The following is a 223818-nucleotide window of genomic DNA, read 5'->3' on the forward strand; positions in this document are numbered from 1 at the left end:
CCCACCACATGCTGCACAGTCATTGCCGGCTCCTCGTCCACGGCCGGGGCCCTCGGACCACTCCACCGGTGTGTGGAGTCGGCTGCCCCGCGCTCGCTCCTCGATCCTGCTCCGCAATCTCCCGTCCAGGCCACGGCTCATCTGCCATCATGCGTATTTTTTGGGCCACGGCGGCGTCGGTGTTCCCTTGCGTTCCGGCCACACGATCAGGGGATTGATCAGGTATTTTGTCCCGGGGAGAGCTCTGGTGCAGGACATAGGAGTTCCCTGGCTCTCCCGGCGACGTTTGTGTCGGACGTAATATTGCGGCCATGAACAAGCATCGGGTGATGGTCCTGGCGGTCGACGGCGTGCTGCCCATGGATCTGGGGATCCCCACGCAGATCTTCAACGCCCGTCCGACCACTCCCTACGAGCTCACCGTGTGCGGCGACACCGAGGAGACCGTGACCACGAGCGCCGGGTTCACCCTCGGGCTGACCGCGGGTCTGGAGGCGCTCGCCGAAGCGGACACGATCATCGTCCCGGGCTTCGAGGACTTCCGGCGCCCTCCGCGCCCACGGGTGAGGGCCGCTCTCAAGCTCGCAGGCCGCGCCGGGATCCGTATCGCTTCCATCTGCACCGGCGCCTTCGCCGTCGCCTCGGCCGGACTGCTCGACGGCCGCACCGTCACCACCCACTGGGCCAAGGCGGATGACCTCGAAGAGCTCTACCCCCGGCTGCGCGTCGACCGCAACGTCCTCTACATCGACAACGACACCATCCTGACCTCCGCCGGCTTCACAGCCGGCATCGACCTGTGTCTGCACCTGGTCCGCAAAGACCTCGGCGCAGCCGTCGCGAACGACATCGCCAGGGACATCGTCGCCGCCCCGCACCGCGACGGCGGGCAGGCCCAATACATCAACAGGACCCTCCCCACCCCCCAGGCCACCACGCTCGCCGACACCCGTGCATGGGCCCTGCTCCGCCTCGAAGAAGACCTCACCATCCCCCACCTCGCCGACCATGCCGGCGTCTCCCCACGCACCCTGACCCGCCTGTGGCGCCAGGAAACCGGCGTCAGCCCCCACCAATGGCTCCTGACCGCCCGCATCAACCGCGCGCGAGAACTCCTGGAGGCCACCGACCTCCAGGTGGAGCAGATCGCCGTCCGGTGCGGACTCGGCAGCGGCGCCAACATGCGCGCCCGCTTCCGTGACACCGTCGGCAATACCCCCACGGCCTATCGCCGCACCTTCCGGCACCAGGCCGCTTGACGGCGAAGGCCGGAGGACTGCGCGGTCACGAAGTCCGGCGACCCAGGCGCGTCCGCCTCGGCAGTGTCCAGGGCAGGAAGATCGCCTCACGGTGGGGCGTCGAGAAGGCTCGTGGCCCGTACGGGTCGTACGGGTCGAACGGGCATGATCGTGCACCTCGGCCCTGTGCGGCAGTCCGGGCAAGGTCGGCGGCGACCCACACCGGACGCTGGTCCACCACCGATGGCCGCAGCGCGTCTTCTGCACGTCCGCGCTGGTCGGCGCCCGCTGCGACCCGAGTTCGCGGAAGTTCTACGACCGCAAGCCCGCCGGAGGGAAAGAAGCACCTCCAGGTCGAACTCGCCCCGCCCGTCGGCGCGTCAACGTCCAGCCAGCCCTGAAACGTGACAGAGGGCGCTAGGAAGTGGCGCCCCCGCGGCTGCGACCGCGTGACAACAGCATCAGGAAGCGAAGGTGCGGCGATAGCCCGACGGGCTGGTCCTGGTCATCGCGGTGAAGTGGATGCGCAATGACTCCGCGGAGCCGAAACCGCATCGGTGGGCGATGTCGTCGATGCCGAGTCGAGTGGTCTCGAGGAGTTCGCGCGCGCGGGCTACGCGTCGCGTGGCCACCCAGTTCATGACGCTGGTTCCGGTCACGGCCCGGAATCTGCGGCGCAGGGTTCGTGTGCTCATGTGGCTGTGCCGGCTGACCGACTCCAGGGTGAGCGGTTCGTCGAGGTGTTCCAGGATCCAGGTGATCACGTCGGTGATCTCGGAATCGCCGACGGGCGGGATGTGCTCGATGAACTGGGCCTGTCCTCCTTCGCGGTGGGGCGGGCTGACCAGGAAGCGGGCCATCCTGTTCGCGGCGGCTTGACCATGGTCGAGCCGCAGGAGATGCAGGCACAGGTCGGTTCCGGCGAGGACACCCGCGGAGGTGAAGACGCCGCTGTCCTCGACGTAGAGCTCCGCTTCGCGGACCGTGACGGACGGATGGCGCTCTCGCAGCAGGCCGGCCCAGCGCCAGTGGGTGGTGGCGCTGCGGCCGTCCAGGATCCCGGCCGCCGCCAGAGCGAAGGCGCCCGTGCAGATCGACACCATCCGGCTGCCCCGGTCGTACGCGTCACGCAGCCCTTGGACCAGCTCGGCGTCCGGAGACCCGGTGGGATCCTGTACCCCGGCGACGATCACGGTGTCCGCCGTGTCCAGCCGGTCGAGCGGCTCGACCTCGCGGGGCACCAGCGGGTTTTCCGCGGGAACCGCACTCACCAAGGTCAGCTCATACGGGGCGCCGCCGGGCCAGCAGGCGGTCACCCAGTCCGGCTGGCGGCCGAACACCTGCTGGGGAACGGCTACGTCCAACAGGACGTAGCCCGGCTGCACCACCACGGCGACCTTGGCCGGATCTTTGGGATTACTGTCCATCTGGCCATCGTACGGTGGCCTCGGTCTTCCTAGGCTGGTCGCACCGAGCTGATCGCGATGAGTTGAGGAGATGCGCAATATGTACGTAGTCGTCGAGACGTGGACACCCAAGCCCGCGTTCTTCGCCGCCGGCGAGAAGGCGCTGAACGACCTGTTCACAGGGATTCAGGAAGCCATGAAGCAGCTCGCGGACATCGGATTCGTGACGCTCGGCTGGGGCAGGCTGGAACCGGCCGCGCAGCCCTCGTCCTATGAGTGGTTCGCGGTCTGGCAGGCCCCTTCGAGGGAGGTGGCCGATGTGTTCCTGGCCGGTGTCGAGAGCTCCGGCTGGTACGACTACTTCGAGCAGACCAACCTCGTGGGCGAGCTGCGGCCGGCCGAGACGGTCATCGCCGAGCACCTGGCTCTGGCGGCCGAGGCCAAGTGAGCGTGCTCGAGAATCTGCCGGAGGAGATCGGAGGGTGGCCGCGTACTGCGGCAACGGAGGCCGCTGTCGCCTTGACCGCCGAGCACTCCCCGGACTGGCTGCTCAACCACAGTGTCCGCAGCTACTTCTACGCTCGCAGCATCGCCACCGCCAGGAACCTCGTCGCCGGGGAGGACTACGACGACGAGACACTCTTCCTCGCCACGGTGCTGCACGACATCGGTCTGACCGACGAGGGGCAGGGCCCGAACCGGTTCGAGGTGGACGGTGCGTTCCGGGCCGCTCGCTTCGCCCGGGAGCACGGGCTGTCCGATGTCGCCGCCGACCAGATCTGGGATGCGGTGGCGCTGCACACCTCGGCGGGGATCGCGCCCCACAAGCATGTGCTCGGTGCTCTCGCGCATTTCGGTATCGGCGCCGACATGTTTGCGTTCGGTATCGAGGAGGTGGACCGGGCGGTACTGGACGCCGCGCACGAGGCGTTTCCGTATTTGGACCTGCGGAACAACATCCATGCGCAGGTGGTCCATCAGATCGACGAGAAGCCGTCGAAATGGGCGCCGGTGTCGTTCGTCGACACCGTGTACCGCAAGCACCGGCCGGACAATCCGTTCCCCGGGCTGGACCAGCTGCTCGCTGCCCCGGTGCGTCCGGAGTAACGGCGTCTCGTAGCGGCTGCGGCCGGGCACTGTGACCGTCTGCCGCCGGTAGCACGACGAAGAAGACGCGGTAGCGGGGGACTTCACCTGTTCATGTGATGGAGCGTCACGCGGCCGCCGTGATCGGCTGAGCCCCGCCACCCAAGCCCCCCACGGACGGCACCGCCGCCGGCACGCCCCGGAAGGACTCTGATGCCCCTCTCCCTCAACGACGCCCAGACCTTCATCGAACAATCCCGCGCCCACGCGGACGGCCTCGGCGTCCCGATGAACATCGCCGTCGTGGACGGCGGCGGCCACCTCCTCGCCTTCGCCCGCATGGACGGCGCCATCCTCGGCTCGATCGATATCGCCCTCACCAAGGCCAAGACCTCGATCCTGTTCAACGCGCCCAGCGAAAACCTCTGGGAGTACTGCAAGCCCGGCGGCCCCGCGCCCGCCACCGAGTACACCAACGGTGGCCTCATCCCCTACGCCGGCGGTATCCCTCTGCACGACGAGACCGGAACCCTCATCGGCGCGATCGGCGTCTCGGGAGGCCTGCCCGCCCAGGACGGCGAGGTCGCCCGCGCGGGCGCGGCCGCCGTCGGGTGACCTTGGAATCCGCCCTTCCCTCTCCCCAGCCGATCGCCCTCACGGAGGTCCGCCATGAAGAAGATCCTCATCACTGGCACCGGCACAGGTCTCGGCCGCGGCACCGCCATCGGCCTGGCCCAGGCCGGCCACCAGGTCATCGCCACCACCGAGCTCTGGTCCCAGGTCACCGAACTGCGCCGGCATGTCGAAACGCTCGGCCTCCAGGACCGCGTCACCGTCGACAAACTCGACGTCCTCGACGACGCCGACATCGCCGCGGCCACCACCTGGGACTTCGACACCCTCGTCAACAACGCCGGCATCGGCGAGTGCGGGCCGATGGCCGAAATCCCCGTCGACCTGGTACGCCGCACCTTCGAGACCAATGTCTTCGGCAACCTGAACCTCATCCAGGGGGCCGTCCGGAAGTTCGTCGACACCGGCACCGCGGGCCGCATCGTCATCGTCAGTTCCATGGGCGGCTTCCTCAGCGCCTACGGCCTGGGCCCCTACTGCGCCAGCAAGCACGCCCTGGAGGCCATCGCCATCAGCCTGCGCGCCGAACTCGCGCCCACCGGCATCACGGTCCAGACCATCAACCCCGGTGCCTACGACACCGGCTTCAACGACCGCATTGCCGACACCACTTACCGCTGGCACGACGACGCCGTCCATTTCACTCGCGAAGCCGATATCCGCGCCAACTTCGCCGAGATCCTGAAAGACCAGCACGACCCCCAGGACATGATCGACAAGATGGTCGAGGTCATCGGCGCCACCGACGGCAAATACCGCAACGTGTGGCCGCCCGCCACCGAAGACCTCATCAAGCAGATCCAGGAAAACGCCTGGACACTCCCCGTCAACCGGGACTGAGGGGGAGGTGGTTCGGGCGGCCGCGTGGACGGGGGAGCCGCAGCGGTTCCCGCGTCCGGCGTCACGGGTGACGGGCAACGACGTCCCTCGCTTGCGTCCCGGCTGCCACTGGACTGCAGCCGTCCCAGGCAGGGCGCCGAGTGCGCCCGCGGGGAACAACTGGTCGACGGGCGCTGCTTGGTGTGCGCGAATATCGCCCCGCACGCAGGGTCGTGGATACCAGAAGTCTCACCCTGGGGCTGTGGTGGTCAAGGCCAGGTCAAGCAGGGTCTGGGCGGCCCGTTGGGCGTCCGTGAAGGCTTCCGCGTTGTCGCAGGAGGCCGCGAGCGCGTTGGCGCCCTCGTAGAGCACGGCCAGTTGCCTGCCCAGGGCCTCCGGGTCGGGTGCTCCGGCCTCTGCGGCGGTGGCCACGAGGCGGTCGCGGAAGGCGCGCTTGTGCCGCTGTGCGAGGTGGGCGATCTCGGGCAGTTCCCCGGCGCTGTCGACGACGGCGTTGTGGAACGGACAGCCGCGGATGACTGCCGCCGGGCCCCCGTCGATCGGGGCGAAGATCGCCAGGAGTCGCTGAACGGGCGTCAGATCGGTGCGCTCCAGCTCCGTTTCGGCGACGAGTGGCGTCTCCCCTTCGAATCGGCGCAGATACTCCTCCACCAGCGCGTTCTTGGTCGGGAAGTGCACATAGAAGGTCCGCGGCGAGACGTGCGCGGCCTCGATGAGCGCCGCCACGCCGGTGGCGTGGATACCGCGTGCGTAGAAGAGCTCTCCCGCAGCCTTCAGGATGCGTTCCCGCGCGCCGCGTCCGCCGCCGCGGGCGGCCCCAGCGGTCGTTGTCTCAGTCTCCATGCCGGCAAGTATAGCGACCGCTTTACATCCGTCGGGGGAGGGAGTAACTTCAGCGTCATCGAAGTAAAGCGATCGTTATACATCGGTCGTCGAACATCGATGGCGCCCAGTGGCCGACCAGCGGTTTCTGTGCGCCGGAGCATCCACCGCGGCTCCTGTGAGGGCCGAGCTGAAGGGAGAGTCCGATGGCAGAGAGCTACGCACAGGTGCCCCTCAAGACCGTGTCCGCCGGCAACGGCATCGAGTACGCGTACCGAGTGATCGGCGACGGCAGCGAGGGCGCGGTGCCGCTGGTGCTGCTCATGCCCTTCCGGGGCAACCTCGACTACTGGGATCCCGCCCTGGCCCAGGGCCGGCGCGTCATCGCCTTCGACAACACCGGCGTCGGCGGCTCCAGCGGCACCACACCCAGCACCGTCGGGCAGATGGCGCTGGACGCCATCGCCTTTCTCGATGCCCTGGACCTGGCGCGGGCCGACATTCTCGGCTTCTCCCTCGGCTCCTTCGTCGCCCAGGAGATCGCACTGATCCGGCCCTCCCTGGTACGCCGTCTCGTGCTCGCCTCGGGAGCACCCCAGGGCGCGCCCGGCATGCACGGGTGGGCGAAGTGGGTCATCGACTCGGTGGGCGAGCCGGAGGTCATCCCGTCACTCGTGCTCGACGTCTTCTACACCCGCTCGACCGCGAGCCGCTCCACCGGCGAGAAGGCCATGCAACGCATGTTCACCCGGGCCGAGTTCGACGCACCCACCACGTGGCAGACGCGCCAGGCGCAGTACGACGCGGTCACCGCCTGGGGCATCCCCAACGTCGGGCTCCTGGAGCGGGTGACCGCGATCCAGGCACCCGTGTTCGTCGCGGGCGGCGACAGCGACCCGATGATCCTGCCCCGCTACTCCCACCTGCTCGCCGGGCTCATCCCCGACGCGGAGATCAAGATCTACCCGGACGCGGCACACGGCTTCCTCTTCCAGCATCACGAGGAGTTCGCGGGTGACGTCAGGGAGTTCCTCGACCGCGCGTGAACAGCCCGCCCGACCACGCAACCAACCACCAGACCACATGCAGTGTTCGACAGGAGACACCATGTCCACCCACAGCGACACCAGCATCAACTCCGGCCTCGGCTATGACGTGTTCGTCGCGGACCCGCTGCCCATGGCCGGCCCCGGACCGCTCCCGAACGGAGAACCCCGCACCTTCCAGCCCATCGCCGTCACCCTGATCCACGGCACACAGGACGCCGTACTCGTCGACCCCCCGCTCACCCTCGACCAGGCGCAGGCGGTCGGTGACTGGGTCGAGGCGAGCGGGAAACGGCTGACGCACATCGCCGTCACCCATGGGCACGGTGACCACTGGTTCACCGCCGGGGTGCTGGCCGAGCGCTTCGGTGCCCAGGTGGTCGCCACCGCGGGCGCCATCGCCCAGATGCACAACAACGTGTACGCCCGGGAGGTCCTCTGGGACGTCCTGTGGCCGGGGCAGATCCCCCCGTCGCCCGTCACGGCCGTCGAGGCGCCCGGCAACCGCCTCACCCTCGAAGGCCACGACGTCGACCTCGTGGAGGTGGGGCACGCGGACAGCGACGACAGTGCGGTGGTGCATGTGCCGGACCTGGACCTCGTGGTGGCCGGCGACGCCCTCTACAACGGCGTCCACGTCTACCTCGCCGAGTCCGCCGACGGCGACTTCGGCCCCTGGCGCAAGGCCATCGACACCGTCGCGGCACTGGCACCACGCCACATCGTGGCGAGCCACCAGAACAACAACCTCGACGATGACGCCACGCGCCTCCTCACCGAGACCCGCCGCTACCTCGACGACGCCGAGGCCGCACTGGCCGCGTACGACACACCGGAGGCGTTCTTCCAGACGATGCTCGACCGCTATCCGGACCGTCTCGGCCCGACCGTTCTCTGGGTCAGCGCCCGCGCCCTCTACCTCGCAGGCGAAGGCGGCGACCCGGTGCAGAACCTCGTCGCGGCCTGGCGCCAGTAAACCGGCCGCACCCCCCTCGCTGGCAGCAGGCCCAGACCATCCACGCCAAAGGCTCCCTGGGCGGGCTGCTGTGGCCCCTGCGGGGCCAGGAGGGGATCTTCGCCAAAGCCGAATGACCGTCGACGTACGGCGTCAGCGTCTGGTCTACGAGGGCTTCACGAGCCCGGAACTGCGCGGGGTGTTCACCCCCCGACCGCGTCGCGATCGAGAAGCGGGACGGCGAAGTCGTAGCCGAACGCACCGCTCCCCGCGATACGCGACGTGGAACTACCTCACGGCCCCTGCCTGCTCACCCGCCCGGGCATCGCGCTGGGCGAAGTAGAGCCCTGGCAGGAGAACGGTGCGCCGCGCACTTCATCGAACAGCACATCACGGCATCGGGACTGGTCTTCCCCACTCACCGGTACATCGTGCCCGCCCAGGAAGACGGACGGGCTCTCAAGGAACCGGTCCTGATCTCCATCGACCTCACAGACATCTCCGTCACCTGACAACAAGCAAGGAGCAATGAACATGCGCGTTTCGAACGTAAGACGGACGCTTCTTTCGGCGGCCATCGCCGGGTTGGTGGCTCTGTCCCTCACCATGCAGCCGGCGGCCGCCGCCACCTTCCCCGCCTCCCATCCGCGCATCCTCGTCGAGTACGACCGCGCGTCGGGGCAGCAGCCGGAGAACGTGGTCGTGACCCCCGACGGCAAGCTGAACGTCGTCCTGGCCCAATCCGCACAGGTGGAGGAGGTGACACCGGGCGGCCACCGGCGACTGCTGGCCTCCCTCCCGCAGCCCGCCGACGGGGGAGTCAACACCCCGGCGCTCGGCTTCAGTCTCGCCACCGGACTGGTACGCACCGACGACGGCACCCTGTACGTCGGATACGCGGCCGGCGACGACTCCCTCACCGGCATCTGGCGCATCCGGCCCGGCGGCCAGCCCCAGCGCATCATCCCGCTCAGTACGGCGAGCTTCCCCAACGGCATGGCACTGGACGAGCGCACCGGCCGGCTCTACATCGCCGACTCCACCCGCGGAATCATCTGGCGCGCCCCCATCACCGGCGGAACCGCCACCGCGTGGGCCTCCGGCGCGGACTACGAGCCGAGCGGCCTGCTCGGCGTCAACGGCCTCAAGCTGCGCAACGGCGCGGTGTGGGTGTCGAACCTCGACCAGGGGCGGCTGCTTCGCGTGCCGGTCAAGCCGGACGGCAGCGCGGGTGCGGCGCAGGCCAAGGCGTCGGGGCTCACGTCGCTCGACGACTTCGAGTTCATCGGCCGCACCAACGACGTCGTAGGCACGCTCAACGCCGCCAACGAGGTCGCGCTGATCCACCCCGAGAACGGCAGCCACTCGACCATCCTCACCGGCGAAGACGGCCTGCAGGGGCCGACCTCGCTCGCCCTGCGCGGCAACAAGCTCTACGTCCTCAGCGCCGCCTTCGTCATCGAGGGCGGAAAGCCCAACATCCTCACCGCCAACTTCCACCGCCCACACCACCACTAGACGACATACGGTGATCTCATGCCCATGATCGACGTTTACGCAGCCAAGGGGATCGTCAAGGACCGCAAGGAGCTGGCTCAGGCGATCATGCGTTGGGAGAAGGTCCCGTCCATCCCGTTCTTCACGGACAACACGGCCGCGTTCGTCCACGAATTGGACGCGGACGCCTTCTCCACGGCCGGCGGCAGCAACGACCATGTGCGTGTCGTCGTCACGACGAACGCCGGCGCACTCGACAGGGAGCAGCAGCTCGGCCTGGTCAAGGAGATCTCGGAACTGGTGGCATCGGCAGCAGGGGATGCTTCCCTCGCCGAGCGCACGTGGGTCTCCCTCACCGAAGCGGTTCCCGGTGGCTGGGGCATCGGCGGGCACGCGTACACCAACGAAGAGATCGTCCAGGAAGTGCGTCGGCTACTCGGCAAGAGCTGACCTCTCGACATCCCACCGCGCTATGTCGGTCGGCCATGAACCTGAGGCCGACCGGCATAGCAGGCGGGATCCGGCGTGATTGACCACCTCGCGGCCGCCGGCCGGGACAACGAGCCTGGGGCATGACCTGGTAGGCGAGAGCTGGACTGGTTGCCGTGCGATCGACCGTGCGGTCGGATCGCCGGTCCGGGGGAAAGGGAATGTGCCAGGCCTGGGGTTAGGGCGCGCGCTGACAGCGCCGGACCGGAACGGCAGTGGCCTGTCGGCGACTCCCGCTGGAGAAAGTCCGGTTCGCCGCCTGGGTCGCTGGTGTGTGGATACGGCCGCGGCACGACTGCCTGCGGCTGGAGATTTTGCTCCGCCCCGGAGGGGGAGGAGGACGCCGTCATCGCAGTCAGCGGCCGTCGGCTGTCCGGGCGTAAGCGAATGACCATAACAGTTGCGTAGATAGACTCACTAGTCAATGCTGGGCGCCATGGTTTTTCCCCCCGAGGTGAGGAGGAGCCCAATGCGCTTAGCGCCGACCGGCGAACAGCTCGAACTGGGCCGTACCGCACAGCGGTTGCTGACCGCCCACGCGCGCAACAACGTTCTTCCTCCGCCATGGGATGCGATCCCTCAGACCCTTAGCCGTGAGTTGCAGGCCTCATTCGCCGAACTCGGACTGCTCGGGCGGAGAGGTTGCGGACTTGTGTGTCGTAGCCGAGCAGGTGGGGTCGGCCCTACCTGCCCTTCCCTTCACCGCCACACGGCGGTCGTCGCAGTGCTGGTCGAGCACCCCGAAAGTCCCGGGATCCGGTCCGCGTTGACCGGGGTCGTGGACGGTTCCGCCATCGCCGTACCTGCCTGGGAGACTTTCCCCGCCGACATGGTGCCCGGCCGCCGCGCTGGCTCGCTGAGCCTGACCGGCATGACGGTGGACGACGTGCTGGCGGCGGTACCGTTCAGCCTCGACGCCGACCTGCTCCTCGCCTTCGCCGACGATGCCGGCGCCCGGCGGCGGCCGGTGCTCGTGGAACTGGCCGAACCGACCACCGAGCGAACCCCTTTGGACTCACTCGACGTCACCGAGCCGATGGCGAGCCTGCGACTGACCGGCGCGAGGGCCCTGCCGCTCGGTCCGCTCGGCGCGCACACGATCGCCCGCATGCTCACCGTGCTGGCGGCCGAACTCATCGGTACCGGGCGACGCTCCCTGGAGGGCGGCGTGGAGTACGCCGGACAGCGCAGGCAGTTCGGCAGGCCGATCGGATCGTTCCAGGCCGTCAAGCACGTACTCGCGGACCGGTCCGTACAGCTCGACGCCGCCCGGATGCTCGTCCAGGCGGCCGCCCACGCCCTCGACACCGAGGACACGGACGCCGACGTGGCGGCACGTACGGCGCTCGCGGCGGCGGCCGACGCTGTAGAGGCGGTGACGGCCGACGACCTGCAGACCCATGGCGGCATCGGCTTCACCTGGGAGCACTGGTCTCACGTACTGCTCAGACGCGCCCGTGCCCGGCGGTCACTGCTCGGCTCGCCGCCCACCGACTCGACGTACTCGCCGACCGTCTTCTCGGATCGGCCCACCAGTCCTGCACTACTGATTGAGGAGGCCGCCAGACCATGGAGTGGACGGGCGCTCGCTACAAGGACAAACCAACGGTCGAGGTGCCGATCTGGATCGAGGCCCCACCGGAACGGGTATGGGAGTTGGTCTCCGACATCGAGTTGATGCCTAGCTTGAGCACGGAGTTGCAGTCGGTGGAGTGGCTGGACGCTGGAGTACGACCCGCGCCGGGGGCCCGCTTCGTGGGGCGGAGCAGCCATGAAGCGTTCGGGGAATGGGCCACCACCTCCCACGTGGTGGAGTACGAGCCGCCCAGGGTGTTCGCCTGGGCGGTCGAGGACCCCGAACAACCCTCGGCGGTCTGGCGATTCACCCTCGAACCCAAGGACGGCGGGACGCTGTTGCGGCAGTGGATGCAGCTGGGACCGGGCCGCTCCGGTCTCTCCGTCGCCATCGACCGCATGCCGGAGAAGGAACAGAAGATCGTCTTCGTGCGGATGCGGGAGTTCGAGGTCAACATCGGCGACACCCTCACGGCGATCAAGAAGCTTGCGGAGCAGCCCGGAAAGGCGAGTGTGTGATGCGTACGTCGACCACGATCGAGGCATCCGGGGGCAATTGGCCCGAGACGGTGGACTTCGTCGTCGAGGCGGAGAAGCTGGGCATGGACATCTGCTGGGTGGCGGAGGCCTGGGGCTCCGAGGCGCCGTCGCCGCTCGGCTATCTCGCCGCCCGGACGGACCGCATGCTCCTCGGCTCCGGGATCATCCAGCTCGCCACCCGCACGCCGATGGCCATCGCCCGAGCGGCCATCACCCTGTCGCAGATCTCCGAGGGGCGCTTCCTGCTGGGCCTCGGCCCGTCCGGCCCGCAGGTGGTCGAAGGACTGCACGGCGTTCCCTTCGACCGGCCGTTGTCGCGTATGCGGGAGACCGTCGAGATCGTGCGGCAGGCCGTATCGGGGGAGAAGGTCTCCTACACCGGGCGGGAGTTCCAGATCCCGCTGCCCGATGGGGGTGCCAAGCCCATGCGCCTGTCCATGCGTGCCGAGCACGACATCCCGATCTACCTGGCTACCCTCTCGCCGAAGATGCTGCGACTGACCGGCGAGGTCGCCGACGGATGGCTGGGCACCAGTTTCGTGCCCGAGGGCGCCAAGGAGGCGTACTTCGACCACCTGGACGCGGGCCTCACCGCCTCCGGCCGCTCACGCGCGGACTTCGACATCTGCCAGGGCGCCGAGGTGGCCTTCGCCGAGGACGAGGACGCACTTGGGGCGATGGTGGCCGGCCGGAAGAAGGAACTGGCCTTCAGCCTGGGAGGCATGGGCTCGGCGAGCACCAACTTCTACAACAACGCGTACAGCCGCCAGGGTTGGGCCGAGGTCGCGGGCGAGGTGCGAGAACGCTGGCAGGCCGGCGACCGGGACGGTGCGGCCGAACTGGTCACCGACGAGATGGTCCTCGGCACCACGCTCATCGGTACCGAGGACATGGTGCGGGACCGGCTCCGGGTGTGGCGGAACGCCGGCGTCGACATCGTTCGCCTCTATCCGGCCGGCGAGACCCTGGAGGCCCGGCTCACCACCCTGGGCAGGGCTCTCGACCTGGTCCGTGCCATGGAGCGTGAGCCGGCCCGGTGAGCAGGCGAACTGCTCGCGTCGGGCAACTTCGGCTGGCCGTACCGCACCGGGCGGCCTGTCCCATGCGCGCACCACTCGGGCAGCAATCACGCGACGCACTGATTCACAGATCCGAAATGTGAGTCCTATGTTGAGACCTATATGCTCGGGGCCATGAGGCGGACCTCTTTCGCGAACTGGCCGTGCTCAGTCGCGCGCACCATGGACATGCTCGGGGACTGGTGGACGCCGCTGGTCCTGCGGGAAGCCGTCTACGGGATCAAGCGATTCGACATGTTCCAGCAGGAGCTCGGCATCGCTCGCAACACCTTGGCCGACCGTCTCCGCCGCCTGGTCGATGAGGGCCTGATGGAGAAGCAGGCCTACCAGCAGGAGCCTGTGCGCTACGACTACGTGCTCACCGAGAAGGGCCGCGACTTCTTCGGTGTGCTGGCTGCGATGAACGCCTGGGGCAATCGCTGGCTCAGCGACGAGCAGGGACCGCCGGTGGTCTTCCACCACGACCGCTGCGGTCACCAGGGTGACGCCGAGGTCGTCTGTGCCTCGTGCAAGGAACCGATGACCGCCGAAGACACCCACCCGCGACTCGGCCCTGGCTATCCCCAGCACCTTGCCGAACGCCCGGACATTCGAAGCCGCTTCACCGCCTGAGAGACCCAGGCCCTCAATGACACGAGGCGGCCAGTCACCATGACGGCTGGGCCGGTCGAGCATCGGTATGGAGTTCGCTCCGCCGGCTCGTTGCCGGTGTGGTCAGGGCCGGCTGCGACGATTGGTGTATGGCTGGTTTCGGAAGCCCGGATGTTGTCGACGTCAGCTATGACAATCCGGATCAGCCCCGGCTGGGGCTGGAGGTCTTGTCCTTTGCGACGCTGCGTGAGCGGCTGGTGCCGGCGATCGCGGCGGCGCCCAGCCGTCCGGACTTCCATCAGCTGACCCTGGTCACCCGTGGCAGGGGCACCGCGTTGATCGACTTCGTCGAGTACCCATGCGCTCCCGGGACTCTGCTGCATCTGCGTCCTGGCCAGGTGCAGCCACTCCTGCCGCCTTCTCGCTGTCTGCGGTGGAGTACCGGGCTGGCGGTCGCCCGTTCGATCGGCTCCGGGCTCACCAACAGAGCCGTCGCCGACGACCTGGGTCTGTCGCCCAACACGATCGGCACCCACGTCCGGTCGGTCTTCGCCGAGCTGGGCATTCACTCGCGCGTACAGCTGGCGAACGCACTCCATTCGCAGGCAGTCCGGTCCGCAGGCTGAATGGCTGCTGAAGATCCTCTTCAGCGGTTGGCGCGACCGGTCGGGCAAGGTAGAGGGCATGCGTGTGCTGGTGATGGACGACGACGCCCGTCTCGTGGAGCTGCTCCAACAGGGCTTGCGAGCAGAGGGTTTCGCGGTGGACGCCGCGAGCGAGGGCCTGGACGGTCTTGCCAGGGCAGCGGCCGACAACTACGACGTGATCATTCTCGACGTCATGATGCCCGGCCTGAACGGCTACAAGGTGTGCGCCCACCTGCGGTCGATCGGCGACAACACCCCCATCCTGATGCTGACGGCGAAGGACGGTGAGTACGACGAAGCGGAAGGACTGGAAACCGGGGCCGACGACTACCTGACGAAACCCTTCTCCTTCGTCGTCCTCACGGCACGGCTGAACGCCCTGATTCGCCGCGCGCGCCCCGAGCGGCAGATCGTCCAGCACTTCGGGGACCTGGAGATCGACGCAGGGGCCCGCCGCTGCCGCCGCGCAGGCACGGACATCGCCCTCACACCTCGGGAGTTCGACGTCCTGGCGCTGCTCGCGGCAACCCCTGACATCGCCATCAGCAAGGCCGCCATCCTGGACCAGGTGTGGGACCACGCGTACGAGGGCGGCCCGAACATCGTGGAGGTCTACGTCAGTGCTCTTCGACGGAAAATCGACCGGCCCTTCGGCCGGGCCAGTGTCGAAACCGTGCCCGGCGGGGCCTACCGGCTCCGCTCCGACGGAGCCTGACCGCGGACGCCGCCGGCGCCTGTGGCCGCAGACCGTGCGCGGCCGTGCCACCGCCGCCGTCGCGCTTGTCGCCAGTTTCGCGCTCGTTGCCTGCTCGGTGGTCCTGCTCTACGCCGTCCACGCCAACCTGGTCCACTCCGCCCAGAACACTGCCCGCGACCAGGTCGAAAAGGCGGCCAACCAACTCGGTTCGGGGGTGCCTCCGGCCGACGTACAGGCCGCCGTACCGGACGTCGTCCTGGACACCGAGCCTTCCGCCGGCTCATCGTCCACCACAACGGCGGACCAGGGTGCCAGTGCCAGTGTGGGCACGCCTGAGGGGACGATCCTGGTGCAGGCGTACCCCAACCTGGCTCCCGCGCGTACCGCTGTCGTCACGCTGACCTGGGCTCTGGTCCCGTCCACCGCCCTGCTGGTCCTGCTGGTCGCCTACCTGGCGTGGTACGCCATGGGCCGGGCACTGCGACCGGTGGAGAACATCCGTGCCGAGTTCGCCGACATCACCGCCCACAGTCTTCAGCAGCGCGTCCCCGTCCCCGATTCCAACGACGAAGTCGCATCGCTGGCGCAGACGATGAACGGCACTCTCGATCAACTCCAGCGTGCCGTCGGCCGCTTGCGGACCTTCACCTCGGACGCCTCGCACGAACTGCGCGGCCCCCTCACCACCCTGAAGGCCCGTCTGGAGCTGGCCCTGGCCCGTCCCGACCGGGCCGAATGGACCGCGGTCGGCAACGAAGCCCTGCGCGACACCACTCGTCTGGAAGAGATCGTCACCGATCTGCTGCTCCTGGCCCGACTGGACGCCCGCCAGCCCCTGAAACTCCAACCCCTGCGCGTCACCGACCTCTTGCACAGGACCCTCGCCGAGCGCTACCCCCGTCAGCCTGTCGTCCTCGTCACGGACTCTGCCTCCGACTCCGACGAGGCGATCCTGGGCAGCCCCACGGCACTCGCCCGCCTCTTCACGAACCTCATCGACAACGCGCTGCGCCACGCACACAGCAGCGTGACCGTGGAAGTGCGCCACACCGGGCGCGAGTTGGCCGTCGAGGTCAGTGACGACGGTCCCGGCATCCCCGAACCCGACCGCGAGAGGGTCTTCGACCGCTTCACACGGCTGGACAACGCCCGTACCCGCAGCGAAGGCGGCACGGGCCTGGGCCTCGCCATCGCCCGTGACATCGCGACCGCCCACGGGGGCACGCTCACCGCCGAACCACCTCGGACCACCGACGGGGGTGCCCGTCTGCTCCTGATCATCGCCAGACAAGACCAACCGCACAGCACGTCGCGGCCGCGCGACTGAAGATGTGACCGCGCGTCTCCGACACCCCGGACCAGGACCCAGGCACGCGCCAGGCAGAGGTGGATCCGATGGACGGGACAGCTCCAATGATCCGGGAGAAACGTCCCAGGGTCCGGCTTCGAGGCTTCCTCGGACTGGGCGGTGGCCTCCCGGGCAGCACGTCCCGCCCTTCGCCCGTGCGGCCCGGCTCTGGCCCCGGAGCCGGCCGGCCCGAGGCTCCGGGCTCCGAGGGTGCGCGAACGGGGCGGCTCAGAGTCGTATCTGAGGTGGGTGTGTGCCTCCCACCACGGTCAGGTCCTCGAAGCGGATCTCCTCGCCGCAGGCGGCGCAGTCCGCCCGGGTGTGCAGGACGGCGCCGCACCGGTGCTGGAACTCCGCTGTGGCGAGACCCTCCCGGCAGTACGTGTCGCCCCACTCCTTGAGGGCGGCGAGCACGGGCAGCAGGGCCCAGCCCGCCTCCGTGAGGACGTATTCGTCGCGCGGCGGGTGCTCGCTGTAGCGCCGCCGCTCCACGACGCCGGCCGTCTCCAGCCGACGCAGCCGTGTGGACAGCAGCGTCCGGGAGAGCCCGACGGCGTCGGCGATCTCGGAGAAGCGCCGGTTGCCGTACACCAGCTCGCGCACGATCGGCAGCGAATGGCGTTCCCCGACGACGGCCATCGCGTCGGTCACAGAACAGACACGAGGTGTCGGTGCAGATTCAGTACTCACTGTGCTAGGTTAGCCCCAGTAGTGAGTACATATTTTGTACTCACTCCGTAGTGGCAGCCAAGCCCCGCTTATGAACGACAAGAGGCGAACGTCATGAGCAACGAAGCCAACAAGCAGGTCGTCCTCGCGGTCATGGACGACACCACTGGCCGCAAGAACCAGGTGCACCGAGTGCTGGCGCAGGGGGACTTCGTCGTGACCCATGCCACGACCACCTTCCCCGAAGGCGGCCAGGCCGCAGCCTTCGATCTCTGGAAGATCGAGGACGGGCAGATCACCGGCCACTGGGGCGACCAGGAGTCGATCGTGGAACAGACGGCCAACGGTCACACCCAGGTCGACGGCGTCGCCGTCGTCGACGCGACGGCCGATACGGACGCCACGCGCAGGGCGGCGGAAGAGACGGTGCGCACGATTCTGGTCGCCAACGACTTCTCCGACGTGGAGCGCTACCTGGCGGGCGAGTCCTACATCCAGCACAATCCCCGCTTCGCCGACGGCGTCAGCGGACTGGCGGCCGCTCTCGGTGAGTTGGCGAAGGCCGGCCAGTCCCTCACGTACTCCGACGTGCTGGACGTCGTCGCCGAGGGGGACTTCGCCTACATCCGTTCGGTGGGTGTCTTCGCGGGCGTCGACTACGTGTTCCACGACCTGTTCCGGGTGGCGGACGGGCGGGCCGCCGAGCACTGGGACGTCATGGTCCCCAGGTGAGTCCCCAGGTGAGAAGGGACGGTCGAACCGTCCGTCGCCACCAACGTGTCACCAGGCAACCATCACACGGAAAAGGGCGTGGTCGAGATGGTCTCCCAGACCGATTTGGCGTACGAAGTCTTCATCTCCGATCCGATCCCCACCAGCGTCACGGACCCCATTCCCAACGGGGAGCTGTTCTCCTGGTCGCCGATGTCGACCACGCTGATCTATGGCGAGAGGAACGCAGTGCTGGTCGATCCCCCGCTGACGATCGGCCAGGCCCAGCGGGTGGGTGACTGGGTCGAACGGTCGGGCAAGAACCTCGAACACATTTTCATCACCCATGGCCACGGTGACCATTGGTTTGCCTCCGGCCCTCTGGTCGAGCGCTTCCCCGGCGCCGTGGTACTCGCCGGTGAGGACAGCATCCGTCTCATGCGGCAGCAGAGCTCGGCAGAATTCAGAAAGGCCCAGTGGGACAGCCTGTTCCCCGGCCAGATCCCGCCGACTCCCGTGCTCGCACAGCCCGTACCACCGCAAGGATTTCTCCTGGAGGGCAACGTTCTGCGCTCCGTCGAAGTCGGGCACAGTGATACCGACGGCACCACCGTGCTGCACGTCCCCTCGATCGGACTCGTCGTCGCCGGCGATGTGGTCTACAACGGCGTGCACGTGTACCTCTCCGAATCTGCGGATGGCGGGCGTGCACAGTGGCTTCAGGCGCTCGACGCGGTCGAGCGGCTCGCGCCGCGCCACATCGTCTGCGGACACAAGAACAAGGCACTTCCTGACAGTCCGGACACCATCGAGGAAACGCGGCAGTACATCCGTGACGCGGACCGGCTCCTGAAGGAGACAACGAGCCGGATCGAATTTTTCGATGCCCTGTGCTCCCTCCATCCCGAACGCCTCAACCAGGCGGTCGTGTGGCTCACGGCCACCGCGCTCATGGATGCGCAGAGCTGAGCCTGCGACCAGCTGCTCAGGACGACGTCGACGCCAGGCAACCGGCCTGAGGCGTCAGGTGCTGAAGGGGATCTTCAGGACGTTCAGCGGATCTTCAGCGGGCAGGGACGAGAGTTGCCGCGTACTCGATCCCGGGGGAACCGGGGCCGGACACGTGCCGGTAGCCCTGTCTCCCCTCCACCTGCGCAAGGAGTTGATCACATGAAGATGCGTATGAACAGCATCTCGCGTCGTCGGGGTGCCATGATGGCCGGCGCACTGGCCGTACTGCTCGCCTCGGGCGGGGTTGCCGCTGCGGCTTCGACCGGCGGCAGCACCGCCAAGGACCACGGCAGCACGGTCTCCGAGGCACCTGGCAACCCGCAGCCGAAGGACGTCAAGCCGGGCACCGCCGAGAAGCTGTCAGACCTCCCGGTCGTCGAGGACGGCCCCGTCACGGACGAGAAGCCGTCCGTCGTCGAGGTGCCCGGCGCGGAGCCGGAGGGCTGGGAGCTCGGCGAGGCCACGCCGGTGGAGGACGCCCCCGTCGCCGTCGGCGGCGAGGGCAACACCACGCTGCGCTAGCCGCAAAGCGACAGGGCAGACGTGGGGTTGCCGGGCTGCCGCGTCGCAACCACGAAACGCCCGGCCGGACGTCTCCGGCCGGGCGTTTTGCATGGCATCCGCGCGGCATCCGCATGGCATGCAGCCGACTCCGCCCGGCATCTTGCCTTTCGCTCCTGAGGGGATCGCAGGGAAGTCGGATTTTGACCATAGAGAGTCGTCTGCGTATCCGGCAACGACATGCCTCTGAACATAGCTTTGACGGTATCGGCCCGACCGCTACAGAGAGCCGGGTGACGGATTTCGGAAAGGACTAAGCGTGATGAGTTCTGTGGAGCGCGTTCGGCTGACCTACGCCTTCGACGCCTACTGCGGCTGGTGCTACGGCTTCGGACCCGCCTTGCACGAGTTCGCCACCGCCAACGCGGACCGGATCGAACTACGAGTGCTGTCCGGCGGTCTGTTCACCGGCGCACGCGCACTTCCCGTGTCGGCCTACCCGCACATCGCCGGCGCCAACGAGCGCATCACCCAACTGACCGGTGTCACGTTCGGCGACGGTTACCGGGCCGCGCTGGCGGACGGAAACGCGGTGATGGACTCCGCCGATGCCGCCACCGGTCTGGTCGCGCTGCGCAGTCAGCCAGGCGTGAACGCCCTGGACGCGGCGGCCGCGATGCAGCGTGCCTGGTACCGGGACGGGCACAGCCTGTCCGCTGCCGGGGTGTACCGGGAGCTGGCGGCCGAACTGAGCCTGGACGCCGAGGCGGTGGCGGCCGCCTTCGCTTCGCCCGCCGCCCGTGCCGAGGCGGAGGCCGACTTCCTCGAGGTACGGCGTCTGGGCGTCGATGCCTACCCGACGCTGCTGCTGCACACCGACCACGGCACCGATCGCCTGGGCGGCCCGGTCGCTTCGGCAGCCGCGCTCACCCACGCCCTGGATCAGCACATGGCCGCCACTGCGGCCGCCTGAAACCACCCCTCACACAACCATCGAAGGGCAGTGCACCCATGTCCAGCCTGACGTATTCCGTTCACACGGCCGGCGACACCGGCCTGAACAAGTCGTCCGTCCTGATCACGGGCGAGCGCGAAGCACTCCTGGTCGACGGCCAGTTCACGCTCGCCGAACAGCACCGGGTCCTGGCGGACGTCATCGACAGCGGCAAGGAGCTGACCACCGTCGTGGTCACCACCGCCGACCCCGACTACTACTTCGGCCTGGAAGTGATCCGCCAAGCGTTCCCCGACGTCAGGATCGTCGCCACCGCCACCACTGTTGAGCGGATCAGGAGCAGTTGGCAGGGCAAGCTCAAGACCTGGGCACACCTGGGAAAGAACATGCCCACCGAGGTGATCGTCCCGGAGGTGCTGGAAGGAGACCGCGTCAGCATCGAGGGTCACGACTTCGAGCTGCGCGGCGGCCACCCCGACCTGGTCTGGCGCACCGAGTACCTGTGGCAGCCCGAGGACCGCGCGGTAGTGGGCGGGGTCCTGCTCTTCGCCGGCCTGCATGTGTGGACCGCCGACACCCCTACGCCGCGTGAGCGGCACGCCTGGGCCGAGACGCTCGCCGAGATGGAGCGGCTCGCCCCGCGGTTCGTGGTCGCCGGCCACCGTTCCGCCGACTCCGCCACCAGCGCTTCGGCGATCGGTTTCACCCGCACCTACCTCGCCGAGTTCGAGGAGGAGTTGGCCAAGCACGGCGACGACTCCGAGGCTCTGAAGTCCGCGATGCTCCGGCGTTACCCGGACCTGGGCCTGGCGGTGGCTCTGGATCTGGGCACCAAGGTCGCCACCGGCGAGCTGAGCTGGGGCTGACCCGTACTCACGACGGGCGCGTGCGTTGGGTGGTGGGCCACCGTGACCACCACCCGGCGCACGCGCCCGTCGTGGAGTTCGTCGTGGCCGACGGCGTCTTCTCTGCCGCGGCTGGCGCCGCCCGCCGTTGATGGCGGTCTCCCCACCCGGCCGGGACCTGCCGTAGCCGGATCATCGGCTCGCGGTCGTGGCGGTGATCGTTGGCGCGGCCCTGGCGTGGGCGTCGCCGTCATCCGGGGCGTCACTCCGGCGGACACCTCAGTCCGGCCGTCACCCACGGCCTGTGGCTGACCGGCGTCTTCTCCGGCCGCCGAGTTCCGGTGTGCATCGCCCCAGCCCGCTGGTTGCGCAGTCGGCCATGGCCGGGCTGGCCTCGCGCGGGGACCGGCGGCGGATCGCCTACGCCGCGGCCTGGCCCGACCTCGTCTGGGCGGACGCTGCGTTGTGTTGTTCAGCGCCGAGGCCGTGTCCTGCGCGGCGGTCTTCGGCGTCACCCTGCTGCTGTGATGCGAACCGGCCCGTCGGCGGGCGGCACCTGTGTGGGTCTCTGCCTCGTGGCGCCGCCCGCGGGAGCGGCGCTCACGGCCCAGGTCGCCCGGTGTCGGGCGCTTCGCTCCCTCCGTCCTGCGAAGAGCGGCCGCGGACGGCCGCGCGGAAGGCGATCGGCGACTGGCCGGTGCGCTGGTGGAAGAACTTGCTGAAGTTGGTCGCGCTGGTGAAGCCCAGTTGCGCCGCGACGCGGGCGGCCGATTGATTGCCGTGCGCCAGGAGGCGCTTGGCTTCCAGGACGACCCGCCGGTCGATGAACTCCTTCGCCCCCACTCCGGCCCCGGCCAGAGTGGCCCTGGAGAGGGTGCGGGGTGAGTAGCCCAGAGTTCGGGCGTAGTCCTCCAGGCGGCGGGTGCGGGTGAAGTCGCGTTCGACCGCGTCACGGAAGTGGAGGAATGTCTCCCCTCGATCCGGTGCCGGGCTGCCGACGGGCGCGGTGCGCTGCGAAAGGCGCAGCACGAGGACCGCCAGCAGATGGCGCAACACCGCCACGTGCGCCTCCAGGGAGATGCCGCGCAACGCCTGGAACTCCAGTGCCAGATGGTCCACGGCCATCTCCAGCGCCTGACGGTCCCCGGGACCGGGAACCTGGAGCGGGGCGGCGTACGGATCGTCCATCCGCGACGCGGCAACGGTGGCCGGATCCAGGAAGTCGCCCTCGAAGAGGACCAGGGTGCCCTCGGCGTCGTCCAGATCACCCCACTGCTGTACCTGACCGGGCCGGACCCAGAGCCAGGAGCCCGGCTCGACGGCGTAGCCGGTGAAGTCCACCGTGTGCCACAACGAGCCGCTGGAGAGGGTGATCAGGTGGTGGAACGCGGGTCGCTGCGGTGCCTGCAGCCCTTCTTCGCCCATGCGGACAGCGGCCCGTTCCCGCAGGTCGGCCAGGGAGATGACTTCGATACCGGCAGGTGTGCCGACGGCGGGCGCGAAGCCGATGTCCGCGATCTCGCGCGGTCTGCTCTGTCGTTTTCTCACTGTCACCAGTAGCCACCATCACGCAAGGAATCTGGCCGATGCCAGCGTAACCAGAGCAGCCAGCCTGCCCAGTGTCGGATTTTAACCATGTCCAGTCCGCCCCGTACCTGGGTCACCTGCGAGGACGCCAATAAGTTGAATTTAGAAGCTTTCATTTTCAAGCGTAGGAGGTACCTGTGACTTCGCCTGTTGTGTCCATCGCCTATCACTCCGGCTTCGGCCACACCGCCGTCATCGCCGAGGCTGTCCAGCGTGGCGCCAAGGAGGCCGGCGCCGTCGTGCACCTGATCGCCGTCGGTGAGATCACCGACGCCCAGTGGAGGCAGCTGGACGCCTCGGACGCGATCGTTTTCGGTTCCCCCACCTACATGGGAACCGCTGCCACCGCTTTCCACGGTTTCGCGGAGGCCAGCTCCGAGCGTTGGTTCGGGCAGGTCTGGAAGGACAAGCTGGCGGCCGGATTCACCAACTCGGCTTCCAAGGCCGGCGACAAGCAGTCGACCCTCCAGTACTTCGCGACGCTGGCGTCGCAGCACGGTATGCACTGGATCGCGCTCGGCCTGCCGGGTGGCTGGAACTCGTCCCAGGGGAGCGAGAACGATCTCAACAGGCTGGGCTTCTTCCTGGGAGCCGCCGCTCAGTCCAACGCGGATCAGGGGGCCGAGGGAGTGACGGACAGCGACATCGCCACCGCCGAGGCGCTGGGGCGTCGTGTCGCGGATGCCGCCGCCACATGGTTGGCAGGCCGCACCGTACGCGCCGCCTGATCGCGGGCCCTTAGCCTCCGGCACCGGGTTTCTGTACGGCTCGGGCGGGCGGCAGATCCTTGTCCGGGCTGCCGGAAATGCGGGTCGACGGGTCTCCATGGATAGAGACTCCGTCAAGGGGACCTCGGTCTTCTTCCACACTGACCGCTGGTTGCGCGGTGGGTGCACGGACATGGTCCGTCTTTGGTGAGCACTGCTACTCCACGTGTCGATTGAAGGAGTTTCACTGCTACCTCAAGAGTGAGGTCTCGCCCGTGGATCTTAGGGTCGTCGTGGGCTTCGGACCGTGTCGTCCGTGCAGGGAACTTTGTCAGTCGTGCACCGTCTCAAGTTGACGCCGCATCAGGCGAGGGTCGCCCTGCGGGTGAGGTCATGCGCGACCGCCATGGCCGGTGTCAGCCCCGTACGACTGGCACAGTAGCCCGGCCCGGTCGCTGAGTGTGCCGGTCGTTTGCCCCACGATGAACGGCCGCAGCGCACACCGGAATACGGGTAAGGCTGCGGTCGAGACTGCCTCTGGTTTACAGCCGCGATCTTGTTGAGCTCGACTGCCGCTACCGCTGGGACCACGAGAAGCCGCCGCTTGTCCGGGCGCTGGAAGGACGGGCCCCACCGGGGCAGGTACTTGCCCACGCCCTGCTCGGTCGACCACACCCGGTACAGCCTCGCGATCAGGTCCCCCACTCCGGCCCGCGTCCACAGCTGCCCGCCAGCCCCAGGTCACAGGGACGGTGATCCAGTACGGCCTGCTGGATCGCCTGCTGCTCGACCGCGTCAAGCACCTGATGCACGCCGACCCGGCGTCCACGCGGCCGAGCTGCGAGCGCTTGGCGCCCGCATGCCAGCCACTTCGCCCACCAGTCGTCCACGGCCTTGAGCGAGATCTGGAACACCTCAGCGACATCCTCGCGAGCCCGGCCCGCCACCAATGCGGCCACCGCCCGCAGTCGAAGGGCCTCCTGCGCCGGTGGCGACAACTGCCGTGCGTCACCCACCAGTTCATCACGCAGAGATCAACGCCCCAGAACCTGAAACCCCGTCAATCCGTCCTGACCAGCTCATCAGCACTCTCGCGCAGCGGGGGGAACCTCACATCCGCAACCTGAAAGGTTCCAGGCTCCGCAGCAGCGCGCGTCTGGCTAGCGTGACGGCGGGCGGTTCGATGCCAAGCGTCTCCAGCAGGTACTGCTGCGCAGGCATCAGCCGCTCCCACCCGGCCCGCTGTCCGGCGATCCACACACCGGGTCCTCGCCCTGGACGACTAGTAGCGCTTCGTTAGGTTCTGGTGAGGGGGCGGCCGCAGGTGGTGCAGCTGCTGTCCCAGCACCGCAGCAGGTCCTGCAGAGCGTCGAGGAACTTGGTAGAGAGTCAGGCTTTCGTGTGGGCTTTTGGGTTGTAGCGCCGCAGGGTGAGGAAGGCTTGTGTGGCAGTGACGAGGGTGATGTGGTGGTGCCAGCCGCGCCAGGTGCGGCCCTCGAAGTGGTCCAGGCCCAGGCCGTGTTTGAGTTCGCGGTAGTCGTGCTCGATGCGCCGGGCACATCTTGGCGATCCCGTTGCCGTCGGCCAGGTCGTCGAGCCGCCAGTCACAGCGCAGAACCGTCAGGACGATGGCGGCGGTCCACCTGGCCTGACCGACACGGCCATGTGTCGCAACGTCCCCACGACGGCCCCACGGCCACCACACGCATCCGGAACCAGGTTTTCCCCTCCGGCTCTCAGGGCACCGCCGTGCCATGACCGATGACGCAGTGGCAAAAGCGTTCGCGGGTCTCGGGGTCCCGTACTCCGCTGCCGCCGCCATGGCACAACTCCTGCGCGATGACGTGACGGACACACTCTGTCGACTCTATCCGGGGGTGGAACACCTCGACGGGTCGCGCTGGCTGCTCGCGGCGGCGGGCATCCTGCCGCCGGGCATCGGGGCGATCGCGCAAACAATGATTCCCGGCCTCGACGCGAACAGGGCGCAATCGGCGGCTCTGCCCGCCGTCCTCCTGCTGGGGCTGGCCGACGGCTTGGACCAGCGGTCCCGCCTCCGTCCCAGCGGCCCGGGCCTCGCAGCGCCCGATTCCGACCTGAAGGCAGCCCAGGTACGGGCCCGGGAACTGGTGGCCGGGGAACTGCCCGGGCACTGGGGCATGTGTCGGCAATTCGCCGGGCTCCTGCACTCGACGGCGGTCAACCTGGGTGCCTCCGACGACAAGGCGCAGGGCGGCTGGGCGCTGCTCGCCGCCATGGAAGCCTGCCGCGTCCACCCCCTCCCCGAGCCCGGCCGCACCTCGACGACCCCCGGCGGGCAACTGGCCGGCCACGCCTTCCGGCTGGGCCGGGCCCTGCTCTACGGCATGGCACTCGAACTGATCGGCACCGACCCCGACACCTAGAGCGTGTCTCTTTGATCGGCTGGTCAGTTGATCGGATGTGTCCGTCCGGTTAGTGATCACTGATGCGATGTGGGCCCGGATCGAGCCGCTGATGCCGGCCGATCCAGCCCGCGGCCGGCGGTGGGCCGATCACCGCCGAACCCTGGAGGCCATCGCGTGGAAGTACCGCACCTGCTCGCCCTGGCGGGACCTGCCGGACGAACTCGGCTCGTTCCAGACCGCTCACAAAAGGCTGATCAGATGGGCCGTGGACGGCACCTGGGAACGGATCCTCGCCGCGGTCCTGGCAGCGGCCGACGACGCTGACGACGTCGGCTGGACCGTGTCCGTGGACTCGACCGTCTGCCGAGCCCACCAGCACGCCGCCGGAGCCAGGAAAAAGGGGCGTCAGACCGGGCCGAACCCGACGACCACGCGCTCGGACGCTCCCGTGGCGGCCTGAGCACGAAGGTCCACCTCGCCAGCGACAGCCGTGCTCGGCCGCTGGCCCTCCGCGTCACCGCGGGCCAGGCGGGTGACGCACCGGCCTTCGAGACTGTTATGGCAAGCATCCGTGTTCCGCGAAGCGGACCCGGGAGACCGAGAACCCGGCCGGTGGCCGTCCTGGCGGACCGCGCGTATTCATCCCGCGCGATCCGAAGTCACCTCCGCCGACGCGGGATCCGCGCTGTCATCCCCCAGCCGTCCGACCAGGTCGGTCACCGTCTCCGGCGAGGCCGTGTCGGAGGCCGACCGCCCGCCTTCGACGCCGAGGCGTACAAGCAGCGCAACGTGGTCGAACGATGCATCAACCGGCTGAAACAGTGGCGCGGTTTGGCCATGCGCACGGACAAGCTCGCCATCACCTACCAGGCTGCACTCCACCTCGCCGCCATCCTTATCTGGGCCCGGCGATAGCCTCAGCGATCGACCACCCAGCACGCGTCCGCAGGCCAGGATCCCGTGCTGACGATGTGTTTTACGAGCCTGAACGCCTCACCGATGGGGACGGTGTCCTCGTCCGGGTACTCGTCATGCTGGCCGTTGGAGAGGAGGAACCCGTCGCTTGATCCCTCGGCTTCAGGGTCCGCGGCATGTTCGCCGGGATCGCCCTCTTCTTCGAGCAGCATCACCATCGCGCGCTCGGTATTCGTCACGAAGGCCAACGCTCGTCCGGACGAACTCGTCAGCCACGTCTCAAGCTGCCCGCTGTCGATCCTTGTCCGAAGGGCCTCCAGCACGCTCTCGGACGACGCAGGGACACTGCTGTCGTCATCGATCACCCAAGCCTCGATCATGAGGACGACGATCTCACGGACGGATCTGAGAGACAGTGCCTAGTCTTCCCCCCACTACCGTGGCAGGCGCAGCAGAACCCGTGAAGCGCCCCAGCCGATCTGGCAGGCCGACCACACCCAGTTCGACCTGTGAGTGATCGCTCCCAGCGGCAGGCCCGTCCGGCCCTGGCCGGCGGTCGTTGAGGACACCCAGCCCGCGTAATTGCCGGGTACGCGCTCAACCGCGGTGCCCTGTCCGCGCTGAACACCGCGCTCGCGCTGCGCCGGGAGATCTGGCGCAAGCCCGACCCGGCCTGGCACATCTTTCCAGGCAGGCGGCCGTCATCGCGGTCAGGGTGGGTGCGTAGGTGTAGCTCTGGAGGATTCCGGAGGCGATCTCCAGGCGTTCGGTGTGGGCGGCTGGGCGGCTGGGTAGCCGAGTCGGCATGTGACGTCGAAGGAGCAGGCTTCGGGGACAACGACGATGTCCAGCCGGGCCCTCTCGTAGTCATCGAGCGTGGTGACGGTCTCCTTGAAATCGACACCGCAGCTCAATCATGGGCAAGCCGATAGGTATAGCCGACCGCACCACTTCCCAGTACGGCAAAAACAGTACACTCTATAAGTCGCCCGGGGGAAGATGACGCCGGGCGACGGTCGGCGTGGGTCCGGCCCGGAAGGAGACCGGAACAGATGGACGGCGTCGACGTGGCGCGGTACGCGTTGCGCGCGGTGATCGGCGGCACGATGATCGCGCACGGCGTGCGGCACGGTCGCACGCTCGACGGTACGGCGGGATGGTTCGGATCCGTGGGTTTCCGCAGGCCCCGGCTGCAGGCAGCGGCCAGTGCGGTCGTCGAGGTCGGAGCCGGTGCCGCCCTTCTGGCTGGGGCGGCGACCCCACTGGCGGCCTCGGCGATCGTCGGCACGATGGGCGTCGCCGCGCGGTCTGTGCATCTGCCCAACGGGTTCTTCGTAGTGAACGAGGGCTACGAGTTCGTGCTCCACGTGAGCGCGGCGTCCGTGGCACTCGCCGGGCTCGGGCCGGGGCGGTTCAGCGTGGACCGGGCCCTCGGTCTGGACGCGAGGCTCAGCGGCCCGCAACGCGCGGCGCTCGCGGCCGGACTGGGCCTCACCGCGGCGGCGGCGCAGCTCGCGGTCTTCTGGCGGCGCCCGGAACCCGAGGAGGGCTCGGCCGCGGACACAGGGCTCGCCCACTGAGGCAGGGTGAAGTCACACCGGACGACTGACTATCCGTACACTCTTCTGGTCTCGGGGCTGGGGAAGTGTGGCAGGAGGCCAGAGGGAATGACACGGAGAGATGTCAGGGGTGCTCCTCCGCGCTCGCTGCCCGAGGCCGTCGTCGGCCCCGGGCCCCGTGCGCGGCAGTGCAGTGACGGTCGTGTCCTGGACGGAGGATCGCCGTCCCCGGCCCCGCTCGCGGAGGCTGGTCCCGCCGAGACCGTGCGGCGGTGGCTGCGGACCCTGGGGGGCTCCCCGCTGCCACCTGCCGCCGCGCCCGCCCCGGGCTGCCCATTCCTGGACTGGGCGGCCTCAGGGGCCATGGAGCTGACCGGCGAGGAGGACGGCCCGCCCGTCCTGACGCCCGGACCGATGGTGTCCCTCGTGCGGGAGGCGGGGGCCGCACTGGAGCACATCGCCGGCCGGCTGCTCCCCGTCGACCCCGCCCTCGTCCTCGGCGGCCGGGCCGGCGCCATGAACCTCACCCGGCGCGGACGCACCTCCGTGGGTGGCACGACCCGGTTGCTGAGGGCTTCGGACGGATGGTGCGCGGTGAGCCTCAGCCGCCCGGACGACCTCGAACTCGTCCCGGCGATGCTGGGCCGACCCGACGTGACAGACCCCTGGCAGGAACTCACCACGGCCGTGCGCGGTGCCAGGACGAGCGAATTCACCGACCACGTCCGGATGTTCGGCGTGCCCGCCGCCTCCCTGCCGCCCGAGCCGCCCCTCGTGGACGTCCCGTGGCAGGTGTCCACGATCGCCCCGACCACCGGGCGCGTACAGCTGGAAGGTGCCCTAGTCGTGGACCTCTCCTCGCTCTGGGCCGGCCCCCTGTGCGCCCACTTGCTCGGCCTGGCCGGGGCCAGAGTGGTCAAGGTGGAGAGCACCCGGCGCCCCGACGGCGCGCGCGCCGGGAGCCGGCCGTTCTATGACTGGCTGCACTTCGGGCACGAGAGTGTCGCCGTCGACTTCACTGTCCCCGCGGGGCGAGGCGTGCTCGCCGACCTGCTTCGGGCCGCCGATGTGGTGATCGAGGCGTCTCGGCCGCGTGCGCTCGCCCAGCTGGGGCTGGCTCCGGAACGGCTCGACCATCGGGCGGGCAAGGTGTGGGTGAGCATCACCGGGTACGGGCGCGGTCGTCCCGATCGGGTGGCCTTCGGCGACGATGCCGCGGTCGCCGGCGGGCTGGTTGGCCGGTCGGCGGACGGCCGGCCGGTGTTCTGCGCAGACGCGGTCGCCGATCCCCTGACCGGGGTCGTTGCCGCACTGGGCGCGATGGGTGCCCTGGTCCAAGGCGGCGGTCGGCTGATCGACGTCTCCATGCGGAACGTGGCGGCGGCGTTCGCCGCGGCTCCCCCCGCGGATCACGGGCCCCACCCGGTACGGACAGTGGCGGCAGGGACGGTGGTGGACTGCCCGGCGCTCGGCCGGACACAGGCGGTTCTTCCGCCCCGCGCGCCGGTAGCCGAAGGCACCGCGGCCGTGATGGGCGCCGACACGGCCCGGATCCTCAGCCCAAGTACCGAGCTCCGTAGGCGATCCGACCCTCGATGAAGGTGGCGCGCACATGGCTGGCGTCCGGGGCCCGCAACGCCTCCCTCAACGGCCGGTCCAGCAGGACCAGATCGGCCGGTCGCCCCACCGCGACCCGCCGCACCGGGCCTCCCGGATCGTCCAAGGGCGAAAGCATGCCCCGCAGGGCCACCTCCATCGGAACCCGCTCATTGGCCCCGAGCACTCGCCCGGACAGCGTCAGCCGCTCGGACGCGGCCCGCATACAGGCCCAGGGGTCGGGATCGCCGTACGGCGCGTCGCTGCTCACGGCCACGCGAACCCCGGCACGCAGCAGGCCGGCGTAGCGCCACAGGTCAGGACGGTCCTCGGGATCGACGCGCCCCCAGTAGTCGTCGCCGCGCAGGGCGATCAGCGTCGGCTGCGTGACGACCCGGATCTGTCGGGAGGCCAGTTCCTCGGCAGCGCCGGCATCGGAGACGGCGCAGTGCTCCACCCGGTCTCCGTCCAGCCCGCCCGCCAGATCGAGTGCCGCAAGGGTCAGTGCCAGGGCCGTACGGGTCGCGCAGTGCACGGCGACGGGGCGGCCGTCCCTGTGTGCCCACCGCATCCGCCCGGCGAGGTCGTCGACGTCCGGCAGTGCGTGGTCGGCGACCACCAGTTTCAGCGGGCCGACCGCCAGCCGCGGATGGGGCGGCAGTTCGGCGTCCGAGGCCATCACCATGACGTGCTGAGGGAGTTCCTCTCTCCGTACCGCCTCCGGGACGAGGACGCCCGCGCCCTCCTCCGGTGTCGCGTCGGCGACATGGGTGACACCGAGGGCGGCCAGCCGTGCGCCCACCGCTCTCAGCGACGGAGGCCGTCCGCCGAGGGCCTTGCGCAGCCACGGGTCGGCGCGCCACAGCCGCCCGGTCGGCCGGCCCGCCGAGTCACGCTCGATGCCGTGGTGAGCGGCGGCCGGGGCACCGAGCCGCTCCAGACCGGGGGAGTTCACCAGCCACAGCGCTCCGGACCGGTGCTGGACACGCACCGGCAGCACGCGGTTCCAGGCGTCAAGGACGGTCCGGTCCAGATCGCCGTGGACCACGTCGTCGTAACCCACTGCCCGCACCCAGCCGTCCTCACCCGCCACGGCCTGCGCGACTGACGACGCCAGAACGTCCCGGGAGAGGGCAGTCACGTCGAGCGAGGCATCCTGTGCGGCCATGGCCGCGAGGTGAACATGATGGTCGGCAAGACCGGGCAGCAGCGCCCCCCTGTCGCCGCGTACGACGAACTCGTCCGGCCGAGGCCGCAGCTGACGGCCCATCTCGGCGACGACACCGCCCCGGATCCGGCAGTCGACCGGATCCGTGCGCGGGTACGGTTCCACGCCGCGCAGGAGAGCGGGGCGGTGTCGCACCTCACCGCTCATGGCCGTCGTCGATCTCGTCGACCAAGCCCCATCGCCGGGCGGTTGCGGCGTCGATCCGGGCCCCACTCAGCATCATCCACGCCGCCCGCCACCGGCCGATCCGCCGCGGCACGCTCACCGTGCCTCCGGCGCCGGGCACCAGGCCCATCGCGATCTCCGGCAGCTGGAAGAACGCTCCGGGCGACGACACCAGACGTCCCGCGAAGGCGGCCATCTCCGCACCCGCGCCCACCGCGGCGCCCCGCACCCGAACCGTCACCCGGTCCCGCATCCGGTCGATCAGCCGCCAGGGCGCCCGGTCCACCCGCACCAGATACGCCGCCACGAGGTCCGTAGCCGTCCCGAACTCGGCCAGATCGCCGCCGCTGCAGAACACCGGCCCGGCACCGGCCAATTCGACTTGCTCAACGGTGCCGTCGAGCAGGGCGAGTTCCAGGGCCGCGAACAGCTCCTCCCGCATCCGGAAGCTGAACGCGTTCCGCCGGTGCGGGCGATCGAGCAGGACGCACAGCCGATCGTTCTCCCGCCGGACGCGGACAGGAGTCCCGTCCTCCCGAGGAGTCCGAGGCACACCCCGGTCGGCGAGCCAGGACGCGAACTCCGTTCCGCCGAGGAGCATCGAATATGCCGCGGCCTCGGCCGCCAGGCCTTGAAGGGTGCTGAGGCGCGGCGTCTGCCGCAGCAACTGCCCCAGCGCCACGCTCGACCGAGGCCGGCGCGAGACGAGCCGCGCCAGCTCTTCGAACGAAGCCGACGGATCGTTGACGGGGACCAATTCGCGTGCCCCGGCACCGGCACGTGGGGACGCCAGGGTCAGTGTCAGTGCCTGCAGCAGCGGTTGCAGCCGGTCCGGCGGCTGCAGGGTCGCGATACCGATCGTCAGGGGCAAGGAGTCGGCCAACTGGGCAGCTTCGGCCTCGACCCGCCTTGCGTCGGCGTCGTGCCAGTCGTCGAGAACCACGCTCCGCACGGGATTCTCCATCCGGCCGTCGGCGCGGAGCATCAGTCCTGCGTCTCTGAGTACAGGGTTCATCGATCCATCCGGGGGTCTGCGATCGGGTCGAAGATGGGCGGAGTCGGCCATCGGGCGCGACCGGACAGGGAGACTCGGCCCACGGCCGGTAGCGTCTGCGCGAGCCCGTTCATGACAGGCCGCGCCGCATGGCCTCGGCGACGAGTTCGCCGATGAGGACGGCGGTGGCGGCCGGGCCCCGCAACGGGGCCGTCGGGAGAATCGATGTGTCGGCGACCCTCAGGCCGTCGACGCCATGCACCCTTCCATAGGGGTCGACGGCCGCCCGGGGATCGTCGGCGGGGCCCATGGGAACCGTGCCGCACGTGTGATGGGACGTACCGAGATGCCCGAGGACCCATTCGTCGAGCAGACGGTCGTCGTCCAGCACCTCCGCCACCGGTTCCAGGAGTCCGCCGGAGACCTCTCCGAAATCGGTCGTGCCGGCCAACTCGGCGGTGGCGCGCACCGCTTCACGCATGCGCCGCCGGTCCTCCGTGGCCGCCAGATAGCCATAGTCCATGGTCGGAGGCATCGCGGGATCGGCGGAGCGGGTACGCATCCGGCCGCTCAGCCGCGGGGTCTGCACGGAGACGAGAAACGCGAGAGGTGCCTCGGGAACGGACACCCTCCCGCTCGTCAGCCCCGCCACGGGGACGAGGGACTGCAGTATCTCCAGGTCGCCCGGATGGCCCTCGTCCGATGAGGAAAGGTGCAGCGCGCCGCCGAGCCACGAGCCGGAGGGCTCCGGTACGGGCCGCCGCGGCATCCACTCCAGGACGACCTGCGGATGGTCGCCGAACCGGGCTCCGACGGCGGGGGCATCCCTGACGACGCGGACACCGAGGGCCTCCAGGTCGCGGCGCGGCCCGATTCCCGACAGATGCAGCAGGTGAGGGGAGCGAATCGCACCCGCACAGAGCACGATTTCGCCGCCGCGCACGATCCCGCGTCGCCCGTTTCGCTCGACCACCACGCCGGTCGCGCGACCGCGCTCGACGACGACCCTGAGGGCCGTACTGTCCCCTTCCACCAGCAGATTGGGACGTCCGGACGCGCCCAGGAGATAGCTGATGCCGGCGTTGACGCGCACTCCGTCCACGGAGTTGCACGGCACCGGGCCGAACCCCGGCGTGCCCTGGGCGTTTTTGTCCGGTTCCTCGGGAAAACCCAAGCGGTCGGCTGCTGCCCGGAACGCGACCGCGGCCGGATGGCGAAGTCCCGTGCGGCGTACGGGCACTGGCCCCCGGTCGCCGTGCAGAACCGTATCGCCGCCGTGGTCGAGGTCGGTCTCCAGCGCGCGGAGAAGCGGCAGCACACGGTCGTACGACCAGGCCGGGCCGCCCGCCGCCGACCAGCGGTCGAAGTCCTGCCGCCGGGCACGGACGAAGTAGCCGCCGTTGACGGTGGTCGAGCCGCCGAGTCCGTGCCCCCGGACGACCGTGTACGCACGCGTCGGAGTGAGGTGCACGGCGTACGGTCGGACGGCCGGGTGTCCGGACTGCGCACCAGGGACGAGTCGCGCGTCCAGTAACTCGGGTGCGAACGCCGACGGTCGGCATGGTGCTGGTCCCGCCTCCAGCACCAGTACGGTCCGGCAGGGGTCCTCGCTCAGCCGTGCCGCGAGGGCGGCGCCGCTGCCCCCGGCGCCCACCACGACGACGTCCGGGCGGCGCAGCCGGCGGTAGCCGTGCTTCATCCGATTCATGGTCAAGTGATTGAAGACGCGGTGTCCCTGCCGTGCGGCGGCGCGTCCCGGTGGGCGGGACCGATCCCTTTGCGAGGCGGCCCGGTGGCCTACCGTCAGGCGACTTCGTCGAGCCATGGGAGTGGTCCGCAGCGTGCGACCGCGGTGCCGCGGAATGCCTAGGGAGATCCGTATGAACGACCAGTGCTCCACACCGTCCGACGTGGCCGCCATCGAGTCCGGGGACGACCAGGACGCCGCCTCGGCGCCTCTGATCGAGGCCGAGGATCTCCTGGAGGAGATCTCCATCGACGGCATGTGCGGCGTCTACTAGGCGCCGCCGTATGACAGGAATGGACCTCGACCGTGCCTGGGATCTCCATCCGCAGGTATCGGTGCGGCCGGAACCCTTCGGCGCGCTGCTCTACCACTTCGGGACCCGCAGACTGACGTTTCTCAAGGACCGCCGACTGCTCACGGCCGTCCGACAACTCGCCCACACGCGGACGGCCCGTGCCGCCTGCCTGGCCGCAGGCGTCGACGAGGCCGAACTCGTGCGGTACGGCCTGGCCCTGGCCGCACTGGCCGACTCGTCGATGCTCGTCGCAAGGACCCCGCTCGTCGCAAGGACCCCGCTCGCCGGAAGGACCTCATGACCACCGCACCCCAGGCCGCCGGGACCGCCCCCGGCACACCACGGCTGGTCGATCTGTTCGAGCAAGGGCTCGACGCGCCGATCTGCCTCACCTGGGAACTGACCTACGCCTGCAATCTGGCCTGCGCCCACTGCCTGTCCAGCTCCGGACGGCGAGACCCACGCGAACTGAGCACGGACGAGGCCAAGACCGTCATCGACGGACTGGAGGCCATGCAGGTCTTCTACGTCAACATCGGGGGCGGCGAGCCGACCGTGCGCTCCGACTTCTGGGAACTCCTGGACTACGCCACATCGCACCACGTGGGCGTCAAGTTCTCCACCAACGGCATCCGGATCACCCCGGACGCTGCCACGCGCCTGGCCCGCAACGACTACGTGGACGTCCAGATCTCGCTCGACGGCGCGACCGCAGAGGTCAACGACGCGGTGCGTGGGGCGGGTTCGTTCTCCACGGCCCTGCGGGCGCTGGAGAATCTCGCGGCCGCCGGAATGCGGAACTTCAAGATCTCCGTGGTCTGCACCCGGCACAACATTTCGCAGCTGGACGACTTCGAGGCACTGGCCGACCGCTTCGGCGCCCAACTGCGCCTCACCCGGCTGCGCCCCTCCGGACGAGGCGCCGATGTCTGGGACGACCTGCATCCGACGGCCGCGCAGCAACGCGTGCTGTACGACTGGCTGTTGGCCCACGGCGAGAACGTGCTGACCGGGGACTCCTTCTTCCACCTCTCCGCGTACGGTCAAGCGCTGCCCGGCCTCAACCTGTGCGGCGCCGGGCGCGTCGTCTGCCTGATCGACCCGGTCGGTGACGTGTACGCCTGCCCGTTCGCCATCCACGACGAGTTCCTCGCCGGCAATGTCCGCGAACCGGGCGGCTTCTCCGGAGTGTGGCGCGACTCGGAGTTGTTCCGGCGGCTACGGACCCCGCAGCATGGCGGAGCCTGCGCTTCCTGCACCTTCTACGACACCTGCAAGGGCGGATGCATGGCCGCCAAGTTCTTCACCGGGCTGCCGCTGGACGGGCCCGACCCCGAGTGCGTGCAGGGCTATGGGGAGGAACAACTCGCTCGCCGGCCGGGCGGAAGGGAGCACCTTCCGCAGTCGTCCGGGGACCACTCCCGCCGGACCGCCCCGTCCGTGCGCCCGGTCCCCGTCGACCTGGTCTTGACCCGCCGCGCGGACCTGGACCGGCCCCCAGTGACCGACTGCGCCGAGGACCCGCTGGCCGGGCTGCACCTCACACGGACGGGAAAGGACGGGGCGCATGCGTAGGAACCCCTGGTTCGAGACGGTCGCGGAAGCACAGCGGCGGGCCAGGAAGCGGCTGCCGAGCTCGGTCTACGGCGCGCTCGTCGCGGGCTCCGAACGGGGTCGCACACTCCAGAACAACATCTCGGCCTTCGCCGAACTGGGCTTCGCCCCACATGTCGTGGGCCATCACGCCGAGCGCGACCTGTCCACCACCGTCCTGGGCGTGCCCACCGGATTCCCCGTGCTCATCTCGCCGACCGGAGTCCAGGCCGTCGACCCGGACGGAGAGGTGGCCCTGGCCCGGGCCGCGGCGAGCCGGGGCGTCATCATGGGCCTGAGCTCGTTCGCGAGCAGGCCGGTGGAAGAGGTCGCCGACGCCCAGCCCGACCTGTTCTTCCAGCTGTACTGGAGCGGCACGCGCGAGACGATGGTGCAGCGCATGGACCGGGCAAGGGCAGCCGGCGCCAAGGCGCTCATTGTCACCCTCGACTGGTCCTTCTCCCACGGCCGCGACTGGGGGAGCCCCGTCATCCCGGAGCGGCTGGACCTCAGGACCGCGCTCCGGTTCGCCCCCGACGTGCTGCCTCGCCCCGGGTGGCTGTGGAGGTACGCCAGGTCCGGCCGCGTCCCCGACCTCACCGTGCCCAACCTGGGGGCTCCCGGCGGTGAGGCTCCCACCTTCTTCGGCGCCTACGGTGAATGGATGCAAACCAGGCCCCCTACCTGGGACGACATCGCGTGGCTGCGCACGGAGTGGGGCGGACCCTTCCTTCTGAAGGGGGTGACCCGGGTGGACGACGCCAAGCGGGCGGTCGACGCCGGTGTGTCGGCCCTGTTGGTGTCCAACCACGGGGGGAACAACCTGGACACCACCCCGGCCACCATCCGGGTGCTGCCCTCCGTCGTCACAGCGGTCGGCAGCCAGGTCGAGGTCCTCCTGGACGGGGGCATCCGCCGCGGCGGCGACGTGGCGAAGGCGCTGGCCCTCGGCGCCCGGGCCGTCCTGATCGGCCGCGCCTCCCTCTGGGGCCTCGCCGCGAACGGCCAGGCCGGCGTCGAGAACGTACTGGACATCCTGCGTGGCGGACTCGACTCCGCCGTCCTGGGCCTCGGACACTCCTCCGTCCACGAACTGGGGCCCGAGGACCTGGTGATACCCCCGGGCTTCGCGCTGACGCTGGGCGGCGGGGACGTACCGACTCCGCGTCCGGTGCACGCCGACGAACCGTCCCCGGCCGCCCGGCCATGACGGGTCAGGCCTCGCGGCCGGCCCTGGCCGACACCGTCTGGCCGGCCGTCCCGCCCGGTGCACTCGTCCTGGTCCCGGTCGGGTCCACCGAGCAGCACGGCCCGCACCTGCCGCTCGACACCGACACCGTCGTCGCCTGCAGCGTCGCGCGGCGGGTGGCCGACGCGCTTCCCCCGGGGCCGTACGGCAGGCCGCTGGTCGCCCCGCCGCTGACGTACGGCGCCAGCGGCGAACACGCCGACTTCCCGGGGACCATGTCGATCGGGCACGAGGCGCTGCGCGCGGTGGTCGTGGAGCTGGCACGCTCGCTGTCGCTGTGGGCGGGCCGCGTCGTGTTCGTCAACGGCCACGGGGGCAACACGGCCGCTCTCGACACGGCCCTCGGTCTCCTGCGAGCCGAGGACCACGACGCTGCCTGGACCGGCTGCGAGGTGCCGGGCGGCGACGCGCACGCCGGCCGCACGGAGACCTCCGTGCTGCTGCACCTGGACCCCGGGCGGGTACGCCTCGACGCCGCCGTCGCCGGTGACACGCGACCGCTGGCCGTCCTCCTGCCAGATCTGATGGTCCGCGGTGTCCGGGCGGTCTCGCGGACCGGCGTACTCGGAGATCCCGCCGGAGCGTCGGCGGAAGAGGGACGCAGGGCCATGGCCTCGATGGTGTCCACCACGGTTCGCCGGATCACCGCGTGGACCGTCGACGACAGGGGGCGCCTCGCCGATCCGGCTCGCCCGCCCTCGGTATCGCGGTCACCGGAGCCGAACGCCGGACACCCATGACGCCTCCCGTCGGCTTCGTGGTCGAACTCGACCGGCACACCCGGGTGATCGACGGCGGCCGCGCTCTTCTCGGCGGGTTTCCGACCCGGCTGCTGCGACTGACCCCGCGAGCACGGCGGTTGCTCGTCGGCCGCACGCTTCCTGTGCGGGACGCGGCGGGTGCGCTTCTCGCGGACCGGCTGCTCGAGTGCGGCCTGGCCCATCCTGTCGCCGCATCGCTCCCGGCGCCCCCCGACTCCCGGTACACGGTGGTGGTGCCGGTTCGCGACCGCCCGCGCCAACTGGACCGCCTGCTGTGCAGCATCGGCGCGGACCGTCCCGTCATCGTGGTCGATGACGCCTCGCGGGATCCGGCGGCAGTCGCGGCGGTCACCGCCGAGCACGGCGCCCGACTGATCACCCTCGCCGCCAATGTCGGGCCGGCCGGCGCGCGCAACGCCGGGCTCCGTCTTGTCACCACGCCGTACGTGGTCTTCGCCGACTCCGACATCGTGCTCGACCCCGAGACGGTCCCCACCCTGCTCCGGCACTTCGCCGACCCCAGGGTCGCGATGGCCGTACCCCGCATCACCGGTCTGCCCACCGGCGCCACGACGTGGATCGAGCGGTACGAGAACGCCCGGTCTTCACTCGACCTCGGCGCGCATCCGGCCGCGGTGCGTCCCGGCACGCCGGTCTCCTGGGCGTCCTCGGCCTGCGTGGTGGCGCGGGTGGACGCGTTGGGCCAGGGGTTCGACGAGAGCATGCGGGTGGGGGAGGACGTCGACCTGTGCTGGCGGCTGGTCGACGCCGGGCTGCGGGTGCGCTACGAGCCGGCGGTCCGGGCCGCCCACGAACATCGGGTGCGCCCGGGGGACTGGCTCCTGCGCAAGGCCGTGTACGGAACCGGCGCACATCCCCTCGCCCTCCGCCATCCCGAGTTCATCGCACCGGCCGTGTTCGCCCCGTGGAGCATCACTTTCGCCGCCGCGCTGCTCGTCCAACGCCGTTGGTCCGTACCGGTTGCGGGGGCAGTCCTCGGTGTCGTCACCGTGCGCATCGCCCGCAAGCTGGACGGCACCACGCACCCGTACCGGCTCGCGGCGCGACTCACGGCCAATGGAGCCGTCGCCGCCCTGTCCCAGACGTCCGCACTGCTGACCCGTCACTGGTGGCCACTCACCGCCGTCGGCTGTACGGCCTCCCGCCGCGTGCGCAGAGCCGCGGCGGTCGCCGCTTTGGCCGACATTGCACTTGAGTACCGGCGCGATCGTGCTCCGCTCGACCCGCTCAGCTACGGTGCCGCCCGCCGCCTGGACGACCTCGCCTACGGCGCCGGAGTGTGGCTCTCCGCTCTGAAAGGCCGTTCAACCGCCGCGCTGCGGCCACGCGTCGTACGCAGAAGCGGCCCAGTCCCGGTCAGCGGGAAGGGCGCAGCGGGCGCTCGGCCCACGACACGACACTGACGGCATCCCGCCGCCGGCGACGCGCGGCACAGGGGCTGGACCAGTCATCAGGAGGTGTGCGGCGTGACGCATGAAGTGGTCGGCCGTGTCGAGGAACTCGGGTCCGAACTGGCCGCACTCGCCGACGAGAACGAGTCACTCGGCAAGCTCAGCGACAGGACCGTCGGACTGCTCCGTTCCGCGGGAGTCATCCGGCTTCTGCAGCCCAAGGAATTCGGCGGATTCGGCGCCCATCCCCGGGATTTCGCCGAAGCGGTGATGGCGGTCGCACGCCACGACGGGGCCGCGGGCTGGGTGTGCGGCGTCGTCGGGGTGCATCCGTGGGAACTCGCACAGATGGACCCCCGTCTCTCGCACGAGGTCTGGGACGACGATCCGGACACCTGGATCGCCTCGCCCTACATGCCCAACGGCATCGCGGACCCGGTGGAGGGCGGCTACGTCCTCAGCGGACGCTGGCCGTTCTCCTCGGGAAGCGACCACTGCGGCTGGGACTTCCTCGGCGCGCTTCTCGGAGACGGCAAGGGAAAGCCCGCCGGACCCATCACCGTGCTGCACGTCGTCCTGCCCCGCTCGGACTACGAGATCATCGACGGCACCTGGAACGTGGTCGGCCTGTCGGGCACCGGCAGCAAGGACGTCGTGGTCGACAAGGCGTTCATTCCCGAACACCGCGTCATCCGGCAGGAGGCGGTCCAGGACGGAGCGGCCGCGGAGGCCGTCGGGCTCACCGACACCCTGTACAAACTGCCCTTCAGCTCGATGTTCCCGCTCGGGATCACCTCGGCGGTCATCGGCATCTGCGAGGGCGCGCTCGGCCTTCACCTGTCCCAGCAGCGCGACCGGGTCGCCGTGACCGGCGTCCAGGTGCGAGACGACCCGTACGTGCTCTACGCCGCCGGCGAGGCCGCGGCGGAGATCGCCGCCTCCCGGGTGCAACTGATCGACGGCATCAGCCGGTTGTACGACCAGGTCGAGGCCGGCAAACCCATCAGCATCGAGGACCGGGCGAACGTACGGCGGAATCAGGTCCGTTGTGCGTGGCGGGCCGTCTCCGCCCTGGACGAGATCTTCGCGCGGTCCGGCGGGAACGCGATGCGGCGCAGCAACCCGATGCAGCGGTTCTGGCGGGACGCGCACGCAGGGCTGGGGCACATGATCCACGTGCCCGGCTCGGCCTATCACGCGAACGCCCTTGCCCAGATGGGACTGGAACTGCCCGAGGCCATGCGCATCCTGATCTGACGCGGCCCCCAGTGAGGTTGGAGAGGCTGGGAGGCCGTATGAGTGACGGCATGACGCGTCCCCGGACGACGGACGCGATCGACGGGCGTCAATTCCGCGACGTACTGGGCAACTTCCCCACCAGCGTGGTCGCGATCACCACCACGGACGCCGATGCGCAGCCGCGCGGGATGGTCGTCGGCACCTTCACTTCGGTGTCGCTGGACCCGCCCCTGGTGTCCTTCTTGGCGGACCGCGCCTCCACGACCCTGCGGACGATCAGGGCCGCGGGCCGCTTCTGCGCCAACGCGCTCGCGGGCAATCAGGAACGGCTGTCGCGGCAGCTGGCGACGGGTCCGGCCGGGCAACGGTTCGAGGGCGCCAGGTGGCAGGCGTCGGACCTGGGAAATCCCGTGCTGGACGGGATCGTCGCATGGGTCGACTGCACGGTGGAACAGGTCGTCGAGATCGGCGATCACTCGTTGGTCGTCGGGCGGGTTCGGGACCTGCGCGTCGAGTCGATGAAGACCCCGCTGCTGTTCTTCCGGAGCGGATACGGCGACTACCTGTCGAGCACGACCGTGCTCATGGACAGGCTCGTCGGCTGGGACGAGATCGGTCGGTAGACACCGGTGGAGGCCGGTCGGCACACAAGGGAGCCGCAATGAGGAAAGACCTCCATATAGGACTGCAGAGAATTTCGGCGTGGTGTGGCGTCCTGCTCTTCGTGGGATTCCTCGTCGCGTACGGCGTGGGCCATCTCATTCCGCCTATGAGCCCGACGGAGAGCCCCGACGACGTCGTCGCCTTCCTCAAGGACCATCGCACGGGGATCCTCACCTGTGTCGCGCTGATGGTTCTGCTCGTTCCGTTCGAGTACCCGTACGTCGTCGTGACGAGCATGCAGCTGCGCCGGGTCGAGGGCGGCTGGGGACTGCTGTCCATGATCCAGCTCACCACGGGTGTGGTGGCCCCGATCGGGTTCTTCTTCCCGCTCGCGATCCTCGCCGCCGCGGCCTACCGGCCGGAGGCCCACTCCGTCGACGTCCTGACCGCGATGGTCGACACCTTCTGGCTCATGTTCGTGGGCAACGCCTGCATCTTCGTCCTCCAGGTCTGGTCGATCGGATACGCCTCGTTCATCGACCACACCCGGGAGAAACCGCTCTTCCCGCGCTGGTACGGCTGGCTCAGCATCGTGCTGGGAGTGACGCTCATCCCGGGCGCCTTCGTCTTCCTCAACCAGGACGGGCCGCTCGCCTGGAACGGACTTCTCGCGAACATCATCCCCTCGGTCGCGTACGCCGTGTGGAAGATCGCCACGCCGTATGTGCTGCTGAAAGCGATCACGGACGAGGAGAGGGAGCTGGCCGACAAGCCGGCGAACGAACCGGTGACCGTGTAGGACGGTCCAACATGTCTGTGCCCCCGCAGCGATTGCCGCGGGGCCACAGGCATGTATGTGTCCGGCTAGACCGACAGCGCGAACCCGCCCGTCACCCGCAGCGTCTCGCCCGTGACGAAGGACGCCTTCGACGAGACCAGATACAGCAGCGCCTCGACGATGTCCTGCTCCCGGCCCTCCTGGCGCAGGATCTGCTCGCCCAGGACGCGTTCGGACTCGGTGGCGGACAGCTGGGCCCGTACGGCGTCGGTGAAGATCAGGCCCGGTGCGATCGCGTTGACGCGGATGCCGTCGGCGGCGAACTCCCGTGCGAACGACACCGTCAGGCCCCGTACGGCCAGCTTGGACACGCCGTAGATGCTGCGGTTCGCGTAGGCCGCCGACGACGAGATGTTGACGATGGAGGCGCCGGACCGGCCCCGCATGGCCTCCTGGGCGGCGAGCGTGCAGATGACGGTGCCCATGACGTTGACGTCGAGGACCCGTCGCACCTTGGCCAGGCCCAGTTCGGTGAACGGTTTGTTGTAGGCGGCGTGCAGGCCGGCGTTGTTCACCAGGATGTCCAGTCCACCGTGGCGTTCGACGATCCCGCCCACGACCGTGCCGACCTCGTCCTCGTCGGCGACGTCACAGGTGACCCCGGTCGCGCCAAGGCCCTTCGCGGTGAGTTCGGCGGCAGTCTCGGTGGCGGCGGCGCCGTCGATGTCGGCGAGCACGACATGTGCGCCGAGGGCTGACAGGGCCTCCCCGAACGCCTTGCCGAAGCCCCGGCCGCCCCCGGTGATGAGGGCGACCCTTCCCTGGTGTTCTGTCTGTTCCGACATCAGGACCTCGACCTCACTTCGGGCCGAACCGCTGGCCCGCGTCGAGACGCAGGCACTGGCCGTTCAGCATCGGGTTGTCGACGACGGCGAGCGCGAGCTTCGCGTACTCCTCGGGGCGGCCCAGGCGCCGAGGGAACGCGGCGTCCTTGACCAGCGCGGCCCGTACGTCGGCGGGGATCTTCTCGGTGGCGCCCGTCTCGAACAGGCTGGGCGCGATGGCGACGACGCGGATGCCGAGGCAGCCGAGGTCGCGGGCCATGGTGAGGCTCATGCCGGCGATCGCCGCCTTGGCGGCCGAGTAGGCGACCTGGCCCACCTGCCCCTCGAAGGCGGCGATCGACGAGGTGTTGACGATGACGCCGCGCTCGCCGTCCGGCTCCTCGGGCTCGTTGCGGCTCATGTGAGCGGCGGCGAGGCGGCTGATGTTGAAGGTGGCGACGGCGTTGAGGTCGAGCACCCGGCGGAAGGTCTCCAGATCGTGCGGCCCGTCCCTGCCGAGTGTGCGCCGTACGCTGCCGCCGCCCGCCGTGGTGACCGACACGTGCAGGCAGCCGAGGGTGTCCACGGCGGCGGCCAGCGCGCTCTCCGTCGCCTCGAAATCGGTCACGTCGACCGGGTGGAAGCTCCCGCCGAGCGCGGCGGCGATCTCGGCGCCCGCCGACGCCGGACGGTCGAGTACGGCGACCTCGGCGCCGCGGGCGGCGAGCAGTTCGGCGGTGGCCCGGCCCATGCCGGAGGCGCCGCCGAACACCACGGCCTTCTTGCCCTTGATCTCCATGGAACCCCTTCGAACCCTTCGTTCAGGTGGACACGGACGTGGGAGAGGGCCGCAGAAGGGTGCACAGGCGGTCGCGGTGGACGGCGGCGTCGCCGTACAGCACGCTGTCGGCCCTGGCGCGGCGCAGATAGAGGTGGAGGTCGTGTTCCCAGGTGAAGCCGATGCCGCCGTGCAGCTGGAGTGCCCGGCCCGCGACCTCTCCGGCCCCCGCGGCGACGTACGAGGCTGCGGCACAGGCCGCGCGGGCCGCGTCGTCGGCGCCCGCGTCGGCGGCCATCGCCGCGTAGGCGGTGGCGGCACCAGCTCCGTGCACGAGGAGTGCCATGTCGGCGGACGCGTGCTTGACGGCCTGGAAGGTGCCGATCGGTTGCCCGAACTGCACGCGGGTCGTGGTGTGTTCGACCGTCAGCTCCAGCATGCGCCGCATCACCCCGAGCGCGTCGGCGCACCGCAGCACCGACGCCTCGTCGAGCAGCCGTTGGATCTCGGCGGGCCCGCCGGTGAGGCGGCGGTCGTGCGGCACGCGTACGCCGTCCAGGCGGACCTCGTGGAACGCGCGCGTCGGATCGAGGACGCGCTGCCGCCGGACGGTGACCCCGGGGGTGTCGCGGTCGACGAGGAACGATGCCGGTACGTCGTCCTGCCGTGCCGTGACGAGCAGCCAGCGGGCGCCGCCGGCATCCTGCACCGCCGTCTTCACCCCGTCGAGGACGAACGCGTCCGCGTCGGGGCGGGCGGTGACACGGACACCGCCGAGGGACCAGGGGGCCCGCGGTTCGGCGAACGCCCAGGTGGCCCAGGACGATCCGGTGGCCAGGACGGGCAGCACCTCGGACCGTAGCTCCGGCGATCCGGCGTTGGCGACTGCCCGGCCGACGATCGCGGTCGGCGTGAACGGACCCCGCCCGAGAGCGCGCCCCAACTCCTCGGCGACGAGCGCCAGTTCCACGAGGCCCTGGCCGCTGCCGCCGTACTCCTCGGGCAGCCCGAGGCCGGGCCAGCCGAGGTCGGCGGTCAGCCGCCACACCTCGGGGTCCACGTCCTCGTCACGCTCCATCCAGGCCCTTACGTGCTCGATCGGGGCCCGGTCCGACAGCAGGCCGCGCGAGGCCTCGCGCAACATGCCCTGCTCCTCGCTGAGCTCGAAGTCCACCAGAACAAGGTATCCTCTATTGCTGATCTGGTCGAGATGATCGGCGGACAGCGCGGGATCCTGTTGAACTCATGCGTATTTAAGTACTCTGAATTACATGGTTGATGCCGTACTTCTCTCCGCGTGCCGCACCGCGATCGGAACCGCCCGAAGGGGAACCCTGCGGGATACCAGCGCCTTCGATCTCGCCACCCTCGTCGTGCGCGAGGCCGCCCAGCGCAGCGGACTGCCCCTGGACACGATCGACGACGTCGTCCTCGGTGAATCCCTCGCCGGCGGCGGGGACATCGCCCGGTACGCGGCACTCCAGGCAGGGCTGACCCACGTACCCGGTCTGGCGCACAACCGGCACTGCGCCTCCGGACTGGCCGGCGTGGCGACCGCAGCCGGGAGCGTACGGGCCGGAATGGACCGTGTGGTCATCGCGGGCGGAACGCACTCGTCGTCCACGGCGCCGGTCGCCCGGCGGCGGATTCCGGGCAGCGACGACTGGCAGGACCCCTGGATGGCGCCGACCCATGTCCCGACGCCCGAGGCACCCAACAACGACATGGGGATCCTCGTCGGCTGGAACACGGCCAGGCTGGCCGGCCTCACCCGCGAGGAGATGGACGCCTGGGCACTGCGCTCCCACGAGCGGGCCGTACGGGCCATCGACGAAGGCCGGTTCGCCGACGAGATCCTGTCCGTGAAGGTCACCGGCCGGAACGGAGCGACCTCGGTCTTCGACACCGACGAACACCCCCGGCGCGACACCACCCTGGAGAAGCTGGCGGCGCTGAAGGTGCTGCACCCCGAGATCGAGGGGTTCTCCATCACGGCGGGCAACTCCAGCGGGCTGAACGACGGCGCGGCGGCGGTCGTCGTCGCCGGTTCGGACGTCGCTGCCGAGCACGGGCTCACGCCGCTCGCGACGGTACGGTCCTGGGCGAGCGTGGGTGTCGACCCGGTCCGGACGGGGCTGGCGCCGGTCGCCGCGATCCGCAAGGCGCTGGCCCGGGCCGGGCTAGGCGTTGACGACGTCGACCTCTTCGAGGTCAACGAGGCGTTCGCCGCGGTGGCCGTCGCCACGACCCGCGAACTGGGCCTCGACCCGGAGCGGGTCAACCCGTTCGGCAGCGGGTGCAGCCTCGGCCACCCGATCGCGACCACCGGCACCCGCATGGTGGTGACCCTGGCGCACGAGCTGCGCCGCCGGGGCGGCGGGACGGCGGTCGCGGCCATGTGTGCCGGCGGCGGGATGGGCTCGGCCATGGTCCTGACCGTGTGACGGCCGGTATCGGGGCGACGCGCCCGGAGAGCTGAGGAACCGAGGGCCCGGGGCCCGGTCCACTGCTCAGCGAGCCGCCCAGCTGACCGTCTTGGTCTGCAGGTATTCGTCGAGTCCGAACTCGCCCCACTCCCGGCCGAGTCCGCTCTGCTTGTACCCACCGAACGCTGCCCGCGGGTTCACTCCGGCGCTGCCGCCGTTGAGCGTGACACCTCCGGCCCGGATGCGGGAGGCCATGTCGTACGCGGCGACGGTGTCGGCGCTCCAGACGGCGCCGGCGAGGCCGTACGGGCTGTCGTTCGCGATCCGCACCGCCTCTTCGTCGGTGGCGAACGGGACGACGACACCGACCGGTCCGAAGAACTCCGTGCGTGCGATGGTCATCTTGCTGTCGACGCCGGTGAAGAGCGTGGGTTCCACGAAGTAACCCCGGTCCAGGCCGGCCGGGCGTTTGCCGCCGCAGGCCAGACGCGCCCCTTCCTCCTCGCCGACGCGGATCAGTTTCTCGACCTTGTCCCGCTGCGCTTCGCTGATCAGCGGGCCCATGGTGGTGGACGGGTCCGCCGGGTCGCCGACCCTGACCTCGGCGAGGGCCGCGGTGAGCCGGGCGACCAGTTCGTCGTGGACGGACTCGTGCACGAGTGTGCGGGTCAGCAGGGAACAGCCCTGGCCGGCGTGGGTCGTGATGCCCGTCAGTGCCGAGCGGACGGCACCGTCGAGGTCGCCGTCTGCGCGGACGATGGTGGCCGACTTGCCGCCGAGTTCGAGGACGACTTTCTTGAGCGAGGCCGCGGCCTGCGCGTAGACCGTGCGCCCGACCGCGTCCGACCCGGTGAAGCTGACGAGGTCCACCATCGGGTGCGTGGTCAGTTCACGGCCGGCCTCGGCGTCGCCGGTCACGATGTTCAGCACACCCGGAGGCAGTCCGGCGGCGTCGGCGAAGTCCCCTATCAGCAGGGATTCCAGAGGAGTCGCGGGCGCCGGTTTCAGCACGGCGGTGCAACCCGCCGCGAGAGCCGGGATCACCTTCATCATGCTCAGAAAGAACGGGAAGTTGTAGGCGGAGATCAGGGCACACACGCCGAACGCCTCGCGACGCAGCACCCCTTGGGAGATACCGATGCCCGGCGCGATGGTGGGATCCATCGGGCGCTCCCACGCGAACGCGGGCATCACGCGCTCCGCCATGTCGCGCAGATGCGCCACCGGCACCCGGGTCTGCAGGCTCTCGGCCAGCGGACGGACCGAGCCCGCCTCGGCCATGTTGACGGCGACGAGATCCGGGAGCCGATGCTCCATCTCCTCGGCCATGCGCAGCAGCACTGCTGCCCGCTCGCCCGGTTTCATCCGCGGCCAGGGGCCCTCGTCGAAGGCCCGGCGGGCGGCCTCGACGGCCCGGCGCACGTCCGTGAGTGCGGACTGGGGTACCTCCGCGATCGTCTGTTCCGTCGCCGGATTGCGTACGACGAGGCGTGCCTCCGACTCGCCGTCCGTTCGGCGCCCGTCGATGTAGAGCTGCGAAGAGAACGAGTACGCCGTCGTCATGTCCGGTCCTCTCACCGCCCGCGACCCTGCCAAGTTGAGTGTACTCAATTGCAGATGACAGGGAAGAGGTGGATGAGCGGACCCGATGTCAGCCTGACGTCAGACTCTCGTCAGGGTTTCGGGCCCGGGGTGGGCCGCTATTTCGTGTGCTGAATTATTGACTCGACCGGTCGGTACAGTTAACTTCGGCATCATCCGCGGGTTGGGTTCTGGCGCGAACGACGAGGTTCGAAAGAGGTACCGCCTGTGTTCAAGGAATTTGTCGTGTCCGGCGATTCGCACATCATCGAGCCGGTCGATCTCTTCAAGACCCGGCTGCCCGAACGCCTTCGCGAGCGGGCCCTCTGGGAAGAGGAGTTCACGCTCGAAGAGCCGATCGTGCCGGGCGGCCACACAGAGTTCAAGAAACTGCACACCATCGGATTCGACGGCTGGACCATCTCCAAGTACCGCCAGAACGGCGGGGAGACCCCGGACGGCGACCCGGACCACATCATCCGGGACATGGACCTCGACGGCGTCGACGCCTCGGTCATGTTCCCCAATCTCTCGCTGTTCGTCCTCTTCACCGACGACCACGAGCTGTCCATGGCCCACGCACGCGTGTGGAACGACTACCTTGTCGAGCGGTATCTCCCCTACAAGGAGCGGCTGCGCCCGACGGCCGCGATCCCGCTCACGGACGTCCCCGAAGCCGTGGCGGAGATCGAGCGGTGCGCAAGGCTCGGGCTCGGCGCGATACTCCTCCCGGAGATCCCGCCCCTGCCGTACTACGCGCGCGAGTACGACCCGGTCTGGGCGGCCGCCCAGGCGCACGGGATGCCGGTGTTCATCCATGTGGCGACCGGCGGGGTGAAGGTCAGGGAGGAAGTGTCCGAGACGGCGGTGACCGTCCGGGGACTGATGACGGCCATGAACATGGGCAAGGGCAACCTGACCGACGACATGGTTGCGGGCCGGACCATGGGTGCCGCGGTCGGGTCGGCTGTGGCCGGTCCGCAGGGCATCATCGCCAGCCTGGTCGGCGGCGGAGTGTGCGAGCGCTTCCCGGACCTGCACTTCAACCTGATCGAGTACACCGCCGGCTGGCTGGTCTCCTTCATGGGCTACATGGACAAGTCCTGGAAGACGGGTACCGGTCAGGACCCCGACTGGTGGCTCGGCTTCTGGGACGACAACCGTTCGCCGAAGGAGCAGCCCTCCATGGGACGGCTGTTCGCGATCAACGACAAGTGGCCCTACCCGCTCAAGCCCACCGAGTACGTCCGGCGGCAGATCCACGTGCAGTTCGCGGACGACCCGACGGCAGTCAAGGCACGCCACATCACCGGCCTGTCGACGGTCATGTGGGGCAACGACTACCCGCACGCGGAGGGCACCTTCCGCAGCAGTGCCGACTGCATCGCCGAGAACTTCGAGGGTGTGCCCGACGAGGATCGCGCGGCCATCCTGGGCGGCACGCTGGCGGACATCGTGCACTTCGACAAGAGCAGGAAGCTGGCCCCTGTACCTCAGGACGTCTGATCCGGGAACGAGTCGCGGACCGGGCCCGGAGCGACACCGCTGCGGGCCCGGTATCCGTGCGTGCCTCAGTCTCCAGCCGGTACGGAACCGATCAGCGCGAGGCTGGACCGGGCGTAGGCGGACCGGCGCCCACGGCTCACCAGGAAACTCGGGGGCGCGAAGTAGCCGACGTCGCGCGGCAGCGAACCGGTGCGGCGGGCGAGGGCGTCCTTCGCGTCGGCAGTGGTCCCGCACACGGCGATCTCGGTGACCATCTCGTCGGTCACCGCCCTCGCCATCGCGTCCGTGTCACCCGCACGGAACGCCGTACGGATGCGGGCGACGGGCTCCTCCCAGCCGTGGCGGGCGACGTAGGGATCATAGGTTTTGACGGTGAGGTAGAAGGCGATCATCCGTCGGGCGTCGATGACGGCGCGTTCGGGGGCGGTGTCGTCGACCGCCGTGATGATCCAGCCGTGTTCGAGGGAACGGGTGCCGTCTGTGCTGTGCCCGACGGAAGGTCGTACGACTTCGTTCCACCACGCGTCGGTGAACAGGCCGTGGCCGACGACACCGTCGGCGACCCGGCCCGCGGTCCTGGCCATGCGGGTGTTGAACGCCGCGAGCAGGACCGGGATGTCCAGCCGGCCGAGCACCGGGGCGCGGACATCGGCATCGAGCGAGTAGAACTCGCCGGAGTAGCGGACCGGTTCGCCGTTCTCCGCGTGCAGCCAGGCCCGCACGGCTCGGACTACCTCGGCGATCCGGTCCACCGGACGATCGGCGGGCACACTCAGCCAGTCGCGGTTGATCCGGAACGCGGCGCTGCCCAGGCCGAGAAAAACGCGGCCCGGCGCCTGGGCGTGCAACTGGCGCAGGGCAGTGGCATGCGCGTAGGGAGTGCGGGCAAACGCGTAGGCGATGGCGGGGCCCGCCAGGGCGTGTTCGGTATTCGCCACGATGTCGGCCACGGTGAGGTACGCGTCGTGGTCGACGAACTCCCCGGCGCAGAAGGCGCCGACGCCGGCCTGCTCGGCCTCCCGCGCGACGTCCCGGCCGGGCCAGGGCATGCCGAACCGCATGAGAGCCACCTCTGTTGAGTCCGTGAGATTTTTGGATCCGTGAGATTCCTAAAACAGTACACTTATTTAAGAGAGGGTAGGGGAGTGTCAACGCAGTGTCCACTGCCCACGGGGCACCGCGGAACGGTCGATCTGGGCCTTTCCGATCGGGTTCCCGATCTGCGTGTAGGACAGCCCGGTGCGCAGCGCCTGGGTGCGTGTCGAGTCGAGGGACTCCCAGATCGCCCGGACGGTGCCCTGGACGGCGGCGGGCGGTTTCGCGGCGATGATGCGAGCGATCGCATGCGCCCGGTCCCGCAGTTGCTCACTTGGAAGCACCTCGCTGACCAGGCCTATCTGCAAGGCGCGCGCGGCCGACACCCGTTCGTCCAGGCCGAGCAGCGCAATGCGCAGTGCCTCGCCGAGCGGGATTCGCCGGGCGAGGCCGATGGGTTCGAGAGCCGCGGTGAGTCCGTAGCTGACGTGCGGATCGAAGAACGTGGCGTCCTCCGAACAGATCACGATGTCGGCCTCGTTGAGCCAGTAGAACGCGCCGCCCGCGGTCATGCCGTGCACTGCGCAGACCAGCGGCTTCCACACCTGGTTCAGCTTCGGCGAGAGGTATTCCCCGGGATCGGTCTGCGACCAGGCGTTGGGGTGGCGGTCGATCCCTTCCTTCACGTCCATGCCCGTGCAGAACGCCCGCTCGCCCGCCCCGCGCAACACGACGACGTGCACGTCGTCGTCTGTCTTGACGGTCTGCCAGATGGCGGAGAACTCCTCCAGCATCTCCTGGTTGAAGCCGTTCATGACCTCGGGTCGGTTCAGGGTGATCGTGGCGACATGGTCGGTCACCTCGAACAGGACGGTCCTGAGTTTCATCCGGCAACTCCGTTCTCGACGTGATCGAGATAAGTAGTATACTTTTTTCTGAGTTCACGGCACAGTTGCTCGGTAACACGAGAACCGTGGAGGACGCTGCGATGAGGCCACGCGTGGGACAGATGCTCGCCAGTACGGTCGACACGACGGCGGTGATTGTCGTCCGTTGCCCCGAGGGCGAGCTGGAGATCACCTGCGGTGGGGCGGCCATGGCCGAGGGGAACGGCCCGGGGTCCGCCGCCACCGGCCCGGCCCACTCCGAACTGATGGGCGGCTCCCTGCTCGGCAAGCGGTACGCCGACGAGGACCTCGGTCTCGAACTGCTCTGCACGAAGCCCGGGCAGGGCACGCTTGCGGTGAACGGCGTCCCGATGTCGATGAAGAGCCCCAAGCCGCTCCCGGCCTCGGACTGACGGGGCGGGGGCGGCACATGAACGTATCGATGCTGCTGGACATGGCCGCCGAGGGTTTCGGTGACCGGGTCGTCATCGGGCGCACGGACGACGGGCTGACCGCCCGGCGGTTGCGCGAACTGGCCGTCGGCGGGGCGTACGCGGTGCGAGCGGCCGACGCCGACGCGATCGTGTACCTGGCGGTGAACGGTCCGGCCCTCCCGGTCGCCGTGTTCGCGGCGGCCCGCGCCGGAGTCCCCCTGATGCCGGTCAACTACCGCCTGGGGGAGGCGCAGCTCGACGCGCTGTTGGCCAACCACCCGCGCGCACTGGGCATCGCCGACCCGGTGCACGACGAGGCGTTGCGCCGCGCCGGGCTTCCGACCTGGACTCCGGCCGAGTGGCTCGCGCAGGCCGCGGAGAACACCGGTCGCCCCGTCGATGACGATCCGGCGCGCTCCGACTCCCCGGCCGTGCTCATCTACACGAGCGGGACGACCTCCGCGCCCAAGGGTGTGGTCCTGCGCCACCACAACCTGGTGTCGTACGTGCTCGGCACCGTGGAGTTCGCCGGAGCCGGCTCCGAGCAGGCGGCCCTGGTGAGCGTCCCGCCGTACCACATCGCTGCCGTGTCGAACGTGCTGACGAACCTGTACGCAGGGCGTCGGGCCCTGACTCTGGTCCAGTTCACACCCGACGGCTGGCTCGGCCTCGTACGGGAGGAGCGGATCACCAACGCGATGGTGGTGCCGACGATGCTCGCGCGCATCATGGACACGGACGGTCTGGACCGTTCGGTGCCGGCATTGCGCGCGCTCGCCTACGGCGGAGCCCGGATGCCGATACGGGTCATTGAAAGCGCGCTCCGCGAGTGGCCGCATGTGGACTTCGTGAACGCCTACGGGCTCACGGAGACCTCGTCCACGATCACTGTTCTGGGCCCGCGGGAGCACCGGACGGCCGTCGAGAGCGACGACCCCGCCGTGCGGGCCCGGCTCGGCTCGGCCGGGCTGCCGGTGCCGGGTGTCGAACTGGAGATCCGCGACGCGTCCGGCGCGGTCGTCGCCCCCGGCGAGACCGGGCAGATCTGGGTGCGCGGTGAGCAGGTGTCCGGGGAGTACGCGGGACAGGGCTCCGCGGTCGACGAGCGGGGCTTCTTCCACACGCGTGACCGTGGCCACGTCGATGGCGACGGCTACCTCCACATCGAAGGCAGGGCCGACGACACGATCATCCGTGGTGCCGAGAACATCGCGCCCGCGGAGATCGAGGACGTCCTGCTGTGTCACCCGGATGTGCTCGACGCGGTCGTCGTCGGTGTCCCGGACGAGGAATGGGGCCAGCGCATCGAGGCCGTGGTCGTACTCCGCGACGGTGTGGAGACCGACGCCGGGGCCCTGCGCGGACACGTGCGCGGCACGCTGCGCGGATCGAAGACACCGGACCGCATCACCCGCTGGCGGGAACTGCCCCGCACCCCGACCGGCAAGCTCGTGCGCCGGGACATCGTCGAGACGCTGACCGCCGAACGCCGTCGGGCCGCCGGCCGACAAGGATGAGGACATGAGCGTCGCCACCAACAGTGTCGATCCGACTGCGGAGTTGACGGAGCGCACGGCAGCGGCGCTCGGTGACTGGGCGCCGGGGGCGACGGTCGAAGCGGTCGAACCGCTCACCGGTGGCACGTCGAGTCTCACCTACGTGGCCGCGCTGTCGGGCGTCCCGGCCGCGTACGAGCGCGTCGTCCTCAAGGTGGCCCCGCCCGGCCTGGAACCGGTCCGCAACCGGGACGTGCTGCGTCAGGCGCGGCTGATGCAACTGCTGGCGGGGGTCCCCGGGGTACGGGTGCCGAAGGTGCTGTTCTGCGACAAGGGCGCACCCCCGGCTCGTCAACCGTTCGTGGCCATGGAGCTCGTGCCCGGGGACTGCGTGGAACCGGTGCTCGCGCCACGCGGAACACTGCCGGCCGGGCAGGTACGTGCCCGTGCTCTCGACGCGGCCAGGATGCTCGCACATCTGCATCGGGTGGACCCCAAGCGAACTGCCCTGGCCGTGGAGCCCGTTCTCACGCTCGGCGCCGAGGTCGACCGCTGGACCCGGGCGTTCACGACCGTCCCCGAGGATCTGCGCGCCGGCTACCAGGCGGTCGCGGAGCGGCTGCGCGCCACCATGCCCACCGCGATGATGCCCGTGTTCACCCACGGGGACTACCGGCTCGGCAACACGCTGTGCGACGCGAACTCGGTCAACGCGGTCATCGACTGGGAGATCTGGTCGCTCGGCGATCCCCGGGTCGACATCACCTGGCTGACCTTCTTCACCGACGAGGCCAGGCACCCGGCATCTCCTTCGGACGAACCGACCGGGATGCCCGGCAAGGCCGAGCTGATCGACGTCTACCAGGAGGCGCGGGGCGAGCCGCTGCGGGACTTGGCGTGGTTCGAGGCGCTGACCAAGTACAAGGAGTCCGCCGCGACCGCGCTGCTGATCAAGCGCGGCCGGAAGACGGGTCGGCCGACCGACATGCACCAACGCATGCGGCCCGCACTGCCGTTGCTGCTGGACGAGGCGATGGAACTGCTCGGCCGAGGCGTCTGAGCAGGTCGGGGTGAAGTCCGGTGCGGTTCGGCAGCGCCCCATAGGGATAGGGGCGCGGGGAACCGCGCGACCGGCCACGAAGGCGCCGCAGACGGTCGACGGCACATCACCGCACTTCCGGCGGAGCGCTCAGTACAGCCCGCCGTCCACCCGGAGCAGCGCTCCCGTGGTGTAACTCGACGCGTCGCTGGCGAGATAGAGCGCGGTGCTGATGATCTCCTCCGGCCGCCCGGGCCGGCCGATCGCGTTGCGGGCGCTCTGCCGTTTCTCCTCCGGCCAGGCATGGGAGATGTCGGTGAGAAACGGACCTGCGGAGATGGTGTTGACGCGCACCTTCGGGCCGTACTCCAGGGCGAAGACGGCGGTCAGGGCATTGAGCGCGGCCTTGGCGCCGGCGTACGGGCCGAACCGCGGCTGTGGGAACAGCGCTCCCGAGGAGGAGACGTTGATGATCGAGCCGCCGTCCCCCTCGGCCATCCGCCGCCCGATCAGCGAGGCGAGCCGGAACGGGCCCTTGAAGTTGACCCCGATCACCTTGTCGAACAGTTCCTCGCTGGTCTCCGCCGACGAGGGCGCCAGCGGCGACATGCCGGCGTTGTTGACGAGGACGTCGACCTTCCCGAACTCCTCGTACGCGGTGTCGGTGAGCCGGCCGAGGTCGTCCCAGCGGCCGACATGCGTGGCGACCGGCAGAGCACGTCGGCCAAGGTCGCGGACCTCCTTGGCCACTGTCTCGCACGCGTCCGGCTTGCGGCTGGCGATCACCACGTCGGCACCGGCGGTGGCGAAGGCGCGCACCATCTCCCGCCCCAGGCCCCGGCTGCCGCCGGTGACGAGGGCGACCTTGCCGGACAGGTCGAACAGGTCGGCCGGGGCGATGGACTTGGCGTCACGCCCACTCGCCCCAGGTCCTTGCGTCCCACGCCCGCCGCTCATGTGTCCACCCGGCCGGTGATGCTGTCGTCGATGATGTGTGCGTACCGCTTGCGGGCTGCCTCCAGCTTCGGCGGGATGTGCTCGCTGGGGAACAGGCCTTCCGCCGGCCGGTAGTTCTTCAGCAGCTGCTTGGCGATCGTGGTGCGGTGCACCTCGGTCGGTCCGTCGGCGAGGGCGAGGTTCGGCGCGGCCATCCACCACTTCGCCAGCGGCAGTTCGTTGGTGGTGCCGAGCGAGCCGTGTACGTGCAGGGCCCGCTGGATGATGTCGTGCAGCACCTTGGCCGTCTGCACCTTGCACATCGCGATCTGGGTGCGGGCGGCGCCGTGCGGCTGGGTGTCGATGATCCAGGCGGTGTTGAGGACGAGCAGCCGGAATTGCTGCAACTCCACCCAGGAGTCCGCGATGAACTGCTGCACGGCCTGCTTCTCGGCGAGCCGGGTGCCCTGCGTACGGCGGGACAGTGCCCGCTCGCACATCATGTCGAAGGCGCGGGTGCACTTGCCCACCGTACGCATGGCGTGATGCACGCGGCCGCCGCCGAGGCGGGCCTGGGCGACCTTGAAGCCCTCGCCCGGACCGCCGAGCATGGCGTCGAGCGGGACCCGGACCTGGTGGTAGCGGATGTAGGCGTGGATGCCCTCGTCGAGGGAGTCCCGTTCGTCCATGGTGCCGACGTTGCGCTTGATCTCGATGCCGGGTGTCTCGGCCGGGACGATGAACATCGACATCCGGGCGTGCGGTGGCGCGTCCGGATCGGTGACGGCCATGACGATGAGGAAGGCCGCGTACCGGGCGTTGGAGGAGAACCACTTCTCCCCGTCGATCACCCACGAGTCCCCATCGTGCCGGGCCCGGCACACGAACTCCTTGGGGTCGGCGCCCGCCTGCGGCTCGGTCATGGAGAAGGAGGAGACGATGTCGCCGTCGAGCAGGGGCTGGAGATAGCGGGCCTTCTGCTCGTCGGTGCCGAACATGGCCAGGATCTCGGCGTTTCCGGTGTCCGGGGCCGCGGTGCCGAACACCGTCGGTGCCCAGTAGGAACGGCCGAGGATCTCGTTGAGGTACGCGAGCTTCACCTGGCCGTAGCCCGGGCCGCCCAGCTCGGGGCCGAGGTGACAGGCCCACAAGCCCTGTTCCCGGACCTGGTCCTGGAGCGGCCGGAGAATCGCGCGGGCCTTCGTGTTGCGGGTGTCGTACGGGTCCCCGCCGTGCGGAAAGAGCAGATCGAGCGGCTCGACCTCCTCGCGTACGAAGGCAGCCGCCCAGTCGAGCTTGGCCTGGAAATCGGGATCGATCGAGAAATCCAGCATGCCAAAAACAGTATACTTTTTAGCGCTCCCGGTCCATACTCGACGGCAGACTCGGCGTATTGGGTATGCGCAATTGCGATGAGCCGCGGAGGAGTTGGTCTGATGCAGAGGCCGATGGAGGGCGTGCGGGTGCTCGAAGTCGCGCAGTTCACCTTCGTCCCGGCGGCGGGTGCCGTGCTCGCGGACTGGGGTGCCGACGTGATCAAGATCGAGCACGCCGAACGGGGCGACGCCCAGCGCGGGCTGGTTCGGGTGCTCGGCTACGAGGCCGCCAGCAAGGGCTCGTCCTTCTTCCCGATCATGGAGGGGCCCAACCGCGGGAAACGCAGCGTCGGGCTCGCCCTGGAGAAGCCGTCCGCGCGCCGCGTGCTGGAGGAACTGATCCGCACCAGCGACGTGTTCCTCACGAACTTCCTGCCCGGGTCACGGGCGAAGCTGCGGATCGACGTCGAGGACGTCCGGGCGATCAATCCCGACATCATCTACGTCCGGGGCAGCGGCTTCGGAGTCCGCGGGGACGAGGCGGGGAAGGGCGGCTACGACAGCACGGCCTTCTGGGCGCGCGGCGGAAGCGCCTCCGGTGTCACCCCACCCGGCGCGGACCGGATGACCCGGATGCCCGCCGGTGCCTACGGCGACTCGATGGGCGGCATGACGATCGCCGGAGGCATAGCCGCCGCCCTCTACTCCCGTGCCACGACCGGTGAACCCTCCGTCGTGGACGTGTCGTTGGTCGGAGTCGGCGCCTGGGCGACACAGTTCTCGGTCAACCTCGCGCTGATGACCGGCGGCCCGCTCCCGGTGAACACCCCGCCCCGGCACGGCTCGGCAGCCAATCCGCTCATCGGGGCCTACCTCACCTCGGACGGCCGATGGATCGAACTGTCGATGCTCCAACCCGGCCGGTACTGGGCCGAGTTCTGCAAGCTGGCCGGCCGCGAGGAACTCTGCGGTGACGAACGCTTCGACAGCACCGAGAAGTTGATGGCCAACGCTCCGGAGGCCGCCCAGATCGTCGCCGACCTCATCGCGTCCCGTCCCCACGAGGAGTGGGTCGAGATCCTCTTCCGGGGCGAGGGACAGTGGGCGGCCGTGCAGAACGCGTGGGAGGTCGGTCAGGACCCCGCCCTCCGTGCAAACGGGCTCATCGCCCCCGTCGTGGATGCGGACGGGGTCGATCGTGAACTGGTCGCCAACCCGGTCCAGTTCGACGAGAACCCGGTCGGCCTCACCCGGGCACCCCAGTTCGCGGAGCACACCGACGAGGTCCTGCGCTCACTGGGCCTCAGTGAGGACGAGCTCATCGCGCTCAAGATCGACGGTGCGGTGACGTGACGAACCCGCGACGCGGTGACCTGACGAACCCACCACGAGAGGAGCCGTGATGAGTACGACGCTCGAGCCCGACGGTACGCACGACGGGGTGCCCGCCTACCACTTCGACAACCGGCTCGGCGGCCCCGTCCTCAGCCATCAGGAGCGATGGGACGAGATCGCCGGCACTCACTCCGGGTTCCGCAGCACCATCGCCCGCGGCTACTGGGTCGTCACGGACGGACCGGAGGTCCAGAGGGCGCTCCAGGACTGGCGGACGCTCTCCAACAAGTCGGTGACAGCGCTCGAACCCGACCCGAAGTTCCTGTGGATCCCCGAGATGCTGGATCCGCCCACCCACACTGTGTGGCGGCGGCTGCTGGGCCACTACTTCTCCCCGAAGACCGTCGCCGCCCGCGAGCCGGAGGTCCGCCAGGTCGCTGCGGAGATGATCGACGCGCTGAAGCAACGCGACGGAGCCGACGTTCTCGACGAGTTCGCACGCCGCTTCCCGACTCTCATCTTCATGCGGCTGATGGGACTGCCCGAGGAGGACCTGCCCACCTTCCTCGCCTGGACCCACGACCTGCTGCACCTGTCCCACGGCGAAGACCCGGACGGCAGCAGGCAGTTGAGCGCGATGCGGGCCGTCTCGGCCTACTTCGAGGAGCAGATCGCCCTGCGCCGCAAGGCCCCGCGCGACGATCTGCTCTCGCACGCCATGACCTGGACGATCGACGGCGAGCCGATCGGCGACCGGGACATGCACGCCTTCTGTGTCCTGCTGTTCCAGGCCGGCTTCGACACGGTCCCGATCTCGATCGGCTGGGCGCTCTACCACTTCGCCACGCACCCGGAGCAGCGCAGGGAGATCCTCGCCGACCCGTCGCTCATCGCCACCGGCGTGGAGGAGACCCTCCGCGTGTACTCGTTCGTCGTCCCGGCGCGCAAGGCGACCCAGGACGTCGAGATCGGCGGCTGCCCGGTCAAGGCGGGCGAGATGGTCATGCTCCCGCTGGCGGTCACCAACCGCGACCCCGAACGGTACGACAACCCCCTTGAGGTGGACCTGCGTCGCAAGGCCACCAACCACATCGCGTTCGGCTCGGGCCCGCACCGCTGCCTGGGCTCCCACCTCGCCCGCCTCGAACTCAACGTGGCCGTCGAGGAGTGGCACCGGCGGATCCCGGACTACCGGATCGCCCCCGGCCAGGAGCTCTGGCAGCACGGCAACATGTACGGCATCAAGTCGCTCCGCCTGGAGTGGTGAGGGACACCATGACCCCTCCCCTCAGAGCGGCCGATCTCTACCACACCGGGATCGTGGTCCCGGATGTCGACGCGTGGAAGGCCCGGCTCAGCGAGGTCGCCGGCTACCGGTGGACCGGGACCATGTCCGCCGAACTGCCGGTCCGGCTGGCCGACGGCGACCGCGTGCTGCGGCTTCGCTACGCCTACTCGCTGGACGCCCCGCACATCGAACTAGTGCAGGAGATCCCCGGGACACCGTGGACGGCGGCCGAGCGAAGCGAGATGGGGGTCCCCCCGGACGGAGTCCGGGGGAGCATCGCCACGCATCACCTCGGCTACTTCTGCGACGACGTTCCGACGACGTCAAAGCGGCTGGAGGAGTCGGGCTTCGCCCTGGAGGCCTGCGCGCTGGTCGACGGAACTCCGTCGATCTTCGCCTATCACCTGGCCCCCTCCGGAATCCGGATCGAGATCGTGGACCGCGCCCGGATGCCCGACTTCACCGCCTACCTGCGGTCGAAGACGCCGCAGTGACGAAACCGCCCCAGTGACAGCGGAGGACAGGAAGCACGTGGCACCGACCTTCACCGAGGAGCACGAGGCCCTCCGTTCGACGCTGCGCCGTTTCCTGGCGGACAAGGCGCCGAGCGAGGCGGTGCGCCGCTCGACGGAGTCCGAAGAGGGCCACGACCCGGCGCTCTGGCAGCAGATGGCGGGGCAACTCGGCCTGCACGGACTGGCGGTGCCTCAGGAGTACGGCGGATTCGGCGGCGGTCCCGTTGAGTTGGGGATCGTGCTGGAGGAACTGGGGCGGATTCTGCTGCCCTCGCCGTACTTCGCCACCGTGGCCCTCGCCGGGCAGGCCCTCGCCGCGTCCGGCGACCACACGGCCCAGGCGCGCTGGCTGCCCGCGATAGCCGACGGTTCACTGACCGGGACGCTGGCGCTGGCCGAGGAAGGGGGGTCGTGGCGCATCGAGGACGTGGCGACCTCAGCCGTACGCGGTTACGGGGGCTGGAGGGTGTCAGGCACGAAGATGTTCGTCGTCGACGGCCACAGCGCCGATCTGCTCCTCGTCGTGGCACGCGCGGACACGGGCCCCGGGCTGTTCGCCGTGGACGGTGACACGGCCGGAGTGAACCGCACCCGCCTGGAGACGCTCGACCCGACCCGCCGGCTGGCGCGGATCGACCTCGACGACGCCACGGCACTGCGGGTCGGCCCGGAGGGGGACGCCACGGCGTATCTGCGTACGGTGAGCGACCTCGCGGTCGTGGCCCTGGCAGCCGAGCAGGTCGGTGGAGCGCAGATGTGTCTGGACACGGCGGTGGAGTACGCGAAGGTCCGGGTGCAGTTCGGCCGTCCCATCGGCTCGTTCCAGGCGGTCAAGCACAAGTGCGCCGACATGCTGCTGAAGGTCGAGGCCGCCCGGTCTGCTGCCTACCACGCGATGTCCGTGGCGGGCGGGGGATCGGGTGAGCTGCCGGTGTCCGCGGCGCTCGCCGCGGCGTACTGCGCGGAAGCCTTCACCCATGCGGCCAAGGAGAACATCCAGATCCACGGCGGCATCGGCTACACGTGGGAGCACGACGCGCACCTGTATCTCAAGCGCGCGAAGTCGTCCGAGCAGCTCTTCGGCAGTCCGGCGACGCACCGGGGGCGGCTGGCCGACCTGGTCGGAATCTCTGTGGCCACGGCGACGAAGGGCTGATCACGTGGGAATTCGCGACCGCCTGTCCCGGCTGCTGGCCGAAGCCCCCGCCGATGCCGAGGCGATCGAGTACCAGGGGGACTGGTGGACCTGGGGGAGGATCCAGGAGACCGCGCGGGGTGTCGTCGAGGCGCTCGACGCGGCGGACCTGCGAGCCGGCGCTCGCGTCGGTCTGGTCCTGGAGAACCGGCCCGAGCATGTCGCCGTGGTCGCCGCGGTGATCGCCTCCGGGCGTTGCCTGGTGATGCTGAGCCCGTTGCAGCCCGCCGCGCGGCTCGCGGCCGACATCGCTCGCTGCGAGTTGCCCGTCGTCGTCTCGGGCGCCGAGGCACTGGCCCGAGAGGGCGTCCTGAGCGCGGTGACCGGCAACGGCGCGGCCAAGGAACTGGGCAAGGACGGCACGCTCCTGCCCGCGGGCGGTTCGGCACCCGCCGGGGCACCGGCCAACCCCGGCGTCGCCGTGGAGATGCTGACCTCCGGTACCACCGGCCCGCCGAAGCGCGTACATCTGCGTATCGGCCAGCTCGATCAGGCGCTCGTGTCCGGTGGGCAGACGCCGAAGTCCGAGAGGCTGTTGTCGCCGTCGGCGTCGCTGGTGGCCACACCGCTCGTGCACATCGGTGGACTGTGGCGGGCGCTCGCGTGTCTCGCCACCGGACGGCGCATGCTGCTCATGCCCAGGTTCGCTGTCGGGCCGTGGGTGAGTGCCGTGGCTCGGCACCGTCTGCGGGCGGCGAGCCTGGTGCCGGCGGCCATACGCGCCGTGCTCGACGCGGAAGTGCCGAAGGAGCGGCTCGCCGGCCTCCAGGTCGTCACCTCCGGTACGGCGCCCTGCCCGCCCGAACTCGCCGACGCGTTCTTCCGTACGTACGGCATCCCCGTCCTCATGACCTACGGGGCCACCGAATTCGCCGGAGCGGTGGTCGGCTGGACGCTGCCGTTGCACCAGCAGTGGTGGCAGCGGAAGGCGGGCAGTGCCGGACGCGCCTTCGCGGGGGTCGAGCTGCGGGTGACCGGTGAGGACGAAGGCGAGCTTCCCGCGGGCAGAACCGGCCGGCTGGAGGTCCGTACCGAGCAGAGCACCCGGGGCGGCCGGGCATGGGTGCGCACCAGCGATCTCGCCCGGATCGACGCCGACCGGTTCGTCTGGATCGAGGGACGCGCCGACGACGCCATCATCCGCGGCGGCTTCAAGGTGCAGCCGGAGACGGTCCGACGCGCCCTGGAGACGCACCCCGCCGTGCGCGAGGCGGCCGTGGCCGGGCTGCCTGACCCGAGACTCGGCGAGGTGCCGGTCGCGGCGGTCGAGGTGGAGCCCGGCCTGCCCGCCCCGGACCCCGCCGAACTCGACGCCCTCTGCCGTGCCCGGCTCACCCCCTACGAGGTGCCTGCGCACATCGTCGTCCTCGACGTCCTGCCCCGGACCCCGTCGAGCAAGGTCAGCCGTGTGGAGCTCCTGGACCTCGTCCGCGTCCGGCTCGACCGGCAACCGCGTCCCAAGGAGGAACAGCGATGACGGACACGCACGAGAAGACCGCCGAGCACTTCGGCGTGCTGACCGACGAGGCTGTCGAGCGCTCCCGCCGCCGTCTGGGCATCCCCCAGCCCCAGCGCAATCCTCCGCACAACCACGAGGTGACCTGGGACGGCGTACGCCACTTCGCGTACGGCTACGGCGACGACAACCCCCTGTACTGCGACCCGGACCATGCCGCCGGAACCCGCTGGGGCTCGCTCGTCGCACCCCCCACCTTCCTGTACACGATGGGGGAGGACGCCGCCCCGAAGCCGGACCCGCGGACCAAGGCCCTGCTGAAGGGCGACCCCTTCGCCGGGCTCGGCTCCTACCAGGCGGTGATGGAGTTCGAGTGGTGGCGCCCGCTCCAACTCCGGGACCGGTGCCGGGTGTTGCAGACCCAGGTCGGCGTCCACCTCAAGCGCAGCAGCTTCGGCGGGCGCACGGCCCACGTCGTACGCGACTACCTCTACGCCAACGGGCGAGGCGAGATGCACGCCCTGAGGCGGGGCACATGGATCAACGCCGAGCGGCACACGTCGAAGAAGCGGGCCAAGGAACACCTGGCCCAGGAGCCCTACACCGCTGACCAACTCGCCGAGATCGACGCCGCCTACGCGGCCGAGACCCGGCGCGGCGCCGAACCTCGCTACTGGGAGGACGTCGAGATCGGCGACGAGCTCCAACCCCGGGTGAAGGGGCCGCTGACCACCACCGACGTGGTCGTCTGGCACCTGGGCTGGGGCATGCAGCTCACCCCGCCCGGCGCGTTCGGGATCGCCGCACGCGTCCGGCGCAAAGCCCCGGGACTGTACCCGCCGAACCCCCTGAACATCCCGGACACCGTGCAGCGCCTGCACTGGGAACCCGAGCGGGCGAAGGAACTCGGCCTGCCGAACCCCTACGACTACGGCGGGATGCGCGAGACCTGGCTGTGCCATCTCCTCACCGACTGGATCGGCGACGACGGCTGGCTGTGGAAACTGCGCTGCGAGCACCGCAGGTTCAACTACCTCGGCGACACCACCTGGGTGCGCGGCACGGTCGTCGACAAACGGCGGACGCACGGGCGGGCCGAGGTGCGGGTCGAGGTGCGCTGCGAGAACCAGCGGGGTGAGATCACCACCCCCGGTACGGCCGTCGTCCTGCTGCCCACCCGGGACCGCGCCGTCGAACTCCCGTCGCCGCCCGCCGAGGACCTGGACGGCATGGTCGCCCATGAACTGGAACGGTTCGCGGTGACCGGGGACTGAGCGTCGGTCAAGCGAGTGCTCGGCCAACTGACTGGAACATTCGAGGAGGTTACGTGTCGGACGAGGTGCTCGTGGAGCGCCGTGGCGCGGTCCAGGTCATCACGATCAACCGCCCGGCGGTGAAGAACGCGCTGGACGCCGGGGTGGCCGCCGGAGTGGCGGCAGCGGTGGACGAGCTCGACGAATCGGACGAGTTGCGGGCGGGCGTGCTCACAGGGGCGGGCGGCACGTTCTCGGCGGGGATGGACCTCAAGGCCTGGCTGCGGGGCGAGTCACCCGCGATCGAGGGCCGCGGGCTGTGCGGGATCACCTTGACGCCACCGCACAAGCCGCTGATCGCCGCGGTCGAGGGCTGGGCCCTGGCCGGCGGATTCGAACTGCTGCTGGCCTGCGACCTGGTGGTCGCGGCCCGTACGGCTCGGCTCGGCGTGCCGGAGGTGAAACGGTCGCTGGTCGCCCGGGCCGGAGCGGCGCTGCACCTGCCGCGGCGGATCCCGTACGCCGTCGCGCTGGAGCTGCTGCTGACCGGTGAGCCGATCAGCGCGGCACGGGCGGCCGAGGTCGGCCTGGTCAACCGGCTCACGGACGAGGGCGGCGCACTCGACGGCGCGCTGGAACTCGCCGGGACGATCGCGGCGAACGGTCCCCTCGCCGTCGCGGCGACCAAGGAGATCGCGAGCTCCGCCGCGGACTGGACACTCGAGGAGGGATGGGCGAGGCAGTTCGAGATCGCCGCTCCGGTGTTCCGCTCGCAGGACGCCAGGGAAGGGGCAGCCGCGTTCGCCGAGAAGCGGGCACCGGTCTGGAAGGGCCGCTGACCACGCCGCACGTGACCAGGCATCCGCAATGAGGGCGCGAGGAGGACGACCAATGACGACGGGACCTCTCGTCGGCTGCCGGGTGGTGGAGCTCGGCGGCATAGGACCCGGGCCGTTCGCCGGGATGCTCCTGGCCGACCTCGGTGCGGAGGTCGTCCGGGTGGACCGGCCCGAGCGGGCGGCCGAACCGGACGCAGGCGGACCTGCGGACGTGCTCAACCGAGGCAAACGATCGGTCGCACTCGACCTGAAACGTTCGGCCGGATCCGCCGCCCTCCTCCGGCTCGTCGAGCGCGCAGACGTGTTGATCGAGGGTTTCCGTCCCGGCGTCACCGAACGGCTGGGCGTCGGACCGCACGAGTGCCTGGCCCGCAACCCGCGCCTGGTCTACGGCCGGATGACCGGCTGGGGCCAGGAAGGACCACTGGCTGCGGCGGCCGGCCACGACATCACCTACATCGCGCTGACAGGGGCTCTGGGCGCCATCGGCGAGGCGGACGGCCCGCCGCGGATTCCGCTCAATCTCGTCGGCGACTTCGGGGGCGGCGGCTGCTATCTCGTCATCGGTGTGCTGGCCGCGCTGCACGCCGCCGCGAACACCGGGTGCGGCCAGGTCGTCGACGCGGCCATCGTCGACGGCACGACCCACCTCCTCGCCAGCACCTTCGGCAAACTCGGGCGCGGCGAGTGGACCGACGAGCGGGGGATCAACCGGTTCGACGGAGGGTGGCCCTTCTACGCCGTGTACGAAACCAAGGACGGCCGTCATATGGCCGTCGGCGCGCTGGAGTCCAAGTTCTACCGCCGCCTGGTCGAGCTGCTCGATCTGGGCGTGGACCCGGACCGGCAGCACGACCGGTCGGGCTGGCCGCGGCTGCGGCAACTGCTGGAGAAGCGGTTCGCGGAACGGACCCGGGACGAGTGGGCGGCACTGTTCGAGGGGACCGACGCCTGTGTCGCCCCCGTCCTGAGCCTCACCGAAGCTGCCGCCCACCCACACCTCGCCGCGCGCGGCACCCTGACCGCGCCGGGCGGCGTCGTCCAGCCGGCCGCGGCACCGCGGTTCTCGGCGACCCCGGCGACCCCACGTGGCACCGCACCCACGGTCGGCGCGGACACCCGTGCCGTGTTCCAGGACTGGCAGGTCGACGGCATCGACGGACTGCTCGACAGCGGCGCCGCCCTGCAGTCCAGCGACAGCCCCGTCCTTCCCGTCCGCCCCGCCTGAGCGAAAGGATCTCTTCATGCCGGACGCCGTCATCGTCGACGCCGTACGAACCCCGATCGGCAAGCGCAACGGCTCACTTGCGTCGGTGCACGCGGCGGACCTGTCGGCCCGGGTACTGGACGCCCTCGTCGAGCGCACCGGCGTGGACCCCGGCACCGTGGACGACGTGGTCTGGGGCTGCGTGACCCAGATCGGCGACCAGTCCAGCAACGTGGGGCGCTTCGCGGTCCTCGCCGCCGGCTGGCCCGAACATGTCCCCGCCGTCACGGTCAACCGGGCCTGCGGATCCAGCCAGCAGGCGGTCGACCAAGCAGCGCACGCCGTCATGGCGGGGCAGTACGACCTGGTGGTGGCCGGCGGTGTGGAGACCATGAGCAGGGTGCCGCTCGGCTCGCACCGGACAACGGGACAGCCGTACGGACCCGCCGTCCTCGCCCGCTACGACGGATTCGAGTTCAGCCAGGGCACCGGCGCCGAACTGATCGCCGAACGCTGGGGGCTGAGCCGCCGAAGGCTCGACGAGTTCGCCTCCGAGTCGCATGCGAAGGCCGCCGCGGCGATCGACGCGGGCGTCTTCGACGACCACATCGTGCCGATCGAGGTCGACGGCACCAAGTTCACCGTGGACGAGGGGCTGCGGCGCGGAACGACGCCCGACGGACTGGCAGGCCTCAAGCCGTCGTTCAAGGACGACGGCGTGATCCACGCCGGGAACGCCTCCCAGATATCCGACGGAGCGGCAGCACTGCTCATCACCACCCCGGCGCGCGCCCGCGAACTCGGCCTCACCCCGATCGCCCGCTACCACACCGGAGCGGTGAGCGGCGCGGACCCGATCACGATGCTGCTGGGCCCGATCCCCGCGACCGAGAAGGTGCTGCGTCGAGCCGGGCTGTCCATCGACGACATCGGCGCCTACGAGGTCAACGAGGCGTTCGCACCTGTCCCGTTGGCCTGGCTGGCCGAGACCGGCGCCGACCCCGAGCGGCTCAACCCGCTGGGCGGGGCGATCGCCGTCGGCCACCCGCTGGGCGGCTCCGGCGCCATCCTGATGACGCGGCTGCTGGCCCGGATGCGGCAGCAGGGTCTGCGCTACGGCCTGCAGACGATGTGCGAGGGCGGCGGCACGGCGAACGCCACGATCGTGGAGCTGCTGCGGTGACCTCCGCCGAGGAGGCCGGTCCGGTCCGCCCCCTGCCCCAACCCACCCTCGCCAGCGCCGAGTTCTGGCGCTCCGGGGCCGACGGTGTGCTCAGGATCTCCCGCTGCGCCGACTGCCGGGGACACTTCCACCCGCCGCTGCCGGTGTGCCCGTTCTGCCGCAGTCGCGCGGTGGCACCGGATCCCGTCTCGGGGAAGGCGGTGGTGGTCGGATTCAGCGTCAACCACCAGGCCTGGCTCCCGAAGTTCCCGCCGCCGTACGTCGTCGCCGTGGTCGCCCTCGCCGAGGACGACCGGGCCCGGCTGACCACCAACATCGTCGGATGCGAACCGGACCGGGTGCGCGTCGGCATGCGGGTCCGTGTCCGCTTCGAGCACCTCGAAGACGGCACCGACGACGTGTACATCCCGCTGTTCGAACCGGACCCGGAGACCGAGGCCACCGAAGGCCCCGGCCCGCTGCCCGAGCCACGTGAAGTGCGCACAGCCCTGCGGCCCATGGCCTCGTCCCGCAAGTACGAGGACAGGGTCGCGCTGACCGGCGTCGGCCAGTCGCGCGTGGGACGACGGCTGATGGTCGACCCGCTCTCACTGACCGTCGACGCCTGCCTGGCCGCGGTCGCGGACGCCGGACTCGACCTCGACGAGATCGACGGTCTCTCCACCTACCCCGGGCCGAGCCCCGACGGCATGAGCGAAGGCGGCGTCACCGCCCTGACCGAGGCCCTGCAACTGCGCCCCACCTGGGTCAACGGCGCGCGCGAAGTGCCGGGTCAGATCGGCTCGATCACCGCAGGCATGCTCGCCGTCGCCGCGGGCCTGTGCCGGCACGTCCTGTGCTTTCGCACGGTGTGGGAGTCCTCGCATGGCGCGCTGGTCCGCACCGGCCGGTGGCAGGCCGGCTCGGGCCGCGCCACCGGTCTGTTCGAGTTCCGGGCCCCCTTCGGAGCCATGTCGGCCGCGCAGTGGATCGGCTGCAACGCCTCGCACTACATGCACCGCTACGGCGTCGGCCGCGAGGCCCTTGGCGCGATCGCCGTCACCGCGCGGGCGGGCGCGGCCCGCAACCCGGAAGCCCTGCACCGCGACCCGATGACACTCGACGACTACTTCCGCGCGCGGATGATCTCCACCCCGTTCGGGCTCTACGACTGCGACGTGCCGTGCGACGGGGCGGTGGCCGTCGTGGTCTCCGCGATCGAGACGGCGTACGACCGACCGCGTCCGCCCGTCCTCGTCGAGGCAGTCGGCACCGCCGTCCTCGAACGGCTCAGCTGGGACCAGGACACCCTGACCCACCTGCCGCAGTCGCGCGGCCCCTCCGCACACATGTGGACGCGCACCGATCTCACCCCCTCCGACGTCGACGTCGCCCTGCTCTACGACGGGTTCTCCTTCAACGCCCTGTCGTGGATCGAAGGCCTCGGCTTCTGCGGACCGGGCGAGGCGACCGACTTCATCGCCGGCGGCAAGACCATCGCCCACGACGGCGACCTTCCACTGAATCCGCACGGCGGCCAGCTCTCGGCGGGCAGGCTGCACGGCTACGGGTTCGTACGCGAGGCCATGCTGCAACTGCGCGGCGAGGCGCACGGACGCCAGGTCGAGGGCGCCCGGCTGGCGGTGGTCACGGCGGGCGGGGGCGTGCCGTCGGGGGCGATGCTGCTGAAGACCGCCGGCTACCAGGCGACAGGCAGGTCGTAGATGCCGTAGGCCTGCGAGTCCTCCTTGAACTTCAGCTCCGAGACGTCGACGGCGAGTCGCAAGGTCGGCACCCGGCGGAACAGCGTGCTGAACACGACGTGCAGTTCGATGCGGGCCAGCTGCTGTCCCACGCACTGGTGCGGGCCCCAGCCGAACGCGTGGTGATGCGCTGCGGTGCGGGTGAGATCGAGTGTCCCGGGCTCGGGAAACGCCTGTGGGTCCCAGTTGGCCGCCGGCAGCGAGGCGATGACACCCTCGCCCGCTCGGATGGTCTCGCCCTCGATCTCGATGTCCTCCACCACCGCCCGTCGCGCCAGTAGATGCGGGATGGTGAGGTACCGCAGCAGTTCCTCGACGGCACCCGTCACGTACTTCGGATCGGCGGCGTGCTCGCGCAGGCCTGCGAGCTGGTCGGGGTGCTGCAGCAGCAGAGCGGTGCCCAGCGTGATCATGTTGGCGCTGGTGTCGTGCCCGGCGACCAGCAGGATGTGCCCCAATGGGGCGGCCTCCTCCATGGAGAGCACGCCCTCCTTGATGCGCGCACCGAGGTCGGAGAGGACGTCCTCACCGGGGTCGTCCATCTTGGCCTCGATGAGTCCGGAGATGTAGCGGCGCAGATCCGCCGTCGAACGGGCCGCCTCCTCGGCGGTCTTGAACCGTGCGTTGGTGACTCCGGCGTGCTCCTGGAAGAACGCGTGGTCCTCGTACGGCACTCCGAGGAGCGCGCAGATCATCAGCGACGGGAGAGGCAGGGACAGGGCCTCGTTCAGGTCGGTCGGGTTGGGACCGGCCAGCATCCTGTCGATGAGGTCATCGGTGATCTGCTGGATCTCCGGGCGGAGTTTCTCCATACGGTGACGGGTGAACGAGTTCGTCAGCATCCGGCGCCACCGAATGTGTTCGGCGCCGTCGGTGTTGTTGATCGACGGCTGCATCTGCGTCGCGTGCGCCTTCATGGCCTCGGTCGTGTGCGGATATCCGGGCGCACCGATGTCGGCGCTGAGCCGTGGGTCTGTCAGCAACTGACGCTGGGTGGCGTGGGACGTGACGACCCACGGCGTGGTGCCGTCCCAGGTCCTGGCACGTACCAGTGCCTTACCCGTGTCGTGCAGTTCGAGCAGACCCGGCGGAGGCGCGAACGGGCACTGGCCCGACCTGGGAGACGGGAACTCCGGCAACGCCTTGTCGCCGTCCGTTCCGGCCACGATCTCGGTCATGGTTCTCGTCCTCTCGTCGGCTTCCTCGCTCGGCGAAGGAATGTTATGTCGACCGATCGGTACAATCAATCCTTCGGCGTCGGTGAAGGCCAACGAGGTTCCCGTGGCATCCCCAGTCCCCGTTCGGCGACCTGGGTACGCAGGACCTCGTTCGCTCCGCCTGCGATCGTGTACGCGCGTGAGTACAGGTGGGCGTCCTGCCACCAGCCATCGGCCACCGCCATCGGGTCGTCCTCGGTGAGCAGGCCGTCCGTGCCCTGCAGGCGGAGGCCGAAGTCGGCCAGGTCGTGGTTGAGTTCGCTGAAGAAGATCTTGCCCAGGAGGGCGTCGGCAGGCTGCTCCGTGCCGTGCAGCATCCGTGATTGCGCGAGGCCGGTCATTGCGGCGTTCACCTGCACCCGCGCGGCCAGCTCGCCGATCGCCTGCCGGGCGGCGGAGTCGTCCAGCGCGGGCCGACGGTCCACCGGAGTTGCCTCCGCGAGTCGCAGCAGGTCCTCCAGTGCGGCGAACAGCTCGACGCCACGCGCGCCCACACCGGAACGCTCACGGCCAAGGCTGCTCATCGCCACGCGCCAGCCGTCGTTCACCCGGCCGATGACGTTCGCGGCCGGGATCCGAACCTTGTCGAGGAAGACTTCGCTGAAGTCTGTCGTCCCGGTGATCTCACGCAAGGGCCGGACGTCGATCCCGGGGCTGCGCATGTCCAGCACGAAGGCCGTGATGCCCTTGTGCTTCGGGGCGTCGGGGTCGGTGCGCGCGAGCAGGTAACCCATGTCGGCATGCCGGCCGTTGGTCGTCCACACCTTCTGGCCGTCGACGACGAACACCTCGTCGTCGCTGCCGTCGTCGCCCTCGCGGCGCGCCCGCGTGCGCAGCGACGCCAGATCGCTGCCCGCCTCCGGCTCGCTGAACAGCTGGCACCACACGTCCGTGCAGTTGCGGATGCGCGGCAGGAAGCGTGCCCGCTGTTCGTCGGTGCCGAAGTCGAGCAGGGCGCCCGAGGCCAATGAAGCCGCGCCGACCGGCGGCCAGGTTCGGGCGCGGGCGATCTCCTCGGCGACGACGGAGGGTTCGAGGGGGTGGGCGTCGGGTCGTCCGCCGTACTGGGCCGGCCAGTCGATCCCGAGCAGGCCCGCTTCGTACAACTTCGCGGTCCACTCCCTGATCGCCGGCATCAGTGCCGGTTCGGGTGCGCGCACTCCGGAGTGCGCCTTGGCGCCGGGCGAGTGTTCCGCGACGAAGGCCCGCACCTTCCTCCGGAACGCTTCGAGCTCGGGCGTGGGCTCCAGTCGCATCGCTGCCGACTCCTCGGTCCTCGTGCACGCGATCTCGAAATGAGGGTACTCTAACCAGGTCGTGACGCCTATCGCCAGAGCTCAGCACCGGGAAACAGTGACCCGATCTCGGAGGCAGGCGCCCGACCTGCACGTCCCCCGCCCCTGCGGTGAATAGACTGGGGATCCGCAATATCTCCTCAGAGGAGTTGGCCCATGGCGACTGCCGTCGACCGTGAACCTGCCGACGGCGAGACCGGCATCCCGGTCGGCAAGCTGGCCGCACAGACCGCGCAGCGCATCGAGGCGACCGTGATCCGACAGGGCTGGCCCGTCGGTGAGTCGCTGGGCTCCGAGGTGGACCTGCGGGAGCGCCTGGGGGTGAGCCGTGCGGTGCTGCGCGAGGCGGTGCGGCTCGTCGAGCACCACCAGGTCGCCAGGATGCGGCGCGGCCCGAACGGCGGCCTGATCGTCTGCGCCCCCGACGCGGGACCGGCGACCCGGGCCATGGTCATCTACCTGGAGTACGTCGGCACACGCGTCGCGGATCTGCTCCAGGCTCGCCAACTCCTCGAACCGATCGCCGCGGGGCTTGCCGCGGACCGGGTCACGGAGGAGGGGATCGCCACCCTCCGTGCCGTACTCGAGGCGGAACTCGCCCACTGGGACGACCCGTCCGTCCACGCGCAGGACCCGCTGCACCCGGTGCTCGGCCAGTTGTCGGGAAACCCGGTGCTGCACCTGTTCATCGACGTTCTCACCCGCCTCACCGCCCGGTACGCACACACCTCCCGCCGTATCTCCAAGGCGGAGATGCATGCGGCGAAGGAGACCTCGCACCGTGAGCACCGCGCCGTCGTCGACGCCGTGATCGCCGACGACGGCGCACGGGCGCAGTCCGAGCTCACCGCGCATCTGGAGTCGGTGGCTGCTTGGATCGACAAGCACCGGGTGCGCCGCGGGCAGCGGATCGCGGGGAACGTGGTCGAACCCGAACTGGCCGAGGGGCCGCGGGCCAAGCTCGCCGAGGTGGTGGCCGCCCGGATCCACGACGACATCGCCGCGCGGGGCTGGCAGATCGGCATGGTGCTCGGTTCGGAGACGGATCTACTGGCCCGCTACGGCATCAGCAGGGCCGTCCTGCGGGAGGCCGTCCGGCTTCTCGAGTACCACGCTGTCGCCCGGATGCGCCGAGGTCCCGGCGGTGGACTGGTCGTCACCGCGCCGGAGCCACAGGCCAGCATCGAGACGATGGCGCTCTTCCTCGAATACCAGGGAGTCACGGCCGACGACCTGCGGATCGTCCGCAACGCCATCGAACTCGGCATCGTCGCCAGAGTGACCGCCCGACATGCCGAGGGCGACACCGAGGTCGCAGAGCGCCTCGCCAAGGCGGTCCGATGGGCCACCGAGGGTCCGGCGGACGACCCCCGCAAGGCAGACCTGTTCCACACCGAACTGGCGGCCCTGGCCGACAACCCCGTGCTGTCGCTCTTCCTCGCCATCATCACCGAACTGTTCCGCCGGCACGCGTCCGGCCACGACCGCCCCCTGCCGGGTGACACGGCGGCCGGCGAGGTCCGACACGTCCACCAGCGCATCCTCGACGCCATCGTGCAGGGCGACGCAGGGGTCGCCCGTCATCGGATGGGCCGTCACCTGGATGCGCTCATGCCCTGGTGGCACTGATTTAGTGATACTGATTCCTGCGCAGCTTGGGTTAAATCGGCTGCTCGTGGCCTTACTCTGTGCCGAGGGAGAGTAATTACGTATACTGAATAGCGTCGAGCTGGAGGAGATCCGATGCGCCGGACCCTGTTCGAGCAGGACCACGAGGACTTCCGCCTCCTGGTTCGTGACTACCTCGCCCGCGAAGTGCTCCCGGTGTACGAGGACTGGCGGCGCGCCGCACTCGTTCCCCGCGACCTGTTCACCTCGATGGGCAAGCTCGGCATCATCGGCACGGCCATCCCCGAGGAGTACGGCGGAGGCGGTCGGGACGACTACCGCTTCAACGTCGTCATCCAGGAGGAGTGCGCCCGGGCCGGGGTGACACTGGGCGGCCTGCGCACACATCTCGACATCGTCGTCCCGTACTTCACGGGCCTCGCGGACCCCGACCAGCGGGCCCGCTGGTTCCCGGGGCTGGCCTCTGGTGAGTTGTACACCGCGATCGCGATGAGCGAACCGGGTACGGGATCGGATCTCGCGGGTGTCACGACACGTGCGGTCCGCGACGGTGACCACTTCGCGCTCGACGGAGCCAAGACCTTCATCACCGGTGGCCACCACGCCGACCTGGTGATCGTCGTGGCCCGCACTGCCACCGACCCGGGCGACCGGCGTGCCGGACTGTCCTTGCTCGTGGCGGAGAAGGGCATGCCCGGGTTCACCGTCGGACGCAAGCTGGAGAAGATCGGTCTTGCCGTTCAGGACACCGTGGAACTGTCCTTCGCGGACGTCCGCGTTCCCGTCGCCAACCTCCTCGGCGAGGAAGGTGCCGCCTTCTCCCATCTCGGCCGCAACCTCGCCCAGGAACGGCTGGCCATCGCGGTCGGCGCGGTTGCCCAGGCCCGCGCCGCGATCGACCTGACCGTCACCTACGTCCGCGACCGGACGGTGTTCGGCAAACCCGTCTCCCACTTCCAGAACACCAAGTTCGAACTGGCCGCCATGGACACAGAGTTGACAGCCGCGCAAGCCTTGCTGGACGCGGCTGTCACAGCGCATGTCGGGGGCGAACTGAGTCCGGCCGACGCGGCCAGGACCAAGCTGTTCTGTACCGAGACACAGGGCCGCGTGATCGACCGATGCCTCCAACTGCACGGCGGCTACGGCTACATCCTCGAATCGCCGATCGCCCGGTTGTACGCGGACGCCCGGGTGACCCGCATCTACGGCGGCACCAGCGAGGTCATGAAGACCATCATCAGCAAATCCCTGGGACTGTGATTCCGTCCCGTGAGGAGTGGGGTATGAACATCGACGGTTCATCGGCACTGGTCACCGGTGGCGCCTCCGGACTGGGACTGGCCACCGCTCACCGGATCGTCGAGCGCGGCGGCCGGGTCGTCCTGGCCGACATCTCCGAGGAACAGGGCGTCAAGGCGGTCGCCGATCTCGGCCACGCCGCCCGCTTCGTCCACGCCGACGTCACCGACGAGACCGCGGTCACGGCCGCCCTCGACACCGCGGCGGAACTCGGGCCGCTGCGCTTCGTCGTGCACTGCGCGGGACGCGGCGGCGACCGCACCCGGATCATCGACCGCGACCGCAGCCCCGGCGAACTCGACACGTTCGCGGAGGTCGTACGGGTCAACCTGATCGGTACCTACAACGTGCTGCGCCTGGCTGCCGCCCGGCTCTCCGGCAACGAGGTCGTCGACGGCGACCGCGGTGCCGTGGTGCTGACCGCGTCGGTCGCCGCGTTCGACGGCCAGATCGGCCAGACCTCCTACACCGCGGCCAAGGCCGGGGTGCACGGCATCACGCTGGTCGCCGCCCGCGATCTGGCAAGCTGGCAGATCCGCGTGAACACCATCGCCCCGGGCGTGATGGACACCCCCATGCTCGGCCGGCTGCGCGAGGACATCCGCGACGGACTCGCCGCCTCCGTTCCGCACCCCAAGCGACTCGGTGACCCGGACGACTACGCCCGCCTCGCGGTCGAAATGCTGGAGAACCCATACCTCAACGGCCAGACCGTCCGCCTCGACGGGGCCATCCGCATGGCTCCGCGCTGAACAGGGGGAACCGTCACATGACTTCGGTGCTGCGGGACCCCCGCGACGACCAGGACGACCAGGTCGAGTCGGACGAGGAATTCCGGGCCACCCTGCGTGCCTTCCTGACGGACCATCAACCGGGCCGTCGCCCGAAGGACCCCGCCGAGCGGCTGCTGTGGCAGAAGGCCTGGCTGGCCACCCTGTTCGACGCCGGGTACGCCGGCCCGAGCTGGCCGCGCGAGCACGGCGGAATGGACCTGGGCTTCGCCCGCCAGGTGATCTACCAGGAGGAGTACGCGAGAGCCAAGGTACCCGGACCGCTCGGCACCGGGCTCGGCATCGCGGCGCCGACCCTGATCAAGTACGGCACGCCGGAACAGAAGCAACGCTTCCTGCGCCCGATGCTGCGCGGCGACTCCGTATGGGCGCAGGGCTATTCCGAGCCGGAGGCCGGCTCGGACCTGCCCGCGCTGCGGACCACGGCGCGCCGGGAGGGCGGCGGACCCGACGACCCAGGCGCCCACTACGCCGTCAACGGACAGAAGGTGTGGAACAGTTCGGCCGACATCGCCGACATCCTCTTCACCCTCGTCCGCACGGGAACCCCAGACTCACGACATGAGGGAATCAGCTACCTGCTGATCGACGCGCACGCCCCCGGAGTGACTGTGCGCCCCCTGCGGGATCTCACCGGCGACGCACACTTCTGCGAGATCTTCCTCGACGACGTACGGGTGCCGGTGGCCAACAGGATCGGCGCGGAGAACGGCGGCTGGCCGCTGGTGCGGACGAGCCTCGGCCACGAACGGGCGGCCGGCGCGATGAACCAGGCAGCGCTGTACCGACGCGTGCTCGACGAGTTGATCGAGCTGGCGCACGAGCGCGGCGCGACGGCAGACCCACTGGTGCGCGACCGACTCGCCGACTTCGAGATACGGGTGCAGATCATGAGGCTCACCGGGATGCGGACCATCGCCGACATCATGGCGAAGGGGGAGCCCGGTCCGGCCTCATCGACCTCGCGGCTGTTCATCGTGACATTCGAGCAGGAACTGCACGAGTTCGCTCTGGAGATGCTGGGGGCGTACGGGATCCTCGGCCGACGTGATCCGCACGCCGTCCAGCGTGGACGCTGGGTATGGGGCTTCCTGCGCACCAGGGCCTCGTCGATCGGGGCCGGCACCGCCGAGATCCAACGGAACACCATTGCCGAGCAGGTACTGGGCCTGCCTCGTGACCCGGTGCTGCCGGCTGTGGGGAGGATGAAGTGAGAGCCGCGCGCTGTAGTCAGTACGGGCCACCCGGCGGTCTCGCGGTTGTGGAACTCGGCGACCTCGAACCCGGCCCGGGCGAGGTACTGGTCCGCGTGCAGGCCGCCGCGGTCAACTTCCCGGATGTACTGCTGGTGGCGAACCGCTACCAGGTGCCCGCGCCGCTCCCGTTCACACCCGGCAGCGAGTTCGCCGGCTTCGTGGCCGCGCTGGGCCCCGGGGTGTCCGGCCCTCCGGTGGGCACGGCTGTGGCCGGGGCTGTGCTGACGGGTGCCTTCGCCGAACAGGTCGTGGTGCCGGTGGCCGGGCTGCGCCCGATTCCGAGCGGGCTCGACATGGTGCATGCCGCCGCGTTCCACGTGACCTACGCGACCGCCTACCACGCCCTGGTCACCGTTGGGCAGGGCGCGGCGGGGGAGTGGGCGGCGGTGCTCGGTGCCGCGGGTGGGGTCGGCTCCGCGACCGTCGACGTCGCGACCCGGCTCGGGATGCGCGTGGTCGCGGCCGCGTCGAGCCAGGAACGGCTCGCGGTCGCTCGCAAGCTCGGCGCCCAGGCCACCGTCGACTACGTCCACGAGGACCTGAAGGCGCGGATCCGCGAACTGACAGGCGGCGACGGCGCCCACCTCGTGATCGACCCGGTGGGCGGCGACCACTCGGAAGCCGCCCTGCGCGCGCTGCGGCGGGGCGGCCGGTTCGTCACGGTCGGTTACGCCGATGGGAGGATTCCGCGGATCCCACTCAACCTCGTGCTGCTCAAGGACGCGGTGGTCAGAGGCTTCGAGATCCGCATGCTGCGCCAGTACGCCCCGGACGCGGTGAAGGCCGGCGACCGGGCGCTGGCACGGATGGTCAGTGACGGAATGCGCCCGCTCGTCTCGCGTGTCCACCCCCTTGCCGACGTGGCATCCGCCCTGACCGATGTCGCGGAACGCCGCACCACCGGGAAGGTCGTCATCGACATGACCGGCGGGGTGTGAACACCCCTCAGAAGGTGGGTAGTTGAGGGCGCCGCTTGACGTAGCCGGCGGCGTCGACCCGCATCTGCATCCCGGTGACATAGCGGGACTCGTCGGAGACGAGGAACAGAACCGTGTCGGCGATGTCCTCCGGCTCGACGTAGGGGATGCCGAAACCGGTCGTCGCGGGGAAGGAGGGCAACGCGTCCTCGCGGCTCGGATTCTCCAGGTCGGGCCGGAACGACCTGTACATGAGGTCGCTGTTGAGCATGTCGGTGTTGACATTCGTGGGGTGCAGCGCGTTGACCCGGATCCGTCGGGGCGCGAGGACCGTGGCCAAGTCATGCACGAATGCCGCCACTTGGCGCTTCGCGAACGAATAGCCCAGCCCGCCGGGCCCGTTGGCCGGGTTGTCCGTCGTCGACGGGATCAGCCCGGCGATGGACCCCGTCGCGACGATCGAGGCGCCGTCGGGCAGATGGGACAGAGCCGCGTCGACCGCGTGGACCACCCCGTTGAAGTCGACGGTGATCGCGTCGAGGAAGGCCTGCGCGGTCTGCTGCGGCCCCAGCGGGCAGATCCCGGCCTGGGCCACGACGGCGTCGAGGCGCCCCAGTTCGGCGACGCCCTCGGCCACGGTCGCCTTGAGCGCCGCGGGATCGCGTACGTCGGCCCTCCGGGCGACGATGCGCCGACCGAGCTTCTCGACCTGGCGCACGGTCTCGTCCAGGTCGTCCGCGGTGGCCAGCGGGTATCCGTTGGTGGCGATGTCCTCGCAGAGGTCGACGGCGATGATGTCGGCACCCTCCGCGGCGAGCCGTATCGCCTGTGCTCGGCCCTGGCCGCGCGCGGCTCCTGTGATGAAGACGGCCTTGTCCTGCACTCGCCCCATGGGGTCTCCTTCTGTCGCGTAAAAGAGTAGCCTGAATAGGGTGACATGGATCTGGCTCGTCTTCCATGTTCCGCGCATGGCAAGGGTTTTTGTCGTCGCGTTGCCCACTGAGTGGGACATGATCAGTGCACGCAATATGCCGTGCTGCTAGAGAGTCTCCGAGACCGAGGGAGCACAGGATGCCGTTGCAGCCATGGATGAAGTTGCTGTCGACCGACGACCATCTGATCGAGCCCCCGCGACTGTGGTCGGACCGTCTTCCGGCGAGGTTCCGGGACAAGGGCCCGCAGATCCGCGAACAGCCGCGCGGGAAGGGGGAGGCGCCGGCCGAGGTATGGGTGTACGAGGACCGGGTCTACCCCTACATCGGCCTGAACGCCGTCGCGGGAAAGAAGCCGGAGGAGTTCGGCCTCGAACCGACGCGCTATGACGAGATGATCCCGGGCTGTTACGACCCGAAGGCCCGCCTGCGCGACATGGACCTCGACGGAGTGTGGGGCGCCCTGTGTTTCCCCTCCTTCCCGGGGTTCGCGGGCACGGTCTTCCTGGCCGGACAGGACAGTGAGCTCGCCCTGCTGTGTGTCCAGGCCTGGAACGACTTCGTGCTGGACGAGTGGTGCGTCACGGCCCCGGGCCGGCTCATACCCCTCGTCATCCTTCCGCTGTGGGACGTCGAGGCATGTGTCGCCGAGATCCACCGGACCGCGGCCAAGGGCGCCAAGGCGATCTCCTTCCCGGAGAACCCGGCCCCGCGCGGCCTGCCCTCCTTCCACACCGACCACTGGGACCCGGTGTTCTCGGCGGCCGAGGAGACCGGGCTCCCGCTCTGCCTGCACTTCGGCACCTCGGGCAAGCCGCCGAAGACGGCCGAGGAAGCCCCGTTCGCCGTGACGATCGCCCTGTTCGGCTGCAACGCCATGTTCGCCACCGTCGACCTGCTGTTCTCCCCGGTGCTCCACAAGCACCCCAAGCTGAAGATCGGTCTCTCCGAGGGCGGCATCGGCTGGATCCCGTACCTGTTGGAGCGCAGCGACAGCACCTGGGAACGGCACCGCTTCTACCAGAACGTCAACCAGAGCGTGCGGCCCTCGGAGCTGTTCCACAGGCACTTCCACGGCTGCTTCATTGACGACCGCTTCGGCGTCGATGTTCGTCACCACATCGGCATAGACAAGATCACCTGGGAGTGCGACTACCCGCACTCCGATTCCTACTGGCCCAAGAGCCGGGCCTACGCGGCGGAGGTACTCGCCGACGTACCGGACGACGAGGTGCACCAGATCGTGGAACTGAACACCCGCCGCCTCTACAACCTCCCCGCATGAGCAGGCGCCCGGAGTCCGAGCGGTCCGACTGGACCGACCTGGACCTCCTCACCCGCGAGGAGGCCCGTGGCAGGCTGCTGAAGGAGATCGCCGAGACGGATGCACGCCTCGCCGAGCTCGGCGAGTCCGACCGGGCCGAGCGTGAACTCCTTGAGTCCCGGCAGCAAGCCCTGCGCGAGGCCGCCGGGGAACTCACCGACCACCCGAAGGACTGAGGCTGCCATGGGGCGTGTGGAAGGCAAGGTTGCTCTCATCACGGGAGGGGCCCGCGGACAGGGACGCTCCCACGCCGTACGACTGGCGGAGGAGGGGGCGGACGTCGTCGTCACCGACGTCTGCCACGACATCAGCGACGAGCTGCCCTACCCGTTGGCGTCAATGGAAGAGCTGAAGGAGACCGTGGAGCTGGTCAGGGCGACGGGCCGCAGATGCGTCGCCGTGCAGGCCGATGTCCGCTCGATCGCCGAGATGCGGGCCGCCGTCGACGCGGCGCGCGTCGAGTTCGGGCGTCTCGACGTGGTCGTCGCCAACGCCGGCGTCATGAGTTCGGGGGCCGCCTGGGAACTGTCCGAGGAAGTCTGGGACGTCGTCGTCGACGTCAACCTCAAGGGAGCCTGGAACACGGCCCGGGCCGCGATTCCCTGGCTCATCGAGGCAGGGGCGGGCGGCTCGATCGTCATCACCAGCTCGGCCGCCGGTATCCGCGGCCATGTGCCCTACGCCCACTACGTCGCCTCCAAACACGGTGTGGTCGGTCTGATGAAGGCCCTCTCCAACGAACTCGCCCCGCACCGCATACGGGTGAACACCGTCCACCCCACCGGCGTCAGCGACACCGGCATCTCCGTCGGCGTGCCCGTGGAGGAACTGGCGGAGCGGGAGCCGCTGTTCGCCCTCGCGGCGATGAATCCGCTCGCCCCCTGCGTGGAGCCGCGGGACGTGTCCAACGCCGTGCTCTTCCTTGCTTCGGACGAGGCGAGGTACGTCACCGGGCTCCAGTTCACCGTGGACGCGGGTTCGACGAACAAGCCGTAGAGCGGGGAGGGCACATGAGACTGCCGACGGTCGGATTCCTCGGCGCGGGGCAGATCGGCGAACCGATGGTCGAACGGCTGCTCGCCGCCGGTCACCGGGTCAGCCTGTACGCACGCCGAGCGGAAGTGCGTGAGCGGCTGCCGGCCGCGCGGCTCGTGGCGGACCCGGTCGACGTGGCAGCCTCCGATGTCGTCGTCAGCTGCCTCTACGACGACGCGCAGATGCTCGACGTCCTGCCCGAAATCGTCGCGGCAATGGATCCAAGCACGGTGCTGGTCTCGCACACGACCGGCAGACCGGGCACGCTCGACCGCCTGGCCGCGTACGCTCCCGGCGGCGAAGCGGCCGTCGTGGACGCGGCGTTCAGCGGGACGGCCGACGCGGTGCGTGCCGGCCGACTGGTGGTCTACCTGGGAGGCGAGCCCGAGCACGTCGCCAGGGCCCGCCAGGTCGTGCGTGCCTACGCCGATCCCGTGCTCACCACGGGCGGGCGCGGCTCCGCACTGCGAGTGAAACTCCTCAACAACCTGCTGTTCGCCGCGACGGCCCAACTCACGCTCGGTGGAGTGGAAGCGGGCAAGGCTCTTGGCGTCGAGGAGAGCACCCTGCTGGATGCCCTCGCCGTCGGCAGCGGCGGTTCGACGGCCGGCCGCTACATCGCAGCCCGGGGCGGGGCCGAGGCCTTCATCGCGACGGCCACGCCGTTTCTGCGCAAGGACCTGGAGGCCTGTGCGGACCTCCTGGCGGAATCCGGCATGGATCTGTCGGCGTTGCTGAGCGCGGCCCGGAGCGGGCCGATTCAGGTCGGGGGCCCATCACCTTCGGAAACGGAGCTGTTGAATGAAGATCACCATTGACAGGACGGCCTGCTCCGGCCACGCCCGCTGCGCTGCGGTGGCATCGGAGCTCTTCCGCCTGGACGAGGACGGCTATGCGCTGCCCTTCGACGGGGAGACTCCGGAAGGCCTCGAAGAGGCAGCCCGCGAAGGCGAACGGGCCTGTCCGGAACGGGCGATCAGCGTCGAGTGACATGAGTGAGCCCCACGGTCCCGGACCGTGGGGCTCACTCACGTCCGTCCGTCCGCTCAGCCGGCCGGCTGCGGAGGCGGCGTGAAGTTGTGGCCCCAGAACGCGCCGTCGGTGATCTCGTAGACGGGGACGGGCTCGGGGACCTTCAGACCGTTCCAGCCGAACTCGACCGCGTAGTTCTCCGGCGACCAGACATAGAACGACACCATGCGGTCGTTGGTGTGCTTGCCGAGCGAATGCATCATCGGCAGCTCGTACTTGGCAGCCCGGTCCAGGGCGAGCCCGACATCGTCCAGCGTCGCCCCCTCCACCATGATATGCAGCAGGCGGCCCGGACCCGGCATCGGGGTGACACCGAGTGTGTGGTGCCGGGGGTTGCATCCCATGAACCAGGTTGTGCCGCCCGGCGAGCGCATCGTGTTGCGCTCGATGAAGCCAAGGACGTCGACGTAGAAGTCGAACGTGGTCCGCGCGTCCTCGGCGGAGATGATGGCGTGTCCGAAGCCCATGTCGCCGGTGACGAACTTCGAGACCAGCGGGGTGCGCACGGGCACATGGTTCAGGACGGTGCCGTAAAAGAGTTCCACCGGGTTCCCGCCCGGATCGTTGAACTTGGCGAAGCCCGTGACCTTCCGTTCCGCCGCCTCGTCCTCGGTGCCGGCGGTCACCTTGATTCCGGCCTTCTCGACGTCCGCGACCAGAGCGGTGAGCTCCCGCTCGTCGAGCACCTCGAAGCCGAGCGCCGTCATTCCGGGCTGGGCGCCCGGTGAGACCACGACACGAGCCGGGTAGTCGTCCATCCGGAAGTACAGCGACTCGGGATCACCGCCCTCGGCCGGCATCAGCCCGAGGAAATCGGCCCCGAAAGCCTTCCATTTCTCGATGTCGTTGGACTCGAGCCTCAAGTACCCGAGCGAGCGAACTCCCATCCGACTCTCCCCTTCACACTGGTTCAGTTCCGGGCGGCCGAGAGCCCCCGGTTTCGCCATATGCGCGACCGTAGGCAGTTCGGTGTGCCCGCCGCCGGGTCCGTCCCACTGATCGGGAGAGCCGGAACGGGCGGCTTCGGCCGAGTGGGACGGTGCCTGTCATGACAGTCACCTCTCTCACGTACGAGGACACCCTGCGCGAACTGCGCACCGACGAAGGCACCCTGCGCTACCACGAGGCGGGCGATGGACCGCCCCTGCTCCTGCTGCACGGGTCGGGACCGGGTGTGACCGGCTGGCGCAACTACCGGGGCAACCTCCCCGTGCTTGCCCGTCATTTCCGCTGCCTGGCGCTGGAGTTCCCCGGCTTCGGGGTGAGCGACCCGATCGCGGAGAACCCGATGGCGGCGGCCCCGAAGGCCGTGCTGCGCTTTCTCGAGGGCCTCGGGCTCGACCGGGTCGACGTCGTCGGGAACTCCATGGGCGGATTCGTGGCGGTGGGGCTCGCCGTCGCCCACAAGGACCTCTTCCGCAGGGTCGTGACCATCGGTGGCGTGGGCCGCAACATCCTCTCCCCGGCGCCCAGCGAAGGGCTGAACCTGCTGGTCGAGTTCACCGAGAACCCCACTCGGGAGAACCTCGTGCAGTGGCTGCGTTCGATGGTGCACGACCCGGCCCTGCTCACCGAGGAGCTGATCGAGGAGCGCTGGACGAGCGCCACCGATCCCTCGACGCTGGAGGCGTCCCGCCGGATCTACGGCCGGCAGGCGATGGCCGCTGTCCTGGCCGCCCAGGCCCACTCCGACCAGCCCGTCTGGGCCGCACTCCACAAGGTCACCGCACCCACGCTGCTGACCTGGGGCCGGGACGACCGTGTCACGCCGTTGGACAACGCGCTGCTGCCGCTGCGCACCATTCCTCGCGCCGAACTGCATGTGCTGCCCGACTGCGGTCACTGGGCGATGATCGAGCAGAAGGAGGCCTGGGAGAGCGCTGTCCTCGCGTTTCTGACCCGCCCGGAGACTTCCTGAGCACGGGTGGCAGGAGCACCCGACGACATGGGGGACGACAACGTGGCGAGACCCGCGGAGATACGGCAGCCCGCAGCCCCGATATCGAGTCGTCAGGCGGCTCGCCGGGTCCGCATCCTGCTGGCCGCCTCCGAACTCGGCGCGCGCGAGGGGCTGGCGAGGGTGCAGATGCACGACGTGGCAAAGGAGGCGGGTGTCGCGATCGCCACGCTGTACCGCTACTTCCCGTCCAAGCCCTGTCTGTTCCTCGCGGTCCTCGAATGGCACATCGAGCAGTTCCTCGGGGGCCGTGACGGCGGCCGCGATGTCGGCCCGGCGGCCGATGAGATGACGGAGCCCGCGACGGACGTGGCGGCGACGGAGGTGGCGGAGACACTCATCGCGCTGAGCGGGAAACTGCTGGGCAGTCGGCTGCTGGCCTCGGCGGTGGCGCTGTCGTCGTTCAATGAGTACGCGAGCGTCGTCCCGACCCGGATCGACATCGTCGAGAAAGCGCTGGGACAGAGACTCCTGCGCCTGGTCAGGGGCCATGCAGACGCGGAGACCGCGCGCACCAGGGTGCGGCTGCTCGTCTACAGCTGGTGGGGGCTGTTCGTGGCCATGCTGACAGAGGAGATCTCCACCGAGCAGGGTGAGGCGGACATGCGGCTCGCCGCGCGGCTGATCGCGACGGCGTAGCGCACAGCACAGTGCCCGGGACACACCGCGTCCCGGGCACACCTGCTGCCGCGTCAGTCCGTCGAACTGTCCATGTCGACGACCGCCAAATACCCGAACGCGAGACTCGAACCGATCGGAGTGCCCGCACCCGGATACACGCGTCCCGACATCGCGGCCGCGGTGTTCCCGGTCGCGTACAGACCGTCGATCGGCCGGCCGTCGGGCCGCAGCACCCGCGCCCGCTCGTCGATCCTCAGCCCGCCCTTGGTGCCGATGTCGGACGGGACGATGGTCGCCACGTAGAACGGTGGTTCGTCGATGGGGAGGAGCAGCGGGTTCGGCCACTCGGGCACCGGCTTCGCGGGGAAGTTCTGCCGGGGGTCGGCCGGGAAGGGGACCATGTGGTGGAACATCTGGTCCCACGGGGTCTCACCGCGGTGGAACGTCTCGTCGACGCCGGTCCGCGCGTACCCGTTGAACTCGTCGACGGTCCTTCTCAGCGTGTCGAAGGGGACGTCGATCAGACGTGCCAGCTCCTCGATGGTGTCGGCCTTCTTCAACGCCCCCGACGCCAGCCACTGTTCGAGCCCCGGAGTGGCGGGCGGGAAGCCGATGCCGTCCCGATCCAGATGGCGCTTGTCGAACACCCAGTGCGCCGGAATATGGCTCACCCCGCTCGTGGAGTGCAGGCGGACGATCTCGTGCGCGGCCTGGTCGTACGGCCGTGTCTCGTTGACGAAGCGCTCGCCCGCGCCGTTGACCCAGATGCCGCCCCGGGTGCCCGTGTGGAAGACCGGCAGACCGTCCGGGTGGATCAGTCCAGGCACGAACCAGGCCTCGTCGAGCAGGTCGGTGTCCGCGCCCACGGCGATGCCGGCCCGCAGGGCGTCACCGGTGTTGGCCGGGGCACCGTCGGACCACTCTCCGGTGAGCGGTGGCTGGTGCTTCTCGCGCAGCTCACGGTCGCGCTCGAAGCCGCCGGCGGCAAGGATCACACCTCGCTCGGCCCGGATTCGTACCCGCTCCCCGTCATTGACGACCTCGACGCCGACGACCCTGCCGTCCTCGACGATCAGGCTCTCCAGCGCGGTGTTCAGCCGCAGCTCTCCGTTGCCGGTCTCCAGGAACGCCGACAGCGCCCGGCCGATCAGCGCCCGGCCGCCGCTGAGTACAGGGCCCTCGTCGAAGCCGAACCGCTCGGTGGGCAGCGAGTCGCGCAGGAGTGCCCGGTGCTCCTTGAGCTCCACGACCTCGACCGGGGGCGGGAAGACGGTGTGCCCCGTGGGAGACGCTCCCGGGGCCGACGCGTAGTAGTCCGGAACCGGCCCGTGGACGAAGGACTGGAACCAGGGGTTCTGTTCGAGCTCGTCGAGCAGCCGGGGTCCGGCCGCCAGATACGCGTCCTGAAGCGCCTCCCGGGACGGGTCGTCGACGACACTGCGCAGATATACCCGCGCGTCCTCGATGTCGTCCCCGAGGCCGGCCCGGCTCAGCGGAGCAGACCCCGGAAACCACAGACCCGCTCCCGAGTACGCCACAGTGCCGCCGACCCGGTCCGTCTTCTCGACGACGAGCGTGCGCAGACCGCGCGCCGCCGCCACGTACGCCCCGACCAGACCTCCGCCCGACCCTACGACGATCACGTCGTAGGCATCCTCGTTGATGCTCATCCGAACCTCCTCATGAGTGCCGACGTTCTTGGTGGGGGTGAGAAACCGCGCCTGCGGACAGAGGCCGCGGGACGCTCTGCGGAGTCCGTCGCGGTAGGCAGTTCGCCGAGCGACGGTAACGAGACGGCGTGGGCCCGCCGTCGCGTCATCTCGCTCAGCGAGACCCGCCCTGTCCTCGGCCTTCGAGTCCCGGTGAGCGGAACGCGCACGGCTCCGGTCCGGCGCGGCGGCCCAGGCTGAAGGCCGGCACGAGTTGAGGATGGCGATGACAGACGTTTGGGAACCCACGGCCGTCGCGAACGGTGAAACGGCCGTGGCCGAGGCGGCCGCACGGCTCACCCGCGCGGCGCGTGAACACAAGCCCTGTACGCCCGTACGGGACCTGCTCGGCGCGACCGACATCAGCCTCGCGTACGCCGTCCAGCGACGCGTCATCGGCGACCGCATCGCCGCCGGAGCCCGGGTCGTGGGCCGCAAGATCGGGCTGACGTCGGAGTCGGTGCAGCGACAGGTCGGCGTCGACCGGCCCGACTTCGGCTTCCTGCTGGACGACATGGACGTCACCGGACTGCCTGCCGTCCCCAGTGACCGGCTGCTTCAGCCCAGGGTCGAGGCGGAGATCGCGTTCGTCCTCGCCTCCGACCTGGATGAGGACAACCTCGATGTCGAGCGGGTCCGGGCAGCGGTCGGACACGCCGTGGCCGCACTGGAGATCGTGGACAGCCGGGTGGCCGACTGGGACATCGCGATCACGGACACGGTCGCCGACAACGCGTCCAGCGGTCTGTTCGTCCTCGGCCAACAGCAGGTCCCTCTGGGGAAGTTCACGCCCCGGGACGTGACCATGCGGCTGTACGCCGACGGCGAGCTCGCCTCCGAGGGCGATGGTGCGGCCTGCCTGGGCGACCCTCTCGCGGCGCTCCTGTGGCTGGCGCGCACCGCCCGGGAGTTCGGCGACCCCCTGCGCGCGGGACAGGTCGTCCTCGCCGGTGCCCTGGGTCCGCTCGTCCCCACCCCGCCAGGCACCACCGTACGGGCCGAGATGTCGGGCCTGGGCGTAGTGGGAGTGACCTTCTCACCCAAGGACCGAGGATGACGAAGACCAAGGTGGCCGTAATCGGTTCCGGCAACATCGGCACCGACCTGATGATCAAGGTGTTGCGCCTGTCCGACATCCTGGAGATGGTCGCGATGGTCGGCATCGACCCGGACTCGGACGGCCTGGCGCGCGCCGAGCGCCTGAAGGTCCCCACCACCCACGAGGGCGTGGAAGGCCTGATTCGCATGGACGGCTTCGACGACATCGAGATCGTCTTCGACGCCACGTCCGCGAAGGCCCACGTCGAGAATGCCAAGAAGCTCGCTCCGTACGGCAAACGTCTCGTCGACCTCACCCCGGCGGCTCTCGGCCCGTACGTGGTGCCGACGGTGAACCTGGACGAACACCTTGCTGACGCGGACAACGGTGCCGGCAACTTCAACATGGTCACCTGCGGCGGCCAGGCCACCATCCCGATCGTCCACGCGGTCAGCCGGATCACCCCCGTGCCCTATGCCGAGATCGTCGCCTCGATCTCCTCGAAGTCGGCCGGACCCGGCACGCGGGCCAACATCGACGAGTTCACCGAGACCACCTCCGGCGCGATCGAGAAGGTGGGCGGTGCCCGGCACGGCAAGGCGATCATCGTCCTCAACCCGGCCGAACCGCCCCTGATCATGCGGGACACGGTGTACTGCCTGATCGGCGACGCGGACCACGACGCGATCCGGACCTCCGTCGAGGAGATGGTGGCCGCGGTCGCCGAGTACGTGCCCGGCTACCGGCTCAAGCAGCAGGTCCAGTTCACCCCGGTGCCCGTCGGTGAACCGGTCCACACGCTGCTGCGAGGCGGCGACCTCTCGGCCGCGACCACCAAGGTCTCCGTCTTCCTCGAAGTGGAGGGAGCCGCCCACTATCTGCCCGCCTACGCTGGCAACCTCGACATTATGACCTCCGCCGCCCTCCGCGTCGCCGAGCGCATCGCGCTGCGACTGACCACCGAGGTGACCAAGTGACGGCCAACCGCAGGCTCTACGTGCAGGACGTCACCCTCCGGGACGGGATGCACGCGATACGGCACCGGATTTCACCCGTGTTCGTTTCCAAGATCTCCGCGGCGCTCGACCGGGCGGGCGTGGACGCGATCGAGGTCGCCCACGGCGACGGCCTGGCCGGCGGAAGTCTCAACTACGGGCCGGGCAGCAACACCGACTGGGAATGGATCGAGGCGGCCGCGGACGCTATCGAGCACGCGGTCCTCACCACCTTGCTCCTGCCCGGCATCGGCACGATCGCCGAACTCAAGCGGGCACATGCCCTCGGCGTCCGCTCGGTGCGCATCGCCACCCACTGCACCGAAGCGGACGTCTCGGCCCAGCACATCTCCACCGCCCGCGAACTCGGCATGGACGTCTCGGGATTCCTGATGATGGCCCACATGGCCCCTGTGGAGGTCCTGGCCGAGCAGGCCGGGCTGATGGAGTCCTACGGCGCGCACTGTGTGTACGTCACGGACTCCGGCGGCCGGCTGACCATGGACGGCGTACGCGACCGCATCCGCGCGTACCGTGACGTTCTCGATCCGGAGACCCAGATCGGTATCCACGCCCACGAGAACCTCTCCCTCTCGGTGGCGAATTCCGTGGTGGCGGTGGAGGAGGGGGTGACCCGGGTGGATGCCTCCCTCGCCGGACAGGGCGCGGGCGCGGGCAACTGCCCGATCGAGCCGTTCGTCGCCGTGGCCGACCTCCTGGGCTGGAAGCACGGCTGCGATCTGTTCGCCCTTCAGGACGCTGCCGAGGACCTGGTCCGCCCACTCCAGGACCGGCCGGTGCGCGTCGACCGGGAGACCCTCACCCTGGGCTACGCCGGCGCCTACTCCAGCTTCCTGCGCCACGCCGAGGCCGCGGCGAGCCAGTACGGGCTCGACGCCCGCACCATCCTGGCCGAGGTCGGCAGGCGTGGCCTCGTCGGCGGTCAGGAGGACATGATCGTGGACATCGCACTGGACCTCACACACGGCTGACTCCGTCTCCCACGCCGCTCCCCGGAGAACTTCCGGGGAGCGGCGTGTTTTGCTTCGGACGAATAATGGACCGCTCGGCCCAATGAGTGCGTGCACGACTCTTTCTCCGAGGACGGCGGGATTGATAGCGTGACATCGGTGCCGAACTAGAATTGATTTCAGTTTGAGCAGAGAGGCAATGACGATGACGTCTGCCCTTCGCCTGGAACCGCGCTCCGAGATCGACCACCGCGCTCTGCCGCCGTCGATGATGGAGCGCGTCACTCTGATCATGGATCTCTTCGAGCGGCCACAGACGCATCTGACGCTCGAAACGGTCTCCCGCCGGACGCACCTGCCACGGTCGACCGCCCACCGCATTCTCGATCAACTGGTTCGGCTGGAATGGCTGCGGCACACGGTCGCCGGATACCTGCTGGGGCCACGGGCACTCGGCCTCGGCGGACGCGAGATCGGGCACAGTGCGTTGCGCGCCGCAGCCGCGCCACGCCTCCTGGAGCTGGCCGTGCGCACCAAGATGGTCGTCCACCTCGCGGTTCTCGACGGGCCGGAGATCTACTACCTCGACAAGGTGGGCGGCCGGGCGGCGGTGGACATCCCGTCCAGGGTCGGCGGCCGGGCGGTGGCGCATTGCACCGGGCTCGGCAAGGCCATGCTCGCCTGGCTGAGCCCCGAGGAGATCGACGCACGGTACGAGCAGTCGATCGAGCGGCGCACCCCGCAGAGCATCGGCCGGCTCGACCACCTCCACCGGGAGCTCCGCACCGTCCGCCATCGAGGCGGACTGGCGATCGACCGGGGGGAGTGTTTCCCCGACCTCGGGTGCGTCGGCCTCGCGTTGCGCGGGCCGGAAGGGCCGGTGGGGGCGATATCGGTAGTCGGTGACGGCGGCTCTCCGCTGGAATTCGTCGCCCCCTTGGTGGTGAAGGCTGTAAGGGAGGTGTCCGAGGAGCTCTTCGGCCGGCCGCAGCCCTACCGCCGGGACATGCGGGACGCCGTCGGGTGACGGCGGGCGCGTCCCGGCGGGCACCGTGCGGACCTGCCGGACCTGCCGGGTCTGCCCGGGCGGCCGTGCCTCACCGGGCCGTCCAGCCCCCGTCCACGGTGAGTGTGGTCCCCGTGACGAAGCGGGAGGCGTCCGAGGCGAGGAACACCGCGGCGCCGCCCAGTTCCTCGACGTTGCCCACCCTGCCCAGAGGGGTGCTCTGCACGATGCGCTCACCCCAGCGGCTGTCCAGCAGTCCGGAGCTGAGGTCCGTGCGGAAGTAGCCGGGCGCGAGGGCGTTGACGCGGACGCCGCGGTCCGCCCACTCGACGGCGAGCGCTTTGGAGAGCGCCTCGACGCCGCCCTTGCTGGCGGCGTACGCGGCGATCCGCTCGAAGCCCGTACTCGCGTGCACCGACGAGACATTGACGATCGATCCGGAGCCCTGCTGCAGCATGACCTTGCCGGCCTCACGGCAGCAGTAGAAGGTGCCCTGGAGGTTGATGTCGAGCACCCGCTGCCAGTCCTCGTCGGTCACCCATTCGCTGCGGGTGAAGTGCGGGCTGACACCGGCGCAGTTGATCAGCGCGTCCAGCCGACCCGTCCATTCCGTGATGCGCTCGGTCATCGTCAGCACGGCGGCCGAGTCGGCGACCGACCCGGGAAGCACCAGCACTTTGCCGCCGTACTCGGCCAGTTCGGCTTCGAGGCTGTCCAGATCCGCTGCCGTACGGGCCGTCACCGCCAGGTTCGCCCCGGCCTGGGACAGGGCGACGGCGATCGCGCGGCCAAGGCCCTTCCCGGCTCCCGTCACCCAGGCTGTCTTGCCGTCCAGCCGCAGTTCGGTGTTCACGTCGGCCATGGTTCAGCCCTCCGCGGGGATGTCGCGCAGCGTCCGCTTGAGGACCTTGCCCGAGGGTGTACGGGGGAGTTGGTCGACGATGTCGAAGCGGGCGGGGACCTTGAACCTGGCGAGACGTGCCCGGCAGAACTCCCGCAGTTCGTCCGCCCCGGCGCTCGTCCCGGGCCGGAACACCACGAAGGCGCGGGGGACTTCGCCCCAGCGGGGGTGGGTCAGGCCGACGACCGCGGCCTCCACGACGGCGGGGTGCTCGTACAGGACCCGTTCGACTTCCGGGGTGGCGATGTTCTCGCCGCCCGAGACGATCATGTCCTTCTTGCGGTCGTCGACGTACAGGAATCCGTCCTCGTCCACGTGTCCGATGTCGCCGGTGTGGAACCAGCCGTCCCGCAGGGCCGCGGCGGTGGCCTTCTCGTCGCGCCAGTAGCCCGCGAAGACCTTCGGCCCGCGCAGCGTGATCTCACCGAGTTCGCCCGCCGCGGCCTCCTTGCCGGCGTCGTCGACGATCCGGACCCGGGTGTGCGGCACGGGACGTCCGACCGAGCCCAGTTTGGGCAGGGCGTGTTCGCGGTCGAGGAAGGTGTCGCCCGAGACCGTCTCGGTCAGGCCGTAGGCGTCGGCGAACCAGGCGTTCGGGAACGCGGTCATGATGCGCCGGAGTACGGGTTCGGGAGTCTTCTCGCCGCCGCCCACGATGAAGCGCATCGAGGTGGTGTCGTACGACTCCCGGTCCGGCACCTCCAGGACGGCGTTGACCATCACGGGCGCCAGCCAGGCGTTGGTGACCCGGTGCTCCTGGATGGCCCGCAGGACGCCCGGTGCGTCGAACTTGCGCTGGAGGACCACGCCGCCGCCCGCGTACAGCACCGCGAGGGCGGGCATGTCCAGGCCGCCGACGTGGTAGAGCGGCCCTGCCACGAGCGTGGTGTCCGCCGCGGTGAGGCCGAAGTGGACGATCTGGGACACGTTCTTGGCGTGCAGGTTGCCGTACGTGATCCGCACACCCTTGGGCCGTGACGTGGTGCCCGAGGTGTACATCAGCCGTTGGAGGTCGTCCTGCCCGGCCTCCACCGGGACCACCCGGGCGCCCTCGTGCCGGTCGAGCAGTTTCTCGTAGCTGGTCCACCGGTCCGGGGCGGGCTCGCCGTCCACCAGGATCCGGTGTTCGAGGTCGGTGAGCTTGCCGGCGATCCGGTCCGTCGCCCTCAGGAACTCCGGCTCCGTGACGATCGCCTTGGCCTGGGCATGGCCCAGGATGTACGCCCATTCCTCCTCGGACAGGCGGTAGTTCAGCGGCAGGAAGACCGCCCCGATGCGGTTGGTCGCATAGACCAGTTCCAGGAACTCCGGCCGGTTGTAGAGGAGCAGACCGACGACGTCACCGCGTCGGACGCCCAGCTCGGTGAGGCCGGCGGCCAGCTGGTTGACCCGCTCATGGAGTCGGCGCACCGTCAGGCGGCGGTCCTCCTGCGTCACGGCCACCGCATCGGGCCGCTGGGTCAGGTGGTAATCGAGGATGCTCGCGAAATTGTGCACGGCTCTCTCTCGCTCTGTGTCTGCGTGGCGAATGCGGCCTGCCACCGCTCAGCGGAAGGGCAGATTCCGACCGGTCGGTTGCCCGTTCCCATGATTTAGTGTACCTCTTGGTCTATAAAACTTGTGTGCCGAACTGTACGACGACGCGTAGGCATCGACAACCACCCGTGCGCTCGTGAATTCGCGTCGCTTCCGCCGATGAGGAGGCCCCCAGTGCCGCGCATCCGCCTCGACACCGACGGACCCGTTGTCACGGTCCGCCTCGACCACCCGCCGATGAACGCCTTCGACACCGCCCAGCGCGACGAGTTGGCCGCCCATGTGCGGGAACTGGCCGACGCGTCCCACGTACGGGCCGTCGTGCTCTACGGCGGCGAACGGCTTTTCGCCGCCGGGGCGGACGTCAAAGCGCTCGCCGCGATGGGGCCCGAGGAGGTGCGGGGCTGGAACCGGGCGTTGCAGCGGACCTTCGAGGAGGTGGCCCGGCTGCCCGTGCCGGTGGTCGCGGCGATCAGCGGATACGCGCTCGGCGGCGGCCTCGAACTGGCCCTCGCCGCCGACTACCGGGTGGCGGCCGACGACGCGCAGCTCGGCCAGCCGGAGGTGCTGCTCGGGATCATTCCGGGCTCGGGCGGCACCCAGCGGCTGACCCGGCTGATCGGTCCGTCACGGGCCAAGAACCTGCTGATGACCGGCCGCCGGGTGGACGCCGACGAGGCGTTGCGGCTCGGTCTCGTGGACGAGGTCGTTCCCGCGGGCGAGGAGTACGACACCGCCCTGCGCTACGCCCGACGGCTCGCCGCAGGGCCCGCGGCGGCCCTGGAGGCGATCAAGGAGGCCGTGGACCACGGTGCCGACACCGCACTGTCCGCCGGGCTTGCCCTGGAACGGTCCCTGTTCACGGGAGTGTTCGGCACGGCGGACGCCGCCACCGGCATCCAGTCGTTCCTCGAACACGGTCCAGGGCGGGCGCGCTTCGAAGGCCCCGTGCGCGACAACTAGGCGCGCCGCAGCGGTCGTACGACGAGAAGAGGGGTGGAGAAGATGAAGGCGCTGCGCTGGCACGGAGCACGGGACCTGCGGCTGGAGGAGGTGCCGGACCCGGCCGACCCGGGGCCCCACGAGGCCGTGGTGGAGGTGTCCTGGTGCGGAGTGTGCGGTACCGACCTGCACGAGTTCCTCGAAGGACCGCACATGATCAGGGGTGGTCCGCATCCGCTCACCGGCACCGGACCACCCCTCGCCCTCGGGCACGAACTGAGCGGCACCGTGGTCGCGTTGGGCGCCGAAGCACCCGGCATCGCGGTCGGCGACCGGGTGACCGCAGACCCTGTGTGGCGGTGCGGTGTCTGCTTCTGGTGCGTCCGCGGCGAGTACCACATCTGCCCCAAGAGCGGCTCGGTGGGCCTCGCCTCACCCGGTGCCTTCGCCGATCGGGTCACCGTGCCGCTCGCGGGGCTGGCGCGGCTGCCCGACAACGTCAGTGACGAGATGGCGGCGGTGGCCGAACCACTCGCCGTGGGCCTGCATGCCGTCACCCGGGCGGGAGTACAGCCCGGCGACAACGTTCTCGTCGTCGGCGGCGGGCCGATCGGCGTGGCCGTGGTGCTCGCGGCCCGCATCGCAGGCGCGGCCGGACTCTATGTGAGCGAACCCCTGGCAGGACGCCGTGAGTTGCTGCTCGGCATCGGTGTCACCGAGGCCTTCGACCCGCGCGAGACCGACGTACGTCGCGAGGTGTTCCTGAAGACCGGACGCATCGGCCCGGACGTCGTCATCGACGCGACCGGGGTTGCCGCACTCGCCACGCAGGCCGTCGCCACTGTCCGCCGCGGCGGACGGGTCGTGCTCGCCGGTGTCGGGCACGGCAGCGTCGAGTTCGACATGGGACAACTCGTCTTCTACGAGCGCTCCGTGCTCGGCACGCTCGGCTACAACTTCGACATCCCCCGTGTGATCGACCTGATGAGCACCGGACGCCTGGATGCCTCCGCACTGGTCACCGGGCGTTTCCCGCTCACGGAAGGAGCCGGGGTCTTCGAGGACCTGGCCGCCGACCGGGCCAGGCACCTCAAGGTTCTGCTGACTCCGAAGGGAATGTGACATGGATTTCGACCTGCCGGAGGAGACCCGGGACCTGCAGGACATGGTCCGGGAGTTCGCGGCGAAGGAGATCACCCCGTACGCCGCGGAGTGGTCCGAGAGCGAGACGTTCCCGACCAAGATCTTCACCAAGCTGGGCGAACTCGGCCTGATGGGCATGCTCGTGCCCGAGGGGTACGGGGGCGCCGGCTCCGACACCGTCTCCTACGTCGCGGTCATGGAGGAACTCGGCGCGGCCGACCAGTCCGTCGCCTCCTCCTGGAACGCGCACTCCACCATCGCCACGCTGCCGCTCCTGGCGTACGGCACCGAGGCGCAGAAGCAGCGCTGGCTGGTTCCGCTGGCCAGGGGCGAAGCCATCGGGGCGTTCGGCCTGACCGAACCCGGTGCCGGCTCCGACGCGGCCGGCATCACCACCGCGGCCCGCCGGGCCGACGGCGGCTGGCTGATCAACGGCACCAAGATGTTCATCACCAACGCCGGCACCGACATCAGCCAGGGCGTCACCCTGCTGGCCACCACGGGCCGGGACGACGACGGACGCAAGCGGTTCGCCACCTTCTACGTCCCGACCGGCACACCCGGCTACACCTGCGGCGCCAAGCTGAAAAAGCTCGGCTGGCACGCCATGGACACCCGGGAACTGGTCTTCGACGAGTGCTGGGTCCCCGACGACCACCTGATCGGCGATGAGGGCGGTGGGCTGCGCCAGTTCCTGTCCGTGCTCGACAAGGGACGTATCAGCGTTGCCGCACTGGGCCTGTCGCTGGCCAAGGCGGCGCTCGCTCTGGCAGTCAAACACGCCACGGAACGCCACCAGTTCGGCCGCCCGCTGTCGGCGTTCCAGGCGGTCGCCCACAAGATCGCGGACATCGGCACGGAGTTCGAGGCCGCCCGCTGGATGGTCTACCGGGCCGCCTGGCTTGCCGACCAGGGGCGGCCGTACGGCACGCAGGCCGCCATGGCCAAACTGTTCGCCTCCGAGGTCGCCAACCGCGCCGCCTCACAGGCCGTGCAGATCCACGGCGGATACGGCTACGTACGAGAGTCGGAGATCTCACGGTTCTACGCCGACGCCAAGATCCTGGAGATCGGCGAGGGCACGAACGAGATCCAACGCGACGTCATCGCCCGGGCGCTGGTGAAGCAGGCGTGACATGCGAGGAGGCCCGCGGCGCGTGCCGCGGGCCCCGGGGTCAGCCCGCCAGGGAGGCGGGCTGCCACTCGGCCTCGGGATCGAGCGGCAGACCGGGCCGGTCGCGCTTGAACGCCTCGGCCTCCTGCTCCACGTCGGGCAGGGCGGCGCCGGGCGCGCCGAACCCCCGCAACAGGGTGTCGCAGTACTCGCGGGACAGATACGCGGCGTCCCAGCGACCGTCCGGCTTCACCCACTGATAGGTGTGGTTGTGCAGATTCAGGAACTGCAGGGTGGCCAGGCGCGGTTCGAGTGCGCGGAACCTGCCCTGCTCCATCGCCTCCGTGAGCAGGCCCCGAACCAGTTGCTCGAACTCCGCGCGCTGGCCCAGCAGCGTCTGCAGGTAGTCGCCCGTGAGACTGCGGTAGTCGTGCTCGTAGACCCAGATGTGGTCGAGCCTGCGGAAGATGATCGTCAGCAGCGACTCCGACAGCAGGCGCAGTCGGACCAGCGGATCCGCATCAAGGGCCGCGATCTGCCGGGCGCGGGACAGCAGCGGGTCCATCACCCGCGACTGGATCTCGATCAGCAGGTTCTCCTTGGACCCGATGTAGTAGTACAGGGCGCCCTTGGCGAGGCCGACCGCACGGCCCAGGTCGTTGATGGAGGTCGCCGCGTAGCCCTGGCGAGCGAAGAGCGCTGCCGCGGTGTCGATGATCTTCTGGCGTCTGACCTCGAAGTCCGGTCCATGGCCCGGTGGTCGTGGCATTGCGTTTCTCCCCGCCTGATGTGTCGACGTGTCGATGTCGATGCGACAGGTTCCGTGCCCGCATCCGGACGACCTTCGGCACATCCGGGGGGAAGCGGGCTCGGGACCTCGTACTTCTGTGTGTGAACCAGTTTGCTGGACCAAACGGTACATTAAAAGTTGGACTCAGGCGGTGCGGCCTCGGGCCGCCCGCGCGAGCAATGCGAGGACGTGCATGACGACCGAGCTGTCACGGCAGACCATGACCGGTTCCGCGTATGCGGAACAGCTTCTGGAGATGTACCGCCGGATGTGTCGTATCCGGCGCTTCGAGGAGCGGGCGTCCGAGCTGTACAAGGCGACGGAGATCCCCGGTTTCCTGCACCTGTCGATCGGCCAGGAGGCCAGTGCCGTGGGTGCCTGCTGGCCCCTCGGCCCCCGCGACGGAATCACCTCCACCCACCGAGGTCATGGCCATGTTCTGGCCAAGGGCCTGGATTCGGCGTCCATGATGGCCGAGCTGATGGGCAAGGAGGCCGGGACGTGCCACGGCCGAGGCGGTTCGATGCACATCGCCGACCCGGACCTGGGCATCTACGGGGCCAACGGCATCGTCGGTGCCGGGCTGCCGATCGCTGCCGGCGTGGCTACGGCGGCCAAACTGCGCGCCGCGGGCGATGTGGTGGTGGCGTTCTTCGGGGACGGCGCCGTCGCCCAGGGCATGTTCCACGAGGCCGTCAACCTGGCCGCCGTCTGGGACCTGCCCGTTGTCTTCCTGTGCGAGAACAACCACTACTCCGAGTTCTCGCCCGCCTCGGAACAGCACCGCGCCCCACTCTCCGCCCGCGCGGCCGGGTACGGCATCGGTTACGCGCACGTCGACGGCAACGACGTCCTCGCGATGGCGGGGCTGATGAGCGATGTGGTGGAACGATTGCGGGACGGCGGCGGCCCGGTCCTGGTGGAGGCCGAGACCTACCGGTGGCACGGCCACTACGAAGGGGACCCCGAGCGATACCGCAGGCCCGAGGAGGTCGCCGCGGCAAAGGAGCGCGACCCGCTGCTGGTGGCCCGCCGGCACCTTGAGGGGGCAGGAGTTCCAGCGGTGCTGGCCGACGCCATCGACGAGGAGATCGACAAGGAGATCGAGGCGGCGGTGGAGTGGGCCAGGAGTCTGCCCGAGCCGGCCCCGGAGACGCTGCACGACTTCGTCTCGGCGCCGCGTCCCGACATACCCGAGCCGGCCCCCGCCGAGGGCGAGATCTTCCGCACCATGGACGCCGTGCACCTCGCGCTGGAGCACGAACTCACCGCCGATCCCACCGTGTTCCTCGCCGGCATCGATGTCGGTGCCGGCGGCAACGTCTTCGGACTCACCCGAGGCCTCGCGCAGGCCTTCCCGGGCCGGGTCCGCGACACGCCGATCAGCGAGAGCGCCGTCGTCGGTACGGCGGTCGGGGCGGCCATGGCCGGTATGAAGCCGGTGGTCGAGATCATGTACATGGATTTCATCGGCGTCTGTCTCGACATGCTGCTCAACCAGGCCGCCAAGCTGCGTTTCATGACCGGCGGACGGGCCTCCATGCCGCTCGTGGTGCGCACCCAGTTCGGCGCCGGGCGCTCCTCGGGCAGCCAGCACTCGCAGAGCCTGGAGGCGCTGCTCGCCCACATTCCGGGGCTGACCGTGGTGATGCCGTCCAACCCGGCCGACACGTACGGTCTCCTGCGCGCCGCCATCCAGGACCCCAACCCGGTCGTCTTCGTGGAGAACCGGCTGCAGTACGGCCTCAAGGGCCCGCGTCCGCCGGTCGACCACCTGATCCCGCTGGGCAAGGCCAAGGTGATCCGTGAGGGCAGCGACATCACCCTGGTCTCCTGGTCCCGTATGGTCCAGGACTGCCTCGCCGCCGCGGAGTCGATGGCCGCCGAGGGGGTGAGCGTCGAGGTGATCGACCTGCGTACGATCGCCCCGCTGGACCGGCAGACCGTCCTCGCCTCGCTCGCCAAGACCAACCGCCTGGTCATCGCGCACGAGGCCGTACGGGACTTCGGCGTCGGGGCCGAACTGTCCGCGCTCGCCGTGGACGAGGGGTTCTGGCACCTGGACGCTCCGGTGACGCGGGTGGCCCCGCCGTCCGTGCCGGCGCCGTACGCGCCCTCTCTGGAACGGGCCTGGCTACCGTCGCGGGACACGATCGCCGAGACGCTGCGGCGGATCGCGGCGGTCTGAGGGCGAGGACGAAGGAGGGCCTCCACGGGGATCAGATCCCGTAGAGGCCCTCCTTCGTCCTCGCCCTCGTCCGCGCCCACGCCCTCAGACGGTGGCGACCGGTGTCAGCGGGCTGCCCTGCGTTCCCGGCAGGTTCAGCGGGGGAGCCGTCAGCAGGAATCGGCTGCGGTTGTGCTCGCGCAGCCAGGCCGCCAGGTCGTGCAGATACCACAGCTCACCTAGCGGGACGCCGAGCTTGAAGAGGCACAGGTGGTGGATCGGGAGCAGGGTGTGCGGGCCCTGGGCCTGCGTCACTCCCACGCCCTCGACCGCGTAGTTGTCCGACACCAGCGCCGAGATCTGCGATTCGGCGATCCACTCCAGCAGCGCCGGGTCGTCCGCGTCGAGGTAGGCCGCCGTCCGGTGGATCGCCACGGGGTCCGGGTTCTTCTCCCAGGCGAGGATCTGGGTGGCGAAGCCGGTGTGCAGGAGAAGGATGTCGCCCGGCTCCACGACGACGTTGTCCGCCGCCATGATCTCCTTGAGCTGCTTGAGATTCACCGCCTGGTAGCCGGTACCCAGGTGGTGGGCGATGTCGATGAGAACACCCCGCCCCTGGACCCCGTGCGCCGCCATGTGCTCGAGACCGAGGTGGCGTGCGAAGCCGCTGCTCCCGCTGCCGTCCCCCTTGGCGTCCTCCTGCGGTCCCACGATGTCGCTGCCCGGCCGGAAGCCGTTGTAGTAGACCGGCTCGGCGACCCCGTCGCTGTCGGCGTCGAACTCGGCGCCCTGGTGAGCGAGGGCGTCCCACTGCGTCGAGTACTGCAACCAGAGGGTGACCACGTCGTCGGACCACACGTCGATCAGGTCGGGCGAGAAGTGCTCGCTCGCCTTGATGTTGTAGAAGACGTCCTGCTGGTGCTGCAGATCCTCGGTGGGGCGCAGGATCGGCGGGTAGCGCCGCTGGTTCATTGCAGAACCGCCCGGGTAGTCCAGCGGCAGGCTCAGGCTGAAGGTGATCCCGTGCTCGACCTCGCGCACCCCCTGCAGGACCTTCTCGGGTGTCAGCAGGTTGATGCGCCCCAGTTCGTCGTCCTCGCCCCAGTCGCCCCACGTCGAGCCCGGCGGACGCTGCTTCCAACGCTTCGTCACGATAAACGCCTCCTCAGGCGACAGTCCCCGTTGACAGCCTTCGGCATGCTATTTGGATTGTACCGACCGGTCAACAAGCGTGACTGTTTCTGCCCAGCTCTTCATGTGGGCTTGCTTCCAGTAATAGACTGACTGGTCGAAACGTCGACCTTTGGAGAGGCAATGAGCGAATCCACACAGGCGTGGGTCGTGGCGGGTGTGCGCGCCGTGATCGGGGCGCACACACAGGCCCAGGATGCCGGCCGCACCGACGACGTCGTCGCGCTGTACACGCCCGACGCGGTCCTGGAGCTGCCGGGCATGGACCCCGTCCAGGGGCACGACGCCCTCCGCGCGGCATTCAAGGGCTGGGTGCCGACGCAGCCGCAGCTGCACCTGGTGACCAACACGGTTGTCACCTCCGCCGCCGACGACGAGGCGACGGCGTCGAGCGACGTGGTCTTCCTGCAGCGCGGCGAGTCGGGCTGGACGGTCCAGGTCGTCGGGCACTACGACGACGCGCTGCGCAGGGTCGACGGCGCCTGGCTGCTGCGGCACAGGGCGACGACGTATCAGGTCTAGCAACGCATCACCCCTTCGTCCTTGGAGAGAAATGAGCACCACTTCTGCCGACGTCGAGGCGTCGGTCACGGTCGGCGTGCACGCCGCGATCGCCGCCTACGCCCAGGCTCTGGACGCCGGCCGCAACGATGACATCGCCGAATTGTTCGTGCCCGACGGTGTCGCGGAGATAGCCGGTATGGCCACCTTCGAGGGCCATGACGCGATCCGCGAGGGCTATGCGGCCTTCACGCCGACCCAGCCACAACTGCACCTGGTGGCCAACACCGTGGTCACCTCGCACACCGAGGAGGAGGCGACCGCGGTCAGCGACCTGGCGTTCTTCCAGCGTGGCGAGTCGGGCTGGGCCGTACAACTCGTCGGCCGGTACGACGACACGCTGCGCCGGCACGACGGCGCGTGGAAGTTCCGGCGCAGGGTCACGACCTTCCTGCCGTAGCACGCCGTGCGAAGCCGGCGCCCGTGCTGTCCGACGGATCGGGCGGCACGGGCGTTGGGCCTGCTCAGGCCTTGGCGGCCTGCTCCGCCTTGGAGAAGGCGAAGGCCGGGAAGTCGTTCTCGACCGACTCGCTGATCAGCTCCTGGAGCTTCCAGCGTCCGGTCGGGTTCAGCAGTTGCTTGATCGGCTTGCCGGGGATGTTGGCGCCGTAGAAGTAGCTGCTCTTGAGGAAGGACGACTGCCCCTCGCTGTCATTGACCAGGTCGGTCCACTCCTGCTCCGCGGAGTCGGTCACCTCGATGACGTCGTGGCCGTGGTCCCGTGCATGGATGAGCAGGTCCATGACGTAGTCCACCTGATCGCCGGAGTAGCGCGGGTTGTTGCCGAGGGCGCCGTGCGGGCCGCCGGGGAAGAAGAAGTTCGGGAAGCCGGCCGTCGCGATGCCCAGGTAGGTCGACGGCCCCTCCGCCCAGTGCTCAGCGAGCGGGAGGCCCTGTCGGCCGTGCACGCCCAGCCGGTTGAGCGCGCCGGTGCCGAAGTCGTAGCCGGTCGCCCAGATGATGATGTCGAACTCCTGCAGACCCTCGGACGTCTCGATCCCCTCCCCGGTGATGCGGGTGATCGGGGTCTCGTTGATGTCGACGAGGGAGACGGTCGGCTTGTTGTACGCCTCGTAGTATCCGGTCCCGAACGGGGGCCGCCGGCCGCCGTAGCCGTGGCCCTTGGGAATCAGCTTCTCTGCCGTTGCGGGGTCCTCGACGATGCTGCGGATCTTGCCGGCGATGAACTCGCACCACTCCTCGTTGACCGTGGCGTTCGTGGTCATGTCGTAGTAGTGCTCGGACAGCTTGGTGAAGCCGGGGCCGTTCCACTTCTCCTCGTAGAACGCCTGCCGTTGCTCCGGGGTGTCCTCCAGGCCCGACCGCATGGTGATCTGGTGGAGGAAGCCGCTCACCGACGTGTTGAGCGTGTCGCGGATGGACTCGTAGTTGGCCCTGAGGTCCGCCTGCTCCTCGGGCGTGATCGGACGGTTGTTGAGCGGGGTGAGCCAGTCGGCCACCTTCTGGTAGACCGTCAGCCCGGCCACCTCGTCCGCGATGGCGGGCACGATCTGCGCACCGCTGGAGCCGGTGCCGATCTGGGCCACACGCTTGCCGGCGAAGTCCACGGGCGTCTTGGGCCAGAGTCCGGTGTGGTACTGCTCGCCGCGGAAGTCGTCACGTCCCGGGATGTCCGGGATGAAGGGCACGGAGAGGATGCCGGTCGCCGCGACGACGTGACGTGCCCGGTGTTCGGAACCGTCGTCCGTCCGTACGGTCCACGCCCCGCTCTGCTGGTCGAAGACGGCCGAGGTCACCTTCGCGCCGAACACCATGTGACGGCGCAGATCGAAGCGGTCGACCACATGGTTGAAGTAGCGCTCGATCTCCGGCTGGCCCGCGAAGTGCTCCGACCACTCCCACTCCTCCCACAGCTTCTCGGAGAACAGGTAGCCGTAGGTGTAGCTCTCGGAGTCGAAGCGGGCTTCGGGGTAGCGGTTCCAGTACCAGGTGCCCCCGACTCCGCTGCCCGCTTCGAGCAGCTTCGCGGAGAACCCGGATTCCAGTGCCCGGTGGAGCTGGTAGATGCCCGTGACGCCGGCGCCGATGACCAGTACGTCGACTTGGTCCGTCGGGCTCGTCTTCGTGGTTTCGCTCATGTGCTCTCCCGCGTGAGCTCTGATTCATATGTCGACCGGTCGGTCGAATATTGAGTGAGAGTAGAGGAGGGGGCGGGCCCGATCAATGGATGTGAATCTCGTCCGGGTCATTGATTGTACCGACCGTCTGGTCTAACTTTCGCTCAGGGACGCGACGCCGCGCAATGGGAGTCAGGTATGAGTGACAAAGGGGTCCAGGAAACCGCCGATCTGCGGGCCGCGGGCTGGAAGGCCATGCGCGCCGCCCTGCCGGGGGTGTTCCCCGACGGCGACCTCGATCTGCGGGACGGCCGCCTCGGGCAGGACCTCGTCGACATCGGTCTGACCAGCGTCTGGGGCGCGCTGTGGGGCCGTGAGGGACTGGCTCCGCGCGACCGCAGCCTGGTGACGCTGGGCATCCTCATCGCTCTCGGGGCCGAGACCGAGCTGAAGACACATGTCCGTATCGCCATGACGAACGGACTGACCGAGGCCGAGATCGCCGAGGTCATCTACCACTCCAGCGGCTACACCGGTTTTCCGCGGGCCGTGGCCGCCCGCACCGCCGCCCGCGAGGCGCTGGAGGGCTGAGCGGCCCCGAGGACGCCGCCGACCGGGTGCGAGCCGTCGGTACCCACACCACGCACACGAGGAGCACGCATGTCACTGCAGGGAAGGGTCGCGGTCGTCACCGGCGGCGCCCGGGGAATCGGACGCGGGATCGCGACCGTACTCGCGGCCAAGGGGGCCGCGGTGGCGGTCTGGGACCTGAACACCGAGGGCGCGGAGAAGACCGTCGCCGAGATCCACGAGGCGGGCGGCAGGGCCATCGCGGTGGGCGGTGACGCGGCCGACGCCGCCGCCGTGGCCGCTTCGGCAGCCCGCACCCGGGAGGAACTCGGGCAGGTCACGATCCTCGTCAACAACGCCGGAACGACTGCATACCAGCCTTTCACGAGCATCAGCGAGGCGTCCTGGGACCGCATGATCGGGATCAACCTCAAGGGCCCGTTCCTGGTCACCAAGGAACTGGTGCCCGACATGCTCGCCGCGGGATGGGGCCGGATCATCAACATCTCCTCGTCGTCCGCGCAGACCGGCGCGCCCTCCATGGCGCACTACGCGGCCTCCAAGGGCGGTGTCATCGGCCTCACCCGCGCGCTGGCGATCGAGTACATCGACAAGGGGATCACCGTCAACCACGTCCCACCGGGGTTCATCGACACCCCGCTGGTGCGCCAGGGCCCCGTCGACGTGGACGCGGTAGCGGCCACGATGCCGATGAAACGAGCCGGCACCCCGGAGGACGTCGCCTACGCAGTGGCCTATCTGGCCTCCGAAGAGGCGAGCTACGTGACCGGTCAGACGCTCAGCACGAACGGCGGACGCTACCTGGCATGAGCGGTGCGGACGGGGACACCTCCCCGCCCCGCCCTCGAAGGCCGCACCGACGGGCAGGACCGGATTTTCCGGCGCGTGATCGCGCCGCAGCTGCAACGGAGCATGTATGAGGATCGACGACGACACCAGGATCGGCGCCCACGAGGTGACCACATGACGGCCCGCGTCCTGGTCGTGGGCGCTTCCGCGTCCGGGCTGACCACTGTCGAGGCGCTGCGGCGCAACGGCTACCCGGGTGGGATCACGGTGCTCGGCGACGAGTCGCACGCCCCGTACGACCGGCCGCCGCTGTCCAAGCAGGTGCTCTCCGGCGCATGGGCACCGGAGCGGGCCTCGCTGCGGACACCGGACGTGCTGGCGGCGCTGGAGGCCGAATTCGTCCTGGGGGACCCGGCGGTCGGCCTGGACCGGGCGTCACGGACCGTCCGTACGGAGTCCGGGCGTGGGCTCGCGGCGGACGCGATCGTGCTCGCCACGGGCATGCGTCCACGACTGCTGCCCGGACAGCAGGACCTGACCGGCGTCCATGTGCTGCGCACGCTCGGTGACGCGCTGGCACTGCGTGACGCCCTGTCGGCTGCCACGCGGCTGGTGATCGTCGGTGAGGGAGTGCTCGGCTCCGAGATCGCGGCCACCGCGCGGACGCTGGGTCTGGACGTGACCCTGGCCGGGCCTCTGCCGGCGCCGATGGCGATGCAGGTCGGCCCACTGGTGTCGGGAGTGCTGGCGGACCTGCACACCGAGCACGGGGTGAAGCTCCGGCTCGGCAACGGCGTCGTCGGGCTCACCGGCCGGGGCGGCCGGGTCACAGGCGTCCGGCTGGCCACGGACGAGGTGCTGCCGGCCGACGTGGTCGTCGTCGCCATCGGCGCGACCCCGGCGACGGAGTGGCTGGAGGACAGCGGTCTCGCCCTCGGCAACGGCGTGGTGTGCGACTCCCGGTGCCGGGCGGCGGAAGGGATCTACGCGGTCGGTGACGTGGCCCGCTGGCACCACGAGGGACTCGGCCGCCTGATCCGCCTGGAGAACCGGACGAACGCCACGGAGCAGGCCATGGCGGTCGCCGGGACGATCCTCGGGAAGGACCTGGCGTACACGCCGGTGCCGTACTTCTGGACCGACCAGTACGACGCCAAGATCCAGGTGCACGGCTTCCTGCCGGTCGACGCCGAAGTGGACGTCGTCGAGGGCGACTTGACGGCCCGGCGCTTCGTCGCCCGATACCGCAGCGAAGGCCGGGTCACCGGCGTACTCGGCTGGAACATGCCCAAACAGGCCCGGCTGCGCCGTCAGGAGATCGTCGACTCCCTCGGCGTTGCGGCCCCCACCCACTGAACGATCAGGAGAGACCCATGAAGGTTGTCGTCGACGAGGAGAAGTGCGTCGCCGCCGGACAGTGCGTGGCCGCCGCCATGGAGGTGTTCGACCAGCGCGAGGACGACGGCATCGTCGTCGTCCTCGACGAGAACCCGCCACCAGCCCTGGCCGAGGACGTCCGCAACGCGGCGGCGGTGTGCCCCGCACTGGCCATCCGCATCGAGGAATAGACCCTCCTCGCTCGCCCCCCCCCACACCTGGAGGAAAGACCATGGCAGAGGCAGACACCCGACCCGCCGACGACGAGCGTGTCTACGACTACCAGGACGACCGGGACGCCAAGTGCCCCTTCGCGCCGCCACCCGGGCTGCGTGCCCTGAACGACACGGCTCCGGTGTCCCGGAGCCGGATCTGGGACGGCAGCACCCCCTGGCTCGTCACCGGCCACGCCGCACAGCGCGCGATCCTTTCCGACCCCCGGGTCAGCTCCGAGGACAAGCAGCCCGGGTTCCCGCACCCGAACCAGGCCATGGCGGAGAACGTCCACCACCATCCGCTCACCATCTTCAACGCCGACGGAGCCGATCACACGCGGATCCGGCGGACGATGACGCGCCCCTTCACGCGGCCCCGGATGGAGGCGCTGCGACCCGAGATCCAGAAGTTCACCGACGACCTGATCGACAAGATGCTGGCAGGCCCGAAGCCGGTCGACCTGGTGACCGCGCTCTCGCTGCCGCTGCCCTCGCTGATGATCTGCGCGCTGCTCGGCGTGCCCTACGAGGACCACGACTTCTTCCAGGAGCACGCCTCCTTCGCCACCAGGAGCGACAAGACCGCCGAGCAGGACAGGGCGGCCATGGCGGCGCTGGGCGGCTACCTGGCCCGGCTGATCCAGGCCAGGACGGAGAATCCGGCCGACGACGTGATCTCGGACTTCGCCGTCCGGGTCAAGGCCGAGGAGCTGACGCTTCCCGAAGCAACCATGCTGTGCATGATCCTGTTGATCGCCGGTCACGAGACCAGCGCGACCATGATCACTCTGGGTACCGCCCTGCTGCTGGAGAATCCCGAACAGCTGGCCGAACTGCGCGCCATCGACAACACGAAGGACGCCGCGAACGCGGTCGAGGAGCTCCTGCGCTACCTGAGCGTCGCGCAGTTCGGGCAGCGGCGGATAGCCCGTGAGGACTTCGAGTTCGAGGGCGTGAACATCAAGACCGGGGACGGCATAGTCGTCCCGCTGCCCGCCGGCAACTGGGACCCGGAGGCGTTCCCCGAGCCGGAGAAGCTCGACATCACCCGCGAGGCCCGCCACCACCATGCCTTCGGCTGGGGCATTCACCAGTGCATAGGCCAGCAGCTCGCGCGTATCGAGCTCCAGGTCGTCTACGGCACGCTCTACCGGCGCATTCCCACCCTGCGCCTCGCCGTCGACCGCGACGAGCTGTCCTTCCGCCCGAGCGACGCGCTCGCCTTCGGCATCAAAGAGCTGCCGGTGACCTGGTAGCAGACACCGGACACCGGACGGCGACCGTCCCACACACGCAGTACTACAGGAGCCACACATGAGCGATTTCAGGTTCGACGGACGCGTCGCCGTCGTCACCGGCGCAGGCCGCGGCATCGGCAGGGCATACGCCCGCCTTCTCGCCGAACGAGGAGCGAAGGTCGTCGTCAACGACCTGGGCGGGTCGATGGAGGGCGTAGGCGCCGATACCGGCCCCGCGCAGTCGGTCGTCGAAGAGATCGTCGCCGCGGGCGGCGCGGCCGTCGCCGACACCAACGATGTGTCCACGCAAGCCGGCGGTCAGGCGATCGTCGACTCCGCGATCGAGAACTTCGGCGGCATCGACATCCTCGTCAACAACGCCGGGATCATCAGGTGGGCCGGCCTGCCCGAGGTCGACGCCGAGAACCTGGAGCGCCACCTCGCCGTGCACCTGGTCGGTTCGTTCAACACGATGCGGGCCGCCTGGCCGCACTTCGTCGAGCGGCAGTACGGACGGGTCGTGCTGACCACCTCCAGCGGCATGTTCGGACTCGACAACAACCTGTCCTACGCGTCGGCGAAGGCAGGCACGGTCGGCCTGGCCCGCAGCGCGAAGCTGGCCGGCGAACCACACGGCATCAAGGTCAACCTGATCGCACCGGCGGCGATGACCCGCATGGGCGGGGGCGAACAGCCGGACGACGCACCATCGGTCCCCGGCCAGCCGTACATGCCGTCCGACGCGGTTGCGCCGATGGTCGCCTATCTCGCCCACGAGAGCTGCCCGGTCAACGGAGAGATCTACACGGCCGGCGCCGGCCGCTTCGCGCGCCTCTTCATCGCCTCGACCGAGGGCTACGCCCACCAGGACGGCCGGGCCACCGTCGAGGACGTCGCGGCGAACTGGGACACGATCAACGACGAGAAGGACTACTACGTGCCGTCCGACCTGATGGCCTGGTCCGCCTCGTTCCTGAAGCACCAGTTCGCTCAGGGCGCGGGTCCCGCGGCCTTGTAGACGCCCGGAGGATGCGCCGACCACACGTGTTCCGACAGCAGACGCGTGCCGCCGACGGCGTCCGGCGGCGAGCGGACTTCCAGGCTTCGGGTCTTCGGTCCCTGGGGGGCGGGCGGCGGTCGAACGGCCGGTCCGGCGCGCCTGGGACCGGCGGTTCGTCGCAGGTCGGCCTGGGGCCGGCCTGTTTCCGTTGTTTCGTCTCGGGTCGGCACACGGCCCGGTCAGCGCACGAACGACTGCGGTCACACCCTTGGCTGAGGATGGGTCCGAGGGGAAGCGGTCAGAGCCGGTGCCGTCTGGCGCATGCCGAAGCGGGGGATCAGGCGGCCTGGCCGACCTGGACCTCGTCGAGGCGCTTGGTTCTGGGGATGAGGAGGACGAGGAGCGCACCCAAGGCACAGCATCCGACAACCAGCCGGAGCCCGTTCGTGAACTCGGCGTCGAGGTAGAACTGGGTTCCATGCATAGTCGTCCCGTGCTGGGCCATTGCGACGAAGGCCAAGGCGACGAGGCCGACACCGCCGGAAGTGGATCGCGATGTCGGCCTGTGCGGTGCCGGACAATGCGGCGATGAGTGACACCAGTTGGACGGTCCACAACAGCGTGATGACGACGAGGACATTGCGCGTGATGGAGAGGGATCTCTCGTGGGCTTGGGGAGCAGCGGCTCGTGTCTCGGACATCGGTGGCCTTCCATGGGCGAGCGGAGAACCAGAGAGCGGTCTCTGGTTCGAGCGACATGGGGGCGCCGGCGCCATGTCGGCACCTGTCGTATGCGGGGGAGGGGAAGGGCTGTCTCGTAAGTGTGGCCGTGCTCTGACAGAGGCTCCGCTCGGTAGGGTCAGGACTGCAGCCGACCTGAGGGGGACCGTTCCTTGGCGACCTATGACCAGCTGACTGTGTGGGCCGGTCTCGGCCATGTCACGCGGGCCGGACGGGACGTGGTGGCCGCCTGGCGGATCCCGGACTTCATGAAGGTGCAGCTCGTCGAGGTGGGCATTCCGGTGGCTCCGCGTCTCATCGAGCGAGTCGTGATTCAGAGCGAGGCTGATCCGGTCCTGCTCACGTCCCACGGACCGCTCTACCGTCTCACCGAGCAGATGGATCCCTTTGAGCCGGCCGAAAGGTCATCGTTCGGCGTCGAGCCGGAGACCGGGACGGTCTACATGGCTATGCCGGATGGGGAGACATGGTTCGCCAACTCGGGTGTCGACATGTGGCTCAACGTCCTTCACCGTTACGGCAGCTGCATTGCTTTCTCAGAGCTTCTCGGCGAGCCGGACTGCCCTGAGGAGTACCTCTCTGAAGAAGAGGAAGAGCAGGCTCTCGCCGAGTTGAATCGGCTGACCGAGGAGCTGAAGGAGGTCGATCCTGCGGCCTTCAGGGGCTACGAGGGATTTCTCTGGCCGGGGCTCCTGGACCGCTGGCTCTACTGACCTCGGCCCGACAGAGTTATGGCCCGCAAGCTGGAGCGCGAAGTGATGCACCGGGCCGGCGGGGCTTGTGTCGAGGGAGACCCCGCGCGAAACCGTTCCCACTTCGGCTACGTGATTGTGAACTGTCTGTCTGAGGGAACCGTCCGGTGTCAGTGCGGCGACGAGGACTTCGTCCAGTCGTCGACGGAGACGACGTCGGCCTGCTGCGGGAACACCTTCTCCGTCAGGACGCGATGTACCTCGATGTCGGCATCCTGGCAGGCGTCGGACAGGACGGTGAGGCCGTAGTCCAGGTCGGCGGCCTGGCGCAGCGTGGACAGCACCACTCCGCTGGTTGCGATGCCTGTCAGGACGAGGTGTTCGATGCCGACGGTTCGCAGCACCATGTCGAGATCGCTGCCCGCGAAGGAGCTGACGCGCCGCTTCGTGACGACGATGTCGTGCGGGCGGGGCGTGACGGCGTCGTGGATTCGGTTGGCCTCCTCGTCGGCGAGTGATCCGGGACGGCCGGCGAGACCGCCGAACATCTTGTTGCGCGGGTTGACTTCGGGGTAGCCCGGACGGAAACCGACCACGACATGGATCACCGGCATCTCTTTGGCCCGTGCGGCGCCGATGGCTTTCTGCAGCCGGGCCATGAAGGCGGCGTCCGCATAGCGCTGGACGATGATGTTCTGGACGTCCATGACGAGTAGGGCATGCTTCGGCATCCGGTCGCTTCCTCACGCACAGTCAAGTCAACAGCTGATTACTTGGTACCGTACAGGCGCACACTGGGCCTATGTCAACAGTCGATTACATGACCGGATCGGCGCATGCCGGTCCACAGTGAGGCACGTGGGCGGCCCTGGGCCGCAGGAAGCGGGAGTGCGGGGCCGTTGGATACAGGCAGTGAGAGGCGCCCTTCCGGCGATGCCGGTGAAGCCGGAACGACAAGAGATTCGCCCGCCGGCAAGCGCCGACGGGATGCCGCAGCGACGCGCGCGATGCTGCTGGAAGCTGCCCGGAGCCGTTTCGGACGCCTGGGCTACGAGCGCACCACGCTCCGCGACATCGCAGACGACGCGGGAGTCAATGCGGCGCTCATCAAGCGATACTTCGAGTCGAAGGAAGGGCTGTTCAAGGCCGCGCTCGCAGCCGCCCCCCAGTTCCTTGACCAAGCCGGTGGAGCTGTCGGGGACCGTACCGCGCTGCTCCACGCGCTCACCCTCCAGCTGACCGCCGGAAACGGGACCGCGCCCGGCGACCACCCTGCGCTGATGCTGCTGCGCTCCTCGGGAAACGATCAGGTCGACGCCCTGCGCACCAAGGCACTGGACGACCTGGCCCGGCGCATCCTGCATGCTGCGGGCGGTGAACCGCCGGACGAAGGGGATTCTCGGATTCTGGAGGCCCAGCTCGTCGTCGCACTCGGCGTTGGTGTGTCGGTTCTGCGGTCGACGGTTGCCCTCCAGCCGCTGAGCGACGCCACCGCCGACGAACTGGGCCCTCCGCTGCGCCAGATCCTCGATGCGCTCCTTCCGCCCTCAGCACCATGAACGCGCGGCACCGCGTAACCGGACGGCCCGAAGACCTTGAGCGAAGGGCAACCTCACGACCAGTCGTGCGACGGCGACGTCGACCATCACGGCGCGTATCTCAAACTCTCTCAGCGCCTCCGGGCTCGCCAGCACAGGACGCTTCCTGATGCTGCGCCTGTACGTCTTTGCCATAGGCCGGAACCAGGCCACGGAGCGGGGGAAGGGCCTGACGCCGCTTCAGACGGCGAGCGCGACGGTGTCCCCGTCCGTCCAGGTCCCGGCGTTGCCCAGGGACCTGGTGCTGCCGAGGACGCCGGCGGGCGGCACAGCGTCGGCGTTCCAAGGAAGCCTTGGGTGCCGGACCGTCCGGCAACGTACGGAGACTGGCTACTGGTACGCGCGCCGATCGGCTTCGGCAGGAACCCGGAGCCCAGGCGCCTCAGCGGAAGAGTGCGGCCGACGGCTCGAAGCCTGTCGGCTCATCCCCGGGAGGCAGCGGGGTGCCGGGCCAGAGTGCAGGGTGCGTTGAAACGCCCGTGCGCCCGGCGGCGAGCAAAGGATGCTCGCCGCCGGGCCGGGGGCTCGCCGTTCCCCGTCCCCACGGGTTCGGCGAGTGCGGGGCCCATACCGCCATGGTGGCCCCGGTCTCAGGGGGGTGGCCGCCTGTGGGGGCGGCCACCGGGTGGTGCGGGGATCTATCGGCTGGGCACGAGTTCGGGATCGTGCTCGTCGACCGGTGCCGAAGGAAGGGGATGCTTGCGGGCGATCGCCTCTCCCTCGATGTCGATGCTGGGCAGCAGCCGGTCGAGCCAGCGGGGCAGGCGCCAGGCGCGGTCACCGAGGAGGGCGAGCACGGCGGGCACGATGGCCATCCGGACGACGAAGGCGTCGAAGAGGACGGCGGTCGCCAGACCGAAGCCGATCATTTTGATCATGGACTCGCTGGCACCGACGAACCCGGCGAAGACCGCCATCATGATCAGCGCGGCGGCGACGACCACCCGGGCGCTGTTGCGGAACCCGGAGACGATCGCCTGCCCCGGCCGGTCGCCGTGGACGTACGCCTCGCGGATCCGGGAGACCAGGAAGACCTCGTAGTCCATGGCGAGGCCGAACACGATACCCACCAGGAAGATCGGCATCATGCTCATGATCGGGCCGGTCGTCTCGACACCGAGCAGTTCGGCGCCGTGGCCGTTCTGGAACACCGCGACGACCACACCGAGCGAGGCCAGTACGGAGAGCAGGTAGCCCAGGGCGGCCTTGAGCGGCACCAGCAGGGACCGGAAGACCAGCAGCAGGAGCACGATCGCCAGGCCGACGACCACGATCAGGTACGGGATCAGCGCGTCCTGGAACCGCTTCGCCACGTCGATGTTCATCGCGGTGCTGCCGGTGACCTCGTACCTGGCGTCGGCCTGCTTCTCGATGCCGGAGCGTTCGGTACGGATGGTCTTCACCAGGTCGATCGTCCTGGAGTCGGTGGGGCTGGTGGACGGGGTCGCGGAGAGGACCGCGGTGTCACCGGACTGGTTGAACCGCGCCGGGGAGACGGAGACGACTCCGCTGGTGTCGGCGATCCGCCGGCTGACCTCGGAGACGGCCGCCTTGGGGTCGGCCGCGCCCTTGGCGTCGACGACGATGGTCAGCGGGCCGTTGAAGCCGGGGCCGAAGCCGTCGGCGAGGGCGTCGTAGGCACGGCGTTCGGTTGTGGAGGTGGGCTTGGCCTCGTCGCCGGGCATGCCCAGCTGGAGGTCTGCGGCCGGTACCGCGAGTGCGCCCAGGCCCACGACGCCGAGCAGCAGCACGGGCAGCGGGTGCCGGATCACCAGGCGGGCCCAACGGCTGCCGCCGTTCTCCACGTTGCCGGCACTGTCCTTCTTGACGCGGCGGGGCTTCTTGCCCTTGCGGACCCGGCGGGCGAGCACGGCGTTGGGCCAGAAGCCGAGGAGGGCGGGTACCAGGGTCAGGCAGATGAGGACGGCGACGACCACGGCACCGGCCGCGGTGAGGCCCATCTTGGTGAGCATCGGAATGCCCACCACCGACAGTCCGGCCAGCGCGATGACGACGGTCAGACCGGCGAAGACCACCGCGGACCCGGCCGTGCCGACGGCCATTCCCGCGGCCTCCCTCGGGGCCCGGCCCTTTCCGCGTTCCTCGCGGTAGCGGGAGACGACGAACAGCGCGTAGTCGATACCGCAGGCCAGGCCCAGCATGGAGGCGAGGGTCCCGCTGGTCAGGGAGAGTCCGAAGGTGCTGCCCAGGGCGATGATGGCGGTCATGCTGACGGCGACACCGATGACGGCGGTCAGCAGCGGCAGCCCGGCCGCGGCCATGGACCCGAAGGTGATCAGCAGGACCACCGCGGCGACCGCGATGCCGATCGCCTCGGCGGACCCGCCCGCGGCGGGCTGCGTCGCCAGGGCGTCGCCGCCGATCTCGACGGTCAGACCCGCGTCCCGGGCCTGGTCGACGGCGCGCTCAAGGTGTGTCTTGCTGGCATCCGTCAGGTCATCGGCAGCGGTCTTGAAGGACACGGTGACGTAGGCCGTGGAGCCGTCCTTGCTGACCGCCTTCGCCTGGAAGGGGTCCACCGCGCCGGCCACCTGCGGGCCGTCGGCGGCATTGTCGACCAGATCCTCGATCACGGCCTTGTTCTTGACGGCCGTGACCTTCTCCCCGCCGGGCGCGATGAACACGATGCGGGCGCTTGCTCCGTCCGCTGCCGAGCCCGGGAAGCGCTGGTCCAGGAGATCGAACGCCTTCTGGGACTCGATGCCCGGCATGGCGAACCCGTCGTCCGGAGCGGCGGGGGCCTTCGTGGCGGCAAAACCGACGGCGGCCAGAACGGCTACCCACAGGAAGGTGACGAACCATCGCCACCTGAAGGTGATGCGGCCAACTTGATACAGGAAAGTTGCCATGGCGGTGGGGAAGCCTCCACATCGGTGGTGCACGAAAAAAGGAGAGATGAGGCGCTTGCTTCGTCCACGTTCGGCGGGGACCAGGACGGGCTGCCTCGGTGATCTCTACGATCCCGTCCGGCGGGTTTCGCAACGAGGGAGCGCGCTCCCGAATCAGAGGTGTAGCCAGCTCCACCCCTGATCTCCGGCGTCTACTGCGATCGCAGTAGACGCAACTGTCTGCGCCGGGCCAACGACGAGAGATCCCGCAAGTGCGAGCTTCGAGGGGACGCCGGAGCTCGCCGGCACGACCAGCGCAGAACACCGACTCGGCCAAGGCCATCGCTCTCCTGCGGCAGGGCGCGAGCAACTCGGCAGGTGAGAGCGGGACCGAGGTCCGGCGGGTATACAGCGGCACGGTCACCGACGCTTCGGTGAAGCGGGACATGATCGCCACGCTCGACCGGACAGCGCACTCGCCGGGCGTGGTCGCGGCGAGCAGCCCCTACACGGCGACCGGTCAGCAACAGATCAGCAAGGACCGTACGACGGCCTACGCGACGGTGTCCTTCGCCGAGGGCAACAGCGACACACAGACCGAGAAGGCCGGGAAGCTCGCCACCGCACCCGGCTCCGGCGCACTGCCCGTCGCCCTCAACGGCCAGGCCCTCTCCGTCACTTCAGCGTCGACCCCGTCCACCGAGGGCCTCGGCATCATCGCGGCCTTCGTCATCCTGCTGCTGGTCTTCCGGGCGGTCTGAGTGGCGGTGCTGCCGATCATCACGGCCAACGCAGGCGTCGACACCGCTTCGCTGTCGCGCTGCTCGGAATGTTCACGCTGCGCCTCGGCATCCTCAACGGCATGGCCATCGGCGCCGCCATCACCACTCGTGGTCATCGCCTACGAGACCGGCATGGTCCGCCCCGGCCTGTCCTAACAGACCTGAGCTCCACTCACGCTCTGCCCCCTCCGGTGGCCCACTACTGCGCCCGCTGGCACATGGCGGAGCCGTGATCATCCAGGCGGCCGGCGAGTACCTGGCTGGCCCGCTTGTGCTTGACGTCGCTTGTGAGGCGAGGTTGGGCACAAGCGAATGTACGGCTCCTGACTCTCGTATCTCGACGACGCTAGGTAGGGGTGAAGCCTGCCTGAAAGGCGAGGACGACGAGTTGGGCCCGGTCGCGCGCCCCCAGCTTGGTCATGATGCGGTTGGCGTGCGTCTTGGCGGTGTACGGCGACAGATGCAGCTGTTTTGCGATGTCGTCGTTGGACAGCCCGGAGGCGACCAGGCCGAGTACCTCGCGCTCGCGTTCGGTGAGACGGTCCATCCCGGGCGGCGGGCGTAGCACGGGCCCCGGTTTGGCCAGGTAGTGAGCGATGAGAGCTCTGGTGGCTTTCGGCGACAGGAGTTCTTCGCCGCAGGCCACCGTACGGATCCCATTGAGTAGGACGGCCGGCTGCACTCCCTTGCCGAGGAAGCCGCTCGCACCGCCGCGCAGCGCCTCGAAGACGTACTCGTCGACCTCGAAGGTGGTGAGGATCAGCACTTTCACGTCGGTGAGTTCGGCATCGGCTCCGATGGTCCGCGTGGCTTCGAGGCCGTCCATGTCAGGCATCCGGATGTCCATGAGGACGACATCGGGGCGATTGCCGCGGGCCAGAGCGACGGCCTCTCGGCCCGTTCCCGCTTCGCCCACGACCTCCAGGTCCGGTTGAGCCTCGATGAGCATGCGGAATCCGGCTCGGATCAGCGGCTGGTCGTCGGCGACCAGGACACGGATGGTCATGCCGGGTTCCTTTCGGTGGCGGCCGCCGACAGCGCGGGCTGCGGGTGGTCGGGCAGCAGCAGGCGTACGTGGAGCCGGAACGTGCCGTCCGGCTCCGGCCCGGCAGACAGGGCACCGCCCGTCGCCAGGGCGCGTTCGCGCATGCCGGTCAGGCCGTGCCCGGTGCCGACAGCTCCGGCCGGGGCGGCGTGCGTCGGGTTGCGGACGGTGATGTCCAGTGCGTTCGGGCGGTACTCCAGCAGAAGCCGGACGCCGGGTTCGCGCCCGTGTTTCTGGGCGTTGGTGAGTCCTTCCTGGATGATCCGGTACGCGGCCAGATCGGTGGCGGCCGGCAGCGGCCGGGGCTCGCCGGTGACCTGCTGCCGGACGGCGAGACCGGCCGCGGTGAACGACTCGACCAGATGCCCGAGGCGGGACAGGCCGGGGAGGGGCTCGGTCGGCATGGTCTCGTCCTCGGACTGGCGCAGTACGTACAGGAGTTGGCCCAGTTCGTCGAGGACGGCACTGCCCGCCTCGTGGATGTGGCCGAGGGCGATCTCGACCTGGTCCGGCCGCGTGCGTGCCAGATGGCTGGCGGCACCGGCCTGGACGTTGATCAGCGCGATGTGATGGGCGATCACGTCGTGCAACTCGCGGGCGATGCGCAGCCGTTCCTCGGCGACCCGGCGGCGGGCCTCAGCCTCCAGGGTCGCCTCGGCGCGCTCGGCCCGCTCCTCGGCCGCGGCGACGTAACTGCGCCAGGTGCGCACACTGAAGCCGACGGCCGCGGCCATCCCGACGAAGGCGACCACCCCGAAGGTCTCCCCGCTGACGACCGAGCCCTGGTCATGGGCGTTGGCCGCGTAGAGGGCCCCGGCCGTGGCGGCGGTCCCGATGATCGCGGGCCACCGCGCGGCCCGGGCGGTGACCGTGTAGAGCGCGATCATCGCCGTGGTCTGCAGCAGGTGCGCGTTCGTGGGCGTGGCCACGACCGACACCACCGCCCCGATCAGCGCGAGTGCCAGCACGCTCAGCGGCGCACGGCGGCGGGCGAACAGCAGCAGGAACGTCACGCCGGCCGCCACCGCATCGCGGATCGAGGGGCTCCGCCCGGACTCGCCCAGCGTGTCCAGCACCGTGGCGATGCCGGCGATCGCCGCCGCGAGGACCGCGTCGAACCGCCAAGGGTGGGCCTGGATCGCCCGTCGCAGCATCGCAGCGCCCCGCGCGGTCCCGGCGTACGGAGCGGCCGTGCCGCCCGGCGTCGAGAGGCGGTCGGACGGCACAGCCACACCGTACGGATCAGGCATCGCGCCGCTTCAGCAGGGCCGCCGCGCCCGCCACCAGGACGGCGAGGAAGCAGACGAAGACCGCGAGCCCGGCCCAGGGCGCCAGGGCGTCACCGTTGCCGCCCGTCTGGTCGGTGATGAACGCCTGCGCGGCGTTCATCGGCAGATACGGGAAGACTGCGTCGCTGATGCTCCCGGGCAGCAGCCGCAGCACGCTCGGCACCAGGAACAGCACGCCGACCACCGCCGTGATCGACCCGGCGGTGTTGCGCAGCATGCTGCCCACCGCGAGCCCGACCAGCCCGGCACCGGTCAGATAGACGGCCGCGCCGATCACCGCGCGCAGCGCCCCGGGGTCGGCCAGGGACGCGCCGTGCAGACCGCGCGAGGCGAGGATGGCCTGCCCGGCCAGGAACGACACCAGGCTCGCGGCGAACGTGAACGCGAAGCTGCCCGCCGCGAAGACCGTCACCTTCGCCCACAGCACCGGCAGCCGGGCAGGCACCGCCGAGAGCGTGGAGCGGATGGTGCCGGTGGCGTACTCGCCGGTGGCCATGAGCACCCCGACCACCGCTGTGGCCAGCGCGGCCATCGTGACGCCGTAGAGGCTGTTCCACGTGGGGTCCTCCAGCCGGGGACCCTCGCCGTCCGCCTTCACCACCAGGGAGGACACCAGACCGAGGCCCACCGTGACCACCGCCGCGACGGTGAGGGTGTAGAACGTCGACCGCAGCGACCAGAACTTGATCCACTCCATGTGGACGACACGGGGCAGCGTGACGCGCGAACTCGGCGTCGGGGCAAGCGTGGTGGTGCTCATCGGGTTCCTCCCTGGGCGGCGAGCTGAGCCTCGGCCGGGCCGGCGTGGTACTCGACGGAGTCATGGGTGATCTCCATGAACGCCTCCTCCAGCGAGGCCTCCTGGGGTGCGAGATAGTGCAGCGCCAGGCCCGCGCCGGCCGCCCGGTCCCCGATCTCGGCGGCCTCAAGACCCTCCACGTCCAGCACACCGGCCTCGGAGCTGCTCACCGTGACGCCGTCGCCGAGGAGCACCTCCCGCAGCCGTGCCGCCTCGGGCGAGTGCACCCGGACGCTCCGCCTGGACGAGCGGGCGATGAACTCGGCGATCGGACCGGCCGACAGCAGCCTGCCCCGCCCGATCACGATGAGGTCCTCGGCGGTCACCGCCATCTCGCTCATCAGGTGCGAGGAGACCAGGACCGTACGGCCCTGTTCGGCCAGCCCCTTGAGGAGGTTGCGGATCCACAGCACGCCCTCCGGGTCGAGGCCGTTGACCGGCTCGTCCAGGATGACCGTCCTCGGGTCACCGAGCAGCGCCGTGGCGATGCCCAGCCGCTGTCCCATGCCGAGTGAGAAGGCGCCGGCCCGCTTGCCGGCCACGTCCTTGAGGCCGACCAGGTCGATGACCTCCAACACCCGCTCTGTTCCTATGCCGTTGCTCGCGGCCAGCGCCCGCAGATGGTGGTAGGCCGACCGGCCCGGGTGGACGGCCTTGGCCTCAAGGAGTGCGCCGATCTCGTGCAGCGGGGCCGCGTGCCGCACGTGCGGCTTCCCGTTGACCGTGACCGTGCCCGACGTCGGCCGGTCGAGCCCCATGATCATCCGCATGGTCGTCGACTTCCCCGCCCCGTTGGGGCCGAGGAAGCCGGTGACGACTCCCGGCCGTACGGCGAAACTCAGCGAATCGACCGCGAGCTTCTCGCCGTACCTCTTGCTGAGGTTGTTGACCTCGATCATGGTGCTACCTCCGACAACGAAACGTGTGAGGGCTCAACCGTCGCCTTTCGACGGCCCGAGGTCGTCGCACGAACGCGGACACCTGCCGTACCGCGATCGCAGTACGCGGGGGGTTCGGCGGGGCCGGGCTAGCGGTGGGTCGTGGACCGGTCCGCCGGCTCGGGTGCGTCGAGCCGCTCCAGCAGCGAGGCGAGCGCGGTCATAGGCCGGCCGATGCGGCGGCCCTCGGCGAGGGAGGTGCGGAGCCCTTCCACGTCCTGGGCGTGCACCTTGCCGCCGTGATGGAAGCGGTTGAACGCCTGGTAGTCGAGCGGGAGCATGTCCTGCTCCATCTTGAGGTGCACCCTCGCCGTGGCGCGCGGCCCCATGAAGGCGGCCATCAGTCTGCCCGTCAGACCGTTCTTCGGCAGGCCCATGATCTCGCCCTGGGCCCGGCAGGCCAGCCGCCACAGTTCCTTGTCGGCCACCAGGGTGGTGAAGTCGGGCCAGCCCGCGATCGCACCGGCCATGTACACCGGGGAGCCGGCGTCCGAGAAGACCTCGTCGAGCCCCCGGCCGATCAGGACACAGCGCGATGCGCCGGAGCGGTCGTACAGCTCCGCGAACCGCTTCGCGGCCGCCGCGTTGCCCTTTTCGAGGCGGAAACCGGCCTTGTTCGGGGGATGCCGGTAGCAGACGCTCGCCCTGGCCACCTGAGCCGGATCGGTGGGTGCGTGGACGGGCAGATCGGCGGCGGCCTGGTGGGCGAGCATGCCGAGGAACCCGTGCGACAACCGGGTGTCGGGGATGCCGAGGACGTCCAGGTAGTGCTGCCGTACGCCCATGCCGAATGCGCTCATGACGACGTGTGCGTCGGATCCGTGGATGGCGTCGCCGAGTTGGCGCAGCATCGCGATGCTCTCGTTCGTCCGGCTGGTGTGGCCGTCGAGAGTGACGAGGACGAACTGGAAGGCCTGGCCCGCCAGTTCGGCGACGCTCTCCACGACGGTGTAGCTGTCGAAGGTCTTGAGGGAGGCGTCGTCGTAGCAGTAGAGCGGGGGACGGGAGTCGAGCGCGGACTTCCGCCCGGGACGGACCAGGAAGGTGATGTCCGCGCCGGCCAGGGCGAGGTGATAGCCGATGGGCAGGCCCGTCGCACCGGCGCCGACGATGAGTATGGAGGGGTTGTTCACGGTGTTTCTCCCGGTCGCCTCGCGACCATGTTGGAGGGAAGGGGGCCGGTGGCTCAGCCGAGGTCGGCCAGGCGGCGTACGGCTGGGGCGGCGTGTTCCTCGATCCAGCGGGCCGGGTCGGTGATCGACGGGGACACCATCACGGTGTCGACGCCGAGCGCCGCGTACCGCTCCATCTCCCGGGTGAAGGCGTCGAGGTCGCCCTCGCGGAGGGTGGGGCCCGCGTAGACGGCGGTCTTGCGGATCCGGCCGTAGTCCCGGCCGAGGGTGTCGCAGTGGCGGCGCAGTACGTCGAGCTTCTGCGCGACCTCGGTGTGGCCGAAGGTGATGAGGTTGCAGGCGTCCGCGTACTGGGCGACCAGCCGCAGCGTCTTCTTCTCGCCGTTGCCGCCGATCATGATCTCCGGGTGCGGGACGCTCACCGGCGCGGGCACGTTCCGGGTCTCGGCGAGCTGGTAGTGCTTGCCCTCGAAGGGCCCGTTGGCGTCCGGATCCCACATCTGGAGACAGATCCGCAAGGTCTCCTCCAGCCGCTCGAACCGCTCGGCCGTCGACGGGAACGGCACGCCCAGACCGAGGTGTTCACGCTTGTACCAGGCGGCTCCGAGGCCGAGGGTGGCCCGGCCGCAGGAGAGGACGTCGAGCGTCGTGACGATCTTCGCGAGCAGCCCGGGATGACGGTAGGTCACTCCGGTGACCAGCGCGCCGAGCCGCACGGTGGACGTGTGTGCGGCGAGGAAGGAGAGGGTGGCGTAGGCCTCCAGCATCGGGCTTTCGGGGCCGCCGATCTCGTCCATCTGGAAGTAGTGGTCCATCACCGAGATCCAGCCGACCCCGGCCGCCTCGGCGGCGGCCCCGGCCGCCGCCAGTTCCGGCCCCAGGCCGTCGGGTCCCTTCGAGCCGTCGAACCCGACGACGTTCATCCCCAGCCGCATGTCCTTCTCCTCGCTGCAATGCGCGTCAAGTCGTGCTGGTCCATGGCGGGTTGACGGTGATCAGGCTCTTAGGGCCGTGTCGGCCAGGGCCGTGACCCGGTCGGCGGGGACCGGGGTACCGGGCGTTTGCAGGTACCAGCCGTACATCTCCTCCTGGCTCAGCCCCTCGGTGGGCTTGGCGGTGAAGTACGGGTCGACATAGACCGGGGTGCCCGGCTGGCTGCGCCAGCTGTCGGCGAGGGTGCCGATGTCCACGGCGTCGTAGCCGAGGAGGTCCAGCAGCGCGGCCGCCTCCGCCTTGGCGTCCGTGTCGTCACCGGCGATCGGCAGGGCGCTGCGGTCGGCGGCACCGGACGGCCGGGCCAGGCTGAACAGCCGAACGAAGTCGATGTTGTTGAACGCCTTGACCACGTGCGAGTCCGCCAGATGGCGCTGCACCAGCTCGCTGGACGTCAGACCGCCCGTGTCCAGGTCGGCGAGGTGGCCGAAGCGGTCCGGGTAGTAGTTCATCGTGTCGATCACCGTCTTCCCGGCCAGTGCGGCGGCGGGCAGCTGGTCGTAGGCGATCAGCAGGATGGTCGCGACCACCAGGTCACCGGCCTCCGAGGCCTCGGCGGGGGTGGCCGCGCGGGCCCGCGGGCCGAGTTCGGCGACCAGGTCGGTGAGGGTCTCGGGGCCGCGCGAGTTGCTCAGTACGACGTCCAGGCCTGCGGCGACGGCGAGCCGGGCCAGCGCGCTGCCGATGTTTCCGGCGCCGATGAGTCCGAGGGTCTTGGTCATGGGGTGTCTCTCTTTCGCGGGTTTACGGGGTGCAGGTGGGGGCGGTGGTCTCAGCCGCGCAGGCTCACACCGCCGTCGATCGACCAGGCCTGGCCGTTGATCCAGGCCGCGTCGTCGGAGAGGAGGAAGGCGGCGGCTGCTGCCAGGTCGGCGGGCTCGCCCAGCCGGGGGCTGCGGCCGGCGTCCAGTGCGTAGTCCAACTGCTCCTGGTCGAATGCCCGTACGAGTTGCTCGCTGAGCACCAGACCGGGTGCCAGGGCGTTGCAGCGGATGCCCTCCTTGCCCCAGCGGGAGGCGATGTGGCGGGTCAGCGCGTTGATGCCGGCCTTGGAGGCGGCGTACGCGGGGCGGGTGGGCTCGCCGCCCCAGGCCGCGCCGGAGGAGGTGTTGACGATGACGCCGCCGCCCTGGCCGAGCAGGTGCGGGAGGACCGCCCGGCAGGTGAGGGCGTAGCCGAGGAGGTTCACGTCGTGGGTGCGGCGCCAGACGGCCGGGTCCATGTCCAGCAGGTCGGTGTCCCGGCCAAGGGTGTCGGGGGAGAGGTCCGCGCCGACGTTGAAGAGTCCGTCGACCCCGCCGAAGTCCGTGGCCGCGCGGTAGACCAGTTCCTGGATCGACGTCTCGTCGCCCAGGTCGAACCCGATGGCGACCGCCGTACCGCCCGCCTCGGTGATGCCTTTGACGGTGGCCTCAGCCCCCGCGAGGTTGATGTCGCCCACGGCGACCGAGGCCCCCTCCTCCGCGAGCCGCTCGGCCGTGGCCGCGCCGATGCCGGTGGCGCCACCGGCGATGACGATCCTCTTGCCCTTCAATCCCCTCATGTCCTGGCTCCTTCTTCATCTGGTGCAATAGGTCAGTAATGAATTCGCATTCGATACATGAAACTGAGTATCATACTAGCGACTGTAACTCGATGATGCGAGTCGGGGCCGATAGAGAGGTAGGATCGCGGGATGAGCGGAGGACCGCGTACGAGTACGAGAGACATCGCACGGGCTGCCGTGCGGTCGGAGCTGGCACAGGTGGCCTATGACCTGATTCGCCGCGAGGGCTTCGACGGGGTGACCGTCAACGACCTGGCCGCGGCCGCCGGGGTGTCGCGCAGTACGTTCCTGCGGTACTTCGGGACCAAGGAGGACGCCGTCCTCGGTGCTGTCGAGGCCCAGGGCGAACAGCTGGCCGAGGCCCTGCGGGCGCGACCCGCCGCCGAGGACGACTGGACGGCACTGCGGCGCGCGCTGGACACGATCACCGAGCCCTATCGCCTGGACCCGGCCGAGGCCCTGGCCACGACCCGTCTCATCATGGGCACCCCGGCGCTGTGCGCACGGCAGCTGGAGAAGCAGAACAGCTGGCGCTCGCCCCTGGCCCGGGCCCTCGCCGAGCGCACCGACCCGCCACGGCCCGTCACGGTCGCCCTGTCGGTGAAGGCGGCCGCCGCCCTCGGCTGCCTGAACATCGCCCTAGACCACTGGCTCGTGTCCGACGGCGACCTCGACCTCGTGGCGCTGCTGGACGAGGCCTTCGCGGCGCTCTCCCCGCGCTGAGCGCTACTGCGGGGCGGGGCTCTGGGCGACCGCCTTCTGTCCCGCCTCCTCGGTGCCATTCGCGGGCTGCCCCGGCTGCCTTGTGTCGACGCGGGCGAGAACAGCGGCGGCTGTCGCGGCCAGTGCGACGAGTGCGGCGCCGGAGAGCAGGAAAGCGTTCCTGGCCCCGGCGAGCTTGATGGCGGTCGAGGCCACGAAAGGGGAGACCGACAGCGCGCCGGCGATCCCGGCCTCCCACAGGCCCAGCGCCTTGGCCAGGTGATGGTCCGGCACGCGCCGCTGCACGAGGGCGATCAGCGGGATGTCGGTGAGCGCCGAGGCCAGACCGGTGGCGGCCAGGAGGACGGCGGCCACGGTGGTGGAGGTGACCACTCCCAGCGGGGCACGGAAGACGCCGAGCACGGCCCAGGCCAGCACCGCCGCCAGGGCGAGCCTGCGGATGGGGAGTCGGGCCAGCAGCAGCGCCCCGATCACCTCGGCCACTCCGGAGATGCCCAGCAGCAGGCCGTACTGACCGCCCTGGCCCACGACGGCGACCAGACCGACCGTCAGGAAGCCATTGGCCAGGGTGAGCGCGAGCACGAACGTGACGATGACGACCAATACGTCGGGAGCGGCACGTACGGCCTTCAGACCGGCCCCGAGGTCGGACCACAGCCCCGTCCGGGCGACGGTCGACGCCGGGCGTCCCGTACGGATGGCCGCCACCGCGCCCGCCGAGACCACGAACGTCAGCCCGTTGAGCACCAGCACCAGTTCGAGCGAGCCGTGGGCCAGCAAGGGCGCGAGCGCCAACGGGCCGACGAAGAAGGCGGCCCGGAACGCCACTTGCAGCAGCCCGTTGGCCTGCTGGAGGAGGTCGGCCGGGACGATCTGCGTGACGATGGCGTTGCGGGCGGGCGCGAACGGGGCGCCGATCAGGGCGAGCAGCGCGGTCGTCGCCACCAGCAGGGGCAGGTTCAGCAGTCCGAGGGACAGCAGGACCACGGCTCCCGCGACCACGGCGAGGCGGGCCAGATCGCTGGCGATCATCAGCTTCCGGCGGTCGTGGCGGTCGGCGTAGGAGGCGACGACGAAGGTGGCCAGGAACGCCGGCGCGAACGCGGAGACGCTCACCAGCGCCACGGCGGCCGGGTCCTTCGTCAGTGACCAGGCCAGCCAGGCGGTCGAGGCGGTGTACAGGCCGTCGCCGAAGCGGGAGACGCCCTGACCGGCGAACAGGAGCAGGAAGTCGCGGTCCCTCAGCAGTGACATGCCGCCACTGTCGGACCCGCTCCCACCCGCGATCCACTTATTAGGCAGACAGCTAATCGCTGGTGTCAGCCACTGTTGTCGTCGCCGTGCAGGAAGCTCTCCAGGCCGGGACCGAGGCCCGCCAACTGCCCGGGCACGAGCCGGTAGAGGACGTAATAGCCCTCGCGACGGCGCTCCAGCAGCCCGGCGTCCGCCAGCACCCGCAGGTGCTTGGACAGGGCCGCCTCGCTCACCCCGACCAGGGGTGCCAACTCCTGGGTGCTGCGCGGGCGTTCGGCGATCAGCCGTAGGGTGCGCAGCCGGGTGTCGTCGGCGAGTGCCCGCAGGATGCCGACGAGTCGGGCGGGCGGAATCCTCGGGCGGGCCTCCCGGGCGATGGAGGAGAGGGGGAAGACGAGGCCGAGGGGCCAGGGGCCGTCGCAGTTGACGCGTACGTGCGGCCAGGCGTAGGTGCTGGGGGCGAGGACGAGCCTGTCGTCCGGGCCGACGACGACCTCGTGGTCGTGCGGCCGCTCCAGCCAGAAGCGCTCGGTACGGGGATCGCTGCGCACCTCCGGCCACAGGCCCCGGAGCATGCCGTACAGACCGCGCTGCTCGATCTGGTGCCCGGCCTCGCTGACCCCGGCGGCGAGATCGGGCTCGATCCGGGCCCATTCCTCCTCGAACGCCTCCCGCCAGTAGCGCTCCAGCAGGCCGAGGAACCGCTCCATCAGCGCGCGCGGGTCGTCCACGAGCATCGCGGCCAGCGCCTCGTCGCCGCTCTCCCGCAGCGCCAGTTCACGCAGTCGGCCGCGTACCTCCGGGCTGTCCAGCACCCGTGGATCCCGGCCCTCGCCGCCGCCCGGCCAGGGCTTGAGCAACGGGACCGCGAACTCAAGGCGGACCAGGTCCGGATCCGCCGTACGCAGCTCGGCCAGCTCGTCCGCGAAGTCCGGGAGCCCGCCGGTGGGCCGGGGGAAGAGGAACTCGGGGAAGTACGAGCGCACGGCGTACGCGAACACGTCGATCTCCCGCTTCAGCGCGGGGGACAGCCTGCGCATCGCCCGCACCCAGCCGTGCTGGACGGGGTGGTGCCGGGGCTCCACCAGCACATGAAGGCTCAGTACGGCTTCCATCGCCGGCGAGTAGGCGAAGGCCACCCGCTCCGCCCCACTGGCGGGGACCCGGAACACGATCGTCATGACATCTAATCCTGGCCTATGCCCAGAATCTCGGTATCGAGCTCAAGGTTCTTATTTGATACTGAGTGTCAGAGTGGGTATCGTGTTTCACGGATGATGTGAACCGGCAACGAGAGCCCTTCGGGGCTTCTGAAGGGACCGACCGCGATGAGATTCCTCCTCCTGGGCGCCTCCGGCGCCACCGGTGGCCTGTTCATGGACGTGGCCACCGCTGCCGGACACGAAGTGGTCGCCTTCGTCCGCGACCCGGCCAAACTCACGCCCCGCGCGCGGGTGACCACGTTCCCCGGGGACGTCCGCGACGCCGATGCGCTGGCCGACGCCATGTGCGGGGTGGACGCGGTGGTGAGCACCCTCGGGATCGGCAGGGCCAGGAACCCCGCGGACCTGATCACCGACAGCACCCGCGCGCTCGTCCGGGCGGCCGAGGCCAGTGGCGTCAAGCGGGTGGTGATCATGTCGGCGTTCGGCGTCGGCGAGTCCCTGGCCAAGGGCTCCGGGATGCTCCGGCTCATGTACAAGGGCGGCCGGACGACCTTCGCGGACAAGGCCGCCGGCGAGCGGATCCTCACCGACTCCGACCTGGACTGGACGATCGCCTACCCGGGGCTGCTGACCAACAAGTCGGCCTCGGGTGTCCGGGCCGTCGACCTGGCGAAGCTCGACCGCCTGCCCGGCGTGCCCAGGATCTCCCGGGCCGACGTCGCCGCGTTCCTGCTCGGCGCGGCCGTCGAGGGCACCTGGTCCCGACGCACCGCGGTGCTCACCAGGAACGGCTGAGCAATGAACCACTGACGCAGAGGGGGACGAGGTGGAGGGAGAAGCGCGTACGTCCACGCGGGACATCGCGCGGGCCGCCGTAAGGGCCGAGCTGGCCCAGGTGGCCTTCGACCTGTTCCGCCGCGACGGCTTCGACAACGTCACCGTCAACGACCTGGCCGCGGCGGCGGGGGTGTCCAGGAGTACGTTCCTGCGGTACTTCGGCACCAAGGAGGACGCCGTCCTCGGTGCCGTCGACACCCAGGGCACCCAGGTCGCCGACGCCCTGCGCGCCCGCCCCGCCGACGAGGACGACTGGACGGCACTGCGGCGCGCGCTGGACACGGTGACCGACCCCTACCGCCAGGCCCCCGTTACGGCACTCGCCGCGACCCGGCTGGTCACCGGCACTCCGGCCCTGTGTGCACGCCAGAGGGAGAAGCAGAACACCTGGCGGGTCTCCCTGGCCCCGGCCCTCACCGAGCGCAATGGCCCGCCCGGCCCTTCGCGCTCGCCCCTGGCCCTGTCCGTCAAGGCCGGCGCCGCACTGGAGTGCCTGAACACCGCCCTCGACCACTGGACCGCGTCCGAAGGCCACCTGGACCTCGTCGACCTCTTGGACGAGGCCTTCGCCGCACTCGCGATCGGTGGTTGCCCGGACTGTGGCGGAGGTCGCTGCTAACGCGCGTCAGGGCCGCCGTACCATGGTGCAACGTCAAGTCGACCGGCACCATCTGCGAGAGGGCCATGGACCGACCCGCCAAGCGCGCCACCAGTGCAGACGTCGCCCGCGTCGCCGGTGTGTCCCGGACCACCGTGAGTTTCGTCCTCAACGACAAACCCGGCCAGACGATCCCGGAGGAGACCAGGCGCCGCGTCCTGGAAGCGGCCCGGAGTCTCGAGTACCACCCGCACTATTCCGCGCGTGCGCTCGCTGCCGGTCGCAGCCAGATCGTGCTGCTCTCCGTTCCGGACATGCCCATCGGTGCCGGGACCAGCCGGTTCATCGAGGAGCTGGCCGCCGCGCTGGTGGAGCACGGTCTGACGCTGGTCACCCATCTGTCGGGGGCGCACGGGCGGCCGTTGCCGGACGTGTGCGCGATCGTCAACGCCTCGGCGGTGGTCGGGTTCGAGTCGTTCGACCCCGAGACTGTCCGGGCGCTGTACAGCGCGGGCGCCGAGTTCGTGTTCCCGTCCCAGCTGGACGACGCTCACGCGATGCGGTCGATCGGCCGTATGCAGGCGGAGTGCCTGATCGGCCGAGGCCACCGGCGTATCGGCTACGCGATGCCCGACAACCGCGGACTGCGCGCGATGGCCGAGGACCGTCTGGACGGCGTGAGCGCCGCCTGCGCCGAGGCGGGGATCGACCCGCCCGTCGTGGCGAGTACGAACCTGGAGGTCGCCGCCGCGGCCCGGGCGGTGACCGAGTGGACGGCGGGGTCCGTCACCGGGGTGTGCGCCTTCAACGACGACACGGCCATCGCTGTCCTGGCGGGCATGCGCGAACACGGTCTCGCCGCCCCCGCCGATCTTGCCGTCGTCGGGGTCGACGACATTCCCACCGCCCGTCTTGCGGCCCCGCCGCTGACCACCGTCTCGTTCGAGCTGCACGAGCTGAGCCGGCGTCGGGCCGAGGTGATCGTGGCCGGACTCACCGGCCGCGAGCCCAGGTACACCGCCGAGGCGATCAGCCCGAGGCTGGTGGAGCGTTCGTCCACGTGAGACGGCGGGCGTGAGCGTCCACGACCTGCCGTCAGGGCGACAGCCGAACGGCATGAGTGAGTGCCGAGGCCGGTCAGGCTGGCCTCGGCACTCACGGTCCGTGTCGGTCAGAGGTGGCCGTGGAGGGCGACCTCGCCCAGCCAGGCCAGGCTCGGCTTGGGCCTGCGCTCGAAGGTCTCGCGGTCGAAGGCGATGAGGCCGAACGTCGGCTTCCAGTGGCCCCACTCGAAGTTGTCGAGGGCGCTCCAGTGGAGATAGCCGCGTACGTCGATGCCGTCGTCGACGGCCGCGAACAGGTGCCGCAGCGCCTCGGACGTATAGGCGATGCGCTGGTCGTCGTCGGCGGTGGCGATGCCGTTCTCGGTGATCAGGATCGGTATGCCGCCGGTCACCTCCCAGGTGTGGCGGATCGCGATGCCGATCGCGTCGGGGCGGTAGGCGTAGCCGGTGAGGGTGTTGTCCGGGGCCTCCGGGTGCGGGACGAGGCCGTTCTCGTCGACGGGCTGGCTCGTGTACGACTGCACCCCGATGAAGTCGTCGCCGCGGGCCGCCTCCAGATAGAGGTCCTCCTTGATGTACCGCACCTCGCGCAGCTTGGCCTCGTTGCCGGGGGTCGGGGTGAGGGCGTGGTTGGCGACCGTCCAGCCGACCTTGGCGTCCGTCTCGCGCTTCAGGATCGCGCGGGCGGCGTGGTGCGCCTCGGCCAGCCGCAGCCCGACCTCGGGTTCCGGGTCCGGTATGACCGGGTACAGACCGTCCACGACGGTCGGAGTGAGCAGCTTGCGTGCCGCGGCCGACCGCTCCGGGTCGCTCATCCACACCATGACGGCCAGCATGTTCGGCTCGTTGATGGTGCAGACCCACTCGACGCCGCCGAGGATGCCGGTGACGGCCTGGACATAGTTCTCGAAGCGCTCGACGGCCTTCGGGCCCAGCCAGCCTCCGTCCTCGGCGAACCAGCGGGGGCCGGTGAAGTGGTGCAGGGTGACGACCGGGGTGAGGCCGAGCTCGACGGCGGTGTCGATCATGCGCCGGTAGTGGGCGAGCGCGGCGCGGGAGATATGGCCCTCGTCCGGCTCGACGCGAGCCCACTCGATGCCGAACCGGTAGCTGGTGAGCCCTGCTTCGGCGAGCAGCCGCATGTCCTCCGGGTAGCGGTGGTAGCTGTCGGCGGCGTCGCCGCTGCGTTCCATACCGGGGGTGCGCAGTTCGCGCTGCCACCAGTCGCTGTTGACGTTGTTGCCCTCCACCTGGTGCGGCGCGGTCGCCGCGCCCCAGAGGAAGCCGGGTGCGAGTCGGGTCATCGTTTGGGTCCTTCGCGCTGGAGGGGAGGTTGTCAGAAGGAGGCGTCGACGGTGACCGTCGCCTCGCACCGGAGGTCGTCGCTGCTGAACCCGGCGAGCACGGTGACGTCACCGGCCTCGATGCCTCGGTGGCCGTCGGGCAGCGTGTAGTGGAGGCGTTCGACCGGAGCCTCCAGGAGGACCCGGCGGCTTTCGCCTGCGGCCAGGGCGATCCGCTCGAACTGGATCAGCTGCCGGACGGGGCGGACGACGGACGCGGCCTCGTCCCGTGCGTACAGCTGCACCACCGTCTCGCCGTCGGCCTCGCCGGTGTTCGCCACGCGGAGGCGGGCCCGGATGGTTCCGCCGACAACCTCCACCGCAGGCCCCTCCTCTTCGTCGAGGTCGAGTTCGACGGAGAAGGACGTGTAGGACAGGCCGTGGCCGAACGCGTACAGCGGGCCCTGCTGTTCGAGGTCCCCGTAGCCGTGGCGGGTTCCGGTCGGGTGGCCGTAGCCGCTGCCGTGGTGGTGGCCGTGGTAAATGGGCAGCTGCCCGAGATGCCGGGGGAACGTGCTCGGCAGCTTGCCGCTCGGGTTGACCGTCCCGAAGAGCGCCGAGGCGATGGCCGGGCCGGCCTCCTCGCCCAGGAGCGGCGCGAGCAGAACGGCGTTGGACACCCGGGCCACCGGTTCGAGCAGCAGGGGGCGGCCCGAGACGACGACGGTCACCAGCGGCTTTCCGGTCGCGGCGAGGAGCGCGAGAAGTTCCTCCTGGTCTCCGGGCAGGGCCGGCGCGGCGGTCGACTGGCCCTCGCCCGCGGTGTTGGCGCCCACCCAGCCCGTACGTTCGCCGACCGCGGCGACGACCAGATCCGCGTGCTCGACGGCCTGGCGTACCACCGCCGGGTCCAGGGCCTCGCCGGAATCGGTGGCGAACCGGCCGAGGGTCACGAACTCGACCGTCGGGTCGAACCCCCGCAGGGCGTCGAGGACGGTGGGCGCGTCGGGATGGATCTTCCGAGCCTGCTCTTCGAAGACGGGGTCGAGGTCCGCGATCCGGGTCTGGAAGATGTCGGTGAACACGAAGGTCGCCGGATCCACGCCCGCGACCTTGCCCTCCCGGACGGCCCGCATCCCGATCGGCATCTCTCCGGCGGCGACCGAGGTGTACGCGGCGAAGTGGATCCGCAGCTCGTCCGCCGCCGGCCCGACGAGGACGACACGGCGCGCGCCGGGCGTCAGCGGCAGGATCCCGTCGTTCGCGAGCAGCACCAGACCGCGTTCCGCGATCGACCGGCGGATCCCGGCGGCCTCCTCGGGGTCCGGGAGGGCGGGCGTGGACAACGGCGGTCGTACGTCGGTGAGTTGGGCGTCCGCCTGCCGCCGGGCGGAGGTCCGCGCGGGGCCGAGGGCGGGGATCAGTCCGACGCGGGCCTTCGTCGTCAGGACCCTGGCGACGGCCATGTCGACCACGCTCTCGTCGAGACGTCCGCTCTCGACCTCCTCGACGAGCGCCGAGAAGTTCACGTTGCCGGGCAGTTCGACGTCCAGGCCCGCGGTGAGTGCCTGCCGGGCGGCATCGCCCTCCGTACGGGCCGTGCGGTAGGCGAGCCGCAGGAGGTCCACGGCGGAGTAGTCGCTGACGACCAGCCCGTCGAAGCCGAGCTGGCCGCGCAGGAGATCGGTCAGCAGCCAGTGGTTGGCGGCGGCGGGGATGCCGTCGATCTCGTTGTAGGAGTTCATGACGACCTCCAGCCCCGCCTCGGTGATCGCCCGACGGAACGGCTCGGCGTACTCGTCGACCAGCGCCCGTCGGCCCAGCTGGGTGATCGCGGTGTTGAGGCCGGCCTCCGAGGCGCCGTACCCCAGGAAGTGCTTGCCGGTGGCGAGGACACCGTTCTCCTGGTCGGCGCCCTGGACGCCCCGGACGAACGAGACCGAGAAACGGGCCGCCAGTTCGGGGTCCTCGCCGTAGGTCTCGTGCACCCGGCCCCACCGGGGGTCCCGGTTGATGTCCATGACCGGCGAGAAGAGCAGCTGGACGCCGGAGTCGCGCATGTGCGCCGACGTCACCGCCGCGGCCCGTTCGACCAGATCGGGGTCCCAGGTCGCGGCCTGCGCCCAGGCGGTGGGGAACTGTGAGCCCGACACATGGAGGAACCCGCTGATGCCCTCGTTGTGGACCAGGGCCCCGATACCGAACGGCGAGGTCTCCCGGACGGCGTCCTGGATGCTCGCGAGGTCCTTGCGCAGACTGTCGGCGTCGTAGCCGAGGAACCACGCCATCGACAGATGCCCCACACCGTGCGGACGCAGCGCGGAGATCAGGCTCGGGTCAGGGGTGGGCGCCTTCGCGGCACCGTCGACCGACCGGACGAAGATCTCCGCCACACCGAAACCGGTCAGCTGCGCGATCTTCTGTTCGAGCGTCAGCTTGGAGACGAGCCCCGAGACGGCTTCGGGGTCCGAGGACAGGGTGGGCATGGACATGGTGCTCTCCGATATGGGGGGTGACGGTGACAAGGGGGTGAGGGGGACAGGGGAGTGACGGTTGCTTCGGTCGGACTCGCGGGACCCGTTTCCCGGGCAGCGAGGCATCAGGCCCGCAGGACATCAGGGCCACACGGCGAACCCCTCGTGCCGTACGGACCAGGTCCCGTCGTCCGGGAAGCCGGGGCAGTCGGTGTCGGCGCCCTCCCAGCCGGCGGTCATCAGGGACACGGCCGACAGCAGACCGCCGTTGGCGGGGAGGTAGAGGGGCAGGACGCTGCCCATCTGCGGGCAGTGGCCGGTGGGCAGATACCGGTTCTTCGGGCTGTCCATGAGGAGCGCGTCCACCGCCAGGTCGGGACGCCCGACCCGGGTCGCGGTCATCGCCATCACGGGGAAGTCCCAGCCCCAGGCGGAGTCCCACTTCCAGTCGCCGAGGACGTCCAGCAGCGTGGCCTCCATGGTGGCGGTGTCGATCAGCGGGGTGGCCGGTACGACACCCAGGGCGCACAGCAGCGAGGGGTGGTCGTCGCGGCGCAGATAGGGCTCCGTCGCGATCGCCGTGTACCGTCCGCCGTCCTGGTGCGGTGGGGTCAGACCGTCCTGGATCCGCTGCCACCGCTCGTGCCGGGCCAGGCCGAGGCGTTCGCGCCAGCGCTGGGCGATCTCCAACCCCCACCACCAGTAGGCGAGTTCGAAGGTGGGGTCCTCGGTGGTCGCGGCGGTATAGAACTCCTGGGCGGGCACGAGGGGTGCGGGCAGGTGGTATCCGTCGTCCCGGTGCTCGACGAAGGACGCCATGAACAGCGCGGTCTCCTCGACGAGTTCAGTGAACCGGGCGACCAGCCGCTCGCGCTCCGGCACACCGAGCACCCCGTACAGCAGCTCCAACAGGTAGAGCGGGTGCGGTTGTTGCCAGATCAGCAGTGCCCCGATGTCACTGGGGCTCTCCCGGCCGTCCGGGCCGACGTGTTTGGGCCAGCGGGCGCCCTCGTAGCGCTGTCGTCGTGCGGTGTCGCGGGCCGTGTCGAGGACGGACAGGTACCAGTCGAGGCTGCGTTCGAGCAGTTCGGGGCGTCCCCAGGCGGGGAAGTGCGCGGCGTGCCACCAGTGCATCTCCAGATGGAACTTGCCCTGCCAGGAGTTGGTGATCAGCCCGGTCTCCTGCGGCGGCTGGCTGCCCGCGCAGTTCACCGCCGTCAGATACTGGGAGAGGACCACCCGGCGTTCCAGCTCCGCCGCCCGCGGATCGGTACTGCCCGCGAAGTCGACTGCCGCCCCCGAGGTCCAGAAGCCGCGCCACCAGGCCGTCGCCGCCTCCGTGATCGCTTGGAAGCCTGCAGTCCCGAACTCCGCCTCTGGAGTGGGAGAGAAGGAGGCGACGACCTCCAACACGGCGCCATGGGTGGTCAGTTCGAACGCATGAGGATCTTCCGTCGCGGTGAGCGTGCCCTGCGACCAGTCCAGACGGACCGTGTACTCGGTGTCGTCGAGCACTCTGTGGATACGGCAACCCCCTTCGCCCAGGGGCTCGTTCGTGCTGGTGTGCCGGTCGGGGGCCGACCAGTCGGAGGTGTTGAAGAAGCCGTCGCTGGCGTAGGGGAACCGTACGGCGACGCCGGCCAGACCACGGGCGAGCAGCTCGGACTCGATACGGAAGGCGACCCGTGCGTGATGCGGATCGGCGACGGTGGTGACCCGTACCTCCTCTCCCGCGTACTCGAAGACACTGGTGAGCACCCCCGACCACAGATCGAGCCGCTGGCGCGGACTGCCCAGCGCCGCCGGATCGCTCTCCGGCTCCGCGTCCGCGCCGGACCGCAGTACGAGACCGATACGGCCCAGGTCGAGCCGCTGCGGGTTCAGGTGGAGCCAGGTTCCGGCGCGGTACTCCTCGGCGACCTGACCGCCGAACGCGGCCGCCATGTCGAACTTGTCCGGGTACTCCACGGGCCCCCGGGCCGTCGCGTAGCCGGTCATCGCGTCCGCGAGCACGAATCCGTCGGGGTTGGGCATCGAGTGCCAGCCCCAGGAGGACATCGTGGTGGTGTTCACGGCGAGCCGACGTTCCGCGTGGGCGGCGGCCTGGTCGTGGAAGGCCGTGAAGGTCTGCATGCCGGTGATGTCGGCGGTGAAGGCGAAGTCGCCGTTGCCGACGGTCGGCGCGCAGGACGCGTCGGCCTCCGTCAGCTCGACGGCGTGGCGGCGGACCAGGGATTCCCGGTCGATCATGGTCACCTCGGTCGGTCGGTGTCGGTCGGAGAGAGTGGTGCGTCGGCCGGAGAGCGGTGGGTCTCGGTCGGAGAACGGTCGGTGTCGGTCGAGGGCCGGTGTACGTCGGTCAGCGGGCGGTAGGTGAAGCTCCGCACCACCCGCGTACCGACCAGGGGCTCCACGCCGACGACCCGGCCGGTGAAGCCTCCGGCGACCTCCGTCGAGAAGTAGCGCCCGTCGAACCGGGCCAGCCGCGAGAACTCGCCGTTGTCCAGATGGCCGAGCTCGATCAGGTCGGGCGCGCCCGCGTACGGGGAGTCCGGCTCCGGCTCGACGGCGCGGACGCACAGCGTCATCGTGGGATGTCCGGGGCGCGGGACGTCCGCGAGCACATGGTCGAGTCCGCCGATGACCACACGGGCGACGAGTGAGACCCCGAGCTTCTCGATGGAGGCCCAGTGCGCGTCGTCGAGGCGCAGGACCAGGCGTACGTCGCCGCCGCCCACGACGGCGCTCGCCTCCCATGCGGTGTCCTTGGTGCGTACCGCGAGCAGATGGCGGGCCTCGGACGCCGATCGGGCCGCTGTGAGTGCCACACCGCCGCCCTCGGCCAGGGCGGCGAACCGCGCGGGATGGACGCCGGGAGAGATCCAGCGCGGGTGCAGGGCGGGCGCGGTGAAGTCCTCGTGGAAGCCGCTGTCGGACTCCGGCACCTTGTGGTGCCCCTCGTCGAACACCGGCCAGTCGTCCTCCCAGCGGACGGCGGTGAGGAACGTCTCGCGTCCGTTGACGTGGAACCCGGGGGTGGTTCCGCGTGGCCGCACGCCCAGGTGGACCGCCGCCCACTCCCCAGAGGGAAGCTCGACGAGGTCCGCGTGCCCGGTGTTCTGGACCGGGTGGCTCGAACTGCGGTGGGTGAGCACCGGGTTGGCCGGATGGCCCTCGAAGGGACCGTCGATGGACCGCGAGCGTGCCACCGATACGGTGTGTCCCCGCTCGGTGCCGCCCTCGGCGATGAGCAGATACCACCAGGAGCCCCGGCGATAGAGGTGCGGGCCCTCCGGGTGGGCCAGACCGGTGCCGTTCCACAACGCCCTGGGCTCGGACAGTAGTACGCCGGTGGCGGGATCGATCGCCGCCTGGAGGATCGGGGTCTCCGGCTGCCCCGACGCCCAGGTGAGGTGACAGGTGCCGTCGGCGTCCCACGCGAGATCCGGATCGATGCCCACCGCACCGGTCGTGTGCACCGGAGTGCTCCACGGGCCGCCCGGGTCCTCGGCGGACACGATGAGGTGCCCCCTGCGGACGTCCGCGATGTTCGTCGTGATCATCCAGAACCGTCCGCCGTGGTGGCGCAGGGTCGGGGCGAAGATGCCCCCGCTGCCCCGCCCGGAGGCAAGGGTCAGCTGGTCCTCGCGGTCGAGCACGTTTCCGATCTGCTCCCAGTGCAGAAGGTCCCGGCTGTGGAGGACGGGGACGCCCGGGAGGTACTCGAAGGACGAGTTGACGAGGTAGTAGTCCTCGCCCACCCGACAGACGGAGGGGTCGGGGTGGAACCCGGAGATGATGGGGCGGTGGCTCATCGCATCGCTTTCGTCGCATATGTGCCTGGGTCTGTCCGACGGCCTACTCGACGGTGACGACGACCTCGACCGGTTCGCACTCCGGGGCACCGGCGGTGAGACGCATCTCGCCCGTTCCGGTCGGGCGCACGACCGCGAGGACCCGGCCCTCGTACGTCTGCCGCTCCTTGGCGTCGAAGCGCTCCTCGGTCGACGGGACGGCGCTGCCGAACCCGATCAGCGTGCCCGCACCGGAGACTTCGAGGCTCACCGGGCGGTCGGCGGCGGTGTGCACGGTGCCGTCGGCATCGGTCAGGGTGAGGGTGACGTACGCGAGGTCGCCGCCGTCGGCCGTGACGACCGGTCGGTCCGCCTCGGCGCGCAGCCGTACAGGCCCGGTCGCCGAGCGGAGGGTCGTACGGCCGGTCTCGGTGCCGTCCCGGTAGGCGATGGCGAGGAGTTCGCCTGGCTCGTACGCGGTGTCGAACTCGGTGCGGAAACGGTGGTCCTCGCCCACCGGCTGCCGCCCCAACGAGCTTCCGTTGACGAGGAGTTCGACCTCGTCGGCGTCGCTGTAGACCTCGACGGCGATCGGCGCGTTCTCGGCGCCGGGCCAGGTCCAGGAGGCGATCGAGTCGCTCCACGCCCACGGGGTGCCGGCCCAGGTCTTGCCGTGGTGCTCGGGGCGGCGGACCGCGATGTACGGCTCGGTGCGCAGACCGAAGACGGTCTCGCGGTAGTAGGAGGCGGGCCGCCGGTGGCCGGTGATGTCGATGTCACCGGTCTCCGCCAGCAGATGCGGGTACGGCGCGGCGAAGGAGGCTCGCGGGGTGTCGGGGGTGAGGTACTGGGGGCGACCGATGCCGACCTCGCCGAGGTAGTCCCAGCCGGTCCAGGCGAAGTCGCCGATGACCTGGCTGTGCTGCTTGACCAGGCCCCAGATCCCGTCGATCCGGGTGGTGAAGGACTCGGTACCGATGACGATCCGGTTCGGGAACAGGTCCTTGTCGCCTGCGTACCGGGCCTCCATGTAGTTCATGCCGGCGACGTCCAGGATGGCGAAGGACTCCGCGGTGCGCCGGGTCACCAGTTCCGAGGCGCCGATCGCGTTCATGCCCTGTGCCGGGTCGGCCATGAGGGTGTTGATACCGGCGCCCTCGTCGACCTTCGCGGCCGACTGCTTCCGCATCGACGCCAGGTCGGCCATGACGGCGAGCATCCCGTTGATCCCGTTGGTGACGTACCGGGTGCTGTCCAACGAGCGGACCTTCTCGGCGAGTTTGCGGCCCCAGGCGGAGCCGGCCGCCGAGCCGGTCTCGGGGATCTCGTTGCCGATCGAGTACATGATGACGCTGGGGTGGTTGAAGTTCTTCACGACCATCGCCTCGATGTCCCGCTCCCACCACTCGGGGAAGTCCAGGCTGTAGTCGAACTCGTTCTTGCCCGACGTCCACATGTCGAAGGCCTCGTCCACCACGAGCACACCGAGGCGGTCGCAGGCGTCCAACATCCCCTTGCTCATGGGGTTGTGGGACATGCGGATAGCGTTGAACCCGGCGTCCTTGAGGAGTTGGACGCGGCGTTCCTCGGCGCGGGCGTAAGTCGCCGCGCCCAGCACCCCGTTGTCGTGGTGGACACAGGCGCCGCGCAGCTTGACCGTCTCGCCGTTGACGCGCAGGCCGTGACGGGGGTCGAGGCGCAGTGAGCGGATACCGAAGGTGACGGTCTCGGTGTCCACGTCGTCGTCGCCGTCCGTCAGGGTAACGCCGACGGTGTACAGGGCGGGGGAGTCCGGGCTCCACAGGGACGGATCGTCGACGTAGAGACGCTGTCGGCCGACGGCGGGTTCGCCGGGCAGCACGGTGATCCGTGAGAAGTCGTTCGCGACCACTGCTCCGTCGCCGTCGCGGATCTCGGTGCGGACATCGACGGTCCGGATCGCGATCGAGTCGTTCTCGACCCGTGTCGCGACCTCGACCACGGCCCGCTCGCCGTCGATGTCCGGGGTGGTGACGCGGACGCCGTCGGGCGAGATCCGTACGAGACCGCCGACGAGCAGCCAGGTGTCGCGGTAGATGCCCGCGCCGGTGTACCAGCGGGAGTCGCGGTGGGCGCGGGCCTCGACGCGGATCTCGTTGTCCTCGCCGAAGCGCAGGAAACGGTCGGCGTCGATGAGGAACTGCGAGTAGCCGTACGGGCGTTGGCCGGCGTAGTCGCCGTTGATGTGGACGGTCGCGTCGCGGTGGACGCCCTCGAACTCGATGAGGATCCGCTTGCCCCGGTACTCCTCGGGCACGTGGAAGGTCTTGCGGTACTCGAAGGTCCCGCCGGGGAAGTAGGCGCCGGCACCGCCCTCCGCACTGGCGACACGCTCCCGCTCGATCATCGCGTCGTGGGGGACGGTCACCGGCTGGAACGGGATCGAGTGGCCGCCCAGCTCGGCGAAGGGGTTCACCTTCGGCCTGGACTGCCAGTCGTCGTTGAAGGAAACGCGGATCAAGGGAACGTCCTTACTTCGGGAGCACTTTCGTGAGCACATCGGGAGCCGATTCCGCCCGGCGGACTCCGACAGTGCGGAGCCCACCGGGGAACGAGGTCAAGCTGCTTGGCCTACTTCGACTTCGTCGAGCTTCTTGGCCTTCGGGATCAGCAGCACCAGCAGGGTTCCGGCCGCACAGCAGCCGGCGACCAGCCAGAATCCGTTGCTGAAGCCGGAGTCGCTGTAGAACTGCGTCCCCTTCATCACCATGCCGTCCCTGGCCATGACCACGAAGACGAGCTGGGAGATGATCACCTGCGCGACGCCCTGCACCATGGCCTGCGCACCGTTGCCCAGCGCCTGCTCCTGGGGGGACACGGCCGAGATGATCAGGATCGGGACGGAGGAGACGACCATGCCCATCCCGATGCCGCTGATCACGCCCCAGGAGATGATCTGACCCGCTGACGCGTGGAAGTTGGCCCCGATCCCGTACCCGATGGTGGTCAGGACACCGCCGATGCCCAGCAGGAACCGAGGGTCGACCCGGCGGGCCAGCACACCGCTCGCGATGGCCGCCGCGATGATCACGGCGCTGATGGGGGCGGTCACCACGGCGTTGTGTGTCGCCGTCCAGCCGAGGCCCTCGGAGAGGCCGGGGATCTTCGGCATGAGCGCGAGGAGCATCATCACGACGCCCACGGAGTACAGCGCGCCGGCGGCGACTCCGGTGGCGAGCAGGACCGACCAGACCTGGCGTCGGGCCAGCAGTTTCATCGGGAACAGCGGGTTGGAGACCCGGGTCTGGGTGATCCCGAAGGCGAGCAGTGCGACCAGGCCTCCGATGAGGAAGGCGAAGAACTCGCCGCTGGTCCAGCCCCACTCCGAGCCCTCGCCGACCCCGTAGGCGATCGCGGTGAGACCGCCGCCCAGCAGGATCCCGCCCAGCCAGTCCATCCGGACACGTGCCTCGCGGACCGGGCTCTCGGGCAGGAAGGCCAGCAGGATCACCAGGCTCACGGCGGTGGCGACCACCATGAACCACAGCGCCCCACGGAAACCCCAGGTGTCGATGAGCCACCCCGACAGGAACGGGCCTCCGACGCCGACGATGCCGACGCTGCCCGCGAGCAGCGCGCTCGCCGGCCCGACCAGCGGGCGGGGGAACACGTCGCGCGCCGCCGCGTAGGCCACGGCCGCGGCCGCGCCGTAGATGCCCGCGATGCCCCGGCCCAGGAGGAGGATGTCGTAGCTCGTCGCCAGGGCGGCGATGAGGTCACCAACCAGGCCGAGCGCGGTGACGATGACGATCACGCGCTTCTTGCCGTACATACCGGCGGCCTTGACCACGAACGGCAGCATGAACGTTCCGACCAGCGCGCCGGTCAGGGTGAACCAGGCGAGCTCGGTGGTGTGGAAGTGGATCGCGATCTCGGCCTGCGCGTTGCCGCTCACCAGGCCGACGATCGGGTTCAGGGCGACGGTCAGGAACAGGGCGAGCAGTACGAGCACATGGCGTGCGCCGAAGCGGGTCGTCGTTTCTTCCGCGGGGGGTGGGGAGATCGTCTTGTCGAGCATGGCGGCCTTTCCTGCGTGTGGAGCGGAGGGGTGGTTGCGGGTGCTGCGTCGTCGGACATTCGGGGAGGTCCGAATCGGTCGAGCTCCTCGACACGCCACTCGTGATGGCAGCCGAAGCGGACGGGACGCTGAGGCGATCAGAGACTTACGCGCGTTAGTGACGCGCGTTAGCAAGTTAGGTCGGCAACGCGACGGCAACAAGACGCCGGTTCGTAACGTTCGGGTAACGGCGCGTCGGTGGCGGGTGGCAGGCGGACCGGGTTCAGTCCTGCCGATACCTCTGCGGACGGACAACGCCGACGGCGGCTTCGCAGGGGGTACGGGACGACAGGGACCGGCAACTACCGTCGTACGGCAGCGAGTTCGGTGCCGATGCCCTGCTCAGTCCGGACGGGCCGCAGGCCTATCGTCCTCCACGGCCTTGCCCGGCTGGGCTCCGCGACCGGTCAGTGACACGGGCGCGTGATGGCGGCGGTGCGGACCTGCGCGACCGCACTCAGCCGTGGTCCGCCCGCGCAGCCCGCCTAGTCCCGTCGAGCCGTCCCGAAGGGGTCGCTGAGCGGACTTCCATCAGGGACTGTGGCGTGGTGTGTGGCCAGTTGCCAGGCCTTGCGGGTGTGGGCGGGTGGTTCTGTGGTCGGGCCGGTCGCACCGAAGACCCGTACATCGGCGGTTTCGGGTGCGTGGGGCGCCCACCCGGGGTCGCCGGAGCCGGCGAAAGCAGTCCAGGCGGTCATCAACTCCGCGCTGAGCGCGGCGGATTCGGGCCACTGGTCGTACACCGGCGCAAGCAGGCCGTCGGCAGTGTCGTAGGTGCCGAAGACGAGGGCCACTTCGGTGCCGTGGCCCGCACCGACGACCGGCAGGTCCGCCGCGAACAGGTACTGATGGGCGCTGCCGCCGGCCCGGGTATGGGCGTCGGCCATGCGCGAGGCCGGGATCCGGTAGACGTAGTCGCTCAGGAACCGCAGGCGCAGCCGGGCAGCCGTGCCATCGGGCTCGGCCGCCTCGTAGCTGTCCCAGAGGTCTTGCGCGGCGGCCTCTCCGACCGCGGCGGCCATATCGGCCCGCACGGCGTCGGCGACACGCGGTATCCCGTCGAACTGCTCGAACATCAGCATCTCGTCGCGGTTCGCGCCAATCAGCAGCGGCACGTCGGCCGTGAGGCCGGCTTCGGCGGCCTGCAGCGGGGTGCGGGGCAGGACGGTTCCGTCCAGCACCGGTCCCCACGACCGTCCGCCGGGGAGGACACGGGTCCCCATGTCGGAGGAGACGACCACAGACTGGGCGGCCAATATGCGCTCGACCGGGGCCTTCGCGAGTTCTTCGGGCCGCCGAACGCCGACCGCGTCGAACAGGTCCGCGGTCAGGCGTTCCGCTGTGGAAGGCGCGTAGATCCGGGAGATCGGCGGACTCATCATCACTGCGCGCTGAAACAGGCCCCGCGCGGTCGGCATGGCCAGCAGGCAGCCCACCGCACCGGCTCCGGCGGAGTCGCCGAAGATAGTGACGTTGCCCGGGTCGCCGCCGAAGCGGGCGATGTTGTCGCGTATCCAGCCCAGAGCCGCGACCTGGTCCTGCAGCCCCAGATTGGTGGCGTCGGACCACGACTCGTCGCCGGCTCCGGCCAGATGCACGAACCCCAGCGCTCCGACGCGGTAGTTGAAGCTCACGACGACGATGTCACCGCTGTGCATCAGCCGCTCGCCGTCGGTGACCGGTGGTGCGGCGCTGCCCGATTCGAAGGCGCCGCCGTAGATCCAGACCATGACGGGCCGGAGGCCCGCCACGTCCGGCGTCCAGATGTTCACATGCAGACAGTCCTCTGAGCAGACCGTGTCGGGCGGGAGTGAGAGGCCCGGGTTCTGGGGCGGCGGCGGGCCGAAGACCGACGCGTCGCGTGTGCCGGTCCACGGCCGCGGCGGCTGCGGCGGCCGAAAGCGCCGCGGTCCGGTGGGCGGCTGCGCGAACGGGATACCGGCGAACAGCACCCCGCCCTCTTCCAACACCCGCCCTTCCAGCTTCCCTTGAGGTATCTCCACAGAGGCGGTGACCGGCATGACCCACTCCTTGGACCTGCTGACTGAACGGCGAGCGACCGAGCCCGCATGATCGCGCCCCGTCTTCGGTGACCCGCCTGCCGGTGGTGGCTGCCGGGCGAATCGCACTCGGGTCAGGTCGAAGTCGCGCACTTCCGGGTCGACATGGCGCCCGAGGGTTCGGCGCTCGGGGTGACCGCAGCTCATGCTAGCCAGTGACGCGCATTAGTGACACGCGTTAGTCCAGATCCGCGACCGAGGCTTGGCCTTCAGACGCCTGGTGCCGACGTCAGGCCGGTGAGTTCCGCGGAGCGCTCCCACAGCCATTGGGCCAGAGCGGCGTCGGCCGCCTGCGCGTTCTTGGACTCCTCCCGCTCGAAGCGGTTGAAGTAGGCGCCGTCGAGCGCGAGGGCGTCCGGGGTGGTGGCCAGGCGGACCAGCGGCTCGGCGCCCTGTTCGGGAGTGGACATCAGCTTCCTGGCCAGCGGCGTCCGTACGAGTGCCCGCATCACCGCGCTGTCCCGGGCTACGTCACTGGCCACGACGCCCGGGTGGAAGCAGGCCGTCGTCACGGCGGTGTCCTGGGTCCGGCGGGCGAGTTCGCGGGTGAGGACGACTGTGCCGAGCTTGGCCGTGGAGTAGACGGTCCGCCACTTGTAGCTGCCGCGGACGGTGTTCAGGTCGTCCAGGTCCAGGTGTCCCTTGCGGTGGTCCATGCTGGCCGTGTTGATCACCCGGGCTCCGTGCGGGTTCCCGGTCAGCCGCTCCAGCAGCAGGTTCGTCAGCAGGAACGGGGCCAGGACGTTGACCTGGAAGGTCAGCTCGTGCCCCTCGGTGCTCTCCCTGCGGGTGGTGAAGAACCCGCCCGCGTTGTTGGCGAGGACGTCGATCCGGGGGTAGCGGGACAGCAGCTCGGTGGCCAGCCGGCGTACGTCGTCCAGGCTGTCGTAGTTCACCAGGTGGGCCTGGGCGCCGATCTCCCGGGCCACGGCGGCGGTCTTTTCCGGCGACCGGCCGACTACCGCCACCTCGGCTCCCAGTTCGGCGCAGCGCCGGGCGGCAGCGGTGCCGATCCCGGAACTCGCGCCCGTGACCACGACTGTTCGGCCCTTGAGGTCCGTCTCCACACGATCACTCATGACAACGCTCCTGGTGACGATCGACGTTCTGGCATGAACCGCGCACCTCACCGCGAACTACAGATTCACGACTGAGTCGCAATTTCATTGATGAGATTCAGTATCACATGAGGATCTATAGTTCACGATGGCGATGCGGGGCCGGGCGAGCGGTCCATGCCCACGCCACATCACCGCGACTGATCATGAGGACGGCACATGGCAATCCTGGGAACGCTGCTCAAGCACGTGCGCGCCGGCGAAGTGCGCCTCGCATGGAACCTCCCGGCCCTGGCCGGGCCCGAGACCCTCGACCTGCGGAGCGCCGACTTCCGTCACGACGGCACGATCCCCGTGTCCCACATCGGTCGGCGGGCCGGCGGACAGAATCTGTCCCCCTCGCTCGCCTGGACCGGCGTCTCCCCGGACGCCGTGCAGCTCCTGCTGGTCGTTCAGGATGTCGACACCCCCACCCGCAGCCCGTTCGTGCACTGTGTCGCCCTGGTGCCGCCCGAGCTCGGCACGCTTCCTGTCGGAGCGCTCAACGCGGGCAGTACGGTCCCGGGCCTTCGGGTACTGCGCTCCGGAATGGGCCAGGGCTACATGGGACCCAAACCGATCAAGGGTCATGGCCCGCACAGGTACGTCTTCCAGCTCTTCGCGCTACCCGCCGCCATCACCTCGGCCGAGGTCGGAACCGCCCTCGATGCCGCCCGGCCCCGGTCCGTGTTCGCCGCGGCCGGCGGACCCGTTCTCGCACGCGGACGCCTGGACGGTCTGTATGCCCGCTGATCGCTGATCGCTGATCGCTGATCCGGGTCCGACGCAGGTCGGGCTTCCGGCCACTTCGGCTATCGCGATGAAACGGTGCCCTTTGAAGACAAGTCCGTCTCCGTTGTTGCTCGGTGATTCGACGCCAACGAGCTGTTCAGGAGGTCCTGGGCTGGAGGATCTCGTTCACGGACTCTTCGCGCCATCGCTTGAGGAGTTCGTGGAAGGCGACTGCGCCGTGGGGATAGGCGGTCGGGCCGTTGGGCCGGCCGCGTCCTTCCCGGTTGTAGTAGCCGGGGGTGCATTCGGCGTGGAACCACTCGTGGTCGGGGGAACCCTCGGCGAGAGTGGCGATCCAGGCGTCCTCCGTGTCGCGGTGCGGCTCGATGAGGGCGCTCTTGGCTTCGGCCGCCGCGACCAAGGCGGCGGCGTGAACGGCCTGCTCGTCAAGGACATGGGTGAAGTTGACGCTGCTGGCGTTCTGCAGGGATCCCATATGGATCAGGTTCGGGAAACCGTTGCTGGTGAAGCCATGCAGAGTACGCGGACCCCGTTCTGCCCAGGCGTGCAGCAACTGGTAGCCGCCTCGGCCGTGGACGGGCAGTTTGCCGGAGTAGATGCCGGAGGTCCCGACGGAGAACCCTGTGGCGAAGATCAGGCAGTCGAGTTCGTATGAGGTGCCTCCGACCACAACGCCGTGTTCGGCGATGCGCTCGATGCCGTGGGTGTCCGAAGTGTCGACCAGGGTGACGTTGGCGCGATTGAAGGCCGGGTAGTACCTGTCGGAGAACGTGGGGCGCTTGCAGGCATACCGGTACCAGGGTTTGAGCTTGGCGGCCGTGTCCGGGTCGGTGACGATCTCCTCGACGCGGGCACGGAGCTCGTTCATCTTGGCGGCGTCGGAGATCTCGTAGGCGGCTTCGAATGCCGTCCGGTTGCCCTGGTCGCCCTGCCGGCGGAAGCTCGGCAGCAGCTTCTCCAAGAGGCCCGCTGACCTCGTCCACTGGTCCGCCACGAGGTCCTCTTCGGCTGTCTCGCCGGAGACGATACGGAGGTAGTTCTCGCGACGCTCGCGGGCCCAGCCGTCGCGGTCGGCGCCGACATCGTCCGCAGTGGTGCGTCGGTTGGCGCGCACGTCCACGGTGGAGGGGGTGCGCTGGAAGACGTAGACGTGTCCGGCATCCTGGGCCAGCATCGGAACTACCTGGATTCCGGTGGCACCGGTGCCGACGATGCCCACCCGCTTGTCCGCGAGGCCGGTCATGCCGCCGTCCGGGGTGCCGCCGGTGTAGGCGTAGTCCCACCGCGACGTGTGGAACGTATGTCCCGTGAAGTTCTCAATGCCAGGTATCCCGGGGAGCTTCGGTTCCGAAAGGGTCCCGGTGGCGGTGACGACGTACGTCGCTCGGAACACGTCGCCGCGGTCGGTGGCCACGGTCCATGTCTCGGATGCCTCGTCCCAGGTCAGTGAGATGACCGTGGTGGAGAACAGGGCATCCTCATAGAGGCTGAACTTCCGTGCGATCCGTACCGCGTGGCGGCGGATCTCCTCGCCGGGGGAGTACTTCCACTGCGGCACGTATGCGGTTTCGTCGAGCATCGGCATATAGACGTGCGACTCGACGTCGCAGTGGATGCCCGGGTACCGGTTCCAGTACCAAGTGCCCCCGAAGTCACCGCCCTTGTCGATGACTCGGACGCGTTCCACGCCCTCTTGCCGGATGCGCGCACCGGCGAGGATGCCGCCGAATCCACCGCCGATCACGGCGACGTCGACCGTGTCGTGCATTGGCGCCCGTTCGCCTGCCGCTGTGTACGGATCGGCCGCGTAGTAGCTGAACTCGGCGTCGGTGGAGCGGTATTGGCCGGCACCGTCGGGCTGTACGCGCCGCTCGCGTTCGAGGCGGTAACGCTGCCTCAGCGCGATGAGTTCGGCGCGGGTCGGGGCGGGCGGAATCGTCACGTGGGGGGCCTCGATCCTGTGGGCGTGCAGATGCGCGGACCGCCACGCGAGCGAGGCGACCTTCCGTTACGGTAACAACTACCGGACAATGGTGTCCGGTTGGGGTGATGGGGCGCACTGTCCGGCCGAAAGGCGCTCCCTCTGGCGCAGGAACTCCCTGACACCGGCCCCGCACCCGGCCCTCGTCCCTCGACAGGAAGAGCGATCCCCCCATGCGACGACTCGCGATCCGGCCCATTGCCGTACTTGCCACGATCGGCACAGTGGTCCTGACCGGATGCGGTACGGACACAGCCGGCCCCGGCGGCAGCGAGGCTTCACCCGGCACGTCCAGGACCATCACGGCTCAGAAGGTCATGCGGCTGACGACGAGTCACGAAGAGAGCGGGATGACTCTGCTGGAAGGTCCGACCTTCGACAAGGACGGCGGACTGCTCGTCGTCGATGTCACCGCGCCGGCGGGCGCGCCGAAGGTCATACGCGTCGACCTCGAGAAGAAGACCGCGCGGGCGTTCCACACCGATGACCGGGGGGCCTACACGTCCGCGCAGTTCAGCCCGTACGACGGACGGCTCTATCTGACCGAGTACATCCATGGCGAGGTCGTGAGCCTGGCTCCGGACGGCAGCGATCCCCGGACCTTCTTCTCCGGCGATGTCGATGGAGTTCCGATGAACCCCGACGACATCGCTTTCGACGAGGAGGGCAACCTGTACCTCAGTGACTTGCGTGGCCTGTCCGAGGGCAAGGAGCAGGGCCGCGTGGTGCGGATCGACCGTGACGGCGGGAAGGCCACTGTCCTGGCCGAGCATCTGGCCGCGACGAACGGAATCTCATTCGACGCCGACTATCGAGGGCTGTGGATCAGCGAACTCACCCAGAACCGGATCTCCTACCTCCGCCTCGACGGAAGCGGGAAGGTGACGTCTCGGCACACCGCCGTCCGCGTCGACGGCGGCCTCGCCCAGACCGACTCGATCGCGGTGGACGCGGACGGCAACCTCTATCAGGCACTGCACGGCCGGCCCGCGATGATCGTGTACAGCAAGTACGGTGAGCGCTTGGCGACCATCGAGGTGCCCGGCCGCGCCGCGGGCCTCGAATCGGCGACGAACGTGGCGATCAGGCCCGGCACACGGACGGCGTACATGACCGTCAGCGGACCGGCCGGAGGGTACCTGTACACCTTCGACGCGCTGGCGAAGGGCGTCCGGCAGTCCAACGGCGGCTGAAACGCGTTGCCCGTTCACTCGTTGAAGGGGTGCACCGGCCCCACCGTGACGCCGAGCAGCCGCCAGGCCGCCAGTGCCCGCCTCTCCCGCTGCTCGCGCGTGGGGCCGGTGACGGCACCGGAGACCATGGCGACGGCGAGCATGAGGTCGCTCGTCTCCCGCAGCGGGACACCGACACTGTCCGGCAGGTGCCCGTCCAGGGCTCTCTCCACCCGCTCGGACAGGGCCGTCGCGTACGCGAGGTTCCTGGAGCCGCGGCCTGTTCCGTCCACGCACAAAAGGCTGATGAAAGCCGCCGACTCCGTCAGATGCCAGGTCAGCACCCCGAGAACACTCTCGGAGGTCGCGTCCGGGGCTGCTGCTGCCCGCTCGATCTGTCGTACGTTCTCTTCCAGCACCGCACCGGCCACGGCGTCACGGTCGGGAAAGTGCCGGTAGAGGACGCCCTGCCCGACGCCTGCCCGGCGTGCTATCGCGGACAGCGGAGCGTCCAGACCGTGCTCTGCGTAGATCTCCCGGGCAGCGGCGACGAGGGCAGTCCGGTTGCGGGCAGCGGCCTTGGGCCCGTCGTTCGCGGGCCGCCGCTCGTCCGATACGGGGGGCTTCGTCACCCCGGAAGGGTACCGGGAATGTCCCGCTGCGGTCGTTCCGGGAGGGCCGCCGGTCGCGGGTGTCCCCCCCTGTATGCCGCTCACAGCGAAGAACTGTCGGTTTCCGCGCTCGCCACACTGTCCTCTCGCTACTCCTCGGGACCGGCACGGTGTTCATGTGCGTCGACGCCAGGTCAGCGGCCGCGACCCGGCGCTCGTGGAAGAAGCAGGGCGCGTCGTGGTCGAGAGTGGGTACCGGTGGGCGGCAGCTGGATACGCCGCCCTCCAGGAAGTAGGAGGCCTGTCCGGACGAGGACGATGTCGCCTTCCTTGATGCGCAGGTGGTCGCCGAAGGCTTGGGGCCGTGTGTACCGGGCCCTGACATCTTCGGTGCTGCGAGGACTGGGTGATGTCATAACTCTAGTATGGATCGACCGGTCGGTCTAATCTTTGTGAGTGTAGAGCGATTCCGGCCACGGCTACGGCCATGCCGTCTCCGTCACCTTCGGTGAACAGTGCCGACTGACGCGAAGTTGGAGCAAACCACCGGACGAACTTGCCTTTGGCGTGCGTGAAGAACCGAGGAAGAATCGACAGCTTCGTGGCCGAAACGGATGCGCCGATGTCAATACGGAAGAAGATGGAGATGGACCTCGCGGAGGAATTCCGGCTGACCGGAAGTACGGCGGTCGTCACCGGTGGCGGCAGCGGCATCGGGTGGGAGACGGCCGTCGTGTTCGCCGATTCTGGGGCTCATGCCCCCGTCTCCGACCTCGACTACGGGGGCGCGGCGGAGACAGCGGCCGAGATCGTCGATAAGGGCGGACAGGCAGTGGCCCGTCAGGTCGACGTCAGCGATCCCGCGGCCGTGACACAGCTCGTCGCGGACGCGGAGACCGGCCGTCTGGACGTGATGGTGAACAACGAGGGGAGGGGCACACCGTAGTGCCGTCGGCGTCGCGCATCGGTTCGCAAGGAGATCGCACATGTCCGAGGCCCCCTCAAGCATGGTCGACAGGGTCGTGCTGATTCTCGGCGCCTTCGAACGCTCGGGCGGCACACTCTCGCTGGGGCAGATCGCCGCGCGCTGCGGGCTGCCCCGTTCCTCCGTCCATCGGATCCTGCAGCAACTCGTGAGCGCCCGCTGCGTGCGGCGTGCGGACAACAAGTACACACTCGGGCTGCGCATGTTCGAACTCGGCAGTCTGGTGGTGCAGCGTACCGGCCTGTGCGATGTGGCCAGGCCGGTCATGCAGGAGCTGGCCGCGACGACCGGACACGCTGTCCACCTGGCCGTCCTGGACGAGCAGGACGTCGTGTACCTGGAAAAACTGACCGGAGCGCTCGCGCCGTCGCTTCCCTCTCGGATCGGCGGGCGGATGCCCGCGCACTGCACCGCCGTGGGCAAGGTGCTCCTCGCCAACGCGCCCAGGGAGTTCATCGAGCGCTATCTGGCCGACGGGCTGTGCCGCAGGACGGGGGCGAGCATCACCAACCGCCAGGCCCTGACGGAGGCGTTCGCGGGAATTCGCGAGCACGGGTACGCCACCGAGCGGAGCGAGGCCGTCGTCGGTGTTGCCTGCGTGGCGGCTCCCGTCATCGAGTTCGGCGCCGCTACCGCGGCGCTCTCGGTGAGCGGCGTACAGGAATGCATGCGTGAGCGGGAATTGAAGGCGCGTGTGCAGTGGAGCGCTGCCGAGATCTCCCGTCGACTCGTGGCCTCGTTGCACCCACGTGGTGACCGGAAACCTGACGAGCGCCATCGCTTCGGGGACAACAGGATGAGCGAGCGGCGGGCCGGCGTCTGAATGGGCGGCCGGCCGAGCGCGGCGTGCGGCTGCTGGTGGTTGTAGTGATTCACGAACTCCGCGAGTGCGACGCGGCGTTCACGCTCGGTTGTGTAGTCGCAGACGTACGCCCGCTCGCGGGAGAGCGTCCCGTGATGCCTCTCCACCTTCCCGTTCATGCGTGGCGTGTACGGCCTGGCCCGCTTGGGCTTCGTACCGGTCGCGGCGAGCACGTCAGCCCAGGTCGTAGACCGGTAGCACGCGCCGTTGTCGGTGAGGCAGCGGCGGATCGGTGTGATGCCGTGGGCGGCGAAGGAGGCAACGACCCGGTGCCAGAAGGCGACCGCGGTGACGGCCTTCTCATCGTCCAAGGCCTCGGAGTAGGCGAGCCGGGAGTGGTTGTCGAGCGCCGAATGCAGGTACGTGAAACGCCTGTCCATGGCGCTGCCGCCGTGCTTTGGCATATCCAAGTCGACCGCTCACCGCAGGTTTCTGGATGTTGTCCGGGACCCGCTGGATCGACACCGCGCGGCAGGCGACCACGTACCGGACGGGCCGGGTCCTGCCGGCCGGGGGCTCGGCCCACGTGTGCGCGTCGGTCGGCGGTCAGGGCCTCAACGTCGGGATCGTCGACGCGGCGAATCTCGGCTGGAAGCTCGCGGCCGTGGTAGGCGGCTGGGTCGGCGAGGACATCCTCGACACGTACACCGCCGTACGGTATCCGGTCGCGGCGCGCCTGCTGCAGAGCACCCGGGCCCGGATCGCCCTGATGCGACCCGACCCGCGGACGAGGGCTCTGTGGGAGATGTTCTCCGGCCTGATGGACCTCGACGACGCCCACCGGTACGTCGCCGACATGCTCGCCGGCATGGACGTCCGGTACGACCTGGGCGACGACCACCGGCTCGTCGGCACCCTGTGCCCGGACACGAGGTTGACGCCGGCGCGGCCCGACCCGGACGTCGTCACCGCGGTGACCCGGTCGGCGGACCCGCTGCGTGAGGGGCGCCGCCCGCACGGACCGGTGGACGTCGACGCGTTGCTCATCCGGCCCGACGGCTGTGTCGCCCGGGCCTTGCCTACCGGGCAGGACCTCGACGCCACCACGCTGGTGCGTGCGCCGGGCGCATGGTTCGGCCAACCGGTCTGAGCAGCGTATTAACAGTCGTCTCAGGTTCGCTCGGTAGGAAGTAGGCATCCGGATAAGCGAGGTAACCCGTCGTGTCTTGCAAATGGATGCCGCACGGATTCCGCACCACACAAACACCTGAGGAGAAACTGACATGAAGTCCAACGCAAGCCCTCTGAAGCACCTCACGCCGGGACGCCGCGGCTTTCTAGCCGGCACGACAGCACTTGGCATTGGTGCCGGCTTGTCCACGCATGCCATTGCCTCCCGCTCGGCAGCGAACGAGACTACGGATTTTTCACAGCGAGACCAGGACCTGCCCTTCATTGGCACGGAAGAGACCTTTTCCACCCGTGAGTTGATGGTGCTGAACGACAGGCTGTTCCTCGAGGATACCGGTCTTGCCGAGCTCGGCCCGCGCCGCATCGGTGCAATGGATGAGGCAGGGCTCAACGTTCAAATCCTCTCCGCACATACGCCAGGTGTGCAGAATGTCAAAGGTCAGAAGGGCATCGATTTTGCCTATCGTCTCAACAAGTTGCTTGTCGATGGACCGATGGCCACCTATCCGGGGCGGTTCAAGGCATTTGCAACCTTGCCTCTGCAGAATCCGGAGGCCTCGGCAGACGAACTGGAACGCACAGTTCGGGAAGATGGCTTCCTGGGATGTCTGACCAATGGAATCATCGGGACGAAATTCCTCGATCATCCCGACTTTGAGCCCCTGCTGGCGCGCTCCGAAGCCCTTGATGTGCCGATATACATCCATCCGGGCCTGCCGCCTGACGAGGTTTTCCAAATCTACTACAGCAATATGCGGCCGGAATATCAGAAGGAGTTCCAGGACCAGGTTCTCAGCATCTCTGCATATGGATGGCACCAGGAAGTCGTTACTCAGTGCCTCCGCATGATCACGTCAGGGGTATTCGACAGGCATCCCAAGCTCCAGATTATCATCGGCCATATGGGAGAGGGCCTTCCGTTCTTCTACAAGCGCGTCGTGGAGAAGATGGGCGAAGTGACCGAGGAAAGCCTGGACAAGCCGTTCGAGCAGTATTTCCATGACAATTTCTGGTTCACAACCAGCGCATTCCCTCAGACTGAACTGCTCGATCTCCTGCTGAAGTTCATAAGCGTGGATCGAGTGATGTTTGCAACCGACTACCCGTTTGCAGATATGAAAACTCAAACCGACTGGTTCCGGGGAGTCGCTTTGCCACGCGAAGCCAAGGAGAAAATTGCGTTCCGAAATGCGGAAAAACTGTTCGGAATTAAAGTTTGACACGTCCCGACGGGCAGAGTGATGCCCGTGAAGCGACGCGCCGGCGTCGGCAGAAGTGGAGATTGCTTGGCTGTAAGGCGAGAGTGCAGCCAAAGCATGCGATGTGCGGCTGCCGCATCACGCTGTCTTCATACAATGCGCGCTGACCCGCTTTGTGATCAACGGCGCAGTTCGCAAGGGTCTGCTGTGGGGCCCGGGAACAGCAGAGACAAGGTGTGCTCCTGAGGTCGTGCGGCCCGGGACGCGTGGGAGGGGAACACGGACCCGCGCACAGCGGGCCGTTCGGAGTCCCGCCCCCGGATCCGCGTGCACGGACCGGGCTCGAAGACGAGGACTGAGTCTGCGGCGGACATCTGCCACCTTGCCGTGCGGATGGCACCCGTTGCCGGTTCTGCCGGGCCTGTCGGACGGCGAACAGGAAGATCGGCCGCTCGGCCGGTGGTACGGGGCGCACCGGAGCGCGCCCTGCGCCGAGCACCTGACAGCAGAGTCGTTGCGAGGTCGCTGATCATCGGACCGTCCGCGATCACGGACAACTGGCTGAGCCGCCAAGGGACGTGCGGTCGGCGGGCAGCTCGGGCGCTGTTGGTGAAGGCGGGTGGGTCATTCCGAGATGGGATCGGGGCGTGTGCCCGAGGGGTGGGCCGCTCGGAGGTATTTCATGGCCGTGATGGGGGACAGTCCGAAGAGCCGGATGAGATGGAGTGGATCCCGGGTGTGTTTCCATCGTCGAGGATGCGGTCCACGCGCAGGCGGGTGATCTGCAGGCCGAGACGGCGCAGAGTCTTGGTGATGGCCTGTGGGTTGACCTGGGGGTGGGAGTCGTCCGTGGCGGTCCGTACGGTGACCAGGAGGTGGGGGTTGGCGGTGGTAGGTCGTCTCCGGTGACGTTCGGTCAGCCGGCGGGTGAGGAGGAACTCGTGGCGCAGGCCCGCGTCCTCGGGCACCGTGAAGAAGATCGGCATCGGTGAGTTGGGCGCCGTCGGCGGCCCGTCGCCCACGGCCGGTTCGTCGCGCTGGCCGACCATCCCGATGCCGAGACGCCTCAACGAGCGGTACGCCTCGGTGATCCCTTCGACGTACCAGCCGAACCCCTTCAGGTGCGGCTGGTCGACGGAGGCGTATCGCTGAATCCCTTCGAGCACAGAGAGCCTGGGATCGATGGTGTCGAAGACGAAAGCCGTTCTCCGGCATGCGTCGCTTCCTTTAGCTGATCGTTTCGGGCAACGCTGGGTGTGCGTCCTATGGGTGTGCCTCCTATGCGAGGTGGCGGCCGCCGTTGACGCTGAGCGTCTGGCCCGTGACGTATCCGGCTTCGTCCGATGCCAGGTAGGCCACCGCGTAGGCGATTTCCTCCGGCCGGCCCGCGCGCTTCATCGGCATCATCGCGGCGACCTCGTCGGGGTCGAACGCCTGCCTGAGCAGCGGGGTGTCGACGACTCCCGGCGGGATGTTGTTGACGGTGATGCCTTTGGCGGCGAACTCGATGGCGAGCGCCTTGGTGAGCCCGATCACTCCGCCCTTGGACGCGACGTAGTGGGCCATGTCCGGCGCGCCCGTCTGAGCGGACGACGACGAGATGTTGATGATGCGGCCCCTCCCCGCGGCCAGCATGTCGGGCAGGAACGCCTGCGTCACGAGGAAGGGGCCCTTGAGGTTGACCTGGATCATCTGGTCCCAGGCCTCCTCGGTGAGGCTCATGAACGGCGAATGGGTCGAGATGCCCGCGTTGTTCACGAGGACGGTGACCGGACCGAGTTCGGCGTGCGTGCGATCCGCCGCGGCGGTCACCTCCTTGCTGACGGACGCGTCGCCGATCACGGCCACCGCCATGTTGCCGGCCTTCCTGATCCGGTCGACCGTCTCGTCCGCGCCGTCGGCGTCGCGGTCCCACACCGCCACCGCCGCACCGTGCTCGGCGAGCACGATCGCCGTTGCGCGTCCTATTCCCCGCCCGCCGCCGGTGACGACGGCGTTGCGCCCGTTGAGGGACATCACGGCTCCCTGTGTGTCGGTGGTTGATCCGGATCCGCGGCCGGCACCCTCCGGGCGGGCTTCCGCGCCCAGAGCATGGCCCGCACGTTGATCAGGCCGATCTCGATGAGGTCCTCACCGTCCGCGCCGTCAGTCAGGTCGGCTCCGTCGGCCCGGGCCCCGAGGGAGGCGACCTGCCGCATCGTTTCGAGCCCCGGACTGCGCAGATCCGTGGATTGGGTCCGGCCGTCGGCGATGCTTCCGCCGCCCGTCATCGGACTGGGCTTTCGTCCGCCGTACTCGTGTCCACGAGCGGAAAGTGGCACGCGACATGCCGGCCCTGGAGAACCTGCCGCAGCTCGGGTTCGTGGGTGACGCACCGCTCCTGAGCGAGTGGGCAGCGGGTACGGAAGCGGCAGCCCGAGGGAGGCGACAGCGGCGAGGGAATGTCGCCCGCCAGCGCCGGCCCGGCGAAGCCTCGTTCGGTGTCGATCAGGGGAACGGAGTCGAGGAGGGCACGGGTGTAGGGGTGGGCGGGGCGCTCGTAGATCTCCTCGGCGTCCCCCACCTCGCACACCTTGCCGAGATACATGACCAAGACGTCGTCGCTCACCGCCCGCACCACCCCCAGGTCATGAGCGATGAAGACCACCGTCAGGGCGTACGCGGACTTGATCTCCTCGATCAGGTTGAGCGTCTGCGCCTGCACCGAGACATCGAGTGCGGACACCGGTTCGTCGCAGATCAGCAGTTTTGGGCCGAGCGCGAGCGCCCGCGCGATCGCGACCCGCTGCGCCTGCCCGCCGGACAGCTGACGCGGCATCATGTCCGCGAAGCGGTCGTACTCCAGACCCACCTGTGACAGGGCCGTTGCTGTCTTCGCGGATCGTTCCGCGGCCGGCATGCCCGCGATGGTCAGGCCTTCGGCGACGATGTCCTTCACTCTGCGCCGTGGGTTCAGAGAAGCCACGGGATCCTGGAAGACCATCTGCAGGTCGCGCCGCAACGCGCGCAGCTGGGCGCCGTTCGCGAGGTCGATGCGACCCCCGTCGAACGTGATCGTGCCGCTGGTCGCACGGTCGAGGCGCAGGACGGCCCGGCCCGTCGTGGACTTGCCGCAGCCCGACTCACCCACGATCCCCAGCGTCTGACCCGGCAGAACGTCGAAGCTCACCCCGGACACCGCCTGCACGGTTCCGGCGTCCGTGGGGTGCTCGACGACCAGCTCACGAACCGTCAGCAAGGCCTCGTCGCCGCGGAGATGGGCGGTTCCGCTACCGGCCAACGAGATCACCCCCGGTCAGTGGTGTCCCTGGCGCAGGGACCGGAACGCAGCAGGCGACCTGGTGATCGTGCTCCACGGCGGCCATCACCGGGTCCGCTTCGCCGCACTGGGCCTGCGCCGCCGTGCAACGAGGCTCGAAGCGGCAGCCCGCCGGTGGCGCGACCGGGTCCGGCAGCGTTCCGTGGATCAGCCGCAACGGTGTGTGCCGCTCGTGGTCGAGAGTCGGCACTGCTCCCAACAGGGCGTGCGTGTACTGGTGGCGCGGGGCCCTGAACACCGAAGCGGTCGTGCCGACTTCGGCGAGCCGACCCGCGTACATCACCGCCGTACGATCCGTCCTGCCCGCGACCACGGCGAGGTCGTGACTGATCAGCATCAAGGCTGTACCCCGTTCCGTCTGGACGCGGCGCAGCAGATCCAGAATCTGGCGCTGCACGGTCACATCCAGTGCTGTCGTCGGCTCGTCGGCGATGAGCAGGTCGGGCTGGCACGCCAGGGCGATCGCGATCATCACGCGCTGACGCATGCCGCCGGACAGCTCATGGGGGTAACACCGCAACCGCCGCTCGGGGTCGGGCACCCCGACCTCCGTGAGGAGTTCCCCCGCTCGCGACCGTGCTTCCGCGCGTCCGAGGCCTAGGTGCCGTCGCATCCCTTCGGTGAGCTGTCGTTCCACCCGTACGACGGGGTTGAGTGAACGGCCGGGATCCTGGAACACCATGGCGATGTGCCTGCCCCAGATCTGCGCGCGCTCCTTCCGGGGGAGCGAGAGCAGATCGCGCCCCTGGAAGATGATCTCTCCGGAGCATCCTGAACGCCCCGGCAGCATGCCCATGATCGCCTTGGCCATCACCGACTTGCCGGATCCGGACTCCCCGACTACCCCCAGTGCCTGCCCGCGGCCGATGGTGAGGGAGACGTCGTCGACAGCCCGTACGACGCCGCGTGGCGTTGCGATGTGGGCGTGCAGGTTCCGGATTTCGAGAACCGATGTATGTGCCGTGCTGCTGTGCATGTCCTGCCACGACCTCTCATCCACTGGGGCCCGCGGAGCGGGGTAGGGGATTGCTCACCGCTGAATCCACAGCTCCTCGGGGCGCAGCGATCCGAAGCCGTACTGCGTCATCCCTCCGACGCCCTTCGTCGAGATCGCGCCGCCGGCGGTGCGGCTGACCCAAAGCAGAGGGTGCAGTTCCAGCAGACGACGCTGGACCCGCTCATAGGCGACCTTGCGGTCCGCCTCGCTTGTCGCACTCCGTCCGGCGAGCAACGCAGCGTCGAGCTTCTTGTCGTTCACGCCGCTCATGTTGGTCGGCTCGTCACCGTGGAACGCGGTCCACAGTCGCGGCTCCGGGTCACGGAAGGCGGCAGAGCTCAGGGCAGCGTCGAAGTCCTGAGTTGTCTGGAGGGTCACGTACTCCGCGAAATCGATGACCCGGATCTTGACCGTGACGTTCTTGAACTCGCTGAGCTGGGCCTGGACCGCCTCCGCCTGGGCCCGGTTCTCCGGCGACGACGTCGTGGTGAACGTGAAGGAGACGGGCTTCCCGTCCGCAGCTATCTCGTCGAAGAGCTTCTGGGCGGCGGACCGGTCCGGTCGGCTCACGGGGATGTCGGCGTAGAAGGGCGAGGACTTGTCGAAGAGGGAGTCCACGGTTTCGCCGGCGCCGTCGAACACGGCGTCGTTGACGGACTTGAAGTCCAGTGCCGCCGCCAGTGCGGCACGCGTACGGAGGTCGTCGAATGGTGCTCGACGCATGTTCAGAGCGATGTAGGTGCCGCCGCTGAGCGGCAGAACGGTCGTCGGCAGACCGGCGTCCTCGGCACTCTCGAAGTTCTTCCAGCTCGACTCGATGGCGAGATCGGCGCCGCCGCTGCGCACGGTGTTGACTCGCTGCGTCGCATCTTGGGTGACCCGTAGCGTCAGACGGTCGAGGTACGGCTTGGGGGAGTCCCAGTACTTCGGGTTCTTCTCCAACTGCATCGCATCCTGGCGGCGCCACTGCTGCAGCGTGTAGGGCCCGGCCCCGACCGGCTTCGCGTCGAATGCCTTCGGCCCCTTCTTCAGCGCGGTCGGCGAGGCGATCCAGTTCATCGACGTCGTCACCACGGACTGGGCGAACTGCGACACCGGCTGCGTCAGGGTGACGCGCAACGTGGTGGCGTCGATGGCCTTGGTGGATGCCACCATCGCGGCATCGGACCTGTACGGCGAAGCGGTCGCCGGGTCCCGCATGCGATCCCAGTTGTACTTGACGGCCTCGGCGTCCAGCGGGGTGCCGTCGGTGAACATCAGCCCGTCGTTCAACTTCAGGTCGAATGTCTTGCCGCCGTCCGCCGACTGGAACGACTTCGCCATCGAGGAACGAATCTCGCCGGACTTGGGGTCGTCGACGAGCAGTGTCCCGTACAGGGCGTTGCCCACGATCGCGCCGCTGGCGTAGTTGTTGCCGGTCTTCGCCGGATCGAGCGTCCGCAGCTCGCTGGGCGTGAGCACCGTCGCGGAGCCGCCGGCCTTCGGTTTGCCCGATGCCCCCGCGGCCTTCCCGGTGGCCCCGCCGCCGCCCCCGCAGGAGCTGAGCAGGAGCGCTGCGGCGATGGCGGCCCCGGTCGCCAGGAAGCGCCTTTTGCAGATCATCATGGACCTCTCAATGTGGTGGATCGGCATGCTGATCGGAGTGTGATGACGTACTGGCTCGTGTACCGGCAGGCATCAGTCGCGCAGGCCTCGGTCGAACCGGTGCCGCAGGTGATCTCCGGCCTGGTTCAGGGAGAACACGGTCAGGAAGATGAAGGCGGCGGGAACGAAGACGATGTGCGGGAAGTCGCTCAGGGAATCCTTGCCGTCGGAGATCATTCCGCCCCAGCTCGGAGTGGGCGGCGGAATGCCCATGCCGAGGAAGCTCAACGACCCCTCGGCGACGATCAACGCGGCCATCACCACCGGCAGAAAGGCGCCGAGCGAGGGAATCAGGTTGGGCAGGATCTCCCGCGTCAGGATCCGTCGATCAGTGGCACCCAACGTACGGGCGGCGGTGACGAAGTCCCGTGAGGCCCAGGCGAGCGTGTTCGCCCGGGCCAGCCGGATGAACGCCGGGATGACCAACAGCGTGAGGCCGACGAGGATCGTCCGGAGACTCGGGGTGAGGACCGAGGCGAGCGCGAGCAGCAGGATCAACGGAGGGAAGGCCAGCATCGCGTCGGTCACGAGCCGGATCAACGAGTCGGTTCGGCCCCGCAGATAACCGGCGACCATGCCGAGCGCCCCGCCCGCCATGGAACCGATCGTCCCCGCCGCCGCGCCCACCAGAAGGGACACCCGCGCTCCGTACACGCATCGCGACAGCATGGAACGGCCCAACCGGTCGGTGCCCAACAATAGGTCCAGCGACCCGAGTTGGGGTGCAAGCCGCGGCGCGCCGATTGGTCTGTCGTAGGGAGCGAGCGGCAGTACATCCGCGAACACAGCGGCGAGGATCACCGCCCCGAGCCAGAGGTAGGCGAGGACGGCGAGGATCCCCCTGGGCTGACGCACCGGGGGAGTCACCGGCTCCGTCGGTGTCCTCTCCACTGTCGAGCCGACCGGTTTCTCGATGGTGTGCTCGGCTCCTGTCATGCGGCAGCCGCCCTTCTGACTCGCGGGTCCAGCCAGCTGTAACTCAGGTCGACCAGCGTGTTGATGACCACGTAGATCACGACGACGAAGACCACGATTCCCTGGACGGCGATGAGGTCCCGGGACACGATCGAAGAGACGATGAGCTGTCCGAGGCCGGGGAGCGAGAACAGGGTCTCGACCACGACGGTTCCACCGATCAGCCGGCCGAGGTTGATCCCGGCAAGCGTGATCAGCGAGAACGACGACGGCCGCAGGGCATGACGGAACATCACGTAGCCCCGGCTCATCCCTTTCGCGCGCGCCGCCCCGATGAAGTCCTCACGCATGGTGGAGATCAGGTCGGCGCGCAGCGTCCGGTGAAAGGTCGCGATCTCGGTCAGGGCGATCGCCACCGCGGGCAACAGAGCACCCCGTAGGTTCGCGCCGAGCCCGTCGGCGTCGACGCTCGCCCAACCGCTGACAGGGAACCAGCCGAGCTGCAACGCGAAGAAGTAGATGAGCAGCGGCCCCGCGATGAACGCGGGGACGGACAACAGCACCGATGAGAGTGCGGTCGTCGCACGGTCCAGCGGAGTGTCCTGCTGAGCGGCGGAGGCCACGGCCAGGAGTACGGCGACGACCAGTGAGATGGTGAGAGCCAGTGCCGCGAGTTCCAGCGTCACCGGCAGTCGGTCCAGGACGGCATGCAGGACCGATTCATTGGTCACCGGCGACGTGCCGAGATCGCCGGTCACCGCCCCCGCGAGCCAGTGCCAGTACTGCTCCCACAGGGGCTTGTCGAGGCCGAGTTCGGCGTTGAGTTCGGCGACGGCCTGGGGCGTGGCGTTCTCCCCGAGGATGACGGACGCGGCCGAACTGGGCGCGAGACTGAGCAGCGCGACCGACCCCATCGTGACGAGGAGCACGACGACCAGGCTGCGGACGATACGTTTCGCGGCGGTGAAGATCACGCACCTCCCTTCCGTGAAGGGCACACAGCTGGTTGGAGGGCAGTGGGCGGGAACGTCGATGACCGTTCCGGTTTGCCGTCCGACCACGTTGCCGGTGGCTGGGTGGCCCCATGGTGATGCCGGTCACGCCCCGGTGAGTGCGCGGAGTCCGCTCAACGGGACGGATTGTGTGAAGGGGTACGGTCGGCGTGGCCGGATCATGCCGTCCCGTCGACGGCAGGTGCGTGCCGGATGCCGTCGCAGGCGCTGTCGTACGCGGCTCCGAAGGTGGCGAGCACGATCATGAGGTGGCCGAGGTGCCGGCGCAGTTCGGGCCTGTGGTTGAAGTCCATGCCGTAGACGCCGTAGACGGCGATGGGTCTGCAGGCCCGCTATTCAATGGGGCGGTCCGGCGCACGTCGGGTACGGGGGCAAGTGGTTCTCAGGAGGGCGACCGTGACCGCTTCCTCGGTAACGCACCCGGCCCCTGCCTGGACGCCTGCCGTTGGTTGTACAAGCGCGAGGCCGCCGCCCTGGCTTGAAAGTCAGGGGCTAGGTGGGGGTCACCGCTCACCCTGGTAGCCCTGAAGCAGGGTGCCAGTGCGTCGGCTCGCGCCCCTTCTCGCTGTGCCGCCGATCAAGGACGCTGTCGGTGCATTCGTTTCGTGTCCCGCCGGAGTCATCCGGCGGGACAGAGCGCTGTCTGTGGGAGAGATGCGTATGCCGACTCGTGGTAGGCAAAGCGCATGGCCTGAGCTCGCTCAGGCGTTGGGGTCGAAGGTGATGCCGGCCGGCATGGCCTTGGTGAGGTGGGCCGCGAAGTTGGCGTCCTTGAGGCCGAAGTTGGCGCTGCCGAAGTCGTACGCGCTCAGCTTGTCGCGCAGACCCGCCGGGTAGCCGTTCCAGCCGACCAGGGCTGGGTAGCGCCAGGTGCCGTAGCCGTTCTCCGGCGGCTCGTCGTTCGCGTCGGCGAGACGGAAGTCGTGCGTGCTCAGACCGTCCTTCCGGTACACGATCTTGGGGTGGTTGCCGTCCCAGCGGACGTCACTGGCGGCGTGGACGTTGAATTCGCCGTGGCTGGACGTGGAGACGTACTTGGCCTGGTCGTTCTGCACCCAGACCGCGACGTGCTCCCAGTCGTGCCGGTGGCCGCCGACCGTCGCCTGGTCCTTCTCGAAGTAGAGACCGTAGAGGATCACACACCAGCCGTTGTTGCACTTCTCGCGCGAGTAGCCGTTGGTGTTGTCGAGGTCCGAGGTGTCGTGGCACTCGCCGCTGACCGAACCGGACGGCTTGAGGCCGCCGTTGATGTCGCCGTTGGGTCCGATGGCCGGCGTGGGGTAGCAGCCGTTGGTGTCGTAGTCGTACGCCGGCTGCCACTTCTGCTCCAGCGCGTCCGCGTTCGCGGGCAGGGCGGTCGGCGGGGCGGCCAGGGCGCTGCTCGGGAGCGCGATGACCAGCGCGACCGAGCTTCCGAGGATGAGCGAGGCCCTGCGTATGCGCGCACTTCTCTGCACAGAGTCCTCCTGAAGGACCGCGGGGGGTGAGGGCAAGCGGTTGCTTCGCATGCCTGAGCTACTCTCACTTGGTTGATTGAGTGACTCAAGCTTCTGTGAGTGACGTGCGAATGAAGGGTCAACGAACAGGCAGGCTGGGGGAGTTGGGCGGGATGGCCGTTCTCTGACTACGGCTACTTCGACCGGGCCGTCGACTCACGGGCAATCACCGCGACGTCGGCCGCGGTGTCCCGCGGAGGGAGCGGACGGCCGTCTGCCTCGTGGAGAGCGTAGGCGGCGAAGTGGCGGCCGAGGCCGGCGATGTCTATCCCGACGCTGGAGAGCGACGGGACGAACATCGCGGCCATGGGGGTGTCGTCGTGGCCGATCACCGCGAGTTCGTCCGGGACGGACACCCCCGCCCGGACCGCCGCGCCCACCACGGCCGCCGCGCTGTCGTCGTTGTACCCGGCGACACCGGTGACACCTTCGGCACGCCAACGCCGCACAGCCTCGGGTGCGGAGCCGTCGCGGTGGTCCACCTGCCGGACGTCGAGCGGACCGAGCCCGAGTTGGGCGGCGGCCCGCTGCGCCACGTGTACGCGATGGTCGAGCAGGGATGTGTGGGGCGCGGTCGGAGTGGCGAAGGCGATCCGGCGATGGCCCAGTTCACCTAGGTGACGGACTTGAAGTGCGGTTCCGGCGGTGAGCGCGGGCCAGTCGTCCAGGGTCACCGACTGCTCGGGGCCGGGGACGATCCTGGTGATGCCGCAGGCGTGCATCGAGGCCAGCTCGTCAGTGTCGAAGGGGGTGAATCCGAGGACGACGTCCGGGATGAGCAGCTCCCACAGGGGGCGCGCTCCGCCCGCGGCGTACCGGGTGCAGGTGACCAGGGAATAGCCTGCCTCGTCCAGTGCGAACGTGGCCTCGTCCAGGTGCTGTTGCAGGGTGAGGCCGGTTGCCCAGTCCGGCAGGACGAACAGGATCACCTTGCTGCTGCCGCGCCGCAGGGTCTGGGCCGCCCGGTGTGGGCGGTAGCCCATGCGCGCCGCCTCGGCGAGCACCCGCCGACGCGTGCCCTCGGGGATCGTCTGCCCCGGCGTGTCGTTCAGGACGAACCCTACGGTCGCCCGGGAGAGCCCCAGTGTCACGGCCACGTCTGCCGCCGTGACCCGCTTGCGTCCCGTCGTGCCCACGGAGCCCCTCTTCTCGCTCACGAGCCGTTCGCCGCGCCCCGTGGTTTCGTCGCACATGCTACTTGCACGTGCTGTCCAGGAGGGCGATCGACGGTGGACCCGAAACGGGCATCGCGGTCCCCCGGGCACAGAGGCGGGCACAGAGACGTGCTCAGGCATGGGCCGCCTTCTTCTTGGGGCTGCGGAGCAGTCCGGTGCCCGCGCCCACCGAGACCAGGCCCATGGCAGCCGCCGCCGCGATGCCCTTCGTCCCGTCGAGGGCGAAGTAGAGGCCCACGGCGGCACCGGCGTTGAACAGGAACAGGAACCAGAGCACCGGCCTGGAGCCGAGGAAGTCCCGCACCCGCTGCTGCCTCATGAGGATGGTACTCGTCACGAACGAGACGACCATCCCGGCGACGGTGACCACCTGCTTCTGCGTGCCTTCGAAGACCTCTCCGGAGACGATGGCCGCGGCGATCGCGGCCATGAACACGAAGAAGAGCGCGAGCAGCGAGATGACCGACATCTGCTCTTTCACGGTGGTGCCTTTCGAGTGGAGGGCGCATGTGGGGGTCATGCGTGATGCGTCACGGCCTCGGAGAGGTAGGAGCGTCGGCCGGCCAGAGCGATGGTGTCGCCGGTGATCTCGAAGCGGCCCGTCGCGCGGATGTCGTCGGAGGCGGCGCCGACGGACACCTCGACCGGGCCGGGCTCCAGGACGAACGTGCCGTCGAGGCCGACGTAGCCGAGCTGGCTCATCCGGACGGTGAACTCGACGGTGGCGGTGGCGCCGGGGGAGAGGTGGACCCGCTGGAACCCGACGAGTTCCTGTGCGGGGCGGGTGAGGCCGGTGGCGGTGTCGTGGAAGTACAGCTGGACGACCTCGTCGCCCGCCCGGTCGCCGGTGTTGGTGACCGGCACGGTCACGGTGACCGACCCGTCGACGGGAACCTCGGAGGCGTCGAGGGACAGCTCGCCGTAGCGGAACGTCGTATAGCCCAGTCCGTGCCCGAACGCGAACAACGGTGTGGCGGGCAGGTCGAGGTAACCGCGGTGCATGTCCTGGTCGGTGCGGCGGTAACCGCTGCCGGTCTTCTGGCCGTGGTGGACGGGGATCTGGCCCACATGGCGCGGGATGCTGTACGGCAGTCTGCCGCCCGGCTCGGCGGTGCCGGCCAGGATGTCGGCGATGGCCCGGGTGCCCTCCTGCCCGCCGTAGAACGCCCAGACGACGGCGGCCAGTTCGTCCACGACTGAGCTGATCGTGAACGGCCGCCCGGTCTGTACGATGCCGACGGCGGGGGTCCCGGTCGCGGTGACCGCCTTGACCAACCGCACCTGTACGGCGGGCAGTTCGATGTCGGCGGTGTCGTGGCCCTCGCCCTCGGTGCCGTCGGGGAGCCAGCCCGCATGTCCGCCGAGGGCCAGGATCACCACATCGGCCTCGCGGGCGGCGGCCACCGCGGCGCCGGTGTCCTCGGACTCGGCCACGCTGGTGACCTCGGCGTCGGGCAGGGTCAGCCGTACGGCCTCGGCGAGCGAGAGCGCGTCGTACTCGGCGCGGATCCACCCGTCGCCGCTCGAAGCCGCCGCGACGGCCATCTCGGCGGCCAGCGACGAGGCCGAGCCCTCCGACACCGACTCGGTGCCCGGCATCGCCGAGCCGGCGGCCGAGCGCATGAGCATCTTCCGCATCGCCGGATAGGTGTAGGTGGGGAAGGCGGCCGAGACGTCGTCGGCGAGCGGGCCGACGACCGCGACCCTGCGGATGCCGGGTGCCAGGGGGAGGACAGCATCCTCGTTCTTCAGGAGGGTCACCGACTTGCGGGCCAACTCCCGTGCCAGACGGGTGCCTTCGGCGGCGGTGCGCCGGATGGCGATCGGGTCCTCGTCGACGTACGGGTGCTCGAAGAGGCCGAGGGCGAACTTGTCGCGCAGCACGCGGCGTACGGACCGGTCGAGTACGTCCTCGCCGATGCGGCCCGCCCTGACGGCCTCGGCGAGCGGGGCACCGTAACCGGCGGCGTCGGGCAGTTCGACATCCAGCCCGGCAGCCAGGGCCAGGACGCCGGCCTCCTGGCTGTCGGCGGCGATCCGCTGCCGTGAGGCGAGCCACTCGATGGTCATGTAGTCGGCGACGACGGTGCCGGTGAACCCCATGCGCTCGCGCAGGAGTTCGGTGAGGATCGCGTGGGAGGCGCCGATGGGTACGCCGTCGTACTCGGAGTAGGAGTTCATCACCGAGGCCAGCCCGGCGAGTTGGATCGCGGCCTCGAAGGGGCGGGCGTGGACCTCGTACAACTCTCGTGCGCCGACGGCGGTCGCGGCCATGTTCTGGCCGCCCTCGGTCACGGCGTAGCCGAGGAAGTGCTTGGCGGTGGCGAGGACGTCCTCGCCCTGGAGGCCGCGGACGAAGGCGACCCCCAGCGCGGAGACGAGGTACGGGTCCTCGCCGTACGTCTCGTGGACACGGCCCCACCGGGCGTCCCGGGCCACGTCCAGGACCGGGGACAGGGCCTGGCGCATGCCGATCGCCCGCATCTGACGGCCGACCAGGGCTGCCATCCGCCCGACCGACTCGGGGTCCCAGGTCGCGGCGAGCGCGATTCCCGTCGGGAAGACGGTGAACCCCGGCGCCATGACGCCGTTGAGAGCCTCGTTGTGGAAGATCGCGGGAATCCCGAGGCGGGTCTTCTCCACCAGGAAGCGCTGGATCCCGTTGACCGTGCGGGCCACGTCGGCGGGCGGTTTGGCGCCGAAGCCGGCGAGACCGGAGACCTGGCCGATCCCGTGGCCCATCCGCGCCGCCAGCCGCTCCGGATCAGGGCCGTCGGGTCCGGCGGACAGGCTGGGCCCCATGACGGAGGTCAGCTGGAACGCCTTCTCCTCCAGGGTCATCCGGGCCAGAAGTGTTTCCGCCCGCGCCATCGGGTCCATTGCCAAGCTCCTCTGCCGACCGGTCACTAGCTCGTGCTAGTGACTATCACTGCCCAGCAGCGCATTGCGAGGGGTGTGCGCGAAGTCTTTCGGTGGCGTCAGCGATCCTGGCCGAAGAGCACCCTGGACGCGGCCTCCCATTCCCGGACCAGGTCGGCGCCGTCCGGGTCGCGCAGCCACTGCAGTTCCAGGCCGTCCATCGTCGCCAGGATCTGCCGGGCCAGCGACTGCGGCCGGTCGGTGACGGCCTCGGCCAGCTCGGCGAGACCGGAGACCGCACGCTGATGCCGGGCGAGGAAGTACGCGTGTGCGGGGTGGCGTGGCTCCAGTGATTCCGCCGCGAGTACGGCGTGCAGCCGCACGATCTCCGGCTGGGCCGTGTTCCGCCGTACGATCGCGGCGCACACCTGTGGCAGGTCGACCGTCCTCGGCTCGGTGCTGTCCGTCAAGTCGTCGTCATCCGTGCCGAGTTGCGCGGCCAGTCGCAGTGCGTCCTCGGTCTCGGCGTGCTCCAGGACGGACACGAGCAGCCCGTCCTTCGAGCCGACATGGTGCAGCAGCCCCTGGACGGTCAGCCCGCAGCCGTCGGCGACATCCTGCATCGACAGACCCCAGAAGCCCCGCTCGGCGATGAGCCGTGTGGTCACCTCCACGATCTGCCGCCGCCGCTGGGCGGCAGGCAGACGGGGTCGGTCACGCCGGTAAGCCGGGACTTCCTCAGCCATGTTCACAGGGGCCTTCGTATCAAGACATCTCTTGTCGGCGCACATCCGGTGTTGTAATTTGCAGCTTACCTCTTACCTAATAGGTACTCGGTAACGATGGGAGTGAGCCGATGCACCAGTCCTCTGAGTCAGCTGCGCTGCCTGGAGCCATCAGTCAGATCGGCTATGTCGTCCGCGATCTCGAAGAGGCGATGGGCAGCTGGCTGTCGCTGGGGGTCGGCCCCTGGCACGTGATGCGCGGGTTGGCCCTGCACGCGCTCTACCGTGGTCAGCCCTGCACGGCCACCGTGTCCCTCGCCCTGAGCAACTCCGGTGATGTGCAGCTCGAGCTGATCCAGCAGGAAGACGAGACACCCAGTATCTACACGGAGTTCCTGGCGTCCGGGCGGGAGGGATACCAGCAGCTCGCATGGTGGGTCGACGACCTCGACACTTCGGTCGAGACCGCCGTCCGGGCCACCGGCTGGCCCGTCGTGTGGTCCAGCGACGACGCGAAGAGCCAGATCCGGTACGCGTACCTCGAAGCGCCCAACGGCCCGGCGCATGTCGTCGAGATCATGGAGCGCTCGGCCGGCACGGACGGCTTCGCGGAGATGCTGCGCACCGCCTCGGCCGACTGGGACGGCAGCCGGCCGATCCGCTCCCTGGCCCCGGACGGCACATCCTGACATCCGCACTGCCACCATCGGAGGAACGAAGAATGCCAGAATCCCGCTCGTCCAGTGAGATTCGCTGGGCGATCGTCGGAACCGGCGACGTGTCCCGGCAGATAGCCGCGGACCTCGCGGCCGTTCCAGAAGCGCGGCGAGCGGCCGTACTGTCCCGTTCCCTCGACCGGGCTCGCGCTTTCGCCGACGAGTTCGGCTTCGCGCGGGCCTTCGACGACCTCGACGCCCTTGTGGCCGACCCCGAGGTCGACGCGGTCTACCTTGCGACACCGCACGCCCTGCACGCCCCGATGGCGCTGCGGGCCATCACGGCCGGCAAGCACGTCCTGGTCGAGAAGCCGCTCGGGGTGGACGCGGCCGAGGCACGGGAGATCGCTGCGGCGGCACGCCGGCGCGGTGTGTTCGCGATGGAAGCAATGTGGATGAAGTTCAACCCGAGCTTCCGGGCCTTCGTCAACCAGGCGAGGTCCGGCCGTATCGGCGACATCCGTACGGTGCGCGGCTACTTCGGGCTGCCGTTCGGGGTGGCGGACTCGACCCGGTGGTCGGCCGAACGGGCCAGCAGCACCCTGCTCGACCAGGGGATCTACCCCGTCACCCTGGCACTCGAACTGCTCGGCAAGCCCAGCGGGATCACCGCCGACGGCCAGGTCCGCTCGGACGGCGTCGACCTGACGGAGTACGTGACGCTGCGGTACGACGGTGGCCAGGTCGCGCATCTGGCCGCATCCATGGTGCAGTTCATCGAGCCGACCGCCTCGGTGAGCGGTACCGCCGGATGGATGACGATCCCCGCACCGTTCATGAGAGCCACTCAGTTCGCGACCCACGCCCTGGACGGCGCGTTCACCGGCGAACTCTTCTCGTCCCCCGAGATCTCGCGATTCGACCGCGAAGGCAACGGCTACGTGCCCATGCTCCGTGCCGTGACGGAGGCGATCCTCCGTGGCGACACGGAACACGCGTGGCACCCGCTCCGGGCCTCCGTCGAGGTCTTCGACGTGCTCGACGGTATTCGGTCCGCCCTGCTGTCCTCCCTGACTTCGAACGGCTGATCCGGGGCGTCTGTCGGAGCCATCGGTGTACGCCCCAGCTCTTGTCGTCGCTCGGCCGTTGCTGTTAGCTACTAACGCGCATTAGTGACGGATGGAGAGTCTCCTCGTTGGAGAAGGCGGTGCCCACCACTCACGGTGGCCTCCTGCTGGTTTCAGCCGTCCGCCCGATCACACATGACGGAGCCGAACCAGAAAGCGCACCCCATGACTGAAGCCATCGCAAGGCCCGCGTTCGACGCCGAGAGCGTGGCGCCGTGGCTGGCGTATCCCGGGAATGACCTCAGTGGTCGGCCCACTGGTCTCGACGCGGAATCGCTGGCGCGAGTGCGGGCCTACGCACCAGCCGATCAAGAAGCCCTGCTTTTGGGACGGCAGTTCACGGCCAAGGACTTCGACATCGCGACCCCGGCAAGGCGGATGACGTTGTCCGTGTTCACGCCGGAGGCACGCGCGACCAAGGCGCCGGGGATCTACTGGATCCACGGTGGAGGCATGATCCTGGGAGACCGCTTCGGCGCCGGCGACGCTCTCGACATCGCGGAGCCCAACGGGGCTGTCGTTGTCTCGCCGGAGTACCGGCTGGCCCCTGACCACCCTGCTCCCGCCCCCATGGACGACGCCTACGCCGGGTTCCTCTGGTTCGCGGACCACGCCGAAGAACTCGGCGTCGATCCCACACGCCTGATTCTGGCCGGCGGCAGTTCGGGCGGCGGCCTCGCAGCGGCCACCGCACTGCGGCTTCGCGACGAAGGCGGCCCGTCGATCGCCGCGCTCGTCCTGCTGAGTCCGATGCTGGACGACCGTATGACCAGCGTGTCCTCACGGCAGTACACCGACAGCGTCCCCTGGACCCGCAAGAGCAACGAATTCGGCTGGCGCAGTCTGCTCGGCGACCGGGCGGGCACGGACAACGTCTCGATCGACGAAGCACCCGGCCGCGCGGACGACCTGGCGGGACTGCCGCCCACGTTCATCGACGTCGGAAGTGCCGACCTCTTCCGCGACGAAGACATCGCCTTCGCCTCCACGATCTGGGCGTGCGGTGGAAACGCCGAACTGCATGTGTGGCCCGGCGGATACCACGGCTTCGAGCAGATGGCACCGACCTCCACCCTCGCGGTCACGGCCGTCGCCGCACGCAAGAAGTGGCTCGACCGAGTCCTCGGAGCCGCGCAGCAGTAGGCCCCGCCCAGGACGGCCGGCGATGAGAGGGTCCGGCCGGGCGCGGAGTTGGCGGTCACACCGCACCTCGACCGGCTGGGGTCGGACGGCGCGTTACGACAACGCGTTCGCGACCGCACTCGTATGGTCACCGTCCCGGTCGTCCGTGATCACCGGGTGCTATCCGATGGCGATCGGCACCATGCACCACCGGACGAAGGCAGTACCGCCCGCCGAGGTCCGGCTGCTTCCCGAGTACCTCAGGGCGGTTGGTTACTACAACTTCCTGACGGACGTCCAGGTGACGGTTCCATCGACCATCGTGGCCTTCTGGAGCGACCACGGGCTGGGTATGCCTCGGGGGAAAGCGGTGGGTCGTGGTGGGTCACCGAGTCCGGCCTACGAGAGCCGCTTCTCATACGCCGGCGACGTGAGCCCGAACGGTCAAGCAGCCGGACCTGGCACGCGTCCGCGGCCGAACGCGACGATCTGCGCGCCCAGCTCCAGCTCATGGCCCGGATCGTCCAGGCCCTGGAGCCGGAGAACCACCAGTTCAACGAGGCCAACAAGGAGCCGGAAGCGCAGTTGACCGACCGTACGGCCGTCCCCGATCTCACCCGGCGACGGCGGCGCTGACGCCGACATGCCGCTGGGCCCGGCGCCCGCTACCGCTTGCAGTCGTCCTCGCGCGGCGCGCAGTCCACATGGCAACGGTCAGTCGGCTCCCTGCTCAGCGGGGTAGCCGGCGTCCTGAGTGGCGGCCCAGGAGGCGAGTCGACGCAGTCCCTCCTCGGAGGCCGAGCCCGGTTCGGCGGTGGAGATGGTGAGGATGAGGCCGGGTTCGACGGCCATCTCCAGTCCCTCGTAGGCGAGGGTGACCTCGCCGACGGTGTGTTGGTGGAAGCGTTTGGTGCCGGTGCCGTGGTGGCGGACGTTGTGGGCGCCCCAGCGGGTGCGGAAGTCGTCGCTGCGGGTGGACAGTTCGCCGACGAGTTTGTGGAGGTCCTCGTCGTGCGGGATGCGGCCGGCTTCGGTGCGCAGGATGGCGACTGCGAGGTCGGCGGCCTGGTCCCAGTCGGGCAGAAGCGGCGGGAGGCGGGCGGAAGCGCACGGGTTCGCGGAATCCTGTCCTCGAACAGCGCAGAACCCGCGCGCGGCACCCTGTGCAAGTGAGGTGCTGCCTGCGGGTTCTGGAGCGGTAGCTCACTTGGGTGGCGCGCCTGCGTGGCGCTGGTGTCAGGGAACGGTGAGGACGATCTTGCCGTGAGCCTGGTGGGAGCGGAGTCGTTCGGCGGCCTGGGCGGCGGTGTCGAAGGACAGGGCGCAGTCGATCAGGGGCCGTACGCGTTCGTCGGCGACGGCGTCCAGCAGCTGTTGTCCGGCGGTGGCGATGACGGTGCCGAGTTCGGCGGGCCGAGTGAAGCCGAAGGAGACTCCGGCGATTCGCAGGTGGCGGTAGGAGAGGGCATTGAGGTCGATGGTGGATTCGGGGGTGTCGAGGCGGCCGATGTTGACCACAGCGCCGTCGACCTTGGTGGCGGGGAGGCAAGCTGCGAAGGTCCGGCCGCCGACGTGGTCGAGGGCAACTTCGGCGCCTTCGCCGCCGGTGGCGTCCAGCACTGCCTGGGTGAGGTCCTGTTCGTCGGTGATGACGACGGTGTCGGCCCCGGCCCGCTTGAGCAGGTCGCGCTTGGCGGCGGTGCGGGTGGTGGCGATGACCTGTCCGGCGCCGAGCGCCTTGGCGATCTGGACGCCGATCAGACCGATACTGGAAGTGGCGCCGGTGATCAGCACCGACTGGCCGGCCTGGAACCCTGCGACCATGAGGGCACCGTGCTCGGTGAGCAGCCCCGTGGGCAGCGCGCACGCCTCCTCGCAGCGGAGTTCGTCGGGTACGGGAAGGACGTGGCGGTGGTCGGCGAGAACGTACTGGGCGAAGCTGCCCGGAGTGGTACCCATCACCCGCTCGCCCACGGCCAGGGTGTCGACGCCGTCGCCGACGGCGGTGACCTCACCGGCGAACTCGTAGCCGGCCTGGTACTCCTTGCCGGTGCCGCCCGATGTGGGGTCGGCCTCGGCGAGCATGGAGGCGTCGGCGTTGTTGAGGGCGACCGCGCGGGCGCGCACCACGATCTGCCCGGGGCCGGGCTGGGGTACGGGGACCTGGCGGGCGGTCCATTCGGGTCCGGTGCCGCCGAACAGGGCGGTCATCGTCTCGGCCATGAGCGGGTGCTCCCTTGTGGGCGAGGTGTGTGGGGGTCAGTGGCTGCTGCGGGTGCGCTTGGCGTGGTACTGCGCGTCGGTGACGTGCTCCAGCCAGGTCGTCTCGGGCCGGTCGTCGTCGGGCGCGGTGCCGTCCCACAGGGCGAGGTGCTGCATGAAGTTCTCCTCGGTGGCGCCGTGCCAGTGCTCCTCGCCGGGCGGGCAGCTCACGGTCTCGCCGGAGTGGGCCTCGTAGACGATGCCGTCGCGGGTGCCGATCAGGGCGATGCCGGCGGTGACGTGGAGGGTCTGGCCGACGGCGTGGTGGTGCCAGGCGGTGCGGGCGCCGGGGGAGAAGCGCACCATGTTGGCGCGGATACGGGACGGCTCCTTGCCTGCTTGGATGACGTCGAACCAGACGTCCCCGTTGAACCACTCCGCGGGTCCTTTGCCAGTGGGCTGGGGCTTGACGAATTCCATGACGGGTTCTCCTTGCGTCGTGCGGGAAGAGGGGGTGGTGCCGCGAGTGATCGCGGTGGACAGCGGGAGGACGGTGGCCAGAGCGGCTGCGCGGTGCAGGACGTTGCGCCTGCTCCAGCCGTCGGACATCGGGTGCATCAGGCCGCGTCGTCGTGGGACAGACCGGTGCCCAGGGTGCGGGAGGCGGCGGCCTGCTCGGCGATCTCCTTGCCCTTGGCCTCGACAGCGGGCACGGCGTCGTCACCGGCGACGAACCGCAGCGGCGGGGTGTCCAGGTCGATGACCTTCAGTAGGGCACCGGCGAGCTTGGCGGGGTCGCCGGCCTGCCGGCCGTTCATCGACTGCCACATCTTCGTCGTCTCCGCGGTGCGCTCGGCATAGTCCTCGATCGAATCGTCCGCCCAGCTGGTGGAGGCGTCCACCAGCAGCTCGGTGCGGAAGAACCCGGGCTCGACGATCGTGGTCTTGATGCCGTAGGGCTCGACGTCGAAGCGCAGGGATTCCATCCAGCCCTCGGCGCCGAACTTCGAGGCGGCGTAGGCGACGCAGAACTCCTGGCCGATCACACCGGCCAGCGAGGAGATCGTCACGACGTGTCCAGCGCGCCGGGTGCGCATGACGGGCAGGACGGCGCGTGTGATGTTCATCGGGCCGAACAGGTTCGTCTCGATCTGCGCCCGCATCTGGGCGTCGGTGATCTCCTCGAAGTACCCGGCCTGGAACGTGGCGGCGTTGTTGATGAGCACGTCGATGCGGCCGAACTTGTCCGTGGTGGCCTTGACCGCGTGGCGGGCGGCGTCCGGGCTGGTGATGTCCAGGGCCAGGGCCAGCAGATTGTCCCGCTCGCCGCCGAGCGCGTCGAGGACCTTCCGGGGGTTGCGGGCCGTGGCCACGACCTGGTGGCCGGCGTCCAGGGCCTGCCGGGCGATGTCGGTGCCCAGGCCGCGTCCGGCGCCGGTGACGAAGATGACCTTGCTCATGAGAAAAACTGCTTCCTTCTGTACTGTCCGGCCCCGGTGGTGGGGCCGCTCGGTGGTGCGGGTGTGTGGTGGGCTAGTCGGCGTCCGCGAGGATCGCTTTGAGCTGGCCGGCCGCGCCCATGGCGTTGGGCCATCCGGCGTAGAAGGCCAGGTGGGTGATGGCCTCGCTCAGTTCTTCCTTGGTCAGCCCGTTGTCCATCGCGAGGTTGAGGTGGAAACCGAGCTGATCGCTGCGGTACAGGGCGATCAGGGCGGTGACGGTGACCAGGCTGCGGTCCCTGGGGGACAGGCCGGGCCGCTCCCAGACGTCACCGAAGAGGACCTGGTCGGTCAGGTCGGCGAGTTTGGGGGTTGTGCCACCGATGGCCTGCTGTGCCGCGGAGGGTTCCTGCGTCATGGCGTATCTCCTTGATCTCTGCCGGGGCCGGCAGGAGGTGAGAGGGGGGACGGTCACTTCTCGATGAGCTGCCCGTACTCCTCCTGGAAGCGGTCCCCGACGGCCTGCGAAAGGTTGTCGAGCCGGGCGAGCTGGTCTGCGGTCAGGACAAGGGCGTCGGCGGCGGTGTTCTCCTCGACGCGGGAGACCCGCTTGGTGCCGGGGATCGGAGCGATGTCTTCACCCTTGGCCAGCAGCCTGGCCAGCGCTATCTGGGCCGGTGTCGCCTCCGCCTGCTCGGCCACCGCCTGGACCTTGTCGGCGATGGCCAGGTTGCGCTGGAAGTTCTCGCCGGTGAAGCTGGGGTTGCCGACGCGGAAGTCACCCGGGTCCAGGCCCTCGATGGAGCGGACGGTGCCGGTCAGGAAGCCGTGCCCGAGCGGGGAGTAGGGGACGAAGCCGATGCCCAGCTCGCGGACCAGCGGCAGGATCTCCTCCTCGACCTCCCGTTCCCGCAGCGAGTACTCCGTCTGGAGCGCGGTGATCGGGTGGACGGCGTGGGCCCGGCGGATTGTTGAGGGCCTGGCCTCGGACAGACCGATGTGCCCGATCTTGCCCTCGGTGATCAGCTCGGCCAGCGCGCCCACGGTCTCCTCGATCGGCGTGCCGGGGTCGACGCGGTGCGAACTTCGTGGCCAACACCACCCGGTCGCGCCGTCCCTTCAGGGCGCGACCGACCAGTTCCTCGTTGAGGTACGGGCCGTAGATCTCGGCGGTGTCCAGGAAGGTGACGCCCAGGTCGAGGGCGCGGTGGATGGTGCGAATCGACTCCGCGTCGTCCGAACCGGATCCGGTGTAGAAGTCGGACATTCCCATGGCTCCCAGGCCGATACGGGAGACGTCCAGGTTCCTAAGTTTGATGTGCTGCACGGCGGCCTGTTCTCCGTTCTCCGGAACATTCCGGAAAGGGCGTCCGGCGCCGCACGCCGGATGATGTGCAAAAGTCCTTAGCGGTGAAGGCTCGGCCGTTTACCGGAATTCATTTCCGGGTTTCCGAGAGGGCCTCATCACCACGTCATCCACCTTGGCACCGCCTCGCGCACCCGAAAAGAGGAGAGATTCTTCCGGGGAAGGATCCTTCCCCCCTTCGGGCAGGACCGTCCGGTGCAGGCCGGTCCTTGCTGTGGTCAGCCGGTGCGGTCGATGGTGACCTCGGCGGTGCCGTCGTGTCCGGCGAAGGCGTCCAGGCCCTCATCGATCGCGCCGAGCACCACCATGCCGGGGGCCGGAACCGGCGGGCCGGCATGCTCGTAGTAGACGGCCAGGCCAGGCAGGCCGGGACCAGGCGGCCAGTAGACCAGCTGACCGGCCTGGTAGTCGGTCTGCCGGTCGTTCTCGGCCGTGGCGAGCGGTTCGGGCAGCGAACCGTACAGTTCCCGTTCCAGCATGTCGCTCATCTCCACCGTCACCGGGAGCACGGCAGCGAAGGCCCGCGAGGTGGCATTGTCGGCCAGGGTTGCTTCCGTGGTCGTGTCCCCGATGCGCAGGCTGACCTTCATCCCGCTCACGCTCTCGGTGCTCGCCGGGCCTGGTACCCGGGTTGTCGCGGAAGGCTTCGCCCCAGAGGCGGAACGATTGTCCCCTGTCGCGTCGTTGCCGCACGCGACGACGCCAAGGGTGAGCGAAATGGCCCCTGCCACGCACAATGCTCTGCTTTTCACGCTGTCCTCTCGATCGGGTCGATTGCGGCTTGCGGACTTTCTCCGGAATGCCGTCGGTCATGTCCAGAATTACGGCCTGTTTCGAGGCGGGTGTTATTGCTCGGCGTCTTCCTTGATCTGGTTGAGGGCGGCGTTGAATCCCTCGGGGGTGTGGCTGGATCCGGCGAGGCGATCGATGTGCACCTCGTCGATGTCGCGGCCGACGACCGTGTCGGGGATCGTGTCGGCGAAGCGTTTTTGCAGGTCGAGTGAGGTGGGGTCGGTCGCGTGGGGTTCGACCGTGACCTTGGTGATCACGTCGTCGGCGAGGGTGAGGGTGACGCCGATCGACGAGTCCTGGCTCCCGTACTCGCCGGTCGCCTCGTATCGTCCGTCCGCGTACTGCCCGTTCCCGCTCCGCTCCTGCGCCGGGGTGCTGGGGCTGCTGGGCGAGGACGGCGGGGAGCCCTCGGTGTCGGTGGACGAGCAGCCGGCCGTGGCCGTGAGGGCGGAGACGCCCATCATCGCGGCAACGGTGAGTTTCCTGCTCAGCGCACTCATACGGTGTGTCCCTTTCCGCAGGGTTGCTTTGTCGCGGACGCGTGCGGCTGTATGCCGCACGCGTCGGGTGGGCCGGCTTTCCGGGGCCGGTCAGGTCCGGTCGGTGGTGAACAGGGCGCCGTCGAAGCCGCCGAAGGTGTCGGTGCGGACGTCAGCGAGCATGCGGACGCACGTGAACGGGAAGCTGCCCGCGAGCCGGTGTGCCGGGGTGAGGAACAGGGCCGTGGCCAGCGCGTCCGCGACGGCCGCTCGGTCGGCGACGACCCAGGTGGCCACGACGTCGTTCACGGGAGTGCCGGTACGGGCGTCGAGGACGTGATGCAGTCCGGCGCCCCAGGCGCGACGGGTGATCGCCGAGGCGCACAGCGCCGCATCCCGCACGCTCGCCACCCCGATCACCCGCCCGGGCTCTGCGGGATGCTCCATGCCGACCCTGATCGGATGCTCGCCGGCATGGCGCAGGTCGCCGCCGGCGTCGACCACGAAGCGGGTGATCCCGGCCTCCCGCACCAGGGCGCTGACGAGATCGACGAGGCAGCCCTTGCCTGCCGCGCCGACATCGATCACCAGCGGACGGTGGGTACGCAGCACCGGGCCGTCCCACCCGATGTCCCTGCTCCACGCCGGACGGGCGTCTGCGTGTGCCGCGCGTGCTGTGCGCGGTGGGGGGGTGAGGGAGGACGCCGGGTCGTAGCCGAGGAGTTCCAGGTCGCGGCCGACCAGCGGATCCACCGCCCCGTCCGTGAGGGCCGCCAACTGGTCGTAGAGGCCGAAGAGGTCCACGGCGTCGTCAGGAAAGACGAACCGGCCGCCGCTGGGCGCGGCGGCGATCTGCGAGACGAGCGAATCGGGGCGGAACCGGGAGTACGCGACGTCGAAGCGGTCGACCCTTTGAAGGATCTGCCCGCGCAGCGCGGCGCGAATTGTCCGCGGTGCATTCCTGCATGACCTTGTCTCCTGTATTCCTCGGGGCGGGATTCCGTACCGTGGTGCGTCCTCGCACAACAACAGGCTTGCAGTGGCCCGGCCGTCCGCCCAGAGGAGAAATTCTTCCGGGGAGGAGAACATCCAGGGAAGAAACCTTCCCTCCCACCGACGCGGTTTTGGGTGGGACAGTGGGCCCATGAGCAGCAACCGCAACGAGCTGGGAGATTTCCTCAAGGCGCGCCGCGCCGAGCTGACCCCGCGCGCCGTCGGCCTGCCCGAAAGCGGCGGCCCGCGCCGGGTGCCCGGGCTTCGTCGCGAGGAGGTCGCACAGCTCGCGGCGATCTCCACCGACTACTACACCCGCCTGGAGCAGGGCCGCCTGCCCGCCTCGGCGCCGGTGCTGGAGACGCTGGCCGAGGCCCTGCATCTTGATGAGGACCAGCGCCGCTACCTGTTCGGCATGGCCGGCAAGGAGACCGCCAAGCCGCGCCGCCGCGCGGTGCAGAAGGTCCAGCCGCAGCTGCGCAGGGTCCTGGACGACCTCACCTCAACACCGGCGATCGTGATGGGCCGCCGCATGGACGTCATCGCGTGGAATCCGCTGGCGGCGGCTCTGATCACCGACTTCGGAAAAGTGACGGAGAAGCACCGCAATTACGTGCGGATTCTTTTCACCGATCCGATGATGCGCCGACTGTATGCGGACTGGAAAAGCGTCGCGCGCACGGCGGTCGCGCAATTGCGGATGGAGGCGGCGAAGTATCCGGACGATCCGCGCCTGACCGCGCTGGTCGGGGAGCTTTCCGTGCAGGACGCCGACTTCCGAAAGTGGTGGGCCGCCCACCATGTCGCCACCCTCAGCGTGGGCACCAAGGTCCTGCACCATCCCGTCGCCGGAGAACTCTCGCTGGACTGGGACACCCTGAGCGCCAGCACGGACCCGGATCAGCAACTGGTCGTGTGGACGGCCGAAGTCGGTTCCTCCACCCACGACGGGCTGCGCATCCTCGCCTCCTGGGCCGCCGCCCGCCAGCCTTCCGCTGACACGGCCGAATGACCGACCCTCACATGTTCCTCGGTCGGCTCGGCGCGGCGAGCGGCGCCGTGGCGGATGCGGCTCGTGCGGCTGCGCAGGTGAGAGTCATCACTGCTCTTCCAGGTACTGGTAGTACCTCGCAGGCGCGTGCCCACCGGCCTAGCGTGGAGGAGCCGGCGCAGATGATGCCGATCAGAAGGAGTTTTCTCGTGCCTCTGCCCCCGCCGAAGCCATCCTCCGCCACGGGCGATGCCGTCCGGGATCGCCGTGGCACACCAGCGCGGAGTCCGGCCGTGGCCGCCACTGACAGGAAGAACCTGGCCGCCGAGGTCCGCGAGTTCCTCGGCACCCGGCGGGCCCGGATTACCCCCGAACAGGCCGGTTTGCCGGTCTACGGCGGCAACCGTCGCGTCGCAGGTCTGCGTCGTGAGGAGGTCGCCCTGCTCGCCGGCATGAGCGTCGATTACTACGTCCGCCTGGAACGCGGCAACCTTGGCGGCGCCTCCGACTCCGTCCTCGAAGCGCTGGCGCACGCCCTGCAGCTCAACGAGGCCGAGCGCACCCACCTGTACGACCTGGCCCGCGCGTCCACTCCCGCTGGTCGGCGGCCCACCGCGACCTCCTCCCGAGTTCGGCCCACCATCCTGCGGCTGCTCGACTCGATGACCGGCGTACCGGCATTCGTGCGCAACGCCCGCTTCGACGTTGTGGCCGCCAACGCCCTGGGCAGGGCCCTGTACGCGCCGCTCTTCGACTCGCCGCTGTTCGCCCGGCGCGGGCCCGTCAACAGCGCCCGCTTCCTGTTCCTGGACCCCGCGGCCCAAGGCTTCTGGGTCGACTGGGACAAGGGAGCCGACGACGCGGTCGCCTTCCTGCGCGCCGAAACAGGCCGGGCACCGCACGACAGGGCGCTGACCGACCTGATCGGAGAGCTGACGACCAGGAGCGAGGACTTCGCTCATCGGTGGGCCCGCCACGACGTGAAGTTCCACCGCTCCGGCGTCAAGAACTTCCACCACCCGCTGGTCGGCAACCTCGCGCTGCCCTACGAGGCCATGGACCTGCCCTCCGATCCGGGCCTGCGTCTCAACTTCTACACCCCCGAACCGGACTCCCCAGAGCGAGAGGCCATTGACCTGCTCGCCAGCTGGACGACCACCGGCACCATCGTCCCGGCCGGGAACGACTGACCCCACGAACCAGGAGAACCTCTTCATGCAATACCGACCGCTCGGCCGCACCGGCGTCCAGGTCAGCCCGCTCTGCCTGGGCGCGATGATGTTCGGCCCCTGGGGCAACGAGGACGAGGCCGACTCGATCCGCATCATCCACCGCGCCCTCGACGCCGGAATCAACTTCGTCGACACCGCCGACGTGTACTCCGCCGGAGTCTCTGAGGAGATCGTCGGCAAGGCCATCAAGGACCGCCGCGAGGACGTGTTCCTGGCAACCAAGTTCTTCATGCCAATGGACCCCGACGACCCCAACCAGCGAGGCGGCTCCAGGCGCTGGATCATCCGCGAGGTTGAGAACTCCCTTCGCCGCCTGGGCACCGACCATATCGACCTGTACCAGGTCCACCGCCCCAGCCCCGACACCGATGTCGCCGAAACCCTCGGCGCCCTGTCCGACCTCGTCCACCAGGGAAAAATCCGCTACATCGGCTCCTCGTCCTACTCCGGCTCCCAGATCGTCGAGGCCCAGTGGACCTCGCGGGAACGGAACCTGGAGCGGTTCGTCACCGAGCAGCCGCCGTACTCGATCCTCGTCCGTGGTATCGAGGAGGACGTGCTGCCCACCGCGCGCCGCCACGGCATGGGCACCCTCACCTACAGCCCCCTCTCGGGCGGCTGGCTCTCCGGCCGCTACCGCAAGAACGCCACCGAGAGCCCCGCGTCTGCAGCACGTCCCCAGGCCCGGTTCGACATGAACACCCCCGCCAACCTGCGCAAGCTGGACGCCGTCGAGCAGCTCGCCGTCCTGGCGGAGAAAGCCGGCCTCACCCTCATCGAACTGGCCGTCGCCTTCGTCATCCACCACCCCGGCGTCACCTCGGCGATCATCGGACCGCGCACCATGGAACAGCTGGAAGCCTTCCTGCCCGCCGCCGACGTCGCACTGTCCACTGATGTACTCGACGCCATCGACGACATCGTCGCCCCCGGAGTCACCGTCAACCCCGTCGACAACAGCTACGGCGACTTCGAACTCCGGGCCGACCAACGGCGACGCTGAATGGCGGATACAACGGAACGCCGCACAGCCCGGCCTGCTGGGACTGTTCGCCGGGCATTCGTCCGATGACCTCACCCGCTTCTCGCAGTTCCGTCTGCCTCGCTGGCACACCCGGCGCATCGTGCTGGTCGGCGATGCCGCCCATTGCATCGACCCCCTCTCCGGTCTCGGAGCCCACGCGACCCTCCTCGGGGCATCGACACTGGCGCAGTCGCTGCCCGCCGCCGGAGAGGACGTGACCGCCGCGTTCGCCGCATACGAAGCCCGCATCAGGCCGTTCGTGCAGTTGAGCCAACGCGTCACCGCGCGTCGTGGCCAGCACGGCCCGGGACGGCTCCGCGGGGTCGATCCGGGCCAGGACCTTGGTGCGCTCGTCGAGGGGCTCGAAACCGTGCGTGAACAGCGGGGCTTGGCCGAGGTGGCGTTGTGGGCCGGATCAGTCGCCGTGTGCTGCCTCCTGTTCTGCCTGCCACTGCTCACCACGATGGCGGTCCGGGGTCCGCCGAGGAAGCCGGTGACGGTGCGGCGCTTCTGGCGACCATCCCCGCACCATCGGGGATGGTCCCCAGCTCCCCGACCTCGTCTTGGACTACAGCGACTGCACCTCAGGCGCGAGCGAGGCGAGCTGAAGTGATGGTTGCCTTGGCGGAGTTCGGCGTACGTCACCGAGGCCGAACGGTCCTGTTTGGCCGTACGTCTTCGCTGGCTTTCTGCCCGCGGCACTGCGCCGCGGCGTGCCTCGCCTGCCGCACACCCCAGGGTGGTGCGGTGTGACCGGGGCCGACTGGTCCAGGCTCGAAGGGCCGGGCAGCTCGGTGACCGACCGGGTCGACCATCCTGTGGGCCATGTGTTGTGGAACGACGCGAACGCTTACTGCCGCTGGGCCGGGGCCAGGCTGCCCACCGAGGCGGAATGGGCGTACGCCGGGCGCGGTGGCCTCATACAGCGCCGCTATCCGTGGGGCGACGAACTCGACCCGGCGGGCGAATACCGGTGCAACATCTGGCGCGGGGCGTTTCCGGCGAAGAACACCACCGCCGATGGCTACCGCGGCACGGCGCCCGTCCACGCGTTCAAGCACAGCGACTTCGGTCTGTGCAACATCTGCGGCAACGTCTGGGAGTGGTGCGCCGACTCGTAGACGGTTGGCCACGGCCGCGCGGGGCTCGTCCCGGCGGGAGGAGAGGCACTCGCGACGGCTCCCGGACACGCCTCACGGTGAACGACGCGGTAGGGCGGGTCAGGTCCCGGGGCAAGGTCCGAGTCCGGGGTGTCAGGACAGGATGGTCGCCGTCCGCCCTCGCTGCCGGGCAGCGAGGGCGTCGACCTTGCTGTCTGAGATATCCGCATTATCCGGTTTGCCGGAGTTGCGCGGCGAGGGGCGGTCGTGCCGCCGCCCGAGGGGTCAGGGCAGGCGTACGACTTCGCCGGTGGCGGCGCTGGTGCGCGCGGCGTCCAGTACGGTCGCGGTGGTCACGGCGTCCCAGGGGTCCACGGGCAACGGCCGGGTGCCACGGAGCGCGGCGGCGAAGGCAGGGTAGAAGAGGTCCCACTCGCCGCGGGCGGACGGTGCGGGCTCGGTGTGGTCGCCGCGCAGTACCTGGCCCCAGCGCGGCTCGGGCTCGATGCCCCAGCGTTCCCCTTCCGAGGCCGGGGAGGCGCCCGCGACCAGCAGGTCTTCCTGGCCGTCCACGCCGTCGACCACGTACGTCCCCGTGGTCCCGGTGGCGCGGAAGCGCGGGCCGGGGGCGCCCTGTCGCCAGCTGCCGGACAGATGTGACAGGGCACCGCTCTGGTGGGTCAGTGCGACGAAGACGTCCTCGTCGAGCCCCTCGCCGTTTTCGCGGCTCCGCATCTCCGCGTACACCCGCTCGACCGGACCGGACAGGACGAGTGCCTGGTCGACCAGGTGGCTGCCGAAGTCGAGCAGGGTACCGCCGCCCGCGGCCGGCGGGCCGGGCTCGGGCTGGAACCGCTCGAAACGCGACTCGAAGCGGGTCAGGGTGCCGAGCGCACCCTCGGCCAAGAGCCGGCGCAGAGTCAGGAAGTCGGAGTCCCAGCGCCGGTTCTGATAGACCGTCAGCGGCACCCTGAGCTGCTCCGCCAGCTCCGTCGTCTCCCGCGCGGAGGCGGCGTCGAGCGCGAACGGCTTGTCACAGACCACCGCCAGGCCCAGCCTCAGCGCCTCCTGGGCCAGCGGCACGTGGGTGTCCGCCGGGGTGGAGATCGCGACCGCCTCGGCTCCGGCCCGGGCCAGCGCCTCCAGCGAGTCGTACGCCGGCCGGTTCAGCTCGTCGGCCACCTGCTTGCGGCGCTCGGGCGAGGCGGTGACCACCCCGAGGAACTCGCAGTCCGGCGTGGAGGCGAGCAACGGCGCGTGGAAATACCTGCCGCCGAAGCCGTAGCCGGCCAGTCCGATGCGTATGGGCGCGTCCGTCATGTGTGGTCCTTGCCGTCGTTCTCGGAGAGCCGGTACCAGTAAGGCTTCAGCAGGCCTCGGAGTCCCCATTGGTGTTGCTGAAACTACAGGAGTCGACCATGGCGCCGCCGATCTTGTGCAGGGTGACGCGGAATCCGGCGCCTGCACAGCCGGCCAGTGCCTAGGTCATGAACGTTACCGGGGTTGATCGGGCGGCTTTGGGATGTAGGCGGCCGCAGTGTTGCCGGCGTTCGCTGCGGATCTTGGCGCGTTCGGACCTGTGGTAAAGCCTGCACTCCGAGCGATCATGGATCCGACGACGAGGCCGGCAGCCTGCTGGGCGACGAACGCGGCGGACGGCTGGAAGTCCTCTACCGCGATGTTGGTCAAGCCCATGACGTTCCTCAAGCCACACACGGGCATGCCGAGGTAGGGCGACAGAATCGATTTCTGATCGACCGACAGGCCTTCGAGGTGAGACACGGTTCCTGCGGGAGGGCCTCGTGCAGGGACCGTGTGGTGTCGGCTTCCCCGCCCGCTGCCGTCGAGGGTGAGGTCGGCACAGCCGGCGCCCAGTCAAGTCGCCGACGCCTTCGAGGACTTCTTCACCACCGGCGGCACCGGCGCCGGAAGGCGCTGTCCCGCAGCGCCTCCACCGACCAGGCCCTGAAGGTCTACAGAGAACGCAACACGGGGCCCGACTCCAAGGCGGCAACCAAACGCTTCGAGCCGAGCGACGCACGCCTCCAGCAGATCTACATGCTCAAGCTGTGCGACGGCTCCACCCTCGCCATCGTGCCGTCCGCCCACGATCAGTTCTACGAACTCAGGAAGGAGTACATCCTCCGCGCGGAGATCATCCCGAACGAGAAGGTGAAGTGTGTTGATGGCTCCGCCTGGGCGACACGCTGCCGAGGCCGCCGCCTGCCCATCGAGTCGCACCACGACTCCAACGCCTTTCGGTAGACCCACGCCCGCGGAGAAGCCGAACGTCAAGCGATCCAGGAACGCCTGAGCAGGCTCGCTCCTCGGCCGCGGCCTCATCCCCGGGCACTGGCCTCCGGCCACAGAGCCGACCCTGGCGACGGCCGCGCGGTCGCCCAACTGGCCACTGCCTGGGCGGCCGCACAGGGCGGCGAGGGCATTGTTCCGCTGGTCAGTGCCCGCACCCGCGAGCGACTGGCCGAGGCGGTGCCTGCGGTGGAGGGGAATCTCACCATTGACGCCATTGCCGAGATCGAGAAGGCAGTGCCGCCGGGGTGGCGTGCAGTGACCGCTACCCGTCCGCGTTCCTGGCCGGCCTCGGCAACTGAGCGCGCACATCCGTCAACACCCCGAAGAGGCCGGTAACGGACCTTGATGCCGAGCCGGACGATCAGCAAGTGGATGAAGTGGGATGGTCGGCACGCTGGTCCTCATGGTCCTTTTGGCCGACCGCGGCTGGTGGAGCGATTCAGCTTGCCCGGCAGAACGGGGTTCTGCCCATGGCGGACTCGATGCCGCCGAGGATCAGATTCTGGAATTGTTCGGCACCGGGGAACGAGCCGTCGGTCGAGAAGGCTTTGGCGTCGTGGCCGAGGGTGGTGAGCCAGGCACGTCCGCCGTCGTAGTACTGGCACCAGGCGACCGGGTGGTGCCTGCCATGTCCGGGGTGGCCTTGGTTGCCCGTGACACCTTCGGCAAGGGTGGACTCGTCGACGGAGGCCAGGACGCGGACCTTCGAAGGGGCCGGGACGAGGTTGTACCACTCGTCGGTGAAGTCCCAGCGTGCGGGAAGATCCGAGGTGGAGGAGTCACGGCGGTTCTGCACGACGACCGTGCCGCGCTGGTCGGGTCCGTGGTCGTAGAAGTTCGCACCGCCCAACAGGCCCTCGTACCAAGGCCAGTTGTACTCCGTGCCGAAGGCGTTGTGGATCCCGACGAAGCCTCCGCCGCCGCGGACGTACTGGCGCAGGGAGGTCTGCGCGGCGTCGTCGAGAGTGTCGCGGCTGGTGGAGTAGAAGACGACCGCGTTGTACCGGAAGAGCCGTGCGGGGGAGGAGAGTTGGGTGACGTCCTCGGTCCAGTCGACGGTGAAGCCGTTTGCCGTGCCCATCTTGACCAGAGCGTTCTGTACGACGTTGGTGTCGGCGAGCGTGGGGTTGAGCCCGGCGCCGAGTGCGGGGCCGAGGTTCGCGTGGCGGGGTCCCGCGGTCCGCGTGTAGAGGAGCACCCGGTAGCCGTCGGTGGCCGGGGAGAAGTTGTCCCAGTCGTGGTAGCACTTGGCGCTGGTGCCGCGGCAGACCCCGTAGTCGGGGTCGCCGAGTTCCTGCGCTCCGGCTCCGGTGGGTCTGCCTTCGCCTCGCGCGGAAGCCTGGTTCGCGGACGTCTGGTGCTGGAGGCCGAAGAAGGCGGCCAGAGCGATGAGGAGCGTGGCACTGACCGCGGCCACTACGGACATTGTCGTACGTGCTGGACGTGTTCTGGACGTCATGGCGGCCGTTCCTCTCACTGGACGACGATCTTGCCGGTGGACTGAGGGAAGGCCGGGTCGTTGTAGAAGTACTCGCCGGGCTTGCCGAAGGTGTAGGTGTACGACTGGCCCGGCATCAGCAGCCCGGTGTCGAACTCCGCGTCGAAGAAGGCCACTGCGCCGTGGGCCTGGCGGTTGTCGGCGGGGTTGGTGAAGGTGACGGTGGTGCCGGCCGGGACGGTCAGGTGCTGGGGCGCCATGGCGTTCTGGGCGACCGTGTTCTCGGTGGCGCCGGGGGCGCCCGTGGCGCTGCTCCAGACGCGGCCGAGGGTGACGGTGTTGTGTGCCGTCGCACCGGTCACGGCGGCGGTACGGATCTGGTTGCGGCGGGACGGGGGAGTGGGTGCGGGCGCCTGCTCGACTGTGCCACCGAGCTTGAACGCCCAGAGGTGGTCGCCCCGCGGGATGTCGGGGAAGGGGAGTCCGTTGCCTCCGGCGAGCACGGCGATGTACTGCTCGCCGTCGATTTCGTAGGAGACGGGGATGGTGTTGACTCCGGCGCCGCACTGCCAGGTCCACAGGGTCTTTCCGTCGGTGTCGTCCATCGCTTCGAGGACACCGTCCGGGCGGCCCTGGAGGAGGACTCGGCCCGCGGTGGTGAGGATGCCGTTGCCGTGGGCCAGTGACCAGGGGCCCTCATTTCGCCAGGCAACCGTGTTGGTGCGGGGGTCCACCGCGACGAAGCCGCCGCCGAACAGTTCGCCGAGGGGCCGGGCTGTGTTGACGCGTCCGCCGCGGGTGTTGGAGTAGGAGGAGTTGACGAGGCCGTAGCCGACGTAGACGTATCCGGTCCTCGGGCTGAAGGAGGGGAAGCCCCAGTCGGCTCCGCCGCCCGCTCCGGGGAAGAGGATGGTGGCCCGGTCCCAGAAGACCTCGTACAGGCCGCCGGTCGGGTAGAAGGGTACGGGCCGCGTCGTCTTGTCGAGCTCCGGATACGGGGACACGAATGGCTCGCCGCCGGGGAAGGGTTGGGTGGGCGAGGTCTTCTGCAGGGCGTGCTGCGGGACCGGCCGCTCCTCCATGCCGTGGATCGCCTCGCCGGTGCGGCGGTCGAGGATGTAGTACCAGCAGGTCTTCGAGCCGTAGACGACGACCTTGCGCTTCTTGCCGTCGATGAGGAGGTCGGCGAGCACCGGCGCCATGACGTTGTCGGCGTCCCAGATGTCGTGGTGGACCGACTGGAAGTGCCAGCGCCGTTTGCCGGTCTTGGCGTCGATGGCGACGATCGAGTTGGCGAAGAGGTTGTCGCCGCCGCGCGAGGAGCCGTCGGTGCGGGGGTACGGGTTGCCGAACGTCCAGTAGACCAGGCCGAGTTCGGGGTCGACGGCCGGGTGGATCCAGGGGACCGCTCCGCCGGTTTTCCAGGAGTCTCCCTCCCAGGTGTCGTGCCCGAACTCCCCGGGTCCGGGCGGGCCCCAGAAGGTCCACACGACGTTGCCGGTCCTGGCGTCGAGCGCGTATCCGCGGCCGCGCGCGCCGGCGGTGGAGCCCTCGGTGCCGATGTAGACCAGGCCGTCCCAGTGCACGACCGCGCCGGCCAGTCCGCCGCTGTTGCCGCCGCACTGGCTGCTGTCGTTGTCGCAGCCGTCGTCGCCGCCGTTGTCGTCGACGATCAGCGGCTTCTGCCAGACGATCGTCCCGGTCTTCTTGTCGAGGGCGTAGACGATGTTGGCGCCGGAGATGGTGAAGACCTTGCCTTCGGCGACGGCGACACCGCGCATGTTCGTGGTCTCGGTGCCGAGGTTGGTCTTCCAGATCACCTTGCCCGTCCTGCCGTTGACGGCGAAGACGTTCTGCTGGGTGGTTTCGACGTACAGCACGCCGTCCTGCACGACGATCGTGCACTGCTGGTACGTGCTGGTGGAGCCGCCCTCCAGGTTGATGTGCCAGGCCCCGCCGAGCCTCTTGATGTTCTGCGGGGTGATGTCCCGGAGCGTGGAGTGGTTCTGGTTGCCGTAATTGCCGCCCACCTTGGGCCAGTTGGTGCCGGTGGTGCCGAGCGCGGCGGACTGCGGGGGCACCGGGAGCGCGAGGCCCGAGGACGCGTTCGGGGCGCCTTTCGAGGCCGCTTCGGCGGTGGGTGCCAGGGAGGAGACGGTGGCCGCGCTGCCTGCCGCGGCTGTCAGGAGGAAGGAGCGTCTTTCCATCGTTCAGTTCCCTCGATTCGATCAAGGTCCGCTAGATGGGTTGCTCAATCCACGTAATGGGTTCGTGTGATGGGAGGTCACGTTAGGGACGGCGGTGCGTCCATGACAAGACACGCGACAGGGGATTTTCGAGCGGTGAGGGTCAACCAAGCGCTACGGACGCGCTGTTGGTGCCGCCAGGTGGACCGGCACCATGGAAGGTGGCATGGGGCTCTTGTTGCGGCGCCCCTGCCCGGTCTCCTCCCAGGCGTGCGCCAGGATTCCGACACTGCGACTCAGCACGAAGAGGCCGCGGGCCAGCGGCGCGGCGAAGCCCAGTTCGGCGTAGATGACGGCGGTGGCGCCGTCGATGTTCATGGGCACGGGCTTGCGTCCCTCGCGCCCCCGGTTGAGCTGCGCCTCCACGGCGCGGGCCGCCCGCAGGTGGGCGCCCTTGACCAGGCCGTCCGCCACGGCCTGGTCCACCAGGGCGAGCAGCGGGTCACGGCGCGGGTCGCGGGGGTGGAAGCGGTGGCCGAACCCGGGCAGATAGCGCGAGCGGCCCCGCCACTCGCCGACGACCTCCGCCACGGCGAGGTCGAACTCCCGCCCCTGGCCGTGCCGTTCGGTGATCTCACTCAGCAGCTGCACGCACTGCTGGCCTGCCCCGCCGTGCACGTCGCCGAGCATGTTCACCCCGGTGGCCACGGCGCTGTTGAGCCCCACTCCGCAGGTGGCGGCCATCCGGGCGGCGGCGATCGAGGGCGCCTGCGGTCCGTGGTCGACGCCTGCCACCAGGGCTGCTTCCAGGAGTCCGGCCTGCTCGGGGCGGGGGAGTTCGCCCCGGAGCATCAGCCAGATCGTCTCGACGAAGGTCGCATGGCCGATCAGGTCCTGTACCGGGTGTTCGCGCAGTTCGATGATGCCGGGTTCGACCCGGCTGACGGCGGTGGCCCACCACTGCGCGACCAGGCCGTCCTGCGGCCCGGCCGTCATGACGCCCGCGCTTCGGCGGCGTGGCCGTGCGCCCGCCAGCGTGCGATCAGCCGCTCCCGCTCCTCGCGGTGCTGGTCGAGCAGTGGAGGAGGGGCGTCCGGCGAGAGAGGTTCGCCGTCCACCAGGACGCCGTTGCCGCTGACCCGCAGCGTGCGGCCGGAGCCGTCCGGATAGGGCAGGTCGGTGAAGAACCCGCGGTGCGCCAGCTGTTCCAGCTCCACGGCCTCGGGGACCGTCAGGACGCGGGCCGCCGGGACCCCGGCCGCGGACAGCGTCGCCTCCCACTCCAGAGCGGACTTCTGGCGCAGCGCCGCATTGAGTTCGGTGTTGAGTTCCGCGCGGTGCCGCTTGCGTGCCTCGCGCTCGGCGAACCGGGGGTCGTCGACCAGGTGGGGGAGTCCGGCGAGACGGCAGAGCGTGACGAACTGCTCCTGCCGGTTGGCCGCGATGTTCAGCCCTCCGTCGGCGGTCTCGAAGGTCCCGGACGGGGCCGCGGTGGCGTTCTGGTCGCCCATCGGTTCCGGATCCACCCCGCTGACCAGGTAGTTGGAGACGGCCCAGCCCATCGCGGAGAGGGAAACCTCCAGCATGGAGACGTCCAGCCGCGCCCCTCGCCCGGTCCTCTCCCGTCCCAGCAGAGCCGCGCTGATCGCGAGGGCCGCGCCGAGGCCGCCGAGCGAGTCGCACACGGGGAAACCCACCCTGAGCGGGGCCGTGTCCGTGGTGCCGGTGATGCTCATCATCCCCGACAGGCCCTGGATGATCTGGTCGTAGGCGGGAGCGGCGCTCATCGGCCCCGACTGGCCGAAGCCGGTGATCGCACAGCTGACCAGGCGCGGATTGAGTCCCCGCAGCCGGTCGGCACCGTATCCCATCCGGTCCAGCACCCCGGCCCGGAAGTTCTCCAGCAGAACGTCCGCGCCGCGCACCAACTCCTCGAAATCGGCCCGGTCGCCGGGGTCCTTGAGGTCGAGTGCGAGTGACTTCTTGCCGGCGTTCTGGGCGAGGAACGATGCGCCGATACCGGCCCGGTTCAGCTCCGGATCAGGGCCGAGACTCCGCGCGAGATCGCCCCTGCCCGGCTGTTCGACCTTGACGACCTCGGCGCCGAGGAGCATGAGGTGGTAACTGCAGTACGGTCCTGCGAGCACATTGGTGAGATCGAGTACGCGGATTCCTGAGAGCGGTCGTTCGGGCATGCACCGGCTCCTTCTGCGGTTCCTGCGGTTCCTGCGGCTTCTGTGCTTCCTGGAGTTCGTGCAGTTTCTGCGGCGGCTGCGGCGCCTTCTGCCGCGTGGTCATTTCGTCGGGCTGAGCGGATGGTCGAAGCCCTGCTCCGACATCTGCCGGGCGACCTCGGTGAGGGCGGTGGCGAACCGCTCGACGGTGGACTCGGGGAAGCGGTGGCTGGGTCCGCTGAGCGAGAGGGAGGCGACGACGGCTCCACTGCGGCCGACGACGGGTACGGCAACGGCCGTCAGGCCTTCGTCGCGTTCGCCCCGGCTGACCGCGAAGCCGCGCTCCGCGGCCAGGTCCGCCCACACCCGCAGCTGCCTGGCATGTCCCTTTCCGTGCGGGGAGCCCGCCGCGATCCGGCGCAGCAGGGCGTCGGGGGCCGTACGCAGCAGGATCTTGGACGAGGCGCCCGCCCACAACGGGAGTTCGTCGCCGACCCGTACGACATGGCGCAGCGGCTGTGGGCTCTCCTGCTGGGCCACGCAGACGCGGGACAGACCGCGCAGCATGAAGAGGTTGACCGTCTCCTGCTGCTCCTCGGCCAGCTCGCGCATCAACTTGCGGGTTTCACGGGGCAGTTCCCAGCTGGTGTGCGCGAGATGCGCCCAGCGCCACAGACCGGGACCCGCGGTGTAGCCGGCCGGGGTGTCCCAGAGCAGACCGCACTGTTCGAGGGTCTGCACCAGGCGGACCACCGTGGTCTTCGCCAGGCCGGTGGCGTCGACGATCTCCCTCAGCGTGACCGTCGGCTGATCCTCGGTCAGCAGTCCCAGGATGTCCAGAGCCCTGCGCACACTGCGCACCCCGGTCGCCTCGGCCGCCCCCTCATGGTCGGTCTCACTCACGCGCCTTCTCCCTCCGCTTCGAAACTTCCTCGAACGGCCCTCTTGTCACCGCGAGTTGGCGCCCGTACGTTACACGCCGACCCACAGAGCAGTCCACCAGTACCACTTAGCGGTTTCCTGGGAGATCTCATGCTCGATTCCCTTCTCAAAGCCGGCACGGACGCGGCGGTGGCCGAAGCGCCTCCCTACGTCGGCGGCCAGTGGGGTGGCAACGGTCCCGCGGTGACCCGAACAGGCCCGTATCTGCGCCGAGTTGTCAGTCGAACGACCACCGCGACGGGGGAGGAAGTCTCCCGCGCCCTCGCCTATGCCCGTTTCTCGGCCCGCACGGTGGCCGGCCTCGCCCCCGCTCTGCGCGCGGACATCCTGGACCGAGCATCCCGCGCCGCCTCGGCCCACCGCGAGGGGCTGGCCCGCCTTCTCGCCCTGGAGTTGGGCAAACCGCTCAAGGACGGACTCGGTGAGATCGACCGGGTCGCGGACACCTTCGCGGTGTGTGCCTCCGAAGCGCGTCACATCGGCGGCGAGACCCTGCCCGTCGCAGGCTGGCAACGCGGCGTCGGCAACACCGCCTTCACCTATCGTGCACCGGCCGGGGTGGCCCTCGCCATCACCCCCTTCAACGCCCCCGCGAACCTCCTGGCGCACAAGCTCGGTGCCTCCTTCGCCGCGGGCAACACCACCCTCGTCAAGGCCCCGCCGCAGGCGCCGGCCGCCACCGCCGCGATCGTGGCCCTGCTCCTTGAGTCGGGCATGCCCCCGCAGGCAGTGCAGTTGCTGCACGGCGGCGCCGAGGTGGGCGCACTGCTGTGTGCGGCCGACGAGGTGGCCGTCATCAGCTTCACCGGCAGCGCGGCGACCGGCCGGGCCGTCGCCCGCGCGGCCGGGGCCAAGCGCCTGGTCCTCGAACTGGGCGGGAACGCGGCCACCATCGTCTGCGAGGACGCAGACATCGGGCAGGCCGCGAAGGAGTGCGCCCGCACCGGATACAGCAACTCCGGCCAGAGTTGCGTCTCCGTCCAGCGTGTCTACGTCCACCGCTCCCGCTACGACGCCTTCCTCGACGCCTTCACCGCAGCCGTCGACACCCTGAAGGTGGGCGACCCGCTCGATCCGGCCACCGATGTGGGCGCGATGGTGGACGAGGAGGCCGCGGAGCGCGTGGTGCGCTGGTCGGCCGAGGCCGCCGGCTCCGGCGCCCGGGTGCTGCGCGGCGGCACCCGGGACGGCGCCACCGCCGCGCCCACCGTCGTGGCGGACCCGGCGCCGGACTCCTCGGTCGTGGTCCACGAGGTCTTCGGGGCGCTGGTCGCGGTGCTTCCGTACGACGACTTCGGCGCGGTCATCGACGCCTGCAACACCAGCCGCTACGGATTGCAGGCGGGGCTCTTCACCCGCGACATGGGCCGGATCATCACCGCCTGGCGTGAGCTGGAGACCGGCGCGCTGATCGCCGGCGGCAGCTCCAACTACCGCCTCGACCATGTCCCCTTCGGCGGGGTCAAGGACTCCGGGTTCGGCCGCGAGACACCCCGCTCGATGATCGACGACTACACGGTCGTCAAGACCCTCCTGCTCCGCGGCCTGTCCGTGTGGGGCGACGCGACTTCCCTCGCTCCGACCCTCATCGACACGACCTCCACCGACGGGGAGACCGACGCATGACCGTGACCGCCGCCGAAGCCCTGGCCGCCCAGCTGGAGTCGTACGGCGTCGAGTACGTCTTCGGCACCTGCGGCCACACCAACATCGCCCTGCTGGACGCGCTCGGCCCCAGCTCGATCGAGTTCGTGATCGCCCGTCACGAGCAGGCCGCGGCGCACGCCGCAGACGGGTACGCCCGGGCCTCCGGAAAGCCCGGCGTCCTGCTCACCCACGTCGGCCCCGGCATGATGAACGCGGTCACCGGAGTGGCCACCGCCGCCCTCGACTCGATCCCGCTGATCGTCATCTCCGGCGACATCCCCTCCTACTACGCCGGCCGCCACCCGCACCAGGAGGTCAACCTCCACGCGGACGCCGACCAGACCTCCATCTACCGGCCCTTCACCAAGCGAGCCTGGAACGTCCACCGCGTCCAGGATCTGGCCCGCACGACGGAACGGGCCTTCTGGACCGCGACCTCCGGGCGGCCGGGAGCCGTGCTCGTCAACATCCCGATGGACCTGTTCAACCGACAGGTCGAGGAGTACGCCGGCGAGTATCCGCTGCCCGGAGGCACCACGCTCCCCGCGCTCGACCGGGACACCGCCGAGCGCATCGCCCGGACGCTGCTGAGCGCCGAACGCCCGCTGATCTACTTCGGGGGCGGACTGCGTGAACCGGCAGCCCGCCAGGCCCTGTTGGCCCTCGCCGAGCACCTCGACATCCCGCTCGCGCACTCCCTGATGGGCAAGGGCACCCTGCCCGACAGTCACCCCCTGCTGCTCGGCATGCCCGGCTTCTGGGGCCTGGAGACCACCCACGAGTACACCAAGGGCGCCGACGTGGTCCTCGCGCTGGCCACCCGCTTCGCGGAGACCGACGCCAGCTCGTGGAATCCGGCGTACACCTGGACCTTCGGTGACAAGCACAGCCCGCCGAGCAAGCTCATCCAGATCGACATCGATCCCGCAGAGATCGGCCGCAACTATCCCGTCGAGATCGGTGCCGTCGCGGATGTCGGAGACGCGGTACGGGCCATCGGCGAGGCCGTACGGACCGTCAGGCCGCAGCCGCTGACCCGAGACGGGCTGCGCGAAACCATCGTCACCGCCCGCCGGGCCGTCTTCGACACCGCCCGCGAGGACGGCCGCAGCGACAACTTTCCCCTCCGCCCCCAGCGCATCCTCGCCGACCTGCGTGAGGCGCTGCCCGACGACGCGGTGCTCGTCACCGACGTCGGCTGGAACAAGAACGGCGTCGCCCAGTGCTACGAACTCCCCGACGGCGGACGCTTCATCACCCCCGGCGGAGCCTCGACCATGGGCTTCGGCCCCGCCGCCGCGGTCGGTGTGCAGATGGCCCAGCCGGACCGCGTGGTGGTCGCACTCATCGGTGACGGCGGGATGAGCGCGCAACTGCCCGCCGTACCGATGGCCGTCGAACAGGGCCTGCCCGTCATCTTCGTGGTGATGAACAACCGGGCCCACGGCACCATCGCCGACCTCCAGGCCTCGTCGTTCGGCCGGTCCTACGGCTGCGAGTTCACGGACGCCGAAGGACGGCCCTACAGCCCGGACTTCGCGGCCTTCGGCCGGTCCTGCGGCGCCGACGGATACACCGTCGCCGCCCCCGCCGACCTCTCCAAGGCCCTGGCCGACGCGATCGCGCGGCGCAGGCCCGCCGTCATCGACGTACCGATGGTCAACGAACCCGTGCCGACACCGGGCCACTGGAACATCAAGGACATCTACCGCGGGTCCTTCGCCGACTGACCTCCCCGCACCTTCCCGTCCGCTCACAACGAGGTGACCCCATGACCCGCAGCAGTACCCCACGACCACGCACCACCACCCGAGCCGCCGTCTGCACCGCCGCCGCGCTGGCCGCCGCCCTCACCGCGTGCAGCGCACCCGGCGAATCGGCCGACGACACCAAGGCGTCGTCCGGACCCATCAAGGTCGCCGTCGTCAACGCGCAGAGCGGACAGCTCAGTTCACTGGGCGACTGGGAGTACAAGGGCGCCAAGCTCGCCGTCGACGAGTGGAACAAGAAGGGCGGCATCGACGGCCGCAAGATCCAGCTGAAGCTCTTCGACGACCAGGGCGACCCGACCACCGGCACCAACCTGGCCCGCAGGCTGGTCAGTGAGAAGTACGTCGCCATGATCGGCACGGCCGAGAGCGCCGTGACCATCGCCATGGGACCGGTGCTCCAACAGGCGAAGATCCCGAACATCACCTCCGGCCAGTCCGACGGCCTGGTCGCGCTGAAGAGCCCGTACCTCTTCCTCAACGGACCGACCAGCACCACCTACGACTCGACGCTCGCCCAGCACCTGGTGAAGGACAAGGGCTACAAGAAGATCGCCATGATCACGAACAACGGCTCCTTCGGGAAGGGCGAGCACGACGCGTTCCTCAAGTCCGTGAAAGGGCTCGGTGTCACCCCGACCACCGACCAGGTGGTCACCACCGACCAGAAGGAGTTCAGCGCCGCGCTGACGAAGATCCGGTCCACCAAGCCCGAGGTCGTCTTCATCGGCTCGGAGGAGGTCGAGGCCGGACTGATCGTCAAGCAGGCCCGGGACCTGGGCATCACCGCGCCCTTCGCGGGCGCCGCACCTCAGGGCACCCCCGTCTTCATCGACACCGCGGGCAAGGAAGCCGTCGAGGGCACCATCGTCAGCTCTCCCTATCTCAGCAACGACGTGAGCGCCGCCGCGAAGAAGTTCGCCGCCGCGTACCAGACCGCCTACGACGAGGAGGCGGAGATGCACGGGGCCAAGGCCTACGACGGGGCGAACATCCTGCTGACCGCGCTGAAGACCAGCAACGCCGCCACCGGCGAGGAACTCGCGGACGCCATCCGCGCAACCCGGTACAAGGGCCTGCTCGGCGACTTCCAGTACGACGAGACGGGAGTCGGCATCACCAAGACCACCATCGGCGTCATCCGCGACGGCAAGCTCGTCCCGCAGCAGTAGGCACCGGGAGCACTGACGTGCAAGAGACACTGCAGACACTCGTCTCAGGCCTGAGTCTCGGGGCGGTCTACGCCCTGGTCGCCATGGGGTTCTCCCTGGTCTACCGCACCATGGGCCTGGTCAACTTCGCCCACGCCGACATCGCCATGATCGGCGCCTACGCGGCCTCCACCTTCTACCTGACCTCCAAACTGCCCTTCGCCGTCGCCATGGTCGTGGCCATCGCGGTCACGGCCGCGATCGGTCTGGTCATCGAGCGGGTGCTGCGGCCGCTGGAGAACAAGGACTTCGACCTGATGCTGATCGGCACGATCGGCTTCGGCATCGTCCTGCAGGCCGTCGCCATCCTGATCTGGGGCACCACCGGACGGGCGGTGCGCTCACCCGTTCCGTCCGCCCCGCTCGACCTGTTCGGGGTCCGCGTGCGCACGTACGACCTGCTGGTGATGGCCGTGGCGGCCCTCGCCGTGCTCGGCCTCGCATGGTTCCTCGCACGCACCAAGCGCGGTGCGGCCATGCAGGCTGTCGCCATGGACCACGAGGCGGCCACCGCCGTCGGTATCAACGTCGGCCGCAGCAACGCCCTCGCCTTCTCCATCGGTGCGGGCCTGGCCGCCCTGGCCGGCGGTCTCGTCGGGCCGATGCTGTACGTCGACGCCTCGCTCGGCGGCGCGCTCGGCATCAAAGGCTTCGCCGCCGCGATGCTCGGCGGCTTCGGGTCCATCCCCGGAGCGGTCGTCGGCGGACTCGCGATCGGCGTCCTCGACTCCTACGCGGCCGGCCACTTCCAGGGCTACTCGGTGCTCGTGACCTTCCTGGTCTTCACCGCCGCCATCATGATCCGCCCGATGGGCGTCTTCGGGGAGAGGACGGTGAGCCGCGCGTGAAGTTCCGTGTCGGAGGCCTCGGGGCCTTGGCAGTGGCCGCCTGGCTGCTGCCGTACGGCCTGGGCAGCTACTCCATCCATGTCGTCAACATCGCGCTCATCTATGCCCTGTTGGCCATCGGCATGGGCCTGGCCATGGGCGTCTCCGGGCAGATCAACCTCGCCCAGGTGGCGTTCTTCGGCGTCGGCGCGTACACCCTCGCCATCCTGACCACCGACTCCGGGTACGGGTTCTGGGCGGCGGCGGTCATCGCCGTACTCGCAACCGTCGCGACAGGCCTGTTCGTCGGGATACCGGCCCTGCGCATGCAGTCCCACTACCTGGGGATCGTCACGCTCGGCCTGGCACTCGGCTTCATCAACTGGATCACCAACGCCTCGGTCACCGGAGGCGCCGACGGCATCTCCGGAATCCCGCTGCCCACCCTGCCCGGCATCGACCTCTCCAGCGAATACCTCTACTACTACCTGGAGTTGGTGGTCTGCGCGCTCGGCCTCGGCTTCGGGCTCTTCGTCGTCCGTACGTCCCTGGGGCGACGGCTGCGCGCGATGCGCGACGACTCCCTGGCGGCAGGCGCCATGGGCGCGGAGATCCCACTGCTGCGAATGACCGCGTTCCTGCTCGCCAGCCTGTACGGGGGCCTGGCCGGAGTGCTGTACGCGGGCCTCATCCGCTATGTCGCCCCGGAGACCTTCTCCATCGGCAACATGTTCATCCTGCTCGCCATGGTCATCATCGGCGGCCGGCGTTCCCTCGTCGGCTGTGTGGTCGGCGCGGTCGGACTGACCCTGATCCGCGAGTGGCTCTCCGACTTCTCGACGTACGCACAGCTCGGATACGGCGTGGTGGTCGTCCTCATGGTCGTCTTCGCGCCGACCGGCCTCGCCGGAATCCCCTCCCGCGTAAGGGAGTTCGCCAACCGACGGCGACGGAGCGACACCGAGGAACGTGCCCGGCTGCGCCCCTTCCAGCCGTACGAGGCTGTCGAGACGCGCGACGCCGGGCACGAGCCTCTCCTCGAAATCCGGTCCGTCACCAAGGACTTCCGCGGACTGCGCGCCCTGGACGACGTGTCCCTCACGGTCCGGCCCGGCGAGATCCGCGGCATCGTAGGACCCAACGGCTCCGGCAAGACCACCCTGTTCAACGTGATCAGCGGCTTCTACCGGGCCACGTCGGGGCAGGTGCGGTTCGTCGGCCGCGCCACCACCACCGCCCGTCCGTACGCGCTCTCCCTCCTCGGCGTGGCCCGCACCTTCCAGAACCTGCGTCTGTTCGGCCAGTTGACCGTCCGGGAGAACATCCTCGTCGCCCTCGACCGCACCAGGACGTACACCATCTGGCAGTACGCGGTGTGGCAGCCCGGAGTCGTACGCCGAGAGCGGCAGCTGCGCCGCCAGGCCCAGGAACTCCTGGAGCGCTTCGGGCTCGCCGACTTCGCCGAGGCCGCGCCCGGTTCCCTCCCGTACGGCATCCAGCGGCGCATCGAGATCGCCCGTGCCATGGCCTCCCGGCCCAGGTTGCTGCTTCTCGACGAACCGGCCGCCGGGCTGAACGGCGAAGAGGTGCAGCAGCTCGCCCGCATCGTGCGCTCCATCCGTGACAGCGGCACCACTGTCGTCCTCATCGAGCACAACATGGGCCTGGTCATGTCGCTGTGCGAGCGCGTCACGGTGCTCTCCAGCGGCGGCGTCATCGCGGAGGGCACGCCCGCCGAGGTGGTCGTCGCTCCCGAGGTGATCGAGGCGTATCTCGGGGACTCCGCGATGGCCGACGTTCCGCGACCGGAACCGGCCCCGCCCCGGGCTCCCGCTGGTCCGGCCCAAACCACCGCCGCACCGGCTCAGAGCCCTCCCTCGGCCGAGGCACCTGCGTCGAAGGAGGCAACCCGGTGAGGACGATGAGGACGATCCCCTTCCGGCGAACGGTCGCGCCCACTGCCGGCACCCCGGCCACACTCGCCGTCGACGACCTGTCCGTGCACTATGGCGGGGTCCGTGCGGTCAGTTCGATCAGCTTCAGCGTGGAGCCCGGGGCATCGGTGGGCATCATCGGCGCCAACGGCGCGGGCAAGACATCCACCCTCAAGGCGCTCATGGGGCTGGTGCCGCGCGGCGGCGGAAGCATCACACTGGGCGAGCACGACCTGACCCGCGTGCGCGCCCGCGACATGGTGCGGCACGGCATCGGCTACGTACCGGAGGGCCGGCATGTGTTCCCCGGCCTGACCGTGGAGAAGAACCTGCTGCTCGGCGCGTACGCCCGCCGCTGGGACGCCGAGACCCGGGCCACGCTGGCCGAGGTGCACGAACTCTTCCCGGTGCTGGGCGAGATGGGCCAGCGGCTGGCCGGCGCGCTCTCCGGCGGGCAGCAGCAGATGCTCTCCATCGGCCGCGCCCTGATGGCCAGGCCGCGCATCCTGCTGCTCGACGAACCGTCCATGGGGCTCTCGCCCAAGCTCGTCGGCGAGATCCTGAGCGCGCTGAAACGGCTGCGCGAGGAGGGGATGAGCCTGCTCCTCGTGGAACAGAACGCCAAACTCACCTTCGGCGCGACGAGTCACTGCCTGGTCATGGAGAACGGCGTCGTCGCCATGACCGGAACCTCCGAGGAACTCAGCCGGGATGTCCGGGTGCGTCAGATCTACCTCGGGCTGTGAACGGCTCACGGAAGGGAGCGCGGCGATGGACCAGGACTCGTATCTCGTCGGGTTGATCGGCTCCGGCATTGGCACGTCGCTCAGCCCCGCACTCCACGAACGCGAGGCGGACCGGCACGGCCTGCGCTACCTCTACCGCCTGATCGACCTCGACACCCTCGGTACTGCCCCAGAGAAGGTGGGTGAACTGCTCGACGGTGCCCAGGACACGGGCTTCACGGGCCTCAACATCACCCACCCCTGCAAGCAGCTCGTCATCGAGCACCTCGATGTCCTCTCCGAGCAGGCCGAGGCGGTCGGTGCGGTCAACACCGTCGTTTTCGGGGAGGGGCGGGCGACCGGCCACAACACGGACGTCACCGGGTTCGGGGCCTCGTTCGCCCGCTCACTGCCCGAAGCTTGCCTGGAGCGGGTGGTGCTGCTCGGCGCCGGAGGAGCCGGGGCGGCCATCGCCAACGCGATGCTTGCCCGCGGCGCCGGACACCTCGCAGTCGTCGACTTGCTGACCCACCGTGCAGCCGGTCTGGCGGCCTTGCTGACTCGGCAGTACGGCACAGGGCGCGCGTCTGCGGAAACGCCGGACCGCCTCCCCGCGCTGCTGGCCCGTGCGGACGGCCTCATGCACGCCACGCCCACGGGAATGGCCGCACTCCCTGGCCTGCCCCTTCCGGCCGAACTGCTGCACCCGCGACTGTGGGTCGCCGATGTCGTCTACCGTCCGCTGGAAACCGCGCTGCTGCGCACCGCCCGCGAACGCGGCTGCACCGTTCTCGACGGTCTCGGGATGGTCGCCTTCCAGGCCGCCGACGCCTTTCGGCTGTTCACCGGCAGGGAGCCGGACAGCGCACGGATGCTCGCCGATGCCGACGAGCTGGCCCACGCGGCCGAAGCCGAAGCGACGTGAGCCGATTCGAGCGAATGCGACACGAGCGAAGGAGCCCCGCAGCGTCCGCATCTCTGCAGTGTCCCCCGGCGAGCCCGCCGAAGTGCGCGCGATTCGGCGGATGGATCAGGACGGCTTGCCCGCAACTGCGGCAGCCGCCAGCCTCGGCTGGAGGCGGCGCAGCGCAGGCCATCGCCTTGTGGGGCGGGAACCTGTCCTTGCGGGCATTCAGTTGGCAGTCGACCGATCCTCTCTATTGGGCTCCACGCCTGGCGGACAAAGTCGCCAACGTGGAAGGGCGTGAGCTGGCCCGGCTCATCGGCCGGAACATGAGAACCATCAACATCGACTTTGTCCTGCGGCCCACCCCGGGATGTGACGCCGAGGGCGGCCTGCCCACCGGGACGCTGAACGACGTGGTGTCCTACTACCGCACCCTGCGCTCGCGACGTCTGATGATCACGGGAGCGCCAGGGGCGGGCAAGACGGTCCTGCTGGTGACGCTCATCGGCGGTCTGCTGGCTGATCGTAAGGACACGGATCCCATCCCTGTGCGGTTGCCCGCCGCCTCGTGGGACAGCCGTCGGCCGATCGGCGACTGGCTGGTCGAGCATCTGACACAGGCATGCGGACTGCGTCGGCGGACAGCGGCCGCGCTGGTCGAGGCGCGGCTGATATTGCCGGTGCTGGACGGTCTGGACGAGGTGGATCGCGACCCGTCGCCTGGGACTGAGTCCCGTGCGGTCCTGGCGCTTGAGGCTCTCAGCGCCTTCCAGAGTACCCAGGGCAGACCTGGGCTGGTGGTGACCTGTCGCACCGAGCAACACAGGGCGTTGGAGACCGTGACGATGGCCATGGAGGACGCGGCGAGCGTGGAGATCCAGGCCGTCGCCGCGGACAAGGTGCTGACGTTCGTGGAATTGCGGGTGGGACGGACGGTACACCTGGGCACCGATGGGCCCCGAGCGCCTACACATCAGTGCCACAGGAAGAGGCGGACATCATGGAGCTCCAAATTGAAGATCCTGCAGTAGGCGTTCCTGGCTATGCCTGACCGTATGAGGTCTTCCCCCGTGTCCTGGCACCTCTGGCAGCTGGGGAAGAGGGGGCGGCCGGCGGGCAGATAGCCAGCGGGCTGGATAGTCGTGCTGCAACGAACTGTCACTTTTGACGAGGCGCTGGACGCCGAGGCCGGGGCGACCCCTACCAGTGCCAGCATTACGACCAGCGCGAGTGCCGTACCGATTCTTTTCGCCATGGTTGAACCCCTTCTTGTGAATCTTGAGCTGCTTTTCGACTTGCAGCACGGCCCCGCCCTCCGACACTGCCGACTTGGAAGCCCGTGACGGCTGTTGGCCGGGGTGGATGGGCCGTGGTGTGTGCCACTGTGCTGCGGTGGCCGTGGGGAAACCTGGGGAAAGTCTTGAATCCGGCTTGGAACCACTGGTCTGCGGCGTTAGACCGGAGTGACGTGATCACGACCACGGGGGCGGATGGCGGTGCAATTCGGGGTTCTGGGCATCGTTGAAGCGTGGCGGGGCGATGCCGTAGTGGATGTGGGGCACGCCCGGCAGCGGCGGGTGTTGGCGGCGCTGCTCGTCGACGCCGGCCAAGTGGTGTCGGCGAGTGCGCTTGAGGAGCGGGTGTGGGGAGAACGTGTTCCGCGGCGGGGCCGGGAGACGCTGTATGGGTATCTTTCGCGGCTCCGGCAGGCGCTGACGCCATGGGGATCGGAGCTGGTGCGGGAGCAGGGTGGCTACCGGCTCGTGGTGGCGATGGAGGCTGTGGACCTGCACCGTTTCCGTGACCTGGTGGCTCGGGCCCGGTCGGTGAATGCGGCTGAGCGTGCGGCGGCATTGTGGGAGGAGGCGCTGGGGCTGTGGCGGGGGGAGGCGTTCGCCGGGGCGGACACCCCGTGGTTCAACACTCAGCGGGACGTTCTGGAGACCGAACGGCTGGCTGCCCAGATGGATCTGGCGGATGTGCGGTTGCGGCTGGGGCAGCACGCTCGGGTGCTGGCCGAGTGCTCATCGCGAGCGGAGGCGTATCCGCTGGATGAGCGGGTGGCCGGGCAACTGATGCTGGCGCTGTTCCGGTGCGGGCGGCAGGCCGAGGCCCTGGCCTGCTACACCGCTTTGCGTAAACGGCTGGCCAAGGAGCTGGGCACGGACCCGGGCGCCGAGGTGCAGCACGTGCATCAAGCGATCTTGCGCGGCGAATCCGCCCGGCCCGCAGCCAGCGGTACGCAGCCGCCCGCCGAGACAGGGCCCGGCCGGGCGGTCCCGGCGCAGCTGCCTTTGGAGGTCCGGGGGTTCACCGGCCGACGGGAGGAGCTGACCCGGCTGGACAGGATCCTGGCCACTGCCGCCGAAGGGCCAGCTGCAGTGGTGGTCTCGGCGGTGTCGGGGACGGCAGGGGTGGGTAAGACGGCGCTGGCGGTGCACTGGGCGCACCGAGTGGCTGACCGGTTCCCGGACGGCCAGCTGTATGTGAACCTGCGCGGCTTCGACCCGTGGGGGGCGGCGGTGACGCCCGATCAGGCGGTACGGGGCTTTCTCGACGCGCTGGGCGTGCCGGCCCGGCAGGTCCCAGTGGATCTTCAGGCGCGGGTGGGCCTGTACCGGAGCCTGCTGGCCGGGCAGCGGGTGCTGGTGGTGCTGGACAACGCCCGCGACGCCGACCAGGTCCGCCCGCTGCTGCCCGGCTCGCCTGGCTGCCTGGCCCTGGTGACCAGCCGCAACCGGCTCGCGGGCCTGGTCGCCACCGAGGGGGCCCACCCCCTCGCCCTGGACCTGCTCTCCCCGGCCGAGGCCCGCGACCTACTGGCCCGCCGCCTCGGGGAAGAACGAGTGGCGGCCGAACCGGACGCCGCGCAGGAGATCATCACCCGGTGCGCCCGGCTCCCGCTGGCCCTGGCCATCGCCACCGCCCGCGCCGCCACCCACCCCGGCTTCCCCCTCAGCGCCGTCGCCGAGGAGTTACGCGACAATCACGGCAGCCTCGACGCCTTCGACGGCGGCGACCTCACCACCGACGCACGGGCCGTCTTCTCCTGGTCAGACCAGGCCCTGTCCACCCCGGCAGCGCGCCTGTTCCACCTGCTGGGCCTGCACTCCGGGCCCGACATCTCCGCACCCGCCGCGGCCGCTCTCGCCGGACTCCCGCTCCGCCCCACCCGCGGCCTGCTCATCGAACTCACCCGCGCCCACCTGCTCACCGAGCACACACCCGGCCGCTACACCCTGCACGACCTGCTGCGTGTCTACGCCGCCGAACGCGTCCTCGCCCAGGAGACACCGCCAGAGCGGGACCACGCCGCCGAGCGGCTCCTCACCTGGTACTTGCACACCGCCGACGCCATCCATCCATTCCTCACCCCCAACCGCCGCCGGGTTCCCCTCGACCCGTTGCCCGCCTCCTGCCACCCGCTGGCGTTCAGTGCCCACGACCAGGCCCTCAACTGGTGTGACAGTGAGCGTCCCAACCTCGTCGCCGCGGTGCACCATGCCGTCGCCGTCGGCCGGCCCGGCATCGCGTGGCGGATGGCCGCAGTCCTGTGGGGGTTCTTCTACCTCCGCGGCCATCTGCACGACTGGCTCGACACCACCCGGACCGCCCTCGACGCCGCCCGCGCGACCCATGACCGCATCGGCGAGGCATGGAGCCTCGGTGATGCGGCCAGCGCTCTGACGCAGATACACCGTTTCGACGAGGCCATTGACCACTTCCGGCAGGCGATGGCCCTCTGCCGGGAACTCGGGGACGTATCCGGCAGATGTCAGGCCATGGTCAACCTCGGCTACGCCTACCGTCAGATCGGCCAGCCGGACAGGTCCGTCGAGTACTGCCGCCGAGCGCTGGCCATCCACGCGATGAGCGAAGCCAGGATCCGTAAGGGCAATGTCCTGTTCAATCTGGGCGACTCCTACCAGCAACTCGGCCGGTTCGACGACGCCATCGACTGCCTGGAACAGGCACTGACCGTCTTACGCGCCGAAGGCGACCGCTGGGGCGAGGGCGTCGCACTCGACCTCCTCGGCACCGTCCACCACCGGCTCCGGCGCCACGACGACGCCATTACCTACTACCACCAGGCGCTCGACACACATACAAACAGCGGGTACTGGCGGGGAGAAGCCCACACACTCGGCAACCTCGGGGACGTCCATCTGGCCGTCGGTGCGACGGACACGGCCCGCGAAGCCTGGCAGCGCGCCCTGGCCATCCTCGATGATCCCGACCACCCCGACACCGCGCAACTCCGCACCAAGCTGAACACCTTGACGTGACCACCGCGCGGGGAACAACTCCCGAGAGTATGGGGATGCCCTGCAGCCTGCGACACAGGGGAAACGGGGAGGCCTACAGCGATGCCGCGCAGAGAGCGACCGCTGGACGCGTGTGACGGTCTTTTCCTGGAGCACGCCGCGGGCTCCGACAACGGCGCCGGAACGCCCGCTATCCGCCGTACCAGCAGCGAGACGGAAGGCTGGCTCGACGAGGTCGAAGGTTTCCGGGTCAGCTTTGCCAGTGCCGAGGAGAAGCTCCGCCAGCTCGATCGGGGCCGCGGGCGGCATAGGGCTGTGCATCTTGGCATCCCCACCGCGCGTGGTGATCGGTGAACCCACGAAGGAGTGCTGCCGCTTGGCCCTGGTCCACACCCACGGCCGCGGCGCGGTGGAGCGCGCTGCGGCTCAGGCGGTGCGGCGTCTGAGCTAGTGGGCGGCTGTGTGGGGTGCGACGGTGACGACGACGTTTCCGATCTTGCGTCCGGTCTCGACGTATTCGTAGGCGTCGACGATCCGTTCCAGCGGATAGCGGCGGTCGATGACTGGCCTGAACGCTCCCGATTCCATCAGGTCCCGGATCTCACGCATGATCTGCTGGTTCTGCCGGGGGTAGGCGAAGCGGACCCTGCGGCCCCGGAACAGCGGTGTGATGATGGGCAGCAGGACGTTCTGCCACCCGGGGCCGAGTTCCGACGACAGATAGACGCCGCCGGGTTTCAGCAGCCGCCGGCAGCGGCCGAACGTGCTCTTGCCCACGGCGTCCAACACCGCGTCGTAGCTCTGCTCGTCCCTGGTGAAGTCCTGGGCGGTGTGGTCGACGACCCGGTCCGCGCCCAAACCCTTCACCAGCTCCAGATGCGCCGTGCCGCACACGGCGGTCACGGTGGCGCCCCGTTCTTTGAGCAGTTGCACGGCCGCCGAGCCGATGGCCCCGGTCGCGCCGTACACGAGGACGTCCTGCCCGGCCCGCACACGGGCGGTGCTCAGGAACGCCATCGCGTAGTGCGCGCCCTCGGTGCCCGGAGCGGCTTCCTCGAAGGTCATGGCGGCGGGCATGGTGGCCAGGGGGCCGTCCTGGGCGACCGACAGGTATTCGGCGTGGGTTCCGAACTTGCCCTCGTTGTACCCGAATACCCGGTCGCCGACGGAGAAGGACGTGACGCCGCTGCCGACGGCCTCCACCACTCCGGCGTACTCCGTCCCGAGCACGGCACGCCGTGGGCGGGCGAGGCCGGTGAGCGCGCGCATGAAGAAGGGCCTTGCCGCCCGGTAGGCGCAGTCCGTTCGGTTGACCGTGGTCGCATGCACCCGCACCAGAATGTCCCGCTGGCCGGCCGAGGGGTTGTCCACCTCGGCGATCCGGACCACAGCGGGTGGCCCGTACCGGCTGTGCACCGCTGCCTTCATGCGCGCACCGTAGCGGCAATGCGCGCTGTTGCGCACCGGCTTGTTCCGGACGTGCCGGTCGGATCGTGGGCCGTGTACAGCCCTGTCGGCGGGTGACCGGTCTCAACCGGCGTAGGAACCAAACGGCAGAGCCAACTGGCCGGCGAGCTAGGTCCTCTCTTTCGGATCTTGGCGGTTCACCGGATGGCACTCCCAGCTCCTGGGACTGGGAGTGTCCCGAAGCTGTGCGCGTGTCGATTCCTGAGGGCGAAGTCCTGGGCCGGTCCGCCGGGCGGGCGAGGGCCTAATCCGGTGGCCACCTTCTCCGCATTGTCCCTAGGGTCGCTGGGATGACACACGGCACTGTCGACCCGGCGACGATCACACCGGAGATGGCTGCTCAGATCCGCACGTGGCGATGCGATGAGGGCTACTCCTGGCGCGCTGTGGCCCAGGCCGCGTCCGACCTCTGGGGCTCCGAATGGGGCAGCAACCAGCTCTTCGGCGAAGACCTCTGCGTGGCCGCAGCGAAGCTGCTGGGTGAAAACCCCTACCGGGAACCTTGGAACTGACTCTCGTCAGATGGCTCCTCTCGGATCAGCGAGCGGCCCAGATGAAGATGCCGGCGATATGTAGTCCGGCTCGGAAGACGGTGGCCGTCTTCTCATAGCGGGTGGCCAGGCCGCGCCAGTTCTTCAGGCGGTTGATGCAGCGTTCGACGGTGTTGCGCCGTTTGAAGGCCTCGCGGTCGAACGTAAGTGGACGGCCTCCTCGGCGGCCTTTGCGCCTGCGGTTGGCGACTTGATCGGCCGGCTGGGGAATCACCGCCCGGATTCCTCGCCTGCGTAGGTGTTCACGGATGGCCCGGGACGAGTAGGCCCGGTCGGCCAGGACCACCAGGGGGCGCGTGCGTGGCCGGCCGACCGCTCCGGGCACGCGCAGCGCGGCCATGACGTGCTCGAACGCAGGCGCATCATTCGCCTGACCGGGCGTGAGGACAGAGCACATCCGTCGGCAACGGCTGTCCGCGGCAAGGTGGATCTTCGTCGTCAGCCCACCACGGGAGCGTCCGATCGCGTGGTGGCCGGGCCCGGTGGCCGGGGCCCCATTTTGCGGACCCCGGCCGCGTGCTGATGGGCGCACACGATTGTGGAATCGACCGCGACGACCCAGTCCAGGTCTCCCTCGGCATCGGCCTGGGCGAGCAGGGCAGTGAAGACCCGTTCCCACGTGCCGTCGATCGCCCCGTTCCCCAGCCGCGTGTAGACGCCCTTCCACGAGCCGTACTCGACGGGGAGGTGCACCCACTGCGACCCGGTCTGGAACTTCCACACGATCGCGTCGATCACCTGCCGGTGATCCCTCCACCGCCCGCCCCGCCTCGGCGTCCGGTCCGGCAACAACGGCTCTTTTCGCGCCCACTGCACGTCAGTTAATGGCACGGCCGGACCAACGATCTGATGATCGGAAAGAAACGGCCTAGCCCCGCAAGCCCTGCCGCCGCCGTTCGGTGTGAGGCCGCTCATGTCCTCCGGCCCGGCTGGGCGCCGGCCGCCCGGGCCCGGACCGCCGCATCAGTGGTCGGCGTTCACGTGGACGAGGAGCACCCCGACGCGGGGGATGTCGAGTCGTACCCGAAGACGCTGCACGGCCCTGCGATCGGCGGACCGCTTCCCGTAGCCGTTCGTGCAGTTCGGATACCAGTCCTGTGTCCCGCCGACGGGCGAAGAAGGCGTAGTCACGTGGCCAGGGCGGGAAGTCTGCTGGCATCGCCCGCCACTTGATGCCGCTGTCGACGAGGTGGCGCACCGCGTCGATCATCTGCTGGTGGCCGCCCCGGGTACGTGCGCAGGCAGTGCGGCACATCGCAGGGCGCCCGGCAGCCCGCGCTTTTGGCGCAGCGCGTGGCCTCCAGGCGCGGCACGGGCCCTGTCCGCAGTTCCATCATCGGGATTGACTTCCTGGCTAATGCTGATAGCTTTTAGCTAACGTAGATAGCCATCAGGTTATCTCGCTGCGTGGAGGTAGTCGTGACCGAGTTCCTGAACGTCAACGGTGGGACCATCGCTTACGAGATGAGCGGCGTCGCCGGCCCCCTGGTGGTGGTCGTCCACGGCATGGGCGACAGCCGGGAGGCGTACCGGTTCTTCACCCCGGCCCTGGTGGAAGCCGGATACCGAGTTGCCGCGGTGGACCTGCGTGGTCACGGTGAGTCCAGCGTCGGGTGGGCGTCCTGCACTCGCACCGACCTCGCGGGTGATGTGATCGCCCTGGTGAAGCACCTTGGCGGACCGGCGGTGCTCGTCGGCCACTCCATCGCCGGCGGTGCGGTCACGATCGCTGCGGCCAAGGCCCCGGAGCTCGTCACGGCGCTGGTCGAGTTGGCGCCCTTCACCCGCAAGCAGCAGGTCCGGCTCGGTGACCTGCGGGTGGCCGGCTACCGCCGCGGCACGACCCATCTCATGGGCACCGTCATCCTCGGCAGCACCCGGCAGTGGGCCAAGTACCTGGACGTGGCCTATCCCGGCTCCAAGCCCGCGGACTGGGACGCGCGGATGGGGCAGATCGCCGCGATGCTGGAGGAGCCCGGCCGGATGAAGGTCCTGCAGGCGATGGGCAGGATCTCTCCTGCCGACGCCGGTGAGCAGTTGGGCAACGTCACCTGCCCGGTGCTCATCGTGCAGGGCACCCTCGACCCCGACTGGGCCTCGCCGCGGGCCGAGGGCGAGGCGATCGTCGCCGGCCTGCCGGCCGGTCTGGGGCGGCTGGAGATGGTCGAGGGGGCCGGTCACTACCCGCACGTCCAGTTCCCCCAGCAGACCCTCACCGCGGTTCTGGCCTTCCTGGCGGGCGTCGATGCCTAGGGCAGGCCTGGACGCGGCCACGATCGTCGCCGCGGCCGCCGAGCTCGCCGATGAGATCGGCTTCACCGAGCTGACCATGGGCCGGCTGGCCGAGAGGGTCGGGGTGCGCGCCCCCTCGCTCTACAAACACATCGCCAGCCAGGACGACCTCCACCGGCGCATCGCGGCGCTCGCCTTCGACGAGGCCGCCGACGCGATCGGCGCGGCCATCCAGGGTCGCGCCGGGCGCGACGCTCTGGCCGCCGCGGCCGGTGCACTCCGCGACTTCGTGCTCACCCACCCCGGCCGCTACGCGGCCACTCTCGGCCTCACACCGGCCGGTCCCGACGACCCGGTCATGCTCGCCTCCAGACGGGGGATCGGACCCTTCGAAGCGGTACTGCGGGGATACGACATCGACCCACAGGAGATGACCCACGCGCTGCGGGCGGTGCGCAGCGTCTTCCACGGCTTCGCCAGCCTGCAGGCATCCGGCGGATTCCAGTGGTCCGCCGACGTCAGTGAGAGCTTCGAATATCTCATCGACCTCGTCGACCGTGGCCTTCGCGCTGCCGCGGTCGCAGACCCCGCCGATCATCACCGGTAGACCACTCGCTGACAGCACTGCCAACCCCTCCTTCCCGCAGCCCGTCAGAAATGGACACCGTCATGGACGCAGTGCTCACCGCCGTCATCGACATCGACGCCGCCCCGGAATCCGTGTGGAACGTCCTCACCGACTTTGCCACCTACGGCGAGTGGAGCAACTTCTCCGCAGCTGAGGGAACCCCTCAAGTGGGAAGCAGACTCACCATGCGTATGCCGGGCATGACCTTCAGGCCTACGGTCACCGTCGCGATACCCGGCCAGGAGTTGCGGTGGGCAGGCACGTTCGGCACAAAGCGGCTGTTCCACGGCCAGCACTCCTTCGTCCTTTCCCTCAACCACGACGGCACCACCCGCCTGACCAACCGCGAGGAGTTCTCCGGCGCCCTGGTCACCCTGACCCGGCGGTTTCTGAGGACGCCAAAGCACGATGGGTACGCCGCGTTCAACAACGGCCTCAAGCAGCGGGTGGAAGGACTCACCGACAACACACGCTGACCACGCCCTCACCTGCCAGGACGACGCGATCTCGCACCTGCGGTCACCGTCCTCGTCGGTGAGTGAAACGCACACTCAGCTTGCTGTTCGAGGACCCGGACACCGATGCGCACCCCGTCCGAACAGGCGGTCTCGGCGGGCGGCCCAGCCCTTGAGCGCGGTGTTGGCGCACGCCGCGTACGGGCAAGGCCCGGCGCGCGGTGACGCTGTCGGTGGTGTCCATGCCCTCACCGTTGTGTCGAACCACTCGGCATGATCGGCGCCGTGCGGTCCCGCTTCCTGCCCGGCACGTCCCGTTCCAGCCTGTAGACCGGCCAGCTCGGCGCCCTCCCGCTGGGCGTCGCGCTCCCGCGCCCATGCATCTGAAACAGCTTCAGAGGACCAGGAGCAGCTCAGGCAGTCGTTGGCGCTCGCGCCAACTGGGGTTTGTCGGCGTACATCTGAACGTGGCCCTGGCAAGGTTTCGTGAAGCTGGGGTGTGCCACCGTGCGCCGGTGACGTTCCGTCACAGGTAACGGCGTCGGAGCACGGCCACGAGGGTGACGCGGTGGCGGAGCAGCGGGGAACCTGTGCGTCCAGCCATGATCCGTTTCTGGAGCCTGAGATCGGTGATGCGGCCTTCGTCGACGCCGGAGTTGAACTCCAGGTATGGATCGAGGCTGGTGGGTTTGCGGGGTCGGGTGCGCCGTAGGCAATCCTGTCAGGTGGCGGCCCGGGCGTGCTTGCCTACTGTGTGCCAGTTCAGGCCCGACTCGCGGGCTGCGGCGCTGAGCGAGAGCCCGGTGTCGGTCACCGCGTGTCCCGCTTCGGACAGTTGCTTGGCGTGGCGGTGGTCTGGGGTGCCGGCATGGTCGGACGTACCTGCTGGGGTTGCTGGTGGCGGTGCAGGTTCGGGCGGGGGTACTGCGGCGAATGGCCGGTCGCGGTGGGTGGCGGCGATGTCCCCGATCCGCTTCGACAGCCCGTGCCACAGGTGGAAGCGGTCGTTGACCTGCACTGCGTCCGGGGCGCCGTCGGTGATGCCCTGACGGTGGACCAGCGAGCCCTGGCAGACCACCTCGACACCAGGACGCATCCGCAGCCATCCGCTTCGCCTCTGGTGTCCCGGGCGAGGGACAGGCACTGCACGCCCCCTGGAGTGCCGCGTACAGAAGGGGGCGCGAGGAGGATGGTGCCTTCTCAGCCGGAGCTCGGGGAGCATTTTTCGATCTCAGCCGAAATAGTTGTGGTGAGCCCGACGGGATAGCGAGGGTGGGGGTGAGGGCGGCCTGATCTGGCCGCCCGGCTTCAGACCAGGGGGAAGACCCTCATGCGCGCTGTTGCTCGACTGTCCGCCGGCCTGCCGGCCGCCGTAGTACTCACCATAGGCTTCGTATCCGGCGCCTGTGCAGCCGAGCCCGGCCGCACCGCACCCGCCAAGCCGCTGCCCTGGGAAGCCTCCCAGTTCCCCACCGGTGCCGGGGAGTTCACCACTCTCTGCTCCGGTGGCTGCCCTCAGTAGCGCCGGCGCTGGCTGCTGTTGCGGCCAGGTCGACGGCGGCGTTCTTTCTATGGCGATGCTTCAAGGAGGATTCATGAAGTCGCGTTCGTTCAAGGTGTCCGTTGGTGTTACGACTGCTGCTCTGGCCCTGGCCATGGCGGCCACCTCCACAGCGCAGGCTGCACCTGCCCGTGCGCTCAGTACCGCTGGCCCGTTCGACACCTATCACGACTGTCGCGTCGTGATGAACGAGTACAACCGGTACTACGAGATCGACAGTGACTGCTTCCAGTACCCCGTCTTTGGTGTCTACTGGTTCTACTACCACTAGTGCTCCAGCTGTAGATCGTGACGCTATTCGTGAATGGGACCGCTGGGCGGCGGCCTGCATACGCTGAGGCGGCTTGCCTTGCAGATCATTTGATGGGGCGGGTGATGCTGACGTCGACGGCGCCAGCGTCCGGCCCCGGCGAGTCCACTGCGACACGCACGTTGTACTCACCGCGGTCCCCCACGCGATACACGAAGCGGGTCAGTTGCTCGACATCGCCGACCGCGATGCGGCCGTCGGGCAGCAAGAGGGAGCCGTCGAAGACTGCGGTGAAATCCGGGTCGGGCCCTTCAGCCTCCGGCGCTTGGGGCTGTGTGAAGAGCCGCACTCTGATGAGTCTTCTCTGAGCTCGAACACGAACAGCCACGTGGGTGTCGCAGCTGGCCGCGGGTGCAGAGTCCAGAGCGAGGGAGACCGGAACCCAGTCGGTCGCTCCCAGGTGCAGCACGGGGTGATTCACGTAGATGTCGACTCCGGCAGCCTGCACGGTGCTCCTCATGCTCGCAACAGGTGCGGCCACCGTTGATCATCGGCGTGTGAAGACAAACGATCATGCGGTGGCCGCAGGCCACAGAGTAGACCCTGCTCGCTGGCAGGAGGCGTTCGAGGCCCTCATGGGTCGCATAGCCGGCCGGTTCGCCCGTGTCGAGCCCTGGCGCCGTACTGGGCGGCTGGTGCTCGGGCTGCGGTCGGACCTGCCACGCAAGAACTGCTGGAGCATCGCCGAGTGGGCCGGGGAGACCAGCCCGCACGGCATGCAGCAGCTGCTGTCGCGGGCCGTTTGGGACGCCGACGCCGTCCGCGACGACGTATGCGAATACGTCGTCGAACACCTCCACGACGAAGCAGCGGTGCTGGTCGTCGACGAGACCGGCGACGTGAAGAAGGGCACCCGCACTTTCGCCGTCCAGCGCCAGTACACCGGAACCGCCGGCAGGATCGAAAACGCCCAGGACGCCGTCTACCTCGTCTATGCGGGCGAGAGGGGACACGCGGCGGTGGACCGGGAGTTGTACATCCCGCGCTCCTGGACGTGCGACCCGGACTGCTGCCGGGCAGCAGGGCTCGGTGACGACACCGTCTTCGCAACCAATCCGGCACTGGCCCGCACGATGATCGAACGGTTCCTCAATGCCGGACACCGCGTCGACTGGGTCACGGGTGATGAGGTCTACGGCGGCAACCCGACACTGCGGTCCGCGCTGGAAGAGTACGGGGTCGGGTACGTGCTCGCCGTCGCCTGCTCCCATGAAGTCGCTACCGGCGCAGGGAAGTTCCGCGCGGACGCCCTGGCTGCGATGGTGCCGAAGCGGGCATGGCAGAAGCTGTCGGCAGGGGTCGGCGCCAAGGGGCACCGCTTCTACGACTGGGCGGTCATCGACCTGGCCGAAACCCGCCAGGGAGGCCACCAGATGCTGATCCGCCGCCACCGCGCCGCCGGTGAACTTGCCTACTACCGCTGCTTCTCATACCAGCAGGTCCCGTTGGCAGAGCTGGTGCGGGTCGCCCGATCCAGGTGGAGAGTGGAAGAGACCTTCCAGACAGAGAAGGGGCTGGCGGGACTCGATGAGCACCAGGTCCGCCGTTATCCCTCCTGGAGCCGCTGGGTCACCCTTGCCATGCTCGCCCATGCCTTCCTCGTCGTCGTCCGTACCGACGAACACGTCCGTCATCCCGGGCCCACTGACCTGGTTCCACTGTCCTGCAACGAGATCCAGCGCCTGTTCATCACGCTCATCGTCCGGCCGGTCCACGACGCGGCCCACCGGCTCGGCTGGTCCGACTGGCGACGCCGGCATCAAGCCCGCTCCCGCACCAGCCACTACCGGCGACAAGCCGCATCCCAGACATGAAGATCACGATCTACAGCTGGAGTACCAAGCGAGGCCCGACGAGATGCTGGAATCGACGATCTCTGCCGCCAACTCGCCGCAGCCAAGAAGGAGATCACCGAACTCAACCGGAGCCTGATCGCTGCCACCGTCATCACCGCACTTCACCAAGACAAGCAAGATGTTGTGAACCGAGCACCACTTGAACGGCACCCTCACTCTGCTTCCTTGTGGCAGCAGCCACAGGCGACGCCGGCGAATCTGGGCTTGCCTAGCAGTCGAAGCAGGGCTGACCATCACCGTTGAAGGAAGAGGTGAGATGACGGACAACAACACGTACATGTCGCAGCTCATGAAGATGGCCGAGGACGGAGCTCCTGTCCCCGCCCTCGTTTTGGCAACCGCGGAAGCTCGACGTCGGCGGAATCTGAAGCGGCTCGCGGGCGACATCCGCTTCGCAGGGATCAACGAGCTGCTCACCCGACTCTCGGAGGTTGGGAGGGCGTTCGCTGAAACGCCGGAACTCTCGAAGATCACATTCATGATTCAGAGGGCCCACGCGGACTTCATGACGGCGCTGGAAGCGACCCTCTCGGGATACTTCGCGGTCGCATCCGATGCCATGCGCGACGTCCTGGAGATCGAATACCTCTTGATGGACTTCGCCATCCATCCTGGACATGCTGCCGACTGGCTGACCACAGACGACAAGGGGCGTATGAAGAAGTTCGCTCCGGTTCATGTCCGCAAGCGACTTCAGGAAGCCGGAGTCGTGAACTTCGGAGACCAGGCTGTGTCGATGGACTACAAGGGCCACAGCATGGCCCTTCACGTCAGCCCGGTCCAACTGGTGAATTCCGCGAATGGCATTGTCCCCGAGCACTCATGGCTCAACGAGGCTGGCTTCTGGGAGATTTTTGACCATGGCAGAGCTCTGCTGAGAGCACTGAGCCTGCTCGTTGACCGGACGGCGCCAGGCGCACCAGCTGAAGCCGTCCTCAATAAGGACTTCATCGCGTTCAACGAGGCCAGCAGGAAGGCTGATGGACTCAAGCGCGTTTGGATGAGCGTTGCGGAGACTGCGGCCAAGGGCGGAGACCCCGGCACAGTCGGGAGCAGGGTGCTGCGGGCCATGGTTGGCAGCGACATCATCGACGGCCAAGCACTCAGTGCTGTCGGCGATGACGAAGCCGTGACTGATGCTCTTTTCAGGGAGATGCGCGAGCTTGCCGAGAGCGATGAGCCCATCGCGAGGGCAGCCGCCAGGCTATTTCTCGCGATTGCCAACGACAGCGTGGACAACGACGCGTCCCCCGAGCCAGCCGAACATCCGAGCGACCAGTAAGACCGTGTCCTACGTGGTGAGGCGGTCAATGGCCTCAACATGGGGCGAGGGACCTGGAGTTGGATCGTTCCGGACGGGCTGTGGGAGATCGCGAAGCCGTTGATCCCTCCGTCCAGGGTGCGGTCGCAGGGCGGCGGAACGCCGGACACACCTGATGAGACGCTGTTCGCGGCGATCGTCTACGTCCTGGTGAGCAGGTGCGCCTGGCGCGCCTTGCCGCCGTGCTTCGGGATATCGAAGTCGACGGCTCACCGACGATTCCTGATCTGGTCCAGAGCCGGTGTCTGGGGCCGACTGCACGAGGCCGTACTGCACCGACTGGACGACGCCGGCCTCGTCGATGTCACCCGCGTCGTCCTGGACACCGCGCACGTCCGCGCTAAAAAGGGGGCGAACACACAGGTCCGAGCCCCGTGGACCGGGGCAAGCCGGGTTCCAAGATGCACATCCTGTCGGACGCGAACGGCCTGCCCCTCGTCGTCGGTGTCTCTGCCGGCAACGTCCACGACAGCGAAGGGCTGAAGCCCATGGTCGAGGGCCACCAAACGCAACACGACCCCTACCGCGGCCGGTACTTCAAGCCGCAGCGGCTGCACGCGGACAAGGCGTACGACGTTCCCCACCTGCGGAAATGGCTGTGGGGCAAGCACATCGGCGTGCGCATCGCCCGCAAAGGTATCGAGTCCAGCGAACGTTTAGGGCGTCGGAGGTGGGTGATCGAGCGGACCATGTCCTGGCTGTCGGGTTACCGCAGACTCAGCCCTCGCTACGAGCGTCACCCCCGCAACTACCTGGCCTTTCTCGGACTCGCCGCAGCCCTGTGCTGCTGAAAGCGACTCGTTCGCCTCACCACGTAGGACACGGTCTAAGGGCAATGCCGTTGCTTTTGCCTTGGGCGTAGGCTGGTTGGGAGTGGGTCCCGGGGGTGGTGCGGGTGGCTGTGAGTGTGTCTGACTTATCGGGTCTGGGGCTGTTGACTTGGGTGTATCCGCCGGGGTTGGTGGATCGGGTGGTGGCGGCCTGCGGCCGGCCGGGCAGCGTAAGCGGCTGCTTCCTGTGCGGCTGGTGGTGTACTTCGTGTTGGGGCTGGCGCTGTTCTCGCCTGCTCCGTATCTGGAAGTGATGCGGCACCTGGTCGCGGGTCTTCGAGGTCTGGGGCTGCTGGGTGACTGGCATGTTCCGGCGAAGTCGTCGCTGTTTCGGGCCCGGCAGCGGCTGGGATCCGAGCCGCTGCGGGTGCTGTTCGCCACGACCGCGAAGCCGATGGCCACCGAGACGACTCCCGGGGCCTTCTGGCGTGGGTTGCGGGTGCTCGCGGTGGATGGGACCTGCTGGGATGTCGCGGACACCGAAGCCGACCGGCCGCCTTCGGCCGTCCCGGCAACGGCCGCGGGACCGGCAGGAGCGCTTTTGTGCAGGTGCGGATGGCCGCCCTGGTGGAGGTGGGCAGCCATGCGGTGCTGGACGCGGAACTCGCCGGCTGCCGGACCGGGGAAGTGACCCTGGTGGGCCGCCTGCCCCGCTCCTGCGGGCCAGGGCAGCTCTTCCTGGCCGACCGCGAGTTCCTCGGCGTCCCGCTGTGGCGGGCATTCACCGCCACCGGGGCCGATCTGCTGTGGAGGGTGCCGGCCAACCGCGTTCTGCCGGTCCACAAGGAACTGCGTGACGGATCGTGGCTCTCTTCCATCCATGCCAACACCGACCCCGCCAAGCGTGATCCAGACGACGTCCGTGTCCTGGCCTACCAGCTCAAAGACACGGTCAGGACGGCCGCTGCCGGCGAGTATCGCCTGGTCACCAGGCTCCTGGACGCCCGACGCCATCCGGCCCGGCAACTGGCCGCGCTCTACCGCGAACGCTGGGAGATCGAATCCGTCTTCGCCGAGATCAAAACCCACCAGCGCGGCACGAAGGTGGTCCTCAGCAGCAAGACACCCGACGGTGTCCTGCAACAGATCTGGGCCCATCTCCTGGTCCACCATGCGCTGCGGGAGCTGATGCTGACAACCGCTGCCACCCGCCAAATCGATCCCGACCGCGTCTCATTCACCGAGACCCTGCGCTCCGCTCGCCGCAGTGTGACCGTCACGTCCGGCAGCTTTCCCCCCTGACCTCCTGGTCCAGGCACTGCGAATACTCCAGGAAGACCTGCTGGAAAGGTTCCTGCCCGCCAGACGCCTGCGCAGCCAGCCCCATGTCGTCAAACGCAGGATGTCCAACTACTGGCTCAAACGGGCTGAACACCGTCACTGGCCCCAGCCCACCCGCACCGGCACCGGCACCCAAGCCATCCTCGTCAAACGACCCCAACCCACAGACCCATAACGCAACGGCATTGGGTCTAAGGGCTTGCCGGGAATCAAACCGATGTGTTGATTCCCGGCAAGCCCTAAGACCACTTCAGAAGCACTCCGCATCGTTGGTTGTACGCCCCCCTCATGGCCTTGACTCTCTTCACCTGTGGGGGGATTATTAGGTATGGAAATAATGTAACTTTGGCTAATGGGATGGGTGAAAACCTTAAAGAAAGGGGTGTCGTAGTGCGTCGGCGAAGGTATCGTTATTTATACTGGGATGAGCGCGCCATCGATGCAATCCTCAACGACACGGGCAGAAAGGGAGGAGAAATTTCGGTGACCTCTCCCAGCCTCCCTTTCCTTCCGCAGTTGGGTTACACCTACGGAGCGCGCGGGGATGATAGTCGCGCCAACTTAGTTAAAATCCTCGAGCGTCGGATTGGCAGCCGAATAGAGAAGTGGCCCATAAGTACTTATGCGCCGTTCGTTCAGGGGCAAAGTCGGTACAATGTGATCCGCCTGCTACCTGACACGGATAGCGAAGTCCGACGTTACGAGATAAAAGGAAGCTGGTGTACGGACGACGCATTGGGTATATTTAGAATCCTGTATAGAAATGTCGAAGGAGTTGCCAAGTTTCGAATTCGCGTGGGAAGGACATCACTTATCGCCACTGGCGCCTGCTTCACCGATCAAATTCGCGCACTGGGACATGAGTATTTACCAGAAGACATACAGGCGATGCATGCCATTCCGGACTACGTTCCCGATCCCGTAAGCGGCTTCTATTGTGACCCTTTAGAGCTTGGATGGGAATGGTTAATGGAGGTAACTGAATGGGATCACGAATCGCTCCGTACGGTCGGTAAAATTCTTTGGCTGCGAAAGCATCTTTGATGCTTTTATGACTGTCTTGGCGCACCTACGCGCTCGCAGCGCGAGGACGTTTCAGCGGGCGGCGCACGTATCCGTCAAGTGCCATGACCGCAGCGGCTATCCCGTCGATACGGGCGGACGACTTCTGTAGGGGGCCAGTGAACACACGAGGCGTGTTCGCCCTCACCTCCGTCGGAGGCATGAATCACCGCCCGTGCCCCAGGCAGCGCGTCCTGGGGCACGAAGCGTGCTTTACATGCCTTCAGAAGCCTCAAGCATGTGACCAGTCCAAACAGTGTGATCAGGGCGCGGAGCTCGACGTCCGCGTCTGCTTTCTCTTTGCTCAAGTACCGGTAGCGCCTGGCCAGACGTTTGAGGGCTACTTTGACGGCTGTGGCCGGGGCCGCCAGATCGGTGCCCGGACGGCTGGCGGCCAGCCGTCGGACCAACTCGGTGGTGGTCAGCGAGCGCAGCGCTTCCCGAACCGCGGCGGGCGCGGTGATAATCAGTGATTTGATCTGGTTAACGGTCTGGGCGCGGGCTTTGACGGCGCTGGCGCGTACCACGCGCAGTCCGCGGATTGCCTCGACCGCGCCGTTGCGGTGCTTCGGGGTGCCGGTGGCGCGGCTGGCGAGTATCGCAGTTGCGGCGGCGTAGGCATCAATGGGGTCGGACTTCCGGGCCGCACGGCGAGCGCGACGGTCAGGTCGGTCCACCTCGATGACAACGATCTGGTTGGCACGGAGGTAGCGGGAAAGCTCGTCACCGAAGGAGCCTGTGCCCTCCATCCCTACGGCCTGTACTTGGCCGTGGGAATGGAGCCACTCCAGGAGGCTCCGGTAGCCCGCGAGTGTTGTGGGGAACGCCTCGGTGGCCAGGTGCCGGCCCGATGGTGTCGATGACGGCGGACTGGTGGAGGTCGGTGTGGGTGTCAATCCCGCCGATCACCTCGATGGGCTGTGACATGGTGGCCGGGTTCCTTCCGTGCGCGGCGAATGGGCTCGAGCGCACCGGCCGGCAGACGGCTTCGGTGCGAACCCGTCCTTCAAATTCGGGCGCTGGGGCACTTCGAGTCCTGGTTCTTCCACGACACGGGCGAGGAAGTCGACGGCTGGGCCGACGGCCTCGGGCTTCACGAATTCTGGACGATCGGCAGCACCTTCCATCCCACGGAAATCAGGGTCTACCGGGAACAGGTGTGAGCACAGCCGCGAATCGACCTGCCCGGTGACGCTCTGCGACGACTCCGCTGAGTAGGCCCGGAGCGCGGTGCCGGGATCGCTCCCGGTCCGTTTCTCCGGACCTCTCGCCGAACCCGCCGTGCGTCTCTCAACGCAACGGGCTCTCCACGGTTTCTGCCGTCAGACGGGTTCGCAGGCTGCCATGGGTTGGGGATCGTGCTGGCCCGGTATCGGTAGCGGCTGACCGTGACCGATGCAATCCGGAACAGCTCGATCCCGTCCGCCGTGATGGGTCGCCACCGCCCGGTGGCGGTGGTGAATCGGCGGCGGACGTCGCCCCAACTCCATCGGTGACGTTCCCGCAGCATGCGGATGAGACGCCACCACACGAAGGCGTCGAGCCTGTCGAAGACATGCTTGGCGACCGCGTGCTTGAAGTAGTTGGCCCAACCACGCATGATCTGAGTGAGTCTCTTCAGCACGGTGGCAAGATCCTGCTGCGATGTCCTGCCTGTCAGAGCACGGACCTTCGCCTTCAGCGACCGGATGGGCTGTTCGGCGATGAAGGTGTAGACGTGCCATTTGGTCGTGCCACCTCTGCGTTTCCACTGGATGCGGAAGCCCAGGAAGTCGAACCCGTCGCTCATGTGCGCGATCCGGGTCTTGGCCTGTGACAGACACAGGCCAAGAGGTTCGAGCACGCCAGCGACTTCTTCGCGCAGTGCCGCGGTGTCGGCCTCGGTGCCATGCACCAGGACGACGAAGTCATCCGCGTAACGGACGACCCGCCACGTGGGTTGACCTTTGCGGCGCCGATAGGCGCATTTGCCTTCGGTGGCCATTGCCCCGCCTGGTTCCCAGGGCCCGTGCAGATGCTCGTCGAGCGCCGACAGGGCGATGTTCGCCAACAGCGGGGACAGGATGCCACCTTGCGGGGTGCCGGTCAGTGATTTCTTGTTCTCGCCGAGTTCCGTGAGGACTCCGGCTTTGAGGAAGGCTCTGACCAGCGTCAGGACGCGCTTGTCCTTGACCCGGTGTCGCACTCGGTCCATGAGGGCCGTGTGGTCGATCGAGTCGAAGCACGCCTCGATGTCCACATCCAGCGCCCAGCGGTATCCCCGGGTGCCGAATAGTGGATCTCGGCGATCGCGTCCTGGGCCCGCCGTCGGGGCCGGAACCCGTAGGAGACCGGCTTGAAGTCGGCCTCGAAGATCGGTTCCAACACCAGCTTCAGCGCCGCCTGAACGACCCGGTCCGCGATCGTCGGATTCCCGAGCTTGCGGGCCTTCCCCGAGCCTCCCGGCTTGGGAATGCTGCGTTCCCGCACGGGCAGAGGACGGAACGAGCCGTCCTTGAGCGTGGCCCGCAGGTCGTTCAGGAACCCGGGAACACCGATCGACTCCTCGACATCGGTGGCTGTCAGGCCGTCGACGCCGGGAGTCCGGGCTCCCCGGTTGCCCGCGCCCCGGTCGAACGCCGCCAGCAGCGTCGCCGGGTCGTGCACGAAGTTGAACAGGTCATCGAACCGGCGGCCGGGATCGGCCACCGTCCAACGGTGAAGCTTGGTCTGCATCTCCAGTACCCGGGCCCGAGGGCCCAGAGCTCCGCCATTCGGCGGGGCGTCTTCCGGCATTGCAGCGTCCTTCCCTTTTCGATACCGCTGCCGCCCTTCCCCATGCGGCCGGCTCTCCCGGCCTCGGAGTACTACGGCGGCTCCGCCCCGTCCCGGACCGATCGGCGGTCGATGCGCCCAGCCCGAGCAGCCTGCTGGCAGCAGACGACAGGGCGAGGTTCGGGACAGTTCCCGTGTTCACTGTGGTTCGCTCGACGAAGGAGGCGCCCGACTGTGTCCCTGCGGCATCGCCACGAGTACGCCGCAGGCTTTCCTCGTGGCCTCCCGGCCAGCTTTCGTAGACCAACCCAGGAGATGTCAGACCACCCGAAAGGATGACCCGCATACGCACCGCTACCGGCCCTGATCGGCCAGGTCCGAGCCGGAGGCACTTTAAGAGACGTAGAACGCCTGTTCCTCGCGTACTCCTCTCCATCACGCTTGCCGGACCCGCCCCATCTGGCAGTACTGGATACGTCCCGGCTTTGTCAGGGCCGCTCTCACCCTCCCCCGCATCACCCGGATCAGGCTGCCCTAAGCTTCAACCCGACTGCTGCGACAGCGGGTTGGTGCAGGTTTTCCACCTCCACTCGAACCAACAGCGCCTCACGGCGCAAACAAGATCTGTACCAGAGCCCGCCGAACGATGTCAGAGCCAGACCTGCAGAAACATGGGGTGCCTGGGATAGCGTCCCGGGCCGGGTGAGGACGTACGAAGACGAGGAACCTGTGCCGGCACACAACGACGGCGATGGCATCCACGAAGTGGCGGGTTCGCGGCGCTGCAGCGGGCGCTCAAGGACCACACGGACCGGAGCCATGGCTCGCCGGCCCGCCGTCTGGGCATGAACACCTCGACCCGGCACCGCTACCGCGCGGACGACGCGGTGCCGCTCGACCTCGCCCCCGTGGAACGCTTCGCGGCCCTGTACGGGGCGATCTCGGAGCAACGCCTGGAACTCCACCGCCGCTGGCTCCTGGCGGTGGCAGCCCGCGCAGGCCTTGTACGGCGGGAGCGGCGGAGAGCGCGTCCAATGCCACGGCGGCGGAAGCCGTGAACGACGCTGCGGACGGACCGGACACAGCGGTGGAGGGCGCACCGATCCTACGAATGACTGGCGTGGGCCCGCGCTGGAACCGTGGGACAAGCTGAGGCCTACGTCAACGATCAGGGTGCCGAGACGTCCCTGGCAGCCGTCACCGCCGCTCCAACCGCAGCACGAGTGACCAGGACCCGGCCTAGTGGTTCCCGCACACCTCCGACGACGCGGTCCGCTGCCAGTACGTCTCCGAGTGGGTGGGCACAGACGTGCGCTGGGGCCTGGCCGCCGTTGACACCGAACGCGCAGCCCTGCGGGACATTGCTCTCGGCTGTCCGCTCGAGGCCGTGACGTACGAACCCGTCGGTCATCCAGATCGCAGATCCTCCGCCCGGCAAGTGAAGGCGTCCGCCATGGTGAGGAGGACGGAGGGCGTAGGCCGACACGGGGAAGGGCCGGGCCACTTCTCCCATTTGGCGAGGAGGGAGGCATCAGCGGCTACGGCTTCGCCGCGGTGCCGGCTGCTGACCTGGGTGATGCGGTTCCGTCGCTTCCTGGAGTGTCCAGCTGCGGGCGTGCCTCCATGCCTCCCGGGGCGCATCCCGTAGCGGGTGCGAATCTCGACGGCCATGTCCATGATCGTGCACCCGACGGCGGTCATGTCGTAGCGGAGGGCGTCCTGGTCAGCCACGTGACCCCTGGTGCAAACCTGATGTGACTTACAACTGCTGGCCACCAGGAAAATAGCGCCTGCAGCCTGCGGCCCCGGATCCGGAAGCTCGAGCGGGCCCAGGTCATCGGGCGGTAGACGCTGCGTCGGCCTTCCTTCGCGCACATCACGGCGACGGTCTGTTCCATCTGCTGGAGCTGGTAGTGGACGGAGGATCGGGTGGCGAAGGCCATCGCTGCGCCGATATCGCTGACGGTCGGGCACTCATCCTTGTCGGCGGTCCACTCCCGGTGAAGCGTTCGATCTTTTTCTGGCGGTCGGTGAGGTGGTCACTTCGTTGGCGAGGCACGATTCAAACGAGAACTCTTGTTCGAATGCCTGTGTCTGTGTGCGCTCTCATGCGATCGGGCGGTCGAGACCCCAGAGGAGTCTTCGACCGCCCGGCTTCCGACATCAGGGGACGAGGGAGAGAACGGCAGCGGAATGGAGCCCTCGTTCAAGGGCGCCGGGCTGCGCCTTCAGGCCAGACGACATCGACCGGCAGACCCATCTCGCGGGCTTCCAGGACGGTGTCCACCGTGCCACCGCCTTTACCGGACGGGGCACTGCCGCTCCACACCGCGACGAGTCGGTCGGCCCGCTGGAGGAGCGTGCTGTTGGCCTCTTCATACGCGGACCGGTTCGCGGTCTCGTGGGGGAGTACAACGACCTCGTCGGCCGCAGAGAGGAGACGGTCGAAGGTCTCCTCGTGGTCCGGCTTCACCTTCGTCTGCCGGTAGTCCTGTGAGGGCAGTACGACAACCAGGCGGCCGCCGACCTCCAGCACGACCTCAGCGAAGATGGAGTCCGAGCCCTTGGAGATGCACGAGACACCGACCACCTCGTCGGCCTGGTCCGCGAGCAACTTCCGCAGGGCGGCCCGGACCAGGGGCACGCTCTCGTCGGTCAGGTCCATGTGCCCGGTCACGGCGAAGATCGTCAACACTTACTCCTTCAGTTGGCCAACAGGTCGCGGATCATAGTGCGTGCCTCGCTCACCGAGCGGGACGCCCCCCGGCCCACCGTGTACGGGTACAGCTGGCCAAGCTGCGTACGGACCCGGCTGGACTGGGTGCGGGCCGCAGCCTCGACAGCTACTTGAGTCTGGTCCACGGCGGACTTCATGTCGCCGGTCAGGAAGTGGCACTCGGCAAGGCCGATCAGGTCGAGAGCGTGGCTGCGGCCGGCTTCCGGACCGCGTGTCACGAGGGCCTGGCGGATTGACTCCGCGGCTGCCTCGGCATGGCGGTGCGGGTCCTTGCGGGCGAGGTCCAGCAGACGGCCGCCGGTGACGCCTGCCAGTTCCGCGCTGTTGAAGTACGCGATCCAGTACGGTTCCTGCCCCGGCTCGGCGTCGGCGAGTGTGTCGGCGGCTTCGTCGGTGGCGCGCTTGAATGCGGCCGAGCGGCCGAGCGCCGCGTACGCCCACGCCTCGCGGGTGTGCAGCATGGCCAGCACGCGAGGGTCTGCGCTGCGGCCTGCACCCTTCTGGGCGAGGTGTACAAGTTCGAGAGCGTCCTGGGGCCGGTCGCGGTAGAGCATCTGACGGGCCATGCCCGCCAGGACGTTGGCGCCGAAGACCGTGTCGCCTCCGGCGTGAGCCGCGCGCAGAGAGAGCTGGTAGTACTGCTGCGCTCGCCGCTGCTGGCCGGAGTCCCAGGCCATCGTGGCGGCGGTGCCTCCGAGTTGGGCCATGACCCGGTACAGGCGCTGCTCGATCATGGGCGACTGGTGGTCCTCAAGGTGTGCGGCGACTTCGTTGAGCTGGCCGACGACTGCCTTGCGGCGCAGGCCTCCGCCGAACTTGTGATCCCAGGCGCGGAACGCACGGGCTGTGGCCTCAAGTTCTTCGACGTCGCGTTTGCCGAGGTGTCCACGTCGGCCTGGTTGGGAGGAGGGGGCGGCGGGCTGGAGCCACGCTTCGAGCGGGTCGAGGAGGGCAGCGCCAGCGATCGAGGCGCCAGCTATGGCACGCGTTGCTGCTCGGCGGTCCATTACGAGATCGCTCCGGGTCAGTTCAGAGGCCAGGCGCACGGTCGCGTCGGGACGCCAGGGGGCGTCGTCCTCAAGTAACTCTGCGGCTGGCGGCTTCGGTGGTTCGGTGCTGTCGGTCTGTTGTCTCTCCCAGGGGCGGTCGGCGAGCCCAACCATGCTGCCAGGGATGCGCAGTCCGTCGGCGATGCGGCAGATGACGTCGAAGCTCGTCACCTGCTGCTGCCCGCTGATGATCATGGAGACCTTGCCGGGAGTGAGCTGGCACGCGGACGCGATCCGGTTCTGGGAGAGGCCGCCCCACTTCTTGATCAGAGTGAAGGCTGCGGCGAAGTCGTGCTCTGCCAGGGCTCGTTTCAGGTCGTCCCTGTCGAGGACGTTGGGCGCGAGCGGGCCGGGGGTGGCGGCGTCCATGAGGGCCAACTTCCGGAGTGATCGTAGGCGTTGGGGTGGCCTGTTCCGAACCAGCAATCAGTGTATTACCGCCTCGGTAACACCAGCTGGTCATCCCGGAGCTGCTCGCAGAAGACAAGGCTCGATGCCTACAAGGAACAGACCCCGGCAACCGCGCGAACGGCCCCGGGGCATGGCCAACGCTGCTGAGGAGCGCCGACATGGCGAAAGGTACAACCCCGAGGCGGGAACGTGAATCCGGGGCCAAGATGACGATCAGGGTCTACTCGGTAAACCGCGGAGGCGCGATCACTGAGGACCGCGGCACGCTCAGCGTCATGGCCGGTCAGGAGCCGGAGCCGACGATGGGCATCTTCCCGCCGTGCAACTGCCCGCGCCACCGGGGACAGAGGCTCGCGCTGTGAGCGCGACGCAGCGTGAAGTCGATGCCCAGCTCGATGTCGCGGCGATGCGGCGGGACGCCGCGGTGCTGCTCGACGAGGGCGCTCCGCTGATCCGGTACGAGGATCTGCAGGCGGCCGAGCACCGATACCGCCAGAACCTGGCGTGGCTCATCAGGGAAGTCGACGCAGCCATGCGCCAGCGGCCGGAAGACGACATTCAGGCGAAGGTCGCGATGGCCGGTATGAGCGAGGCCCGGCGACGCCTGGAGGAGATCGAGGCGGTCGGCCTGGCTGGCGAAGTGCGGCGCGTCCGGCGTCTGGCCCGCTCGGTCGTCTCCCTGTGTGACCACCACGGCACCCTCACGGGTCTGCGGATGTGCCCCGTCTGCGACAAGCCCATCACGGCCGATCAGGAGTCGGCGCCGTTCGACTTGTTCCGCACGTCCAGCTCGGGTCCGTCGAGTGACACGCATACGCGCTGCCTGCCTCCGCTCCCGGACTGACGCACGGCACCGTGCCCCGGTGTTGAGGGGCCCCATGGCGGCGCATCCGGGTCAGGGCCGCACACAGACCCCGCCTCACCGCAGGTCCCGGAAGGACTGAAGTGAGGCGGGACCGCCCGCCCCGTCGGTGGTCCCGGAAGGACTCCGGCGGGGCGGGTCAGGTCTGCTCAACCCTCGGCGGACGTCCTGCTCAGCCCGCCGAGGATCTCAGCTAAACGATCGGAGGACCCGTGAAGACAAGCACGTTGCGGACCGAAGCGGTGCCGGCGCTCTCCCTCATCAGCGAGGAGGAGTTCGCGGCCGTTGTCGCCACTGTGCTCCGCGATCACGATGACCTGGAACGGAGCACCGCCGAGCGCATCGTTGAGGAGGCGCTGAAGTTCGTGGCCAGCTGCGCAGCGATCCCGGGCGAGCGCTTGCGGCCGTCCCGCGCTGTCGACAAGGGCTGGCATGCCCTCATCCTGCACACGCACACGTACGAGCGCCTGTGTTCCCGCCTCGGCCGGTTCGTGCACCACATGCCGGACCCGCCCGCTTCCGCGGGCGCGTCGGCGCAGGCACTGGAGCGGACACCCGAGCTGATGTCCACGGCCGGGTACGAGCCGGACCGCGCGCTGTGGCTCCAGCCCTCGGGGGCCGCCGAGTGCTGCGACTACTGCCCCTTCCCGAAGGACAAGTAGCGGCACAGGGCGTACGCCCCCTCTCAATGCCTGCCCCGCTGGTGGTTCCGGAAGGACTCCGGCGGGGCGGGTCTGTAAACCCGCTGCGCCGGGCCCGCCCCAAGCAGGCCGAACTCCCGGGCAGCACAACGATCACCAGCCATCGAAGGGACAGCCATGAGCATTCCCACCCTTGCCGAAACGCGCCCGTCGCCCGCTGTCGGCATCCTCTCCGTCGAATGCGAGCTCACGGCCCGCTGCCAGCTCCAGTGCACGCACTGCTGCACGCTCTCCGGTCCGAAGGCCAGCACCGGCACCATGACGCACGACGAC

The 223818-nt window shown here is 69.2% G+C and carries 215 protein-coding genes and 9 pseudogenes (2 of these 224 cut by a window edge); 129 read left to right on the forward strand and 95 right to left on the reverse strand.

Annotation, left to right across the window (positions count from 1 at the left end):
- On the reverse strand, positions 1-23 hold the 5' portion of the coding sequence (locus tag ACFWXQ_RS23845) for an alpha/beta fold hydrolase (protein ID WP_383947649.1). Its footprint begins 778 nt before the window's first position; only the first 23 of its 801 coding nucleotides appear in the window; it begins with the start codon at positions 21-23; its stop codon lies off the left edge, out of view.
- 288 nt (positions 24-311) lie between these two features.
- On the opposite strand from ACFWXQ_RS23845, the gene ACFWXQ_RS23850 reads away from it, so the two are divergent.
- The gene (locus ACFWXQ_RS23850; protein ID WP_383947651.1) at positions 312-1259 is read left to right on the forward strand and encodes a GlxA family transcriptional regulator; all 948 of its coding nucleotides are present in this window, start codon (positions 312-314) and stop codon (positions 1257-1259) included.
- Positions 1260-1699: 440 nt separating this feature from the next.
- Here ACFWXQ_RS23850 and ACFWXQ_RS23855 read toward each other — a convergent pair whose 3' ends face one another.
- Positions 1700-2665, reverse strand: a complete 966-nt coding sequence (locus ACFWXQ_RS23855) for a GlxA family transcriptional regulator (RefSeq protein WP_384084422.1) — start codon at positions 2663-2665, stop codon at positions 1700-1702.
- Between the two features lie 79 nt (positions 2666-2744).
- On the opposite strand from ACFWXQ_RS23855, the gene ACFWXQ_RS23860 reads away from it, so the two are divergent.
- From ACFWXQ_RS23860 to ACFWXQ_RS23875, 4 genes are all read left to right on the forward strand, one after another.
- Entirely contained in the window at positions 2745-3092 is a 348-nt protein-coding gene (locus tag ACFWXQ_RS23860; RefSeq protein ID WP_383947660.1) for a DUF6616 family protein, read from the forward strand.
- Positions 3093-3163: 71 nt separating this feature from the next.
- The gene (locus tag ACFWXQ_RS23865; RefSeq protein WP_383947663.1) at positions 3164-3751 is read left to right on the forward strand and encodes an HD domain-containing protein; all 588 of its coding nucleotides are present in this window, start codon (positions 3164-3166) and stop codon (positions 3749-3751) included.
- Between the two features lie 192 nt (positions 3752-3943).
- Positions 3944-4345 carry a heme-binding protein gene (locus ACFWXQ_RS23870; RefSeq protein ID WP_383947666.1) on the forward strand — a complete coding sequence of 134 codons (402 nt, stop codon included), beginning with the start codon at positions 3944-3946 and terminating at the stop codon, positions 4343-4345.
- A 54-nt stretch (positions 4346-4399) separates the two neighbouring features.
- The gene (locus ACFWXQ_RS23875) at positions 4400-5203 is read left to right on the forward strand and encodes an SDR family oxidoreductase (protein WP_383947669.1); all 804 of its coding nucleotides are present in this window, start codon (positions 4400-4402) and stop codon (positions 5201-5203) included.
- Positions 5204-5431: 228 nt separating this feature from the next.
- Here the strand turns inward: ACFWXQ_RS23875 and ACFWXQ_RS23880 are convergent, their stop codons facing one another.
- A complete protein-coding gene (locus ACFWXQ_RS23880; protein ID WP_383947671.1) occupies positions 5432-6046 on the reverse strand; it encodes a TetR/AcrR family transcriptional regulator in 615 nt (204 codons plus the stop codon).
- Between the two features lie 185 nt (positions 6047-6231).
- Here ACFWXQ_RS23880 and ACFWXQ_RS23885 point away from each other — a divergent pair, with 185 nt between their 5' ends.
- The 11 genes from ACFWXQ_RS23885 (at position 6232) to ACFWXQ_RS23935 (ending at position 16468) form a co-directional block, all read left to right on the forward strand.
- A complete protein-coding gene (locus ACFWXQ_RS23885) occupies positions 6232-7071 on the forward strand; it encodes an alpha/beta fold hydrolase (RefSeq protein ID WP_383947673.1) in 840 nt (279 codons plus the stop codon).
- 61 nt (positions 7072-7132) lie between these two features.
- Positions 7133-8047 (forward strand): MBL fold metallo-hydrolase, encoded by a 915-nt coding sequence (locus tag ACFWXQ_RS23890; protein ID WP_383947676.1) that lies wholly within the window; start codon positions 7133-7135, stop codon positions 8045-8047.
- Positions 8048-8560: 513 nt separating this feature from the next.
- Positions 8561-9544, forward strand: a complete 984-nt coding sequence (locus ACFWXQ_RS23895) for an SMP-30/gluconolactonase/LRE family protein (protein WP_383947678.1) — start codon at positions 8561-8563, stop codon at positions 9542-9544.
- Between the two features lie 18 nt (positions 9545-9562).
- Positions 9563-9973 carry a 4-oxalocrotonate tautomerase family protein gene (locus ACFWXQ_RS23900; protein ID WP_383947681.1) on the forward strand — a complete coding sequence of 137 codons (411 nt, stop codon included), beginning with the start codon at positions 9563-9565 and terminating at the stop codon, positions 9971-9973.
- Positions 9974-10778: 805 nt separating this feature from the next.
- A complete protein-coding gene (locus tag ACFWXQ_RS23905) occupies positions 10779-11690 on the forward strand; it encodes an acyl-CoA dehydrogenase family protein (RefSeq protein ID WP_383947683.1) in 912 nt (303 codons plus the stop codon).
- On the forward strand, positions 11582-12106 hold the full coding sequence (locus ACFWXQ_RS23910; RefSeq protein WP_383947685.1) for an SRPBCC family protein: 525 nt from the start codon (positions 11582-11584) through the stop codon (positions 12104-12106). Before ACFWXQ_RS23905 ends, ACFWXQ_RS23910 begins: the two co-directional genes overlap by 109 nt.
- Positions 12106-13167 (forward strand): LLM class flavin-dependent oxidoreductase, encoded by a 1062-nt coding sequence (locus tag ACFWXQ_RS23915; RefSeq protein ID WP_383947688.1) that lies wholly within the window; start codon positions 12106-12108, stop codon positions 13165-13167. The genes ACFWXQ_RS23910 and ACFWXQ_RS23915 overlap by 1 nt, the downstream gene beginning before the upstream one ends.
- Positions 13168-13320: 153 nt before the next feature.
- Entirely contained in the window at positions 13321-13818 is a 498-nt protein-coding gene (locus tag ACFWXQ_RS23920) for a winged helix-turn-helix transcriptional regulator (protein WP_383947691.1), read from the forward strand.
- Positions 13819-13946: 128 nt separating this feature from the next.
- Positions 13947-14423 (forward strand): LuxR C-terminal-related transcriptional regulator, encoded by a 477-nt coding sequence (locus ACFWXQ_RS23925; protein ID WP_383947694.1) that lies wholly within the window; start codon positions 13947-13949, stop codon positions 14421-14423.
- 58 nt (positions 14424-14481) lie between these two features.
- The gene (locus tag ACFWXQ_RS23930; RefSeq protein WP_383947697.1) at positions 14482-15159 is read left to right on the forward strand and encodes a response regulator transcription factor; all 678 of its coding nucleotides are present in this window, start codon (positions 14482-14484) and stop codon (positions 15157-15159) included.
- Between the two features lie 34 nt (positions 15160-15193).
- Positions 15194-16468 (forward strand): ATP-binding protein, encoded by a 1275-nt coding sequence (locus ACFWXQ_RS23935; protein ID WP_383947700.1) that lies wholly within the window; start codon positions 15194-15196, stop codon positions 16466-16468.
- Between the two features lie 249 nt (positions 16469-16717).
- Here the strand turns inward: ACFWXQ_RS23935 and ACFWXQ_RS23940 are convergent, their stop codons facing one another.
- Entirely contained in the window at positions 16718-17140 is a 423-nt protein-coding gene (locus ACFWXQ_RS23940; RefSeq protein ID WP_383947703.1) for a winged helix-turn-helix transcriptional regulator, read from the reverse strand.
- 132 nt (positions 17141-17272) lie between these two features.
- On the opposite strand from ACFWXQ_RS23940, the gene ACFWXQ_RS23945 reads away from it, so the two are divergent.
- From ACFWXQ_RS23945 to ACFWXQ_RS23965, 5 genes are all read left to right on the forward strand, one after another.
- Positions 17273-17890: a nuclear transport factor 2 family protein gene (locus ACFWXQ_RS23945; RefSeq protein ID WP_383947706.1), complete on the forward strand. Its 618-nt coding sequence runs from the start codon at positions 17273-17275 to the stop codon at positions 17888-17890.
- Positions 17891-17977: 87 nt separating this feature from the next.
- The gene (locus tag ACFWXQ_RS23950; RefSeq protein WP_383947717.1) at positions 17978-18838 is read left to right on the forward strand and encodes an MBL fold metallo-hydrolase; all 861 of its coding nucleotides are present in this window, start codon (positions 17978-17980) and stop codon (positions 18836-18838) included.
- Between the two features lie 201 nt (positions 18839-19039).
- Positions 19040-19402, forward strand: a complete 363-nt coding sequence (locus tag ACFWXQ_RS23955; protein WP_383947709.1) for a hypothetical protein — start codon at positions 19040-19042, stop codon at positions 19400-19402.
- Positions 19403-19703: 301 nt separating this feature from the next.
- On the forward strand, positions 19704-20354 hold the full coding sequence (locus tag ACFWXQ_RS23960; RefSeq protein ID WP_383947712.1) for a DsbA family protein: 651 nt from the start codon (positions 19704-19706) through the stop codon (positions 20352-20354).
- Positions 20355-20392: 38 nt separating this feature from the next.
- A complete protein-coding gene (locus ACFWXQ_RS23965; protein ID WP_383947715.1) occupies positions 20393-21202 on the forward strand; it encodes an MBL fold metallo-hydrolase in 810 nt (269 codons plus the stop codon).
- 579 nt (positions 21203-21781) lie between these two features.
- Here the strand turns inward: ACFWXQ_RS23965 and ACFWXQ_RS23970 are convergent.
- Positions 21782-22735 (reverse strand): helix-turn-helix domain-containing protein, encoded by a 954-nt coding sequence (locus tag ACFWXQ_RS23970; protein ID WP_383955205.1) that lies wholly within the window; start codon positions 22733-22735, stop codon positions 21782-21784.
- A 170-nt stretch (positions 22736-22905) separates the two neighbouring features.
- On the opposite strand from ACFWXQ_RS23970, the gene ACFWXQ_RS23975 reads away from it, so the two are divergent.
- Entirely contained in the window at positions 22906-23496 is a 591-nt protein-coding gene (locus ACFWXQ_RS23975) for a flavodoxin family protein (protein ID WP_383955202.1), read from the forward strand.
- A 342-nt stretch (positions 23497-23838) separates the two neighbouring features.
- On the opposite strand, the gene ACFWXQ_RS23980 is transcribed toward ACFWXQ_RS23975, so the two are convergent.
- From ACFWXQ_RS23980 to ACFWXQ_RS23990, 3 genes and pseudogenes are all read right to left on the reverse strand, one after another.
- Complete coding sequence (locus ACFWXQ_RS23980; protein WP_386269065.1) at positions 23839-24180, reverse strand: hypothetical protein; 342 nt, start codon at positions 24178-24180, stop codon at positions 23839-23841.
- The gene (locus ACFWXQ_RS23985) at positions 24168-24434 is read right to left on the reverse strand and encodes a helix-turn-helix domain-containing protein (RefSeq protein WP_383955199.1); all 267 of its coding nucleotides are present in this window, start codon (positions 24432-24434) and stop codon (positions 24168-24170) included. The genes ACFWXQ_RS23980 and ACFWXQ_RS23985 overlap by 13 nt, the downstream gene beginning before the upstream one ends.
- Positions 24435-24864: 430 nt before the next feature.
- Positions 24865-25026: pseudogene (locus tag ACFWXQ_RS23990) on the reverse strand (IS701 family transposase); the annotation flags it as partial.
- Between the two features lie 203 nt (positions 25027-25229).
- Between ACFWXQ_RS23990 and ACFWXQ_RS23995 the strand changes: the two are divergent.
- Together ACFWXQ_RS23995 and ACFWXQ_RS24000 are read left to right on the forward strand one after the other, a co-directional pair.
- Positions 25230-25880, forward strand: coding sequence for a hypothetical protein (locus tag ACFWXQ_RS23995; protein ID WP_383955196.1), 651 nt, complete (start codon positions 25230-25232; stop codon positions 25878-25880).
- A gap of 67 nt (positions 25881-25947) precedes the next feature.
- Positions 25948-26777 (forward strand): IS5 family transposase gene (locus ACFWXQ_RS24000; protein WP_386269191.1). Its coding sequence is split into 2 segments (ribosomal slippage): positions 25948-26260 and positions 26260-26777, totalling 831 coding nucleotides; the frame shifts between segments, so codons are not numbered across the junction.
- A gap of 2 nt (positions 26778-26779) precedes the next feature.
- Here the strand turns inward: ACFWXQ_RS24000 and ACFWXQ_RS24005 are convergent.
- Positions 26780-27157 (reverse strand): hypothetical protein, encoded by a 378-nt coding sequence (locus ACFWXQ_RS24005; RefSeq protein WP_383955193.1) that lies wholly within the window; start codon positions 27155-27157, stop codon positions 26780-26782.
- Positions 27158-27829: 672 nt separating this feature from the next.
- Here ACFWXQ_RS24005 and ACFWXQ_RS24010 point away from each other — a divergent pair.
- Both ACFWXQ_RS24010 and ACFWXQ_RS24015 read left to right on the forward strand, forming a co-directional pair.
- Positions 27830-28357, forward strand: coding sequence for a DoxX family protein (locus ACFWXQ_RS24010; protein ID WP_383955191.1), 528 nt, complete (start codon positions 27830-27832; stop codon positions 28355-28357).
- Positions 28358-28444: 87 nt separating this feature from the next.
- Positions 28445-29935 (forward strand): CoA transferase, encoded by a 1491-nt coding sequence (locus ACFWXQ_RS24015; RefSeq protein ID WP_386269070.1) that lies wholly within the window; start codon positions 28445-28447, stop codon positions 29933-29935.
- Here the strand turns inward: ACFWXQ_RS24015 and ACFWXQ_RS24020 are convergent.
- From ACFWXQ_RS24020 to mftG, 3 genes are all read right to left on the reverse strand, one after another.
- A complete protein-coding gene (locus ACFWXQ_RS24020; protein ID WP_386269072.1) occupies positions 29892-31265 on the reverse strand; it encodes an amidohydrolase family protein in 1374 nt (457 codons plus the stop codon). The two genes, ACFWXQ_RS24015 and ACFWXQ_RS24020, sit on opposite strands and share 44 nt — an antisense overlap.
- Before the next feature lie 31 nt (positions 31266-31296).
- Positions 31297-32340, reverse strand: a complete 1044-nt coding sequence (locus tag ACFWXQ_RS24025) for an enoyl-CoA hydratase/isomerase family protein (protein ID WP_383954679.1) — start codon at positions 32338-32340, stop codon at positions 31297-31299.
- A gap of 109 nt (positions 32341-32449) precedes the next feature.
- Positions 32450-34027 (reverse strand): mycofactocin system GMC family oxidoreductase MftG, encoded by a 1578-nt coding sequence (gene mftG / locus ACFWXQ_RS24030; RefSeq protein ID WP_383954677.1) that lies wholly within the window; start codon positions 34025-34027, stop codon positions 32450-32452.
- Between the two features lie 172 nt (positions 34028-34199).
- Between mftG and mftA the strand changes: the two genes are divergently transcribed.
- From mftA to ACFWXQ_RS24075, 9 genes are all read left to right on the forward strand, one after another.
- The gene (gene mftA, locus ACFWXQ_RS24035; protein ID WP_383954675.1) at positions 34200-34340 is read left to right on the forward strand and encodes a mycofactocin precursor MftA; all 141 of its coding nucleotides are present in this window, start codon (positions 34200-34202) and stop codon (positions 34338-34340) included.
- 10 nt (positions 34341-34350) lie between these two features.
- A complete protein-coding gene (mftB, locus tag ACFWXQ_RS24040; RefSeq protein WP_383954673.1) occupies positions 34351-34662 on the forward strand; it encodes a mycofactocin biosynthesis chaperone MftB in 312 nt (103 codons plus the stop codon).
- Entirely contained in the window at positions 34659-35936 is a 1278-nt protein-coding gene (gene mftC, locus ACFWXQ_RS24045; protein ID WP_383954672.1) for a mycofactocin radical SAM maturase, read from the forward strand. The genes mftB and mftC overlap by 4 nt, the downstream gene beginning before the upstream one ends.
- Positions 35929-37164 carry a pre-mycofactocin synthase MftD gene (gene mftD, locus ACFWXQ_RS24050; RefSeq protein ID WP_383954670.1) on the forward strand — a complete coding sequence of 412 codons (1236 nt, stop codon included), beginning with the start codon at positions 35929-35931 and terminating at the stop codon, positions 37162-37164. Before mftC ends, mftD begins: the two co-directional genes overlap by 8 nt.
- A complete protein-coding gene (gene mftE, locus ACFWXQ_RS24055) occupies positions 37161-37943 on the forward strand; it encodes a mycofactocin biosynthesis peptidyl-dipeptidase MftE (RefSeq protein WP_383954668.1) in 783 nt (260 codons plus the stop codon). Before mftD ends, mftE begins: the two co-directional genes overlap by 4 nt.
- Positions 37940-39388 (forward strand): mycofactocin biosynthesis glycosyltransferase MftF, encoded by a 1449-nt coding sequence (gene mftF / locus ACFWXQ_RS24060; protein WP_386269076.1) that lies wholly within the window; start codon positions 37940-37942, stop codon positions 39386-39388. The genes mftE and mftF overlap by 4 nt, the downstream gene beginning before the upstream one ends.
- Positions 39389-39451: 63 nt before the next feature.
- On the forward strand, positions 39452-40633 hold the full coding sequence (locus ACFWXQ_RS24065; RefSeq protein ID WP_383955793.1) for a hydroxylase: 1182 nt from the start codon (positions 39452-39454) through the stop codon (positions 40631-40633).
- 50 nt (positions 40634-40683) lie between these two features.
- Entirely contained in the window at positions 40684-41238 is a 555-nt protein-coding gene (locus ACFWXQ_RS24070) for a flavin reductase family protein (RefSeq protein ID WP_386269077.1), read from the forward strand.
- Between the two features lie 146 nt (positions 41239-41384).
- Positions 41385-42017, forward strand: coding sequence for a hypothetical protein (locus ACFWXQ_RS24075; protein ID WP_383955787.1), 633 nt, complete (start codon positions 41385-41387; stop codon positions 42015-42017).
- Between the two features lie 65 nt (positions 42018-42082).
- Here ACFWXQ_RS24075 and ACFWXQ_RS24080 read toward each other — a convergent pair whose 3' ends face one another.
- The 3 genes from ACFWXQ_RS24080 to ACFWXQ_RS24090 are packed head-to-tail and all read right to left on the reverse strand — an operon-like array spanning position 42083 to position 44772.
- Positions 42083-42841 (reverse strand): SDR family NAD(P)-dependent oxidoreductase, encoded by a 759-nt coding sequence (locus ACFWXQ_RS24080; RefSeq protein ID WP_383955785.1) that lies wholly within the window; start codon positions 42839-42841, stop codon positions 42083-42085.
- Between the two features lie 13 nt (positions 42842-42854).
- The gene (locus tag ACFWXQ_RS24085) at positions 42855-43619 is read right to left on the reverse strand and encodes an SDR family NAD(P)-dependent oxidoreductase (protein ID WP_383955783.1); all 765 of its coding nucleotides are present in this window, start codon (positions 43617-43619) and stop codon (positions 42855-42857) included.
- Between the two features lie 22 nt (positions 43620-43641).
- Positions 43642-44772 (reverse strand): acyl-CoA dehydrogenase family protein, encoded by a 1131-nt coding sequence (locus ACFWXQ_RS24090; RefSeq protein WP_383955780.1) that lies wholly within the window; start codon positions 44770-44772, stop codon positions 43642-43644.
- 97 nt (positions 44773-44869) lie between these two features.
- Here ACFWXQ_RS24090 and ACFWXQ_RS24095 point away from each other — a divergent pair, with 97 nt between their 5' ends.
- Positions 44870-46042, forward strand: a complete 1173-nt coding sequence (locus ACFWXQ_RS24095) for a thiolase family protein (protein WP_386269081.1) — start codon at positions 44870-44872, stop codon at positions 46040-46042.
- A gap of 66 nt (positions 46043-46108) precedes the next feature.
- Here ACFWXQ_RS24095 and ACFWXQ_RS24100 read toward each other — a convergent pair whose 3' ends face one another.
- Complete coding sequence (locus tag ACFWXQ_RS24100) at positions 46109-47587, reverse strand: aldehyde dehydrogenase family protein (RefSeq protein ID WP_383954664.1); 1479 nt, start codon at positions 47585-47587, stop codon at positions 46109-46111.
- A gap of 264 nt (positions 47588-47851) precedes the next feature.
- Here ACFWXQ_RS24100 and ACFWXQ_RS24105 point away from each other — a divergent pair, with 264 nt between their 5' ends.
- A complete protein-coding gene (locus ACFWXQ_RS24105; RefSeq protein ID WP_383954662.1) occupies positions 47852-49111 on the forward strand; it encodes an amidohydrolase family protein in 1260 nt (419 codons plus the stop codon).
- 65 nt (positions 49112-49176) lie between these two features.
- Here the strand turns inward: ACFWXQ_RS24105 and ACFWXQ_RS24110 are convergent, their stop codons facing one another.
- Both ACFWXQ_RS24110 and ACFWXQ_RS24115 read right to left on the reverse strand, forming a co-directional pair.
- Positions 49177-50172, reverse strand: a complete 996-nt coding sequence (locus ACFWXQ_RS24110; RefSeq protein ID WP_383954660.1) for an LLM class flavin-dependent oxidoreductase — start codon at positions 50170-50172, stop codon at positions 49177-49179.
- 87 nt (positions 50173-50259) lie between these two features.
- Positions 50260-51033, reverse strand: a complete 774-nt coding sequence (locus ACFWXQ_RS24115) for an enoyl-CoA hydratase/isomerase family protein (protein ID WP_383954658.1) — start codon at positions 51031-51033, stop codon at positions 50260-50262.
- Positions 51034-51134: 101 nt separating this feature from the next.
- On the opposite strand from ACFWXQ_RS24115, the gene ACFWXQ_RS24120 reads away from it, so the two are divergent.
- From ACFWXQ_RS24120 to ACFWXQ_RS24130, 3 genes are read left to right on the forward strand one after another with little or no spacing between them, the layout of a single operon-like run.
- Positions 51135-51446: a hypothetical protein gene (locus ACFWXQ_RS24120; protein ID WP_383954656.1), complete on the forward strand. Its 312-nt coding sequence runs from the start codon at positions 51135-51137 to the stop codon at positions 51444-51446.
- 17 nt (positions 51447-51463) lie between these two features.
- Positions 51464-52984 (forward strand): class I adenylate-forming enzyme family protein, encoded by a 1521-nt coding sequence (locus ACFWXQ_RS24125; RefSeq protein ID WP_383954654.1) that lies wholly within the window; start codon positions 51464-51466, stop codon positions 52982-52984.
- Between the two features lie 4 nt (positions 52985-52988).
- On the forward strand, positions 52989-54023 hold the full coding sequence (locus ACFWXQ_RS24130) for a phosphotransferase family protein (RefSeq protein ID WP_383954652.1): 1035 nt from the start codon (positions 52989-52991) through the stop codon (positions 54021-54023).
- 129 nt (positions 54024-54152) lie between these two features.
- Here ACFWXQ_RS24130 and ACFWXQ_RS24135 read toward each other — a convergent pair whose 3' ends face one another.
- A complete protein-coding gene (locus ACFWXQ_RS24135) occupies positions 54153-54959 on the reverse strand; it encodes an SDR family NAD(P)-dependent oxidoreductase (protein ID WP_383954650.1) in 807 nt (268 codons plus the stop codon).
- Positions 54956-56272, reverse strand: a complete 1317-nt coding sequence (locus tag ACFWXQ_RS24140; protein WP_384079871.1) for an acyl-CoA dehydrogenase family protein — start codon at positions 56270-56272, stop codon at positions 54956-54958. The genes ACFWXQ_RS24135 and ACFWXQ_RS24140 overlap by 4 nt, the downstream gene beginning before the upstream one ends.
- 102 nt (positions 56273-56374) lie before the next feature.
- Between ACFWXQ_RS24140 and ACFWXQ_RS24145 the strand changes: the two genes are divergently transcribed.
- From ACFWXQ_RS24145 to ACFWXQ_RS24190, 10 genes are read left to right on the forward strand one after another with little or no spacing between them, the layout of a single operon-like run.
- On the forward strand, positions 56375-57607 hold the full coding sequence (locus ACFWXQ_RS24145) for a CaiB/BaiF CoA transferase family protein (RefSeq protein ID WP_383954700.1): 1233 nt from the start codon (positions 56375-56377) through the stop codon (positions 57605-57607).
- A gap of 49 nt (positions 57608-57656) precedes the next feature.
- The gene (locus ACFWXQ_RS24150; protein WP_383954698.1) at positions 57657-58856 is read left to right on the forward strand and encodes a cytochrome P450; all 1200 of its coding nucleotides are present in this window, start codon (positions 57657-57659) and stop codon (positions 58854-58856) included.
- A gap of 8 nt (positions 58857-58864) precedes the next feature.
- Positions 58865-59371 (forward strand): VOC family protein, encoded by a 507-nt coding sequence (locus ACFWXQ_RS24155; protein WP_383954696.1) that lies wholly within the window; start codon positions 58865-58867, stop codon positions 59369-59371.
- A gap of 37 nt (positions 59372-59408) precedes the next feature.
- Positions 59409-60548 (forward strand): acyl-CoA dehydrogenase family protein, encoded by a 1140-nt coding sequence (locus tag ACFWXQ_RS24160; protein WP_383954694.1) that lies wholly within the window; start codon positions 59409-59411, stop codon positions 60546-60548.
- A 4-nt stretch (positions 60549-60552) separates the two neighbouring features.
- Complete coding sequence (locus ACFWXQ_RS24165) at positions 60553-62064, forward strand: class I adenylate-forming enzyme family protein (RefSeq protein ID WP_383954692.1); 1512 nt, start codon at positions 60553-60555, stop codon at positions 62062-62064.
- Positions 62061-63317 carry a MaoC family dehydratase N-terminal domain-containing protein gene (locus ACFWXQ_RS24170; protein ID WP_383954690.1) on the forward strand — a complete coding sequence of 419 codons (1257 nt, stop codon included), beginning with the start codon at positions 62061-62063 and terminating at the stop codon, positions 63315-63317. Before ACFWXQ_RS24165 ends, ACFWXQ_RS24170 begins: the two co-directional genes overlap by 4 nt.
- 53 nt (positions 63318-63370) lie before the next feature.
- Positions 63371-64135 (forward strand): crotonase/enoyl-CoA hydratase family protein, encoded by a 765-nt coding sequence (locus tag ACFWXQ_RS24175; RefSeq protein WP_383954688.1) that lies wholly within the window; start codon positions 63371-63373, stop codon positions 64133-64135.
- 52 nt (positions 64136-64187) lie between these two features.
- A complete protein-coding gene (locus tag ACFWXQ_RS24180) occupies positions 64188-65363 on the forward strand; it encodes a CaiB/BaiF CoA transferase family protein (RefSeq protein WP_383954686.1) in 1176 nt (391 codons plus the stop codon).
- A gap of 16 nt (positions 65364-65379) precedes the next feature.
- Entirely contained in the window at positions 65380-66525 is a 1146-nt protein-coding gene (locus ACFWXQ_RS24185; protein ID WP_386269089.1) for a thiolase family protein, read from the forward strand.
- Entirely contained in the window at positions 66522-68228 is a 1707-nt protein-coding gene (locus ACFWXQ_RS24190) for an OB-fold domain-containing protein (protein WP_383956592.1), read from the forward strand. The genes ACFWXQ_RS24185 and ACFWXQ_RS24190 overlap by 4 nt, the downstream gene beginning before the upstream one ends.
- Here ACFWXQ_RS24190 and ACFWXQ_RS24195 read toward each other — a convergent pair.
- Positions 68204-69445 (reverse strand): cytochrome P450, encoded by a 1242-nt coding sequence (locus ACFWXQ_RS24195; protein WP_383956589.1) that lies wholly within the window; start codon positions 69443-69445, stop codon positions 68204-68206. The genes ACFWXQ_RS24190 and ACFWXQ_RS24195 overlap by 25 nt on opposite strands.
- Before the next feature lie 65 nt (positions 69446-69510).
- On the reverse strand, positions 69511-70740 hold the full coding sequence (locus tag ACFWXQ_RS24200) for an acyl-CoA dehydrogenase family protein (protein ID WP_386269092.1): 1230 nt from the start codon (positions 70738-70740) through the stop codon (positions 69511-69513).
- 195 nt (positions 70741-70935) lie between these two features.
- Between ACFWXQ_RS24200 and ACFWXQ_RS24205 the strand changes: the two genes are divergently transcribed.
- The 5 genes from ACFWXQ_RS24205 (at position 70936) to ACFWXQ_RS24225 (ending at position 76695) form a co-directional block, all read left to right on the forward strand.
- Complete coding sequence (locus ACFWXQ_RS24205; protein WP_383956292.1) at positions 70936-72408, forward strand: FadR/GntR family transcriptional regulator; 1473 nt, start codon at positions 70936-70938, stop codon at positions 72406-72408.
- Between the two features lie 114 nt (positions 72409-72522).
- On the forward strand, positions 72523-73671 hold the full coding sequence (locus tag ACFWXQ_RS24210; protein ID WP_383956295.1) for an acyl-CoA dehydrogenase family protein: 1149 nt from the start codon (positions 72523-72525) through the stop codon (positions 73669-73671).
- Positions 73672-73694: 23 nt separating this feature from the next.
- Entirely contained in the window at positions 73695-74462 is a 768-nt protein-coding gene (locus tag ACFWXQ_RS24215) for an SDR family NAD(P)-dependent oxidoreductase (protein WP_383956298.1), read from the forward strand.
- Positions 74463-74479: 17 nt separating this feature from the next.
- Complete coding sequence (locus tag ACFWXQ_RS24220) at positions 74480-75715, forward strand: acyl-CoA dehydrogenase family protein (RefSeq protein ID WP_383956301.1); 1236 nt, start codon at positions 74480-74482, stop codon at positions 75713-75715.
- Between the two features lie 47 nt (positions 75716-75762).
- A complete protein-coding gene (locus tag ACFWXQ_RS24225; RefSeq protein ID WP_386269096.1) occupies positions 75763-76695 on the forward strand; it encodes an NADPH:quinone oxidoreductase family protein in 933 nt (310 codons plus the stop codon).
- 7 nt (positions 76696-76702) lie between these two features.
- On the opposite strand, the gene ACFWXQ_RS24230 is transcribed toward ACFWXQ_RS24225, so the two are convergent.
- Positions 76703-77566 carry a mycofactocin-coupled SDR family oxidoreductase gene (locus ACFWXQ_RS24230; protein ID WP_383957252.1) on the reverse strand — a complete coding sequence of 288 codons (864 nt, stop codon included), beginning with the start codon at positions 77564-77566 and terminating at the stop codon, positions 76703-76705.
- Between the two features lie 179 nt (positions 77567-77745).
- Between ACFWXQ_RS24230 and ACFWXQ_RS24235 the strand changes: the two genes are divergently transcribed.
- Genes ACFWXQ_RS24235 through ACFWXQ_RS24255 form a run of 5 tightly spaced genes read left to right on the forward strand, consistent with a single transcriptional unit; the run spans position 77746 to position 80955 of the window.
- Positions 77746-78891 carry an amidohydrolase family protein gene (locus tag ACFWXQ_RS24235; protein ID WP_383957254.1) on the forward strand — a complete coding sequence of 382 codons (1146 nt, stop codon included), beginning with the start codon at positions 77746-77748 and terminating at the stop codon, positions 78889-78891.
- Entirely contained in the window at positions 78888-79106 is a 219-nt protein-coding gene (locus ACFWXQ_RS24240; RefSeq protein WP_386269099.1) for a hypothetical protein, read from the forward strand. Before ACFWXQ_RS24235 ends, ACFWXQ_RS24240 begins: the two co-directional genes overlap by 4 nt.
- A 7-nt stretch (positions 79107-79113) precedes the next feature.
- Positions 79114-79926, forward strand: coding sequence for a mycofactocin-coupled SDR family oxidoreductase (locus ACFWXQ_RS24245; protein WP_383954590.1), 813 nt, complete (start codon positions 79114-79116; stop codon positions 79924-79926).
- 14 nt (positions 79927-79940) lie between these two features.
- Positions 79941-80783: an NAD(P)-dependent oxidoreductase gene (locus tag ACFWXQ_RS24250; RefSeq protein WP_383954592.1), complete on the forward strand. Its 843-nt coding sequence runs from the start codon at positions 79941-79943 to the stop codon at positions 80781-80783.
- Entirely contained in the window at positions 80767-80955 is a 189-nt protein-coding gene (locus tag ACFWXQ_RS24255; RefSeq protein WP_383954594.1) for a ferredoxin, read from the forward strand. The genes ACFWXQ_RS24250 and ACFWXQ_RS24255 overlap by 17 nt, the downstream gene beginning before the upstream one ends.
- 56 nt (positions 80956-81011) lie before the next feature.
- Here the strand turns inward: ACFWXQ_RS24255 and ACFWXQ_RS24260 are convergent, their stop codons facing one another.
- Entirely contained in the window at positions 81012-81884 is an 873-nt protein-coding gene (locus ACFWXQ_RS24260; protein ID WP_383954596.1) for a VOC family protein, read from the reverse strand.
- A 161-nt stretch (positions 81885-82045) separates the two neighbouring features.
- On the opposite strand from ACFWXQ_RS24260, the gene ACFWXQ_RS24265 reads away from it, so the two are divergent.
- Together ACFWXQ_RS24265 and ACFWXQ_RS24270 are read left to right on the forward strand one after the other, a co-directional pair.
- Positions 82046-82915 carry an alpha/beta fold hydrolase gene (locus ACFWXQ_RS24265; protein ID WP_383954598.1) on the forward strand — a complete coding sequence of 290 codons (870 nt, stop codon included), beginning with the start codon at positions 82046-82048 and terminating at the stop codon, positions 82913-82915.
- A gap of 27 nt (positions 82916-82942) precedes the next feature.
- Complete coding sequence (locus ACFWXQ_RS24270; protein ID WP_383954600.1) at positions 82943-83593, forward strand: TetR/AcrR family transcriptional regulator; 651 nt, start codon at positions 82943-82945, stop codon at positions 83591-83593.
- A gap of 53 nt (positions 83594-83646) precedes the next feature.
- Here ACFWXQ_RS24270 and ACFWXQ_RS24275 read toward each other — a convergent pair whose 3' ends face one another.
- Positions 83647-85245 (reverse strand): FAD-binding protein, encoded by a 1599-nt coding sequence (locus ACFWXQ_RS24275; RefSeq protein WP_383954602.1) that lies wholly within the window; start codon positions 85243-85245, stop codon positions 83647-83649.
- Positions 85246-85510: 265 nt separating this feature from the next.
- Here ACFWXQ_RS24275 and ACFWXQ_RS24280 point away from each other — a divergent pair, with 265 nt between their 5' ends.
- The 4 genes from ACFWXQ_RS24280 to ACFWXQ_RS24295 all read left to right on the forward strand — a co-directional run bounded on the left by ACFWXQ_RS24280 (position 85511) and on the right by ACFWXQ_RS24295 (position 89316).
- Positions 85511-86341, forward strand: a complete 831-nt coding sequence (locus ACFWXQ_RS24280; RefSeq protein ID WP_383954604.1) for a 2-keto-4-pentenoate hydratase — start codon at positions 85511-85513, stop codon at positions 86339-86341.
- Positions 86338-87300 carry an acetaldehyde dehydrogenase (acetylating) gene (locus ACFWXQ_RS24285; RefSeq protein ID WP_383954606.1) on the forward strand — a complete coding sequence of 321 codons (963 nt, stop codon included), beginning with the start codon at positions 86338-86340 and terminating at the stop codon, positions 87298-87300. The genes ACFWXQ_RS24280 and ACFWXQ_RS24285 overlap by 4 nt, the downstream gene beginning before the upstream one ends.
- Complete coding sequence (gene dmpG / locus ACFWXQ_RS24290) at positions 87297-88310, forward strand: 4-hydroxy-2-oxovalerate aldolase (RefSeq protein WP_383954608.1); 1014 nt, start codon at positions 87297-87299, stop codon at positions 88308-88310. Before ACFWXQ_RS24285 ends, dmpG begins: the two co-directional genes overlap by 4 nt.
- Before the next feature lie 247 nt (positions 88311-88557).
- The gene (locus tag ACFWXQ_RS24295; protein ID WP_386269193.1) at positions 88558-89316 is read left to right on the forward strand and encodes an IclR family transcriptional regulator; all 759 of its coding nucleotides are present in this window, start codon (positions 88558-88560) and stop codon (positions 89314-89316) included.
- A gap of 70 nt (positions 89317-89386) precedes the next feature.
- On the opposite strand, the gene ACFWXQ_RS24300 is transcribed toward ACFWXQ_RS24295, so the two are convergent.
- A complete protein-coding gene (locus tag ACFWXQ_RS24300; protein ID WP_383956834.1) occupies positions 89387-90157 on the reverse strand; it encodes an SDR family NAD(P)-dependent oxidoreductase in 771 nt (256 codons plus the stop codon).
- Positions 90158-90160: 3 nt separating this feature from the next.
- Positions 90161-91693, reverse strand: a complete 1533-nt coding sequence (locus ACFWXQ_RS24305; RefSeq protein ID WP_383956837.1) for a long-chain fatty acid--CoA ligase — start codon at positions 91691-91693, stop codon at positions 90161-90163.
- Between the two features lie 198 nt (positions 91694-91891).
- On the opposite strand from ACFWXQ_RS24305, the gene ACFWXQ_RS24310 reads away from it, so the two are divergent.
- Genes ACFWXQ_RS24310 through ACFWXQ_RS24320 form a run of 3 tightly spaced genes read left to right on the forward strand, consistent with a single transcriptional unit; the run spans position 91892 to position 94952 of the window.
- Positions 91892-92695 carry an enoyl-CoA hydratase/isomerase family protein gene (locus ACFWXQ_RS24310; RefSeq protein ID WP_383956841.1) on the forward strand — a complete coding sequence of 268 codons (804 nt, stop codon included), beginning with the start codon at positions 91892-91894 and terminating at the stop codon, positions 92693-92695.
- 42 nt (positions 92696-92737) lie between these two features.
- Positions 92738-93796, forward strand: a complete 1059-nt coding sequence (locus tag ACFWXQ_RS24315; RefSeq protein WP_386269195.1) for a 2,3-butanediol dehydrogenase — start codon at positions 92738-92740, stop codon at positions 93794-93796.
- 1 nt (position 93797) lies between these two features.
- Complete coding sequence (locus ACFWXQ_RS24320; RefSeq protein ID WP_386269106.1) at positions 93798-94952, forward strand: acyl-CoA dehydrogenase family protein; 1155 nt, start codon at positions 93798-93800, stop codon at positions 94950-94952.
- 40 nt (positions 94953-94992) lie between these two features.
- Here the strand turns inward: ACFWXQ_RS24320 and ACFWXQ_RS24325 are convergent, their stop codons facing one another.
- Positions 94993-95700 carry a TetR/AcrR family transcriptional regulator gene (locus tag ACFWXQ_RS24325; protein WP_386269107.1) on the reverse strand — a complete coding sequence of 236 codons (708 nt, stop codon included), beginning with the start codon at positions 95698-95700 and terminating at the stop codon, positions 94993-94995.
- Between the two features lie 214 nt (positions 95701-95914).
- Between ACFWXQ_RS24325 and ACFWXQ_RS24330 the strand changes: the two genes are divergently transcribed.
- The gene (locus ACFWXQ_RS24330; RefSeq protein WP_386269109.1) at positions 95915-97909 is read left to right on the forward strand and encodes a pyruvate dehydrogenase complex E1 component subunit beta; all 1995 of its coding nucleotides are present in this window, start codon (positions 95915-95917) and stop codon (positions 97907-97909) included.
- Positions 97910-97993: 84 nt separating this feature from the next.
- Here the strand turns inward: ACFWXQ_RS24330 and ACFWXQ_RS24335 are convergent, their stop codons facing one another.
- The gene (locus ACFWXQ_RS24335; RefSeq protein WP_386269110.1) at positions 97994-99040 is read right to left on the reverse strand and encodes a cyclase family protein; all 1047 of its coding nucleotides are present in this window, start codon (positions 99038-99040) and stop codon (positions 97994-97996) included.
- Positions 99041-99202: 162 nt separating this feature from the next.
- Here ACFWXQ_RS24335 and ACFWXQ_RS24340 point away from each other — a divergent pair, with 162 nt between their 5' ends.
- Positions 99203-99601, forward strand: a complete 399-nt coding sequence (locus ACFWXQ_RS24340) for a YybH family protein (protein WP_383957005.1) — start codon at positions 99203-99205, stop codon at positions 99599-99601.
- 31 nt (positions 99602-99632) lie between these two features.
- Complete coding sequence (locus tag ACFWXQ_RS24345) at positions 99633-100040, forward strand: nuclear transport factor 2 family protein (RefSeq protein ID WP_383957007.1); 408 nt, start codon at positions 99633-99635, stop codon at positions 100038-100040.
- A gap of 64 nt (positions 100041-100104) precedes the next feature.
- On the opposite strand, the gene ACFWXQ_RS24350 is transcribed toward ACFWXQ_RS24345, so the two are convergent.
- Positions 100105-101739: a flavin-containing monooxygenase gene (locus tag ACFWXQ_RS24350; RefSeq protein WP_386269113.1), complete on the reverse strand. Its 1635-nt coding sequence runs from the start codon at positions 101737-101739 to the stop codon at positions 100105-100107.
- Positions 101740-101916: 177 nt separating this feature from the next.
- Here ACFWXQ_RS24350 and ACFWXQ_RS24355 point away from each other — a divergent pair, with 177 nt between their 5' ends.
- From ACFWXQ_RS24355 to ACFWXQ_RS24380, 6 genes are all read left to right on the forward strand, one after another.
- Positions 101917-102309 carry a carboxymuconolactone decarboxylase family protein gene (locus tag ACFWXQ_RS24355; protein WP_383956346.1) on the forward strand — a complete coding sequence of 131 codons (393 nt, stop codon included), beginning with the start codon at positions 101917-101919 and terminating at the stop codon, positions 102307-102309.
- A gap of 69 nt (positions 102310-102378) precedes the next feature.
- Positions 102379-103119: an SDR family NAD(P)-dependent oxidoreductase gene (locus ACFWXQ_RS24360; protein ID WP_383956343.1), complete on the forward strand. Its 741-nt coding sequence runs from the start codon at positions 102379-102381 to the stop codon at positions 103117-103119.
- Positions 103120-103272: 153 nt separating this feature from the next.
- Positions 103273-104454 carry an NAD(P)/FAD-dependent oxidoreductase gene (locus tag ACFWXQ_RS24365; protein WP_383956340.1) on the forward strand — a complete coding sequence of 394 codons (1182 nt, stop codon included), beginning with the start codon at positions 103273-103275 and terminating at the stop codon, positions 104452-104454.
- Between the two features lie 17 nt (positions 104455-104471).
- On the forward strand, positions 104472-104666 hold the full coding sequence (locus ACFWXQ_RS24370) for a ferredoxin (RefSeq protein WP_383956337.1): 195 nt from the start codon (positions 104472-104474) through the stop codon (positions 104664-104666).
- 41 nt (positions 104667-104707) lie between these two features.
- Entirely contained in the window at positions 104708-105946 is a 1239-nt protein-coding gene (locus ACFWXQ_RS24375; protein ID WP_383956335.1) for a cytochrome P450, read from the forward strand.
- Between the two features lie 58 nt (positions 105947-106004).
- The gene (locus ACFWXQ_RS24380; RefSeq protein ID WP_383956332.1) at positions 106005-106946 is read left to right on the forward strand and encodes an SDR family NAD(P)-dependent oxidoreductase; all 942 of its coding nucleotides are present in this window, start codon (positions 106005-106007) and stop codon (positions 106944-106946) included.
- A 319-nt stretch (positions 106947-107265) separates the two neighbouring features.
- On the opposite strand, the gene ACFWXQ_RS24385 is transcribed toward ACFWXQ_RS24380, so the two are convergent.
- Positions 107266-107412 (reverse strand): hypothetical protein, encoded by a 147-nt coding sequence (locus ACFWXQ_RS24385; protein ID WP_386269118.1) that lies wholly within the window; start codon positions 107410-107412, stop codon positions 107266-107268.
- A 409-nt stretch (positions 107413-107821) separates the two neighbouring features.
- Here ACFWXQ_RS24385 and ACFWXQ_RS24390 point away from each other — a divergent pair, with 409 nt between their 5' ends.
- Entirely contained in the window at positions 107822-108382 is a 561-nt protein-coding gene (locus tag ACFWXQ_RS24390; RefSeq protein WP_383957194.1) for an SUKH-4 family immunity protein, read from the forward strand.
- A 149-nt stretch (positions 108383-108531) separates the two neighbouring features.
- Here ACFWXQ_RS24390 and ACFWXQ_RS24395 read toward each other — a convergent pair whose 3' ends face one another.
- A complete protein-coding gene (locus ACFWXQ_RS24395; protein WP_383957191.1) occupies positions 108532-109092 on the reverse strand; it encodes a cysteine hydrolase family protein in 561 nt (186 codons plus the stop codon).
- 276 nt (positions 109093-109368) lie between these two features.
- On the opposite strand from ACFWXQ_RS24395, the gene ACFWXQ_RS24400 reads away from it, so the two are divergent.
- Positions 109369-109920 (forward strand): TetR/AcrR family transcriptional regulator, encoded by a 552-nt coding sequence (locus tag ACFWXQ_RS24400; protein WP_383957188.1) that lies wholly within the window; start codon positions 109369-109371, stop codon positions 109918-109920.
- Between the two features lie 677 nt (positions 109921-110597).
- On the opposite strand, the gene ACFWXQ_RS24405 is transcribed toward ACFWXQ_RS24400, so the two are convergent.
- Positions 110598-112829 (reverse strand): MMPL family transporter, encoded by a 2232-nt coding sequence (locus ACFWXQ_RS24405; protein WP_383957347.1) that lies wholly within the window; start codon positions 112827-112829, stop codon positions 110598-110600.
- A gap of 251 nt (positions 112830-113080) precedes the next feature.
- On the opposite strand from ACFWXQ_RS24405, the gene ACFWXQ_RS24410 reads away from it, so the two are divergent.
- Positions 113081-113569 (forward strand): MMPL family transporter, encoded by a 489-nt coding sequence (locus ACFWXQ_RS24410; RefSeq protein WP_383955380.1) that lies wholly within the window; start codon positions 113081-113083, stop codon positions 113567-113569.
- A 367-nt stretch (positions 113570-113936) separates the two neighbouring features.
- Here the strand turns inward: ACFWXQ_RS24410 and ACFWXQ_RS24415 are convergent, their stop codons facing one another.
- From ACFWXQ_RS24415 to ACFWXQ_RS24450, 8 genes are all read right to left on the reverse strand, one after another.
- On the reverse strand, positions 113937-114596 hold the full coding sequence (locus ACFWXQ_RS24415; protein WP_383955383.1) for a response regulator: 660 nt from the start codon (positions 114594-114596) through the stop codon (positions 113937-113939).
- Complete coding sequence (locus tag ACFWXQ_RS24420) at positions 114593-115861, reverse strand: sensor histidine kinase (RefSeq protein WP_383955386.1); 1269 nt, start codon at positions 115859-115861, stop codon at positions 114593-114595. Before ACFWXQ_RS24420 ends, ACFWXQ_RS24415 begins: the two co-directional genes overlap by 4 nt.
- Before the next feature lie 16 nt (positions 115862-115877).
- Complete coding sequence (locus ACFWXQ_RS24425; RefSeq protein ID WP_383955389.1) at positions 115878-116684, reverse strand: ABC transporter permease; 807 nt, start codon at positions 116682-116684, stop codon at positions 115878-115880.
- Positions 116681-117622, reverse strand: coding sequence for an ATP-binding cassette domain-containing protein (locus ACFWXQ_RS24430; protein ID WP_383955391.1), 942 nt, complete (start codon positions 117620-117622; stop codon positions 116681-116683). The genes ACFWXQ_RS24425 and ACFWXQ_RS24430 overlap by 4 nt, the downstream gene beginning before the upstream one ends.
- Before the next feature lie 128 nt (positions 117623-117750).
- A complete protein-coding gene (locus tag ACFWXQ_RS24435) occupies positions 117751-118794 on the reverse strand; it encodes a ketopantoate reductase family protein (protein WP_383955394.1) in 1044 nt (347 codons plus the stop codon).
- Positions 118795-118847: 53 nt separating this feature from the next.
- Positions 118848-119729 carry an LLM class F420-dependent oxidoreductase gene (locus tag ACFWXQ_RS24440; RefSeq protein ID WP_383955397.1) on the reverse strand — a complete coding sequence of 294 codons (882 nt, stop codon included), beginning with the start codon at positions 119727-119729 and terminating at the stop codon, positions 118848-118850.
- A gap of 60 nt (positions 119730-119789) precedes the next feature.
- On the reverse strand, positions 119790-120509 hold the full coding sequence (locus tag ACFWXQ_RS24445) for an NADPH-dependent F420 reductase (RefSeq protein ID WP_383955401.1): 720 nt from the start codon (positions 120507-120509) through the stop codon (positions 119790-119792).
- A 50-nt stretch (positions 120510-120559) separates the two neighbouring features.
- On the reverse strand, positions 120560-121330 hold the full coding sequence (locus ACFWXQ_RS24450) for an SDR family NAD(P)-dependent oxidoreductase (protein WP_386269124.1): 771 nt from the start codon (positions 121328-121330) through the stop codon (positions 120560-120562).
- Positions 121331-121462: 132 nt separating this feature from the next.
- On the opposite strand from ACFWXQ_RS24450, the gene ACFWXQ_RS24455 reads away from it, so the two are divergent.
- Positions 121463-122056, forward strand: a complete 594-nt coding sequence (locus ACFWXQ_RS24455; protein WP_383956996.1) for a TetR family transcriptional regulator — start codon at positions 121463-121465, stop codon at positions 122054-122056.
- Between the two features lie 3 nt (positions 122057-122059).
- On the opposite strand, the gene ACFWXQ_RS24460 is transcribed toward ACFWXQ_RS24455, so the two are convergent.
- Both ACFWXQ_RS24460 and ACFWXQ_RS24465 read right to left on the reverse strand, forming a co-directional pair.
- Complete coding sequence (locus tag ACFWXQ_RS24460; protein ID WP_383956993.1) at positions 122060-123310, reverse strand: MFS transporter; 1251 nt, start codon at positions 123308-123310, stop codon at positions 122060-122062.
- A gap of 65 nt (positions 123311-123375) precedes the next feature.
- Complete coding sequence (locus ACFWXQ_RS24465) at positions 123376-124491, reverse strand: DUF5937 family protein (RefSeq protein WP_383956990.1); 1116 nt, start codon at positions 124489-124491, stop codon at positions 123376-123378.
- 147 nt (positions 124492-124638) lie between these two features.
- On the opposite strand from ACFWXQ_RS24465, the gene ACFWXQ_RS24470 reads away from it, so the two are divergent.
- The 3 genes from ACFWXQ_RS24470 (at position 124639) to ACFWXQ_RS24480 (ending at position 126975) form a co-directional block, all read left to right on the forward strand.
- On the forward strand, positions 124639-125271 hold the full coding sequence (locus ACFWXQ_RS24470; protein WP_386269128.1) for an NAD(P)-dependent oxidoreductase: 633 nt from the start codon (positions 124639-124641) through the stop codon (positions 125269-125271).
- Positions 125272-125302: 31 nt separating this feature from the next.
- Complete coding sequence (locus ACFWXQ_RS24475) at positions 125303-125932, forward strand: TetR family transcriptional regulator (RefSeq protein WP_383955837.1); 630 nt, start codon at positions 125303-125305, stop codon at positions 125930-125932.
- Positions 125933-125997: 65 nt separating this feature from the next.
- Entirely contained in the window at positions 125998-126975 is a 978-nt protein-coding gene (locus ACFWXQ_RS24480) for a LacI family DNA-binding transcriptional regulator (RefSeq protein ID WP_383955834.1), read from the forward strand.
- A 107-nt stretch (positions 126976-127082) separates the two neighbouring features.
- Here the strand turns inward: ACFWXQ_RS24480 and ACFWXQ_RS24485 are convergent, their stop codons facing one another.
- From ACFWXQ_RS24485 to ACFWXQ_RS24520, 8 genes are all read right to left on the reverse strand, one after another.
- Positions 127083-128279: a glycoside hydrolase family 1 protein gene (locus tag ACFWXQ_RS24485; RefSeq protein WP_383955831.1), complete on the reverse strand. Its 1197-nt coding sequence runs from the start codon at positions 128277-128279 to the stop codon at positions 127083-127085.
- 32 nt (positions 128280-128311) lie between these two features.
- On the reverse strand, positions 128312-130750 hold the full coding sequence (locus ACFWXQ_RS24490) for a glycoside hydrolase family 3 N-terminal domain-containing protein (RefSeq protein WP_383955828.1): 2439 nt from the start codon (positions 130748-130750) through the stop codon (positions 128312-128314).
- Positions 130751-130873: 123 nt separating this feature from the next.
- The gene (locus tag ACFWXQ_RS24495) at positions 130874-132982 is read right to left on the reverse strand and encodes a hypothetical protein (RefSeq protein ID WP_386269132.1); all 2109 of its coding nucleotides are present in this window, start codon (positions 132980-132982) and stop codon (positions 130874-130876) included.
- Between the two features lie 2 nt (positions 132983-132984).
- The gene (locus tag ACFWXQ_RS24500) at positions 132985-134547 is read right to left on the reverse strand and encodes a family 43 glycosylhydrolase (RefSeq protein ID WP_386269134.1); all 1563 of its coding nucleotides are present in this window, start codon (positions 134545-134547) and stop codon (positions 132985-132987) included.
- Positions 134548-134590: 43 nt separating this feature from the next.
- A complete protein-coding gene (locus tag ACFWXQ_RS24505; RefSeq protein ID WP_386269136.1) occupies positions 134591-137026 on the reverse strand; it encodes a glycoside hydrolase family 2 TIM barrel-domain containing protein in 2436 nt (811 codons plus the stop codon).
- Between the two features lie 96 nt (positions 137027-137122).
- On the reverse strand, positions 137123-138583 hold the full coding sequence (locus tag ACFWXQ_RS24510) for an MFS transporter (RefSeq protein WP_386269138.1): 1461 nt from the start codon (positions 138581-138583) through the stop codon (positions 137123-137125).
- Positions 138584-139107: 524 nt separating this feature from the next.
- Complete coding sequence (locus tag ACFWXQ_RS24515) at positions 139108-140643, reverse strand: carboxylesterase/lipase family protein (RefSeq protein WP_383956101.1); 1536 nt, start codon at positions 140641-140643, stop codon at positions 139108-139110.
- 248 nt (positions 140644-140891) lie between these two features.
- Positions 140892-141761 (reverse strand): SDR family NAD(P)-dependent oxidoreductase, encoded by an 870-nt coding sequence (locus ACFWXQ_RS24520; protein ID WP_383956104.1) that lies wholly within the window; start codon positions 141759-141761, stop codon positions 140892-140894.
- A 198-nt stretch (positions 141762-141959) separates the two neighbouring features.
- Here ACFWXQ_RS24520 and ACFWXQ_RS24525 point away from each other — a divergent pair, with 198 nt between their 5' ends.
- Positions 141960-142532, forward strand: coding sequence for a YbhB/YbcL family Raf kinase inhibitor-like protein (locus tag ACFWXQ_RS24525; protein ID WP_383956107.1), 573 nt, complete (start codon positions 141960-141962; stop codon positions 142530-142532).
- Between the two features lie 136 nt (positions 142533-142668).
- On the opposite strand, the gene ACFWXQ_RS24530 is transcribed toward ACFWXQ_RS24525, so the two are convergent.
- Complete coding sequence (locus tag ACFWXQ_RS24530; RefSeq protein WP_386269140.1) at positions 142669-144474, reverse strand: flavin-containing monooxygenase; 1806 nt, start codon at positions 144472-144474, stop codon at positions 142669-142671.
- Between the two features lie 212 nt (positions 144475-144686).
- Here ACFWXQ_RS24530 and ACFWXQ_RS24535 point away from each other — a divergent pair, with 212 nt between their 5' ends.
- A complete protein-coding gene (locus ACFWXQ_RS24535) occupies positions 144687-145706 on the forward strand; it encodes an SMP-30/gluconolactonase/LRE family protein (RefSeq protein ID WP_383957186.1) in 1020 nt (339 codons plus the stop codon).
- Positions 145707-145720: 14 nt separating this feature from the next.
- On the opposite strand, the gene ACFWXQ_RS24540 is transcribed toward ACFWXQ_RS24535, so the two are convergent.
- Positions 145721-146317 (reverse strand): TetR family transcriptional regulator, encoded by a 597-nt coding sequence (locus tag ACFWXQ_RS24540; protein ID WP_386269143.1) that lies wholly within the window; start codon positions 146315-146317, stop codon positions 145721-145723.
- 601 nt (positions 146318-146918) lie between these two features.
- Between ACFWXQ_RS24540 and ACFWXQ_RS24545 the strand changes: the two genes are divergently transcribed.
- Both ACFWXQ_RS24545 and ACFWXQ_RS24550 read left to right on the forward strand, forming a co-directional pair.
- Entirely contained in the window at positions 146919-147242 is a 324-nt protein-coding gene (locus tag ACFWXQ_RS24545; protein WP_383946214.1) for an SDR family NAD(P)-dependent oxidoreductase, read from the forward strand.
- A 40-nt stretch (positions 147243-147282) separates the two neighbouring features.
- Positions 147283-148104: an IclR family transcriptional regulator gene (locus ACFWXQ_RS24550; protein ID WP_383946210.1), complete on the forward strand. Its 822-nt coding sequence runs from the start codon at positions 147283-147285 to the stop codon at positions 148102-148104.
- A 20-nt stretch (positions 148105-148124) separates the two neighbouring features.
- On the opposite strand, the pseudogene ACFWXQ_RS24555 reads toward ACFWXQ_RS24550, so the two are convergent.
- Positions 148125-148547: pseudogene (locus ACFWXQ_RS24555) on the reverse strand (DDE-type integrase/transposase/recombinase); the annotation flags it as partial.
- Here ACFWXQ_RS24555 and ACFWXQ_RS24560 point away from each other — a divergent pair.
- The 3 genes and pseudogenes from ACFWXQ_RS24560 to ACFWXQ_RS24570 form a co-directional block, all read left to right on the forward strand.
- Positions 148525-148659, forward strand: a pseudogene (locus tag ACFWXQ_RS24560) (IS5/IS1182 family transposase); the annotation flags it as partial. The pseudogenes ACFWXQ_RS24555 and ACFWXQ_RS24560 sit on opposite strands and share 23 nt — an antisense overlap.
- A complete protein-coding gene (locus ACFWXQ_RS24565; protein ID WP_386269196.1) occupies positions 148646-149233 on the forward strand; it encodes an FAD-dependent monooxygenase in 588 nt (195 codons plus the stop codon). The pseudogene ACFWXQ_RS24560 and the gene ACFWXQ_RS24565, both read left to right, overlap by 14 nt.
- A 133-nt stretch (positions 149234-149366) precedes the next feature.
- Complete coding sequence (locus ACFWXQ_RS24570; RefSeq protein ID WP_383946208.1) at positions 149367-150494, forward strand: amidohydrolase family protein; 1128 nt, start codon at positions 149367-149369, stop codon at positions 150492-150494.
- Between the two features lie 659 nt (positions 150495-151153).
- Here the strand turns inward: ACFWXQ_RS24570 and ACFWXQ_RS24575 are convergent.
- From ACFWXQ_RS24575 to ACFWXQ_RS24640, 14 genes are all read right to left on the reverse strand, one after another.
- Positions 151154-151639 carry a hypothetical protein gene (locus ACFWXQ_RS24575; RefSeq protein WP_383946205.1) on the reverse strand — a complete coding sequence of 162 codons (486 nt, stop codon included), beginning with the start codon at positions 151637-151639 and terminating at the stop codon, positions 151154-151156.
- Between the two features lie 112 nt (positions 151640-151751).
- Positions 151752-152489 carry an SDR family NAD(P)-dependent oxidoreductase gene (locus ACFWXQ_RS24580; protein WP_383946202.1) on the reverse strand — a complete coding sequence of 246 codons (738 nt, stop codon included), beginning with the start codon at positions 152487-152489 and terminating at the stop codon, positions 151752-151754.
- Positions 152489-152743, reverse strand: a complete 255-nt coding sequence (locus ACFWXQ_RS24585) for a hypothetical protein (protein ID WP_383946200.1) — start codon at positions 152741-152743, stop codon at positions 152489-152491. The genes ACFWXQ_RS24580 and ACFWXQ_RS24585 overlap by 1 nt, the downstream gene beginning before the upstream one ends.
- The gene (locus ACFWXQ_RS24590; protein ID WP_383946197.1) at positions 152740-153753 is read right to left on the reverse strand and encodes an ABC transporter ATP-binding protein; all 1014 of its coding nucleotides are present in this window, start codon (positions 153751-153753) and stop codon (positions 152740-152742) included. The genes ACFWXQ_RS24585 and ACFWXQ_RS24590 overlap by 4 nt, the downstream gene beginning before the upstream one ends.
- The gene (locus ACFWXQ_RS24595) at positions 153743-154768 is read right to left on the reverse strand and encodes an ABC transporter ATP-binding protein (RefSeq protein WP_383946194.1); all 1026 of its coding nucleotides are present in this window, start codon (positions 154766-154768) and stop codon (positions 153743-153745) included. Before ACFWXQ_RS24595 ends, ACFWXQ_RS24590 begins: the two co-directional genes overlap by 11 nt.
- A 54-nt stretch (positions 154769-154822) precedes the next feature.
- A complete protein-coding gene (locus ACFWXQ_RS24600) occupies positions 154823-156394 on the reverse strand; it encodes an ABC transporter substrate-binding protein (protein ID WP_383946191.1) in 1572 nt (523 codons plus the stop codon).
- A 72-nt stretch (positions 156395-156466) separates the two neighbouring features.
- On the reverse strand, positions 156467-157369 hold the full coding sequence (locus tag ACFWXQ_RS24605; RefSeq protein WP_383946189.1) for an ABC transporter permease: 903 nt from the start codon (positions 157367-157369) through the stop codon (positions 156467-156469).
- Positions 157366-158322, reverse strand: coding sequence for an ABC transporter permease (locus tag ACFWXQ_RS24610; RefSeq protein ID WP_383946186.1), 957 nt, complete (start codon positions 158320-158322; stop codon positions 157366-157368). The genes ACFWXQ_RS24605 and ACFWXQ_RS24610 overlap by 4 nt, the downstream gene beginning before the upstream one ends.
- A gap of 197 nt (positions 158323-158519) precedes the next feature.
- Positions 158520-158654 carry a hypothetical protein gene (locus tag ACFWXQ_RS24615; protein ID WP_383946183.1) on the reverse strand — a complete coding sequence of 45 codons (135 nt, stop codon included), beginning with the start codon at positions 158652-158654 and terminating at the stop codon, positions 158520-158522.
- Between the two features lie 408 nt (positions 158655-159062).
- Positions 159063-159869 carry an NPP1 family protein gene (locus ACFWXQ_RS24620; RefSeq protein WP_383946181.1) on the reverse strand — a complete coding sequence of 269 codons (807 nt, stop codon included), beginning with the start codon at positions 159867-159869 and terminating at the stop codon, positions 159063-159065.
- Positions 159870-159991: 122 nt separating this feature from the next.
- A complete protein-coding gene (locus ACFWXQ_RS24625; RefSeq protein WP_383946178.1) occupies positions 159992-160993 on the reverse strand; it encodes a LacI family DNA-binding transcriptional regulator in 1002 nt (333 codons plus the stop codon).
- Positions 160994-161144: 151 nt separating this feature from the next.
- Positions 161145-161513, reverse strand: a complete 369-nt coding sequence (locus tag ACFWXQ_RS24630) for a hypothetical protein (protein WP_383946175.1) — start codon at positions 161511-161513, stop codon at positions 161145-161147.
- Positions 161514-161548: 35 nt separating this feature from the next.
- Complete coding sequence (locus ACFWXQ_RS24635; protein WP_383946171.1) at positions 161549-163912, reverse strand: beta-glucosidase; 2364 nt, start codon at positions 163910-163912, stop codon at positions 161549-161551.
- A 98-nt stretch (positions 163913-164010) separates the two neighbouring features.
- A complete protein-coding gene (locus ACFWXQ_RS24640) occupies positions 164011-164637 on the reverse strand; it encodes a TetR/AcrR family transcriptional regulator (protein WP_383946169.1) in 627 nt (208 codons plus the stop codon).
- Between the two features lie 110 nt (positions 164638-164747).
- Between ACFWXQ_RS24640 and ACFWXQ_RS24645 the strand changes: the two genes are divergently transcribed.
- From ACFWXQ_RS24645 to ACFWXQ_RS24660, 4 genes are all read left to right on the forward strand, one after another.
- On the forward strand, positions 164748-165305 hold the full coding sequence (locus tag ACFWXQ_RS24645) for a VOC family protein (RefSeq protein WP_383946166.1): 558 nt from the start codon (positions 164748-164750) through the stop codon (positions 165303-165305).
- A gap of 32 nt (positions 165306-165337) precedes the next feature.
- Complete coding sequence (locus tag ACFWXQ_RS24650; RefSeq protein WP_383946163.1) at positions 165338-166360, forward strand: Gfo/Idh/MocA family protein; 1023 nt, start codon at positions 165338-165340, stop codon at positions 166358-166360.
- Positions 166361-166564: 204 nt separating this feature from the next.
- A complete protein-coding gene (locus ACFWXQ_RS24655; protein ID WP_383946160.1) occupies positions 166565-167542 on the forward strand; it encodes an alpha/beta hydrolase in 978 nt (325 codons plus the stop codon).
- A 489-nt stretch (positions 167543-168031) separates the two neighbouring features.
- A complete protein-coding gene (locus ACFWXQ_RS24660) occupies positions 168032-168157 on the forward strand; it encodes a hypothetical protein (protein ID WP_383946157.1) in 126 nt (41 codons plus the stop codon).
- Positions 168158-168235: 78 nt separating this feature from the next.
- Here ACFWXQ_RS24660 and ACFWXQ_RS24665 read toward each other — a convergent pair.
- From ACFWXQ_RS24665 to ACFWXQ_RS24705, 9 genes and pseudogenes are all read right to left on the reverse strand, one after another.
- A pseudogene (locus tag ACFWXQ_RS24665) lies at positions 168236-168630 on the reverse strand (transcriptional regulator); the annotation flags it as partial.
- A 127-nt stretch (positions 168631-168757) separates the two neighbouring features.
- Positions 168758-169744 carry a zinc-binding alcohol dehydrogenase family protein gene (locus tag ACFWXQ_RS24670; protein WP_383946154.1) on the reverse strand — a complete coding sequence of 329 codons (987 nt, stop codon included), beginning with the start codon at positions 169742-169744 and terminating at the stop codon, positions 168758-168760.
- 36 nt (positions 169745-169780) lie between these two features.
- Positions 169781-170203 (reverse strand): cupin domain-containing protein, encoded by a 423-nt coding sequence (locus tag ACFWXQ_RS24675; RefSeq protein WP_383946151.1) that lies wholly within the window; start codon positions 170201-170203, stop codon positions 169781-169783.
- Positions 170204-170340: 137 nt separating this feature from the next.
- Positions 170341-171183, reverse strand: coding sequence for an SDR family oxidoreductase (locus ACFWXQ_RS24680; protein ID WP_383946149.1), 843 nt, complete (start codon positions 171181-171183; stop codon positions 170341-170343).
- Positions 171184-171256: 73 nt separating this feature from the next.
- Complete coding sequence (locus ACFWXQ_RS24685; protein WP_383946147.1) at positions 171257-171580, reverse strand: carboxymuconolactone decarboxylase family protein; 324 nt, start codon at positions 171578-171580, stop codon at positions 171257-171259.
- 53 nt (positions 171581-171633) lie between these two features.
- A pseudogene (locus ACFWXQ_RS24690) lies at positions 171634-172435 on the reverse strand (aldo/keto reductase).
- 311 nt (positions 172436-172746) lie between these two features.
- On the reverse strand, positions 172747-173118 hold the full coding sequence (locus ACFWXQ_RS24695) for a cyclophilin-like fold protein (RefSeq protein ID WP_383946219.1): 372 nt from the start codon (positions 173116-173118) through the stop codon (positions 172747-172749).
- 255 nt (positions 173119-173373) lie between these two features.
- The gene (locus ACFWXQ_RS24700; RefSeq protein ID WP_386269154.1) at positions 173374-173820 is read right to left on the reverse strand and encodes a hypothetical protein; all 447 of its coding nucleotides are present in this window, start codon (positions 173818-173820) and stop codon (positions 173374-173376) included.
- Positions 173821-173910: 90 nt separating this feature from the next.
- A complete protein-coding gene (locus tag ACFWXQ_RS24705; RefSeq protein ID WP_383946142.1) occupies positions 173911-174888 on the reverse strand; it encodes an FAD:protein FMN transferase in 978 nt (325 codons plus the stop codon).
- A 55-nt stretch (positions 174889-174943) separates the two neighbouring features.
- On the opposite strand from ACFWXQ_RS24705, the gene ACFWXQ_RS24710 reads away from it, so the two are divergent.
- From ACFWXQ_RS24710 to ACFWXQ_RS24730, 5 genes and pseudogenes are all read left to right on the forward strand, one after another.
- Positions 174944-175804, forward strand: a complete 861-nt coding sequence (locus ACFWXQ_RS24710; RefSeq protein ID WP_383946139.1) for a helix-turn-helix domain-containing protein — start codon at positions 174944-174946, stop codon at positions 175802-175804.
- Between the two features lie 272 nt (positions 175805-176076).
- Positions 176077-176973 carry a helix-turn-helix transcriptional regulator gene (locus tag ACFWXQ_RS24715; RefSeq protein WP_386269156.1) on the forward strand — a complete coding sequence of 299 codons (897 nt, stop codon included), beginning with the start codon at positions 176077-176079 and terminating at the stop codon, positions 176971-176973.
- A gap of 25 nt (positions 176974-176998) precedes the next feature.
- A complete protein-coding gene (locus ACFWXQ_RS24720; protein WP_383954300.1) occupies positions 176999-178018 on the forward strand; it encodes an aldo/keto reductase in 1020 nt (339 codons plus the stop codon).
- On the forward strand, positions 177912-178652 hold the full coding sequence (locus ACFWXQ_RS24725; RefSeq protein ID WP_383954298.1) for an FAD-dependent monooxygenase: 741 nt from the start codon (positions 177912-177914) through the stop codon (positions 178650-178652). Before ACFWXQ_RS24720 ends, ACFWXQ_RS24725 begins: the two co-directional genes overlap by 107 nt.
- 15 nt (positions 178653-178667) lie before the next feature.
- A pseudogene (locus tag ACFWXQ_RS24730) lies at positions 178668-179154 on the forward strand (SUMF1/EgtB/PvdO family nonheme iron enzyme); the annotation flags it as partial.
- A gap of 270 nt (positions 179155-179424) precedes the next feature.
- Here the strand turns inward: ACFWXQ_RS24730 and ACFWXQ_RS24735 are convergent.
- A complete protein-coding gene (locus tag ACFWXQ_RS24735) occupies positions 179425-180459 on the reverse strand; it encodes a Gfo/Idh/MocA family protein (protein ID WP_386269158.1) in 1035 nt (344 codons plus the stop codon).
- 174 nt (positions 180460-180633) lie between these two features.
- Positions 180634-180921 (reverse strand): hypothetical protein, encoded by a 288-nt coding sequence (locus ACFWXQ_RS24740; protein ID WP_383954294.1) that lies wholly within the window; start codon positions 180919-180921, stop codon positions 180634-180636.
- A gap of 36 nt (positions 180922-180957) precedes the next feature.
- Between ACFWXQ_RS24740 and ACFWXQ_RS24745 the strand changes: the two genes are divergently transcribed.
- Entirely contained in the window at positions 180958-181404 is a 447-nt protein-coding gene (locus tag ACFWXQ_RS24745; RefSeq protein WP_383954292.1) for a hypothetical protein, read from the forward strand.
- 49 nt (positions 181405-181453) lie between these two features.
- Positions 181454-181751 (forward strand): annotated as a pseudogene (locus ACFWXQ_RS24750) (aldo/keto reductase); the annotation flags it as partial.
- A gap of 140 nt (positions 181752-181891) precedes the next feature.
- Here ACFWXQ_RS24750 and ACFWXQ_RS24755 read toward each other — a convergent pair.
- The 5 genes from ACFWXQ_RS24755 to ACFWXQ_RS24775 form a co-directional block, all read right to left on the reverse strand.
- Entirely contained in the window at positions 181892-182869 is a 978-nt protein-coding gene (locus ACFWXQ_RS24755) for a ThuA domain-containing protein (protein WP_386269161.1), read from the reverse strand.
- Between the two features lie 56 nt (positions 182870-182925).
- On the reverse strand, positions 182926-185097 hold the full coding sequence (locus ACFWXQ_RS24760; protein ID WP_383954288.1) for a PQQ-binding-like beta-propeller repeat protein: 2172 nt from the start codon (positions 185095-185097) through the stop codon (positions 182926-182928).
- A 153-nt stretch (positions 185098-185250) separates the two neighbouring features.
- Positions 185251-186072 (reverse strand): citryl-CoA lyase, encoded by an 822-nt coding sequence (locus tag ACFWXQ_RS24765; protein WP_383954286.1) that lies wholly within the window; start codon positions 186070-186072, stop codon positions 185251-185253.
- Positions 186069-187271: a CaiB/BaiF CoA transferase family protein gene (locus ACFWXQ_RS24770; protein ID WP_386269164.1), complete on the reverse strand. Its 1203-nt coding sequence runs from the start codon at positions 187269-187271 to the stop codon at positions 186069-186071. Before ACFWXQ_RS24770 ends, ACFWXQ_RS24765 begins: the two co-directional genes overlap by 4 nt.
- 99 nt (positions 187272-187370) lie before the next feature.
- Positions 187371-188153, reverse strand: a complete 783-nt coding sequence (locus ACFWXQ_RS24775) for an IclR family transcriptional regulator (RefSeq protein WP_383950377.1) — start codon at positions 188151-188153, stop codon at positions 187371-187373.
- 129 nt (positions 188154-188282) lie between these two features.
- Between ACFWXQ_RS24775 and ACFWXQ_RS24780 the strand changes: the two genes are divergently transcribed.
- The 10 genes from ACFWXQ_RS24780 to ACFWXQ_RS24825 all read left to right on the forward strand — a co-directional run bounded on the left by ACFWXQ_RS24780 (position 188283) and on the right by ACFWXQ_RS24825 (position 201831).
- Positions 188283-189818, forward strand: a complete 1536-nt coding sequence (locus ACFWXQ_RS24780) for an aldehyde dehydrogenase family protein (protein ID WP_383950380.1) — start codon at positions 188283-188285, stop codon at positions 189816-189818.
- Positions 189815-191569, forward strand: a complete 1755-nt coding sequence (locus ACFWXQ_RS24785; protein ID WP_383950383.1) for a thiamine pyrophosphate-binding protein — start codon at positions 189815-189817, stop codon at positions 191567-191569. Before ACFWXQ_RS24780 ends, ACFWXQ_RS24785 begins: the two co-directional genes overlap by 4 nt.
- A 41-nt stretch (positions 191570-191610) precedes the next feature.
- Positions 191611-192780, forward strand: coding sequence for an ABC transporter substrate-binding protein (locus ACFWXQ_RS24790; protein WP_383950385.1), 1170 nt, complete (start codon positions 191611-191613; stop codon positions 192778-192780).
- A gap of 17 nt (positions 192781-192797) precedes the next feature.
- A complete protein-coding gene (locus tag ACFWXQ_RS24795; RefSeq protein ID WP_383382255.1) occupies positions 192798-193667 on the forward strand; it encodes a branched-chain amino acid ABC transporter permease in 870 nt (289 codons plus the stop codon).
- Positions 193664-195562: an ATP-binding cassette domain-containing protein gene (locus ACFWXQ_RS24800; RefSeq protein ID WP_383950389.1), complete on the forward strand. Its 1899-nt coding sequence runs from the start codon at positions 193664-193666 to the stop codon at positions 195560-195562. The genes ACFWXQ_RS24795 and ACFWXQ_RS24800 overlap by 4 nt, the downstream gene beginning before the upstream one ends.
- 5 nt (positions 195563-195567) lie before the next feature.
- Entirely contained in the window at positions 195568-196326 is a 759-nt protein-coding gene (locus ACFWXQ_RS24805; protein WP_383950419.1) for an ABC transporter ATP-binding protein, read from the forward strand.
- Positions 196327-196351: 25 nt separating this feature from the next.
- Positions 196352-197230 carry a shikimate dehydrogenase gene (locus ACFWXQ_RS24810; protein ID WP_383950392.1) on the forward strand — a complete coding sequence of 293 codons (879 nt, stop codon included), beginning with the start codon at positions 196352-196354 and terminating at the stop codon, positions 197228-197230.
- A 269-nt stretch (positions 197231-197499) separates the two neighbouring features.
- Entirely contained in the window at positions 197500-198243 is a 744-nt protein-coding gene (locus ACFWXQ_RS24815) for an NACHT domain-containing protein (RefSeq protein ID WP_383950394.1), read from the forward strand.
- 522 nt (positions 198244-198765) lie between these two features.
- Positions 198766-201498, forward strand: a complete 2733-nt coding sequence (locus tag ACFWXQ_RS24820) for a BTAD domain-containing putative transcriptional regulator (protein ID WP_386269168.1) — start codon at positions 198766-198768, stop codon at positions 201496-201498.
- Positions 201499-201579: 81 nt separating this feature from the next.
- Positions 201580-201831: a hypothetical protein gene (locus ACFWXQ_RS24825; protein WP_383950400.1), complete on the forward strand. Its 252-nt coding sequence runs from the start codon at positions 201580-201582 to the stop codon at positions 201829-201831.
- 93 nt (positions 201832-201924) lie between these two features.
- Here the strand turns inward: ACFWXQ_RS24825 and ACFWXQ_RS24830 are convergent, their stop codons facing one another.
- Positions 201925-202905 (reverse strand): NAD(P)-dependent alcohol dehydrogenase, encoded by a 981-nt coding sequence (locus tag ACFWXQ_RS24830; protein WP_383950403.1) that lies wholly within the window; start codon positions 202903-202905, stop codon positions 201925-201927.
- A gap of 329 nt (positions 202906-203234) precedes the next feature.
- Between ACFWXQ_RS24830 and ACFWXQ_RS24835 the strand changes: the two genes are divergently transcribed.
- Positions 203235-203456, forward strand: a complete 222-nt coding sequence (locus tag ACFWXQ_RS24835) for a hypothetical protein (RefSeq protein ID WP_383950407.1) — start codon at positions 203235-203237, stop codon at positions 203454-203456.
- A gap of 25 nt (positions 203457-203481) precedes the next feature.
- On the opposite strand, the pseudogene ACFWXQ_RS24840 reads toward ACFWXQ_RS24835, so the two are convergent.
- The 3 genes and pseudogenes from ACFWXQ_RS24840 to ACFWXQ_RS24850 all read right to left on the reverse strand — a co-directional run.
- Positions 203482-204341: pseudogene (locus ACFWXQ_RS24840) on the reverse strand (IS5 family transposase).
- A gap of 117 nt (positions 204342-204458) precedes the next feature.
- Positions 204459-204626: a hypothetical protein gene (locus ACFWXQ_RS24845; RefSeq protein ID WP_383950426.1), complete on the reverse strand. Its 168-nt coding sequence runs from the start codon at positions 204624-204626 to the stop codon at positions 204459-204461.
- Between the two features lie 4 nt (positions 204627-204630).
- Positions 204631-204750, reverse strand: a pseudogene (locus ACFWXQ_RS24850) (IS5/IS1182 family transposase); the annotation flags it as partial.
- Positions 204751-204914: 164 nt separating this feature from the next.
- On the opposite strand from ACFWXQ_RS24850, the gene ACFWXQ_RS24855 reads away from it, so the two are divergent.
- From ACFWXQ_RS24855 to ACFWXQ_RS24865, 3 genes are all read left to right on the forward strand, one after another.
- The gene (locus tag ACFWXQ_RS24855; protein ID WP_383950410.1) at positions 204915-205748 is read left to right on the forward strand and encodes an alpha/beta fold hydrolase; all 834 of its coding nucleotides are present in this window, start codon (positions 204915-204917) and stop codon (positions 205746-205748) included.
- Between the two features lie 22 nt (positions 205749-205770).
- Positions 205771-206334: a TetR/AcrR family transcriptional regulator gene (locus ACFWXQ_RS24860; RefSeq protein ID WP_383950423.1), complete on the forward strand. Its 564-nt coding sequence runs from the start codon at positions 205771-205773 to the stop codon at positions 206332-206334.
- A gap of 62 nt (positions 206335-206396) precedes the next feature.
- Positions 206397-206831, forward strand: a complete 435-nt coding sequence (locus ACFWXQ_RS24865) for an SRPBCC family protein (protein ID WP_383950413.1) — start codon at positions 206397-206399, stop codon at positions 206829-206831.
- 700 nt (positions 206832-207531) lie between these two features.
- Here the strand turns inward: ACFWXQ_RS24865 and ACFWXQ_RS24870 are convergent.
- Entirely contained in the window at positions 207532-207906 is a 375-nt protein-coding gene (locus tag ACFWXQ_RS24870) for a hypothetical protein (RefSeq protein ID WP_383950416.1), read from the reverse strand.
- A 499-nt stretch (positions 207907-208405) separates the two neighbouring features.
- Between ACFWXQ_RS24870 and ACFWXQ_RS24875 the strand changes: the two genes are divergently transcribed.
- Positions 208406-208642, forward strand: coding sequence for a hypothetical protein (locus ACFWXQ_RS24875; protein WP_383956633.1), 237 nt, complete (start codon positions 208406-208408; stop codon positions 208640-208642).
- Positions 208643-208727: 85 nt separating this feature from the next.
- Here ACFWXQ_RS24875 and ACFWXQ_RS24880 read toward each other — a convergent pair whose 3' ends face one another.
- The gene (locus ACFWXQ_RS24880) at positions 208728-208970 is read right to left on the reverse strand and encodes a hypothetical protein (RefSeq protein WP_383956630.1); all 243 of its coding nucleotides are present in this window, start codon (positions 208968-208970) and stop codon (positions 208728-208730) included.
- 286 nt (positions 208971-209256) lie between these two features.
- Here ACFWXQ_RS24880 and ACFWXQ_RS24885 point away from each other — a divergent pair, with 286 nt between their 5' ends.
- The 6 genes from ACFWXQ_RS24885 to ACFWXQ_RS24910 all read left to right on the forward strand — a co-directional run bounded on the left by ACFWXQ_RS24885 (position 209257) and on the right by ACFWXQ_RS24910 (position 215013).
- Complete coding sequence (locus tag ACFWXQ_RS24885; protein WP_383956639.1) at positions 209257-210495, forward strand: IS701 family transposase; 1239 nt, start codon at positions 209257-209259, stop codon at positions 210493-210495.
- A 298-nt stretch (positions 210496-210793) separates the two neighbouring features.
- A complete protein-coding gene (locus ACFWXQ_RS24890; protein ID WP_383956627.1) occupies positions 210794-211819 on the forward strand; it encodes a hypothetical protein in 1026 nt (341 codons plus the stop codon).
- A gap of 39 nt (positions 211820-211858) precedes the next feature.
- A protein-coding gene (locus ACFWXQ_RS24895) for an IS5 family transposase (RefSeq protein ID WP_383956625.1) occupies positions 211859-212649 on the forward strand; the annotation gives its coding sequence in 2 pieces (ribosomal slippage) (positions 211859-212201 and positions 212201-212649; 792 coding nt in all).
- 247 nt (positions 212650-212896) lie between these two features.
- Complete coding sequence (locus tag ACFWXQ_RS24900; protein ID WP_386269199.1) at positions 212897-213319, forward strand: transposase domain-containing protein; 423 nt, start codon at positions 212897-212899, stop codon at positions 213317-213319.
- Positions 213232-213930, forward strand: coding sequence for an IS4 family transposase (locus tag ACFWXQ_RS24905; protein ID WP_386269173.1), 699 nt, complete (start codon positions 213232-213234; stop codon positions 213928-213930). The genes ACFWXQ_RS24900 and ACFWXQ_RS24905 overlap by 88 nt, the downstream gene beginning before the upstream one ends.
- Positions 213931-214257: 327 nt before the next feature.
- Positions 214258-215013 carry a hypothetical protein gene (locus ACFWXQ_RS24910; protein ID WP_383953868.1) on the forward strand — a complete coding sequence of 252 codons (756 nt, stop codon included), beginning with the start codon at positions 214258-214260 and terminating at the stop codon, positions 215011-215013.
- A 74-nt stretch (positions 215014-215087) separates the two neighbouring features.
- Here ACFWXQ_RS24910 and ACFWXQ_RS24915 read toward each other — a convergent pair whose 3' ends face one another.
- The 3 genes from ACFWXQ_RS24915 to ACFWXQ_RS24925 form a co-directional block, all read right to left on the reverse strand.
- The gene (locus ACFWXQ_RS24915; protein ID WP_383953870.1) at positions 215088-215927 is read right to left on the reverse strand and encodes a transposase; all 840 of its coding nucleotides are present in this window, start codon (positions 215925-215927) and stop codon (positions 215088-215090) included.
- A 248-nt stretch (positions 215928-216175) separates the two neighbouring features.
- Entirely contained in the window at positions 216176-217270 is a 1095-nt protein-coding gene (locus ACFWXQ_RS24920; RefSeq protein ID WP_383953872.1) for a reverse transcriptase domain-containing protein, read from the reverse strand.
- A complete protein-coding gene (locus tag ACFWXQ_RS24925) occupies positions 217183-217746 on the reverse strand; it encodes a hypothetical protein (protein WP_383953874.1) in 564 nt (187 codons plus the stop codon). Before ACFWXQ_RS24925 ends, ACFWXQ_RS24920 begins: the two co-directional genes overlap by 88 nt.
- An 884-nt stretch (positions 217747-218630) precedes the next feature.
- Here ACFWXQ_RS24925 and ACFWXQ_RS24930 point away from each other — a divergent pair.
- Positions 218631-218843, forward strand: a complete 213-nt coding sequence (locus ACFWXQ_RS24930; protein WP_383953876.1) for a hypothetical protein — start codon at positions 218631-218633, stop codon at positions 218841-218843.
- Between the two features lie 1148 nt (positions 218844-219991).
- On the opposite strand, the gene ACFWXQ_RS24935 is transcribed toward ACFWXQ_RS24930, so the two are convergent.
- Together ACFWXQ_RS24935 and ACFWXQ_RS24940 are read right to left on the reverse strand one after the other, a co-directional pair.
- A complete protein-coding gene (locus ACFWXQ_RS24935) occupies positions 219992-220477 on the reverse strand; it encodes a hypothetical protein (RefSeq protein ID WP_383953878.1) in 486 nt (161 codons plus the stop codon).
- Between the two features lie 11 nt (positions 220478-220488).
- Positions 220489-221997, reverse strand: coding sequence for a helix-turn-helix domain-containing protein (locus ACFWXQ_RS24940; protein ID WP_383953880.1), 1509 nt, complete (start codon positions 221995-221997; stop codon positions 220489-220491).
- Between the two features lie 143 nt (positions 221998-222140).
- On the opposite strand from ACFWXQ_RS24940, the gene ACFWXQ_RS24945 reads away from it, so the two are divergent.
- The 4 genes from ACFWXQ_RS24945 to ACFWXQ_RS24960 all read left to right on the forward strand — a co-directional run.
- Positions 222141-222344, forward strand: coding sequence for a hypothetical protein (locus ACFWXQ_RS24945; RefSeq protein ID WP_383953882.1), 204 nt, complete (start codon positions 222141-222143; stop codon positions 222342-222344).
- On the forward strand, positions 222341-222826 hold the full coding sequence (locus tag ACFWXQ_RS24950) for a DUF6415 family natural product biosynthesis protein (RefSeq protein ID WP_383953884.1): 486 nt from the start codon (positions 222341-222343) through the stop codon (positions 222824-222826). The genes ACFWXQ_RS24945 and ACFWXQ_RS24950 overlap by 4 nt, the downstream gene beginning before the upstream one ends.
- 230 nt (positions 222827-223056) lie before the next feature.
- Positions 223057-223506 carry a glycine-rich domain-containing protein gene (locus ACFWXQ_RS24955; protein ID WP_383953886.1) on the forward strand — a complete coding sequence of 150 codons (450 nt, stop codon included), beginning with the start codon at positions 223057-223059 and terminating at the stop codon, positions 223504-223506.
- 156 nt (positions 223507-223662) lie between these two features.
- Positions 223663-223818 carry the beginning of a radical SAM protein gene (locus ACFWXQ_RS24960; RefSeq protein ID WP_383953888.1) on the forward strand. Its footprint extends 753 nt past the window's final position, so 156 of the gene's 909 nt are visible here — the first part of the coding sequence; it begins with the start codon at positions 223663-223665; its stop codon lies off the right edge, out of view.

Origin of the sequence: Streptomyces sp. NPDC058697, assembly GCF_042715345.1 — a bacterium.
GTDB classification, from domain to species: domain Bacteria; phylum Actinomycetota; class Actinomycetes; order Streptomycetales; family Streptomycetaceae; genus Streptomyces; species Streptomyces liliifuscus.

Excerpts from the sequence above, each read along its gene's own strand:
- ACFWXQ_RS23850 (WP_383947651.1), top strand. The coding sequence starts at position 312 with ATGAACAAGCATCGGGTGATGGTCCTGGCGGTCGACGGCGTGCTGCCC.
- ACFWXQ_RS23855 (WP_384084422.1), bottom strand. The coding sequence starts at position 2,665 with ATGGACAGTAATCCCAAAGATCCGGCCAAGGTCGCCGTGGTGGTGCAG.
- ACFWXQ_RS23860 (WP_383947660.1), top strand. The coding sequence starts at position 2,745 with ATGTACGTAGTCGTCGAGACGTGGACACCCAAGCCCGCGTTCTTCGCC.
- ACFWXQ_RS23870 (WP_383947666.1), top strand. The coding sequence starts at position 3,944 with ATGCCCCTCTCCCTCAACGACGCCCAGACCTTCATCGAACAATCCCGC.
- ACFWXQ_RS23875 (WP_383947669.1), top strand. The coding sequence starts at position 4,400 with ATGAAGAAGATCCTCATCACTGGCACCGGCACAGGTCTCGGCCGCGGC.
- ACFWXQ_RS23880 (WP_383947671.1), bottom strand. The coding sequence starts at position 6,046 with ATGGAGACTGAGACAACGACCGCTGGGGCCGCCCGCGGCGGCGGACGC.
- ACFWXQ_RS23885 (WP_383947673.1), top strand. The coding sequence starts at position 6,232 with ATGGCAGAGAGCTACGCACAGGTGCCCCTCAAGACCGTGTCCGCCGGC.
- ACFWXQ_RS23890 (WP_383947676.1), top strand. The coding sequence starts at position 7,133 with ATGTCCACCCACAGCGACACCAGCATCAACTCCGGCCTCGGCTATGAC.
- ACFWXQ_RS23895 (WP_383947678.1), top strand. The coding sequence starts at position 8,561 with ATGCGCGTTTCGAACGTAAGACGGACGCTTCTTTCGGCGGCCATCGCC.
- ACFWXQ_RS23900 (WP_383947681.1), top strand. The coding sequence starts at position 9,563 with ATGCCCATGATCGACGTTTACGCAGCCAAGGGGATCGTCAAGGACCGC.
- ACFWXQ_RS23910 (WP_383947685.1), top strand. The coding sequence starts at position 11,582 with ATGGAGTGGACGGGCGCTCGCTACAAGGACAAACCAACGGTCGAGGTG.
- ACFWXQ_RS23915 (WP_383947688.1), top strand. The coding sequence starts at position 12,106 with ATGCGTACGTCGACCACGATCGAGGCATCCGGGGGCAATTGGCCCGAG.
- ACFWXQ_RS23920 (WP_383947691.1), top strand. The coding sequence starts at position 13,321 with ATGAGGCGGACCTCTTTCGCGAACTGGCCGTGCTCAGTCGCGCGCACC.
- ACFWXQ_RS23925 (WP_383947694.1), top strand. The coding sequence starts at position 13,947 with ATGGCTGGTTTCGGAAGCCCGGATGTTGTCGACGTCAGCTATGACAAT.
- ACFWXQ_RS23930 (WP_383947697.1), top strand. The coding sequence starts at position 14,482 with ATGCGTGTGCTGGTGATGGACGACGACGCCCGTCTCGTGGAGCTGCTC.
- ACFWXQ_RS23945 (WP_383947706.1), top strand. The coding sequence starts at position 17,273 with ATGAGCAACGAAGCCAACAAGCAGGTCGTCCTCGCGGTCATGGACGAC.
- ACFWXQ_RS23950 (WP_383947717.1), top strand. The coding sequence starts at position 17,978 with ATGGTCTCCCAGACCGATTTGGCGTACGAAGTCTTCATCTCCGATCCG.
- ACFWXQ_RS23955 (WP_383947709.1), top strand. The coding sequence starts at position 19,040 with ATGAAGATGCGTATGAACAGCATCTCGCGTCGTCGGGGTGCCATGATG.
- ACFWXQ_RS23960 (WP_383947712.1), top strand. The coding sequence starts at position 19,704 with ATGAGTTCTGTGGAGCGCGTTCGGCTGACCTACGCCTTCGACGCCTAC.
- ACFWXQ_RS23965 (WP_383947715.1), top strand. The coding sequence starts at position 20,393 with ATGTCCAGCCTGACGTATTCCGTTCACACGGCCGGCGACACCGGCCTG.
- ACFWXQ_RS23995 (WP_383955196.1), top strand. The coding sequence starts at position 25,230 with ATGACCGATGACGCAGTGGCAAAAGCGTTCGCGGGTCTCGGGGTCCCG.
- ACFWXQ_RS24005 (WP_383955193.1), bottom strand. The coding sequence starts at position 27,157 with ATGATCGAGGCTTGGGTGATCGATGACGACAGCAGTGTCCCTGCGTCG.
- ACFWXQ_RS24010 (WP_383955191.1), top strand. The coding sequence starts at position 27,830 with ATGGACGGCGTCGACGTGGCGCGGTACGCGTTGCGCGCGGTGATCGGC.
- ACFWXQ_RS24015 (WP_386269070.1), top strand. The coding sequence starts at position 28,445 with ATGACACGGAGAGATGTCAGGGGTGCTCCTCCGCGCTCGCTGCCCGAG.
- ACFWXQ_RS24025 (WP_383954679.1), bottom strand. The coding sequence starts at position 32,340 with ATGAACCCTGTACTCAGAGACGCAGGACTGATGCTCCGCGCCGACGGC.
- mftG (WP_383954677.1), bottom strand. The coding sequence starts at position 34,027 with ATGAATCGGATGAAGCACGGCTACCGCCGGCTGCGCCGCCCGGACGTC.
- mftA (WP_383954675.1), top strand. The coding sequence starts at position 34,200 with ATGAACGACCAGTGCTCCACACCGTCCGACGTGGCCGCCATCGAGTCC.
- mftB (WP_383954673.1), top strand. The coding sequence starts at position 34,351 with ATGACAGGAATGGACCTCGACCGTGCCTGGGATCTCCATCCGCAGGTA.
- mftC (WP_383954672.1), top strand. The coding sequence starts at position 34,659 with ATGACCACCGCACCCCAGGCCGCCGGGACCGCCCCCGGCACACCACGG.
- mftD (WP_383954670.1), top strand. The coding sequence starts at position 35,929 with ATGCGTAGGAACCCCTGGTTCGAGACGGTCGCGGAAGCACAGCGGCGG.
- mftE (WP_383954668.1), top strand. The coding sequence starts at position 37,161 with ATGACGGGTCAGGCCTCGCGGCCGGCCCTGGCCGACACCGTCTGGCCG.
- mftF (WP_386269076.1), top strand. The coding sequence starts at position 37,940 with ATGACGCCTCCCGTCGGCTTCGTGGTCGAACTCGACCGGCACACCCGG.
- ACFWXQ_RS24070 (WP_386269077.1), top strand. The coding sequence starts at position 40,684 with ATGACGCGTCCCCGGACGACGGACGCGATCGACGGGCGTCAATTCCGC.
- ACFWXQ_RS24075 (WP_383955787.1), top strand. The coding sequence starts at position 41,385 with ATGAGCCCGACGGAGAGCCCCGACGACGTCGTCGCCTTCCTCAAGGAC.
- ACFWXQ_RS24080 (WP_383955785.1), bottom strand. The coding sequence starts at position 42,841 with ATGTCGGAACAGACAGAACACCAGGGAAGGGTCGCCCTCATCACCGGG.
- ACFWXQ_RS24085 (WP_383955783.1), bottom strand. The coding sequence starts at position 43,619 with ATGGAGATCAAGGGCAAGAAGGCCGTGGTGTTCGGCGGCGCCTCCGGC.
- ACFWXQ_RS24095 (WP_386269081.1), top strand. The coding sequence starts at position 44,870 with ATGGTTGATGCCGTACTTCTCTCCGCGTGCCGCACCGCGATCGGAACC.
- ACFWXQ_RS24100 (WP_383954664.1), bottom strand. The coding sequence starts at position 47,587 with ATGACGACGGCGTACTCGTTCTCTTCGCAGCTCTACATCGACGGGCGC.
- ACFWXQ_RS24110 (WP_383954660.1), bottom strand. The coding sequence starts at position 50,172 with ATGCGGTTCGGCATGCCCTGGCCCGGCCGGGACGTCGCGCGGGAGGCC.
- ACFWXQ_RS24115 (WP_383954658.1), bottom strand. The coding sequence starts at position 51,033 with ATGAAACTCAGGACCGTCCTGTTCGAGGTGACCGACCATGTCGCCACG.
- ACFWXQ_RS24120 (WP_383954656.1), top strand. The coding sequence starts at position 51,135 with ATGAGGCCACGCGTGGGACAGATGCTCGCCAGTACGGTCGACACGACG.
- ACFWXQ_RS24125 (WP_383954654.1), top strand. The coding sequence starts at position 51,464 with ATGAACGTATCGATGCTGCTGGACATGGCCGCCGAGGGTTTCGGTGAC.
- ACFWXQ_RS24130 (WP_383954652.1), top strand. The coding sequence starts at position 52,989 with ATGAGCGTCGCCACCAACAGTGTCGATCCGACTGCGGAGTTGACGGAG.
- ACFWXQ_RS24135 (WP_383954650.1), bottom strand. The coding sequence starts at position 54,959 with ATGAGCGGCGGGCGTGGGACGCAAGGACCTGGGGCGAGTGGGCGTGAC.
- ACFWXQ_RS24140 (WP_384079871.1), bottom strand. The coding sequence starts at position 56,272 with ATGCTGGATTTCTCGATCGATCCCGATTTCCAGGCCAAGCTCGACTGG.
- ACFWXQ_RS24145 (WP_383954700.1), top strand. The coding sequence starts at position 56,375 with ATGCAGAGGCCGATGGAGGGCGTGCGGGTGCTCGAAGTCGCGCAGTTC.
- ACFWXQ_RS24150 (WP_383954698.1), top strand. The coding sequence starts at position 57,657 with ATGAGTACGACGCTCGAGCCCGACGGTACGCACGACGGGGTGCCCGCC.
- ACFWXQ_RS24155 (WP_383954696.1), top strand. The coding sequence starts at position 58,865 with ATGACCCCTCCCCTCAGAGCGGCCGATCTCTACCACACCGGGATCGTG.
- ACFWXQ_RS24170 (WP_383954690.1), top strand. The coding sequence starts at position 62,061 with ATGACGGACACGCACGAGAAGACCGCCGAGCACTTCGGCGTGCTGACC.
- ACFWXQ_RS24180 (WP_383954686.1), top strand. The coding sequence starts at position 64,188 with ATGACGACGGGACCTCTCGTCGGCTGCCGGGTGGTGGAGCTCGGCGGC.
- ACFWXQ_RS24185 (WP_386269089.1), top strand. The coding sequence starts at position 65,380 with ATGCCGGACGCCGTCATCGTCGACGCCGTACGAACCCCGATCGGCAAG.
- ACFWXQ_RS24195 (WP_383956589.1), bottom strand. The coding sequence starts at position 69,445 with ATGACCGAGATCGTGGCCGGAACGGACGGCGACAAGGCGTTGCCGGAG.
- ACFWXQ_RS24200 (WP_386269092.1), bottom strand. The coding sequence starts at position 70,740 with ATGCGACTGGAGCCCACGCCCGAGCTCGAAGCGTTCCGGAGGAAGGTG.
- ACFWXQ_RS24205 (WP_383956292.1), top strand. The coding sequence starts at position 70,936 with ATGGCGACTGCCGTCGACCGTGAACCTGCCGACGGCGAGACCGGCATC.
- ACFWXQ_RS24210 (WP_383956295.1), top strand. The coding sequence starts at position 72,523 with ATGCGCCGGACCCTGTTCGAGCAGGACCACGAGGACTTCCGCCTCCTG.
- ACFWXQ_RS24215 (WP_383956298.1), top strand. The coding sequence starts at position 73,695 with ATGAACATCGACGGTTCATCGGCACTGGTCACCGGTGGCGCCTCCGGA.
- ACFWXQ_RS24220 (WP_383956301.1), top strand. The coding sequence starts at position 74,480 with ATGACTTCGGTGCTGCGGGACCCCCGCGACGACCAGGACGACCAGGTC.
- ACFWXQ_RS24230 (WP_383957252.1), bottom strand. The coding sequence starts at position 77,566 with ATGGGGCGAGTGCAGGACAAGGCCGTCTTCATCACAGGAGCCGCGCGC.
- ACFWXQ_RS24235 (WP_383957254.1), top strand. The coding sequence starts at position 77,746 with ATGCCGTTGCAGCCATGGATGAAGTTGCTGTCGACCGACGACCATCTG.
- ACFWXQ_RS24240 (WP_386269099.1), top strand. The coding sequence starts at position 78,888 with ATGAGCAGGCGCCCGGAGTCCGAGCGGTCCGACTGGACCGACCTGGAC.
- ACFWXQ_RS24245 (WP_383954590.1), top strand. The coding sequence starts at position 79,114 with ATGGGGCGTGTGGAAGGCAAGGTTGCTCTCATCACGGGAGGGGCCCGC.
- ACFWXQ_RS24250 (WP_383954592.1), top strand. The coding sequence starts at position 79,941 with ATGAGACTGCCGACGGTCGGATTCCTCGGCGCGGGGCAGATCGGCGAA.
- ACFWXQ_RS24255 (WP_383954594.1), top strand. The coding sequence starts at position 80,767 with ATGAAGATCACCATTGACAGGACGGCCTGCTCCGGCCACGCCCGCTGC.
- ACFWXQ_RS24260 (WP_383954596.1), bottom strand. The coding sequence starts at position 81,884 with ATGGGAGTTCGCTCGCTCGGGTACTTGAGGCTCGAGTCCAACGACATC.
- ACFWXQ_RS24265 (WP_383954598.1), top strand. The coding sequence starts at position 82,046 with ATGACAGTCACCTCTCTCACGTACGAGGACACCCTGCGCGAACTGCGC.
- ACFWXQ_RS24270 (WP_383954600.1), top strand. The coding sequence starts at position 82,943 with ATGGGGGACGACAACGTGGCGAGACCCGCGGAGATACGGCAGCCCGCA.
- ACFWXQ_RS24275 (WP_383954602.1), bottom strand. The coding sequence starts at position 85,245 with ATGAGCATCAACGAGGATGCCTACGACGTGATCGTCGTAGGGTCGGGC.
- ACFWXQ_RS24280 (WP_383954604.1), top strand. The coding sequence starts at position 85,511 with ATGACAGACGTTTGGGAACCCACGGCCGTCGCGAACGGTGAAACGGCC.
- ACFWXQ_RS24285 (WP_383954606.1), top strand. The coding sequence starts at position 86,338 with ATGACGAAGACCAAGGTGGCCGTAATCGGTTCCGGCAACATCGGCACC.
- ACFWXQ_RS24295 (WP_386269193.1), top strand. The coding sequence starts at position 88,558 with ATGATGGAGCGCGTCACTCTGATCATGGATCTCTTCGAGCGGCCACAG.
- ACFWXQ_RS24300 (WP_383956834.1), bottom strand. The coding sequence starts at position 90,157 with ATGGCCGACGTGAACACCGAACTGCGGCTGGACGGCAAGACAGCCTGG.
- ACFWXQ_RS24310 (WP_383956841.1), top strand. The coding sequence starts at position 91,892 with ATGAGGAGGCCCCCAGTGCCGCGCATCCGCCTCGACACCGACGGACCC.
- ACFWXQ_RS24315 (WP_386269195.1), top strand. The coding sequence starts at position 92,738 with ATGAAGGCGCTGCGCTGGCACGGAGCACGGGACCTGCGGCTGGAGGAG.
- ACFWXQ_RS24320 (WP_386269106.1), top strand. The coding sequence starts at position 93,798 with ATGGATTTCGACCTGCCGGAGGAGACCCGGGACCTGCAGGACATGGTC.
- ACFWXQ_RS24325 (WP_386269107.1), bottom strand. The coding sequence starts at position 95,700 with ATGCCACGACCACCGGGCCATGGACCGGACTTCGAGGTCAGACGCCAG.
- ACFWXQ_RS24330 (WP_386269109.1), top strand. The coding sequence starts at position 95,915 with ATGACGACCGAGCTGTCACGGCAGACCATGACCGGTTCCGCGTATGCG.
- ACFWXQ_RS24340 (WP_383957005.1), top strand. The coding sequence starts at position 99,203 with ATGAGCGAATCCACACAGGCGTGGGTCGTGGCGGGTGTGCGCGCCGTG.
- ACFWXQ_RS24345 (WP_383957007.1), top strand. The coding sequence starts at position 99,633 with ATGAGCACCACTTCTGCCGACGTCGAGGCGTCGGTCACGGTCGGCGTG.
- ACFWXQ_RS24350 (WP_386269113.1), bottom strand. The coding sequence starts at position 101,739 with ATGAGCGAAACCACGAAGACGAGCCCGACGGACCAAGTCGACGTACTG.
- ACFWXQ_RS24355 (WP_383956346.1), top strand. The coding sequence starts at position 101,917 with ATGAGTGACAAAGGGGTCCAGGAAACCGCCGATCTGCGGGCCGCGGGC.
- ACFWXQ_RS24360 (WP_383956343.1), top strand. The coding sequence starts at position 102,379 with ATGTCACTGCAGGGAAGGGTCGCGGTCGTCACCGGCGGCGCCCGGGGA.
- ACFWXQ_RS24365 (WP_383956340.1), top strand. The coding sequence starts at position 103,273 with ATGACGGCCCGCGTCCTGGTCGTGGGCGCTTCCGCGTCCGGGCTGACC.
- ACFWXQ_RS24370 (WP_383956337.1), top strand. The coding sequence starts at position 104,472 with ATGAAGGTTGTCGTCGACGAGGAGAAGTGCGTCGCCGCCGGACAGTGC.
- ACFWXQ_RS24375 (WP_383956335.1), top strand. The coding sequence starts at position 104,708 with ATGGCAGAGGCAGACACCCGACCCGCCGACGACGAGCGTGTCTACGAC.
- ACFWXQ_RS24380 (WP_383956332.1), top strand. The coding sequence starts at position 106,005 with ATGAGCGATTTCAGGTTCGACGGACGCGTCGCCGTCGTCACCGGCGCA.
- ACFWXQ_RS24385 (WP_386269118.1), bottom strand. The coding sequence starts at position 107,412 with ATGCATGGAACCCAGTTCTACCTCGACGCCGAGTTCACGAACGGGCTC.
- ACFWXQ_RS24395 (WP_383957191.1), bottom strand. The coding sequence starts at position 109,092 with ATGCCGAAGCATGCCCTACTCGTCATGGACGTCCAGAACATCATCGTC.
- ACFWXQ_RS24400 (WP_383957188.1), top strand. The coding sequence starts at position 109,369 with ATGCTGCTGGAAGCTGCCCGGAGCCGTTTCGGACGCCTGGGCTACGAG.
- ACFWXQ_RS24405 (WP_383957347.1), bottom strand. The coding sequence starts at position 112,829 with ATGGCAACTTTCCTGTATCAAGTTGGCCGCATCACCTTCAGGTGGCGA.
- ACFWXQ_RS24415 (WP_383955383.1), bottom strand. The coding sequence starts at position 114,596 with ATGACCATCCGTGTCCTGGTCGCCGACGACCAGCCGCTGATCCGAGCC.
- ACFWXQ_RS24425 (WP_383955389.1), bottom strand. The coding sequence starts at position 116,684 with ATGAGCACCACCACGCTTGCCCCGACGCCGAGTTCGCGCGTCACGCTG.
- ACFWXQ_RS24430 (WP_383955391.1), bottom strand. The coding sequence starts at position 117,622 with ATGATCGAGGTCAACAACCTCAGCAAGAGGTACGGCGAGAAGCTCGCG.
- ACFWXQ_RS24440 (WP_383955397.1), bottom strand. The coding sequence starts at position 119,729 with ATGCGGCTGGGGATGAACGTCGTCGGGTTCGACGGCTCGAAGGGACCC.
- ACFWXQ_RS24445 (WP_383955401.1), bottom strand. The coding sequence starts at position 120,509 with ATGACCAAGACCCTCGGACTCATCGGCGCCGGAAACATCGGCAGCGCG.
- ACFWXQ_RS24450 (WP_386269124.1), bottom strand. The coding sequence starts at position 121,330 with ATGAGGGGATTGAAGGGCAAGAGGATCGTCATCGCCGGTGGCGCCACC.
- ACFWXQ_RS24455 (WP_383956996.1), top strand. The coding sequence starts at position 121,463 with ATGAGCGGAGGACCGCGTACGAGTACGAGAGACATCGCACGGGCTGCC.
- ACFWXQ_RS24460 (WP_383956993.1), bottom strand. The coding sequence starts at position 123,310 with ATGTCACTGCTGAGGGACCGCGACTTCCTGCTCCTGTTCGCCGGTCAG.
- ACFWXQ_RS24465 (WP_383956990.1), bottom strand. The coding sequence starts at position 124,491 with ATGACGATCGTGTTCCGGGTCCCCGCCAGTGGGGCGGAGCGGGTGGCC.
- ACFWXQ_RS24470 (WP_386269128.1), top strand. The coding sequence starts at position 124,639 with ATGAGATTCCTCCTCCTGGGCGCCTCCGGCGCCACCGGTGGCCTGTTC.
- ACFWXQ_RS24480 (WP_383955834.1), top strand. The coding sequence starts at position 125,998 with ATGGACCGACCCGCCAAGCGCGCCACCAGTGCAGACGTCGCCCGCGTC.
- ACFWXQ_RS24485 (WP_383955831.1), bottom strand. The coding sequence starts at position 128,279 with ATGACCCGACTCGCACCCGGCTTCCTCTGGGGCGCGGCGACCGCGCCG.
- ACFWXQ_RS24490 (WP_383955828.1), bottom strand. The coding sequence starts at position 130,750 with ATGTCCATGCCCACCCTGTCCTCGGACCCCGAAGCCGTCTCGGGGCTC.
- ACFWXQ_RS24495 (WP_386269132.1), bottom strand. The coding sequence starts at position 132,982 with ATGATCGACCGGGAATCCCTGGTCCGCCGCCACGCCGTCGAGCTGACG.
- ACFWXQ_RS24500 (WP_386269134.1), bottom strand. The coding sequence starts at position 134,547 with ATGAGCCACCGCCCCATCATCTCCGGGTTCCACCCCGACCCCTCCGTC.
- ACFWXQ_RS24510 (WP_386269138.1), bottom strand. The coding sequence starts at position 138,583 with ATGCTCGACAAGACGATCTCCCCACCCCCCGCGGAAGAAACGACGACC.
- ACFWXQ_RS24515 (WP_383956101.1), bottom strand. The coding sequence starts at position 140,643 with ATGCCGGTCACCGCCTCTGTGGAGATACCTCAAGGGAAGCTGGAAGGG.
- ACFWXQ_RS24520 (WP_383956104.1), bottom strand. The coding sequence starts at position 141,761 with ATGAGTGATCGTGTGGAGACGGACCTCAAGGGCCGAACAGTCGTGGTC.
- ACFWXQ_RS24525 (WP_383956107.1), top strand. The coding sequence starts at position 141,960 with ATGGCAATCCTGGGAACGCTGCTCAAGCACGTGCGCGCCGGCGAAGTG.
- ACFWXQ_RS24535 (WP_383957186.1), top strand. The coding sequence starts at position 144,687 with ATGCGACGACTCGCGATCCGGCCCATTGCCGTACTTGCCACGATCGGC.
- ACFWXQ_RS24545 (WP_383946214.1), top strand. The coding sequence starts at position 146,919 with ATGTCAATACGGAAGAAGATGGAGATGGACCTCGCGGAGGAATTCCGG.
- ACFWXQ_RS24550 (WP_383946210.1), top strand. The coding sequence starts at position 147,283 with ATGTCCGAGGCCCCCTCAAGCATGGTCGACAGGGTCGTGCTGATTCTC.
- ACFWXQ_RS24570 (WP_383946208.1), top strand. The coding sequence starts at position 149,367 with ATGAAGTCCAACGCAAGCCCTCTGAAGCACCTCACGCCGGGACGCCGC.
- ACFWXQ_RS24580 (WP_383946202.1), bottom strand. The coding sequence starts at position 152,489 with ATGTCCCTCAACGGGCGCAACGCCGTCGTCACCGGCGGCGGGCGGGGA.
- ACFWXQ_RS24585 (WP_383946200.1), bottom strand. The coding sequence starts at position 152,743 with ATGACGGGCGGCGGAAGCATCGCCGACGGCCGGACCCAATCCACGGAT.
- ACFWXQ_RS24595 (WP_383946194.1), bottom strand. The coding sequence starts at position 154,768 with ATGCACAGCAGCACGGCACATACATCGGTTCTCGAAATCCGGAACCTG.
- ACFWXQ_RS24600 (WP_383946191.1), bottom strand. The coding sequence starts at position 156,394 with ATGATGATCTGCAAAAGGCGCTTCCTGGCGACCGGGGCCGCCATCGCC.
- ACFWXQ_RS24605 (WP_383946189.1), bottom strand. The coding sequence starts at position 157,369 with ATGACAGGAGCCGAGCACACCATCGAGAAACCGGTCGGCTCGACAGTG.
- ACFWXQ_RS24615 (WP_383946183.1), bottom strand. The coding sequence starts at position 158,654 with ATGGACTTCAACCACAGGCCCGAACTGCGCCGGCACCTCGGCCACCTC.
- ACFWXQ_RS24620 (WP_383946181.1), bottom strand. The coding sequence starts at position 159,869 with ATGCGAAGCAACCGCTTGCCCTCACCCCCCGCGGTCCTTCAGGAGGAC.
- ACFWXQ_RS24635 (WP_383946171.1), bottom strand. The coding sequence starts at position 163,912 with ATGGACCCGATGGCGCGGGCGGAAACACTTCTGGCCCGGATGACCCTG.
- ACFWXQ_RS24640 (WP_383946169.1), bottom strand. The coding sequence starts at position 164,637 with ATGGCTGAGGAAGTCCCGGCTTACCGGCGTGACCGACCCCGTCTGCCT.
- ACFWXQ_RS24645 (WP_383946166.1), top strand. The coding sequence starts at position 164,748 with ATGCACCAGTCCTCTGAGTCAGCTGCGCTGCCTGGAGCCATCAGTCAG.
- ACFWXQ_RS24650 (WP_383946163.1), top strand. The coding sequence starts at position 165,338 with ATGCCAGAATCCCGCTCGTCCAGTGAGATTCGCTGGGCGATCGTCGGA.
- ACFWXQ_RS24655 (WP_383946160.1), top strand. The coding sequence starts at position 166,565 with ATGACTGAAGCCATCGCAAGGCCCGCGTTCGACGCCGAGAGCGTGGCG.
- ACFWXQ_RS24660 (WP_383946157.1), top strand. The coding sequence starts at position 168,032 with ATGGCCCGGATCGTCCAGGCCCTGGAGCCGGAGAACCACCAGTTCAAC.
- ACFWXQ_RS24670 (WP_383946154.1), bottom strand. The coding sequence starts at position 169,744 with ATGGCCGAGACGATGACCGCCCTGTTCGGCGGCACCGGACCCGAATGG.
- ACFWXQ_RS24675 (WP_383946151.1), bottom strand. The coding sequence starts at position 170,203 with ATGGAATTCGTCAAGCCCCAGCCCACTGGCAAAGGACCCGCGGAGTGG.
- ACFWXQ_RS24680 (WP_383946149.1), bottom strand. The coding sequence starts at position 171,183 with ATGAGCAAGGTCATCTTCGTCACCGGCGCCGGACGCGGCCTGGGCACC.
- ACFWXQ_RS24685 (WP_383946147.1), bottom strand. The coding sequence starts at position 171,580 with ATGACGCAGGAACCCTCCGCGGCACAGCAGGCCATCGGTGGCACAACC.
- ACFWXQ_RS24695 (WP_383946219.1), bottom strand. The coding sequence starts at position 173,118 with ATGAAGGTCAGCCTGCGCATCGGGGACACGACCACGGAAGCAACCCTG.
- ACFWXQ_RS24700 (WP_386269154.1), bottom strand. The coding sequence starts at position 173,820 with ATGAGTGCGCTGAGCAGGAAACTCACCGTTGCCGCGATGATGGGCGTC.
- ACFWXQ_RS24705 (WP_383946142.1), bottom strand. The coding sequence starts at position 174,888 with ATGTTCTCCTCCCCGGAAGAATTTCTCCTCTGGGCGGACGGCCGGGCC.
- ACFWXQ_RS24710 (WP_383946139.1), top strand. The coding sequence starts at position 174,944 with ATGAGCAGCAACCGCAACGAGCTGGGAGATTTCCTCAAGGCGCGCCGC.
- ACFWXQ_RS24720 (WP_383954300.1), top strand. The coding sequence starts at position 176,999 with ATGCAATACCGACCGCTCGGCCGCACCGGCGTCCAGGTCAGCCCGCTC.
- ACFWXQ_RS24725 (WP_383954298.1), top strand. The coding sequence starts at position 177,912 with ATGTACTCGACGCCATCGACGACATCGTCGCCCCCGGAGTCACCGTCA.
- ACFWXQ_RS24735 (WP_386269158.1), bottom strand. The coding sequence starts at position 180,459 with ATGACGGACGCGCCCATACGCATCGGACTGGCCGGCTACGGCTTCGGC.
- ACFWXQ_RS24760 (WP_383954288.1), bottom strand. The coding sequence starts at position 185,097 with ATGGAAAGACGCTCCTTCCTCCTGACAGCCGCGGCAGGCAGCGCGGCC.
- ACFWXQ_RS24765 (WP_383954286.1), bottom strand. The coding sequence starts at position 186,072 with ATGACGGCCGGGCCGCAGGACGGCCTGGTCGCGCAGTGGTGGGCCACC.
- ACFWXQ_RS24770 (WP_386269164.1), bottom strand. The coding sequence starts at position 187,271 with ATGCCCGAACGACCGCTCTCAGGAATCCGCGTACTCGATCTCACCAAT.
- ACFWXQ_RS24780 (WP_383950380.1), top strand. The coding sequence starts at position 188,283 with ATGCTCGATTCCCTTCTCAAAGCCGGCACGGACGCGGCGGTGGCCGAA.
- ACFWXQ_RS24785 (WP_383950383.1), top strand. The coding sequence starts at position 189,815 with ATGACCGTGACCGCCGCCGAAGCCCTGGCCGCCCAGCTGGAGTCGTAC.
- ACFWXQ_RS24790 (WP_383950385.1), top strand. The coding sequence starts at position 191,611 with ATGACCCGCAGCAGTACCCCACGACCACGCACCACCACCCGAGCCGCC.
- ACFWXQ_RS24805 (WP_383950419.1), top strand. The coding sequence starts at position 195,568 with ATGAGGACGATCCCCTTCCGGCGAACGGTCGCGCCCACTGCCGGCACC.
- ACFWXQ_RS24810 (WP_383950392.1), top strand. The coding sequence starts at position 196,352 with ATGGACCAGGACTCGTATCTCGTCGGGTTGATCGGCTCCGGCATTGGC.
- ACFWXQ_RS24825 (WP_383950400.1), top strand. The coding sequence starts at position 201,580 with ATGCCGCGCAGAGAGCGACCGCTGGACGCGTGTGACGGTCTTTTCCTG.
- ACFWXQ_RS24830 (WP_383950403.1), bottom strand. The coding sequence starts at position 202,905 with ATGAAGGCAGCGGTGCACAGCCGGTACGGGCCACCCGCTGTGGTCCGG.
- ACFWXQ_RS24835 (WP_383950407.1), top strand. The coding sequence starts at position 203,235 with ATGACACACGGCACTGTCGACCCGGCGACGATCACACCGGAGATGGCT.
- ACFWXQ_RS24865 (WP_383950413.1), top strand. The coding sequence starts at position 206,397 with ATGGACGCAGTGCTCACCGCCGTCATCGACATCGACGCCGCCCCGGAA.
- ACFWXQ_RS24870 (WP_383950416.1), bottom strand. The coding sequence starts at position 207,906 with ATGCGTCCTGGTGTCGAGGTGGTCTGCCAGGGCTCGCTGGTCCACCGT.
- ACFWXQ_RS24875 (WP_383956633.1), top strand. The coding sequence starts at position 208,406 with ATGAAGTCGCGTTCGTTCAAGGTGTCCGTTGGTGTTACGACTGCTGCT.
- ACFWXQ_RS24885 (WP_383956639.1), top strand. The coding sequence starts at position 209,257 with ATGGGTCGCATAGCCGGCCGGTTCGCCCGTGTCGAGCCCTGGCGCCGT.
- ACFWXQ_RS24890 (WP_383956627.1), top strand. The coding sequence starts at position 210,794 with ATGACGGACAACAACACGTACATGTCGCAGCTCATGAAGATGGCCGAG.
- ACFWXQ_RS24910 (WP_383953868.1), top strand. The coding sequence starts at position 214,258 with ATGGCCTTGACTCTCTTCACCTGTGGGGGGATTATTAGGTATGGAAAT.
- ACFWXQ_RS24925 (WP_383953874.1), bottom strand. The coding sequence starts at position 217,746 with ATGCAGACCAAGCTTCACCGTTGGACGGTGGCCGATCCCGGCCGCCGG.
- ACFWXQ_RS24930 (WP_383953876.1), top strand. The coding sequence starts at position 218,631 with ATGAACACCTCGACCCGGCACCGCTACCGCGCGGACGACGCGGTGCCG.
- ACFWXQ_RS24945 (WP_383953882.1), top strand. The coding sequence starts at position 222,141 with ATGGCGAAAGGTACAACCCCGAGGCGGGAACGTGAATCCGGGGCCAAG.